This is a genomic window from Spelaeicoccus albus (genome assembly GCF_013409065.1).
GTDB lineage: Bacteria > Actinomycetota > Actinomycetes > Actinomycetales > Brevibacteriaceae > Spelaeicoccus > Spelaeicoccus albus.
This window is the reverse complement of sequence record NZ_JACBZP010000001.1, coordinates 230,687-460,408: the sequence shown is the minus strand read 5'-3', so window position 1 is coordinate 460,408 and position 229,722 is coordinate 230,687. Positions and strand designations below refer to the sequence as shown.

The 229,722-nt window shown below is 65.3% G+C and carries 226 protein-coding genes, 5 tRNA genes and 1 riboswitch (2 of these 232 only partly in view); of the genes, 122 read left to right on the top strand and 109 right to left on the bottom strand.

The features are described 5' to 3' along the window. Positions 1–765, top strand: the 3' portion of a protein-coding gene (gene trhO, locus BJY26_RS02225) for an oxygen-dependent tRNA uridine(34) hydroxylase TrhO (RefSeq protein WP_179425281.1). It extends 147 nt beyond the left edge of the window; only the last 765 of its 912 coding nucleotides appear in the window; its start codon lies off the left edge, out of view; the stop codon is at positions 763–765. Positions 766–807: 42 nt separating this feature from the next. Here trhO and purQ read toward each other — a convergent pair whose 3' ends face one another. Together purQ and purS are read right to left on the bottom strand one after the other, a co-directional pair. Next, the gene (gene purQ / locus BJY26_RS02220; RefSeq protein ID WP_179425279.1) at positions 808–1,524 is read right to left on the bottom strand and encodes a phosphoribosylformylglycinamidine synthase subunit PurQ; all 717 of its coding nucleotides are present in this window, start codon (positions 1,522–1,524) and stop codon (positions 808–810) included. Further along, positions 1,521–1,817, bottom strand: coding sequence for a phosphoribosylformylglycinamidine synthase subunit PurS (gene purS, locus BJY26_RS02215; protein ID WP_179425277.1), 297 nt, complete (start codon positions 1,815–1,817; stop codon positions 1,521–1,523). Before purS ends, purQ begins: the two co-directional genes overlap by 4 nt. 86 nt (positions 1,818–1,903) lie before the next feature. On the opposite strand from purS, the gene BJY26_RS02210 reads away from it, so the two are divergent. Together BJY26_RS02210 and BJY26_RS02205 are read left to right on the top strand one after the other, a co-directional pair. Next, positions 1,904–2,578, top strand: a complete 675-nt coding sequence (locus BJY26_RS02210) for an MBL fold metallo-hydrolase (RefSeq protein ID WP_179425275.1) — start codon at positions 1,904–1,906, stop codon at positions 2,576–2,578. A gap of 36 nt (positions 2,579–2,614) precedes the next feature. Beyond that, positions 2,615–3,739 (top strand): LOG family protein, encoded by a 1,125-nt coding sequence (locus BJY26_RS02205; RefSeq protein ID WP_237248823.1) that lies wholly within the window; start codon positions 2,615–2,617, stop codon positions 3,737–3,739. A gap of 54 nt (positions 3,740–3,793) precedes the next feature. Here BJY26_RS02205 and BJY26_RS02200 read toward each other — a convergent pair whose 3' ends face one another. Both BJY26_RS02200 and purD read right to left on the bottom strand, forming a co-directional pair. Beyond that, a complete protein-coding gene (locus BJY26_RS02200) occupies positions 3,794–4,696 on the bottom strand; it encodes a phosphoribosylaminoimidazolesuccinocarboxamide synthase (RefSeq protein WP_179425273.1) in 903 nt (300 codons plus the stop codon). Further along, complete coding sequence (gene purD / locus BJY26_RS02195; protein ID WP_179425271.1) at positions 4,693–5,988, bottom strand: phosphoribosylamine--glycine ligase; 1,296 nt, start codon at positions 5,986–5,988, stop codon at positions 4,693–4,695. Before purD ends, BJY26_RS02200 begins: the two co-directional genes overlap by 4 nt. A 166-nt stretch (positions 5,989–6,154) precedes the next feature. Between purD and BJY26_RS02190 the strand changes: the two genes are divergently transcribed. From BJY26_RS02190 to purM, 7 genes are all read left to right on the top strand, one after another. Beyond that, a complete protein-coding gene (locus tag BJY26_RS02190; RefSeq protein ID WP_179425269.1) occupies positions 6,155–7,171 on the top strand; it encodes an asparaginase in 1,017 nt (338 codons plus the stop codon). Next, positions 7,161–7,520, top strand: coding sequence for a sterol carrier family protein (locus BJY26_RS02185; protein ID WP_179425267.1), 360 nt, complete (start codon positions 7,161–7,163; stop codon positions 7,518–7,520). The genes BJY26_RS02190 and BJY26_RS02185 overlap by 11 nt, the downstream gene beginning before the upstream one ends. Then, positions 7,517–8,632 carry an alcohol dehydrogenase catalytic domain-containing protein gene (locus tag BJY26_RS02180; protein ID WP_179429725.1) on the top strand — a complete coding sequence of 372 codons (1,116 nt, stop codon included), beginning with the start codon at positions 7,517–7,519 and terminating at the stop codon, positions 8,630–8,632. Before BJY26_RS02185 ends, BJY26_RS02180 begins: the two co-directional genes overlap by 4 nt. Before the next feature lie 140 nt (positions 8,633–8,772). Further along, positions 8,773–10,191 carry an aldehyde dehydrogenase family protein gene (locus BJY26_RS02175; RefSeq protein WP_179425265.1) on the top strand — a complete coding sequence of 473 codons (1,419 nt, stop codon included), beginning with the start codon at positions 8,773–8,775 and terminating at the stop codon, positions 10,189–10,191. Continuing rightward, on the top strand, positions 10,188–10,586 hold the full coding sequence (locus BJY26_RS18920; protein ID WP_237248824.1) for a hypothetical protein: 399 nt from the start codon (positions 10,188–10,190) through the stop codon (positions 10,584–10,586). The genes BJY26_RS02175 and BJY26_RS18920 overlap by 4 nt, the downstream gene beginning before the upstream one ends. Before the next feature lie 4 nt (positions 10,587–10,590). Then, the gene (gene purF / locus BJY26_RS02170) at positions 10,591–12,054 is read left to right on the top strand and encodes an amidophosphoribosyltransferase (RefSeq protein ID WP_237248825.1); all 1,464 of its coding nucleotides are present in this window, start codon (positions 10,591–10,593) and stop codon (positions 12,052–12,054) included. After that, complete coding sequence (gene purM / locus BJY26_RS02165) at positions 11,976–13,148, top strand: phosphoribosylformylglycinamidine cyclo-ligase (RefSeq protein ID WP_179425261.1); 1,173 nt, start codon at positions 11,976–11,978, stop codon at positions 13,146–13,148. Before purF ends, purM begins: the two co-directional genes overlap by 79 nt. Positions 13,149–13,235: 87 nt before the next feature. On the opposite strand, the gene BJY26_RS02160 is transcribed toward purM, so the two are convergent. Then, entirely contained in the window at positions 13,236–13,439 is a 204-nt protein-coding gene (locus tag BJY26_RS02160) for a DUF3073 domain-containing protein (RefSeq protein ID WP_179429724.1), read from the bottom strand. 198 nt (positions 13,440–13,637) lie between these two features. Between BJY26_RS02160 and BJY26_RS02155 the strand changes: the two genes are divergently transcribed. The 3 genes from BJY26_RS02155 to BJY26_RS18915 all read left to right on the top strand — a co-directional run bounded on the left by BJY26_RS02155 (position 13,638) and on the right by BJY26_RS18915 (position 15,626). Then, the gene (locus BJY26_RS02155; RefSeq protein ID WP_179425259.1) at positions 13,638–14,441 is read left to right on the top strand and encodes a DUF8083 family protein; all 804 of its coding nucleotides are present in this window, start codon (positions 13,638–13,640) and stop codon (positions 14,439–14,441) included. 223 nt (positions 14,442–14,664) lie between these two features. Further along, positions 14,665–14,910: a BldC family transcriptional regulator gene (locus BJY26_RS02150; protein ID WP_179425257.1), complete on the top strand. Its 246-nt coding sequence runs from the start codon at positions 14,665–14,667 to the stop codon at positions 14,908–14,910. Between the two features lie 41 nt (positions 14,911–14,951). Further along, positions 14,952–15,626: an HAD hydrolase-like protein gene (locus tag BJY26_RS18915; RefSeq protein WP_179425255.1), complete on the top strand. Its 675-nt coding sequence runs from the start codon at positions 14,952–14,954 to the stop codon at positions 15,624–15,626. Positions 15,627–15,662: 36 nt separating this feature from the next. Here BJY26_RS18915 and BJY26_RS02140 read toward each other — a convergent pair whose 3' ends face one another. After that, complete coding sequence (locus BJY26_RS02140; RefSeq protein WP_179425253.1) at positions 15,663–17,255, bottom strand: FAD-dependent oxidoreductase; 1,593 nt, start codon at positions 17,253–17,255, stop codon at positions 15,663–15,665. Positions 17,256–17,367: 112 nt separating this feature from the next. Here BJY26_RS02140 and BJY26_RS02135 point away from each other — a divergent pair, with 112 nt between their 5' ends. The 5 genes from BJY26_RS02135 to BJY26_RS02115 all read left to right on the top strand — a co-directional run bounded on the left by BJY26_RS02135 (position 17,368) and on the right by BJY26_RS02115 (position 22,418). After that, a complete protein-coding gene (locus BJY26_RS02135; RefSeq protein WP_179425251.1) occupies positions 17,368–17,982 on the top strand; it encodes a TetR/AcrR family transcriptional regulator in 615 nt (204 codons plus the stop codon). A 261-nt stretch (positions 17,983–18,243) separates the two neighbouring features. Beyond that, positions 18,244–18,810, top strand: a complete 567-nt coding sequence (locus tag BJY26_RS02130) for a hypothetical protein (RefSeq protein ID WP_179425249.1) — start codon at positions 18,244–18,246, stop codon at positions 18,808–18,810. A 732-nt stretch (positions 18,811–19,542) separates the two neighbouring features. Next, positions 19,543–19,872: a hypothetical protein gene (locus BJY26_RS02125; RefSeq protein ID WP_179425248.1), complete on the top strand. Its 330-nt coding sequence runs from the start codon at positions 19,543–19,545 to the stop codon at positions 19,870–19,872. 249 nt (positions 19,873–20,121) lie between these two features. Continuing rightward, positions 20,122–21,054 carry a NaeI family type II restriction endonuclease gene (locus BJY26_RS02120; RefSeq protein ID WP_179425247.1) on the top strand — a complete coding sequence of 311 codons (933 nt, stop codon included), beginning with the start codon at positions 20,122–20,124 and terminating at the stop codon, positions 21,052–21,054. A gap of 50 nt (positions 21,055–21,104) precedes the next feature. Then, a complete protein-coding gene (locus BJY26_RS02115) occupies positions 21,105–22,418 on the top strand; it encodes a DNA cytosine methyltransferase (RefSeq protein WP_179425246.1) in 1,314 nt (437 codons plus the stop codon). Here the strand turns inward: BJY26_RS02115 and BJY26_RS02110 are convergent. Beyond that, entirely contained in the window at positions 22,411–23,163 is a 753-nt protein-coding gene (locus tag BJY26_RS02110) for an HNH endonuclease (RefSeq protein WP_179425245.1), read from the bottom strand. The genes BJY26_RS02115 and BJY26_RS02110 overlap by 8 nt on opposite strands. Before the next feature lie 23 nt (positions 23,164–23,186). Between BJY26_RS02110 and BJY26_RS02105 the strand changes: the two genes are divergently transcribed. Together BJY26_RS02105 and BJY26_RS02100 are read left to right on the top strand one after the other, a co-directional pair. Then, positions 23,187–23,699, top strand: coding sequence for a very short patch repair endonuclease (locus BJY26_RS02105; protein WP_342354633.1), 513 nt, complete (start codon positions 23,187–23,189; stop codon positions 23,697–23,699). Between the two features lie 135 nt (positions 23,700–23,834). Next, positions 23,835–24,308 carry a hypothetical protein gene (locus BJY26_RS02100; RefSeq protein WP_179425243.1) on the top strand — a complete coding sequence of 158 codons (474 nt, stop codon included), beginning with the start codon at positions 23,835–23,837 and terminating at the stop codon, positions 24,306–24,308. A 92-nt stretch (positions 24,309–24,400) separates the two neighbouring features. Here BJY26_RS02100 and BJY26_RS02095 read toward each other — a convergent pair whose 3' ends face one another. Next, complete coding sequence (locus BJY26_RS02095) at positions 24,401–25,114, bottom strand: hypothetical protein (protein ID WP_218852215.1); 714 nt, start codon at positions 25,112–25,114, stop codon at positions 24,401–24,403. A gap of 741 nt (positions 25,115–25,855) precedes the next feature. Between BJY26_RS02095 and BJY26_RS02090 the strand changes: the two genes are divergently transcribed. After that, positions 25,856–26,434: a hypothetical protein gene (locus BJY26_RS02090; protein WP_179425241.1), complete on the top strand. Its 579-nt coding sequence runs from the start codon at positions 25,856–25,858 to the stop codon at positions 26,432–26,434. A gap of 188 nt (positions 26,435–26,622) precedes the next feature. Here the strand turns inward: BJY26_RS02090 and BJY26_RS02085 are convergent, their stop codons facing one another. The 5 genes from BJY26_RS02085 to BJY26_RS02065 form a co-directional block, all read right to left on the bottom strand. Then, complete coding sequence (locus BJY26_RS02085) at positions 26,623–26,856, bottom strand: helix-turn-helix domain-containing protein (protein WP_179425239.1); 234 nt, start codon at positions 26,854–26,856, stop codon at positions 26,623–26,625. 173 nt (positions 26,857–27,029) lie between these two features. Next, positions 27,030–27,599 carry a hypothetical protein gene (locus BJY26_RS02080; RefSeq protein ID WP_179425238.1) on the bottom strand — a complete coding sequence of 190 codons (570 nt, stop codon included), beginning with the start codon at positions 27,597–27,599 and terminating at the stop codon, positions 27,030–27,032. 273 nt (positions 27,600–27,872) lie between these two features. Continuing rightward, on the bottom strand, positions 27,873–28,175 hold the full coding sequence (locus tag BJY26_RS02075; RefSeq protein WP_179425236.1) for a hypothetical protein: 303 nt from the start codon (positions 28,173–28,175) through the stop codon (positions 27,873–27,875). A 3-nt stretch (positions 28,176–28,178) separates the two neighbouring features. Next, the gene (locus BJY26_RS02070; RefSeq protein WP_179425234.1) at positions 28,179–28,457 is read right to left on the bottom strand and encodes a hypothetical protein; all 279 of its coding nucleotides are present in this window, start codon (positions 28,455–28,457) and stop codon (positions 28,179–28,181) included. A 32-nt stretch (positions 28,458–28,489) separates the two neighbouring features. Then, positions 28,490–28,714: a helix-turn-helix domain-containing protein gene (locus BJY26_RS02065; RefSeq protein WP_179425232.1), complete on the bottom strand. Its 225-nt coding sequence runs from the start codon at positions 28,712–28,714 to the stop codon at positions 28,490–28,492. A gap of 282 nt (positions 28,715–28,996) precedes the next feature. On the opposite strand from BJY26_RS02065, the gene BJY26_RS02060 reads away from it, so the two are divergent. Beyond that, on the top strand, positions 28,997–29,335 hold the full coding sequence (locus BJY26_RS02060) for an Lsr2 dimerization domain-containing protein (RefSeq protein ID WP_179425230.1): 339 nt from the start codon (positions 28,997–28,999) through the stop codon (positions 29,333–29,335). A gap of 59 nt (positions 29,336–29,394) precedes the next feature. Further along, a complete protein-coding gene (locus tag BJY26_RS02055) occupies positions 29,395–30,198 on the top strand; it encodes a hypothetical protein (protein WP_179425228.1) in 804 nt (267 codons plus the stop codon). Positions 30,199–30,457: 259 nt separating this feature from the next. Here BJY26_RS02055 and BJY26_RS02050 read toward each other — a convergent pair whose 3' ends face one another. Together BJY26_RS02050 and BJY26_RS02045 are read right to left on the bottom strand one after the other, a co-directional pair. Further along, positions 30,458–31,090, bottom strand: a complete 633-nt coding sequence (locus tag BJY26_RS02050; RefSeq protein WP_179425227.1) for a hypothetical protein — start codon at positions 31,088–31,090, stop codon at positions 30,458–30,460. A 356-nt stretch (positions 31,091–31,446) separates the two neighbouring features. Beyond that, positions 31,447–31,926 (bottom strand): hypothetical protein, encoded by a 480-nt coding sequence (locus tag BJY26_RS02045; protein WP_179425225.1) that lies wholly within the window; start codon positions 31,924–31,926, stop codon positions 31,447–31,449. A gap of 298 nt (positions 31,927–32,224) precedes the next feature. On the opposite strand from BJY26_RS02045, the gene BJY26_RS02040 reads away from it, so the two are divergent. Continuing rightward, the gene (locus tag BJY26_RS02040) at positions 32,225–32,743 is read left to right on the top strand and encodes a hypothetical protein (RefSeq protein WP_179425223.1); all 519 of its coding nucleotides are present in this window, start codon (positions 32,225–32,227) and stop codon (positions 32,741–32,743) included. A 194-nt stretch (positions 32,744–32,937) separates the two neighbouring features. On the opposite strand, the gene BJY26_RS02035 is transcribed toward BJY26_RS02040, so the two are convergent. Together BJY26_RS02035 and BJY26_RS02030 are read right to left on the bottom strand one after the other, a co-directional pair. Continuing rightward, the gene (locus tag BJY26_RS02035; RefSeq protein WP_179425221.1) at positions 32,938–33,603 is read right to left on the bottom strand and encodes a hypothetical protein; all 666 of its coding nucleotides are present in this window, start codon (positions 33,601–33,603) and stop codon (positions 32,938–32,940) included. Next, positions 33,527–33,967 carry a hypothetical protein gene (locus BJY26_RS02030; protein ID WP_179425219.1) on the bottom strand — a complete coding sequence of 147 codons (441 nt, stop codon included), beginning with the start codon at positions 33,965–33,967 and terminating at the stop codon, positions 33,527–33,529. Before BJY26_RS02030 ends, BJY26_RS02035 begins: the two co-directional genes overlap by 77 nt. A 99-nt stretch (positions 33,968–34,066) precedes the next feature. Here BJY26_RS02030 and BJY26_RS02025 point away from each other — a divergent pair, with 99 nt between their 5' ends. Together BJY26_RS02025 and BJY26_RS02020 are read left to right on the top strand one after the other, a co-directional pair. Beyond that, the gene (locus BJY26_RS02025) at positions 34,067–34,552 is read left to right on the top strand and encodes a hypothetical protein (protein WP_179425217.1); all 486 of its coding nucleotides are present in this window, start codon (positions 34,067–34,069) and stop codon (positions 34,550–34,552) included. 529 nt (positions 34,553–35,081) lie between these two features. Then, positions 35,082–36,773 carry a hypothetical protein gene (locus BJY26_RS02020; protein ID WP_179425215.1) on the top strand — a complete coding sequence of 564 codons (1,692 nt, stop codon included), beginning with the start codon at positions 35,082–35,084 and terminating at the stop codon, positions 36,771–36,773. Positions 36,774–36,799: 26 nt separating this feature from the next. Here the strand turns inward: BJY26_RS02020 and BJY26_RS02015 are convergent, their stop codons facing one another. From BJY26_RS02015 to BJY26_RS01995, 5 genes are all read right to left on the bottom strand, one after another. After that, positions 36,800–37,384, bottom strand: coding sequence for a recombinase family protein (locus BJY26_RS02015; protein WP_179425213.1), 585 nt, complete (start codon positions 37,382–37,384; stop codon positions 36,800–36,802). A 10-nt stretch (positions 37,385–37,394) separates the two neighbouring features. After that, complete coding sequence (locus tag BJY26_RS18905) at positions 37,395–38,054, bottom strand: hypothetical protein (protein ID WP_179425211.1); 660 nt, start codon at positions 38,052–38,054, stop codon at positions 37,395–37,397. 142 nt (positions 38,055–38,196) lie between these two features. Then, positions 38,197–38,754, bottom strand: a complete 558-nt coding sequence (locus BJY26_RS02005; protein WP_179425209.1) for a hypothetical protein — start codon at positions 38,752–38,754, stop codon at positions 38,197–38,199. A gap of 140 nt (positions 38,755–38,894) precedes the next feature. After that, positions 38,895–39,767, bottom strand: coding sequence for a hypothetical protein (locus tag BJY26_RS02000; RefSeq protein ID WP_179425208.1), 873 nt, complete (start codon positions 39,765–39,767; stop codon positions 38,895–38,897). Continuing rightward, positions 39,764–40,012, bottom strand: a complete 249-nt coding sequence (locus BJY26_RS01995; RefSeq protein WP_179425206.1) for a hypothetical protein — start codon at positions 40,010–40,012, stop codon at positions 39,764–39,766. The genes BJY26_RS02000 and BJY26_RS01995 overlap by 4 nt, the downstream gene beginning before the upstream one ends. Before the next feature lie 100 nt (positions 40,013–40,112). Here BJY26_RS01995 and BJY26_RS01990 point away from each other — a divergent pair, with 100 nt between their 5' ends. Continuing rightward, positions 40,113–40,376 carry a hypothetical protein gene (locus BJY26_RS01990; protein WP_179425204.1) on the top strand — a complete coding sequence of 88 codons (264 nt, stop codon included), beginning with the start codon at positions 40,113–40,115 and terminating at the stop codon, positions 40,374–40,376. Between the two features lie 89 nt (positions 40,377–40,465). Then, the gene (locus tag BJY26_RS01985) at positions 40,466–41,926 is read left to right on the top strand and encodes a type IV secretory system conjugative DNA transfer family protein (protein ID WP_179425202.1); all 1,461 of its coding nucleotides are present in this window, start codon (positions 40,466–40,468) and stop codon (positions 41,924–41,926) included. A 71-nt stretch (positions 41,927–41,997) separates the two neighbouring features. Here BJY26_RS01985 and BJY26_RS01980 read toward each other — a convergent pair whose 3' ends face one another. The 10 genes from BJY26_RS01980 to BJY26_RS01935 form a co-directional block, all read right to left on the bottom strand. Further along, positions 41,998–42,810 (bottom strand): hypothetical protein, encoded by an 813-nt coding sequence (locus BJY26_RS01980; protein ID WP_179425200.1) that lies wholly within the window; start codon positions 42,808–42,810, stop codon positions 41,998–42,000. Between the two features lie 44 nt (positions 42,811–42,854). Then, positions 42,855–43,067 (bottom strand): hypothetical protein, encoded by a 213-nt coding sequence (locus BJY26_RS01975; protein ID WP_179425198.1) that lies wholly within the window; start codon positions 43,065–43,067, stop codon positions 42,855–42,857. 19 nt (positions 43,068–43,086) lie between these two features. Further along, a complete protein-coding gene (locus BJY26_RS01970) occupies positions 43,087–45,339 on the bottom strand; it encodes a hypothetical protein (protein WP_179425196.1) in 2,253 nt (750 codons plus the stop codon). Next, a complete protein-coding gene (locus tag BJY26_RS01965) occupies positions 45,336–45,845 on the bottom strand; it encodes a hypothetical protein (protein WP_179425194.1) in 510 nt (169 codons plus the stop codon). Before BJY26_RS01965 ends, BJY26_RS01970 begins: the two co-directional genes overlap by 4 nt. Before the next feature lie 641 nt (positions 45,846–46,486). Next, positions 46,487–47,005, bottom strand: a complete 519-nt coding sequence (locus tag BJY26_RS01960) for a hypothetical protein (RefSeq protein WP_179425192.1) — start codon at positions 47,003–47,005, stop codon at positions 46,487–46,489. 407 nt (positions 47,006–47,412) lie between these two features. Further along, complete coding sequence (locus BJY26_RS01955) at positions 47,413–47,949, bottom strand: hypothetical protein (protein WP_179425190.1); 537 nt, start codon at positions 47,947–47,949, stop codon at positions 47,413–47,415. Positions 47,950–48,288: 339 nt separating this feature from the next. Then, entirely contained in the window at positions 48,289–48,591 is a 303-nt protein-coding gene (locus tag BJY26_RS01950; RefSeq protein WP_179425188.1) for a hypothetical protein, read from the bottom strand. Continuing rightward, complete coding sequence (locus BJY26_RS01945) at positions 48,588–50,444, bottom strand: DNA polymerase (protein ID WP_179425186.1); 1,857 nt, start codon at positions 50,442–50,444, stop codon at positions 48,588–48,590. The genes BJY26_RS01950 and BJY26_RS01945 overlap by 4 nt, the downstream gene beginning before the upstream one ends. Continuing rightward, on the bottom strand, positions 50,441–52,909 hold the full coding sequence (locus BJY26_RS01940; protein ID WP_179425184.1) for a DUF3854 domain-containing protein: 2,469 nt from the start codon (positions 52,907–52,909) through the stop codon (positions 50,441–50,443). Before BJY26_RS01940 ends, BJY26_RS01945 begins: the two co-directional genes overlap by 4 nt. A 208-nt stretch (positions 52,910–53,117) precedes the next feature. Beyond that, the gene (locus BJY26_RS01935) at positions 53,118–53,435 is read right to left on the bottom strand and encodes a hypothetical protein (RefSeq protein ID WP_179425183.1); all 318 of its coding nucleotides are present in this window, start codon (positions 53,433–53,435) and stop codon (positions 53,118–53,120) included. Between the two features lie 249 nt (positions 53,436–53,684). On the opposite strand from BJY26_RS01935, the gene BJY26_RS01930 reads away from it, so the two are divergent. After that, positions 53,685–54,089: a helix-turn-helix domain-containing protein gene (locus tag BJY26_RS01930; RefSeq protein ID WP_179425182.1), complete on the top strand. Its 405-nt coding sequence runs from the start codon at positions 53,685–53,687 to the stop codon at positions 54,087–54,089. A gap of 921 nt (positions 54,090–55,010) precedes the next feature. Continuing rightward, positions 55,011–57,860 (top strand): NACHT domain-containing protein, encoded by a 2,850-nt coding sequence (locus BJY26_RS01925; protein WP_179425181.1) that lies wholly within the window; start codon positions 55,011–55,013, stop codon positions 57,858–57,860. Between the two features lie 301 nt (positions 57,861–58,161). On the opposite strand, the gene BJY26_RS01920 is transcribed toward BJY26_RS01925, so the two are convergent. Together BJY26_RS01920 and BJY26_RS19305 are read right to left on the bottom strand one after the other, a co-directional pair. Further along, positions 58,162–58,737 (bottom strand): hypothetical protein, encoded by a 576-nt coding sequence (locus tag BJY26_RS01920; RefSeq protein ID WP_179425180.1) that lies wholly within the window; start codon positions 58,735–58,737, stop codon positions 58,162–58,164. Between the two features lie 25 nt (positions 58,738–58,762). Then, the gene (locus BJY26_RS19305) at positions 58,763–58,996 is read right to left on the bottom strand and encodes a helix-turn-helix transcriptional regulator (RefSeq protein ID WP_179425179.1); all 234 of its coding nucleotides are present in this window, start codon (positions 58,994–58,996) and stop codon (positions 58,763–58,765) included. Between the two features lie 83 nt (positions 58,997–59,079). Here BJY26_RS19305 and BJY26_RS01910 point away from each other — a divergent pair, with 83 nt between their 5' ends. Together BJY26_RS01910 and BJY26_RS01905 are read left to right on the top strand one after the other, a co-directional pair. After that, positions 59,080–59,829 carry a helix-turn-helix domain-containing protein gene (locus BJY26_RS01910; RefSeq protein ID WP_179425178.1) on the top strand — a complete coding sequence of 250 codons (750 nt, stop codon included), beginning with the start codon at positions 59,080–59,082 and terminating at the stop codon, positions 59,827–59,829. A gap of 158 nt (positions 59,830–59,987) precedes the next feature. Continuing rightward, positions 59,988–60,977 carry a tyrosine-type recombinase/integrase gene (locus tag BJY26_RS01905; RefSeq protein ID WP_179425176.1) on the top strand — a complete coding sequence of 330 codons (990 nt, stop codon included), beginning with the start codon at positions 59,988–59,990 and terminating at the stop codon, positions 60,975–60,977. A gap of 118 nt (positions 60,978–61,095) precedes the next feature. Here the strand turns inward: BJY26_RS01905 and BJY26_RS01900 are convergent, their stop codons facing one another. The 5 genes from BJY26_RS01900 to BJY26_RS01880 all read right to left on the bottom strand — a co-directional run bounded on the left by BJY26_RS01900 (position 61,096) and on the right by BJY26_RS01880 (position 62,946). Then, entirely contained in the window at positions 61,096–61,965 is an 870-nt protein-coding gene (locus BJY26_RS01900) for a hypothetical protein (RefSeq protein WP_179425174.1), read from the bottom strand. A 92-nt stretch (positions 61,966–62,057) separates the two neighbouring features. Then, complete coding sequence (locus BJY26_RS01895; RefSeq protein ID WP_179425172.1) at positions 62,058–62,402, bottom strand: hypothetical protein; 345 nt, start codon at positions 62,400–62,402, stop codon at positions 62,058–62,060. A gap of 177 nt (positions 62,403–62,579) precedes the next feature. Continuing rightward, positions 62,580–62,655: transfer RNA gene (locus BJY26_RS01890), tRNA-Phe, on the bottom strand. Positions 62,656–62,702: 47 nt separating this feature from the next. Beyond that, positions 62,703–62,776: transfer RNA gene (locus BJY26_RS01885), tRNA-Asp, on the bottom strand. Between the two features lie 97 nt (positions 62,777–62,873). After that, positions 62,874–62,946: transfer RNA gene (locus tag BJY26_RS01880), tRNA-Glu, on the bottom strand. 170 nt (positions 62,947–63,116) lie between these two features. Between BJY26_RS01880 and BJY26_RS01875 the strand changes: the two genes are divergently transcribed. Further along, a complete protein-coding gene (locus tag BJY26_RS01875; protein WP_179425170.1) occupies positions 63,117–63,470 on the top strand; it encodes a metallopeptidase family protein in 354 nt (117 codons plus the stop codon). Positions 63,471–63,521: 51 nt separating this feature from the next. Beyond that, positions 63,522–64,442 (top strand): cation diffusion facilitator family transporter, encoded by a 921-nt coding sequence (locus BJY26_RS01870; protein ID WP_179425168.1) that lies wholly within the window; start codon positions 63,522–63,524, stop codon positions 64,440–64,442. 66 nt (positions 64,443–64,508) lie between these two features. Here BJY26_RS01870 and BJY26_RS01865 read toward each other — a convergent pair whose 3' ends face one another. Beyond that, positions 64,509–65,933: a family 4 glycosyl hydrolase gene (locus tag BJY26_RS01865; RefSeq protein ID WP_179425167.1), complete on the bottom strand. Its 1,425-nt coding sequence runs from the start codon at positions 65,931–65,933 to the stop codon at positions 64,509–64,511. Positions 65,934–66,047: 114 nt separating this feature from the next. Between BJY26_RS01865 and BJY26_RS01860 the strand changes: the two genes are divergently transcribed. The 3 genes from BJY26_RS01860 (at position 66,048) to BJY26_RS01850 (ending at position 69,199) form a co-directional block, all read left to right on the top strand. Continuing rightward, complete coding sequence (locus BJY26_RS01860; protein WP_179425165.1) at positions 66,048–67,199, top strand: PfkB family carbohydrate kinase; 1,152 nt, start codon at positions 66,048–66,050, stop codon at positions 67,197–67,199. Beyond that, positions 67,196–67,702, top strand: a complete 507-nt coding sequence (gene ybaK / locus BJY26_RS01855) for a Cys-tRNA(Pro) deacylase (protein WP_237248830.1) — start codon at positions 67,196–67,198, stop codon at positions 67,700–67,702. The genes BJY26_RS01860 and ybaK overlap by 4 nt, the downstream gene beginning before the upstream one ends. A gap of 102 nt (positions 67,703–67,804) precedes the next feature. Further along, positions 67,805–69,199: a CoA transferase gene (locus tag BJY26_RS01850; RefSeq protein ID WP_179425163.1), complete on the top strand. Its 1,395-nt coding sequence runs from the start codon at positions 67,805–67,807 to the stop codon at positions 69,197–69,199. Here the strand turns inward: BJY26_RS01850 and BJY26_RS01845 are convergent, their stop codons facing one another. From BJY26_RS01845 to BJY26_RS01835, 3 genes are read right to left on the bottom strand one after another with little or no spacing between them, the layout of a single operon-like run. Continuing rightward, positions 69,200–69,565, bottom strand: coding sequence for a DUF488 domain-containing protein (locus BJY26_RS01845; protein WP_237248831.1), 366 nt, complete (start codon positions 69,563–69,565; stop codon positions 69,200–69,202). After that, positions 69,562–69,981 (bottom strand): group III truncated hemoglobin, encoded by a 420-nt coding sequence (locus BJY26_RS01840; protein WP_179425162.1) that lies wholly within the window; start codon positions 69,979–69,981, stop codon positions 69,562–69,564. Before BJY26_RS01840 ends, BJY26_RS01845 begins: the two co-directional genes overlap by 4 nt. Beyond that, positions 69,982–70,713, bottom strand: coding sequence for a helix-turn-helix transcriptional regulator (locus BJY26_RS01835; RefSeq protein ID WP_218852213.1), 732 nt, complete (start codon positions 70,711–70,713; stop codon positions 69,982–69,984). A gap of 88 nt (positions 70,714–70,801) precedes the next feature. On the opposite strand from BJY26_RS01835, the gene BJY26_RS01830 reads away from it, so the two are divergent. Then, complete coding sequence (locus BJY26_RS01830) at positions 70,802–71,392, top strand: YdeI/OmpD-associated family protein (RefSeq protein WP_179425160.1); 591 nt, start codon at positions 70,802–70,804, stop codon at positions 71,390–71,392. 45 nt (positions 71,393–71,437) lie between these two features. Here the strand turns inward: BJY26_RS01830 and BJY26_RS01825 are convergent, their stop codons facing one another. Both BJY26_RS01825 and BJY26_RS01820 read right to left on the bottom strand, forming a co-directional pair. Further along, a complete protein-coding gene (locus BJY26_RS01825) occupies positions 71,438–72,358 on the bottom strand; it encodes an AEC family transporter (protein WP_179425159.1) in 921 nt (306 codons plus the stop codon). Positions 72,359–72,613: 255 nt separating this feature from the next. Continuing rightward, complete coding sequence (locus tag BJY26_RS01820; RefSeq protein ID WP_179425158.1) at positions 72,614–73,228, bottom strand: TetR/AcrR family transcriptional regulator; 615 nt, start codon at positions 73,226–73,228, stop codon at positions 72,614–72,616. A gap of 46 nt (positions 73,229–73,274) precedes the next feature. Here BJY26_RS01820 and BJY26_RS01815 point away from each other — a divergent pair, with 46 nt between their 5' ends. Further along, the gene (locus tag BJY26_RS01815) at positions 73,275–74,327 is read left to right on the top strand and encodes a hypothetical protein (RefSeq protein ID WP_218852212.1); all 1,053 of its coding nucleotides are present in this window, start codon (positions 73,275–73,277) and stop codon (positions 74,325–74,327) included. A gap of 342 nt (positions 74,328–74,669) precedes the next feature. On the opposite strand, the gene BJY26_RS01810 is transcribed toward BJY26_RS01815, so the two are convergent. The 5 genes from BJY26_RS01810 to BJY26_RS01790 all read right to left on the bottom strand — a co-directional run bounded on the left by BJY26_RS01810 (position 74,670) and on the right by BJY26_RS01790 (position 79,109). Further along, positions 74,670–74,742 (bottom strand) — tRNA-Lys (locus BJY26_RS01810). 91 nt (positions 74,743–74,833) lie between these two features. Then, the gene (locus BJY26_RS01805; protein ID WP_237248832.1) at positions 74,834–75,664 is read right to left on the bottom strand and encodes a hypothetical protein; all 831 of its coding nucleotides are present in this window, start codon (positions 75,662–75,664) and stop codon (positions 74,834–74,836) included. A 104-nt stretch (positions 75,665–75,768) separates the two neighbouring features. After that, positions 75,769–76,803 (bottom strand): glycine betaine ABC transporter substrate-binding protein, encoded by a 1,035-nt coding sequence (locus tag BJY26_RS01800; RefSeq protein ID WP_179425156.1) that lies wholly within the window; start codon positions 76,801–76,803, stop codon positions 75,769–75,771. A gap of 45 nt (positions 76,804–76,848) precedes the next feature. Then, on the bottom strand, positions 76,849–77,727 hold the full coding sequence (locus BJY26_RS01795; protein ID WP_179425154.1) for an ABC transporter permease: 879 nt from the start codon (positions 77,725–77,727) through the stop codon (positions 76,849–76,851). Beyond that, a complete protein-coding gene (locus tag BJY26_RS01790; protein ID WP_179425152.1) occupies positions 77,727–79,109 on the bottom strand; it encodes a quaternary amine ABC transporter ATP-binding protein in 1,383 nt (460 codons plus the stop codon). Before BJY26_RS01790 ends, BJY26_RS01795 begins: the two co-directional genes overlap by 1 nt. A gap of 258 nt (positions 79,110–79,367) precedes the next feature. Here BJY26_RS01790 and BJY26_RS01785 point away from each other — a divergent pair, with 258 nt between their 5' ends. The 3 genes from BJY26_RS01785 (at position 79,368) to BJY26_RS01775 (ending at position 81,804) form a co-directional block, all read left to right on the top strand. After that, positions 79,368–79,994: a hypothetical protein gene (locus BJY26_RS01785; protein WP_237248833.1), complete on the top strand. Its 627-nt coding sequence runs from the start codon at positions 79,368–79,370 to the stop codon at positions 79,992–79,994. A gap of 199 nt (positions 79,995–80,193) precedes the next feature. Then, positions 80,194–80,820 (top strand): hypothetical protein, encoded by a 627-nt coding sequence (locus BJY26_RS01780; RefSeq protein ID WP_179425150.1) that lies wholly within the window; start codon positions 80,194–80,196, stop codon positions 80,818–80,820. Beyond that, a complete protein-coding gene (locus BJY26_RS01775; protein WP_179425148.1) occupies positions 80,821–81,804 on the top strand; it encodes an inorganic phosphate transporter in 984 nt (327 codons plus the stop codon). Between the two features lie 98 nt (positions 81,805–81,902). Here BJY26_RS01775 and pstB read toward each other — a convergent pair whose 3' ends face one another. The 8 genes from pstB to BJY26_RS01735 all read right to left on the bottom strand — a co-directional run bounded on the left by pstB (position 81,903) and on the right by BJY26_RS01735 (position 91,012). Next, on the bottom strand, positions 81,903–82,730 hold the full coding sequence (pstB, locus tag BJY26_RS01770; protein ID WP_179429718.1) for a phosphate ABC transporter ATP-binding protein PstB: 828 nt from the start codon (positions 82,728–82,730) through the stop codon (positions 81,903–81,905). An 88-nt stretch (positions 82,731–82,818) separates the two neighbouring features. After that, on the bottom strand, positions 82,819–83,748 hold the full coding sequence (pstA, locus tag BJY26_RS01765; protein ID WP_237248834.1) for a phosphate ABC transporter permease PstA: 930 nt from the start codon (positions 83,746–83,748) through the stop codon (positions 82,819–82,821). 11 nt (positions 83,749–83,759) lie between these two features. After that, a complete protein-coding gene (gene pstC / locus BJY26_RS01760; protein ID WP_237248844.1) occupies positions 83,760–84,668 on the bottom strand; it encodes a phosphate ABC transporter permease subunit PstC in 909 nt (302 codons plus the stop codon). Positions 84,669–84,761: 93 nt separating this feature from the next. Then, positions 84,762–85,853: a phosphate ABC transporter substrate-binding protein PstS gene (pstS, locus tag BJY26_RS01755; protein WP_179425146.1), complete on the bottom strand. Its 1,092-nt coding sequence runs from the start codon at positions 85,851–85,853 to the stop codon at positions 84,762–84,764. 103 nt (positions 85,854–85,956) lie between these two features. Then, positions 85,957–86,928, bottom strand: a complete 972-nt coding sequence (locus BJY26_RS01750) for an NUDIX hydrolase (protein WP_237248835.1) — start codon at positions 86,926–86,928, stop codon at positions 85,957–85,959. Next, positions 86,925–89,153: an RNA degradosome polyphosphate kinase gene (locus tag BJY26_RS01745; protein ID WP_179425144.1), complete on the bottom strand. Its 2,229-nt coding sequence runs from the start codon at positions 89,151–89,153 to the stop codon at positions 86,925–86,927. Before BJY26_RS01745 ends, BJY26_RS01750 begins: the two co-directional genes overlap by 4 nt. A gap of 67 nt (positions 89,154–89,220) precedes the next feature. Further along, a complete protein-coding gene (gene mshD, locus BJY26_RS01740; protein ID WP_179425142.1) occupies positions 89,221–90,249 on the bottom strand; it encodes a mycothiol synthase in 1,029 nt (342 codons plus the stop codon). Beyond that, positions 90,188–91,012 (bottom strand): response regulator transcription factor, encoded by an 825-nt coding sequence (locus BJY26_RS01735; protein WP_179425140.1) that lies wholly within the window; start codon positions 91,010–91,012, stop codon positions 90,188–90,190. Before BJY26_RS01735 ends, mshD begins: the two co-directional genes overlap by 62 nt. 136 nt (positions 91,013–91,148) lie before the next feature. On the opposite strand from BJY26_RS01735, the gene BJY26_RS01730 reads away from it, so the two are divergent. The 7 genes from BJY26_RS01730 (at position 91,149) to BJY26_RS01700 (ending at position 99,089) form a co-directional block, all read left to right on the top strand. Then, positions 91,149–91,949, top strand: a complete 801-nt coding sequence (locus tag BJY26_RS01730; protein ID WP_179425138.1) for a hypothetical protein — start codon at positions 91,149–91,151, stop codon at positions 91,947–91,949. A gap of 137 nt (positions 91,950–92,086) precedes the next feature. Then, positions 92,087–92,704 (top strand): heme-binding beta-barrel domain-containing protein, encoded by a 618-nt coding sequence (locus BJY26_RS01725; RefSeq protein ID WP_179425136.1) that lies wholly within the window; start codon positions 92,087–92,089, stop codon positions 92,702–92,704. 11 nt (positions 92,705–92,715) lie between these two features. Next, positions 92,716–93,432: a hypothetical protein gene (locus tag BJY26_RS01720; RefSeq protein WP_179425134.1), complete on the top strand. Its 717-nt coding sequence runs from the start codon at positions 92,716–92,718 to the stop codon at positions 93,430–93,432. A gap of 71 nt (positions 93,433–93,503) precedes the next feature. Beyond that, positions 93,504–94,628 carry a CAF17-like 4Fe-4S cluster assembly/insertion protein YgfZ gene (gene ygfZ / locus BJY26_RS01715; RefSeq protein WP_179425133.1) on the top strand — a complete coding sequence of 375 codons (1,125 nt, stop codon included), beginning with the start codon at positions 93,504–93,506 and terminating at the stop codon, positions 94,626–94,628. Between the two features lie 67 nt (positions 94,629–94,695). Beyond that, positions 94,696–96,384 (top strand): flavin monoamine oxidase family protein, encoded by a 1,689-nt coding sequence (locus BJY26_RS01710; RefSeq protein WP_179425132.1) that lies wholly within the window; start codon positions 94,696–94,698, stop codon positions 96,382–96,384. Positions 96,385–96,507: 123 nt separating this feature from the next. Beyond that, positions 96,508–97,872: a 4-aminobutyrate--2-oxoglutarate transaminase gene (gene gabT / locus BJY26_RS01705; protein ID WP_179425131.1), complete on the top strand. Its 1,365-nt coding sequence runs from the start codon at positions 96,508–96,510 to the stop codon at positions 97,870–97,872. Between the two features lie 173 nt (positions 97,873–98,045). Further along, positions 98,046–99,089, top strand: a complete 1,044-nt coding sequence (locus BJY26_RS01700) for an LLM class flavin-dependent oxidoreductase (protein ID WP_237248836.1) — start codon at positions 98,046–98,048, stop codon at positions 99,087–99,089. A gap of 126 nt (positions 99,090–99,215) precedes the next feature. Here the strand turns inward: BJY26_RS01700 and glgA are convergent, their stop codons facing one another. After that, positions 99,216–100,382, bottom strand: coding sequence for a glycogen synthase (glgA, locus tag BJY26_RS01695; RefSeq protein ID WP_179425130.1), 1,167 nt, complete (start codon positions 100,380–100,382; stop codon positions 99,216–99,218). Between the two features lie 97 nt (positions 100,383–100,479). On the opposite strand from glgA, the gene glgC reads away from it, so the two are divergent. Beyond that, positions 100,480–101,706 (top strand): glucose-1-phosphate adenylyltransferase, encoded by a 1,227-nt coding sequence (gene glgC / locus BJY26_RS01690; RefSeq protein WP_179425129.1) that lies wholly within the window; start codon positions 100,480–100,482, stop codon positions 101,704–101,706. 120 nt (positions 101,707–101,826) lie between these two features. Here glgC and pepN read toward each other — a convergent pair whose 3' ends face one another. Both pepN and BJY26_RS01680 read right to left on the bottom strand, forming a co-directional pair. Continuing rightward, the gene (pepN, locus tag BJY26_RS01685; protein WP_179425128.1) at positions 101,827–104,508 is read right to left on the bottom strand and encodes an aminopeptidase N; all 2,682 of its coding nucleotides are present in this window, start codon (positions 104,506–104,508) and stop codon (positions 101,827–101,829) included. A gap of 216 nt (positions 104,509–104,724) precedes the next feature. After that, a complete protein-coding gene (locus BJY26_RS01680; protein WP_179425127.1) occupies positions 104,725–105,240 on the bottom strand; it encodes a GNAT family N-acetyltransferase in 516 nt (171 codons plus the stop codon). A 216-nt stretch (positions 105,241–105,456) separates the two neighbouring features. Between BJY26_RS01680 and BJY26_RS01675 the strand changes: the two genes are divergently transcribed. After that, complete coding sequence (locus tag BJY26_RS01675; RefSeq protein ID WP_179425125.1) at positions 105,457–106,827, top strand: MFS transporter; 1,371 nt, start codon at positions 105,457–105,459, stop codon at positions 106,825–106,827. 129 nt (positions 106,828–106,956) lie between these two features. On the opposite strand, the gene BJY26_RS01670 is transcribed toward BJY26_RS01675, so the two are convergent. After that, on the bottom strand, positions 106,957–107,700 hold the full coding sequence (locus tag BJY26_RS01670) for a TetR/AcrR family transcriptional regulator (RefSeq protein WP_179425123.1): 744 nt from the start codon (positions 107,698–107,700) through the stop codon (positions 106,957–106,959). Positions 107,701–107,785: 85 nt separating this feature from the next. Between BJY26_RS01670 and BJY26_RS01665 the strand changes: the two genes are divergently transcribed. Further along, entirely contained in the window at positions 107,786–108,166 is a 381-nt protein-coding gene (locus BJY26_RS01665; protein ID WP_179425121.1) for a hypothetical protein, read from the top strand. A gap of 129 nt (positions 108,167–108,295) precedes the next feature. Further along, positions 108,296–108,769 (top strand): GNAT family N-acetyltransferase, encoded by a 474-nt coding sequence (locus tag BJY26_RS01660; protein ID WP_342354692.1) that lies wholly within the window; start codon positions 108,296–108,298, stop codon positions 108,767–108,769. A 129-nt stretch (positions 108,770–108,898) separates the two neighbouring features. Here BJY26_RS01660 and BJY26_RS01655 read toward each other — a convergent pair whose 3' ends face one another. Further along, the gene (locus BJY26_RS01655; protein WP_179425117.1) at positions 108,899–109,654 is read right to left on the bottom strand and encodes a class I SAM-dependent methyltransferase; all 756 of its coding nucleotides are present in this window, start codon (positions 109,652–109,654) and stop codon (positions 108,899–108,901) included. A gap of 231 nt (positions 109,655–109,885) precedes the next feature. Between BJY26_RS01655 and BJY26_RS01650 the strand changes: the two genes are divergently transcribed. From BJY26_RS01650 to BJY26_RS01615, 8 genes are all read left to right on the top strand, one after another. After that, entirely contained in the window at positions 109,886–110,509 is a 624-nt protein-coding gene (locus tag BJY26_RS01650) for a recombinase family protein (protein ID WP_179425115.1), read from the top strand. 70 nt (positions 110,510–110,579) lie between these two features. Then, the gene (locus tag BJY26_RS01645; RefSeq protein WP_237248837.1) at positions 110,580–110,909 is read left to right on the top strand and encodes a DUF2516 family protein; all 330 of its coding nucleotides are present in this window, start codon (positions 110,580–110,582) and stop codon (positions 110,907–110,909) included. Then, entirely contained in the window at positions 110,909–111,679 is a 771-nt protein-coding gene (locus BJY26_RS01640; protein ID WP_179425113.1) for an alpha/beta fold hydrolase, read from the top strand. Before BJY26_RS01645 ends, BJY26_RS01640 begins: the two co-directional genes overlap by 1 nt. Further along, positions 111,669–112,937, top strand: a complete 1,269-nt coding sequence (locus BJY26_RS01635) for a glycosyltransferase (protein ID WP_179425111.1) — start codon at positions 111,669–111,671, stop codon at positions 112,935–112,937. Before BJY26_RS01640 ends, BJY26_RS01635 begins: the two co-directional genes overlap by 11 nt. Beyond that, a complete protein-coding gene (locus tag BJY26_RS01630; protein ID WP_237248838.1) occupies positions 112,930–113,451 on the top strand; it encodes a type III secretion system chaperone family protein in 522 nt (173 codons plus the stop codon). Before BJY26_RS01635 ends, BJY26_RS01630 begins: the two co-directional genes overlap by 8 nt. A 22-nt stretch (positions 113,452–113,473) precedes the next feature. After that, entirely contained in the window at positions 113,474–114,226 is a 753-nt protein-coding gene (locus tag BJY26_RS01625; RefSeq protein WP_179425107.1) for a phosphoglyceromutase, read from the top strand. 116 nt (positions 114,227–114,342) lie between these two features. Beyond that, a complete protein-coding gene (locus BJY26_RS01620; RefSeq protein ID WP_237248839.1) occupies positions 114,343–115,536 on the top strand; it encodes a sensor histidine kinase in 1,194 nt (397 codons plus the stop codon). A 9-nt stretch (positions 115,537–115,545) separates the two neighbouring features. Beyond that, complete coding sequence (locus BJY26_RS01615; RefSeq protein ID WP_179425105.1) at positions 115,546–116,226, top strand: response regulator transcription factor; 681 nt, start codon at positions 115,546–115,548, stop codon at positions 116,224–116,226. Here the strand turns inward: BJY26_RS01615 and BJY26_RS01610 are convergent. Further along, the gene (locus tag BJY26_RS01610; protein ID WP_179425103.1) at positions 116,223–116,735 is read right to left on the bottom strand and encodes a hypothetical protein; all 513 of its coding nucleotides are present in this window, start codon (positions 116,733–116,735) and stop codon (positions 116,223–116,225) included. The genes BJY26_RS01615 and BJY26_RS01610 overlap by 4 nt on opposite strands. Positions 116,736–117,015: 280 nt before the next feature. Here BJY26_RS01610 and BJY26_RS01605 point away from each other — a divergent pair, with 280 nt between their 5' ends. From BJY26_RS01605 to ispF, 3 genes are read left to right on the top strand one after another with little or no spacing between them, the layout of a single operon-like run. After that, on the top strand, positions 117,016–117,498 hold the full coding sequence (locus BJY26_RS01605) for a CarD family transcriptional regulator (RefSeq protein WP_179425101.1): 483 nt from the start codon (positions 117,016–117,018) through the stop codon (positions 117,496–117,498). 47 nt (positions 117,499–117,545) lie between these two features. After that, complete coding sequence (ispD, locus tag BJY26_RS01600; protein ID WP_237248840.1) at positions 117,546–118,244, top strand: 2-C-methyl-D-erythritol 4-phosphate cytidylyltransferase; 699 nt, start codon at positions 117,546–117,548, stop codon at positions 118,242–118,244. Continuing rightward, entirely contained in the window at positions 118,232–118,714 is a 483-nt protein-coding gene (gene ispF, locus BJY26_RS01595; RefSeq protein ID WP_218852822.1) for a 2-C-methyl-D-erythritol 2,4-cyclodiphosphate synthase, read from the top strand. The genes ispD and ispF overlap by 13 nt, the downstream gene beginning before the upstream one ends. On the opposite strand, the gene BJY26_RS01590 is transcribed toward ispF, so the two are convergent. The 5 genes from BJY26_RS01590 to BJY26_RS01570 all read right to left on the bottom strand — a co-directional run bounded on the left by BJY26_RS01590 (position 118,698) and on the right by BJY26_RS01570 (position 123,843). After that, complete coding sequence (locus BJY26_RS01590; RefSeq protein WP_179425099.1) at positions 118,698–120,122, bottom strand: HPr family phosphocarrier protein; 1,425 nt, start codon at positions 120,120–120,122, stop codon at positions 118,698–118,700. The genes ispF and BJY26_RS01590 overlap by 17 nt on opposite strands. Positions 120,123–120,127: 5 nt before the next feature. Beyond that, entirely contained in the window at positions 120,128–120,763 is a 636-nt protein-coding gene (dhaL, locus tag BJY26_RS01585; RefSeq protein ID WP_237248841.1) for a dihydroxyacetone kinase subunit DhaL, read from the bottom strand. Between the two features lie 21 nt (positions 120,764–120,784). Then, positions 120,785–121,783 (bottom strand): dihydroxyacetone kinase subunit DhaK, encoded by a 999-nt coding sequence (gene dhaK, locus BJY26_RS01580; protein ID WP_179425097.1) that lies wholly within the window; start codon positions 121,781–121,783, stop codon positions 120,785–120,787. A 24-nt stretch (positions 121,784–121,807) separates the two neighbouring features. Then, positions 121,808–122,863, bottom strand: a complete 1,056-nt coding sequence (locus BJY26_RS01575; RefSeq protein ID WP_179425095.1) for an MIP/aquaporin family protein — start codon at positions 122,861–122,863, stop codon at positions 121,808–121,810. A gap of 179 nt (positions 122,864–123,042) precedes the next feature. Continuing rightward, entirely contained in the window at positions 123,043–123,843 is an 801-nt protein-coding gene (locus BJY26_RS01570; protein WP_179425093.1) for a DeoR/GlpR family DNA-binding transcription regulator, read from the bottom strand. A gap of 137 nt (positions 123,844–123,980) precedes the next feature. Here BJY26_RS01570 and BJY26_RS01565 point away from each other — a divergent pair, with 137 nt between their 5' ends. Genes BJY26_RS01565 through BJY26_RS01540 form a run of 6 tightly spaced genes read left to right on the top strand, consistent with a single transcriptional unit; the run spans position 123,981 to position 130,166 of the window. Next, on the top strand, positions 123,981–124,691 hold the full coding sequence (locus tag BJY26_RS01565; protein ID WP_179425091.1) for an HAD family hydrolase: 711 nt from the start codon (positions 123,981–123,983) through the stop codon (positions 124,689–124,691). Positions 124,692–124,711: 20 nt separating this feature from the next. Beyond that, entirely contained in the window at positions 124,712–125,761 is a 1,050-nt protein-coding gene (locus tag BJY26_RS01560) for a 2-hydroxyacid dehydrogenase (protein ID WP_179425089.1), read from the top strand. A 37-nt stretch (positions 125,762–125,798) separates the two neighbouring features. Next, positions 125,799–127,256, top strand: a complete 1,458-nt coding sequence (locus tag BJY26_RS01555) for an FGGY-family carbohydrate kinase (RefSeq protein WP_179425087.1) — start codon at positions 125,799–125,801, stop codon at positions 127,254–127,256. After that, entirely contained in the window at positions 127,253–127,936 is a 684-nt protein-coding gene (locus BJY26_RS01550; protein WP_179425085.1) for a class II aldolase/adducin family protein, read from the top strand. Before BJY26_RS01555 ends, BJY26_RS01550 begins: the two co-directional genes overlap by 4 nt. Then, positions 127,933–129,672 (top strand): dihydroxyacetone kinase family protein, encoded by a 1,740-nt coding sequence (locus tag BJY26_RS01545; RefSeq protein ID WP_179425083.1) that lies wholly within the window; start codon positions 127,933–127,935, stop codon positions 129,670–129,672. The genes BJY26_RS01550 and BJY26_RS01545 overlap by 4 nt, the downstream gene beginning before the upstream one ends. A 23-nt stretch (positions 129,673–129,695) precedes the next feature. Next, on the top strand, positions 129,696–130,166 hold the full coding sequence (locus tag BJY26_RS01540; protein ID WP_179425081.1) for a ribose-5-phosphate isomerase: 471 nt from the start codon (positions 129,696–129,698) through the stop codon (positions 130,164–130,166). 286 nt (positions 130,167–130,452) lie between these two features. Here BJY26_RS01540 and BJY26_RS01535 read toward each other — a convergent pair whose 3' ends face one another. From BJY26_RS01535 to BJY26_RS01520, 4 genes are all read right to left on the bottom strand, one after another. Then, positions 130,453–132,222 carry a glycerol-3-phosphate dehydrogenase/oxidase gene (locus BJY26_RS01535; RefSeq protein WP_179425079.1) on the bottom strand — a complete coding sequence of 590 codons (1,770 nt, stop codon included), beginning with the start codon at positions 132,220–132,222 and terminating at the stop codon, positions 130,453–130,455. Positions 132,223–132,350: 128 nt separating this feature from the next. After that, positions 132,351–133,865, bottom strand: coding sequence for a glycerol kinase GlpK (gene glpK / locus BJY26_RS01530; protein ID WP_179425077.1), 1,515 nt, complete (start codon positions 133,863–133,865; stop codon positions 132,351–132,353). A gap of 91 nt (positions 133,866–133,956) precedes the next feature. Continuing rightward, a complete protein-coding gene (locus tag BJY26_RS01525) occupies positions 133,957–134,697 on the bottom strand; it encodes an MIP/aquaporin family protein (protein WP_179429708.1) in 741 nt (246 codons plus the stop codon). Positions 134,698–134,879: 182 nt separating this feature from the next. After that, complete coding sequence (locus BJY26_RS01520; protein WP_179425075.1) at positions 134,880–136,649, bottom strand: glycerol-3-phosphate dehydrogenase/oxidase; 1,770 nt, start codon at positions 136,647–136,649, stop codon at positions 134,880–134,882. Between the two features lie 157 nt (positions 136,650–136,806). On the opposite strand from BJY26_RS01520, the gene BJY26_RS01515 reads away from it, so the two are divergent. Further along, entirely contained in the window at positions 136,807–137,763 is a 957-nt protein-coding gene (locus tag BJY26_RS01515; protein ID WP_237248842.1) for a sugar-binding transcriptional regulator, read from the top strand. A 111-nt stretch (positions 137,764–137,874) separates the two neighbouring features. Here the strand turns inward: BJY26_RS01515 and BJY26_RS01510 are convergent, their stop codons facing one another. Both BJY26_RS01510 and BJY26_RS01505 read right to left on the bottom strand, forming a co-directional pair. Continuing rightward, on the bottom strand, positions 137,875–138,507 hold the full coding sequence (locus BJY26_RS01510) for an MBL fold metallo-hydrolase (protein WP_179425073.1): 633 nt from the start codon (positions 138,505–138,507) through the stop codon (positions 137,875–137,877). Further along, complete coding sequence (locus tag BJY26_RS01505; RefSeq protein ID WP_179425072.1) at positions 138,504–139,616, bottom strand: S-(hydroxymethyl)mycothiol dehydrogenase; 1,113 nt, start codon at positions 139,614–139,616, stop codon at positions 138,504–138,506. Before BJY26_RS01505 ends, BJY26_RS01510 begins: the two co-directional genes overlap by 4 nt. Before the next feature lie 202 nt (positions 139,617–139,818). Here BJY26_RS01505 and BJY26_RS01500 point away from each other — a divergent pair, with 202 nt between their 5' ends. Continuing rightward, positions 139,819–141,909 (top strand): FUSC family protein, encoded by a 2,091-nt coding sequence (locus BJY26_RS01500; RefSeq protein WP_179425071.1) that lies wholly within the window; start codon positions 139,819–139,821, stop codon positions 141,907–141,909. Positions 141,910–141,928: 19 nt separating this feature from the next. Here the strand turns inward: BJY26_RS01500 and BJY26_RS01495 are convergent, their stop codons facing one another. Next, positions 141,929–143,038, bottom strand: a complete 1,110-nt coding sequence (locus tag BJY26_RS01495) for a GTP pyrophosphokinase (protein WP_179425070.1) — start codon at positions 143,036–143,038, stop codon at positions 141,929–141,931. Between the two features lie 58 nt (positions 143,039–143,096). On the opposite strand from BJY26_RS01495, the gene cysS reads away from it, so the two are divergent. The 8 genes from cysS (at position 143,097) to BJY26_RS01455 (ending at position 152,750) form a co-directional block, all read left to right on the top strand. Further along, positions 143,097–144,515, top strand: a complete 1,419-nt coding sequence (gene cysS / locus BJY26_RS01490; RefSeq protein WP_179425069.1) for a cysteine--tRNA ligase — start codon at positions 143,097–143,099, stop codon at positions 144,513–144,515. After that, on the top strand, positions 144,512–145,492 hold the full coding sequence (gene rlmB, locus BJY26_RS01485) for a 23S rRNA (guanosine(2251)-2'-O)-methyltransferase RlmB (protein ID WP_179425068.1): 981 nt from the start codon (positions 144,512–144,514) through the stop codon (positions 145,490–145,492). Before cysS ends, rlmB begins: the two co-directional genes overlap by 4 nt. 166 nt (positions 145,493–145,658) lie before the next feature. After that, positions 145,659–147,041 (top strand): sugar porter family MFS transporter, encoded by a 1,383-nt coding sequence (locus tag BJY26_RS01480; RefSeq protein ID WP_218852206.1) that lies wholly within the window; start codon positions 145,659–145,661, stop codon positions 147,039–147,041. Positions 147,042–147,156: 115 nt separating this feature from the next. Next, positions 147,157–147,882 (top strand): NUDIX hydrolase, encoded by a 726-nt coding sequence (locus tag BJY26_RS01475; RefSeq protein WP_179425067.1) that lies wholly within the window; start codon positions 147,157–147,159, stop codon positions 147,880–147,882. Continuing rightward, positions 147,879–149,144 carry a quinolinate synthase NadA gene (gene nadA, locus BJY26_RS01470; protein WP_179425065.1) on the top strand — a complete coding sequence of 422 codons (1,266 nt, stop codon included), beginning with the start codon at positions 147,879–147,881 and terminating at the stop codon, positions 149,142–149,144. The genes BJY26_RS01475 and nadA overlap by 4 nt, the downstream gene beginning before the upstream one ends. Beyond that, on the top strand, positions 149,141–150,754 hold the full coding sequence (gene nadB / locus BJY26_RS01465) for an L-aspartate oxidase (protein WP_179425063.1): 1,614 nt from the start codon (positions 149,141–149,143) through the stop codon (positions 150,752–150,754). The genes nadA and nadB overlap by 4 nt, the downstream gene beginning before the upstream one ends. Then, a complete protein-coding gene (gene nadC, locus BJY26_RS01460) occupies positions 150,751–151,611 on the top strand; it encodes a carboxylating nicotinate-nucleotide diphosphorylase (protein WP_179425061.1) in 861 nt (286 codons plus the stop codon). The genes nadB and nadC overlap by 4 nt, the downstream gene beginning before the upstream one ends. Next, complete coding sequence (locus tag BJY26_RS01455; RefSeq protein WP_179425059.1) at positions 151,608–152,750, top strand: cysteine desulfurase family protein; 1,143 nt, start codon at positions 151,608–151,610, stop codon at positions 152,748–152,750. Before nadC ends, BJY26_RS01455 begins: the two co-directional genes overlap by 4 nt. A 109-nt stretch (positions 152,751–152,859) precedes the next feature. Here the strand turns inward: BJY26_RS01455 and BJY26_RS01450 are convergent, their stop codons facing one another. Continuing rightward, entirely contained in the window at positions 152,860–153,441 is a 582-nt protein-coding gene (locus BJY26_RS01450; RefSeq protein ID WP_179425057.1) for a TetR/AcrR family transcriptional regulator, read from the bottom strand. Positions 153,442–153,593: 152 nt separating this feature from the next. Between BJY26_RS01450 and BJY26_RS01445 the strand changes: the two genes are divergently transcribed. Together BJY26_RS01445 and BJY26_RS01440 are read left to right on the top strand one after the other, a co-directional pair. Beyond that, complete coding sequence (locus BJY26_RS01445; RefSeq protein WP_179425042.1) at positions 153,594–153,944, top strand: antibiotic biosynthesis monooxygenase family protein; 351 nt, start codon at positions 153,594–153,596, stop codon at positions 153,942–153,944. 108 nt (positions 153,945–154,052) lie between these two features. Next, entirely contained in the window at positions 154,053–154,478 is a 426-nt protein-coding gene (locus tag BJY26_RS01440; RefSeq protein WP_179425041.1) for a DUF4267 domain-containing protein, read from the top strand. A 56-nt stretch (positions 154,479–154,534) separates the two neighbouring features. On the opposite strand, the gene BJY26_RS01435 is transcribed toward BJY26_RS01440, so the two are convergent. The 3 genes from BJY26_RS01435 to BJY26_RS01425 are packed head-to-tail and all read right to left on the bottom strand — an operon-like array spanning position 154,535 to position 156,569. Then, complete coding sequence (locus BJY26_RS01435; RefSeq protein ID WP_179425040.1) at positions 154,535–155,119, bottom strand: NAD(P)H-dependent oxidoreductase; 585 nt, start codon at positions 155,117–155,119, stop codon at positions 154,535–154,537. Next, positions 155,116–156,174, bottom strand: coding sequence for an LLM class flavin-dependent oxidoreductase (locus BJY26_RS01430; protein ID WP_179425039.1), 1,059 nt, complete (start codon positions 156,172–156,174; stop codon positions 155,116–155,118). Before BJY26_RS01430 ends, BJY26_RS01435 begins: the two co-directional genes overlap by 4 nt. Then, positions 156,174–156,569 (bottom strand): winged helix-turn-helix transcriptional regulator, encoded by a 396-nt coding sequence (locus BJY26_RS01425; RefSeq protein ID WP_179425038.1) that lies wholly within the window; start codon positions 156,567–156,569, stop codon positions 156,174–156,176. Before BJY26_RS01425 ends, BJY26_RS01430 begins: the two co-directional genes overlap by 1 nt. A gap of 346 nt (positions 156,570–156,915) precedes the next feature. Between BJY26_RS01425 and aroA the strand changes: the two genes are divergently transcribed. From aroA to BJY26_RS01405, 4 genes are read left to right on the top strand one after another with little or no spacing between them, the layout of a single operon-like run. Next, positions 156,916–159,909, top strand: a complete 2,994-nt coding sequence (gene aroA, locus BJY26_RS01420) for a 3-phosphoshikimate 1-carboxyvinyltransferase (RefSeq protein WP_179425037.1) — start codon at positions 156,916–156,918, stop codon at positions 159,907–159,909. After that, a complete protein-coding gene (locus tag BJY26_RS01415) occupies positions 159,910–161,115 on the top strand; it encodes an acyl-CoA dehydrogenase family protein (protein ID WP_179425036.1) in 1,206 nt (401 codons plus the stop codon). A gap of 6 nt (positions 161,116–161,121) precedes the next feature. Continuing rightward, positions 161,122–161,934, top strand: coding sequence for an SDR family oxidoreductase (locus BJY26_RS01410; protein WP_179425034.1), 813 nt, complete (start codon positions 161,122–161,124; stop codon positions 161,932–161,934). Further along, positions 161,935–163,977 (top strand): oxidoreductase, encoded by a 2,043-nt coding sequence (locus tag BJY26_RS01405; RefSeq protein WP_179425032.1) that lies wholly within the window; start codon positions 161,935–161,937, stop codon positions 163,975–163,977. It begins immediately after the preceding gene. Between the two features lie 57 nt (positions 163,978–164,034). Here BJY26_RS01405 and BJY26_RS01400 read toward each other — a convergent pair whose 3' ends face one another. The 5 genes from BJY26_RS01400 to BJY26_RS01380 all read right to left on the bottom strand — a co-directional run bounded on the left by BJY26_RS01400 (position 164,035) and on the right by BJY26_RS01380 (position 169,929). Continuing rightward, a complete protein-coding gene (locus tag BJY26_RS01400; RefSeq protein ID WP_179425030.1) occupies positions 164,035–165,024 on the bottom strand; it encodes a hypothetical protein in 990 nt (329 codons plus the stop codon). 215 nt (positions 165,025–165,239) lie between these two features. Next, the gene (locus BJY26_RS01395) at positions 165,240–166,583 is read right to left on the bottom strand and encodes an MFS transporter (protein WP_237248845.1); all 1,344 of its coding nucleotides are present in this window, start codon (positions 166,581–166,583) and stop codon (positions 165,240–165,242) included. A gap of 53 nt (positions 166,584–166,636) precedes the next feature. Continuing rightward, positions 166,637–167,416 carry an SDR family NAD(P)-dependent oxidoreductase gene (locus tag BJY26_RS01390; RefSeq protein ID WP_237248846.1) on the bottom strand — a complete coding sequence of 260 codons (780 nt, stop codon included), beginning with the start codon at positions 167,414–167,416 and terminating at the stop codon, positions 166,637–166,639. 91 nt (positions 167,417–167,507) lie between these two features. Beyond that, positions 167,508–168,776, bottom strand: a complete 1,269-nt coding sequence (locus BJY26_RS01385) for a DUF4032 domain-containing protein (RefSeq protein ID WP_237248847.1) — start codon at positions 168,774–168,776, stop codon at positions 167,508–167,510. A 67-nt stretch (positions 168,777–168,843) separates the two neighbouring features. Further along, on the bottom strand, positions 168,844–169,929 hold the full coding sequence (locus tag BJY26_RS01380) for an ABC transporter ATP-binding protein (RefSeq protein ID WP_179425023.1): 1,086 nt from the start codon (positions 169,927–169,929) through the stop codon (positions 168,844–168,846). Positions 169,930–170,104: 175 nt separating this feature from the next. Between BJY26_RS01380 and BJY26_RS01375 the strand changes: the two genes are divergently transcribed. Beyond that, positions 170,105–171,034 (top strand): LacI family DNA-binding transcriptional regulator, encoded by a 930-nt coding sequence (locus BJY26_RS01375; protein WP_179425021.1) that lies wholly within the window; start codon positions 170,105–170,107, stop codon positions 171,032–171,034. Positions 171,035–171,094: 60 nt separating this feature from the next. Beyond that, positions 171,095–172,168 carry a LacI family DNA-binding transcriptional regulator gene (locus tag BJY26_RS01370; RefSeq protein ID WP_179425019.1) on the top strand — a complete coding sequence of 358 codons (1,074 nt, stop codon included), beginning with the start codon at positions 171,095–171,097 and terminating at the stop codon, positions 172,166–172,168. 42 nt (positions 172,169–172,210) lie between these two features. Here the strand turns inward: BJY26_RS01370 and otsB are convergent, their stop codons facing one another. Together otsB and BJY26_RS01360 are read right to left on the bottom strand one after the other, a co-directional pair. Next, a complete protein-coding gene (gene otsB / locus BJY26_RS01365) occupies positions 172,211–173,011 on the bottom strand; it encodes a trehalose-phosphatase (RefSeq protein ID WP_179425017.1) in 801 nt (266 codons plus the stop codon). Next, positions 173,008–174,435 (bottom strand): alpha,alpha-trehalose-phosphate synthase (UDP-forming), encoded by a 1,428-nt coding sequence (locus BJY26_RS01360; RefSeq protein WP_179425015.1) that lies wholly within the window; start codon positions 174,433–174,435, stop codon positions 173,008–173,010. The genes otsB and BJY26_RS01360 overlap by 4 nt, the downstream gene beginning before the upstream one ends. A gap of 61 nt (positions 174,436–174,496) precedes the next feature. Here BJY26_RS01360 and BJY26_RS01355 point away from each other — a divergent pair, with 61 nt between their 5' ends. The 5 genes from BJY26_RS01355 to BJY26_RS01335 all read left to right on the top strand — a co-directional run bounded on the left by BJY26_RS01355 (position 174,497) and on the right by BJY26_RS01335 (position 178,783). Further along, positions 174,497–176,326, top strand: coding sequence for a serine/threonine-protein kinase (locus tag BJY26_RS01355; protein WP_179425014.1), 1,830 nt, complete (start codon positions 174,497–174,499; stop codon positions 176,324–176,326). A 4-nt stretch (positions 176,327–176,330) separates the two neighbouring features. Then, on the top strand, positions 176,331–176,885 hold the full coding sequence (locus BJY26_RS01350) for a hypothetical protein (protein ID WP_179425012.1): 555 nt from the start codon (positions 176,331–176,333) through the stop codon (positions 176,883–176,885). Between the two features lie 40 nt (positions 176,886–176,925). Continuing rightward, the gene (locus tag BJY26_RS01345) at positions 176,926–177,834 is read left to right on the top strand and encodes a DsbA family protein (protein ID WP_179425010.1); all 909 of its coding nucleotides are present in this window, start codon (positions 176,926–176,928) and stop codon (positions 177,832–177,834) included. Between the two features lie 112 nt (positions 177,835–177,946). Continuing rightward, positions 177,947–178,022, top strand: a tRNA-Thr gene (locus BJY26_RS01340). A gap of 257 nt (positions 178,023–178,279) precedes the next feature. Beyond that, a complete protein-coding gene (locus BJY26_RS01335) occupies positions 178,280–178,783 on the top strand; it encodes a DUF488 domain-containing protein (protein WP_237248848.1) in 504 nt (167 codons plus the stop codon). Here the strand turns inward: BJY26_RS01335 and BJY26_RS01330 are convergent. Together BJY26_RS01330 and BJY26_RS01325 are read right to left on the bottom strand one after the other, a co-directional pair. After that, positions 178,767–179,549 carry an SGNH/GDSL hydrolase family protein gene (locus BJY26_RS01330; protein WP_237248849.1) on the bottom strand — a complete coding sequence of 261 codons (783 nt, stop codon included), beginning with the start codon at positions 179,547–179,549 and terminating at the stop codon, positions 178,767–178,769. The two genes, BJY26_RS01335 and BJY26_RS01330, sit on opposite strands and share 17 nt — an antisense overlap. Positions 179,550–179,554: 5 nt before the next feature. Beyond that, entirely contained in the window at positions 179,555–180,652 is a 1,098-nt protein-coding gene (locus BJY26_RS01325; protein WP_179425008.1) for a ketopantoate reductase family protein, read from the bottom strand. A gap of 111 nt (positions 180,653–180,763) precedes the next feature. Here BJY26_RS01325 and BJY26_RS01320 point away from each other — a divergent pair, with 111 nt between their 5' ends. Further along, complete coding sequence (locus BJY26_RS01320) at positions 180,764–180,949, top strand: PspC domain-containing protein (protein WP_179425006.1); 186 nt, start codon at positions 180,764–180,766, stop codon at positions 180,947–180,949. On the opposite strand, the gene BJY26_RS01315 is transcribed toward BJY26_RS01320, so the two are convergent. Further along, positions 180,878–182,023, bottom strand: a complete 1,146-nt coding sequence (locus BJY26_RS01315; protein WP_179425003.1) for a hypothetical protein — start codon at positions 182,021–182,023, stop codon at positions 180,878–180,880. The genes BJY26_RS01320 and BJY26_RS01315 overlap by 72 nt on opposite strands. 148 nt (positions 182,024–182,171) lie before the next feature. Between BJY26_RS01315 and BJY26_RS01310 the strand changes: the two genes are divergently transcribed. After that, positions 182,172–183,398 (top strand): amidohydrolase, encoded by a 1,227-nt coding sequence (locus BJY26_RS01310; protein ID WP_179425001.1) that lies wholly within the window; start codon positions 182,172–182,174, stop codon positions 183,396–183,398. Further along, positions 183,395–184,975 carry a threonine/serine exporter family protein gene (locus BJY26_RS01305; protein WP_179424999.1) on the top strand — a complete coding sequence of 527 codons (1,581 nt, stop codon included), beginning with the start codon at positions 183,395–183,397 and terminating at the stop codon, positions 184,973–184,975. Before BJY26_RS01310 ends, BJY26_RS01305 begins: the two co-directional genes overlap by 4 nt. On the opposite strand, the gene BJY26_RS01300 is transcribed toward BJY26_RS01305, so the two are convergent. Both BJY26_RS01300 and BJY26_RS01295 read right to left on the bottom strand, forming a co-directional pair. After that, on the bottom strand, positions 184,922–185,605 hold the full coding sequence (locus BJY26_RS01300; protein ID WP_179424997.1) for a uracil-DNA glycosylase: 684 nt from the start codon (positions 185,603–185,605) through the stop codon (positions 184,922–184,924). The two genes, BJY26_RS01305 and BJY26_RS01300, sit on opposite strands and share 54 nt — an antisense overlap. A 10-nt stretch (positions 185,606–185,615) precedes the next feature. After that, positions 185,616–186,533 carry a LysR family transcriptional regulator gene (locus tag BJY26_RS01295; protein WP_425326671.1) on the bottom strand — a complete coding sequence of 306 codons (918 nt, stop codon included), beginning with the start codon at positions 186,531–186,533 and terminating at the stop codon, positions 185,616–185,618. Between the two features lie 223 nt (positions 186,534–186,756). Between BJY26_RS01295 and mmsB the strand changes: the two genes are divergently transcribed. Then, positions 186,757–187,659, top strand: coding sequence for a 3-hydroxyisobutyrate dehydrogenase (gene mmsB, locus BJY26_RS01290; RefSeq protein WP_179424995.1), 903 nt, complete (start codon positions 186,757–186,759; stop codon positions 187,657–187,659). A gap of 56 nt (positions 187,660–187,715) precedes the next feature. Further along, the gene (locus BJY26_RS01285) at positions 187,716–189,182 is read left to right on the top strand and encodes an aldehyde dehydrogenase family protein (RefSeq protein ID WP_179424993.1); all 1,467 of its coding nucleotides are present in this window, start codon (positions 187,716–187,718) and stop codon (positions 189,180–189,182) included. A 75-nt stretch (positions 189,183–189,257) separates the two neighbouring features. On the opposite strand, the gene BJY26_RS01280 is transcribed toward BJY26_RS01285, so the two are convergent. After that, complete coding sequence (locus BJY26_RS01280) at positions 189,258–190,025, bottom strand: 3-hydroxybutyrate dehydrogenase (RefSeq protein WP_179424991.1); 768 nt, start codon at positions 190,023–190,025, stop codon at positions 189,258–189,260. A gap of 128 nt (positions 190,026–190,153) precedes the next feature. Between BJY26_RS01280 and BJY26_RS01275 the strand changes: the two genes are divergently transcribed. From BJY26_RS01275 to groL, 4 genes are all read left to right on the top strand, one after another. Next, positions 190,154–190,450: a DUF3263 domain-containing protein gene (locus BJY26_RS01275; protein WP_179424989.1), complete on the top strand. Its 297-nt coding sequence runs from the start codon at positions 190,154–190,156 to the stop codon at positions 190,448–190,450. Next, positions 190,450–191,055 carry a LytR C-terminal domain-containing protein gene (locus BJY26_RS01270; protein ID WP_179424987.1) on the top strand — a complete coding sequence of 202 codons (606 nt, stop codon included), beginning with the start codon at positions 190,450–190,452 and terminating at the stop codon, positions 191,053–191,055. Before BJY26_RS01275 ends, BJY26_RS01270 begins: the two co-directional genes overlap by 1 nt. A 272-nt stretch (positions 191,056–191,327) precedes the next feature. Further along, positions 191,328–191,531 carry a cold-shock protein gene (locus BJY26_RS01265; protein WP_179429701.1) on the top strand — a complete coding sequence of 68 codons (204 nt, stop codon included), beginning with the start codon at positions 191,328–191,330 and terminating at the stop codon, positions 191,529–191,531. A 295-nt stretch (positions 191,532–191,826) separates the two neighbouring features. Continuing rightward, on the top strand, positions 191,827–193,455 hold the full coding sequence (gene groL, locus BJY26_RS01260) for a chaperonin GroEL (RefSeq protein ID WP_179424985.1): 1,629 nt from the start codon (positions 191,827–191,829) through the stop codon (positions 193,453–193,455). A 135-nt stretch (positions 193,456–193,590) separates the two neighbouring features. On the opposite strand, the gene BJY26_RS01255 is transcribed toward groL, so the two are convergent. After that, on the bottom strand, positions 193,591–194,259 hold the full coding sequence (locus BJY26_RS01255) for a DUF1707 SHOCT-like domain-containing protein (protein WP_179424983.1): 669 nt from the start codon (positions 194,257–194,259) through the stop codon (positions 193,591–193,593). Between the two features lie 61 nt (positions 194,260–194,320). Here BJY26_RS01255 and BJY26_RS01250 point away from each other — a divergent pair, with 61 nt between their 5' ends. Genes BJY26_RS01250 through BJY26_RS01235 form a run of 4 tightly spaced genes read left to right on the top strand, consistent with a single transcriptional unit; the run spans position 194,321 to position 197,469 of the window. Beyond that, positions 194,321–195,397, top strand: a complete 1,077-nt coding sequence (locus BJY26_RS01250) for an aldo/keto reductase (protein ID WP_179424981.1) — start codon at positions 194,321–194,323, stop codon at positions 195,395–195,397. Between the two features lie 43 nt (positions 195,398–195,440). Beyond that, positions 195,441–196,178, top strand: a complete 738-nt coding sequence (locus BJY26_RS01245; RefSeq protein ID WP_179424979.1) for a hypothetical protein — start codon at positions 195,441–195,443, stop codon at positions 196,176–196,178. A gap of 20 nt (positions 196,179–196,198) precedes the next feature. Beyond that, positions 196,199–197,050 (top strand): DUF4031 domain-containing protein, encoded by an 852-nt coding sequence (locus BJY26_RS18895; protein WP_179424977.1) that lies wholly within the window; start codon positions 196,199–196,201, stop codon positions 197,048–197,050. Beyond that, entirely contained in the window at positions 197,047–197,469 is a 423-nt protein-coding gene (locus BJY26_RS01235; RefSeq protein WP_179424975.1) for a molybdenum cofactor biosynthesis protein MoaE, read from the top strand. The genes BJY26_RS18895 and BJY26_RS01235 overlap by 4 nt, the downstream gene beginning before the upstream one ends. A 24-nt stretch (positions 197,470–197,493) precedes the next feature. On the opposite strand, the gene BJY26_RS01230 is transcribed toward BJY26_RS01235, so the two are convergent. The 10 genes from BJY26_RS01230 to BJY26_RS01185 all read right to left on the bottom strand — a co-directional run bounded on the left by BJY26_RS01230 (position 197,494) and on the right by BJY26_RS01185 (position 206,043). Beyond that, positions 197,494–197,757 carry a MoaD/ThiS family protein gene (locus BJY26_RS01230; protein ID WP_218852205.1) on the bottom strand — a complete coding sequence of 88 codons (264 nt, stop codon included), beginning with the start codon at positions 197,755–197,757 and terminating at the stop codon, positions 197,494–197,496. Between the two features lie 36 nt (positions 197,758–197,793). Beyond that, a complete protein-coding gene (locus BJY26_RS01225) occupies positions 197,794–198,672 on the bottom strand; it encodes a siderophore-interacting protein (RefSeq protein WP_179424971.1) in 879 nt (292 codons plus the stop codon). Between the two features lie 64 nt (positions 198,673–198,736). After that, on the bottom strand, positions 198,737–199,315 hold the full coding sequence (gene pspAB, locus BJY26_RS01220; RefSeq protein ID WP_179424969.1) for a PspA-associated protein PspAB: 579 nt from the start codon (positions 199,313–199,315) through the stop codon (positions 198,737–198,739). After that, positions 199,315–200,223, bottom strand: a complete 909-nt coding sequence (htpX, locus tag BJY26_RS01215; protein WP_179424967.1) for a zinc metalloprotease HtpX — start codon at positions 200,221–200,223, stop codon at positions 199,315–199,317. The genes pspAB and htpX overlap by 1 nt, the downstream gene beginning before the upstream one ends. Positions 200,224–200,241: 18 nt before the next feature. Beyond that, positions 200,242–200,523, bottom strand: coding sequence for a PspA-associated protein PspAA (gene pspAA, locus BJY26_RS01210; RefSeq protein WP_179424965.1), 282 nt, complete (start codon positions 200,521–200,523; stop codon positions 200,242–200,244). Continuing rightward, on the bottom strand, positions 200,520–201,299 hold the full coding sequence (locus BJY26_RS01205) for a PspA/IM30 family protein (RefSeq protein WP_179424962.1): 780 nt from the start codon (positions 201,297–201,299) through the stop codon (positions 200,520–200,522). The genes pspAA and BJY26_RS01205 overlap by 4 nt, the downstream gene beginning before the upstream one ends. A gap of 169 nt (positions 201,300–201,468) precedes the next feature. Then, positions 201,469–201,759 (bottom strand): WXG100 family type VII secretion target, encoded by a 291-nt coding sequence (locus tag BJY26_RS01200; protein ID WP_179424960.1) that lies wholly within the window; start codon positions 201,757–201,759, stop codon positions 201,469–201,471. A gap of 184 nt (positions 201,760–201,943) precedes the next feature. Beyond that, positions 201,944–203,554: a S1C family serine protease gene (locus BJY26_RS01195; RefSeq protein ID WP_179424958.1), complete on the bottom strand. Its 1,611-nt coding sequence runs from the start codon at positions 203,552–203,554 to the stop codon at positions 201,944–201,946. A gap of 112 nt (positions 203,555–203,666) precedes the next feature. Continuing rightward, the gene (locus BJY26_RS01190; RefSeq protein WP_237248852.1) at positions 203,667–205,274 is read right to left on the bottom strand and encodes a sensor histidine kinase; all 1,608 of its coding nucleotides are present in this window, start codon (positions 205,272–205,274) and stop codon (positions 203,667–203,669) included. A 31-nt stretch (positions 205,275–205,305) separates the two neighbouring features. Continuing rightward, entirely contained in the window at positions 205,306–206,043 is a 738-nt protein-coding gene (locus BJY26_RS01185) for a response regulator transcription factor (RefSeq protein WP_237248853.1), read from the bottom strand. 152 nt (positions 206,044–206,195) lie between these two features. On the opposite strand from BJY26_RS01185, the gene BJY26_RS01180 reads away from it, so the two are divergent. Together BJY26_RS01180 and BJY26_RS01175 are read left to right on the top strand one after the other, a co-directional pair. Beyond that, positions 206,196–207,002 (top strand): carbon-nitrogen hydrolase family protein, encoded by an 807-nt coding sequence (locus BJY26_RS01180; protein ID WP_179424956.1) that lies wholly within the window; start codon positions 206,196–206,198, stop codon positions 207,000–207,002. Further along, entirely contained in the window at positions 206,999–207,769 is a 771-nt protein-coding gene (locus BJY26_RS01175) for an alpha/beta hydrolase family protein (RefSeq protein ID WP_179424954.1), read from the top strand. The genes BJY26_RS01180 and BJY26_RS01175 overlap by 4 nt, the downstream gene beginning before the upstream one ends. 37 nt (positions 207,770–207,806) lie before the next feature. Here BJY26_RS01175 and BJY26_RS19475 read toward each other — a convergent pair whose 3' ends face one another. Beyond that, positions 207,807–208,586 carry a helix-turn-helix transcriptional regulator gene (locus BJY26_RS19475; protein WP_179424952.1) on the bottom strand — a complete coding sequence of 260 codons (780 nt, stop codon included), beginning with the start codon at positions 208,584–208,586 and terminating at the stop codon, positions 207,807–207,809. Between the two features lie 207 nt (positions 208,587–208,793). Next, positions 208,794–210,092 carry a S53 family peptidase gene (locus BJY26_RS01165; protein WP_179424950.1) on the bottom strand — a complete coding sequence of 433 codons (1,299 nt, stop codon included), beginning with the start codon at positions 210,090–210,092 and terminating at the stop codon, positions 208,794–208,796. Positions 210,093–210,305: 213 nt separating this feature from the next. Here BJY26_RS01165 and BJY26_RS01160 point away from each other — a divergent pair, with 213 nt between their 5' ends. Together BJY26_RS01160 and BJY26_RS01155 are read left to right on the top strand one after the other, a co-directional pair. Beyond that, entirely contained in the window at positions 210,306–210,515 is a 210-nt protein-coding gene (locus tag BJY26_RS01160; RefSeq protein ID WP_179424948.1) for a hypothetical protein, read from the top strand. Positions 210,516–210,531: 16 nt separating this feature from the next. Then, on the top strand, positions 210,532–210,816 hold the full coding sequence (locus BJY26_RS01155; protein WP_179424946.1) for a hypothetical protein: 285 nt from the start codon (positions 210,532–210,534) through the stop codon (positions 210,814–210,816). Between the two features lie 228 nt (positions 210,817–211,044). On the opposite strand, the gene BJY26_RS01150 is transcribed toward BJY26_RS01155, so the two are convergent. Together BJY26_RS01150 and BJY26_RS01145 are read right to left on the bottom strand one after the other, a co-directional pair. Next, the gene (locus BJY26_RS01150) at positions 211,045–212,679 is read right to left on the bottom strand and encodes a DNA repair helicase XPB (RefSeq protein ID WP_179424944.1); all 1,635 of its coding nucleotides are present in this window, start codon (positions 212,677–212,679) and stop codon (positions 211,045–211,047) included. Between the two features lie 3 nt (positions 212,680–212,682). Next, positions 212,683–215,088: a helicase-associated domain-containing protein gene (locus BJY26_RS01145; RefSeq protein WP_179424942.1), complete on the bottom strand. Its 2,406-nt coding sequence runs from the start codon at positions 215,086–215,088 to the stop codon at positions 212,683–212,685. A 166-nt stretch (positions 215,089–215,254) separates the two neighbouring features. Between BJY26_RS01145 and BJY26_RS01140 the strand changes: the two genes are divergently transcribed. The 7 genes from BJY26_RS01140 to BJY26_RS01110 all read left to right on the top strand — a co-directional run bounded on the left by BJY26_RS01140 (position 215,255) and on the right by BJY26_RS01110 (position 223,718). Further along, on the top strand, positions 215,255–215,476 hold the full coding sequence (locus tag BJY26_RS01140) for a hypothetical protein (protein ID WP_179424940.1): 222 nt from the start codon (positions 215,255–215,257) through the stop codon (positions 215,474–215,476). Between the two features lie 47 nt (positions 215,477–215,523). After that, a complete protein-coding gene (locus BJY26_RS01135) occupies positions 215,524–215,907 on the top strand; it encodes a cold-shock protein (RefSeq protein ID WP_179424939.1) in 384 nt (127 codons plus the stop codon). Position 215,908: 1 nt separating this feature from the next. Beyond that, positions 215,909–216,946 (top strand): DUF3027 domain-containing protein, encoded by a 1,038-nt coding sequence (locus tag BJY26_RS01130; RefSeq protein ID WP_179424938.1) that lies wholly within the window; start codon positions 215,909–215,911, stop codon positions 216,944–216,946. 15 nt (positions 216,947–216,961) lie between these two features. Further along, positions 216,962–220,024, top strand: a complete 3,063-nt coding sequence (locus BJY26_RS01125; protein ID WP_179424937.1) for a sacsin N-terminal ATP-binding-like domain-containing protein — start codon at positions 216,962–216,964, stop codon at positions 220,022–220,024. Between the two features lie 87 nt (positions 220,025–220,111). Further along, on the top strand, positions 220,112–221,581 hold the full coding sequence (locus BJY26_RS01120; RefSeq protein ID WP_179424936.1) for an NCS2 family permease: 1,470 nt from the start codon (positions 220,112–220,114) through the stop codon (positions 221,579–221,581). A 365-nt stretch (positions 221,582–221,946) separates the two neighbouring features. Next, on the top strand, positions 221,947–222,390 hold the full coding sequence (locus BJY26_RS01115) for a MarR family winged helix-turn-helix transcriptional regulator (protein WP_179424935.1): 444 nt from the start codon (positions 221,947–221,949) through the stop codon (positions 222,388–222,390). A gap of 5 nt (positions 222,391–222,395) precedes the next feature. Continuing rightward, positions 222,396–223,718: an MFS transporter gene (locus tag BJY26_RS01110; RefSeq protein ID WP_218852204.1), complete on the top strand. Its 1,323-nt coding sequence runs from the start codon at positions 222,396–222,398 to the stop codon at positions 223,716–223,718. Positions 223,719–223,732: 14 nt separating this feature from the next. Here BJY26_RS01110 and serC read toward each other — a convergent pair whose 3' ends face one another. Continuing rightward, the gene (gene serC, locus BJY26_RS01105) at positions 223,733–224,857 is read right to left on the bottom strand and encodes a phosphoserine transaminase (RefSeq protein ID WP_179424931.1); all 1,125 of its coding nucleotides are present in this window, start codon (positions 224,855–224,857) and stop codon (positions 223,733–223,735) included. Positions 224,858–224,896: 39 nt separating this feature from the next. On the opposite strand from serC, the gene pdxH reads away from it, so the two are divergent. The 5 genes from pdxH to BJY26_RS01080 form a co-directional block, all read left to right on the top strand. Further along, positions 224,897–225,577, top strand: coding sequence for a pyridoxamine 5'-phosphate oxidase (pdxH, locus tag BJY26_RS01100; protein WP_237248855.1), 681 nt, complete (start codon positions 224,897–224,899; stop codon positions 225,575–225,577). A 349-nt stretch (positions 225,578–225,926) separates the two neighbouring features. Beyond that, positions 225,927–226,616 carry an iron-dependent transcriptional repressor DtxR gene (locus BJY26_RS01095; RefSeq protein ID WP_179424929.1) on the top strand — a complete coding sequence of 230 codons (690 nt, stop codon included), beginning with the start codon at positions 225,927–225,929 and terminating at the stop codon, positions 226,614–226,616. A 170-nt stretch (positions 226,617–226,786) separates the two neighbouring features. Beyond that, positions 226,787–226,944, top strand: a riboswitch (cyclic di-AMP (ydaO/yuaA leader). A 2-nt stretch (positions 226,945–226,946) separates the two neighbouring features. Further along, on the top strand, positions 226,947–227,798 hold the full coding sequence (locus tag BJY26_RS01090) for a C40 family peptidase (protein ID WP_237248856.1): 852 nt from the start codon (positions 226,947–226,949) through the stop codon (positions 227,796–227,798). A gap of 428 nt (positions 227,799–228,226) precedes the next feature. Next, positions 228,227–228,727, top strand: coding sequence for an HNH endonuclease (locus BJY26_RS01085; RefSeq protein ID WP_179424927.1), 501 nt, complete (start codon positions 228,227–228,229; stop codon positions 228,725–228,727). Positions 228,728–228,824: 97 nt separating this feature from the next. Continuing rightward, positions 228,825–229,722, top strand: the 5' portion of a protein-coding gene (locus BJY26_RS01080) for a universal stress protein (protein WP_179424921.1). The gene runs 41 nt beyond the window's last position; only the first 898 of its 939 coding nucleotides appear in the window; it begins with the start codon at positions 228,825–228,827; the stop codon falls past the right edge of the window.

The following is a 229,722-nucleotide window of genomic DNA, read 5'->3' as shown; positions in this document are numbered from 1 at the left end:
GGCGGCGACATCGACAGCGTGAAACGCTACGTGAAGGCCACCAAGGGCTATGCGGCATTCAAGAGAGCCGACTTCAAATGGTCGGACGGCGCCGGCAACGACTTTCCGAAACTCAGTGTCAAGGTTCGTCCCGAGATCGTCAGCTTCGGCGCGCCCGATGCGCTGAAAGTCGGCGCGGACGGAGTGCTGGGCGGCGGCAAACGACTGGCGCCGCAAGAGGTCCATGATCTTGTCGATGAACGAGGGGACGATGTCGTCTTCTTCGACGGCCGCAACAAGTTCGAGGCCGAGATCGGCCGATTCGCGGGCGCCGTCGTCCCCGATGTGGATACCACTCGCGACTTCGTGGCCGAACTCGACAGCGGCAAATACGACCATTTGAAGTCGCGCCCCGTCGTCACCTATTGCACGGGAGGTGTGCGTTGTGAGGTGCTGTCGTCGTTGATGACCGAGCGCGGATTCGACGAGGTGTACCAGCTGGACGGCGGCATCGTGCGATACGGCGAAGAATTCAAGGACGACGGGCTGTGGCAGGGGTCGCTCTACGTGTTCGACGGCCGCATGCACGTGGAGTTCGGCAAGGACACCGTTCCGCTGGGCCGTTGCAGCAGTTGCGGCGCCGCAACTGCGCAATATCACAACTGCGCCAACCTCGAGTGTCGACGGCTTCGATTGTTTTGCGAAACCTGTGCCGCGACGTTGTCCGGCACCGTGTGCCCCGAGGACTGCCGAGTGGTGGACGGATGCCCGGTTACCGGCGAGTAACCGGGCATCCGTCCACCGCTCGGCGGAAGGGAAGGGCGGGGGTCAGGCCGAGACCAGGGTGCCGAGCACCGACGTGAAGAACCGTTGCCCGTCGACTCCCGTGCGGGTTCCGGTGGCAGTGTCCGGGCCGAATCCCGCTTCGACGGCGTGCTCGGGGTGCGGCATGAGGCCCACCACGTTGCCGCGGGGATTGGTCACGCCGGCGATATCGCGCCGCGAACCGTTCGGATTCACCCCGACGTACCGGAACGCCACGAGGTTCTCGGCCTCGAGTTTGTCCAGCGTCGGCTCGTCGGCCATATAGCTGCCTTCGCCGTTCTTGAGCGGGACAACTATCTCTTCGCCGTTCGCGAACTTGTTCGTCCACGCCGTCGAGGCGTTTTCGACACGCAGTGTCTGATCCCGGCAAATGAACTGGCGGCGGTCGTTGCCGACCAGGGCGCCGGGCAGCAGGTGTGCTTCGCACAAAACCTGGAAACCGTTGCAGATTCCGAGCACCGGAAGTCCGCCGTTTGCGGCGTCCACAATCGACTCCATCACTGCCGAGAACCGGGCAATCGCCCCGCAACGCAAGTAGTCGCCATAGGAAAATCCCCCGGGGAGCAGGACGGCGTCCACGTTCGACAGGGATTTCTCCCCGTGCCAGAGCTTGACGGGCTCGGCACCGGCAAGGCGGACGGCCCGTGCGGCGTCCACGTCGTCCAGCGATCCGGGGAACGTGACGACACCGATACGGGCCCCCGCGGCGTCGGCGCTCACTCGCCCGGCTCGATCAGTTCGGTGGCGCTGGGGTCGATTTCGGCAGGCGTGACGGCGCGCACGTTCACGACGTTCTCGATGACCGGATTGGACAACAGCGTGACCGCGGCTTCGTGAGCCTCGGCGAGCACGTCATCGGTGACTTCTCCATCGACCTCGAGTTCGAAACGCTTACCCTGGCGCACGTTCACGAATCGGGTGAACCCCAGTCGCGGCAGCGCGCCGGCGATCGCTTTGCCCTGCGGGTCGAGAATTTCCGGCTTTGGCATGACGTCGACGACGACACGTCCCATGAAGGCTCCTCAAAAGTGTGGCGAGCTGATGGCACCAGATTACCGGGTCGCGGAGGCGCCTGAGTCGATGGTGCCATGATGGAGGTATGCAGCTCACACGATTCGGACATGCAGCAGTTCTCGTCGATGCGGCGGATTCGCGGATCCTGCTCGATCCAGGCAACTTCTCGGCCGACGACACGTTCGAGCTGACCGGGCTCGAAGCGATCATCGTCACGCATCAGCACGCCGATCACGTCGACCACGAACGCTTGCCGCAGCTCGTCGCCGGAAACCCGGGCGCGCGTCTGCTGGCGGAAGAGGAGACGGCGGCGCAGCTGAACGACGTCGCCGGAACCTGGGAGGTCTTGTCGCCGGGCGACGAGGTGTTCTTGGGCGGTGTCCTGGTCACCGGAGTGGGCGGCCGACATGCAGTCATCCACCAGGATCTGCCGCGGGTCGGCAACGTCGGGGCGTTGGTGCGCGCGGACGGCGAGCCCGTGTTCTTCCATCCGGGCGATACGTACGAGTACGCGCCGGACGACGTGGACGTGTTGGGCGTGCCGCTCGGCGCCCCGTGGGCGAAGGTCGGCGAAATGGTCGACTTCGTGCGGGACGTGTCGCCGTCCGTGGTCTTCCCGATCCACGACCGAACCATTGCCGATGTCGCCTACGGCATGTATTGGGCGCGCGCCGCCGAGATGGGCGGGGCCAACCTGCCCACGGGCGTCACGCTGGATGCGCGTAAGCTCGGGCAGCACGACTCGACGACGGTGCGCTAGCTCGCCGCCGCGGAGCTCTGCCCTAGGCTGGGGCGCATGACGGCGCATTCGGTTTTCGTTCGCAATCCGCGTTCGCGCGACGTCGAAACGCGCGAGCAGTTCGACGCACTCGTCCGCAGCGGCGCGACCGACATGGCCGGGTGGAAGCTGCACTCGATCGACTTCAGCGACGGGCTTCCCGAAGGGCTCGATCCTTCCGGTGCCGTATTTCTCGGGTGCTCGTTTGCCGATGGCGCCCAGGCCGGACTGCGGCAAGCGGGCGCTCTGCTCTTCCCGGCGGTCCCGGACGTGCCGTTCGACGCCTATCGCGGGCAGCTGTATTCGCCCGGCGACTTGTTCGAGCACATCGCCACTCGGCCGTACGAGGACACGCTTGACGCCCGCATCTACTCGTGGACCCGCGGTGCCGACGTGCGACGCGACCTGTACGTCACTCTTGCCACGGCGCTGCACGATCACGCCATTTCGGATGCGCTGGACGATGTGCTGGCGGCCGGGACTTTTGCGGGCAGCCGCATCGTCGGCGTGATGGGCGGGCATGATTTGGCGCGGGACGACGCCGGTTTCGCAGCGGCCGCCGTGTTGGGACGGCGCTTGGCCGCCGAAGGGTTCACGATAGCGACCGGCGGCGGTCCGGGCGCCATGGAAGCGGCAAATTTCGGCGCGTACATCGATGGGGCGGACGACGCCGAGTTCGAGCGTGCCCTGGCCGAGCTGGCGCGCGTGCCGTCGTTCACGCCGTCCGTCACCGACTGGGCGCGAAGCGCGGCCTCGGTGCTCGACCGATATCCGGACGGGCGGGCGAATCTGGGGATACCGACCTGGTTCTACGGACACGAGCCGCCCAACCTGTTCGCCACGCACATTGCCAAATACTTCACCAACTCGGTGCGCGAGGCCATCCTGCTGCAACGCTGCAATGGCGGAATCATCTTCTTGCCCGGCGCGGCCGGCACCGTGCAAGAGATCTTCCAGGACGCTTGCGAGAACTACTACGCATCGGAGGGCGACGTGCGCCCCATGGTGCTGGTGGGCCGCAAACACTGGCAGACCACGTTGCCGGCGTGGGACCTCGTGCAATCGCTCGGCCGCGGACGTCTGATGGGTGAACGGATCCACCTGGTCGACACGATCGACGAAGCGCTCGCCGTCCTCGGGTAGGCAGCCGGAGGGAGACGCCGGACGTCGGGTCGGCAGCGCTTCGGGCGGCGCCGGCTAGAACGAGGTGCCGGTCAGCAATTCGTAGGCTTCGACATAGCGCTCGCGGGTCTTGGCAATGACGTCGTCCGGAAGTGCGGGCGGCGGCTCGTCGGAATTTCTGTCCCAACCCGAATCCGGGCCGGTGAGCCAGTCGCGGACGAACTGCTTGTCGAAGCTCGGCTGCACGCGCCCCGGCGCCCACCCGTCGGCGTCCCAGAACCGGGACGAATCCGGAGTGAGCACTTCATCGCCCAGTACTATATCGCCGGAATCCCGGTCACGGCCGAACTCGAACTTCGTGTCCGCCAAAATGATGCCGCGTTCGGACGCCAGCGCAGCGGCCCGTCCGTACACGGAGAGGGTCTTATTGCGCAAGGCGGCGGCGTCGGCGGCTCCGAGACGCTCGGACATGGTCGCGAAATCGATGTTCTCATCGTGCTCGCCGAGGTCGGCCTTGGCGGCTGGCGTGAAGATCGGCTCCGGCAGCACGGACGCCTCCTCGAGGCCGTCGGGCAGCGGCACGCCGCACACCGTTCCGGACGCCCGGTAATCGGCGAGCCCGGAGCCGGTCAGATAGCCGCGCGCCACGCATTCGACCTTGAACATGTCGAGCTTGCGGCAGATCATGGCGCGGCCCGCGACGACGTCCGGGACGTCGGTGGACACAACATGGTTCGCCACGCCGTCCAGCTGATCGAACCACCACAGGGACAGCTGCGTGAGGACGGCCCCTTTGTCCGGGATCGTGCTGGCCAGCACGTGGTCGTAAGCGGAGATCCGGTCGCTGGCCACGACCAGCACGACGTCCCGCCCGGCCCATTCGCTTGCCGCGTCGCGTGAGGGCTCGTAGAGATCGCGCACCTTGCCCGAATAGACGTGCGTCCATCCGGCCACGTCGATCGCCTGGTTCTCGTTCACGGTTGACCTCCGTTCGCGGCGGGAACGTCGACAGCGCCCTCGGCCGCCGCCCGTGCGATATCGCTGCGAAGCTGCATGCCCGGCCAGCTGATGCGGCCCGCCCGGCGGTAAGCGGCCGCCCGTGCCGTTTCAATGTCCGCTCCGGTGCCGACGACCGACAGGACCCGACCGCCGGACGTGACGAGACGGCCGTCGTCGTCCAATGCCGTGCCGGCGTGCAGGAGATATGCGTCGCCGGCGTCACCGGGCCGGTCGCAGTCTTCGATCGGGTCGCCGGTGCGCGGCGCGCCGGGGTAGTTCTCGGCGGCCAAGACCACCGTGACGGCGCACTCGTTCTTCCACCGCAGCGGCTCGGCCTCGTGCAGGCGACCTTCCGCGGCGGCCAGCAGCAGCATGCCGAGCGGTGTGGCAAGACGGGCCAGTACCGACTGCGTTTCGGGATCGCCGAACCGCACGTTGAACTCGATCACTCGCAGCCCGCGCGATGTGAGCGCAAGGCCGCAGTAAAGGACGCCGGTGAACGGGGTGCCGCGCTTGACCATCTCGTCGATGGTCGGCTGGGCCACGCGGTTCACGATCTCGCTGACGAGCCCGGGAGGCGCCCACGGCAGCGGCGAATAAGCGCCCATGCCGCCCGTATTGGGACCGGTGTCGTCGTCGCCGATGCGTTTGAAATCCTGCGCGGGCGCCAGCGGGACCGCAGTGGCGCCGTCGCACAATACGAACAGCGAGACTTCGGGACCGTCCAAGAATTCCTCGATCACCACCCGCTCACTGACGGCCAAGCAGTCACGGGCGTGGGTGAGCGCCGTGTCGCGGTCGTCGGTCACCACGACGCCCTTGCCTGCCGCCAGCCCGTCGGCCTTGACGACGTACGGCGCACCGAACGAATCGAGCGCGGAGGCCGCCTGGTCGGCATCGGTGGCGACCCGGGCCATGGCCGTCGGCACCTCCGCCGAGGACATGACCTCCTTGGCGAGTGCCTTGCTGCCCTCGAGCCGGGCGGCGGCTTCGCGGGGACCGAAGACGGCGAACCCGGCTTCGTGCAAGGCGTCCGAGACGCCGGCGACCAGCGGTGCTTCGGGGCCCACGACGACCAGGTCGACGTCGAGTTCTTCGGCCAGATCCGTCACTGCCCGCGCGTCGACGACGTCGACCGGCCGGGTTTCGCACGTTTGTGCGATCCCCGGGTTGCCGGGGGCCGCGATCACTGCGGTGACCGATTCATCGGCGGTCAATGCGCGGACGAGGGCGTGTTCGCGAGCTCCGGAGCCCAGCACCAGTACCTTCACGCACGCCAGCCTAGCCGAGACCACCTGCATTGCCGCAAAACGCGCCGCACCGTCGGGAACGCGCAGTCATGACGGCGCGGGCTAAACGCGGCGACGCGTTTTGCGGGAGAAGGGAAGGAGGCGGGGCCGGAAGCGCTCGGTGCGCACCATGCGGCAAGCTAGAAGGATGAGCGCTCACCAAACCTTTTCCGCCCGGGACGCCGTCGAGCTGGCAGTCGTCGAACGTTCCGGCTTCGTCGAATCCCGGCATATCGGCTCCGCGGTCGTCATCGACCCGGCCGGCGACGTCCGGACCGCCCTGGGCGACGTCGACACCCCGATCTTCACCCGGTCGAGCTTGAAGCCGCTGCAGGCGCTTGCCGCGCTGCGCGCCGGGGCGCCGCTGACCGGAGTCCAGCTGGCACTTGCCACGGCCAGCCACCGGGCCCAGCAAAAACATGTCGACGTGGTCGCCTCGATGCTTGCCGGGGCCGGCCTGAGCGAGGACGACTTGCAGTGTCCGGCGGATCTGCCCGGCAATGCCGAGGCCCGCAACGCGGTCATTCGCGCCGGCGGCGAGACCCGGCGCATCTATTACAACTGCTCCGGCAAACACGCCGCGTTCCTTTGGGCATGCGCCGTCAACGGCTGGGACACCGGCAGCTATCTGGATCCGGCGAACCCGATTCAACGGCTCGTTGCCGACGTGACCGCCGAATATGCGGGCGCGCCGGCCGCAGCGGTCGGAGTGGACGGGTGCGGCGCTCCCGTGCTGGCCCTGCCGCTGACCGGCTTGGCTCGCGCGATCTCCGCCGTCGCAGTGGCTGACGAGGCTTCGGGCATGGTCGCAGCAGTGATGCACGATCCGTGGGCGATTGCGGGCGACGGTGAGCCCAACAGCGTCGTCATCGAACGACTGGGCATCCTGGCCAAGGGCGGAGCCGAAGGCGTCATGGTGATGGCGGCCCCCGACGGAACGACCGTTGCCTTGAAATGCCTTGACGGTTCCGCCCGCGCCACCACGTTGGCCGGCTTGACGCTGTTGGCACGTACCGGGGCCGTGGACGCCGACGCCGTCCGGAGCGTCCTGAACGAAACCGAGATGCCGGTGCTCGGCCGCGGCCAAAAGGTGGGCGCCGTTCGGCCCGGCAGTGGGCTCACCGGCACATCCGGCGCGCCGGAAGGTTCGTCGCGTGACAGCTAGGCGACGCATCGACGAGACCGAAGGACGGCACGCCGTCCGGGCGTGGAAAAGCGGCGCGCGCGACCGGACGACGGTTGCCCTGGCCGTGCGGTTCTGCTTGGAAGAGATCACGGCGCGCGCGCCCGGCAACAGCGTCGAACTGCGCGTGCCGCCGCACGGCGTCACTCAATGCGTGGCCGGTCCCCGGCACACTCGCGGCACCCCGCCGAACGTGATTGAAATGGACGCCGACACGTGGCTCGGCCTGGCGACCGGCACGGTGAATTGGGACGAAGCGGCTGCGGACCGGAAACTTTCCGCGTCGGGCGTGCGCGCAGACGTCAGCGAGTGGCTACCGTTGGACATATGAAGATCACCGGCGCCGTCCTGGAAGAAGTCGGCCGCTCCCGTCCGTTCGCGGACTCGCGGCCGATCAGCATCAGCGAACTCGAACTCGATGCGCCCGGCGACACCGAACTCGTGATCCGGATCGAAGCGGCGGGAATCTGTCACTCCGATTTGTCCGTCGTCGACGGCAACCGCCCGCGCCCCGTGCCGATGCTGCTCGGCCACGAAGCGGCCGGCGTGATCGAAGAAGTCGGAAGCGCGGTCGCTGCGGCGAACCCCGAACTTGTCGTCGGCCGCCGCGTGGTGATGGCGTTTCTGCCGCGATGCGGAGAGTGCCGGGAGTGCCGCACCGACGGTCGGATGCCGTGCAGTACGGGGTCGCGCAGCAATAACGCCGGCACCCTTTTGGGCGGTGCGCGGCGGCTGCACCGGGACGGCGACGACGTGCACCATCATCTTGGCGTATCCGGGTTCGCCGATCATGCGGTCGTCGACTACCGATCCGTCGTGCCGGTCGGGGACGACGTGCCGCCGGACGTGGCGGCAGTACTCGGCTGCGCGGTATTGACCGGCGGCGGCGCCGTGCTGAATGCCGCCGCGCCCGGCCCGGAGGACGACGTCATGGTCGTCGGACTGGGCGGCGTGGGCATGGCAGCCCTGCTCACGGCGTTGAGCCTGGACGGCGCGCCGGAACGGCGCATCATCGCCGTCGACTCACTCGACGAGAAGCTCGAGCGTGCACGGGCGCTCGGCGCGACCGACACCTACACGCCGGCCGCGCTCGACGCGAAGGCCGACGTCGTGATCGAGGCGGCCGGGAACCCGCGCGCGTTTGAAACCGCAGTGGCCGCGGCGGCCCCGGGCGGCCGCACGGTCACAGTGGGGCTTCCCGCGCCGGGCGCCGACGCGACGATTTCTCCGCTCGGGCTCGTCGCCGAAGCACGCACCATCATCGGCAGCTATCTCGGTTCGGCCGTGCCGACCCGGGACATCCCGAAATTCGAAGCGCTCTGGCGGGCCGGTCGGCTTCCCGTCGAAGAACTCGTGTCCGCACATGTCGATCTTGCCGATATCAACGAGGCAATGGATTCCCTGGCCGACGGGCACGCCGTCCGTCAGATCATCCGGTTTTAACCGTTCCCAATGCGGATTGTTCCTCGTGATGCGCGATAACCGCGCATCACGAGAAACAACCCGCATCACGAGGGACGGACGGTGAGCGACCACCGTCGCTCCGATTCGGGCAGACGCGCGGCAAGCGATAGCCTGGAAGCGTGCACATCACGCAATCCTTCATCGACGGCCGGTCGGTTCGATCGGCCGACACTTTCGAAAACATCGACCCGGCTACCGGCACGGCGCTGGGCCTGGTGGCCCGAGGCGGCGCCGACGAGGTCGAGGGCGCAGTCGCGGCAGCGCGCGCCGCGCAACCCGGATGGGCCGCCACCCCTCCCGAGCGCCGAGCCGACCTGCTCGAATCCATGTCCGCGGTGGTCCTGAAACACCGTGATGAACTCGCCCGACTCGAATGCGAGGACACCGGAAAGCCGCTCACGCAGGCGTACGCCGACGTCGATGTGGCGGCCAGGTATTTCCGCTACTACGGGCGCGGCATTGAAAGCTATTACGGCCGGACGATCCCGCTGGGCGACGGCATGCACGTGTACACGCGGCGTGAACCATTCGGCGTGACCGGGCATGTCGTTGCGTGGAACTACCCGCTCCAATTGATGTCGCGCGCCGTCGCGACGTCCTTGGCCACCGGCAATGCCGCAGTCGTCAAGCCGGCCGACGAGACTCCGCGCACCGCCGTCCGCGTGGCCGAGCTGCTCATCGAGGCCGGCTTTCCGGCCGGCGTCCTGAACGTCGTCACGGGCCTGGGCGGAGAGGCCGGGGCCGCCCTCAGCGCGCATCCGGACGTCGACCACCTCGGGTTCGTCGGCAGCACGGCAGTGGGGTCGCTCATTGCGCATGCGGCCGCAGACCGGGTCGTGCCGACGGTTCTCGAACTCGGCGGCAAATCCGCAAATGTCGTGTTTGCCGACGCCGACGTCGACGCGGCCGTGCCGTTCCTGGTCAAGTCGATCCTGCAGAACGCCGGTCAGACCTGCTCGGCCGGATCGCGCCTGCTCGTCCACGAAGACGTCCGCGACGAAGTGCTCAGCAAGGTTGCCGGAGAATTCCGGAAAGTCTCGATCGGCCCCGGCATCGACGATCCGGCGCTGGGCCCGCTCGTGTCGACGAAGCAGCTCGGCCGCGTTCGCGGGTTCGTCGATTCGCTGGATCGCGGCACCGTCGTCACGGGCGGACGGACGCCGGACGACCTTGCCGGCGGAGCGTTCTACGCTCCAACGCTCATCGATGGCGTCGACCCGCAATCCGAGATAGCCCGCGAAGAAGTGTTCGGGCCCGTCGTCGTATCGATGTCGTTCGCGGACGACGATGAGGCTGTCGCGCTGGCAAACGGCACCGACTACGCGCTGTTGGCGGCTGCCTGGACGACGAATCTCTCGCGTGCCCACCGGATGGCCCGCGAATTCTCGGCCGGCCAAGTGTTCGTCAACACGTACGGCGCGGGCGGCGGCGTCGAGCTGCCGTTCGGCGGATTCAAGAAATCCGGGTACGGCCGCGAAAAAGGCATCGAAGCGTTCGACGCGTACACGCAGACCAAGACAGTGGTGATGAAGCTATGAGCGGCCGGCGACCGGTGACGGTGCGGGTGCGGCGGGCGCCGCGGTTCGGCGTGTTCCTCACCATGGGCGGACTGGCGGGCATCTTGGCGGCGCTGATCGTCGTCACGGCCGGAGCCGGTGCCGCCGACTATTCGCTCTTCACATCGTTCTCCTATTTCGCCGCGATCTTCATCATCGGCGGCATTTTGCTGGGAGCCCTGGCGGCGCTGCTGTCGGACTGGCTGCTGCGCCGGCGCATCAAGAACGTCGATGTCCGCGGCAGCTTCGAACCCGTATCCGAGCCGGACGCCACTCGCGAGCCGGACGCCACTCGCGAGGCGGAGCCCGCGTACGAGACCGAGCCGGACGCCGTCCGGCGGCAAGGTGACGACGGCCACACGAATATGGGACACTGAACGCGTGGCGAGAGCAGATGGTCGACTAACCCACGAACTCAACCCTCAGGACAAAGGCCCGCAGGACGCATGCGGCGTCTTCGGCGTCTGGGCCCCGGGCGAGGACGTGGCAAAACTCGCCTATTTCGGGCTGTACGCGCTGCAGCACCGTGGGCAGGAATCCGCAGGGATCGCCGCCTCGAACGGACGACAAATCCTCGTGTTCCGCGATATGGGCCTGGTTTCCCAGGTGTTCGACGAAGCATCGCTGGAAACGCTGCAAGGGCACATCGCCGTTGGGCACTGCCGGTATTCGACGACGGGCGGTTCGACCTGGGAAAACGCGCAGCCGACGTTGGGACCGACGTACGACGGCACCGTCGCGCTGGGCCATAACGGCAATTTGACGAACACTGCGGACCTGCGCGATATGGTCGCCGAGCGGCAGGCCGCCGGCACCGGCCCGGCCGGTCCCATTTCCACCAACGACACCTCGCTCGTCACGGCGTTATTGGCCGGTGACGCCGATACGACGCTGACGCAAAGCGCGCTCGATTTGTTCCCGAAGCTGCGCGGCGCGTACTCGCTGGTGTTCATGGACGAGAACACTCTGTACGCGGCCCGCGATCCGCAAGGTGTGCGCCCGCTGGTACTGGGCCGGCTCGAACGGGGCTGGGTGGTCGCCAGCGAATCGGCGGCGTTGGACATCGTCGGCGCGTCCATGGTCCGCGAGGTCGAACCCGGCGAAATGATCGCCATCGACGAAGACGGTCTGCGTACGTACCAGTTTGCGCCGAAGAAGCGTGCCGGCTGCGTCTTCGAATACGTTTACCTGGCCAGGCCGGACACCACCATCAACGGTGAGGTCGTGCACAGCGCGCGCGTCGAAATGGGCCGGCATCTGGCGCGCGAACACCCCGTGGACGCCGATCTGGTGATCCCCACGCCCGAATCCGGCACGCCGGCCGCCGTCGGATACGCCGAAGAATCGGGGATCCCCTTTGGTCAGGGCCTGGTGAAGAACGCCTACGTCGGGCGTACATTCATCCAGCCCAGCCAAACGATCCGACAACTCGGCATCCGGCTCAAGCTCAATCCGCTCAAGGAGATGATCGCGGGCAAGCGACTCGTCGTGGTGGACGATTCGATAGTGCGCGGCAATACCCAACGGGCCGTCGTCCGGATGCTTCGCGAAGCCGGTGCCGCCGAAATTCATGTGCGCATCTCGTCCCCGCCGATCAAATGGCCCTGCTTTTACGGCATCGATTTCGCTTCGCGCGCCGAGCTGATCGCCAACGGCTTGGAAAACGACGATATTTGCGCGTCGCTCGGCGCCGACACGCTTGGCTATATTTCGATCGACGGAATGATCGAATCCACTCGCCAAGAGCGCCGGCAACTGTGCACGGCATGTTTCACCGGCGAATACCCCATCGACCTTCCCGCCGAGGACCGCCTTGGCAAGAATCTCCTGGAGTTGCCGTTCTGAACCCCGAACACACGACTTATGCGTCGGCCGGAGTCGACGTCGAAGCCGGCGACAAAGCCGTCGAGCTGATGAAATCGGCGGTCGCTGCCACGCACGGACGAGAAGTCGTCGGCGGTGTCGGAGGGTTCGCCGGGCTGTTCGACGTGTCGGAACTCAAGGCGTACGCCCGGCCGTTGCTTGCATCGTCGACCGATGGAGTCGGAACCAAGGTCGCAATAGCGCAGGCCCTGGACATTCACGACACGATCGGGTTCGACCTTGTCGGGATGGTCGTGGACGACATAGTCGTCAGCGGCGCCAAACCGCTTGTCATGACCGACTACATCGCCTGCGGGCATGTTGTGCCCGAGCGCATCGCGGCGATCGTGCGTGGAATCGCCGAGGCGTGCAGCGCCGCGAACGTCGCACTTGTCGGCGGCGAAACGGCCGAGCACCCCGGGCTGCTGGGGCCGGATGACTATGACGTGGCCGGCGCCGCAACCGGAGTGGTCGAGGCCGACGGGCTTCTCGGGCCGGAGCGGGTTCGCGCCGGGGACGTCGTCATTGGCATCGAGTCCTCCGGCATGCACTCCAACGGCTATTCGCTGGCTCGGCGCATCGTGGCGGATGCGGGATGGGCGCTTGACCGTCACGTCGACGAGTTCGGGCGAACGCTCGGCGAGGAGCTGCTCGAACCGACCCGCGTCTATTCGGCCGATCTGCTCAGTGTGGTCGGCGACGCCGGGGACGCCGTCCGTGCCATTTCGCACGTGACCGGCGGGGGACTGTCGGCAAACGTGGCACGGATCCTGCCGACCGGCACGCTTGCGCTGATGCGTCGTGCGTCGTGGCGGGTTCCGCCGGTATTCACGGTGCTGGGCGACCTCGGCTCGGTGCCGGTCGCCGACCGTGAGCGCACGTGGAACCTCGGCGTTGGCATGGTGCTGATCGTCGACGCCGCCAGAGCCGATGCGACGATCGCCGCGCTGGCAGATCGCTCGCTCGCGGCCTGGACTCTCGGTGAAGTGATTGCCGATGACGGCGGGCATTCGGGCGCGCCCGGGTACGTGCACGGCGCCAAAGGCGTCGACGGCGGCGCAGCACTGCTGTACTGAGCTGCCGCAGCTGGAGTCCGCCAAGCGCGGGCTGTCGGGTCTACCGTGCCCGATGCGGGAGTACCGGCGGGCGCCGATCTGAGCCGGTCAGCGCTCGCCCGACACCCGTTCTTCGTCATCGGAATACTCCGGCGGATACGCGTCCGAATAATCGTCGTCGGCGTGGTCGCCGGTGACCGACTGTCCTCCGCCGAGTTCGCGTTCCAGTGCTGTGTAATCAGTATCCGGGCTGTAATATTTCAGCTTCCGGGCGACCTTGGTCTGCTTTGCCTTCGCGCGGCCGCGGCCCATCGGCACCGACCCCCTCACGCGTCTACCCGGGCAGGCACATAACTGTGCGGCCTCGGGATCCCATACATGTCTCGACATAAAGAGATTACCTGTTTTGTGATTTTTTCTCTATCCGACGGGGGCGGGAACGGCTTAGCTGTTGGCGTAATGGCCCGTTTCCGTGCCGGAATTCGCCGTCCGGAGTGCCAAAATGAGAGTGTGCGAAGTTCAATCCGTGGATACGAGACATACCTTCGGGTCTTTGAACCGTTGTCGGCGCATCCGGAACTGGAGCCCGAACTGCTCGCCGTGGAACGCGGACACATCGAAGCCAGGAGTGATGAGGCCGCCGATCGGCGTCTGCTGACCACTCCGGTCAATCCGATTCCGGCGCCCGACGAGACGGCCGTGCTTTCGCTTCCGGCCGGCACGTGTGGAGACGACGTCGACCGCGTGTGCCCCGTGCAAGAGCAAATGCGCAGCTGGCACGCTTTGGACGCCCTCGAGCAGGTATGGCCCGAATCGGCAATCGACCTCGTCGCCCCGCCGTCGGTGCGCCGTGCGGCTGCCGCGGATCGTGCCGATTGGGCATTGAGCGAACGCGACTCGCGGGTATTCACGCGAATGGCGACGTGGGAAGTGCCGTTGTCGTGGTTCGTGGTTGTCGACACCGATCAGGACTTGGCGGACACGTCGGACGGCGTGCGGGTGCGCACCCCGATGGTGGCCGCCCAGTCGCGGGCCGAATGGGCCGCGGAGATCGTGACTGAGCATTTGGCCGAAGAAGATCTGGTCACGGAGTTGGCCGAACTGGTGGCCTGGTTGGACAACTTCGACCTCGGATCGATCGTCGAGCTGGACTACGGCGGTCTCGGCAATCTCGTCTGGCCGGATCCGTCGACCTACGACGTGCACGAAGGCATTCAGGCTCTCAGCGAAGGGGACGGTTCCGGGGCAATCGCCGCCTATCAGCGGTTCGCCCATCGCTGGCATCGCGTGGCGGCGCTGGCCCGCGCCTCCTAGCTCGCCCGGCGAGATCGCAGGCGGTGAACGGAGCGCGGCGACCGGACGGCGTCCGGTTTGAGCTGTTGGCGCGTTTTGACCGGTGTTGTACCGGTTTCGGTATATTTTCAGCGCTTCGGGCGTGCCCCTGAATGAACCCTGACATTCTTGTGTGCACACATGCCGCGTGAGTCGGCGCGCCGTCCGGAACCGATGCACGCGGCAGATTTGAAGGGAGAGCACGATGACGAGCTTTTCACCTTCCTTGAAGGATGTGCTGCTCACGCCGGGTGAGGTCGCGACCTTGTTCCGGGTCAATCCGAAGACTGTGTCGCGATGGGCGTCGACCGGCAAACTGAACTTTATCTTGACGATGGGTGGTCATCGAAGATTTTGGAAATCGGACATCGACCGGGTCCTCGGCATCCCGCCCGGCAAGACGCCGCTGGAGCGCGCAAGGATGCGGCACCGCTTCGAGCCGCCCCGCTGACTCCGCGCCGGCCCGCACGGGCGGCGGGATAGACTTGCCGCGTGACAGTGAGCCCCGCCACCCGATACAGCTGCATCCTCTTCGACCTCGACGGCACGGTGACCGACAGTGCTCCGGGAATCGTCGAAAAGATCGGTGAAGCCCTGGTGGCCGCCGGCCATCCGTCGCCCGATCCGGACGAACTCAGGAGGCACTTCGTCGGTCCGCCGCTGTCGGAATCGCTACGCGACTATGCGGGGATCGAGGGACGGGAAGCCGACCGGATCGTCGCCTACTACCGGCAGGCCTACACGTCGCGCGGGGTCGTCGGCAACAGCGTGTACGCCGGAGTCCGAGAGCTGCTCGGACGCATTCGGGACGCCGGAGTGCCGATGGCGATCGCCACTTCGAAGCCGGAAATGCAGGCGAACGCCGTGCTGAGCGAGTTCGAGTTGGCCGAATTCTTCACAGTTGTCACCGGGTCGACTCTCGACGAATCGCGTAGCACGAAGGCGGACGTCGTGGCCGAGGCGTTGCGACGGCTCCGAGTCGCAGGCGTCGATGTCAGCCGGCCCATCATGGTCGGCGACCGTCGGCACGATATCGACGGCGCCGGCGCACACGGTATCGAGTGCGTCACGGTTGGCTGGGGGTACGGGGCGGCCGAGGAGATCGCGCACGCCGCCCATCATGCACCGCGCCCCGATGACTTGGCCGAACTGCTGCTTGTTTCGTAGCCTTCCCCGACGCGCGGCGGTGGCCGTACAGTCATTTCACCGTGCTGCAGCTGTCGCCGCTGTGGCGGGCACGGCGACCGACGTCAGGGCAGCGGACAGCGACTGCGTCGGATCCGTCGGCATCGTAGTGGCGCGCCACGCGATGTACCCGTCGGGCCGGACGAGGACGGCGCCGCCGGAATCAACGCCGTATGCGGTCTCGAACGCGCCGGGTTCCGCCGGGCTCGCGTCAACCCCCATCCGGACGCCCGTGACGGGGATACCCGATTGCCGTGCCGCCGTGATAGCCGGGGCCCAGCGGCCGTCCTCGGTCAACAGCGTCCAGCCGTGCCCGAACAGATCAAGCGTTGATGTCGCGGGGCCGTCGCCCGTTATCCGCACATGCGGCGCCCGGGTGCCGGGCTGGCCGGCCCAATCGCGGGGGACCCGGGCCGGCGGCAACTCATGGCCGGCTCCCAGGACGGCCGTCGACCGGTACAGTTGGCCGAGCTCGATCGCCGAATCGTCCAGGATCGGTATCTCCATCGCGTCGGTGCCCAGATGGGCTTTGAAATCGGCGCGGGCAAAGAGTTGGTCGTGCCGAAGATCGGCAATCGGGCGGCGTTCGGCGTCGTAGGTGTCGAGGAGTTGCGGCGCACACTCACCGGCCAGAACCGCCGCTAGCTTCCAGGCCAGATTGTGCACGTCGTCGATGCCGGTATTGGCTCCGAAGCCGCCACGGTTGGGCGGCAGCTGGTGCGCCGCGTCACCGGCGAGGAACACCCGCCGGTCCGAAAACTTGTCGGCGACCAGCGCGGCCAGCTCCCACCGGCCGGTGGTGACCAAATCGATCGGCACGTCCGTGCGGCCGATAGCCCGCTGTACGGTACGAATCTGCTCGTCCGGATCCAATTCGACATCGCCCGCGAGCATGAGCACCCATCGCCCGTCGGAATAGGTGGTGAGGAACGCCTGGAAATCCGGCTGGTCGATCTCGAACTGGACGACGCCGTGTTCAAGATAACCGTCCAACGGAGCGCGGAAAAGAATGCTGCGCTGCACGGACAATCGGCCCCTGCCGTGGCGGGCGATCCCGGCCGCCTCGCGGATGGTGCTCGACCCGCCGTCCGCGGCAATCACGTATTGTGCGCGCAGGCGATATTCCCTGCCGTCGTCGCGGCCGCGCAGTGTGGCCGTGACGCCGTCGTCGTCCTGCGCAAGAGCGAGAACCTCCGTCCCAAGCCGCATCTCGGCACCAAGGGCACGTGCGCGATCACGCAAAAGGGGCTCCAATCGGTCTTGCGTGATCGCGGCGGCGTGCGCCGGTGACTCGTCGGCGCCGTAAGTTCCCTTGCCGCCGGGGGACCACGGGTATTCCTCGAACCAGTCGCCCGCGAGGCTGTGCACCCGGGCCCGGCGCGGCGGCGCCATTCCCTGCTGTGAGCGAGGCACGCCAACGCCGACTTGCCGAAAGTGTTCCATCGTGCGGGTGGTGAAGCCGATGGCGCGCGGATGCGGCGAGCTTCCGTGGTGTTTGTCGATTACGACGACGGGCACACCCCGCCAGGCGAGGAAGACTGCGGCGGACAGGCCGACGAGGCTGCCTCCGACGATCAATACGGGTGTCGTTGAGTTCTGTGGTGCGGTCATCGGATTCTTCCAATCGCGAGGTCGGTGTGCCCGTCCAGAAAAACACAACTGAATAAAAAAGACAAATCATTTAAAAAATAGAGTGAATTAATAGCGCTGGTAGGATCGGGACATGACTGCGGAACCACTCGGACGTCGGGAACGTAAAAAGGCCAAGACCCGGCGGGCTCTGGCCGATGCGGCGCTACGGCTCTTCCTGGAAAAGGGATATGACCGGGTGAGCGTGAAAGAGATTGCCGACGCCGTGGACATCTCGGTGCCGACCGTGTTTTCTCACGTGCCCGATGGCAAAGAGGCGTTGATGTTCGACGACGGCGTGGAACGGCGAGAGGGTCTGCTCGCCGCCGTCCGGGAACGCCGGGCCGGGCAGTCGGTCATGTCGGCACTGAGCGAATTCATGGGCGGGCGCGGGCCGTTCGTGACCAACCCGTCCCCGGAATTTCGACGGCGCACCGAATTGATCATGAACACTCCGGCCCTTCGGGACTACACGCGCACGTTGTGGATCCGCTGCGAGGCCCCGCTTGCCGCGGCGATAGCTGCCGAGCTCGGGCGCTGCCCGGGCGATCCCACCGCCCGAGCGGTTGCGCGGTACGTGTTGGAAGTGCCGCAAATCGTCAGTGACGACCCGGAACCGTCGGCGGCGCTCGAGGCCATCTTCGACCTGCTCGAGCACGGCTTACGCGGGGTGGCCTCGACGACCGGCGGCGGTGCCGGCGGCGAATGAAAAAGGCCCCCGGCGTACCGGGGGCCCGATGTGGTGGCTCCGACCGGCGTCGATCCGGTGACCTTTCGAGTAAGAGTTTCGCGCTATCGGGGGTTTCTGCGGACTGCCATAACCCTCGGTCCTGCCTGGTCAGAGGCGCAACAGAATACTTTTCTCTGCTAGTAGCTGTCGTTGAATCTGCGGGGTAAATGCGGGGTCTCCTATTAGTCCTGCGAAAGCTAAGCACCGGTTCGTACGAACGGGAGCCGAAAAGTGCAAGGGTTGTATACCTCGGCTTCCGGGCAGCTACATGCGCTGCGTTGGGTGCGGCCGGACACATCGGTATTCGGGCTATTTTCGGGCTTTCCTCTCCCAGATAGCGTGATCAGCCATCCAAGGCGTCACTCCTATGGAGGATGCAGCTTCGGCGAGCAACGTGCGTGCTTCGGTGACAGTGACCTCGCGGCCAAGAGTCTCTTGCAGCAGCGACAGGATGTGCCGATCAGGCTTCACGTGGGAATCGTTGCCGGCATTCATCCACAAGTAGCCGGTGCGGACGGCGTCGATGCCGTGGCCGGGAACCTTGGCGAGTGCTTCTTCAACTCTCTTTACACGGCTGACGTCCGACAGCAGTTCGCTGACTTCCGTCAGCGTCTCTTTCCCGTGGTCGTGCTAGATACCCGCGGTTTGCCGAACTGCGGCAGCCTTCAACACCCGGCTCCGCGTCGACGTCCGCTGCTTGTTGCGCAATATCTCACCTGCGAAAGCCTCGTCTGCCAGGGAATCGATCGAATCAAGGAAACTGGTGAGTGTTTGTTCGTCGTCGCGCGGACTGATCGCGTCGGATAAGGCGGCTCCCGTCAAAAGCACGGAAGAAAGCTCTGCCCAGTCCGCGTAACGGTGGACGACCCGGACGACGACGGAATCGTATTTGGCATTGATCGAGTAAACGGCGTCCAGAACGCACAGGCTCAAGTGCCCCCATCTAGCGTGTCTGGGCTGAGGGGCCAACGCCTTCGCCGCGGCAGCTACCGCGCTAACGTCGGATCGAACGGTTTGTGAGCTACTAGACAATTGCCCCGTTGACGCCTTGTGGACCTTTAGCGTATGCGTCACTACTGACACTGCGAATTGGGTGGATTGATTGGGTCAGAAAGGTGCCGCTTTGAGTGGGCGTGATCGCACTGAGCGATTCACTGCGAAAGCTGCCATTCCTGGTGACTTGGAGTCGCAGCACACCCACTTTAGATTTGCGAGACGGCATCCTGATATACAACTTTTACGATGTCCGATACGAGGGGAACGTGAGCAATGAAGCTCAAAGATGCGCTCGATGAGGCGACTCGCGAGAAGCTCGCAGAACTAGCTCCACGAGCGAAACGAAAGCCGGGGCCGCGGCCGAGGCCCGCGAACGCTGCACCGATTCGACACGTTGAGTACCGTAAACCTGTGCGCAATCCCGCGCCGGAGCCAGCTGTCCGAGCCCCCAAGGTGAAACAACGACCTGCGCAAAAAGGAGGGAAGCGCAAAGCGGTCAGACGAGCCGAGAGTGAGTTGGCCGTCCTATCAAAATCGCTGACCATGTTGATAGATCACGGCGCGGCGATTCCCGAGATCAAGCAACTGCGACGTCGGAGCCGTGAGATATGGCGGAAAGTGAACGCGCTGCCCGAGAGTGCGAACGGCCGGCAAAACGTGCTCAAGTTGGCTGACGAGGTTCACGCTGCCGCGGCAGCAGCACTGCAGGCTGGTGGGAAGGTGCAGGCTCAGCGCACGGGACGTGTGAGCCGCGCGCGTTCTGGTCGTCGTGGGGGCCGCGCACGCGGCAGCAGCAGCAAGTGGGCCGGTACGACGACGCGGATCACGTCAGTCGTCGGCGGCGGACTCGTCGGGCGCAATCGGACGCATTGATGGTCTTCCGTGGGCGGCCGACGGATAGCGCGGCGGCGTGGTCGATGTCGGAGACATATGCCAGTTCCTCGCCGTCGGCAAGACGAGTCGACTTGATAATTCGCGGGTAAATTCGACCGGCTCGCTGTCGAGTGCGGAAACCGAAATGGACCTCTGGGGCACGCTGGACTGCACGTCAGAGACTCCGCGCGCGAACATATGTGTGGTGCAAGGAGGTGAGATACGCGGAGCCTTGGTAACCTCTGTCGTGTGACTCTTGGCCTCCCTGATGACCCCGCTCGCGACGGCGTTATGCGCGAGATGGAGCGCCTTGATCCTGACGCGATGATAACGGGACAGGTCCTGCGTGACACCTTCGACCAGCTCTACGACGGCGTCCGGACACGGAGGTACCGGTGGGACCAGCTGTTCAAGACCGAGAAGACGCACTTCGGGACGCTCGTGGAGATCAACCTCCAGCGCGAGTTCGAGTACGCCGACGGAATGAAGCTGGACTATTGCATCGCGGGCCACGAAGTCGACGCGAAGTATAGTCAGAGTTCGGGCGGCTGGATGCTCCCGCCAGAGGCCATTGGCGAGCTCTGCATGGTTGTCACCGCCAGCGACAAGAGGTCACAGTTCTCAGTCGGCGTAGTCCGGGCGTCGGAAGACCTGCTCAATGGAGGACGGAACAGAGACGCAAAGCGCACGCTCTCCGCAGCCGGAAGGTCAATGATCGCCTGGCTGCGGAAGGACGCTGAGCTGCCACCGAACACTCTGCTGCACATGCGCGAGGAAGACGTGGCCGCAGTATTCGCGGCCGGTGGCGGCACCGCGCGTGTATCCGAGCTGTTCCGGCGCACGGCAGGGAAGATCGTCGGCCGGGCATCCGTAGCGACCGTCGCTGCGCAGCTCGATGTCACCCGGCGCGTCCGGGGCGGCCAGAGCGGATCGCGGGACCCACTGGCGTCTGAAGGCATCGTGATCCTCGGCGGAGCCTATGACTGGCAGCGGGAGGCTGCGCGTGAGCTCGGACTCCCTGTCCCGCTCCGGACGGAATACGTCGCCGCATACGTGGCTCCCGCACCGGCAGACTGGCCCGGCCGCGTCGCACGCGGACCGTCGGGACTGGCCCTGAGGGCGGTGGATTCGAACGGCCGCGAGGCGTTTGACCCCCTCTGGTACCGGCCAAGCCGCGCATAAATCAGCGCGAGTCCCGGCCGTGTCGGTGGCATCTGTCAGAATGAATCATCATGGACGGGACCACGAGTACTACTGAGCTGACAGCGGTTGAGATCTGCGCCGGGGCGGGGGGCCAGAGCCTCGGCCTCCACCTGGCGGGCTTCAGGCACACGCTCGCTGTTGAGCTGGATCGGGACGCGGCAGAGACTCTACAGCGAAACCTGGCCCGCCTGGCTTCTGACGAGGGCCAGCCGGAGCCGGTGGTCGCCGTCGGCGACGTCGCAGACGAATCAGTATGGCAGCCCGCGGAATACAAGGGAGTCTCGCTGCTCGCGGGCGGCGTGCCATGCCCGCCGTTCTCGATCGCCGGTAAGCAGTTGGGATCGTCCGACGAGCGGGATCTGTTCGCGTGGGCAGTAGAGGCGGCTGCTCAGATGCAGCCCGATGCTGTATTGCTCGAGAACGTTCGTGGCTTGTCGATGCCGCGCTTCGCCGGGTACCGGCAGGCAGTGCTCGATCGGTTCGCCGAGCTGGGATACCGCGCCGACTGGCGGCTGCTTGAGGCCAAGGACTTCGGCGTTCCGCAGCTGCGGCCCCGTTTTATTCTCGTCGCTCTCCGCGAAGAGTTCGCTCCGTACTTCGCCTGGCCCGAGCCAACTCCAGCCGTGCAGACCGTGGGTGCTGCGCTCTACGACCTGATGGCCGCGAACGGCTGGAAGGGTGCGGAGACCTGGTCGAAGCGCGCCGACCGAGTGGCCCCGACCATCGTCGGCGGCTCCAAGAAGCACGGTGGCCCCGATCTGGGTCCGACCCGCGCGAAGCGTGAGTGGCGGTCAATAGGTGTTGACGGATTGGGCATCGCAGACGCGGCTCCTGGCCCTGATGCGCCCGTCGGCCTCGCCCCGAAGCTGACGAACGAGATGGTAGCGCGAATCCAGGGGTGGGCGGGCCCCGGTTACGAATGGGACTTCGGCGACCGCAAAGGCCACAAGACGGCAACCTACCGCCAGATCGGCAACGCGTTTCCTCCGCCGGTGGCGCGCGCGGTTGGGCTCGCGATTGCCACGGCGCTCCGCAAAGAGGGCCGCCGGGCAGGCGACCACGGCGGGGACAGCAAGTACCGTGACGAGGTATACCGGGCGTTGCGGGAGCATGGCGGATTCATCTCGATCGCTGGCCTGCACAAGGCGCTCGGTGGCGGCCTCTCCGACAGCGATATCGAGCACCGGATCGAGTTTCTCAGACAGGACTTCGAGATTGAGGTGCGCCGCCGTGGCAAAGTGCCCACTTACCGGCTGGGTGAGTGGCGTGCGTTCCGGGGCCAGGAAGACCATGCCCGCCACGCGGCGTTCGCCACGGACAAGCTGCGCTCGAAGATCAGCTAGTCTCCTGGCCCTCGGAGGCAATCTCGCTGAGTTGCTCGACCGTCAGCCAGGGATGTGCGCGGTGAATCATCCGATGGCAGTTGGAACACAGCAGTGCGAGGTCGGCAAGCGAAGTCTCGGTCGGGCCCGACACGTGCAGCGGCACGCGGTGATGGACTTCGATATACCCATGCCCCCGGTTGCCGTAGGCGGCCCCGAAGTTGAACCCGCACACTTCGCATTCGATCGCCCCGCCTGCGGCACGGACTGCGTTTATCTTCGCCTTCCTGATTCGCTTATCCCGCTCCCTGGCTAGGTGTGCTCGCTCGCGGACGCCCCCTTCAGACGCTGGGACGCCTAGATCGGGATCGACGACGCGACCTGACGACGGAAGGGCCCCACCCTCAGTCGCACGCTCGCGCACGTACTCCGCCTGGGCGACCATGCCGCTCGGATCGGACTCGAATTCTTGGACGACCTCGCGCGTCAACGCGCCGCCCTTAGTCCGCACGCCTGAGTATGCCGAGTGAGCAGTCATAATGTCCGACGTCTTCCGTGAGACGCTACCGGGGCTCCGGAAGTCGTGAGGGCGTGCGTCGACTGGATGTATGTCGAGTTTCTGCAGCAATTTCGACAGTTCTCGTGCTTCGGCATCGCCGGTTCTGAGCTCGTGCCAGCTGTTGGCAGCTACCGCCTCTGCCACCAGGATGATCTCTTCGCGGGCCCACGCCGGGTTCCGCCGCTTGTTTAGTGAAGTTTCGTCCATCCTGTAACGCTCTCGCAGCTAGCATGGCGTTTGTGGGAGGCTCGCGGGAGAATGAGTCCGTGACGGGAGGGCCAGTGTCCGGGGGGCGCACCCGGCGCGGCACGTCCCTGTCTGGCTCGTACGCGTCGACACCAGGCGTTCGCAGCCGGATGCAACTGCAGCGCACGCGCGACACGGCCCCAGAGATGGCATTGCGCCGCATACTTCATTCGATGGGCCTGCGCTACCGCGTAGACCGCTCCCCGCTGCGCGGGTGGCGGCGCAGAGCAGACATCGTGTTCGGACCTGCGAAGGTCGCCGTTTTCGTAGACGGCTGCTTCTGGCACGGCTGTCCTGAGCACAGTCGGCGGGAGACCAAATCGAACCCCGGCTATTGGTCGGGCAAGATCGCGCGGAACCGGGAGCGGGACGCGGACACGGACGCGCGGCTCGCGGATGCGGGGTGGACAGTCTTGCGCGTGTGGGAGCACGAGTCGCCTGTCTTGGCAGCTGACCTCGTTGCCAAGACCGTTAAGGAGATGCGAGGCCAGTCGTGATGTCCTGACTCGCTTGCATGATCAGCGGAGCCAGGCCGTTCGAGGTGTTCGTCGGTCAGCGGCCATTTATCGTGCGATGGTTATCTGTCGATCGTCGCGGACAGCGTGCGTGCCGAAAGTGGGACACTAGACGACATGGCGGAATCTACTTCCTTGCCTGGAACCCTGGTCGAGCCCGAAGACCTCATCGCCCTCGGGTTCGTACCGCACGACCTCGACTTCGGACAGCATGTTGAATGGCCCGGCGGCACTGGCATCGAGTGGGCCACGCTCGGGCAGGTGCCCGACTCTGCGGGGGTCTACCTTTTCACGATCGGCGACGGCGACGTCGTTCATGTTGCCTACGTCGGTCTCACGACTCATCTGTGGATGGTCACGAAGGGGCACCTGCCGCACAGCGGGGGAGCGCGAGGCGGGCAGCGCTACGGAAAGCCCCGTCACGCCGGCGTGACGCGCAAGCGCGTCAACGCGCTGATCGCACAGCAGGTCGACGCCGGGCGCACAGTCCAGCACTGGCTTCGCGAGTTGCCCCGTGACCTCATCGTCGATGAAGAGGATAGGCTCATCCATCTCTGGAGTACTCGGTCGACGGGATGGAACATCGGCTGAGTTCGGTTCGCGGGGTGACTGTGCGGAATTCAGGCCGTCACGTCTCGCTCATCGCCAAGGCTCAGGTCGCGTCGGGCCGTGGTTTGGCCGGGTCATTCGCCCGCCGCGGCGCTCGATACTCTGAGCGTGATGCGGACCTCGTTCCCCTGCTCGGGATTGACCGCGGAGTGTAGGCCCAGATGCGTGACGCGGCCATCGCGAATGTTCCATTCGCCGGCACCGTCGTCGCGGCCGAGGATGGGGCCCAACGAGTCGATGGTCGCTTTCCAGAGGTTGGGCCACGACCGGCGCGGTCCAACGACGAACGCGATCTGCAGCGCGACCCCGGCACCGCCCAACGGAGTCGCCGCCGAGACCTGATCACGGATCTGTTCCTTGTACGCTGTGGTGTCCGCAGCCGGGGTAGTCTCGACGTCGAATGAGTACGTACCTCCCGGATCCGTTGTCGGCACGGCGGTTCCGACGAGAACTGACGAGCTGGTGGCGTGCCGCTTCGTCGCCCATACGGAGACGAACTGTCGACCGGTGCGCTTCGTAAGCTGTGGGACCAGTGGGAACAGGTAGTTGTCCAGGTCGTGACGCTCGAGAAGCGGTACGGCATCCGGCAGACCGACGTCGAGCAGCAGGCTGAGAGGATCCGGCAGCGCCGCCATCTTTTCAGCCGCGAGATCGTGGACGTCGTCGATGAAGTCAGCCGAACGGATCTGGCTCGGTGAGCCTGCTGCGTCCCAGCTCGCCGGCGCGGGAGCAACGTGCAGAAGGCTGCCGCGGCCGGCCGGCTTCTCATAGAACATCGGGGCTCCCATGACAGCACCGTACTGTAGTCGACACCAACGAGACGTGGGTCTAGCGGAGGTCGTAGCGGCCAAGACGTTCTGGCAACGCTCTCGACCGTAGTTGTAGAGGCGTGTGATGCCGTAGGCGTGCTGGATTCGATTCAGCCCGCGAGTCCAATGGCGGCGGCCGAGCGCGGTGCCGAGTCGGCGATGGCGCGCGTCATCGTCGTTCTTTGACGCGCGGCTGAGGTAAAACTGCCTGCGTCTGGCGTCTATAGCTCGCACCATAACGCCGAGTATTCGCTGGTGCGGACGTTACGGGCACGGGGCGAGTCTGTGGGCAGACCGTGTTGATCGTGCGCGATGTCCCGGTCTGCTGAGACGCGATCAGGAAGTTGTGCGCTCTTCTGGGGTCTTCATCTGTGCGATCGTCTCGATCTTCGGGCTCTCGCGCCGCCCCCTCTTGGCGGCGGCACGAACGAGAGAACGCGCAAGTCGGATATCCGACGGGGAGACCCCGGTGCGCGCGCTCATGGCTGCTCCTATTCGTCGGCCCCATTGTCTCGCACTGACGCCGATGCGTCCACGTGCCGACTGTTCTGCGTGGCCTCAAGCGGCATGGCCAGCAGCGGCTCTGACATCGACTTACTTCGGTCGCATCAAAGGGCGAGCTTATCTCTTCGAGAGTATCGATGCTCCTACAAGACGGATCCGCGTCGTGACCGATTCCGCCTCTTCGAGTTGTCTGACCTGGGCGCCATGCTTGGGGTCATGAAGCCAACTCTTGAGCTCGACAGCATCGGCATCTCCGTACGGATTTTCCGGGACGACGCCGACGAATACGGCGTACTTCGCGCGTTCGTCGCTACGGTTTACGACGATGCTGAGTCGGATGGCGAGTCAAGGCAGATCGGCACCATCTCCGGCTGGGTCACCTGGTACGCGTTCTCTGAGCGGCTGTTGGATGCAGGGGACTCGATCAGTACTGACGCGACGACCCTCAGCTGGGCGGTAAAGGAAATCGTCGAGGCGCACGGGGACGACCTGATCTCCTCTGCGATCCTCGTCGATCGGATGACGCTTGTCGAAGAGTGGCGCGGTCACAAGCTCAGCGGCGCACTCATCGCCAATCTCATCGATCTGCTCCAACTTGAGCCCTTGGAGACCGTGGTCGTGCTGGAGCCGGAGCCTCAGCTTCCGGGCGGTGGTGGCCCCTATGAGTACGGTCCTGAGCGAGATAGCGCGATGGCGAAGTTGCGCTCGGCGTACCGGAAGAGCGGGTTCGACCCCTGGGGTGATGGTCCTGCCTGGTGGCGGCCGCTCCGCGCGACGGATGACCATAGCGACTGACTCTCATGTGTCTCCCAAGACGACATGGCAGGTGATCTCGACGTCTGACCACCGCTGACCGCGAGATCTACGAACCGGACCGTAGGACGGGATCTTGTGTGCCGGCCGCCGCAAAGGCTGTTGCCGAGCTGGACTCGTGTTGCGAAATGCTGGAGGCACCGACGCGGAAATCTCGTGTCTGCCTCTGACTATTCCTTAGGTGACGTGTTCGGCAGGAGCATTCCGGCGGGGGCAACGTTGAGGGCGGAAGCCAGCGCGTCGAGTTGGTCGAGCGTGACAGGTACCGTCGCCTGCTCCATCCGGTTCACTGTCTTGCGGTCCATCCCGGCGGCAGATGCCAGCGCGAGTTGAGAAAGTCCCGCAGCCCTGCGCGTTGAACGCAGGCGTTCGGCGAAAATGTCGCGTAGTGGATTCGTGGCCATGGGGCTACGCTATCCGAGGCGCAAGGCCATCGGGGCATGCTCACAACCTGCCGAAGTGCCGCAGACGGGCTGTCGTTCGTTTTCGAGGCGACGGAGGGCTGGCTGTGTCGTCTGAGCGCGGCAATCCTCGATAGATCGTCTTGGCCCGCGAAAACCTGTTGGTCTGTCCCAGATCAGTCGGCGGCGTGCTCGTCAAGATGCGACAGTCGGACCGTGCGGCGATGCTTGATCTTGATACGGGAGCCGGCGGTGTCGACGTCGTAGATTCGCACGTCCGGGTCGCTGTGGAACCTCTCGGCGAAGTCGAACAGGCCAGGCTGGTTGTCGTGGTCGTTCAGCCAGGTGACTTTGCGGCCGTCATCGATCCACGCCTTGGTCGTCAACGACCCCAACAGCAGTCCGGCAATCGTCCCGGCCGCAGCGGGCACTGTGTAGTCCCGTGACTCACCCCGCGAGAGGTTGTGAACCGGACAGACCAGCATGGGCATCCGGTAGAGCAACTCGGCCCCGTCGCCTGCCGAGTACCGCCGGCTCGATGCGTACTCCCATCCGGTTGGCGGTGGCAGGGTTGGTACGGCGCGCAGCACAACTCCCGCTAGGTGCGGAAAATAGCGCCCGCCGACGTCCTTAACTCGGGTGACCGTGACTTGGGTCGTGGACTCGTCGACCGGTGTGCGTGAGCTTCTGATGCCGACGCGGACATCTCGGTTTGCCTTGTCCGGCTTGCGTCTCCACCAAGCCATTCACCTCACCCCTTACTGCGGCCGTTCGCGCGCGTCGATCTGCCCGCCTATTGTCACATAACGGCCAGTCGGAATCGGCTCAAGGTTGCGATGCTGGTATCGGTGAGGCACGTCGTCCGTAGACCTCGTTCAGTAGGCACACCGTCATCCGTCTCGAAATTGCGGCCAGGTTCACGGTGCCGCTCGCTCAAAAATGCGCCGGGTGTCCCACTCGATAACCGTGGATGCAGGTAGAGCCCAAAATTCCACTCGTCGATGCCGTGGATTTCACATTCAGCACCAATTCGCAGTGCACTCTTCGTCGAGGAGTTGCCTGGCGGCCGCGACGAGGTCCAGGTTCCGGGCGATTAGCATCCGCCACGCCGCGCGAACGTGCCTATCCTCGCTGAAACAGGTGTCGGGGTCTGCGAGATCGATTCGGCCCTCGACCTCGTCCCAGGACAGGCCGAATTTCCTTGCTCGGTCGATCTCCGCGGCGGTCGCCCAAATCGCCCACATGTCGTTGCCGTCCTCGCGGGCACGGATCAAGATCGTGCGCGCACCGGCGATGCCGTCGTCGATCGCAGGATGTGGCATGGATCAGTCGACCCACCATTGGTCATCGGGCACGCCTGACTCGTTTTGCTCATGGGCGTCGTCCATGATCAACGGCGTCCATCCGCCCAGTGCCTCGGGCGACAAACACGTCATGCAGCAGCACAAGCCGAAGTCGACGCACTGCAGCAGCAGATCACGGTCGTGGACGGTGTGCCAGTCACCTGATTTCCGATTCGGGCCGGGCACGGTCCCACAAAAGGGGAGGAGTTCCCCCGGATTGACGAGGTGATGGACGACGTCGGCGGTGATGGCAGAAGTCATAACTTCCATATTGCCACCGGTTGTTCCTGTCGTTACTGCTCGGCCTCGGCTAGAAGTGACCCGGCAGGCACCTGGAGTTGTTTGGCGAGGTCGTCGATGCTGTCGAGGGTGAGATTTCGTTCGCCGCGTTCCAGGCCGGCGTAGTAGCGCGGGGTAACGCCGAGCACCTCTGCGAGTCCCTCTTGAGTTAGCCCTCGAGAGCGGCGCAATGCGCGCGCGTTCGATCCGAGGATCGATCTCAATGATCTTTCAGTCATTATTCAATGCTTTAGTGTGGAAGCGATAACAACCAGGTAGTCATAACTTCTAGTTTGTGTATAGGATGGTCTCCAGATCGTCCGAGTCGGCTCTCGTCGCGCCGTCTACCCGCGACCGTGCGAAATCGACGGGACTCGATCAGGACTCCTGAATCACATTTGAAGGCTAGGAGGCAGGTAAATGGGCACCGATTGGGAGGAAATCCTCGATGCTGACGGGGAGGACGTAGGGGATGTGTACGAGGACCAAGTGGCCACGGCCATGGAACAGGAGGGGTAATCATGACGACACGATCGATCGTCGAATCGGATCTCAGTGGGGCAGCCGACGCCATGGAAACGCGTCTCGGGTACGCGGATACCTGGTATGTGGTTGATCTGACGAAGCAAGAGCAGCAAAAGCTCGAAGCCGTGCTCGAGCCGTATCTCGGATCAGGCCGTCGGGCGCTTGCGAAGGACACTGCGCGCAAGCGGGAGGTGCCCGAGACGACGTCTCAAGAACGGGACGAGATTCGGGCTTGGGCAGTCGAGCAAGGCTTTGCGTTGGCCGATCGCGGCAGGATCCCGAAGAAGATCATGGCCGCCTACGACAGGGCCCACGAGGTGAACCGTGCCGCGTGAGAACGCGCGCCGCTAAGACCCATTTCAACCGAAAAAAAATACTGGAGGTATTCGCGTATATGACCATCAGGACCGCTCAGCGGGCCGCCACCGCCGCGGCCCTGACCCTGACTGCTGCCATGGCACTGACTGCCTGCGGCGGGAGCAGCGACTCGGACGTCAAGGCCGGTGGTACAACCGCTGGAGCAGGCTCCAGCCAGGCTGCCGGTGACACCGGTGATGCAGCCGTCTACCAGTTCAACAACACCCGCGTAGGCGACAGCGAAGACGAAACACCGTTCGTCACGACCAAAGATTCGATCATCATCAAGATGCCCGACGAGCTGAAGGCTGCGATCCCCGACGGATCACGCGTAGCGATCGACACGTTCACACTCACGCCGCAGGCCTTCTCGACCGGAATCTGCCGGCTCGATGTCGCTATCGACTACGCCGGTGGCGGCAAGAAGGCCCTGACCTCTGTGGACCCATACGGCGAGGACGAAGGACCCGCGTCGAACCTCCTGGTGTACATGATCGACCATGGTCTTGAGACGAACGGCGGCGACAAGGTCGTCGACAAGGTTCCGAGCAATGACCAGGTAGAAGAAGGATCCACCTACGTCACTAAGGACATGGAGCACATCACCTTTGTCAACGAATGCAGTGACGACAACGAGGATGACATCTTCGAGCTGACCAACCCGTACATCGAACAGGATTCGAAAGAAGCTGGAAATGACAAGTTCGCCAGCGTAGACATCGCCATGGTGTCCGGTGGCGGCCAGTCCGGCGGTGCGGGTACCACCACGATCATCACTGGCGGTACCGCTGCCGACGTGAGCATCGACGGAAAGTGGAAGCAGCCCACCGAAGAGGACTGAAATGGGCTATCTTGGCGACGACCAGAAAGCGCTCGTCACGTTCATCCTCAAGCGCTTGCGCGAGAAAGTCGATGTCGAGCGGCTCGTCACGAGCTGACTGCAGACGAGGCCATCGTTGAAGCCGGTCGGCACGTTCAGGGACGATATGCGGGTAGCTCAGGTGTGATTGGACCCTGACGACCGCCGAGCCGGAACTGGCCCGGACGAGTTCCCGGATGGCCGGTGTAAAGCTCTGAGCCCTCGGCCCGTGATGTGAGCTTTAAACAGTGTCTTCCGCCGCTGTCGGGAACTCGGTCCACTGATAGCGTTCGTCAGTTGCCGACACCGCGAGCACCCAGCAGTTCATGGGCGCGAAGCCCAGTGCTCTCAGAGATGTAGCCCAGGATAGAAAAGACTTCGTCTGCTTCTCCGTTACCGCGGGACCGAGGTCGGCTTGACTTGTGATCTTGAGGTCGAGGACGTCGCAGCGGGTTCTGTCCAGGCCGCCGACGAGGTCCGGCCGCGTGATGGACGGGCGCATCTTCCCGGGTGCGGCGAATGAGGGCTGCGACCACAGCCATCCCCAGTCTCTGTCAACGGCTTCGTCCTGGAGACATTCTGCCGCACGGTCGGCCGTGGTTTCGAGCCGCTCCATTGCCCATTCGCGAGACTCACTGTCCAGCTCGAAGAAGTCGCCGCGCGGCTTGGGCCACCACGGGCCGGCGGGGTCCAAGGCCACTTCGGCCGTGGACCAGGCGCGCCGTGCTCCTCGGGACTTGAGGCTGCCAGCGATGAACGACGCTGCCTGTCCAACGTCTTCCCGGATCGTCGCTACGCTTTTCCAGTGACTGTCTTCCGCGTCCCTGTGGCGGCGGTGTCCGCGTCGGAGCACCTGTGGTTTGGCGTACGGCATGCAGACTGCCCGGTCCACGAGCGTTCCCAGCACGGACTGACGCGTCGGTCCGTTGCTCACGGCCGGTTGTGCTCACTGAGGGTCGTGCTTCCGCCGGCCCACTTCATGCCGCAGGTCGGGCACTGGATATACCAGTTGTCAGTGGCCGGAGATTCGATCATGCGCCCGATCGGTTCGCCGCTCGAGGGGCAACGCTCGTCCCGGTCGTTTCGCGTCGATTCCATTGTCATTCCACTTCTCCTTCGCTTGAACCCAGCGTGTAAAACGACGCTATCGGGAGGCACCGACAGCCGTTGCTGTGATGGTGAATAGCGGCAGAATAAATAGGGCGTCGCAGTCTCGACAGGGCGCCTCGCTCAGTAGCCGATCTCGTCGAGGTTCAACATCTGCCGGATGACGCTCGCCGCAGCCGCGCGGGCTTCTGCCTGGACCGTCTCCGGCTGTCCGTCGAAGAAGTGCGCGCCGTCGATAGCCTCGGCGGCCCAGGCTTCGAGATTGAAGGCGACCTCGGTGTCGCCGGCCATCTGTGCTTTGTCTTTGTGGTCGGCAATTACGGTGCGGGCGCGCTGCTCGATCACCTGCAGGATGATGTCGGATCGATTCTCGTCGCTGAGCGTGTTCCAGTCGGCCGTCCCGGCACCCTCAAGTTCGATGGAGTCGATCTCCGCTCCGAGGGACTCTGTGTTCGTCTGGCACCGGGGGCATACCAGGGCCGTCGCGTAGCCGGCGTTGAAGTCGACGTTCCAGCGGCCGGCGTCGTCGTCTGATTCCCGGTACTGCCGTCCACATCGCACGCAGTTGCGCGTCGCGTCGGACTTCATGAAGGCATTGCCCATATTGTTCCTCCTGGGTCGATCTGTGCCCGTGACCGCGTGTTTCGCGGGATCACTCGTGGTTTCGACGCTATCGTGCTGGCGGCTGTTCGTGGGGTTGCGTGACGTTGTGCCAACGGCTTCCTCGACCAGCGTTGTGGAGCAGCTGGCGGGCGAAGACTGAGATCGCTGACTCGTTGGGCCTGCGTCGAAGAGCCAGCTTTGACGTCCAAATCGCTCCGGAGGGTGTGGAGGAAAAACGAATGGGCCGACTCTGGGGCGATTAGTATCGTACCTACGAAGGGGCCGGCAGACGGCTCAGTTGAACATCGGGGAGGGCGACATGGTCGGGGTCGATTGGAAACGCTTTCGAGTCAATTGGCAGCGTATTCAAGCGCAGGTGACCCACGGCAAAGCGCTCATCAAAGCCGATAAAGCTACGAATACACCACGGGGTCGTGCCTGGGTCCGCGCACTTGAAATCCAGACTCTCAAGACGATTAAGAGGCTTGTCGATGAAGAGCTCGACATCGCCGTGGTTCACGCACGGGACGTGTTGGGGATGTCCTTCGCCGATATCGGCGCGTACTGGACTCTGGGTGAAGAACACGACTGGAAGGGCAAGCAGGATGCCGAAGACCACTGGAAAGCGCAGTACGAGGCAGCCGTACGCCGCCTGGAAGACTACCGAGGACAGTTCATCGGTTCCGGCAGTCTCCTCCGTCATGAATGGGAGCTGGAGCGCAAGTTCGCGATGGAGCGGGCTCGCAGCGAGGAAATCGCAGCCACGAAGCGACGAGGCAATCTGCGGGTTGTTCGCACCAAGGACGACGGCCGCTGAACAAACCGTGGAAGGCGCGTTCCGTACGGATTGCTAATTTGGCTTGCTTTCTCGAGGTATTAATCCGAGCGCTGGGCGTAAGGTGCCTGCCGGCGTCAGGGTATTCGTTTGGCGGTTCTGGCCTTTGGGTTCTTCCTCAAGGGCTTTCTCGAGTACGGCGCAGAAGGATCGCGTGCGTGAACGCCCAGCGGCGGTCATTCCGACGCGATTCGCGCGAGAGCACGGACGCCCGCAGTGAACTGATCGAACTTTAGGCGCACATGGCCGTTCTGGAGGCGCTGTCCCTTCACGCCCAGTTCGTGGAGTTTGAGTTCCACGAGGCTCGACGGAACGAGACGGGGCTTGGTGCGACTGATCCACGGCCATTGGTCATGGGCACCCGGGTCCTCGGTGTTGGCCCAGTCGACGTAATCGTGAGGCTGGAACTCCGGATCGGTGGTGACTTCCACGACGGTGTAGCAATCGTGGCTGTCCTGTGCACATATGACGACGAGGTCGCCTGAGCGGATGCTCGGCTTTCCCTTCCTCGGGCTGGCGAACCAGGACTCCTGCCGCCACCCCTCGAGGGCGGGCTCGCCGTACTCTGCCTTCACCCATAGGGATCGTTCGGGGCTGTCCCGGCGTTTGCCTATCTGCTTGATCTGGACCGTGCTGTCCAGGCTGAGGTGGATCGGATCGTCGTCGAGTTGCGCGAGGAGGGTGACTCCTTCGCGATGATCGCTGAGTTCGCTACGGTCGAACGGCGCTCGTAGGAGGGCGGAGAGGTTCCAGGAGAGAGGTCTTTCACAGCTCCACCGCTTCCACTCCGAGAGTGCTTTGCCATAGCAGCCATGGCGCGCACGGTACCGCGATGCGATCAAGCGTCTGTGTGGCGAGGATGACGAGATTCTGCCCCAAGACGAGCTGCAGAGGCGAAGGCAACAGATCGAGAAGCCGGGTGCTCATCTGTGGGTCGGACCGCGACCGTGGCTGGAGCGGATCGCTGACAATCAGAGCAAGTCGAGCATCCGTGCGGCTGACCTCCGGCATGGTGACTGCAACGCCGATGTGCAGCACCGGCTGGTCGCACGCGTGGAGGTGGGCGAAGATCCGGACCTCGGCCCGTATGTCCTGGTGACCTTTCACGACGGGTATGAGTATCCGTACCCAGCTGACCACCAGCTCAAGTTCGGGCGAGAAGGAGCCATCAGGGAGTAGGTCGTCAACCACGTCTGTCGAAGCCACACCGGGCTGGTGCTGCGCGCCGCCCGGCGGGCGGAGCCCGCCCGGGGGCGTCGGTGAAGGGGATTCACTCCCTTCGAGAAACCGACGAAGGAGCCAACCATGACCGCCACCACCGCAACTCAGTCCACCAACAACCTCTACCTCGACCTCGTTGAGGTCAGGAGCAAGAACCGTACGGTCGACAATCACTCGTTCGGAAACGACTTCTTCGACTTCGCCAACGAGGCGCGAATCGCCGAGGCCTTGGACGCCGAGGCCGCCGTGCGCTTCGCTGCCCTCGTGCACGATGTCGTGCCCGGCGAGAACTCTCCGGTGTTTCACTTGGACCACACCTGGGAACGCCCGACTGAGGAGTATGAGGCAGCCCTGGTCCACGTCGATCAGCTGGCCAAGTTCCCGACGAGGAACGAAGACGAAGTCCGCATCCTCGAGCAGCGCGTTCAACGTACTCGTCGTGAGAGCGCAGGTGCGTTCATGAACCTCTTCATCGAACCGTTCGCCAATCACCTCCGCTACAGCGGCCTCGATCTCGGTAGTGTCTTCGTGCAGCTTCGAGAACAGGTCGACCACACGCCTGCGGCCTAGCTCCGCCGTCGGGTACGAAGAAGCCCCACCTGCATTCGGGCGGGTGGGGCTTCTTTTATCTCGGTCCACTCGATTGTCGTCGACGTGGAGTCTCACGAACATCACCTTTGCGAGACGAGAACCGAACGGGGGTGATCACCGGCTAAGTTGTCTCAGAAAGTGTGTCTCGCCGGTCGGCGTCTTATTTTGGGGTTTCTAAGACCGGTGCCGTCATCAACTTGGCATGCCTCGCGCCCCGAGAGACAGTACTGTCATCCGCAGGACAGATCGCTCCGGGATCACTCATCACGGATACGGCACAAGACGCTCGCGGTCTAGCGCGAATGCTGAAAGCGCGGTGATGTCAGAGCGCCGTGATGTACTGAAATTCGCAGACACACATGAGAGGCGCGGGCGAGGCATGGGGCGACGGAGAAAAGACGAAGAGTTGTCCTTGCGGTTTGACACCATTACCTGCGCAAAATGCAATAGCGTGCGCCTCCTGGCACGACAATGCCCTGATTGTGGGGCACGTCCGAAGCCATACGAGGTGCAGCCCGACCTTCAACGTCGCGAACGCGTCGTCACCGAGTTCCGGAGCCGTCGCAAGACTCCGAACGGTGAATTCCCCAATATTCATGACCTCGAATCGACATGTGACCGAGCGACAAAAGCGGTGCTTCGAGCGCTGTCTGGCGCAGCTCGATCAGACCGTACATCTGACTCGTTAGTGGCTGCATATGCTTCATTGGACCGATTGGTAGCGAGCTGGCAGAACCTACTGCCACGCCCGCAAAGGAACCGCGGCAGGATTATTGGTAATGCGCTTCAGAGATACTCCGAAGCTGCCGAGCAGTTCCTGGAAGCGCTAATAGCCCCCGATATGATTACCGCCCAAGAATATGAGAGACAGGGAAACCAATTCTTTAAAGAAGCTGCGAACAAGCTCGCTGCTCTCAAGCAATTGGATGAAGTTGACGAAGTCTTCGCGGAATCATCACCAGCAGACAGCCTCAACAGCATTGGCCGAGCAGCTCGTCAACTTGCCGGGCAAGAGTCTTCTTTGGACGAACTCGACCGAGCCCTAAGATCCGGAGTGGGCTGGGAATCAGCCTCTGAAGGAATGGGGCTACAAGCGCACGCTATCCAGAGTTTGGCGCTGAGCTCCTTTGACCTTGAATCCTTCACTCAGGTCCTGAGAGCTTCAGACGCCGCCGCCGGGCTGGCGGGGAAGAAATTCGTGCACTCTAAAGAATGGAAGCAGCGTCACGCCCGTGCGGCTGCCTTCCTCGGAAGTGCCGTTGCTTCCGTTCACCAAGCGATCTTTACCGCCGGTGGCAGTGACTTCGAAATCGTACATCGGGCAGTCGAAGCAATAGCCACCCTTCGCGATGGCGTTTTAAGGCATGCTCTCGCTACGATCATGGCAAGCTCACGTGAGCAGTATCTGAGGCTGGCTCGAAAAAACGCCGGAGCTGTAATTGGCAAGGCGGCATCGTCTATTCCTGCTCTGCTTTTGGATGAGAATCTCACTAAAGCGTTGCGTGACGCCGGAGCGCACGCCGACATCGACCTCAGCGAAACTGCTGTGCGAATCGATGACGTTCATTTTTCAATGGACCATTTCATTGATCGATTCCTTGCCTACTTGGAAACCACTGTGGCGACGTTCGTTGGCGTAGTCCTCGCCACGGCACGTCTTGGTGTTGAATTCGAATATAACGACTACCTGGCTCCCAGAGATCGCGACGCTGCAGTGGCCCTTTTTCTGGGGGCGTTCGACCTCCGAAGCGAGTCTGTTGACGTTTTAGACAACGATCTAATCATTTACGCGCAGGGACCAGAGCCGGATTGGATGCCCCTTGCAGCCGCCCTTAGCGTCATGTATCCAAATTCGATAACTCGGGCAACCATTCGTGTCGTTACACGAGCGACGGAGCACTCGTTTGTCACCTCTCTAGATAGGTTCCGAACATATACGGACGGAATTGAAACGCTTGGCGCGAAGCAGTCCATCCTTGGGATTATCGCAATCGCGGCCGCTAGCCGTCTCGATGGCGATTCACCGTTGTCCGAGGATGAGTGGGACCGGGCAGCGGGAGCCATTATCGATAGGGAGGAAGGAGATGATCTTCGCGCCTGGGTACGAAATGTTCGCGCACTGCGTGGATATGCACGGGAAGCTGAAAACGCCCACGTAGCAAGTGCCTGCGTACGTGCACTAGCTGACTTGCGCCGCTAGGCACCCAGCTAAGCCCTTGTGACGTGTCATGACGTCACCTGGCTGGCCCGGTGTCGGTAGTACGTCGCTTTGGACCATCCCACCGTCGTCGCCGCTTCGACGACACTCAGACCTTCAGCTTCAATGAGGTGTTGCACCGTCCGTAGGTTCCTCGCTACCTTCGCAGCGTCCGGTGCCGGGCGACCGAACTTTACGCCTCGTGCCCGCGCCGAGTCGACGCCGGCCTGCACCCGCTCCTGGATCAACTCGCGCTCGTACTCGGCGAACGTCGCCATCAGGTTCAGCATCAGTCGCCCTTCTCTGGTCGACGGGTCGATACCGTCGGTGAGCGACCGAACCGCCACATCCCGGTCGAGCAGTTCGGTCACGGTGGTGATGACGTCGATCATCGACCGGCCGATGCGGTCGATCCGCCACACGACGAGCTCGTCACCGCCCCGCAGCCGCTCGTCGAGTGCCGACCAGCCTGCTCGGGCACGTGCGTGCTTGGCCCCGGACACCTGGTCGGCGTAGATCTGGCGGTCCGCGACACCGGCATCGATCAGCGCCCGGCGCTGCAGATCGTCGTCCTGCTTGTCCTTGGTCGAGGTACGCGTATACCCGTACTTCACCTTGCTCCCCTCAGTCCGCGAAAACCTTGCCGACCTGCTTGCCGCGCTTCTTGCAGTAGCCGGCGAAGGCCTTCTTCTCGTCGGCGATGTGGGTCGTCGACGCTTCGACGCTGATCCGGTCGGGATCGAGCGTGGTGGCGGTGATCGTGACCGGCGTGGTGTGCGTGTCCAGATCGCCGATCCACGGGTCGACATGATCGTCGGTGCCAGTCCAGACGAGCTTGCCGTTCTTGATCGTCCCGCTCACGTCGCGCTTGACCTGGCCGGCACAGTTCTGGTGGATGTACCGGAACTCGTTGCCGTCGACGAACCAGGACTCGAGATACGGCCCGATCACCGGGCTCGGCTGAAACACCCCCTTGAAGTCGTTCGCGCGACTGTAGCGCTTGCCCTTGATTTCGTCGAGGTTCAGAGCGTGGACCTTTGCCTTCTTGGCCTTGTCGTTCTTGTCTGCGTCCTTCTTGCCTGTGTCGTCGCCGGCATCCTTCGGGCTGCTCGTGGCACTGGGCTTGGGCGAGTCCTTGGTCGGAGCCGGCGTGCTGGTCGCGCTCTTCGACGGTGCCGACGTGTCCGACGGCTTCGGCCCGGTCTCGATGGTGACGCAGCCGGTCAGCGCGGTCAGCGTCACCACTGCCACGGCCAGACCGGACGCGATCTTCCTGGTTTTCATGATCGCGAATCCCCCTTGTTCTTAGTGCTTTTCGCCAGTCGGCGAATCATGCGGCGCGAAGACTTCTGAACCTTTCTCTGCAGTGACGGCGGTACGACCAGCACGGCGATTGCGAACCCAACGATGAACATGATGATCGACATCAGGCGTCACCGCCCTTGTATCCCGACTTCGCCTTCATGGCCCGGAAGAGGCCGGTAAAGAGAGTCGGGGCGCAGATCACGCTGGCGACGGCCGCACCGAAGGCACCTGCGATCCAGATGTTGGCGAACACGCCCAGCAGTGCCTGGATCCCCGCGCGGAGCAAGATGAACAGCACGGCGTATCCGATGGCGATGAGCGCCAGGCGAAGCAGCGAGCTCCGGTCGAGGAACGCCTGGAACATCCCGACGATCGACTTGATCGCGCTCTTGCCTTCCTCGATGCGTGCGTCGTCGCTCTTTCGCTCGGGGATCACGATCATCCCGTTGCGGATGAGCAGCTGAACCAGGCAAGAGATCATGGCTGCGGTGCCGCTCGCGGCGAGCTCCGCGAGCCCTGCGGTGCTCAAGCCCCAGGCGAGCGAGACGAATGCGGCGATTGCCAGGATCGTCCCCGCGACCCGCCACACATGCGCATTGGCGTCCACCGTGTGGTTGTTGTGAATGTGGTTCTCGATAATGGGCTGCCGATCCGGCTGATCGGCTGACATGTCAGTCATGGTCTTGTCCTTTCCATCTCTCCGTTTTTTTTGCGGTGCTCCCGGGGACCGTCCCCGCAGCCTGCCGACTTTTCGGCGTCATATGCGCGCCGCCCTGATAGACGGGAGAACGGGGTCCGGGCCCGCCCCATGGGTGACCGTTACGCGGTATCGCGTCGGTCATGCACGAACTCATCGAGGTCGAACTCTTCGTCGTCTTCGTCTGCGAACACCGGCTTTTCGTCCGGTTCAGACTCGTCGGTGATGGCCTCGGATGCTTTTGTCGGTGCGCTCGGCGCTGCCGTGAACGCCGGCAGGGAGACCTTTTTCGGCGCAGGCTGCTCTGGCTCAGGTTTGGAAGCAGATGAGGATGTGACCCCGGCGAGCGGATCGAGCTTGACCTTCTTGTGCTCCGGCGTCGTCAGGAACTCGCCGTTCTTGTCCTTCTCCGGCTTCGGCGCTGCGCCCTGCTTGACCGCCTGCCAGCCGCACCTCCGAATGTGCAGGGCGGTGAAGAACAGACCGAGGGTGACCTGCCCCCACAGCCACGTCGGCGCGAACACCGGAAGATAGATGTGCAGCGACGGCGGCCACGGTTCCACCCACGCGCCGGGGCCGGCCGCAATGACGACCTGCGCCCAGACTCCCGCGACTGCGGACAGGACGCCGGCTACGAACCACGGCCAGGCCCACAGTCGTCCGATCCGCGGAGCCAACGCCCACATCAGACCGTAGGCCGCCGCGGCGAAGAGCATCGCCGGGCCGATGGCGAGGCCCACGATGAGGAAGGCCACCGGCACCAGGATCACACGAGAGAGCTGCTCCTTCGTGCCCTCGTCGGTGGAGAGCATCCGGCGGATGAGGGGAGGGGTGATGTCCTCGCGCAGTGAGGTCGCGGCCACGCCGGTCCCGCTCCGGCCGAGACGCCGAGCGCGACGCCCGATCACCTCGGCCCGGCGGCGGCCGGACGTTCCCGGACGCGACCGGGAGAGCACTAGTGCCGCGCGTTCCTTCTCCCAACGTGACGCGCTCATCGCGAACCGCCGTCAGATTCACCGACGCACGCCGTGAGTTCTTGTGCCGTGTTGATCGGCAGGCACTGCTCGATCTGCTGCTGTTGAGAGCCCTCGGCCGCGTCGGTGGCAAAGCTCCCGCCGGCGAAGAAGCCGGCGAAGAAGATCACGCCGACGACGATGAGAAAGCCTATGGCCTTGAACACGAATCCACTCATGGGGCCCCTCCCGGACAGGGTGCCCAGGCTGGAGTCGACGCCGGACACCGGTTGGTGTGTCAGAGCTGCCAGTGAGGTGCTGGCGTCGAGACTTTTATTCTACAGGAGCCACTTGAATAAAATCAAGAGGAACCACTAGAATAAAACTATGAGGATCAGACTTCCCGACGACGACGCACGTCGGCTGGAGGCGTTGGTGAAGTCGGCGCGCCGTCCCGGTAAATACCTAAGCGGGTCTGGATGGATCCGCGGTGCCGTGCGCGTCGCTCTCGAAGACGACGATATTGCGGCACGGATCGCCGACGCCGCGCCCGACACGGGCCACGGCGGCCAGCGCCCGGGTGCAGGCCGACCCACGAAGAAGCTGTCGGCACCGCAGGAGACGAACGAGGAGGCAGACGATCGAATATAACCGTCGAAGGCGAACGCAGAATCGAGTTCGACGGGAAGCAGCGCGCAAGCCCGCGTGATCGGGGTGCGAAACGAAAAAGGGGATACCTGATGAAACCGATCAACAGGAGCAAGATCAAGGGCAATGCCGACGAGTCCCAACCGCGGCCCGTGCCGATCGACGTGCCCGAGATGCCCTATGCGGGCCTCCTGATCGAGGACGAGGACCCACTCAGTGAGGAGATCAATGCCGGGCGCAAAGCGGGTGAGTTCGCGCTGACGGGGCCGCACATGCTGCTCAGCGGACTGACCGGCCGAGGTAAGGGCCGTCGCGTCATCTGCCAGAACATCGTGATGTGGGCGCATCAGCCGGTGATCGCCATGTCGACGAAGGGCGACCTCGTCGACGTGACGATCAAGAAGCGCGCGCAGCGTGGGCCGGTTTATCTCATGGACCTGTCCGAGGAGGTCATGGAGTCCGACCTGAAGGGGGTCGAGGTCACTCGCGTCGTCTCCGATCCCTGCAAGCTCGTCAACACCGACGACGAGTCGATGGCAATGAGCGATCTGCTCCAGGCCACAGCGAAGGTGGGGTCTGCCAGTGGCGGCGACTCAGGCAACTCCGACCCGACGTGGGAGAACCTGGCTGCCAGGCCCCTGGCTGCGTTCATCCGGGCGGGCGGCGCACTGCCGCACCCGGACACCGGTGAGATGGTCGATGGCGGCGGGGTCAATTGGGTCGTCGAGGCGCTCGAACATCCGCCGAGGTTGGACAGGGACGGCCAGGCTGTTGACGACCCCACCGAGAGTGATTTCGTCACCCCGAACTGGTCGAATGCCTACCTGCGCGCCAGCGCGCTGCTCGAGTCTCGTCACGCGGAGTCCCTGCGAGCCGTGATGAACATGGTTGACAAGCAACGCGACTCGGTGGCGATCAACATGCGCAACGCGCTGAAGGCGTGGTCGTTGGACGCGGTGGCCGGTGACCGCGACGCCGAGGCGTTCCACCCCTCCATGCTCGAACAGCCCGGGGCCACGCTCTACGTCACCTCACCCATCGACGGGAGCACGGCTTCGGCGGCCTGCGCCGTGATCGAGCAGTCGATCCAGTGGTGGCGGAGGAATGTGGGCCGCAAGCTGCCGACCCTTGGCCTCTTCCTGGACGAGCTGGCCCAGTGCGCGCCGCTGCCCAAACTGCCCGCCCATATCTCCGTGCTCCGCGGCTACAACGTGCGACTGATTGCGGCTGTGCAGAATACGACGCAGCTCAAGCGCCGTTACAAGGACTCTTACGAGGAGATGCTGACTACCTTCCCGAGTGTGCTCATCATGCCGGGGACCCCGGAGAAGGATCTTCTCGAACAGGCTTCGTGGTTCGCCGGCGAGGACGAACGCGTGACGTCGTCGACCGATGAGTACGACCGGACGACGCGCTCGACCGAGCGAGTCGAACGCGTGACAGCGTCCGAGCTGATACCGCGCAAGAAGGGCGAGGGTCGGCTCTTGATCGGCGGCCAGCCCGGCATGTTCGTCAGGCTGCCCGACATCAGCGAGACGGACCTGTTGAACTAGACCGACCGGTACGGACGAAGAGGGCGGGAACACCAGGTTCCCGCCCTCTTTTCCGTGTGTCTTCCCGGGACTCACATACTCATACCGGCGCTCTGGTCGCGCCCGCGGTCGCGACCCTGCTCCCGGTCTTTGCGCAGACGCTCACGCCCAGCTTCGACGCGAGCCTGGCGCTCGGCCTGGGCCGACTGCTCCGAATCCTGATCCTGCGCTTCGTCCTGGTCGTCGCCGTCCTGTGCCGAGCCGGCGTCGCGATTGGATGTAGCCCGTCCCTGCTGGTCGGATTCCGCCGGCTGATCGGTGGCATCGTCGTGCGACGGTCCGTCGACCTGCTGCTCGGACTCGGCCTGCTGATCGTTCCGCTCCTCTCCGTGAGACTGCACCTGGTCCTGCTGCTCTTCCTGACCCTCTTGCTGCTCGTCGGCCTCGTGCTCCTGTCGCCGGGCCTCCTCCTCCTGCTGCTGTTCTTCCTGCTGCTCGGCGTCGCGTTCGCGGGCCTCCTGCTCCGCCAGCTCTTGACGGCGCTCTTCCTGCATCTGCTCGAGACGCTCCCGCTGTTCGGCCTCCTGCTCGTCCGCCATACTTTCAGCTTCCTGATCGGACACCATCAGCTTCGGGTCGTCCGCAGTGTCGACGCTGTTCTCGGCACCCGGGGCTGCGACACGATCGTCCTGTGCCTCCGCTTCTTCGTTGATGGCCTGCAGCCGCATCTCCTTTTCACGCTGGCGACGCTGCTGGAGCTCTTTCTCGGCCTCCTGGTATTCAGGCGAATTGAGCGCGTCCTCGCCGTAGCGATGAGCCACTGCCTGCTCGCCCTCGTCAGCGAGCAACCGCCGCATCTCGGCGGCCTGTTCCTGGTCGATGTCCTGCTGGGTCTTCTGTGCCATCGTTCTTTCCTCCCTTTGTGTGGTTCTGCTGGTGTGCTTCTGCGTCAGTCGGTCTGCCGGCGCAGCCTCGCGGCCTGATCACGCAGATCGTGGGCCCGGCTGCGGTACCTGTCGGCTCGCTCCGACTCCTGCCAGAAAGCGTGCCGGCTGGGGCTGAAATGGACGTGGGCTTCCACGTCGGTCTCCTTAGCTCTGCGTTCGAGCTCGGCGGCCCGGCGGTCCAGGCCTCCGGCTTCGATTTCGTTCTTCATGCTCATGCCTCATCACCTCCTTCGATCACATCTCCATGCCCTGGTCTTGTGGCCGACTCTTGGCCGCGGCCCGGTCGCCCCGGAGTCGCTCCTTGCTCTCCTGCACCCTCTGCTGCGCCTCAGTCGGCTCGATGTCAGCGGCACGGTCGGAGACGTGTCGCTTCAGGTTCTCGAACTCCTGCCGGGCACCGGGGGTGTCTTGGTTGTAGACCCCCTCGGCCTGTTCGCTGCGCAGACGCTCGACCCGTCCGGCATGGAAGCGCTGCTGCCACTTGTCCTCCCGGATCTCGTCGGCGTGCTGCAGCTTGAACAGATCGCCGCGGCTGGCAAGGTACTTGGCTCGGTCGCCGTGCTCGTGATCGAGCCTGTTCGCCTCGTCTGTCTTAAGTTGATGCTCCCGGCGATTCTCCAGCTGCCCGCGCAGGTCCTCGTCCATGTTGTGGCCGTAGTGCTTGAGGAACTTCGGACCGACGCCCCTGATCTCGCCTTCCTTGTCGGCGATGCGCTGTTCGAACTCCGCATCGGGCCGGCGACCGCGGTAGTCCTCCTCCAGCTGCGCCAGCCCCTCGAGCTTGCGCCGGGGTTTCTGGAACTCGCCGCTCTCGACGTCGCGCAGTTTCGACCGGAACCTCGGAGGTTCCACGGGCTCGGGCTGGACCTGCGTCTCCGGCTCCTGCTCGTCCATGTACTGGCCCTCGAGTTCGTCGACGGCATCCGACGTCTTGACGGCGAGATCTTCGACTTTTGCTGGTGTCTCTTGCTCATGCGCGCTGTGATCATCAACGTCGAGAAGATCTGCGTCCCCACCCAGACTGGCCTCGACCTCGGCGACCATCTCCTCGAACGACTGGCCCGCCAAAGGTTCGACCCCCGTCGCCGGCTGCTGCTCTACGGCGGGCTCAGGTGACATGGCAGTCGGTTGGTGGGCAGTCGTCGATGTTGCTTCAGCTGTCAGGTACCGATCGCGGAAGGGCATGTCGAGGTCCACGGGCGTGCCGCCCGTGGCATCGGCGAGCAGCTCCCCGGACGAGTGGCTCTTACGATGCTGGTCGAGCCTAACCTGCTCCTCACGCTCGCGCTGCGCCAGCTCTCTGACGTCGCTGACCATCTGGTCGTAGGCACGATGCTGCTCGCCGGACAGCGGCTTGACCTCGAAGGGCAGAGGCTTGGCCAGCCCGGTCTGCTGCTTTCTCTCGGGCAACTCGATGTCGTGACCCAGTGCCTTCAGATCCAGCTGCTTGCCGACGGCGTTGTAGCCGCATCCCGCACCGAGCGTCTTGCCTCTGACTGCCTGCTTCGCTCCGGCGATCTTGTACGAATAGTCGTGATTCTTTCCGGGCTTGCCGCGGCGCAGTCCGGTCTCGATGACATCGACGTCGAGGTCGGCCATCGTGGTGATGAACGTATCCCGGTCGTGGACGTTACTGTCGACGAGGGCCTCGTAGACCTTCCGGCGAACCTGGTCGTGGGCGGACTCTTTGCGGCGCTTGGCGTCCCAGTAGTCCTTCTGGCTCGAGCGCAGCTGCGCGTCCTGGTACTCCTGGGTGCCGACTCGTGCGAGACTCTGCGAGAACCCGTGCTCGGGGTGGGCGTCGAGAAACTGGTCCGAGCGATCCCGGATCGTGTGTACTCGTGTCAGCTCCCCGGCCATCTTCTGCCCAGCCTTGTAGTCCACACCGTCGAGCGTGAATGCCCGGTAGATCGTCGCGTTCGACGCGACGTGGACATGAACGAGCCCGCTTTCGCCATTGCGCTCGAGCCACAGCTTCTCCTGGAGACCTGAATACAGCTCGTCGCGCTCGGCCTTGACTAAGTTGAAGAAGTGTTCGCAGTCCTCGATGTTCTGCGGGTTCACCAGATCTGCACCGGCGGCATAGATCGTGTGGACGGCCTCGGACTCCTTCTCCATCAGGTTGTCTGTCTCGACGCGAAGGTGCGTAGGCATCTCGCCGTGACGGACCGGGCGCTTGCGGTTGCGCTTGCCGTCCCACTCCTTGACGTGCGTGCCCTTCTGGCCGCTCGCATGCAGTCCGGTCTCGGGATCGACCGTCTCGTATTTCGCCTTCGGTGCGCGCTTCGCCCCATTGGTGCCGTGTAGCTCGCGCACGGCCTTCCATTCAAGGATCTGCGTCGGGAGGTCGCTCGAACAGTGCCGAGTTGCCGAGAAGAGCGGCGGCTCTTTGCCCTCCGGGACGTCGGCTTCGTAGGTGAGGAGCCCACGGGCCGATCGGCCGGTGAGCGTTTTGCGGGTGACACCGCCCGCCGTCGCCTCGCTCATGACCTGGACGCAGCCTGGTCGACGAGGGCGCGCACGGCGGCCAGTAGTTGATCGTCCTCGCGCTCAGCGGCGGACTGGTCGTCGAGCCTGCGCTTTATGCCCTGCAGAGCCAGGATCAGGCGCTCGACGTTTTCGGTGCTGAGCGGATCGTCATCGAACTGCTGCGCATTGACGAACTTCGCGATCTGGTTGTTCAGCACTCCGATCGCCTGGCGCTGGTGAGCCCGCCGGTTCCAGGCGGTTGCCAGCGCGTCCAGGGCATCGATGAGCGGCTGCGTAACCCGCGCGTCCGCTTCGGCAACAACCTGCTGCTGCGCGTCGACTGCAACGGCCTCGTCGCCGAACTTCTCCCACAGCAGCTTCACTGTTCCGGCGAGAGAGAACTTGGGCTGACCCGAGTCGCGAACGCCGAGCACGGCACGCTGACGCTCGAGATCTTTGAGCTCGTCAGGTTGAAAGGAAACACCGACGACGGTGCGGCTTGGCGACTTCTTCGCTGCGTTCATCTGGCAGCACCCCCACCATCAACAAAGTCATAGTTAGTTACTTCATTGACAATGAGAATTGTCGTCGGGGTATCTCTATTATCTCAGGGAACACATAAGCAGGCAAGCAGTCTGACTAGTTAACATCCCTTCGGGCCTCGCTGCGCTCGATTAGTCAGATGCTTGATCCAGGCCTCGCGAGCTCGGCCTTCGGTTGAGATAGGGGGCTTTGCCCCCTGCTCGCGTTGCTCGCTACCCCCAGAGACGGCCGCCATTCGCGCAGAAGAGAGAAAGTCGTTCCGATGACGACGCCGCCAGGGCTTCCGACGACACAGCACGGACACTTTTGACAACACGGTTGGCGCAGAGCGAGCAGCGATGTAGGAGCAGGAGTGTAGATCATCGTCACAGATACACGGCAAATTGCTCGGGCCGTCTGAGCGGATTGCGGACGCGCTTTTGTCAGTGGAAGTCCGTGCGGCTTAGCTGTCAGTCCTTAGACGAAAGAGGCGGCCGGGGAACTCGTCGTCGCTTTTGTCAGTGCGTCTACTCTCGAGTCGCCAGGCTACGAATCACGATCGGTGCAGTCTTCGGGTACGGGGCAAACCGCCGAATCTTCACGGTTCGAATCCCTCCATCTGACGGTTGGTTTTTCGACCGCCCTACAGCTGGTGTTTCGTATCCTCCGCCAGGACGTTGTCAAGAAGAGTCCGGCCGAATTCTGTCAGCCCAGTGACCACGAGGTTTCCGCCGATGCCGAATACGAGCCCGCCCGTGACCTGTCGAAGCGTCCCCGCCCGAACCAGCGCGGAAATCACCGGCTCGCTTTCCTGTTCCACGGTGTCCACGACATGCTGGTGGGGGCTTGGCCGGCCTCCGGGCGGAGCATCGCCGGATCTGTCCTCCGGCTCCGTGTCCTGTTCGCGACGGATCCGCTCGAGGGCCCGGAAGTGGGGTGCGTCTAGTTCACGCAGTGTTTGGACGATGAGCGCCGACTCGTCGACGCGCGCGTCGTCGAGAATTGCAGCCGAGATGACTTTAGCGAGGTGTCGGCGCTTGGCTTTGAGACCGGTGTCGACAGCGGCATTGACACCGGCGATGAATAGCGCCTCCAGTTCTTCGTCCTCGGCGAGCCGTCGACTGACGCGGGCAACGTCACCAACCCGGTCCTTTATCGTCACTACGGTATCGGTGAAGCGTGCGTCACGGCGGGCACGCGTATCCTCCAGAACCACGGCGAACGCCTGCCCGACGGTCTGTCTAATTATTGGAAGTGCGCGCACTTGCTCGCTGAGTGCGCGACTGGCAGTATCCCGCCATGTTGGCGGCTCGTTATCGACCACAACTCGATACTAAATGCGGTAGCTAGCACGGTGCACCAAACTCGGTGATCGACTCATTCAAGTCTCGCGATGGTCAGGCAGCTGTCATTCGCCAGTGACCTCGGCCAACGTCGATACAGACAATCGGAAGAGGTCGCCGGCCTGGGAGTTGGTACGGGAAGTCGAATTATGCACGAAGAAGCCCCGGCCACCTTGATGGCGAGCCGAGGCTTCTCGATGACGCCGGAGATGTCGGCGCTGGTGCTTTACGCGGGCTGGTGATGCGGCGTTCCCGACTCCTGAAGCTGGCCGTTGGTGGGTGACGGAGCAGTCGGTGCAGGCTGTGACGATGACGAAGCAGCAACGCCGGCGGCGCGCTGAGCCTTCGGCTCGTCAGCGCCATTCTTCGGCTTCTCGTCCTCGCCCTTCTTCGCCTTCGGCTTGCGCTCATTACGGCCCTGATTGTCCGCGCGCTTGAGCCTTTCGACCAGCGACGGATCAGCCTTCTCGACAATTTCCTCGACCATGTCGAACAGGCGCTGCGACCGCAGACTCTCATCCTTGTCGACAGCCACGGTTTTGCGCTCACCGTCGATGACGCGAATAGTCGGCTGCTCGGGCTCGACACCGAGCAGGTCATACAGCGACAACGCCAGGCGAGTGTGGTTATCGCCAGCGGCTTTCTTGGCTCGGCGGAGAGCAAGCCCTTCGGCCTTGTCCCGCGCCCGTTCTGCCTTCTCGGCTTCCTCGAGCTGCCGACGCAGCTCCTCGACCTTTGAGGTACGGTTCTTTTTCGTAATCATCGTGATCAGCCCTCCTGTTGCGTGCTATTTCATTTCGTCAATTACCGTGAATTCGAATATGGAATCAACGCGTCAGTCCGTGTCGATGCCGCGAGCTTCCTCGTTGCTGAGCTTGGCGAAACCAGGCTTGTGCCCGTCCCGCAGATACTTGAGCTGGTCGTCGAGATCGCCCGTGTCGTGGTTGCTCATCGGTCGTCCCTTCTATTGCGTATCCTGTTGTGTGCTGAGATCCGGCCCGACGGCCGTCGGGGCATTCTCCGCCCGGCCTGGCGGCCGGTAGTCGGGTCTCTGTCTCTGCTCGTGGTCAGAAGATCAGGCGCGTCGCGTGACGTTTGAGAGTTAATGGTCACGGCCGGTCACCCCGGGCTTCCCTAGCAGCCAGCCGACGACACCGGCGACGATGCGGTCATTGCGCTCCTTATCTACGCCGTGGGGTCGCTGCCCGCGGGGTCCGCCGATGGCGAGGCCATCCAGAAGGATGAAGACCTCGGGCGGTGCGGTCTTGAGGAACTGCTTCACCTCGCCGGCGGTCGCCGGCTCGGCTTGGACCGAATGATAGAGCGCATACTCGAGCACGCGTCGGCGACGCCTGTATCCATTCAGCCGATGCTGCTCTTCGACAGTGCGGTTCTTGATCGTCATGCTGCGTTCTCCTTCTCCTCAGAGATAACTTCGTTGCCGAGATGCCATGTGCAGTCGCTGTCGCCGCACGTCGGTAGATCACGGTGGTCACGGGCGACCTCGGGCCAGTTCTTCTTCTCTGACCGGTAGCAGTCGGCCCAGTCACGTCCTCGATCAGATTTGTCGGCCAGAACCGGCACCGGGGTCTTCCCTGGCGCGGTTCGGTACGCAAACTGCAGCGCCTTAAGCACGGCGGCTTCGGCCTCGTCCGCCCGGCTCTCCGGCACGGACAGAACGAGCTCGTCGTGGACGATTGCGCGCAGGCCTGGCAGCAGCCACTCTGGCAGCCGCAGGACGCCCTCCATCATCAGGTCGCGCGCCGTGCCTTGGCCGATGTGCGCTGGTGCCTGTGTGTACTCTTTGCCTGGTCGCACCCGCATCCGCCGTCCGAACGCGTTCTCGATGACCTGACGACGGGCGTCGTCGCGTACCCAGGTCTTGAACGCCGTCAATCCCGGGAACTTCAGCTCCAAAGCCGCAAGCTGCCGCTCGGCATCATCGTGGCTGATCCCCGCGTTGTCAGCCAGCGCCCTCGCGCCCATGCCGTACGACGTGGCGTGCGTGATCGCCTTGGCATCGCCTCGACGCGGGTGGTGACCGGCGCTACGGTCCCAGCCGCTCTCGCCGAACACGGCCGCCGCCATCTCGTCGTGCATGTCCTTGCCTGGCTCCAGCGCGGCGATGTAGTTCGCGTCCTGACAATGCATCGCCATCGCCCGCGCGTCGATCTGCGAGAGGTCCGCGCTGATCAGAACGTGCCCGACGTCGGGGAGGAGCATCGCTCGTTCGCAGACGTTGCCGCGGTCGCGCTTGCCCATCACGGACAGCCCGGGATTGGTGATGCTGATTCGCCCGGTGGCTTGGTGGGGATCCACGCCGGGATGCACGCGCCCATCTTTGCCGGCGTGATCCATGAGGGTCTGCGCCATCGACCGTTCGCCGTTGAATGCCCTCAGCGTGCGGCACAGCTCCACCAAACCGGTGTTGTCCGGGTGTCCGGCTTCGAGTCCCATCAGTACCTCTTTTCCGGTTGCCAGTGCACCCGTCGGTGTACGCGGCGGCTCAATGCCAAGATCGATGAAAGCCTTCTCGAGCGCGACCTTGCCATCAGTCGTCGTGTGCGGCTTCTTGCCGTCCAGCGGCAGACCGTAGACGTCGTGTAGCTGCTTCTTCTGAGCCCGCACACGAGTCTGGCGCTCGGCGATTAAGCGCTCCGCGAGATCGACATCCACACGGAAGCCGTGCTTGGTGATGTGATTCAGCCGCCACATCACCCGGTGCTCGCGCCACAAGTAGTCATCGACGGCAAGGTGCTTGGACAACTCCCGAACAAGTTCGACGTCCTGTATCAGGTACCGCAGGTAATCGGGATGGTCGGCGGGGATCCGGTCGAAGCCACCGAACTTCTTCGCCAGCGCCTTCAGTGCTGTGCCCCCGGCACCGGTGATCTTCCCGTCGAGACCCAGGCGCTTGGCGATCGCGTCGAGGTTATACCGGCGCGCGTCCGCGCTTCCTGACAGCGGCGGGTCGTTCTGCCGAGCCGCGAGCAGCGTGTCCACGACACGGTCCTCGCGCACCAGGCGTGAAAGGTCGAGATCGTGGTAACGCTCCAGCGCCAGCAGGTCGAAGCCGAGCACGTTGTGCCCGACCACGAGGTCGGCCTGCTCGATCGTCCGGGTCACTGCGGCGATGTCGGTCGTGCTTTCCACCGGCCGGTTGTCGACGGCGTAGCCGGCGATCCGGACGAACCCGGTGCCGTAGTCCCAGAGCCGGTCGGCGTCGGCGGTCTCAAGGTCGACGTAGACGATGCTCATGATGCGTCACCTCCGAGCTCCGCGATGGTCTTGCCGTTCATGGTCGGCATCGCCCTTGCAACCCGCTGTTTGACCCCGCTGCGGTCGGTCAGCTCGATGACCTCTCCCGGTGCGGTACCGGCGGCAGGGCGCGGTCCGGACTGCCTCGGACCAGGGGCCGGCGGTGACGCAGAAGACGACGTCGGGACCGCAGACACTCCCGACGGCAAACGTTCGAAGACGAATGCCTTGGCCCCGCCGTGCATCCTCCCGTCCGCTCGGATGCGCAGATCGCCATACCACCGCGGGTGCTGACCGAAGTACCTCGAGAGCTTGCGCGCGTCCAGTTCCTTCCACGACGTCCCGTACGGTGGTGGGGCATCCGGGTCCGCCTTGCCCTGCGCGTACACCTCACCCGCGCCCCAGCGCGTTCCTACCGGGACCAGCGACTCGGCCCACGCCCAGCACTCCCGGTTGTCCACGCCCTCGCTGTCGGCGGCCTCGCGAACCTCCATGACGTTGGCCAAGAAGCCTTCGAATCCGGCGAGGTGCAGAATGCCGCCGACAATGCGCTGCCACTCACCGAACGAGGCGAAGCCGAACGATTTGGGTGCGATCGGCTGGTCGCGGTCGTACCACGCGCGGACAAGCACCAGACATGCCTGCAGCAGCTCCGTGCGATGCTCAGGCACCCACGTGACCAAGTCGTGGCGGAAGCTGTCGCGGTTTTCCAGATTTGGCCTGTCCGAGTCCAGCCTGACGGGGACGACGCGACGCGCCATGTCGGCTGGGATCTGGACGTTGTTGCCGAGCGCGTACCAGGACGCCATGTTCGGCAGGTTGAGCATCTTCGTCTTCGCGAGCTCACGCCCGCGGTAGATTGCCGACGTCAGAGCGGCCCGCAATGATGCCGATTTCAGCCGACACGTGTCGTCCTCGTCCTGCACCTCGTCCAGACAAACTGAGGTCGAACTCTCCGAGAGTTGGGCGACGATGCGCTTGTCCATCTCCTCGTCCGACCGTGGCGCGGGCTGGACCGACGCCGGGGTCCCGAAAGGGACCTGATGAGTCATCTCGAGCAGGCCGCCCTTGCCGACTCCCGGCTGGATCCCGTCAAACAGCAGTAGAGGAACGCAGGTCACCTGAGATCGGATCAGCGGAGTTAGCATCCCAGCGACGGCGTTCGTCTGATCGGCCACATCCCGAAAGACCCAGCCGTCGTAGCCACCGGCTCCATCCATAGCGAACAGGTCGTCGCGGATCATCGTCCTGGCTGCTGCAACGTCGGCGTCAGTGGGGTGCTCAGGAACTTCAATGCCCCGTATGTCCGACGACAGGTCCAGATACAGCCCCGTCTCGGCGTCATAGCCGTCAGTGGTGTTGATGGTGCCATCAGAGCGAACGACCGGCGAACGAGTCACTCCCGTCAGGCGCGGAAGTTCGTTCCAATGGTCGGCCACGAGGCCGAGCGTCGGGCCCAGGAGTTGCATGGGCTGAACACCGGTCTTCATCATTCTGAACGGGCACGTGACGTCGAGCAGCTCGCGATGAAGTCCCGAGGGGTCCAACTCGTCTGCCCGCAGCGCGCCGTCGTCGCCGCGCCGCAGTCGCACCAGCTTGCGATTGAGCTGGAAGATGGACCCGCCACCGCGGTTCTCGACGAGCGTCGACAGAAGGTGGAGCGATACTTGCCGTGGGTCCCCGTCCAGATCGATGCCGACACGGCCGTCAAATGCGTCACCGGATACAGCGGCTTTTGCAGCCTTCTGCGCATCTTTGGCGGCGACCTTGGCTCGGAGCCGCTCCCGCTGTCGCTGATTCAGATCCGCGGGACGGGACTTCGCGGTAGTCACCCAGGACTTCAGCAGTTCGCGACGGGCATCGTCGTCGGCCAGGCGAACGAGCAGGTCGTCCAGACCGTCTTTGCCCGCACCGGGCAGCCGGGCGAACTTCACGCTGGCTGCCCCGTAGCCTCGGCATGCCTCACCGAGTGCGACGGCCCCGTCGAAGACGCGGACGTTGGACTTCGCATCGGCGTCGGGCACGATCACAACGTTCTGGCCTTGGACGGCCGTCAGATGCGGCGTCGGTGTACCGGGGACGTCCTCGCCGTCACCGGCGACCCGCCACGACCAGATGCCGGCGATCCGGTAGATCGACCAGGTCTCGGGTGCCCAGGACAGCGCGGCCAGTGCCTGCTTGACGCCCTCGACGATGAGGACGACTTCAGGGCTCTTGACAGTACGCAATACAGGCAGCTTGGGTGGGCCGTCGTCGTGGCCGGGCGACACGTACTTGAGGGGCCGGCCCTCGGAAGAGGTCACGGTGCCCGGAGCGGGCTTGACCTGCCCGGTCTCGGATCCGTCGGGGTGAACCATTGGGTACACGAGCGCCGGAAGCGCGCTGTCGAACTCGGCGATCCATTGCGCCCAAGCTGGAAGCTCGCCGCGGGTATGCGCCGTGTGGACGCGTTGTTCAGCGGCCACGGACGCTGGAACCGAGCTGCCGAAAAGCTCCTTCGCGTGCTCCGGGGCCAGGTTCTGATAACTAGTAAGTGGGCTATCCAGATCATCCGAGGCGCTATCGACGCCTGTGCAATCCTCAGCGATCTCTGTCATAATGGACTCGACTTTCAATACCGTCCTGGTTGAAGAAGTAGAAGCGCCCTGGCCCGTCAGCCGGGGCGTTTCGTATTTAGGCAGCGGCAGAGGTGAGAAGTCGGCCGAGTTGGCACTTCTGGTCGGCGGAGAGCTGCGGGAAGGCATCGACGACGTTCTTCACGAGGTCACCGAGTTCATCGGTCGGGGCCACGCGTGAATCGTCTTCGGGCATGTTGATGCTTGCGCCGATCAGGTGGAGATCGCGTTCGCGAATTTTGAAGGCATTGCCGACCTTGACCGCAGGCAGCACTCCCTCGCGAATGCGTTTGGTGAGAGTGACCCGATCGCCGTAACCTGCGTCGTGCAGCTGTCGGAGTGCGTAGAGGCGCTCGAGCGCCGGTGCGGTTGCCATATCGGGGACCCCTCGTGATCGAAGTGGTGTCCGGTTACAATCCGCGATTGCCGCGGCCCGGCCCAGTTTCGAGTCCGTCCCTCGACCCGCCGCCTCGTGAGGCGTTAAACGGTTTGCTTCCCCTCGATCTAATCGACCGAGGTTCCGTCTGGTTCTCCAATCCTACCCGAAAATGGCAATTTTAACAATTAGCACGTAAAGTACGGAGTAAATCGCACTAGTTGTATTCGTAAACGAGGGGATCTCGCAATGTCGCACAGTACAGCCGGGATCATCTTCGCTAGTCGTCTACGCGAAGAACGGGAGCGGGCCGGCCTGAGTCAGATTGAGTTCGCGCGGCGGCTCTCCGGCATGCTCGACGACACGATCGACCCCAGTGCGATGACGAGAATCGAGAAGGGCAAGCGGACGGTCAAGATTGACGAGGCCGTGGCCATCGCGCAGTTGCTTGATGTTGAGCTGATGACGTTACTCACCGATACATCAACTATTGACCGGCACCTCGAGATTAAACGGGCCGCTCTCCTCAAAGCTCATGCGCGACTCCAACAGGCCCGCGACGATGTCAGGCAGTTGGAGCTGTCGGTCAGGGTTCTGGAGGGTGAGCGAGAGGCGTCTGCCCGCGGTGTCGAGCTGCCCGATGTCGAGATCTGAGCTTTCGGGACAGTGTGCCGGGCCAACGAGCGGTGCCGTTCGACGCGAATCCCGGGGTCATGCGCCTCCAGTGACCCAGTTTGGGTATAACGCCGCCGTCACGGTCTCTACCGTGACGGGTCGCAGCGACCCTGCGTGCTCCGTGTCAATGCGAGCTGATGATCGGAGCTAAGAGTTCGCGCTGGCCCTGCAGGCATCCAGGGCAACAGGCTGGATCGCCCGGACTAAGAAGTAGGGCACACCGGACTTCTGCGACCGGAACCGGAGAGCGGGAGAGCACGCGCCGAGCGGTGCGCTCCGCCTGCTCTCCGTGTGTTTCCCCAGGTCAGAGTCGGATTTAGTCGACCCGGAGAGCGGGAGAGCAGGATGGCGTCCGCCGCTACGGCAGCATGTGTGCGTGTGCGCAGCTATGCGAACGATTGGAACGCGCACACACGGTCACACGTAGAGAGTATGTTTCTTACTCTCCCGCTCTCCCGTCCGGTGTTTCCCCAGGTCAGACAGTCTTTTGGTGGGAGAGCACCGCCAAATCGGTGCTCTCCGCCTGCTCTCCCGCTCTCCGCCATGCATGAGTGGCGGCCGACCCCGGTGCAGGCTTCGCCTCTTGGCTAAGGCCGACGGTGATGGCCGCCGGCCCGAGCTTGCCGGCCTTCTGGTTATCAGCCGTAGAACCAGTTTCCTGGTCTGTCGTCTCTCAAACCTCTGAGGCTTGCGGTCTGATCCAAGCTCGTGTCTGATACTGGATCTCATCAGGTCATAGAAAAGTCCTGCTGCGGCGTGAGCCGGTGCGGCACCGACCCATTGGTGGTCGTCGGCCACTAGGATGATCGAGACGATCCTCTGGAGCACTGCCGTACCTCAAGGGCCGTGTCTCTCGTGGCTCGAATCAGATGTTTCGTACGCGCGAATCAAAGGGATGCGATGGAGAATGACGACCTGCAGCGTCTCGGCGGCGTAGGCTTCCAAGACGTCGTAGCCGCGCTGGCAATCAAGGTGCTCGGCCCCCAAATCCGTCCGATGGGGCGTGGCAGGGACGGTGGCCGCGACATGTTGGTCAGCGACGGGGTCATCGTGTGGTCCGCCGATGAGCGCCACCCGAAAGCGGAGACCTGGGATGGCACGACGATCTTCCAAGTCAAGCACAAGGAGACGCTAGAGGGTACGCAGAAGGATGCTTCCTCGTTCTGGCAGAGCATCAAAACCGAGTTGGACGAGTGGGGTGACCCCGACTCGACGCGAGGCGACGTACCGCACTATCTCGTGTTCGCTACCAACATTCCGCTCACGCCAGTTCCGGGCAGTGGCGGGTTCGACACCATCAATACCAACATCCAGCGGTACCTCGATCAGCTGAATAACGAACTTGCTGAGGACGACGTCCCGAAGTCGGCACGCGAAGAAGCGCGGAAGCGGCGACGCGCTCGACGCGACCGAATGAAAAGGCTACGTAAATGGCGTCTGTGGGACGGCAATCAGATCGTCGGTCTTCTCAACGCTCACGACGGAGTGCGCCGTGCGTTCAACGGCTTCCTGACCGCCGGAGACGTGCTCGCGGATCTGTCAATGCTCTCCACGAACGTTAACCAGGCGGAGCTGGGAACGGCGCTCGAGAAGCACGCTCGGTCGATGTTGGTGGGCGAACGACGTGTCTATTTCGACGAAGCGGGTTACGAAGGTCACGGCGTGCCGGTCGAGGACGTTGCTATTGACCTACCAGTTCTGGTGGGCAACCGGCAAACGAGCGACCACGTGATTGCTTTTGCGCTAGAACGCGGGGAGCGAGTTCTCAAGCCGGGACTCACTACGGTTGCGAAGCCGCGGCACCTCGTACTCACGGGTGCTCCCGGCAACGGCAAGTCGACTGTCTCCAAATTTCTGACTCACGCGTACCGAGCCGTGTTCCTCGGCGAAGACCTCGAAATCGGCGACGACCAGTTGAAGACGGTGGCGAGCACCACGGACGCGCTTGTCGCCATGGGCGTTCGCGTGCCGAAGAACCGGCGATGGCCGATGAACATCGACCTCGCCAGGTTTGCGATTGAGCAGGGCACAGCCGATAGCTACTCACTACTGCACTGGATTGCGACCACCCTGACCGGGAAGACCGCGTCCAAGGACATCCCGCGCTGGGAACTTTGGGAGTGGCTAAAACACTGGCCTTCGTTCATCGTGCTGGACGGCCTCGACGAAGTCAGTGAACCGTCCGTACGCAAGGCGCTGATCGCCAACCTCGAGACGTTCGCAGCCGAGGCCGAGTCCGAGAGGTGCGACATGCTCATCATGGTCACCACTCGCCCGACCGGCTATCAGGACGAGCTGCCCTCCGAGGCCTTCGAGCGCATCGATCTCACTGATCTCGCTGTTAACGACGCGCTCCGCTACGGGCAGCTCGTCACCAAGCTGCGGCTGCCCGACGACGAAGCTCGACAGGACCGAATCATGTCGCAGCTCCAGCAGGCGGCACAAGATGACCGAACCAAGCACCTGCTCCGAACACCGTTGCAGACGCTGATCATGTCTATCATCGCCGAGTCTGCCAAGCAGTTCGCGCCCAGTAGGTACGAGCTGTTCTGGGGGTACTACAGCACGATCGCGAAGCGTGAACAGAACAAGAACTCGAGTCTTTCCAGGCTGCTGCGCGAGCATGCACTTGAAGTGCTCGAACTGCATCGGCGTGTCGGACTGCTGCTCCAGAAGGAGGCTGAGACTGCCACTGGAACTGACGCGGTCCTGTCTCCGCTCGAACTGCGGAATGAAGCGTGGAAGGTGCTTGCGGAGGCCGAGTATGAGCCTGAGACCCGTGATCAGGAGCTGCTTGAACGGATCGTGAAGACAGCTACGCATCGTCTGGTGCTGCTCACCCCACGCCCCGGCGGAGGGTTCGGCTTCGATGTGCGATCTCTTCAGGAGTTGATGGCTGCCTTTGCTCTGACGACCGGACCGCTCGAGGAGACTATCCCGAGGCTGCGCCGCATCGCTCCTTCGCCTCATTGGCGCAACACATTCCTCTTCGCCGCCGGCCGGTTGTTCACGGAGCCGCAGCCCTACCAGCAGCGGGCGATCACCGATCTTGTGCTCACGCTCGATGAGGATGCGCCGGAGCGGTTCGGATCGATGTTCCCAGTAGGCCCAAACGTAGCCGCTGACATTATCGACGACGGAATGATCGCGGTACCGAAGTTCCTGCGGCACCTGGTGGCCCATGCGATGAGTGCGCTCAATGAGCCTGCCGGGTTCGAGCTGACCGGCTACACCCGAATGCTCATGTCGGCAGCGGCCACGTCTGACGCCGTGCGCGGGTTCGTTGCTGACGGACTGCGTGACGCACTCGGCGGGCCGGCCACATCGCGCGAGAACGCCGAGGCCATACAGGGAGCTATCACCGACATCGGTCGCGCGACGGGCGCGTGCACGGCTGTGCTCGGACTCGCCAGCGTACGTCGTGACGCCTCGAAGACGCTCCCAGCCGAGCCCGTGGCGAACTGGGCGGCGTTCTCGGACACTCTGCACGAGTACGCGGAGCCTGACACCGAGAACGCAATGCACACGATGGATGGTCTGATTCAGGACGTTCAGGCGGCAGGCGGATTTCGTGACCAACAGCTGGGCGATCTTGTGGCTTTTCTCGATGAGCCCGACAACGTGATCATCCTCGGTGAGGCATTGTGTCACGTTGCGGCGGGCTCACCGCGTCTCATGGCAATTCTTCGCCAAAACGTGCTCCCAGGACTATGGCGGCGACCGGTCGATTTGGGCGACGACTCTTCCTGACGTCAGGTATTGGGGTCGCTGGTCGCGACATCGACTGGAACCAGGGGGCTGAGACTGGTCTAAGAAGCCGGGCGGCGGTTGATGCCCCGTCGGCAGCCCAAGAGGGGCAAAGTCCAGAAACTTCCGGACGGAGAGACGAGATTTGGGGTACGCCGGGAGCAGCCGGAGTCGTCACGGCAGTCCCGGCAGCGGTCCAGAAGCCGACTGTTGCTGACGGCGACGAGAGGGTCGACGGCCACCTCAAGGGTAGAGTCGCCGAGCGTCCGTCACTGTACCCAGTCAGCGCGGGCACTGCTGACCCTCATTGGTCCCACCTCGCGCTTCTGACGGAATGGCCACCGCCCATATCGGCGTGAGTCCAGTCGACCGGCTTCCGACAGCGGTGACCGAAATGATCGAACTCGCTCCACCGGCACGGCCCGAACATCGGCTCGAGCCAGCTGTCGATGATCTCTTCGGCCACATTCTCGTAGTCGGCGCGTTCGGGATGCAGGCGTTCGAGAAGGCCAGCGATCATGATGTCGACGCCGAGCGCGGCGAGTTCCAGCCTTTCGCTGCGCTTGACGTGCCGTGCAGACATTGCGGCGAACCTCGCGCGGTTGAGCCGACGGAAGGCATCGAACAGCGGCGGGAGCACCTGTTGCAGCTCGCCCTGGGTGATATTCGTAAAGCAGCAGACGTCGTCGAGCTCCCATGTTGGCTTCTCGAGGACGATCATGTCTGGTGAATTCTTGGATGTCCCTCCGGTGAGCAGGCGACGCTCCAGGCGTTGCGACCGTGCCAGGTACTCTGCCGTGAGATCGCGGAAATACCGGGCGTAGGCGTCTCTGGTGGATGCCCGGGGTACTTCGGTCTTGCGGATGATGGTGCGAGTCATTTTGATGTCTCCGTTTACGTTCGGGTTATCGCGCCTCGGAGGGGAGGTGCGCGGAAGGCTCGAGGTGGTCCTCGACCCATGCGTCCACGTCGGTCTGTCTCCACCGCACTGCCCGTGACCCGAGCTTCGCCGCGCGAGGCAGCGATTCACCCGTCGAACGCATCCGGTAGATCGAGCTGACGCTGAGGCCGAGCTGGGTGGCGAGGTCTTCGACCGTGAGTAGAGAGGAATGCCTCGCTTCGCCGCTTCGTGTATCCACAAGTTCCTCCGTGTACAGATGTTAATACTTGTATTCATGCTATTGGCTTCTCGTGTTAATTACAAGTGCTGTAACCTGTGTTTATGGATGCTGTGACCCTCAACGCTGCTCTGGGCTCGTACTTGTCGTTCGTGCGGCGGGCGAACCGGCTCACGCTCGATCAGATCGCCCGGGCGGGCCGGCGATACGGTGCGACTTGGAGTGCCAGTAGCGTGCGGAACCTCGAACAAGGACAGGCGACGCCCGCGCTCCCGACGCTCATCTATCTTGCGCTGGCGCTTGGTGACCTCACCGGCGATCGGCTAAGACTTTCCGACCTGCTGGGGGATGCGCAGACGCTCAAGCTTGGTCCGGGTGATCAACGTCCCGTGACGCGCGCATGGCTCGATCGTGTACTCGAGGGACACGCCGTCGAGCTGTCAGACGCCGACTATTCGCGTGACTCGTCATCCCGCGATCCTTACGACGAGTTCGATGAAGAACTTGAGCATGCGGCGCTGCAGAAAATGCGCGAGTTGTCCGGACACAAATTGACCGCGACGGAGCGAGCGGACCAAGTCGCTCAACTGCTCGACGAGAGCCAAATGCCTCCGCAGCCGGAATGGGACCGTGAAGATGGGGAAGCCCCGGCGAGTCTGGCGGAAGAGCGGGCGGCCAAGAAGCTCGGCATAGAGACCGGGGAACTCCAGCGAAGAGCGATCCAACTCTGGGAGCGTCCACTGGAAGAAGAATCCGCGCGGCGAGCCGGGGCCGGAAGCACACCGCAGGCGCGCGGCCGCGTAACGCGCGTGCTTGTCGACGAGATCCGCGAGGCTGCGGCTAAGGAGGTGTGATGGTTCGGCCCAGAATGAGCATCGGAACATACGGAACGATCAATTCGGTCGAAGTACGGCCCGGCAAATGGCGGGCACGCACGCGGTACAGGTTTGCCGACGGCAAAACCAGACAGGTCGAGAGGTTCGGTGCGAGCAAACCGAAGTCGGAATCCGCCTTGAAACGGGCGCTGACCACCATCGAGACCGGCCGCGGCGGCGAGCTCAAGCCCACGACGCCGCTACACGTGCTCGGGCAACTTTTCCTCGCCCACAAGCGCGACCTACAACTCTCAGAAGGCAGTCTCGAGACCTATGGCTACGCGGTCACCGCGCACATCACGCCGCGGATCGGTGATCTTTCCGTGGCGGAAGCCAAACCGGACCGTCTGCAGAAATTCCTCAACGCGGTGCACAGGGAGTCGGGTCACGGCGCGGCGAAGAATTGCCGGTCTACCTTAAGCGGCATGATGTCGCTGGCGGTGAGTAACGGAGCCATCTCCCGAAACCCAGTACGTGACGTCGAGCGCATCGCCCAATCCAAGGGGAAGAAGGGGGCTTCCGCTATCGCTCCCGAAGACCTCGCCGACCTCATGGGCAAGCTCCGATCGGCCCCCAGCCTCATCGAGCAAGACACGGTCGAGCTTCTCGAGTTCATGGTCGCGGCGGGGTGGCGAGTCGGGGAGGCCTGCGCTCTCGATGTTTCGTCGATCGACTTCCAGGCGAGCACCGCCGAAGTGGAGGCTACGAACGTCCGCGTGAAAGGTCGCGGAATCATTCGGCAAACAGTACCGAAGACTGACGCGGGCTGGCGCGTTACACCGCTGCCGGAGCCGACCATGGATCTACTGCAACGGCGGCATGATCGCCTCAAGGAATTCACGACGCTGCTTTTCCCCACGACCGTCATGACTCTGCGCGATCCGTCGAACACTCAGCGGGAGCTCCGCGACGTTCGCGACGCACTGGGCTATCCGGAACTCTCGACCCACACCTTTCGCAAGACCGCCGCGACGATGCTCGATCGGGCCGGGATGTCGGCGACCGAGATCGCGGCGTTCCTCGGGCACAAGAACCCGTCGATGACACAGGACGTCTACATGAACACCCTCAAGGGCGACACGAGAGCCGGTGCGGTAATGCAGAAACAGCTCGACGGGCTGATTTGAAAGTGCGATGCGGTCGTCAACGTTCATACAACTGCGCGGCGACACTATCGATTTTTTCCTGGTTCAAGGATTCCCTAGCGGCTGGGGACGAAACCGTCCTCGAGTCTGATGCTCCTGATCATTTGCTGACTGCGGTATCGGCCCGAGTCAAGCCATTGGTATGGTGGAATGTATGAGGGGGGACGGCTTTGAAGGCCGTCTGTATGCATCCGTAGGCGGGCAACTCCGAGAGCCCGGCCAGGGCATTCAGCACCTGTGGATGTGTAAAACGTTGATAATCCATATGCTCGAAGATGAGAACTCCCAGGGGGTGCATGTCGTCCCCATCGTTCACGCGGATACCTCGAATGCTGCGGGCTTTCATCATGACACCAATGCCAGTGCCGTAGGGGAGGTCGGCGTTTCTGGCTTGGTATTTCGCCCAGGCATCTGAGTCTGTCCGATTGCAATCGTCATCGCATTGGCCCAATGTCCATGCCGCACTGATGAGGCCGATGTCATCGGGATACGTGCCTCGGCCGGCTTTCGCGAGTGACGGATCCGCTGAGATCCGCGAAATCATGACGAACGCCGACATCTTTGCGTCATGGCGATACGCCGACACTCTGCTTTGCTCACTCCAGACGCCCAGCTCTTCGAGAGTTGCCTTCAGTGGGGCTTCGAGTGCGGCCGCGAGACTGTTTTGAATGGCTTCCGCTGCATTCCTCTGGCTGGCCGCATTGTTCTCGCGGAGGTGTGCGAGCTGTTTCTTGTACGTGTCTGCTTTTTCTTGAGCGGCGAGAGCGTCGTGCTGCAATTGGTTCTTGGAAGCCGTTTGTCGCCGATCAAATATTGCCGAAAGGATGATCAAGACGAGGAGGAGCGGCATTATGATACATGTCGTCTTTTCGATCCCGTCGAGGCTGGCCCAGTCAAGGCCAGAGACTATGAATCTGAGTATGGCAGGTGCTGCGACGATGGCACCAAGGACGGCAACTGCAATCGTCAACGAGACTGGGAAATACTCGCGTATTCCCATGATGATACGGGCACCGACCCAGGAGGATCTTTCTTCTCCGGTGAGTCCGTCGGGCTCTGGGGTCATACTGCCGTAAGTGGACGTAACCCGCGTCCAACTTCTTCATAGTCCTCGTCTGTCGCTGGGCCGCTTTCCGATACTGCAGTCATAGCCGGTGCGAGTTTGCTCATGAGTTCGTTGACGCGGCGTTGGGCGTCGGGATTGCTTTGTGCTTTGATGGCGAAGGAGATATCGATATCGGAGGCTTCAAGTCCGTCATTGATTTGTACACGGAAAGCCTGCGGGAACTTATCCGGCGTGAGAGCCTTCTTGAACGCATTGAGCAGACGCGCACGACTTTGTGCGTGCCCAGTCTCGATTGTGACAGAGACGTGAAAATCGTGGAGTGTAGCGTCGCTTGATTTCATGACAGTCCCTTCGGAGCCAATATTCATACCATACCGCGCAGTATCGCTCGATGGTAGAAATGACTCGCAATCGTGCGGCGCGCAGAGTCGCCTTCGCCGGTCTTCGAATTGAAAGTGCGGGGTTTATGCGGGGTGCTTGACGGTTATAAAAAGAAAACCCCCGGAAGACCGGGGGTTTGGTGGCTCCGACCGGCGTCGATCCGGTGACCTTTCGATTTTCAGTCGAACGCTCTACCAACTGAGCTACAGAGCCTTAAGTGACGAAAGCCGCTCCTTAACTCTAAGGAGCGGTCTCGCTCGCGACCCCGACGGGACTTGAACCCGCGACCTCCGCCGTGACAGGGCGGCGCGCTAACCAACTGCGCTACGGGGCCTTGCTGGCTGCAAGGGTATTGCACCGTGCTACTTCAATGAACTACACACTGTCATAAACAGCCTGCGATATCCAAAGCAGACGCCTTGCATACCGTGTAGCCCCAACGGGATTCGAACCCGTGTCGCCGCCGTGAAAGGGCGGTGTCCTAGGCCCCTAGACGATGGGGCCCAGGGGAAACAAAATGCTTTCGGGATTGCTCCGTCGTTCATTTCGAACCTCACACAGCATAGGGCTAAAACATGCCTGTTGGCAAAACGAGATGCGCCCGCCGTGCAAGCTTCCACGGGCCTGCCGGAACCGTTGTCGCTTTCCGCGGGCGGCGCGGGCACACTGGAGCCATGATCTGGATGTCGGAAGAAGAGTTCGAGAACGTCGTATCGGACGCTCTCGACCTGATTCCCGGCGAGGTCTCGGCCCGCCTGAAGAACATTGCGCTCGTGATCGAGGACGATCCTCCGCCGGGTGGCCCCGTCCTTCTGGGCCTCTATGAAGGAGTGCCGATTACCGAACGCAGCGACATGTGGGGGATCGGACCGTTGCCGGACAAGATCACCATCTTCCGGAATCCGATTCTTTCCATCTGCGAGACGCCCGAGGAGGTCGCGGAAGAGGTGGCCGTCACCGTGGTCCATGAAATCGCGCACCATTTCGGCATCGACGACGCCAGGTTGCACGAACTCGGTTGGGGTTAATTTCGTCACGGGCGCCCGGTGAGCGGTCGACGCGCCGATAGTGTGGGAGGCATGGGACTCGGCCACGATCACGGCATGCCGACCACCGCCGCGGGTAATCATTCTCGACGCATGGCGCTGGTCCTCGGCATCACGCTGTCGGTGATGGTGCTCGAGTTGATCGGAGCGCTCGTTTCCGGGTCCCTGGCACTCTTGTCGGACGCCGGGCACATGTTTACGGACGCCGCCGGTGTCACTATCGCACTGATCGCCACCCGACTGGCTGCGACGCCGGCGAACGACCAGCGCACATTCGGGCTGCAACGCACCGAAATCCTTGCCGCGTTGAGCAATGCGGTCGTGCTGATCGTCATAGCCGTGCTGATCGTGGTCGAAGCGATCTCGCGACTCGGATCCGCCGCTTCCGTGCACAGCATGCCGATGTTGATCTTCGGCATCATCGGCCTTGTCGCCAATGCCATCTCGATGAGCGTCTTGGCGAGCGGACAGAAAGCAAGTTTGAACGTGCGCGGCGCGTACCTCGAGGTGCTCGGCGATCTGCTGGGATCCGCCGCCGTCATCGTGGCATCCGTCGTGATCATGACGACCGGGTTCGAACCGGCCGACTCGATTGCGTCGTTGTTGATCGCGGCCATGATCCTGCCGCGCGCATGGTCGCTCTTGCGCGACGTCGTGAACGTGCTGCTGGAGGCCACGCCCAAGGGCATTGATTTGGAAAAGGTGCGTGACCACGTCTCATCCGTGCCCGGCGTCATCGACCTGCACGACCTGCATGCGTGGACAATCACCTCGGGGGTCCCGGTGCTCTCGGCCCACGTCGTGGTCGAGCGGGACTGGCTGGACGCGGACGGCATCGATCACGTCCTGGACCGGCTTGCCGACTGCTTGCGCGGGCATTTCGACGTCGAACATTGCACGTTTCAGCTTGAGCCGGCCGATCATTCGGCGCACGAACCGCGACTCCACGACTGAACAACGAGCCGCCCTCCCCGCAAAACGCGCCGCGGCGTCGGGAACGCGCCGTCATGACGGCGCGGGCTATACGCCGCGGCGCGTTTTGCGGAATAGGCGGCCAAGCTCGGGGAAGGCCTGTTCGTATCCGTCGAGCAAATGCCCGGCCGTCGATTCCGAGGCGATCAGCGGATGAAATGCGAACGCACGTTCGGCAGCCGCCCGCGATCCGTTGTCGACTGCGTCAATCACCTCACGTTCGGACGCCTTGACTGCTGAAACGAGCGACTGCTGGTGCAGTGACAGCGGCTGCGTCCGGGCGGGTTTCGCGCCTGCCGGTGAAACGGTACACGGCACCTCGACTATCGCCTCGCCGGGCAAGCAGGTGATGGCGCCGTGGCCGGGGACGTTGAGAATCAACTCGCCGCCGGAGCCGCCCGATGCCCCGGCCAGGCGGCGCATGAGCTCCAGTGCGACTCCCTCGTACCCGCCGCCGGACAAATCACGTTCGTCACGGTCGCCGGCGCCGGCGGCTGCCCGGTTATCGGCCATGTACCCGGCCTCGCGAGACGCGCGAGCATCCACCCATCGCCGGTAGGCGTCGTCCGGCGGCGTTTGCGGCCCGGTGCCGGCGAAAAAGGCGCCGACGTCGCGCTCGATCTCCTCGCCGCGCGTCGTCACAGCGTTGCGCACGCTGCGCAGGGTTTCGTCCCGACGATAAAAATAATCGAGGTACTCGTTTGGCAACGCGCCGAGAATGCGCAACCAGTGCGGTCCGAAGAGCCGGCCTTCTTCGAATGTCGACACGGCGGGGGAGCGAAGGAGCGCCGGTAGCCGGTCCACGCCGTCCACCGACAGGCCATTCAGCCACCCCAGGTGATTCAGCCCGCCGTACTGAGCGGTCGCGGCCGCCGGATCGAAGCCGCCGGCCCGGCACGCCCGGCGGATCAACCCGACCGGCGAATCGCAAATGCCGATCACCCGGTCGCCCAGATAGCCGCGCGCGGCCTCCGTGACGATTCCGGCCGGATTCGTAAAGTTGATCAGCCAGGCATCGGGCGCGATCTCGGCGATCCGCCGCGCCAAAGCGTTGGTGACCGGAAGGGTGCGCAGCGCATAGCTGAGACCGCCGGCGCCGACGGTCTCTTGGCCGAGGACGCCGGCATCCAGCGCGACTTTCTCATCGAGCACGCGGCCGTGCAGCCCGCCCACGCGAATGGCGGAGAACACGAAGTCGGCTCCGGCCAGCGCGTCGTCCAGGTCGGTCGTCGTCCGGACGTCGAGCGGCACGGGACGGCCGGCCCCGGACCCCCTCGCCGTTCTCCCCGGCGCGACGCCGAGCGCGCCGCGTTGGCCGCGCAGGACGGCGTCCATCGTGGCAAGCGCTGCGGGGTCCGTGTCGTAGAGGTCGACCCTGTCGATGATGGTGTGGCCGTCGGCAGCGGACCCGATGAGCGCGCCGATCACGAGCGGCACGCGGAATCCGCCACCCCCGACGATAGTGAGTTTCATGGAAGATCCTCCTGCCCGGGGCATGCCCGCTGCGACGGCGATTGGACAGCCTGGGCGACAATGGAAAGAGAGCAACGCTAATTAGAGCATAGTTTTCGAATTGCGAGGTGCAACGTGGTCTCCCGCGGACAAGGTGACGAGCGGCTTGCCGAACAAACGCCGCTCGTCGGGGAACCGCACGATCCGCTGTCCAAGCTGCGAAGCGGGATCCCGGGCGAGTCGTTCGACCTGGCACTCGTCGGCAACGTCTTTTACGACATAGTGTTCACCGGCCTGCCGCACGCTCCCGAGCCCGGCAGCGAAGTGCATGCCGAGGGAATGGGGTCGTGCCCGGGCGGCGTCGCCAACCTGGCCGTCGCCGCCGCGCGGCTCGGCCTGCGTACCACGCTGGCGTCCTCGTTCGGCGAAGATCTGTACGGCGACTTCTGCTGGGAAACCCTTGAATCGGGAGAACGGATCGACTTGTCGTCATCCCGTCGCATTCCCGCCTGGCATTCGCCGGTGACGGTGTCGGTGGCGCATTCGTCCGACCGGTCGATGATCACTCACGAACACGATTCGCCCATCGCGACCGATGAGCTGACGGCCGGGCTGCCGTCGTCACGAGCCGTATTCGTCGAGCTCGAGGAGGAATTGCCCGGCTGGGCCAGGAAACGTGCGGCGGACGGCGCGCTGGTGTTCGGCGGCACCGGCTGGGATTCCTCGGGGACGTGGTCGGCCGACAACCTCGACGGCCTGAGCGATTGCCATGCGTTTTTGCCGAATTCGTCCGAAGCGATGCGCTGCACCGGCAAAGACACCCCCGAGGCGGCATTGCGGGCGCTGTCCGAGCTCGTCCCGCTGGCCGTCATCACCCGGGGGCACCGCGGCGCAATCGCCATCGACTCGTCGACCGGCGAGCAGGCGGAAGTCGAGGGCCTCGTCATGGACGCGATCGATCCGACAGGAGCAGGCGACGTGTTCAGCGCGGCCCTGATCGTCGGCACACTCGCCGGGTGGGACCTCGTCCAGCGGCTTCGCATGGCCAACCTGTGCGCGGCGATGTCGGTGCAATACATCGGCGGATCGCTTTCGGCGCCGGGGTGGGCGGATGTCGCGCTGTGGTACACGCACATGCGGGCCGTAGGGGACAGACGCCTGCGCGAAGAGTACGAATTCCTCGGTGACCTCATCCCGCTAGAATGGCGGCCCACATCGGATCGCCGGTCGACCGCGACACTTGGGCTGCGCCCCTATCCCGCAACTGCAAAGGAGACGCACAGTTGAATAACAATTCGTCTGCCAGCAAGACTCACGTCGGCACACCGGCCACGCGCATCCTTGAGCAGATCGGTGTCCCGTACGAGATCCATGCGTACACGCATGACCCTGCAGTGCGCAGTTTCGGCGCCGAAGCATCGGCCAAACTCGGCGTGGAGCCGCACCGCGTGTTCAAAACGTTGCTGATCAAGGTCGATGACGATCTGGTTGTGGCGATTCTGCCGGTGAGTTCGCAGCTGGATTTGAAGGCATTGGCATCAGCGCACGGCGGCAAGAAGGCGCATTTGGCCGGGGTGGCCGAGGCCGAGCGTCGCACCGGCTACGTCGTCGGCGGGATGAGTCCGCTCGGTCAACGGCAAACGTCCCCGACAGTGCTCGACATGTCGGCCTTGGACTTCCAACGAATCCTGATCTCCGGCGGACGACGCGGCCTCGACATCGAGCTGGCCCCCAACGACCTGGTCATGCTCACCAATGCCCATGTGGCCAGGATTGCCCGCCCGGACTGATCGGCGTGCCGCGCCACCGCTAGGTCGCCTCGCGCCGTCCGGGGCCGGGGCCCGGCTCCCGAAGCAGTAGCCCAAGCGCCGCCGGCGGTGGGAAACTAGATCATGGTCAATCGGATCCTCGAGGAATTCGAGCGGGAGGCCGCGGCCCGGGGTGCCGCTCCGTCCGTCGAGTTCGCCGATGGCTGCGTGGATTCCGGGCCCGGAGCGGCGCTGCCGTCGAACTTGCCCGTGATGGAACTGGCGTCCGGCGCTTCGGCTGCGGCAGGGTATGCGGCGGCTATGTTGGCGGCCGCCCGCAACCGGGCGGCCCCTCCGGCCGTCCGCGTGGACCCGTTGTCGGTCGCCGCCGCGTTCCGGTGCGAACGGCTCATGCAAGTGGGCGGGGCCGTGACCGAACCGTTTGCCGACCTGTCCGGCTTCTTCCGCGCCCGCGACGGCTGGGTTCGCACGCACGGGAATTATCCGCATCACCGCCGTCGGCTGCTCGCGGCGCTGGAGCTGCCGTCCGGCGCGGGGCGTCATGACGCCGAGGCGCGAATTGCCCGGCTCGGCGCCGCCGACATCGAATCCGCCGTCCGCGACGCCGGCGGGATCGCCGTAGCGGTCCGCACGGAGCACGAGTGGCGCCGTAGCGAGGAATACACCGCGCTGGCCGGCGTGCCGATGACCGAGGTGCGACGGCTCGGACACGCCCCGCAGAGGCTGCTCTCGCACGGCATGGGCGCTCCGGCGGCCGGACTGCGGGTGCTGGACCTGACGCGCGTCATCGCCGGGCCCGTGGCCGGCCGGACGCTGGCCTGGCTCGGCGCGGAAGTGCTGCGCGTGGACTCGCCCGGGCTGCCCGAATTGCGCCTGCAGCACCTGGCGACCGGCGCCGGCAAACGTTCGACGTTGCTTGACTTGCGCGCCCCCGAGGACCGCTGCCGGTTCGACCACCTGGTGGGCGAGGCGGACGTCGTCCTGTTGGGCTATCGCACTGCCGCGCTGACCCGGTTGGGGCTCGAGCCGGGCGAGCTCGCCGACCGGAATCCCGGGTTGGTGATCGGCAGGCTGAGCGCGTGGGGCGATGCCGGCCCGCGTGCGGGCGAGCGCGGGTTCGATTCGATAGTTCAGGCGGCCAGCGGCATCGCCTGGCGCGAATCGGACGGCGAGGTGCCCGGGACGATGCCGGCACAAGCGCTCGACCACGCCAGCGGATATCTGCTGGCCGCCGGAGTGCTGGCGGCAGTGACCCGGCAATTGTCCGAAGGCGACAGCTGGCGTGTCGACTGCCGGCTGGCGCGCACGGCGCAATGGCTGCTCGAGTCGACGCCGCAACGCCTGGCCGAGACCGGGCCGCACTGGGATTTTGCCTCGCGGTTGGCGGGCGTCGACACGCCGTCCGGACGTCTTGAAATGGTCCGCCCGGCCGTGCGCGTGGCCGGCGTTCCGGACGAGTTCACGGGGTGCGGCCGCGAGTGGGGCGCCGACCCGCCGCGCTGGGCACGGGACGAATAGCTACGTCAGCAGGTCTTTCAAGACGACCGCCTGGTTGTGTTTTTCGTCCTTGGCGCTATAGACGAGAGTGACCGTCGAGTGATCGGCGACGAGGGACTGCAAGTCTTTCCACGCATCGCTTCCGGAAAGCTCTTGCTTGTACTTGCGAGCGAATTCATCGAACTTGTCCGGGTCGTGCCCAAACCATTTGCGCAAGTCGGTCGAGGGGCCGACCTCTTTGACCCATTCATCGATCTGCGCCTTGTCCTTCGAGACGCCGCGCGGCCAGATCCGGTCGACAAGAATACGGAAACCGTCGGCCTTGGCCACCTCGTCGTACGCACGTTTGAGACGCACCGTGTGCGTGCGTGACTTCGCGTCGGTCACGTCGTTTCCTCCCTGGTTCCTACGGTTTCGAATTGGCTGGGATTGCGTCCGTGCAGACGCCGATGGATCGATGCCCCGATCCGGGTGGCCTGCAGTTTGGCCCGCTCGGCGTGCTCACCCGCGTAAAGCGAATCGACGTTGGCCTTCCAGATTTCCAGCCAGCGTTCGAAATGCGGCCATTCGAGCGGGTCGACCACGTGGATGTCGAAATGCACCTGCAGCGCGTTGCGCCGATACTTGCCCGCTCGAAATAGGACGGTCTCCCAGAAATCGGTCATGATCGGCATGTGCTCGTCAAGGTCGAGATGACGCTCGAAGATGCCCTTCAGCATCGGATCGGCCATCGCCGTTTCGTAAAACGACCGCACCATGCGCGCGACATCCGCACGGCTTTTCAAATCGGGCAATTCGGGCATCTAGTCTTCTCCTGAGGTCGGACGGGTTGCGGGTGCAGCGCTCGGGTTACCGGCTCGCACGTGCGCTATGCACAAGTTGGGCGCGACAAACGGGACCAGCGACGTTTCGGACGGCGGTGCGTCAAGACTGTCGAGGACGCCGCGCAGCAAACCCAGGTGGACGGCGCAGGCGACCTCCGGGTGTTCGCGGGCGACTGCCGCGAACGGGCAGTGGTGCAAAATGATGCGCTGTTCGGAGCCGTGATCTTCGGCTTCGGCTTCGAATCCAAGCTCGTTGAACGTTGTCGACACGCGCTCGGCGGCGGTGCGCAGATCCGAGTCGCCGGATGGCGTCAGATGTTGCGCGGCCGCCCAATCGCGGCCCGCGTTTTCGGCCCGGGCGGCGGGGGAGGGAGCGTCGTCGCCCCAATGGCTGGCCAGCACCTTGGCCAGGCGCGCGTAGCCGGCGGAATCGTCGTCCTCGGTCTTGCTGGTCGCTGAAAAGAGCAGACGCGGACGGCCGCGACGGGCGGCGCGTTCACGGGTGGCTTCGATCAGGCCGGCATCGGTGAGCGCGTCGAGATGGAACCGGACGGTCGTCACGTGCAAATCGGTCGCCTTGGCCAGGGTCGCGGCGTCCATGGCCTCGCCGGATTCGCGCAGCAAATCGAGCAGCGTCAACCGCCGTTCGGAGCCCAGGGCGGCATGCGTCCGGGTGCGTCCGGTCGGTGTGTCGGTTCGTTGCGGTGCCACGTGACCATCGTATCGTTTAAAACGCATAGTACTCGTTTTAAATGGCGATTACGGCAATTGATGAGGCGCCATGTGGCACCCTGTGGATATGAGCGACGACCCCGAGCAGGCAATGGTATTTCCGGATGCGGCCGCCTGGCGAGAATGGCTGACCGGGCACCATGACTCGGAAGCGGCGCTGTGGCTCGTCTTGTCGAAGAAGGGCGGCACCGAGACCGAGTTGGATTATCCGGCCGCACTCGACGAGGCACTGTGCTTTGGCTGGATCGACGGTCGCGTGCGCTCGCGGGACGCCGGCAGCTTCATTCAACGATTCACGCCACGAACGGCACGCAGTGCCTGGTCGGAGCGCAACGTTCGTTACGTCCAGCGGCTCACGGACGCCGGCAAAATGGCACCGGCCGGTCTCGCCGCGGTTCGGGCCGCGCAAGACGACGGGCGGTGGCAGAAAGCGTACGCCGGCCCGGCGTCCGCCGAAGTGCCCGCTGATTTAGCCGAAGCGATAGCGGACAATCCGGACGCGCAATCGACGTTCGACTCGCTCACGTCGCAAAACAGGTACGCACTGATCTATCGGTTGGGAACCGTCAAGCGGCAAGAGACCCGGCGGCGCAAAATCGGGCAGTTCGTCGAGATGCTCGCCCGGGGCGAGACTCTCCATCCGCAAAAGCGGAAGTGACCGGACGGCGTCCCGGCACGGGTACCGTCCGAAGCCGTGCGGAAGTCAGGCCAGGAACGCGGCGATCACGATGAGAACCGGGACGGCAGCGATCGTGGTGAGCAATATGCTGTCGCGGGCGATCGTCTGGCCGCGGGAATACGTGTCGGCGAAATTGTAGATGTTCTGAGCGCCGGGCAGGGCCGCAAGTACGACCATGACGAACAAGAGGTGGCCCGATGCGCCGAAAAGGAAATGCCCGCTCACAAACGCAATGGCCGGCATGCCGACCGACTTGAGTGCCGCAGCAGTGAGGATTTCCTTCCGGCCCGACCCCGCCTTCAGCGGTTTGGACCCGCTGAGCGACATGCCGAACGCCATGAGCACCAACGGGACTGCAGCGCCGCCGAGAAGCTTGAACGGTTCGAAAACGGGATCCGGAAGATGCACGCCCGTCAATGAGACCACGACCCCGACCGCCGAAGCGATGATCATCGGATTGCGGAACGGCTGAGTCAGGATCGCGCGAAGGGAGACGGAGGCACGCGTGGTCATGTCGAGCACGGTCAAGGCCGTCGGGGCAAAGACGATCAGCTGCAGCAACAGCACCGGCGCGACATATGTGGCGTCGCCAAGGACGTACGAGGCGACGGGGATGCCGATATTGTTGGCATTGACGTAGCTGGAGGCCAACGCGCCAATTGTCGTTTCGGCGGCCTTCCTGCGGAAGAACAGCCTGCTCACACCGACGAAGATGGCCGCCGAGAGCACCGCGCTGATCAGCGACGTCCGGATCACGGTGGAGAACGCCGCGTGTAGATCGGCCCCGGCCAGCACCGTGAACAAGAGGGCGGGGTTCGTGACGAAAAAGGCCGTGCGGTTGAAAACCGGCCGGGCGCGCGGGCCGCAAATCTGAAAGCGCTCGATGACGTAACCAACGGCAATGACGAAGGCGATGATCGAAAAACCCGTTAGTACGCCGCCCACGGGTTAGAGCCTACGACAATCGAGCATATTCGCACATTGGTGTCTCAGTCCGCGACTGGCGGCGAGGCGATCGGATCGGGCCGTTGGAGCCGGCTGCAGCGGACGAGCGGTTCAGCGTTCTGGATCCGCTTCAGGTGGGCTGATCGTCCTGTCAAGGGCTATGACTTGAGAAGACTCCCTATCCGCGCAACCTCTCAATGGTCTCGATGGCCACGTTGGAATCGTTGAACCGGTACCGACCCCACCGAGACATCGTCAAGCTTCGCTCCAGCCACGCACCTGGAAATGTTTCGCCAGGTGGAGGTCGGTGATAGCTACGGCAGTGGCGGTATCGAGCCCTGCGGGATCGGAGAGCAACTGCAGATTCAGTCCGTCGAGCAAGGCCACGGTCGCGACCGCGAAGAGTTCAGCATCGGTCTCGGTACACGCTTGGCCACGTTGTTGAGCGAGTCGGAAAGCGTCGGCGCAAAGCCGCCGGAGGTGAGTCATGATCTCGTGCTGTACTGCGGAGAGGTCTGGCGTGACGAGCGCTCGGGCGGCGAAGGCAAGATAGACCCGGGTCTCCCGGCTGCGACGTTCGTCCAATGGCATGAACTCCTGCAGCGCGATACGTAACACCGCGCGCACATCCCCGGTGCGCGGAATCGCTTCCACTCGGACCAACGCGTTGTGGATGACGTGTTCGAATGCGAGTCGCAGCATCTCTTCCTTGCTACGGCAGTAGTACTGGACGGTGCCGATCGATACCGCGGCCGCGGAGGCGACCTCACGGATGGTCACCCGGTCCAGGCCATGCTCGGAAATGATGTCCATGAGCGCGTTCAAGACGCGGTCCCGCGCGGATGCTTGATGCCTCACATGTTCGATCATACCATCGTACTATACAACTGTATGGTTCAAGCGTATGATTTGAATCATGTCCACTCAAAACGAGTCGACGCCCACCACGACGCCACTCCTTCCCATACGGAAGTTCCACCCGCTTCGTCTACTTCGTCATCGCAGTGTCCAGATCGCTCTTGTGGTCTGGTTGGCAGTCAACGTCACGCTCATCACGATCGCCGGTGGTCATCTGCCTTTCCAAGCGTCATCGCTGGCAACCCCTCCCGCCCTGGACAAGGTGATTCTCACTAATGCGATGTTCGTGGAGGTATTTGTGCAGATGACGATTGTGCACTTGCTGACTCGACACCGCCCGGTGCCCGACATCGCCTCCCGGGCGCCTGGACCGAGTCAGGCGAAACGGGAAGTGTCGTACATGTTGGTGTACGGGCTGGTCGCGATGCTCGGCGGCTTCACGCTCGGCCGACTCCTCGGCTGGCACGCGTTCAGCTTTCATCTGGATGGCATGGTGATCAGGACCGGGCAACCCGTCGTGCCAGCCGAGGCGATCTGCTGGGCGCTCTATAACGGCGTCGTCTACGCCCTCATCCCCTACCTGGCTTTCCGGCGCCGCTACAGCAACACGCAACTCAACTTGAAGTCGTCCAACCGGAAGGCCGACTTCCTGATCATCCTCGTGGTGCTCCTCGTCGAGTCCGCGGTGCAGCTGGTCTCCGCCGAATCGTCCATCCTGACGATTTCCGCCCATCAAATCTTGCTGGGTGCCCCTATCACGTTCATGCTCGCCTTCGCCGGAACCGTACTGCCCACAATGGTTTTCATCTACTGCATCCTTGCCCCGCGATATCTCAAGCTGACGGACTCGATTTCCGCGACGGTGATCTTGGGTGGCGTCACGTACGCGTTGCTGCACTTCTTCGACGGCTGGACCACTTTCGCATCACCGGCTGACGCGCTCATGTCCCTGTTGTATCTGTTGCTGTTTTACACCGGACCGGGCATGTTCAAGACATTCATCACCATTCGCACCGCCAACGCCTGGACGCACGTGTGGGCGTATCACGCGATCGCACCACACGTTGTGATCGATACGCCGATGTTCGTCAAGATCTTCGGCATTCGATAGGCGATCAGCACCAACCCCCCGCCGTGATGTTTGATGCCTGGCGAAGTCAATCTGCGGTAACGCGCCATCGTAATTCGACTCTCAAATCGCGGATTAATGTCGCCTCGGTACGGGAATGTCGCCGACGTTGATAATCCTTCCGGGCTTGCCTAACGGTCGAAGCGTCGGGTGAGTTTGCGAACTTGGGGATGCGCTGGCCGCAGGATGAACTCGTATTTACTTCAAGTGTTGGAACGCCTTTGGAGCCGCAAAACGTGAATCGGGCCTTTTATGCGTTGCTGTCAATGTTGCTGTCAATCGCTCGTGTCAAGCGGCGGCCGCGGCGCATGACGACGGGATGGGTGGGCCCCGTGGGGCTCGAACCCACGACCCACGGATTAAAAGTCCGTTGCTCTACCAACTGAGCTAGAGGCCCTCACCGGCTCGATAGCGCGGTGAACCGTCTGAATGACAGCTCTCTAAAGTTATCGCGTCGGCACGTCCCGGCGCAAAACCGTTCGCCGTGCTCAGCGATGTAGACGCAAACGGGTTCGCAGCTGCTTGACCGGGCCCCCTTGTTTCAGGGTCTTCGGGCGCTTGAACGGGTCGGCCAACTCCGGCGGGAAGAACTCCGGAGCCGGGCCGAAGGCGTACCGGGCTGAGGCGATCACCCGTTTGCCCATGACGCGGTTACCGAAACCGCCGATCGCGGCCCCGATGCCGAACGGCAAGACGCGCCCCACCACCCCGGCACCTTGCTGGACGGCAAACCGCTTGACGAACGTCCGGCGCAACTTCGCGGTCAGCTTGGACACGGCCGCCCGGGGCAGACTCGACGTGACCATCGGGCCCCACTGGCTCATGACCGAAGGACCTGTGCCGGCGGCGTGCGCCGCGAATTGGCGCACCATTTTCGTACCGGAACCGCCAAGCATCATGGTCATGACGAGCGCATGAGCCCGCCCGGGCTCGGTGACGGCTATTCCGTGGATCTCGGTGACCGCTTGGGCAAAGAGGGCGCTGGCTTCCAAAAACCCGGCCGTCTCGACGCCGGACAAGGCCAGCGACACTCCGGTGCCGACTCCGGGGACGACGGCCGATGCGCCCACTGCCGCGCCGCCGCCGATCATTGCCGTGAGATAGCGCCGTTCCAGGAGCGCGATGATCTCGGCCGGACTCGAATCGGGATGCCGCCGGCGTACCCGCCGGATGTCGGCGAGCACGACGGGTCGTTGGACCGAGAGGAATCTGTCAAAGCCGCCGTGCAGACCCGGGTGCAGTGTGCCGTCGTCCCGAATCGCCGCGTGCGCGGCGATCTCGAGACCCGGTCCGTACGTGTGTTTCCATCGTTTTGCCACCGCGTCAGTTTACGTGGCGCGGCTGACAGTAGCTTGCGTGCCGACGAAAAGAACGGCCCCGGCGGATGCCGGGGCCGTTCTCGCGATCGAACCGATCGGTACTCTTACTTCAGCGTGCCCTTGGCAAGCTGCTTCGGGAAGTCGGGGTTGTTGGACAACCACTGCTTGACCATGGCCGGGAACTTCGTTTCCTTGCTATTGGCATGCTTCGGTCCGTACATCAGGTTCTCCAACGTGTTGAGCTTGCTGTCGGGGAACACGAAGTTGCGGACGAGCTGCGCCAGCTGCGGATCGTCTTTCGACAGGTCCTTCCGCGCGAACGCGTGGATGTACTCGGCTCCGCCCATAGCGCCCTTCGGATCCTTCAGGTCGCGCATCGGGTAGGCCTTGTACGCCCAGTGCGGGTGCCACAGCGTCACGGCGATGTTCTTGCCGTCTTGCTGGGTCTTCTTGATCTCGGACAGCATCGCCGGCGAGGACGACGTGATGAACTTCAGGCTCTGCAAGCCGTAGTCCGGAATCGTCTTGTCCTTGACGACGCCGGTTTCACCGGCGCCCGGCTCAATGCCGACGATCCGGTTGTCGTAGTCGGAGGCCATTTTCTTGAGGTCGCCGATCGACTTTGCCGGCGACTTCTTGTTCACTGCGATGGCGAGCTTGGCGTTGTCGTACCAGCAGCCCAGATCCTCCATCTGATCGCCGTACTTCTTGATGTACGTCTTGTGCGTGGTCGGCAGCCAGACGTCGGTGACGAAGTCGATCTGTCCCTTGGACACGCCGGTGAAGAGGGCTGCAGCGTCATAGCCCTTGACCGTCACGTCGTAGCCGCGCTTTTCCAGCACGTTCTGGAGCAGATATGACGTGGCGAACGACTCGGGCCAGCCGTTGAAGGCGCCGATCGTGATGTCGGTCTTCTTGTCGTCGCCCGTGCCCTTCGTCGACGACACGTCCTTGACGTTGGCCGTCACGTCGCACTTGCCGTACTTCTTCATATAGCTGGCGTTGCTGCCGCCCGAGTCACTGCCCGAGCCGCCATTGTCGTCGCTGCCTCCGCCCGAGTTGCTCGCGCCGCAGCCGGAGAGGGCCAGCATGCCGACGGCAAGAACGCCGATCAGCGAATGCATTTTCGTCTTTTTCATTCTTCTGCCTTTCTATTTAGTTGCAAGTAGTTGATGCTTTTGCCGCTACGCTTTGACCTTCTTTGCCTTCGCGACCTTGGAGCGTGCGCTGAACGCGGCGCTGAGCCGGTCCAGGAAGATCGCGATGATGACGACCGCGAGACCCGCGTTGACGCCCAGTGGAACGTTGAGCGTTTGCAGGCCGTTCGTCACGTCCGCTCCCAGCCCGGGTGCGCCCGCCATACCGGCAATGACGACCATCGACAACGACAGCATGATGACCTGGTTGATCCCGGCCATGATGGTCGGCATCGCCAACGGGATCTGGATCTTCCACAAGATTCCGGATGGCGTGGAGCCGAACGATTTGCCGGCCTCGACGACTTCCGGGTCCACCTGCCGGATACCGAGTTCGGTGAAACGGACGCCCGGCGCCAGCGCGAACACGATCGTAGCGATCGCGCCCGGGGTGACGCCCACACCGAAGATCACGAGCACGGGGACCAGATAGACCAGCGGCGAAAGCGTCTGCATCAGGTCGAGGACCGGTTTGATCGTGTTCGACACCGCCTCGGACTTCGACGCCCAGATACCGATGGGAACCGAAATGATCACGGCGATGACGACTGCCAGGATGACGAGCGCCAAGCTGTTCATCGTGTGTTCCCACACGTCGAACGATCGGATCAGATAGAAACCGATCAGCGTGAAGAGTGCGAACTTCCACCCCCGCACGAAGTACGCGATGATCGTGAACGCGATGATGATGTAGATGTAACTCGGTGTGGCCAGGATGAAGTTCAGCCCGTTGTAGGCACCGTCCAGTACGATCTGGACGAAATCGAAAACGAGCGGGATCGCCGTCTGCAGCCAGTCGATGAAGTCGGAGACCCAGTCGCCGAGCGGAATCGACGGCGAGAGAATGTCAAAGCTTGCCAATCGCATTACTTCACTCCCTCGTTCGCGTCGTCATCGGTTGATCGCTCCGGATCGTACGAAGCTGCCGAGTGGGCCGGGCCCGTATCACCGGGGCCCGGATCGTCCGGCCCGCCGTTGTCCGGCGTATTTCCGGCCGATCTGACGCCGCCGTTGACCGGGACCCCGGCGTGCAGCTCGCCGTTATCGGCGATCACGGGGAATTCCCCGGTGTCGGGTCCGATATTCGCCATCGAGGCGAGCAAGGCGATTCTCGGGATGATGCCGACCAGACGGTCATTGGCATCAACGACGCCCAACGGCGCAGCCGAACTGCTGGACGGTGCAAACAGGCTGGTCAGCGGATCGTCCTCGCTGACCAACGTCATCTCGTCCTTGTGTACCAAAGGTTCGAGATCGGTCTTGCCCTCGCGCACTGCACGAACAACCGCACGGTCTGACACGATCCCGACGACCTTGCGGTCGCGGGTGACGATGACCCGGCTGATCTGGGTATCCTGCATCACCTTCAGCGCCCCGCGCGGCCCGGCGCTGAACGGCACCGTTGCGCGCGGCTGCTCCATGATGGACGAAGCCGTCAAAACGCGGGCACGATCGACATCCTGGACGAATTTGGCCACGTAGTCGTTGGCCGGGTCGGTCAGCACGTCCTCGGCCGAGCCGATTTGAACGATCTGGCCGTCGCGCATCACCGCAATTCGCGCGCCGATATGCATGGCCTCGTTGAGATCGTGCGTGATGAAGATGATCGTCTTGCCCAGGGTGGCCTGCAGGTCGATGAGCTGATCTTGCATCTCTCGCCGGATCAGCGGGTCGAGAGCAGAGAACGCCTCGTCCATCAGCAGGATGTCTGTCTCGGCTGCCAGCGCACGGGCCAGCCCGACGCGCTGCTGCATACCGCCGGACAGCTGGCCGGGCAGTTTATCGCCCCATCCGTCCAGCCCGACCTGCTTGAGCCAATGATCGGCCCGTTCAAGTCGTTCGTTGCTGTCGATGCCCTGGATCTCCAGCGCGAATCCGGCATTTTCACGGACGGTGCGGTGCGGCAGCAATGCGAAGTGCTGGAACACCATCGCCAGCTCCGTGGCGCGGACCTGGCGCAGCTTGGCCGCGCCGATCTTGTTGATATTGGTGTCTCCGATGAAGACGTCGCCGGCCGACGGCTTCCACAAGCCGTTGAGCATGCGGATCAGCGTGGACTTACCCGATCCGGACAGGCCCATGACGACGAAGATCTCGCCCTCTTTGACGTTGAAGCTCGCATCGATGACGGCAGCCGTGCCGAGATTTTTCACATCTTCGCGAGTCTCGCCGTTCTTCAGGCGTCTGACGGCCTCCGACTCTCGCTTTCCGAAGACTTTATAAAGATTTTGGACACGAACCTTATCCATCCGCGTCACCTCCGCCTATAGTCGTATCGTCTACATCGCCCCAGTCGTATGCACCGCCAGTATTGCGCGTTTGCGTGGTAATGACACGGAAATTAATCGATCATGAACGAACTGTGGCTGTCATGTGACATTTAAAATCGCTCGGTCCACCTTAGCCGCACTGCTCCGGGGGTCCTTTCCTGATGTGAGCCAGGTCTCATCTGTGCTGACTTAGCCTAGTGGATTTTTGCCCAAAGCGCGTGCGAGTAGCGTGGAAATGTGGTAAATCAACGACATTTCCGGCGTCCGATCGCCAGGGCGTCACTGGAAAACCTGCAATCCGAGCTCGATCCGGCCGCGCAAGCCGAACTGACGCACTTGACGGCCGCCGTCCTGCTGCATCGGGGCCACGAAAGCGACGATCCGGACGTCGTCCGGCGTCTTGTGTCGCTGGCCGACGAAATGGGACTTGAGGTGTTGGCGGACATGTGGGCGCACGCGCCGGCGGTTTCGCTGCCCGGCGCGTTGTGGCGCTTGTACGTTCTGCGGGAGGGCGTGCGTGCCGATCCGAGCGGCACGGCGGAGGACTTTCGCAGTGGGCTGCGGCGGGACGAGGTCTCGGAGGTCGTGGCCGGCGTCGCCGAGCCGCCCGGTCCCGACGAAGTACGCGGGACAATCGACGAGATCCTCGCGGGCGCCTATCGCGGCGATTTCGCCGTGGCGCTCGAGCGGGCCGCCGCATTCTTGCGGATCTTGGCGCTGGGCCGAACCGAACGCACGCCGGAACGCGGGGGACGGGACGCCGGTGCTCCGGACGCCGCGCTCGCGTCGTCCGCCGCGCTCGTCGACACGGCCGACACCCTTGGACACTGCGCCGCCGCTTGGCGTGCCGACACACTCGACTGACCCGGCGCTTGATCCATCGGCAGGGAAAGGCGCACACTGGTACCGGTCGTTTTTTAAGGCGGCCGTGGACGCCGAGCCGCGGTAGCCCCGGGCTCCAACATATGCCGCTACGAGCGGCCACTCGCCGAGAGGCGCTCCCGGTTCGGCGTCCATATACAATCATCGGAAAGCAACCGCCCGATGATGAAGAAGGGTCACCGTGCGATTACGGGTAGTGCCGCAAGACAAGGTGTTCTTCGATCTCCTGGCAGCGCTGGCGCGTCTCCTTGCCGATGAACAACTCGTCCTGGCCGAAATGTCGGGGGCCGCCGTCGACGAACGTGACACCATCCTGGAACGGGTCGCCGGAATCTGCACGGAAGCGGACGAATCCATGCACGGCGTGCTGCGCGCACTTCGCGAAAACTACATCACCCCGTTGCCCCGCGAGGACATCTTCGAGCTCGGCGAAGGACTGCGTCACGCCTGTCGGGTGATGCGATCGGTCGCGTTCGCGCTGTCGGCCGACGCTTTGGAAGAACCGCCGGCCGGCACTGCGCAGTACCTGCAGCTGATCGGCAGCCAAGCGGAACTGACGGTGCGAATGACGACGAGGCTTGCCGCAATGCGCGACCTCTGGGAGTACCACGACGAGGTGTCCCGACTGACGTTGCGCGGTCACGGGCTGTACGAAAACATCGTCGCGGCCGCCCGGCCCGGTCTCGGCGAGGCCGCGGGCCCGATCGAGGTGGCCACATTGGCACTTGCCGAAGCGCTGGGCCGCGCCGATGACGCGTTCCGCGGTATCGCGCGCGTTGTCGGTCGAATCGCCGTCAAGGAATCGTAGGTGGGTTGGCTGCTCGGCGGCGTGATTGCGCTGGCATTGGTCTTTGCTTTCAGCAATGGGTTCCATGACACGTCGTCCGCAGTGGCCGGAGCCGTCACGACTCGCGCGCTCACGCCGAAAATCGCCCTGGTGGTCGCGACGGTGTTCAACTTCATCGGGGCGATGATCGGCGAAGGCATCGTGCGCCGCGTCGGCGACGGAATTGTCACAGTGCCCTCACAGCCGACCGAAGCGATGGCCCTGTTGGGAGCCGCGTTGCTTGCCGCGATCCTGTGGAACGTCGTCACCTGGATCCTGGCGCTACCGAACTCGTCGACGCACGGCCTGATCGGCGGGCTGCTCGGCGCCGGCATCGCAGTAGGGGCGACGACGCACTGGTCGGTCGTGGGCACGTCCGTCTTGTTGCCGCTCTTGGTCTCGCCACTTGTGGGGTTTGCCGCGGCCTATGGGATCTGCTGGGCGGTGTTGCACATCGTCCGGCGCCGTTCCCAGGACTCGCTGTTCACGCGCTTTCGGGCCGGCCAATCGTTGGCCTCGGTCGCGCTCAGTCTCGCTCACGGAATCCAGGACGCACAGAAATCCCTGGCGATTGTCGTGCTGGCACTTGCGGCGGTGGGGGCGGAAGACGGGGCCTGGCCGACCGCGGCGCGCGTCGCAGTGGCGCTGGCGCTGGCCGGAGGGACGCTGTGCGGCGGGTGGCGGATTGTTCGGACGCTGGGTGAACGCATCACAGTGCTCGACCCGGTGCGTGGATTCGTCGCGGATTCGGTGACCGCCGCAGTGCTGTACGTGACGGCGTTCGCATTCCGCGCGCCGATTTCCATGACGTATACGGTCACGGCAGCGATCGCCGGCGCCGGAGTTCCCGGACGGCGTCGCGGCACCCGCGCTCGGGTTGTGGCGCCCATCGTCCTCAGCTGGATCGTCGCCTTGCCGCTGACCGGTCTGGCCGCCGCGTTGTTGGTGCTGTTGTTCACGCTGTGAGTGGTGGCGAACGGCTGCCGGTCCTCATCGAGTGGTGGCGAACGGTTGCAAAATCGGCGTCGGGACAGCCAGTGGCCGCCACTCGGCGCGGCGGGTGCTTAGCCGAAACGGCCGGAAATGTAGTCCTCCGTCCGCTTTTCGGCCGGATTCGAGAACACCCTCGCAGTATCGCCGCGCTCGACTAACCGACCGGGTTCGCCGGTGCCGGAGACCGTGAAGAACGCGGTAGTGTCGGACACTCGCGCGGCCTGCTGCATATTGTGCGTGACGATGACCACCGTGTAGTTGCGCTTCAGTTCGCTGATCAGCTCCTCGATGGCCAACGTCGAGATCGGATCGAGCGCCGAGCACGGCTCGTCCATCAGGATCACCTCGGGGGACACCGCGATCGCGCGAGCGATGCACAGACGTTGCTGTTGCCCGCCGGAAAGCCCGGACGCCGGGCCGCCGAGTCGGTCTTTCACCTCGTCCCACAGGTTGGCGGCCCGCAACGCGTCCTCGGCGCGTTCGGCGCCGGCCGCTGCCGAGAACCGTTTGCTGTTCAGGCGAGGACCGGCCAGCACGTTTTCCCGGATCGACATTGTCGGAAACGGGTTCGGCCGCTGGAACACCATGCCGATGCGCCGCCGCACGTCGACCGGGTCCACTTCGGGGGCATACAGATCGTTGCCGTCCACCGCGATCGTCCCTTCGACGCGGGCGCCCGGAACCACCTCGTGCATCCGATTCAATGTGCGCAAAAGCGTCGATTTGCCGCACCCGGACGGGCCGATGAGCGCCGTGACGGCATTCGAGGCGATAGGCATGGACACGTCGTCCAGCGCCCTGAACTTGCCGTAATAGGCCGACAGGTTCCGCACGTCGATCCGCGCGTCGTCGAATTGCGACGCCGGTGCTCCGGGCTGCACGCCGGGTTCGCTGAGCATTTCTGTTGTCGTCATGGAATCCTCCTTGTTTTTTGGCTCCGACTTCCGGCGGAATACGGAGATTGGCCCACCCGCCCGGCGGCTGCCCTCATCGGACGCCGCGCGGGGCAATGAGACGGCCAAACAACCGCGCCGCGAAATTCAGCACCATCACGATGACGATGAGCACGAACGCCGCGGCCCATGCCCGGTCGTAGCTCGGATCCGGCGCCCCGGGCGCAAGCGGACGCATCACCTGGTTGTAGATGTACACGGGTAGCGATGTCAGCCACCCGGAAAACACGTTGTAGTTGATTCCGGACGCCACGCCGGCAGTCACGACCAGTGGCGCGGTCTCTCCGATCACCCGGGAAATCGCGATGGTCACCCCCGAAGTGATGCCGGACAAGGCGGTGGGCAGGACTATCGTGACGATGGTTTTCCACTTCGGCGCGCCGAGGGCGTACGCGGCTTCACGCAGATCGTCGGGGACGAGCCGCAGCATTTCCTCGCTGGTACGCACGACCAGCGGGATCATGAGCACCGACAGCGCGACAGCCGCGACCAGACCGCTGCGCGTACCCGGACCGGCCAACACGCTGAACAATGCGAACGCGAAGAGGCCCGCCACAATCGACGGGATGCCGGTCATCACGTCGACGAGGAACCGAATTGCCGTGGCCAGCGCACTGCGGCGCGCGTATTCGACGAGGTAAATGGCCGTCAGCAGGCCGACCGGCACCGAGATGAGAGTGGCGAGCCCGGTGATCAGAACCGTGCCGACGATGGCGTGGTAGATGCCGCCGAACAGCGGGCCGCGGCCCTCATCGGCCGCCACATCGTAAACGCCTGTCAAATTGTGCATCGACGTGTTCAAGAACTGCAGGCTCACGTGCGGGGCGCCGTTAGCCGCGACGGTCCACAACAAACCGATCAGGGGCGCCATGGCCGCTGCGAACGCGGCACACACCAAGACCGTTGCGGCATGGTTCGTCAGCTTGCGGCGCAGTCTCGATTTGGGGACGAACGCGGTACTCACGATTGCAACTCCTATCGGACGCGCATCGGCTGCCGGGCGATGATTGCGCGAGCCGCCACGTTGACGATGAGGGTGATGGCAAACAAAACGAGCCCGGCAGCGATAAGCGTTGAGAGGCCGAGTCCCGCGGCTTCGGGAAAGTTCTGCGCGATCTCGGCCGCGATTGTCTGATTGCCGGATTTGACCAGGGACGCCGTCAGCACACCGGGGGAGAGGACCATGGCGATCGCCATCGTTTCGCCCAGAGCCCGGCCCAGGCCAAGCATCGCGGCGCTGATCACGCCGGACCGGCCAAAGGGCAGGACGACGAGTCGCACCATTTCCCAGCGAGTCGCGCCGAGCGCGAGGGCGGCTTCCTCATTCAGCCGCGGCGCCTGCAAGAACACCTCCCGCGACAACGACGTGATGATCGGCAGGATCATGACGGCCAGGACGATCCCGGCCGTGAGCATGGTGCGGCCCGTCGCTGAAGCAGGGCCGGCGAAAAACGGCAACCAGCCCAGGTAGTGACTGAGAATTTCGAACAACGGGCGGATGTGGCCGGACAGCCACAGCCACCCCCACAACCCGTAGACGACGCTGGGCACTGCCGCCAACAAGTCGACGAGATATCCGAGGAACGATGCCATCCGCCGCGGCGCGAAGTGCGAGATGAACAATGCGATTCCGACCGAAACGGGCGTCGCGATCACCAGCGCGATGGCCGCGGCGATCACGGTGCCCGCCACGAGCGGCACCACGTAAGCCCAAAACCCGGCGCCGCCCTTGACCTCGGCGGGATCGGCAATGAACGCGGGGTACGCCTGCCACACCAAGAACACCGCGACGCCGACCAGTGCGGCCACGATGAGCAGGCCGGCGCCGAGCGTCACGCGGCAGAACACACGGTCGCCCAGCCCGCGCGTCGTCCGGCGTTGCACGGGCGACCGGCCGGGCGACGGGCGTGGCGACCGGCCGGACGACGAATCGGCGGCCGGCGCCGAATTGCGCGATGTGAGCACTGACACCGGGCGCTATTTCTTGACCGTGATCGAATCGATCGCCCGGACGGCCTTGTCCGACACGCTTTGCGGGATGGCGGCCGAGCCGGCGTTTTCTTCCGCGGCCTGTTGCGCGGCCGAGCTGACCACGTACTTCTCCCAGGCCTTGACGGCGTCCACGGTCTTCTCATCCTTGTACGACGAGCAGACCAGGTGGTAGCTGACCAGGACGAGCGGGTAGGCCCCCTTCGTCGTCGTGGTGCGGTTCAGGTCGATGGCCAGGTCGTGCTTGCCGCGGCCGGCTGTTTGCTTCGATTCGCCCACGACCGTCGCCGCCCCCTCGGACGTCATCGCAGTGAAGTTGGAACCGACCTTGATCTTGGCGGTGCCGAGATCCTTGCCGACGGCCGATGCGTCGATGTAGCCGATCGCGCCCTCGGCGCCCTGCACCGTCTGCACGACGCCGGTGGTGCCGGACGCCGCTTCCCCCTTGTGCGGGAACGTCTCGGCCGCCTCGTCCGGCCAGGCCTTGGGTGCCGTCTGATGGAGGTAATCGGTGAAATTGTTCGTGGTGCCCGAATCGTCGCTGCGGTGCACTGCAGTGATTTTCGTCGACGGCAGCTTCGCGTTCGGGTTGTCGGCCTTGATGGCCGGATCGTCCCACGCGGAGATCTTGCCGCTGAAGATCTCCGCAATGGTGGACGGCGCGAAATTCAGGTGCTTGATCCCCGGCAGGTTGAACGCCACGGCGATCGGGCTGATGTACACCGGGAACTCGTAGGCTCCGTCCGGGCCGCACACAGAGTTGGCCTTCGCCGCCTGGTCATCGTCGAGATACTTGTCCGATCCGGCGAATTTGGCTGCGCCGGCCAGGAACTGCTTGACGCCGGCACCCGAACCGTCCGGCGAATACTGGACGGACGTCGTCGACTGCTTCTTCTCGAACCCGGCGATCCACGCGTCCATCGCCGATTTCTGTGCGCTCGATCCGATTCCCTGCAACACGTTCTTTTGCTGACCGGACCCACCCACGCCCTTGGCGCCGGTCGGATCGTCGCTGCCGCAGCCGCTGAGGGTCAGCGCGAAACATGCAGCGAGCGCGATTGCCGGGGAAATACGCTTCATGGAATGCCTTTCGAAGTGTGAGTTCATGACACTTGAAAGGTAGAAGAGCGAAGTGGACCGCAGGCGGTCGGCGAGTGAACATCACGTGAACCGGAGGAGAAACTTAGCCGTCGATCGGCCGGAACCTCTCGACGGCGACCACTCGCGGCTTCGAGTCGCGACGCAGCGAGGCCACGATGATCTCGCCGGGCGACATATATGGATCGGAGTCCGGCAGCTCGGCGGCAACCGCGGGCGGTGCCAGACCGGCCAAAGCTGCCAAAACCGTCGGCAGCACCGGGCGGTGCGTGCACACGGCTGCCGGCTTGCCCTTTTCAACGATTTTCGACAAGAGCGCGGCTACTTTGACGGGCGTGTCCGAATGAGCCTTCTCGCTCAACTCGTCCTTTTGCTTCACGTTCCGGCCGATCGACTCGGCGTACGGCGTGATGGTCGCCATGCACCGCTTCCACGGGCTGGAGTACACGCGTCGCGGCGCCCACGCGCTCAACAACGTCGTCAATGACTCGGCCTGCCGGGCGCCGGTGGCCAACAGCGGCCGTTTGTGCTCCGTCTTGTGCCAGCGCGACCGGGGAAAGGCCTTGCCGTGGCGCACGATGATCAACGGCCACACGCGCAAATTACCTTTCGACCAGGCCTTGTCGACGACGTCGAGCTGTTCGCGGTCGTCGTACCGGCTGAGCATGGTGCGGGCCTTGGCGGTCGGCACCCATCGGGCTTCGTCGATCTCCTTGGGCGATTCCGGTGCCGGATCGGCGTCGCCGGTGATCTCGGCCGCCCAGTAGGCCACGTGCTTCTTGGCGCCCTTGCCGACCTTGTATTTGGCTTCCGGCAGGGGCAGCCCCAAAGTGATTGAATAGCCGGTCTCCTCGCGCACCTCGCGGATAGCGCATTCGGGAAGAGTCTCGCCCTTGTCGACTTTTCCCTTGGGCCACGACCAGTCGTTGTACCGCGGACGATGGACGAGCAATATTTCGAGCTCGCCGTCCCGCTCGCGCCAACACACGGCGCCGCCGGCCAGTACATCGGCCTTGACGCGCGCCGAATCGGCCGCGTCGGCCACGATGGACGTCACCTGCGCACCCGTGCTCGCCGCTTGCCGTGCACGCGGAGCAGTTCCTCTTGCAGATTGACAAGCGCGTGGCCGTCCTCAGCCAGATGATTCCTCGTCCACGCGCCGTCGCCGTCGAGCAGCCATGCTTCGGTCTTTTCGCTGAATGCCAGGTCGAACAACGCCTCGATCTCCTGGATGTGCTCGGGGGAAGTGAGCCGCACCAGCGATTCCACCCGCCGGTCGAGATTGCGGTGCATCATGTCGGCCGACCCGATGTACACCGTCGGATCGCCGCCGCCGGCAAACGTGAACGCACGCGAATGTTCGAGGAACCTGCCCACCACGCTGCGCACCTGGATGGTCTCGGAAAGCCCCGGCACCCCCGGCCTGAGCGCGCAGATGCCGCGGACGAGCAGCTCGATCGGGACGCCTGCCATAGAGGCCCGGTACAGCGCATCGATGATCTGCTCGTCGACGATCGAATTGACCTTGATCCGAATGCGCGCCGCCCGGCCCGCCTCGAAGTGCTCGACCTCGGACTTGATCAGTTTGAGCAGGCCCGAGCGGACGCTGCGCGGCGCCACCAGCAACCGGTGGTAGGTCGTGGACGGCGCGTACCCCGACAACTGGTTGAACAGCCGAGTCAGATCGTCGCCGACCTGATCGTTGCAGGTCAGCAGGCCGAAATCCTCGTACAGCCGTGCCGTCTTCGGATGATAGTTGCCGGTGCCGACGTGGCAGTAGCGGCGCAGGCCGTCGACTTCTTGGCGTACCACCAGGCACAGCTTCGAATGGGTCTTCAACCCGACGATGCCGTACACCACGTGCACGCCGGACTGCTCGAGCTTCCGCGCCCAGGAAATGTTCGCCTGTTCATCGAACCGGGCCTTGATCTCGACAACGGCAAGCACTTGCTTGCCGGCTTCGGCCGCATCGATGAGCGCATCGACGATCGGTGAATCGCCCGAGGTACGGTACAGGGTCTGCTTGATGGCCAGCACCTGCGGATCGTTTGCGGCCTGCTCCAAGAACGCCTGCACACTCGTCGAAAACGAATCGTACGGGTGGTGCAACAAGATGTCGCGGGCACGGATGGCGCCGAACACGTCCGCCTGATTCGAACTCTCCGCCTCCGACAGGTACCGGTTCATCCGCGGCACCGCCTTGGGATAGTGCAGGTCGCCTCGGGAGATCGCGGCCAGATCGCTCAGGCCGCGCAAGTCGAGCGGCGCCGGCAACTCGTAGACCTCCCGGTTGTGCACGCCGAGCTCGCGGACCAAGAGGTCGAGCACCGTCGGATGAATGTCGGGGGCCACTTCGAGCCGGACGGCGGGCCCGAACCTGCGTCGCAGCAGTTCCTTTTCCAGGGCCTGCAACAAGTTCTCGGTGTCGTCCTCTTCGACCTCGAGGTCCTCATTGCGGGTGACCCGGAACGTGTGGCTGTGGACGACCTCCATTCCGGGGAACAGTTGATCAAGGTGCTCGCCGATGACGTCTTCGAGCGGCACGTATCGGGCCGGCGACTCGGGAGTGGCAGTCAGCGGATCGGCGAGATTTGCCGCATTGACGAACCGCGGCAGCAACGGCGGAAGCTTGATCCGGGCGAACACGTCCTTCCCGGTCGTCGGATTGCGCAACACGACCGCCAAGTTGAGCGAGAGACCGGAGATGTAGGGGAACGGGTGGGCGGGATCCACAGCCAACGGGGTGAGCACCGGGAACACTTGATTGGTGAAGAACTTGTGCAAGCGACTGCGCTCGGCGTCGGTCAGATCCGGCCAGCCGACCAGGTAGATGCCCTCGCGCTCCATGGCCGGGCGGACTTGGTCGGCGAAAACGCGCGCGTGGCGGGCCGTGAGCTCGTGCGCGCGCTCGCTGATCATCCGCAGCACTTCAAGAGGCTGGACGCCGGTAATGGTCGGCACGGCGAGCCCGGTGGCGATCCGGCGTTTGAGGCCCGCGACGCGCACCATGAAGAATTCGTCGAGGTTCGAGGCGAAGATGGACAGGAACTGCGCCCGCTCGAGGAGGAACAGGTCGGGATCTTCGGCCAGCTCCAGCACGCGCTGGTTGAACGCCAGCCAGCTCAATTCGCGGTCGAGATACCTATCGTCGGGCAGGGGGGTCTTGTGCTTGCCGGACGACTTCTTTGCGGTCGCTTTGGCCGTGCCCGGCCGGCGGCTCGAGCGCGTTTGCAATGCTGTGGAAGAGGAGTCGGACTCCGCTCCGGGCGTTCTGGCTGCCACCGGCACCTCTTTCCCGTCAAAGTTTCATCATTCGCTGCGCGTGATCGCTAGATATAACCGTAACGCGCTAGACCCGGTCGTGCCCGCGAGTGTAACTGACGTCGGTGGCGTGCAGGTGGAATCCCAACGACTTGTACAGTCCGAGTGCCTTTTCGTTGTCGCCTTCGGTGTACAGCTCGATTTCCCGGATTCCCAGACGAATCAAGTAGTTCAGACCGGCCAACGTCAGCGCCCGTCCGAGACCGCGCGAGTGGACGCCCGGGTCGACGCCGAGCACAAAGACCTCGCCGAGCCGGTCGGGGCCGGGATGCACCTTGGTCCAGTGGAAACCGAGGATGCGGCAGGGATCGTCGTCCGGCACGGCGAGGAAGAACCCGTCCGGATCGAAATCGTCTTGCCGGGCCGCAGCCTCCAGATCTTCCGCAGTTTGGCCGCCTTGTTCGGGATGCCATGAGAACGCCGCGTTGTTCACGCGCAGCCATTCGGCGTCGTCGGCGCCGGGCCGGAACGCCCGCAAGTGCACGCCGGAGGGCAGCTGCGGCTCGGGCAGCTTTGCGTCCGCGGCGCGCAGCCGCATTTGGACGAGCTCTCGAGCGCGGCGCATGCCGAAAATCTCGGCCAGGCGGGCCGCGCCGGGATGGTCGCCGTGCGCCCAGAACCACGGCTCGCCCCCGCCGCCGGGTGTTTCGCCGCCGGTCGTATCGGAGGCGGGGCGGTCGGCCGCCGCCGCGAGGACCGATTCGGTCAGCCGGCGGCCGAATCCGCGAGTACGCGACGCGGGGCCGACCGCCAGTTCGGCGGTGAGCCGCTCGCCGTCCGGCCCCAGCACGGCGAGCCCCGCCAACTCCCCGGCCGCGCCGGCGCGCAACTCGAACACGCTGGTTCCCGCCGTCGACGGCGCCTGCTCGGCACGACCGTCCCGGGCGGATTTTCCGCCGGTTTTCCGGGCCGCTTTGGCCGCTTCGGTTTGTCGTTTCAGTGCGTTCCGCAGCCCGTCCCCGATCGGCGCGGCGCCGTCGGTGCGCGTGCAGTCGTCAAGGAAGGCATCGTGCTCGGCCGTGAGGTCGGACGCTGATTGCCGGATCGTCGCTCGCATGGTCCTCCTGTGCGGAATCTCGCTCGGCCCGGCCGGTGCGTCGACCGGGGGAGCGATCGGTGGATTCATTCGATGGTCGCATGTCCGGATCGTTGTGTCTTGGCTGCCGTAGCGCGGAGAAGCGGTAGCCGACGCCCCACACCGTGGCGATGCAGTCGTCGTATTCGTTGCCGAGCTTGGCCCGGAGGCGGCGCACGTGCACGTCGACGGTGCGGCTGCCGCCGTAATAGTCGTCGCCCCAGATCTCGCGCAGCAGCTGATCGCGCGTGAACACGCGGCCCGGATGACCGGCAAGATGGCACAACAAGGCGAACTCTTTATACGTCAAGTCGAGAGTCCGGCCGGCCAGCTTCGCCGTGTAGCCCGTCGCGTCGATCGTGAGCGCGCCGGACGTGATCAGGTCGGGTTCGTCGTCCGGCGGTGACTCGGCGACGGCCAACCGCAGCCTGGCTTCGATCTCGGCCGGGCCGGCGGTCGGAGCCAGCACGTCGCGAACCTGCCAGGTCGGCGCCACGGCAACCATGCCGCCGTCCGCAAGTACCACGATCACCGGTGCCGACGTGCCGAGCGTGGCAAGCAATTCGCACGCGGACTTCGCCCAGGCGATATCGGAGGTGCCGTCGACCAGCAGAACGTCAGGTGCGGCTGCGTTCAACAAGGACGACGGGTCGACGCCGGTATACGCCACGTCGTGATTGAGCAGCCCGAGCGCGGGGACGGCCGGAACCGGACCGCCGGTCTTGTTCAAATGCGCGATTTTCATGATGGTTCGGTTTCCCCGTTATGACGCCGACGCCCGGCGCGCGGTGGATTGCCGTACTATGCTCGGCATCCATTTTACGACGCCGCGACGGAGCGGGCGATGAGGTATCCGGATGCCGATACGGCAGGATGGAGGGGTGAGAGTCTGGCTGCGCATCGTGATCGCCGTACTGCTGGCCGCCGCACTGGCGGTGAGCAGCTGGGCCGGCGACGCCTTTTTTCTTCCGGCGTGCGTGTTACTGGTTTTGTGCGTGGCGGTGGGGTGGCCGTCTCTTGCCGAGTCCCGCCATCCGAAGACGACAGTCGGAATGGTGGCGGTGATAGGCCTGCTCGGCCTGGCGTCGGTGCGGCTGACACCGTCCACCACCTTGATATGGCTGTCCGTGCTGGCGGCGCTCGGCCTGCTCGCCACCTTTGTGGCGCAACTCGTCCTGGGCCCCAGCGAGCGCGGGCTGACGGTGTTGATCGCCTCGCAAATGACGGGCATCGTCATCGTGTTGGCCGGGTGCGCCTGGCTGGCGGGCGTTGAAACGCCCGCGCGTTCGGCCGGCGTGATAGTTGGTGCCGTGGCAACCGCGTTTGCGCTGGCAGCGACCATGGTGCCGTGGCCGGCCGTGTACACGTCGCCGTTGGCGGTACTTGCCGGCGCCGCCTCGGCAGCCGGGACGACCGAAATCGCCGGCGCCGCCGATTCCGGCACCGCCATCCCGCTGTGGGTCGGGATCGTGTTGGGCGCGGTACTCGGCGTGCTCGTCGCGGCCGTCCACCGGCTGTTCGGCATGAACCGTCCGACTAAGCGGAGTGCGCGCGGCGGACTGGGCCGCCGAAGCCATCGGGCCGGGTCGAGCCTCGTGACAGTGGAACTGGGACTCGGATCCGTGCCGATCGCGCTGGGCGGCGCCCTCGTGTACATCACCGAACGTCTCTTCATCGGCTGATGGGTAGACTGGTCGGCATGGGAAACACTTTTGGGTACGAGGCCACGTTCATCGGCCTGTTGATCCTTGCGGTCCTCGCCATCGCGTACGTCACAGTCGTAGTGCTTTATCGACTGTTCAAGACGCAGAACTGATCCATGCCGATCGAGATTGACGCCTCGCTGGCACCCGAACTCGTTCCGCTGGCGTGGCTGGTGGGCAGCTGGGAGGGCGTCGGCGTCCTCGGCTATCCGGGCAGCGACGAGCGCCAGTTCGGCCAGCACATCGACTTCGTCGCCCCGCACGGCGTCGGCTACCTGCATTACACCGCCCATTCGTGGCTGCTGACGGACGACGGCGAACTCTCGTCCCGCTTGACCATGGAGACCGGGTTCTGGCAGCTGTCGCGTCCGCGCGGCGACGAGGACGCCGGTCCCGGCATGATCCCGCCGTCGGCGGAGAGTAGGTACCGGACGGCGGAATCCATCGAGGCTCTGCGCGACGAGAACGGCGACTTCGGTCTCGACGTGTCCCTCGTGCATCCCGGCGGCATCGTCGAGCAATACATCGGAACGGCCAAGGCCGCGCAGATCGACCTGGCCACCGATGTCGTGGCCCGCAGCCAGTCCGCCAAAGAATACTCGGCGGCCAAACGTCTCTACGGGCTTGTCGGCGGCGAGCTCATGTGGGCGTGGGACATGGCCGCCGGCGGACATGAACTCGCATCGCACGCATCGGCCCGATTGAAAAAGGTCGATACGGCGGCCGCCGACTGACTCGAGATTCCGTGACAACCGAAGTGCCCGGGCCATCGGCCGGACGCCGGCCACCGGAACGCCCGCGGTCCGGGTCCGCCCGCACCATCGTCATCGGTGTGATCGCCCTGGTGATCGTCGCCGCCGTGATCGCCGCCGTCGTGTTCACGCTGCAGGCCCGCGACGTCGGCCGGTCCATGGAGAAGGCGTCGGACACGGCCGGGGTGCTCGTCGAGCAGCTCGGTGACGATCCGGACGCCGCCGAGGCGACACTGCAGCGTCTGCAACGAGAATTGGCAGGCGCCGACGACGCCGCACACGCCTCGGTGTTCGCCGCAGGCGCGCACGTGCCGATCATCGGACCGAACGTGCGGGCGGCCCGAAAGGCAATCGGCGCGTTCACCCTCTTGTCCCATCAGGCATTGCCGGTGCTCGTGTCGGGCGCCCGGTACATCGATCTGAACGATCACACGCTACGCGGCGGCTTGTCGTCGCTGCCGGGCCTCGTGCGGCTGACCCCGGAGCTCGTGCCGGCGTTGACGGCCTTCACACACGCTAAGAAGCAGATCGACTCCATCGACACGGCCGACCTGCGCGGCGACACCAAGGACGCGATCACGCGGTTGCAAACGACCATGAAGCAATGGGCCGACGTCCTGGCGCCCTTCACATCGGCGGCGACGGCCGTGAAGAATGGCCGGAAGGCCATCGACGTGTGGAAGAACGCATTGGAGGGGGCGGCGGACTGACTCGCCGACGTGCCCGCCGACGGGACGGAACCACGGGCGGGAAGATCGCGACGTCGTCGGCCGTTGCACCCATGAGGGACTCAAATGATTGGGAGGTCATTGTGGACGCATTCGCATCCTTGCCCGGGGCCGTACTGGGTACCGGTCCGGACGACGGGGTGCCGGCCCACTACGGGCAGCCGTTGATCGAGCAGCGGGCACTGGCAGCCGGCACTGCGTTGGTCGACTTGTCGCACCGCGGCGTCGTGACGGTGACGGGACCCGACCGGCTGACCTGGCTGAACAATCTCACCTCCCAGCGGCTGCTCGACTTGGGGGACGGCGATTCCACGGAGACCCTCGTGCTCACGCCGACCGGCCATATCGAACACGCGCTCAAGGTCGTCGAACTGGACGGAACCTGCTGGATCCTTACCGAACGCGCGCACGTTCCGGCGCTCGTCGACTGGTTGGACAAGATGCGGTTCATGCTGCGTGTTGAGGTGGCCGACCGGTCGAACGATTTCGCGGTGGTCGGCGAGGCATCGCAGTCGCGCGACGTCGAGCCGCCCGCGCTCTTCGCCTGGGTCGACCCGTGGCCGCGGACGGCGGACGGCTCGGCGTCGTATGCCGACGTCGGCGACGACGAGCATCCGGGGTTCGACTATGCATGGCGCGAGATCGTGATCCCCGCCGAACACGCCGCGGACTACGTGCGCGCACGCCTGGGCAGCGGGATGACGGCCGCCGGCACCACGGCGTCCGAAGCATTGCGGATCGCCGCGTGGCGGCCCCGGCTGGACGTCGACACCGACGACCGTGCGCACGCCGCCGAACTCGACTGGCTGCGCACGGCCGTCCATCTGGCCAAAGGCTGCTATCGGGGACAGGAAGCAGTCGCGCGACTGCACAATTTGGGCATGCCGCCGCGCCGACTCGTGTTTTTGAACCTCGACGGGTCCGGGCACACGCTTCCCGATCCGGGCGCGCCCGTCAAGAACGGCGAAAAGACCGTCGGGCGCATCACCTCGGCGGGCTGGCATTACGACCTCGGCCCGATTGCGCTTGCCGTGATCAAGCGGAACACGGCTGTCGATGCCGCACTCCTGGTCGACGGCGACGACGGGCCGATTGACGCGGCGCAAGAAACGATTGTCGCCCGTGATCGCGAACGGCGGGTGGGCCTGCCCCCGAACCGACGAGAGCTGCGCCGTTAAGCTTGAGGCCGTGATCGTCTCAACCCGTGGGACGGGGCACAGTCTTTCTCAGCAACGGAGGTAGTTCATGACCGTCTCGTCGGAGACGCAGCCGAAAGATCCGGACGAAAAACCCGTCACCATGCTCGTGCCGGATTTCCCTTTCGGCTATGACGAATACTTGAAGTCTCCGTCGGGCCTCGGCAGCATCCCGGCCGAACACCACGGCCAGGAGGTAGCGGTGATCGGCGCCGGCATGTCCGGCATCGTCGCGTCCTACGAACTGATGAAGATGGGCCTCAAGCCCGTCATCTACGAATCCGCCGAAATCGGCGGACGGATGCGGACCGGAAAATTCGAAGGCGCGGACGGCGTGGTGGCCGATCTCGGCGCAATGCGATTCCCGGTGTCGGGGCGGTCGTTTTACCACTACGTCGACGAAGTCGGCTTGAGCACCGAAGCGTTCCCGAACCCGCTGGCGCCGGATACGCCGAGCACCGTCATCGACCTGGTGGGGCGCACCCATTATGCCGAGACCCTCGACGACCTGCCCGATTTCTTCAGCGAAGTGGCCCGCTCGTGGGCCGACGCGCTGGAAGAGGGCGCCGACTTCACCAAGCTGCAGGACGCGATTCGGGACCGGGACACGGCGACCGTGAAGCGGATCTGGAACTCGCTGGTACCGCACCTGGACGAAGTGAGCTTTTACGGATTCCTCGCGGCGTCCAAAGCGTTTGGCGAAAAGCCGTACGAATACCGCGAAGCGTTCGGCCAGGTCGGGTTCGGCACCGGCGGCTGGGACACCGACTTCCCGAACTCGATCCTGGAGATCTTGCGGGTGTGCAGCACCGAATGCGACGACCACCAGCGTCGCATCCTGGGCGGCGCCCAGCAGCTGCCGGTCCGGCTGTGGAAGAAGGCTCCGGAGGACATCGTGCATTGGCCGGCCGGGACCAGCCTCGAAACGCTGATGGGCGGCTCGCCGATGCCGGGCGCGGCGAAACTCGAACGCATCGGGCCGGACGAGATCGCCATCACCGATAAATGGGGCTCCCGCAGGACCTACCCGGCCGTGCTCGTCACCTGTCAGCCGTGGCTCTTGTCGGCCCGGATGGAGACCGACGAGCGCTTGTTCCCGCAGCGGACCTGGATGGCCATGGATCGCAGCCACTTCATGCTTTCGTCCAAAACGTTCGTCATGGTCGACAGGCCGTTCTGGCGCGACGTCGATCCGAAAACCGGACGCCGGACGATGTCGATGACGCTGACCGACCGGATGACCCGCGCGACCTATCTGATGGACGACGGGCCGGACCGCCCGGCGGTCATCTGCTTGAGCTACACGTGGATGGACGACGCGTTGAAGTTCCTGACGGTGCCGAAGGATCAACGAGTGCGCATGATGCTCCAGTCGCTCGGACACATTTACCCCGATGTGGACATCGCCTCGCACATCGTTGGCGAGCCGATCACCGTGTCATGGGAATCCGACCCGAACTTCATGGGCGCCTTCAACGGCAACTTGCCCGGCCATTACAGGTATCAGGAGCGGCTGTTCTCACACTTCATGCAACGCGACTTGAACGACGACGAACGCGGCATCTACCTGGCCGGCGACGGGATCTCCTGGACGGCCGCGTGGGCCGAGGGCGCCGTGACCACCGGCCTGAACGCCGTATGGGGCATCATGAAACAGTTCGGCGGCAGCGCCCCGGCCGACAATCCCGGCCCCGGTGACAAGTTCGACGAGCTGAAGCCGCTGCGCTTACCGGAGTAGGGGCCTGCTCGGCCGGCCGCCTCCGAGCCGCCGACGGCCGGCCCGCCGCCCGCGGCGAACAGTACGACGTCCGGCCCGGAATCCCGCGGGACAAGGCGAGGGCCGACCGCGTAGGATTTGGCCATGACCACAGTTGAATCAGGAGGCCCCGGCCTCGCCCAAGAACGCCGCGTCGTCACGTCGATCCCCGGCCCGCGCTCGCAAGAACTCCACGCCCGCAAAGCTGCGGCAGTCGCGAACGGGGTCAGCCAGACCCTGCCCATTTACATTACGGCGGCCGGCGGCGGAATCCTCCGCGATATCGACGGCAACCAGCTGATCGACTTCGGTGCAGGCATTGCCGTCGTGAACGCGGGCAATGCCAACCCGGACGTCGTCTCGCGCGTGCAGGAGCAGGTGGCCGCATTCACGCACACCTGCTTCATGGTGACGCCGTACGAGGGGTACGTCGAGGTGGCCGAGGCGCTCAATCGGCTCACGCCCGGCGACCATCCGAAAAAGAGCGCGCTGTTCAACTCGGGCGCCGAAGCCGTGGAGAACGCCGTCAAGATCGCGCGTCGGTCCACCGGACGCGACGCCGTCGTCGTGTTCGACCACGCCTATCACGGGCGCACCAACCTCACCATGGCCATGACTGCCAAGAACATGCCGTACAAGAAGGGTTTCGGCCCGTTCGCCTCCGAGGTCTACCGTGCGCCGATGTCGTATCCGCTGCGCGACAACGAAGCCGCCGGCACCAAACTGTCCGGCGAGGACGCCGCAAAACGCGCCATTTCACAGATTGAAAAGCAGGTTGGCGCCGACAGCCTCGCCGCCATAGTCATCGAGCCGATTCAGGGCGAGGGCGGATTCATCGTGCCGGCCAAGGGTTTCCTGCCGGCCTTGCAGGCCTGGTGCAACGACAACGACGTCGTGTTCGTCGCCGATGAGGTGCAGACCGGGTTCGCACGCACCGGCCAGATGTTCGCCTGCGAGGACGAAGGCGTCGTCCCCGACATCATCACCACGGCCAAGGGGATCGCCGGCGGCCTGCCGTTGTCGGCGGTGACGGGACGAGCCGAGATCATGGACGCCGTGCACGGCGGTGGACTCGGCGGCACGTACGGCGGCAACCCGGTAGCCTGCGCTGCCGCGTTGGGCGCCATCGAGACGTTCGAACGCGACGACCTGCCCGCCAAGGCCGCCCACATCGGCGAGATCATGCTGGGCGAGCTGACCACCATTCGTGCGCAGCATTCGGCCATCGCGGACATTCGCGGACGCGGCGCCATGATCGCCATCGAAATCACGAAGCCGGGAACTCTCGAGCCGGACCCCGAACTCACCGCGGCGGTCGCGGCAGAAGCCCACGCCAACGGGCTGGTCGTCCTCGTCACGGGGACGTACTCGAACATTTTGCGGTTCCTGCCTCCGCTCGTCATTTCCGAGGAGTTGCTGCGCGAAGGGCTCGGTGTGCTGTCCGACGCGTTCGACGCCGTCGACAAGTAGCTCCGCCCGCCGCGTCCCACCTTGCCCCGAGTGGTGGCGAATGGCTGCGAAATCGCCGATTTCGCAGCCATTCGCCACCACTCGGCCGGTGCCGGGTCCTCGACGAACCGCTCGAATGAAAATCCGTCGCGTGTGCCGGGAAGTTAATCGGCGGCCGGCTGGTTGTGGCGTGTGTGAGCATCAAACTTTCCGCACTTGACTTGATCCCTGTTCGCACCGACCAGACGACCGCGGACGCGCTGACCGCCACGGTTGGGGTGGCCCGAGCCGCCGACGCCGCCGGATTCACCCGGTACTGGGTCGCCGAGCATCACAATATGCCGGCCGTGGGCGCCACGAGTCCGCCCGTCGTCATCTCGCATTTGGCCGCGCGCACCGACCGGATTCGCATCGGGTCCGGCGGCGTGATGTTGCCGAACCATGCTCCGCTGGCGGTGGCCGAGCAGTTCGCGCTGCTCGAGGCCGCATATCCCGGCCGCATCGACCTTGGTATCGGCCGGGCGCCCGGCAGTGATCCGGTGACGGCGATGGCACTTCGCGGGCCCGCCTCGCAGGGCAACAAAGATCTCGAGAACTTCCCGGATTACGTTGACGAAGTCATTTCGCTGATGAGTCCGGACGGCGTGCAGATCCCGATGCACGGCGGACAAACGTATCACTTGCACGGCACGCCGTCGCCGGTCAGCGAACCAACCGTGTGGCTGCTCGGGTCGTCCGGATATTCGGCGCAGCTGGCCGCGGCGAAGGGACTGCCGTACGTGTTCGCACACCACTTCTCGGGTGAAGGGACGGCTGCCGCGCTCGGAGCATACCGGTCGTCGTTCAAGCCGTCGGAGTATTCGTCCGAGCCGCAGACCTTCCTCACCGTCAACGCGGTCGTGGCCGACACGCAGGAGGAAGCCGACGCCCGCGCGTTGCCCCAGCTGCAATCGATGGCCAAACTTCGTTCGGGGAAGCTCGAGCCGCTTGCCTTGATCGAGGACGCCGCGGCAGCGGACCTGGACCCCCGGCTGAACGAAATGATCGCGGTGATGCGCCGCCGCTGGCTGATCGGTACGCCGTCCGCCGTGGCCAAGCAGCTCACCGAGCTCGCAGCGTCGTTCGACGTCGACGAGGTGATGATCAATCCGGTCGGCTCGGCGCACCGCGGCGAATCGGCGCGCACTGCTACGGCCCGCGAAGAGACGATCACGGCGCTGGCAGCCGAGGTCGCGTAGGCGCCACCTTCCGTAAAACGCCCCGCGGCGTATAGGGCGCGTCGTCATGACTACGCGTTTTATACCGCGCGGGGCGTTTTGCGGTAAGGGCTGCAGCAGGGCACGAGAACTGGCGCGCCTTGTTGGTTAAAGCAGGGCGGCGTACAGGTCCGCCGTCTGCCGGGCGATAGCCGCCCAATCGAAGTTCTCCACCGCACGCTTCCGCCCGGCTACCCCGAAGCGGTGGGCCAGGTTCGGATCCGCGGCAAGTCGGTTGACGCGGTCGGCCAGCCCTGCTTCGAGGCCGGACGGCGCATCCGGGTCGTAATCGACCAAGTAGCCGGTCTCGCCGTCCGCCACCACCTCCGGGATACCGCCGACTGCACTGGCCACCACGGCCGTCTCGCACGCCATGGCCTCAAGATTCACGATGCCGAGGGGCTCGTACACGGACGGGCAGAGGAACGCCAAGGCGTGCGTCAGCACCTGGCGGACGCTCTCGCGCGGAAGCATCTCGCTGACGACCACCACGCCGTCCCGCGACGATTGGAGCTCATCGATCAAGGCATCGGTCTCCGCCTTCAACTCCGGGGTGTCCGCAGCGCCCGCCAACAACAGGATCTGCACCGCCGGGTCGAACCGTTTGGCCGCGCGCAGCAGATGCGGTACGCCTTTTTGTCTGGTGATGCGGCCGACGAACGTCACATACGGCCGTTCGGGGTCGATCCCGAGGCTGCGCGGGACGTCGTCCGCCGCGTCCGGATGGTAAAAGTCGGCGTCGATGCCGTTGTAGATGACGTGCAGCCGGTCGGCGGGTATCTCCGGATAGGCGCTGCGGATATCGCGGGCCATGCCCTCGCTGACGGCGATGACGGCATCCGCGGCCAGGTATGCGGTGCGCTCGGCCCACGACGACAGCGCATACCCGCCGCCGAGCTGTTCGGCCTTCCACGGTCGCAACGGCTCGAGCGAATGCGCGCTCACCACGTGCGGAATCCCGTACAGGAGTTTCGACAGATGCCCGGCCATATTTGCATACCACGTGTGCGAATGCACGAGATCGAGTCCGTTGCAGGCAGCTGTCATTTCCAGATCGGTCGACAAGACGTTCAACGCGGAGTTCGCCTTCGAAAACCGCGGATCCCGTTCCGCGAATGCGCGCACGTCCCGGCCGTCGTCGGGACGCGCGTCCCCCATGCACAACACGCGCAAGTCGACGAGCGATTGCAGATGTCGCGAAAGGAAATCGACGTGTACGCCGGCGCCTCCGTAAATGGCCGGAGGAAACTCGCGAGTCAACAGTCCCACATGCATGCCTTGACCTTAGCGGGATCGCGCGACTTCGTCACGATTGATCACGAATTAACGGCCGTGCTTAAGAAATCCCGGATACTCGCGGTAGTCTCTCGTCATGGCTGCTCCCAAGGTTCTCGCGATTGTCCTGGCAGGTGGCGAAGGTAAGCGGCTGATGCCGCTCACACTCGACCGGGCGAAACCGGCCGTGCCGTTCGGCGGTAGCTACCGGCTCATCGACTTCGCGTTGTCGAATTTGGTGAACGCGGGTTATTTGAAGATCTGCGTGCTCACCCAGTACAAGTCCGATTCATTGGACCGGCACATTTCGCTGACGTGGCGGATGTCGACGATGCTCGGCAACTACGTGGCGACGGTCCCGGCTCAACAGCGGTTGGGCAAGCAATGGTATTTGGGCAGCGCGGACGCGCTCTTGCAATCGATGAACCTGATGAACGACGAGAAGCCGGACATCATCGTCGTGTTCGGCGCCGATCACGTGTATCGGATGGACGCACGGGCCATGGTCGAAGCGCATATCGAGTCGGGAGCGGGCGTGTCGGTGGCGGGCATCCGCGTACCGCGCCGCGAGGCACACCAGTTCGGCGTGATCAAGGCCGCGGACGACGGCGTCCGGATCGAACGCTTTCTGGAAAAGCCGGCCGATCCGCCGGGACTTGCCGACAGTCCCGACGAGTCGTACGCGTCGATGGGCAATTATGTCTTCTCGGCCGACACGCTCTTCGATGCGCTCCGTGCCGATGCCGACAATCCGGAATCGCGGCACGATGTCGGCGGCGATGTCATTCCAATGCTTGTCGACCGCGGCGAGGCGGGCGTTTACGACTTCAAACGCAACATCGTACCCGGCGCCCTCGAACGCGACGCGAACTATTGGCGCGACGTCGGCACCATCGGGTCGTACCACGAGGCCAACCTCGACCTGGTGTCGGTCGAGCCCACGTTCAACCTTTACAACAACGAATGGCCGATCTTCACGTCGCATCCGCAGCTGCCGGGGGCGAAATTCGTGCAAAACGCACGCGTGGAAGATGCGATAGTGTGCTCGGGATCGATAGTGTCGGGCGCGTCGGTGCATTCCTCCGTTCTCGGCACGAACGTGCAGGTCGAGACCGGCGCCGATATTGCTCGCAGCGTGGTCATGGAGAACGTCAGCATCGGCCGCGGCGCTCGGATCAACAACGCCATCCTGGACAAGAACGTGGTGGTACCACCGGGATTCGAGATCGGCATCGATGCCGACGCCGATCGCAAATCCGGATTCCACGTCACCGACGACGGCATCACCGTTTTGGGCAAGGGTCAGCAAATCGAGCCGCGTTAAGGTTTTGCCGCCCGCCCTTTTCGTTCCGCGCGGGCCTACGCATTCCGCGTGGGCCTGGTGCGTGCTACAGGCCCACGCCGAACACCGGGGCGGGGCGTCGCGGTCGGTGGGGCGATGCGTTCAGGCCAGCAGCGCGGCGGCGCGAACCGAACGGGCCAGGTCATCGCCGTCTTCGATGATCAAACGCCGCAGCGACGCCGGAGCGTCCGGGTGCCCGTCGAGCCAGGCCCTCGTGCGCGTCAGCGCGTCCTCGCGATTCGGCGCCCACGACGGATACAGCCCGCGAACGATTCGCCGGGCGATCTCGATGCTGCGCGAGGCCCAGATGTCCTCCACCATCCCGAAGTATTGGTCGACATAGCCGTCCAGCAAGTGCCGACCGGAGGGGTGCGTGAATCCCGCGATCGTCGCCGACAAATGGTCGTTGCTCAGCTCATCGGACTCGACCGCCGCGGCCCAGGCCCGCGCCTTGACCACCGGCAACGGGCGGGACGCGCGAGCCTGCACCGCATGCGTTGCGGCAGCGCCGGTCCGATCGGCGGCCGCTTCGGCATCGATCTCGTCGACGTCGGCGTGGCCGGTCGCGGCCAACGCCGTGAGAATCGCCCACCGCAGCTCGGAATCGACCTTCAGGCCCGGCAGCCCGGCCGCTTGGCCGGCGTCCTGATCGGGCGACATCCGCAGCAGCCCGGACAGCAGTGCCCGTGCATCGGCCGCCGAGGACGACGGGTGGTCGGGCGTGATGCGGCCGGTCATACGAACGACGAACAACATGTCCAGCAATTGCGCATCGGACCCGGCCGGGTCCGCCCGAACGGCCGCCAGCGCGCTGCCGAGCAAGTCGGCGGCCACGACCGGCCGGTATTCGCCCGGCACGTACGCATCGAGGGCCGTGATGGCCTGGCCGTGCAACATGGAACGAACGCCCGAGTTCGTCTCCGCGAACGCGAAGTTGTCGAACAGCTCGAGAAAGTCGGACGCCGGCATCAGCGCATCGCGAATGGCGTTCCACAGCATCGACCAGACGAGGCTGCGCGGCATCGCGTCGGCCACGGCATCGAAGTGACGGCGCACCGTGGCAAGCGAGACGTCGTCGAGCCGCACCTTGGCGTACGTCAGGTCGTCGTCGTTGACGATGACCAGATCGGGACGCCGCATGCCCGCCAGCTGCGCAACAACCGTGCGCTCGCCGCGCACATCGACTTCCACCCGGTCGGTCCGCGCGAGGGATCCGCCGACCAGCGAGTAGCACCCGATCGCAATGCGGTGCGGGCGGAGCCCGGGCTCGCCGGTGCGCGGGTCTTCGCCGGATTGACGAATCGCGAACTCGTCGATGACGCCGTCCGTCTCGGCGATTTCAGGGGTGAGGGTTGAGATGCCCGCGGTTTGCAGCCAAGCCGTCGCCCATTCCTCGACCTGCCGCTCGGGAGCCGCTGCGTCGAGAGCCGCCAAGAAGTCCGCCAGCCGCGTATTCCCCCAGGCATGATCGCGGAAGTAGCGGCGGGCGCCGTCGAAGAATTCGTCCCGACCCACGTACGCCACCAGCTGCCGCAACACTGCCGCGCCCTTGGCATAGGTGATGCCGTCGAAGTTGAGTTTGGCCGCCTCGACGTCCTCGATATCGGCAACTATCGGATGCGTCGTGGGAAGCTGATCCTGCCGGTACGCCCACGCCTTGCGCTTGGTGGCGAACGTGACCCACGCGTCCGTCCACTGGGTGGATTCGACAACGGCCAGTGCTCCCATGAAGTCGGCGAACGACTCCTTGAGCCACAGATCGTCCCACCACACCATTGTGACGAGATCGCCGAACCACATATGCGCCATCTCGTGCATGATCGTGTTGGCGCGGGCCTCGTGCTGGTTATCGGTGACGGCCGCGTGGAAAATATAGTCGTCCGTGAACGTGACGAGCCCGGGGTTCTCCATGGCGCCGAGGTTGTATTCGGGCACGAAGATCTGGTCGTACTTGCCCCACGGATACGGCACGCCGAACATCCGGTGGAAGAAGTCGAGACCGGCCTTCGTCACGGCGAAGATTTCCTCGGCCTCCATGTACTCGGCCAGCGACCGGCGAGTCGATACGCCCAGCTCGATGCTGAACGGCTCGCCGCCCTCGCTGTCGTCGCCCGGCGACGTCCAGGTGTCGGTGCGGCGGACGTACGGTCCCGCCGCAAGGCACGTGATGTAGCTCGACTGGAGGCGAGTCGGCGCAAAAATATAACGCCGGACGCCGTCCGGAGAGTCGCCGTCGGCAGACCCGGCATCGGCCGACTCGGGGTCGACGGGTTCCGGCGTCGGCGAATTCGACAATACGAGCCAGCCGGCCGGAGCCGTCACGTCGAATGCGAACTTCGCCTTCAGGTCGGGTTGGTCGAAATTGGCGAACACGCGGCGCGCATCGGTCGGCTCGTACTGGGTGTAGAGATACGTCTGGCCGTCGGCCGGGTCCACGAAACGGTGTAGCCCCTCGCCGGTGCGCGAATAGGCGGCGCGGGCATGCACCTCGAGATGGTTTTCGCCCGCGCGGACGCCGGGAAGGTTCACCCGGGCGCCGTCGAATACGTCGCCGGGCGCCAAATCCGCGCCGTTCAGCGTCACCCGCTCCACGTCCGGAGCTATCAAGTCGATGAACGGCGACCATTCGACGTCCGACGTGAACCGCACGCTGGTCCGCGAGGAGTACGTCGCGGCATGCGGGTCCGTCGCGTTGGAAACGTCGATCCGCACCGTATAGTCGCTCACCGCCAAATGTGCGGCTCGTTCGGAGGTTTCCTGCCGGGTCAGATTCGAGGAGTTCACACGCCTAGTCAAACACCTTCCGCTCGACTCGGGTGGCCGAGGGAGCGGCGTCCGGCGTTTTGAGGGCGCCCGGACACGGTCGGGCAAGGGCTGCGCTGCCGGACGTCGTGAGCGGTCAGTGTGTCTTTTCCGAAGCCGACTGTACAAAACAACTGCCGGAGGTGCGGCAAAGCCGTGTCAGTTGCCGACCCCTTTACCGAGTTTTCGTGGTCATGATCAGCGTAAATTGGCGCAGGAGAGTATTCCATGTTCTCCGTCGAATGGGATGCTGCGAAACTGTGGTCCGCGTGCAAACTCGTAAAAGTCAGGATTTCGGTGTAGCGCTATCGACGCTTCATTGCTCACGTTCGTGAAGTAGTAAGCGAGATTGTCTCGTTGCCGGATCCAGTCCAAGCGGGTCTTCACCAGAGCTGAGGCCACACCCATCCGGCGGAAGTTCGGGGCGACGGTAACTCCCATCAGATAGTGTCCGGCTGGCGCCGCCTTATCCGGGTCTTCGAAATGCTTCGTCTTTGCCCAGCCGACGAGCACGTCATCTGACTTGGCCACTACGAAACGCAATGAGGGGTCAGATATCGACTGGGAAATCGCGTCACAAAAGCGCGACGAGGTTGATCGCCCCGCCTGGCGCTGAACCTCAAGCAAGCCAGTGAGATCCGAACGCGAAGCTCCTCGTATGTTGAAGACTGCACTTTGCTTTCTCACTTGACCAATGTCGCGCAGACCGTTCAACGGTCAACCCCACGCTCTGACCTGCCGACGACTGCGTCGATTACGGTGTCCGTTTGCGGATCCGCGAACGGGGCTCGCGGCGACACAGCAGGAGGCCCTCGCGGACCCGTCATCTCGTGGCGTGACGACATATTGCGACCAGAGCTCGCCCATAGTCGGGGTCTTGTGGTGTGGGATGAGTCTCGCGGTCAAGAGTCGCAGCACATAAAATCTCGTATGACGCGATTAGAATCTCACAATAAGAGACGCCCGGCGAGGGGGCGAGGTCTGCTCGGGCTGTGCATCGCGTACTTCTTGATCATCCTGGATGCCGGGGTGCTGAACCTGGCACTGCCCACCATCCGCGACGGCCTGGGCACCTCGTTGGCCAGTGCGCAGTGGGTGCTGGACGGGTACACGCTTCCGTTGGCGGCGTTGCTGCTGACGTCTGGGCGAGTGGGGGATCGGTACGGGCACCGGCGGGTGCTGCTGGCGGGCCTGACCGTGTTCATAGTGGCATCCGCCGGGTGCGCGGCCTCGCCGAGCATCGCCTGGTTGACTGGGTGCCGAGTGGCGCAGGGTGTGGGCGCAGCCATCTTGCTCCCGGCGACGTTGGCGTTGATCCCGCATCTGTACCCGGACCAAGAGGTTCGGGATCGGGCGACGGTGCGGTGGGTCGGCACCGGTGCCGTGGCAATGGCGGCTGCGCCCCTGCTGGGCGGGGCGTTGATCGAGCTGGCGGGCTGGCGCAGCATCTTCTTGATCAACCTGCCCGCCGGGGTGGTCGCGCTGGTGCTGATACGGTCAGCGGCCAATGAGACGCCGCGAATTCCGACGGTATCGATGAACCCTGCCGGGCAGCTACTGATCATAGTCGGCCTCACTCTGCTGGCCACTGGAGCGATCCTGACCGGTACGCATGCATGGTCATCGTCGCCGGTGCTGGGCTGCGTGGCGGCCGGGATGGTCGCAGTGCTGGTCTTTGTTTGGAGCCAGCACCGTTCACCTGCGCCGCTGATACCGAGCAGGATGCTGCGTGATCCGTTGCGCACGGCGGCGATCGCCAGCGCGGGGGTGATGGGCTTCGGGTTCTACGGTGCGCTGCTCGCACTATCCATCGCGTTGCAGACCGGTCGTGGCTGGTCCGCACTGCAGGCCGGGATCGGTCTGCTGCCGATGACCGTCGCCAGCACCGTGGGCCCGGTGTTCGCTTACCGCCGCCTCGCCCGCCGGCACCATCCCGCAAGCATTTTGACAGCCGGTTTCATCGCCGTGATCCTCGGGGCCATGGGACTTTCCTTTGCGGACTTTGGCGTGACGTATCTGGCGATCATTCCCACCATGCTGTTGATCGGTGGCGCGAGCACGATCTGTTTCTCCGCCCTCACCTCGCTGCTGGTCTCGCGCACACCCCCGGCCGACATCGGCCTGGGGTCGGCGTTGCAGAACACCACCCGTCAAACCGGCGCGCTGATGGCCTACGCCATCATCGGATCCGTCCTGGCACGCGGCACCGACCACGCACTGTCACTGACCGCAGCGATCCTGGCTGTGGTTACCGTATTCGGGGCGGGTGGGGTTCTCATTGCCAAACGCACAGCGGCATAAGACGTACACGCCGCAAGGGGATCGCCTTGTGATGATCATCCCGGTTTCCGGAGTCCATTTCGGACGCGTCTATCGTGATGGTTTCCTCATCGACGTTGGGGCGTCGTGGTAGGTACGGGCGAAGCGGCCCTAGCCGGGATTGCCGATTCGGTTGGCGATGCCGTCGAGTAGGCACCCGAGTCCGATCTCGAGTTGCGTATCCGGGCCGGCCCATCCGTCGGTTGGATTGTGCTCATCAAGGAACCGACGCATGAGTTGCTGCAGGTGTGGGTAAGGGCTTTCGGTGTCCATTTGTCCCCACCAGGAGCGTGCCGTTTGTCGGATCTCGTCCACCGTGAGATCGGCGTCGGACTGCACGTATGCCGTGTCGGCATATTGGAGTGCAAGTCCGATGACGTGGCGATTGATGAGCAGGTAGAAATCCGATGCTGTCTGCAGGCCGACACCGAGATCGGCAAAAACGGTGAGAACGTACTCGTGTATCCGGCAAGCATTCGGTCCGGCGGGCGGACGCGTGTGGACGAGCCGGGCATACCAGCGATGCTGCTTGGTCATCTCCCACATGGAGCGCGCAAGGCGAGCCAGACCTTCGCGCCAATCAACGACACTTTCGGACGGCGTCCGAACTTCTGCCATGGCGGCGTCGAGCATCAGATCGACCAAGCCGTCTTTGTTGCGGACATAGCGGTAGAGCGACATCGGAGCCGAGGAGCCGAGCCGGGCAGCAACTGCCCGCATGGTGACGGCCTCCGCCCCGCCGGCGTTGGCGATGGCAATCGCGGCGCGGACGATCTCGTCGCGGCTTAAGTCTCGGCGACGTTTCGGTGGAGCGGGTAACGACCAGATCGGCGGTGGCGAGAGTTCACGTGTCACGGAACCTCACAAATAGTTTGCGTGCATCATTCATTGAGTATACGTTGTACGTCTCATATACAATGTATACGGAGATGTCAAAACGATGAATCAAGATGCGACGCAATATCGGGTTCTGGTCTTGGGACTGGATCCGGCCACGATTCCGGGGATCGACGCCGACGAAATCAACTCGGCACTGGACGCCGGGCTTGCCAGATTCGACGAATCGGAACTGTCCGCCGACCAGCACCTCGTTCCGCTCGATGACTCTGCCGAATCTCGAGTCATCGAGGCTCTCTCCCGTGAGAGCTACGACTGCGTCGTTGTCGGAGGCGGCATCCGCAAACCGGAACCGCTCGTCGAGTTCTTCGAAGAAGTCATCAACCTCATCCGTCAACATCTGCCCGACGCGGCGATCGCCTTTAACACGGACGGCGGCAACAGTCTCGAGGCTGCACGGCGGGTGCTCCACACCGCACTCTGACAGCTGCTGCGGCGCACTGCACCGGGCTAGCCCATGTCAGTCACGGATCCTCTAGCGGTGATGGCTGGCAGCCATTTTGTGAGATGACACGGCGTCGAGTTGTTGCCGTCGCTGGGTGGTCTGGGCGCTATGCGCTGCTCCCTATATTGTCGCTGTATGCCTGTCCCGAACATACGTGTCCTTAAATCACTCAGCGACACTGACATCGAAGCGGTCTCGCAGCTGCTGCCGCAATTGTCCCGGTCTGCGATATTCGACCGGAACCGGCTCGAAGCGATCATCGAACACGACGCGACAGAGTTGATCGTCGCATCAATCGATGACGAGATCGTGGGTATGGCCACTCTTGTGACGTTTCCTCTGCCTACCGGTCTGCGCGGCCATGTTGAGGATGTCGTCGTCGACGCCGACCACCGCGGGTCCGGGATCGCACGCCTCCTATTGGAAACTATGACAAAGGCCGCACGCGAGCGTGGGTTACGAACTCTCGATCTCACGACTCGACCTTCGCGGGAGTCGGCACTTAGGGTTTATGAGTCAATGGGGTTCGAACGACGTGAGACAAACGCACTGCGCTACACCACCGCAGAAGCACCCCGTTGAACGATCGCCGAGTGAGACATGGCCAGCGTCCCCTCGGGCCCTTGCTGTGAGTGCAACGTTGCACGTCACCGTAGGCCGGGTGGCGAGGGTATCGGAGTCTCGAAAATCACTCGCACGGCGAATGTGGCTTCAATTCCTCTCCGGGTCAGGCGCCGCCGCAACAATCAGCCAACCGCGGCCGGGCGCATAGGGAAGATCCCGAACTTCGATATCTGCAAAGCCTGCCCGAACGAGCGACTCTCGTAGTTCCTCCTCGGTCCGGAAACGCAGGGTCGATGTGGAGTCAACGCGCTGGCCATCAGCGTGAAAGATCGTGGGCGAATTAAACGTCACTAACTCGTCGTTCACGGAGGTTACCTGTACCCAGTCCTCGACCGGGCCTTCTCCGTCGACTTCGACAAGCTGACGCGTTTGCTCTTTCGTCCAGCGTTCCCACGCGCGATCAGCGGGATTTCGACTCTCGAAAGCGAGGTGTCCACCAGGACGCAAACAAGAGCGGATTGCTTTCAGGTTCGAGTGCCACTCATCGTCACCGAGGAAGACCTGGGCCACATTGGCGGTCATCGTGGCCAGGTCGAATCGTCCCTGGTAGGTCGCCACTGCGGCAACGTCCAGCGCAATTCCTACAACCCAGTCGACTTTGTCAGCATTGGCCTTCATCTGTGCAACTTCGACCGAGGCTCGGGCGGGATCGACCCCCACTACTCGTAATTCGCGGGCCGCCAAGCAGCAGGCCAACGTTCCGGTTCCGCAGCCCACATCCAGGGCCGCCGTAGCCTCGAATTCGTCCACGACATCCAAGTAAGTGTTCAGATCACTTCGGTCGGGATCGAGCGGATCGTAGACATGGGCCACCCGCGGATGGGAAAAGATAGCGTCAGGCATGAAGCAAACACTACTCGAATCCACGACTGGACCGACCACCCTTACGGGTCCGAGTTCGGCGCACATGTCCCCAAACTGGGAGGTGGCCGAGCACCCTGTCCGCAAGCCCAACCCCAACCGGTTACTTGTGGTGCTGAACTGCGCTGTTTGAGTGGCGCGGCAGACACCGTCCCATATAGGTGGTCTGGTGAAGTGACCGGTGACGGGGCCCTATATGCGACATTGAACGGCATGTCTGAATTAACGGTCGGCTACGCACGATGCTCCACGGACAAGCAAGATCTCACCGCCCAAAACGACGCGTTGAAGGCGCTTGGGATCAAGCCGGAGCGAATTTATGTTGACCATGGGCTGACTGGTAGAAATAGGAACCGCGCTGGCTTGCGTGAAGCACTGGCAGCGTGCCGTGCCGGGGACACGTTCTTCGTTACCAAACTCGACCGCCTGGCCCGCTCTGTTCGCGATGCCCACGAAATTGCCGATGACCTCGCCGAGAGGGAAGTGAAACTCAGCATCGGCGGGTCGGTCCATGACCCGACTGATCCCATCGGAAAACTACTGTTCAACGTCTTAGCGATGGGCGCCGAGTTCAAAGCCGACCTTATTCGATCCCGGACTCGCGAGAGAATGAAAGTCGCCAAGGCCAGAGGCCGACTACGTGGCAAGCAGCCGAAACTCACGGCCAAGCAGGAAGCACACTTGGGTAAATTGCATGCCACGGGCGATTACAGCAAGCGTGAGCTGGCCGAGCTATTTTCCGTTGGAAAATCTACGGTCTACCGCGCTATCGAGCGAGCGCAACGGAAAACGGCCGGTGCCGGCGGTCCCTCAATCATCTGTGCAGTCAACTTTTGAACTTTGTGCAGTCAGCTTCTGAAAATGACACAGTGACGCCCGGCCGGCCGCCGCGCGTTAGGCTGGTACCGTGATTGGGATTATTCAGGCCTACCTGCTGCTGGCGTTATCGCTCGTCGCACTCGGCATGGAACTGTTCGCTCTCGTCGAGGCTGCTCGGCACAGCGGCGACAGTTTTGAACGGGCCGGAAAGCGCACCAAGACATTCTGGGTGTCGATCCTGGCCGGCGCAACATTCGTCGGCGTCCTGGCCCTGCCGCTCTTCGTCGGCATCATGCCGTACTGGATCAACGTCATCGCCGTGGTCTTTGCCGGCGTCTTCCTTGCCGATGTGCGCCCGGCGATCCGAATCAATGGCCCCGGGCGCACCAAGCGAACCGGGCCGTACGGCGGCTGGTAATGCCGGAGAGGTACTTCGAGACCTTTGGCGACGGCGAGCCGACAACTCTTTTCGCGCACGGATTCGGCGGGTCGATACGCGATACGCGGCCGTTCGGTACCGGCGTGCACGGCAGCAAAACCTTCATGCATTTCCGCGGCCACGGCGGTCGTCCGGCACCGCACGAGCCGTGGACCTACGCCGGGCTGGCCGGTGAGCTGCGCGAGACCGCGGACGCCGTCGGTGCGACCCGGGCGCTCGGAGTCTCGATGGGAGCCGGCGCCCTGGCGCGCGTGCTCAGTGAGACGCCCGACCGGTTCGACAAGGCCGCGTTCGTACTTCCGGCAGCCTTGGACGCGCGCCGCGGAGCCGAGGAGCGGGCGCTGTCGGCCGAACGGATGCGGCACGTAGCGGCACTTGCCGCGAACGGCGACGTCGCAGCCGTGCGCGCCGAACTCGCTGCCCGCGAACCGGCACCGGTGCGCGATTTGCCGGCGGCGCAGGCATGGCTGACGCACCGTGCCGAACTGCTCGTGACCACCGACGCCAAATACGGGCTGAACCTGCCCGGCGAGGTCGCTGTCGACGATATCGAGTCATTGGCGGCCGTGGACGTGCCGACGCTCGTCCTCACCCACGAAGGCGACGAAGCGCATCCCGTGTCGGTGGCCGAGGCCTACGCTGCGGCGCTGCCGCAAGCGAAGCTGATAGTGCTGCCGGCCGGATCGATCCTGTGGCTCGGACGCAGCGAGGTGCGCAGCGCTATCCAAGGATTCTTCAATGACGGTTGAGCGCGCCATCGACAGCGTCGTCATGCTCTCGCTGCATACCTCGCCGCTGGTGCAGCCCGGCTCCGGGGACGCGGGCGGACTCAACGTGTACGTGCGCGAGCTGGCCCGGCAATTGGCCGGCCGCGGGGTCACCGTCGACATCTACACGCTCGACGTCGACGACTCCCGCGGCGACGTGATCGACGTCGCCCCCGGCCTGCGCGTGCACCAGCTGGCCGCTGCGGGGCCCGGCAGGATCACGCGGGACGATTTCGATGCCGGCGACCTGGCGGCCCGGTTGGCGGCCGAACCGGCAGTGCAGCGGGCGTGCGTCGTCCATTCGCATTACTGGCTCAGCGGCGTCGTCGCGCTCGAATTGAGGCGGATGATCGGCATGCCGATCGTGCATACCATGCACACCATGGCCAAGGTGAAATATCGCGATTTCAACCACGCCGGCGAACACGTCGAACGGGTCGGCGCGGAAGACGCACTTGCCCGCCGCGCGTGTCTGATCGCCAATACCGAACGTGAAGCACGCGACCTCGTCAACCTGTACGGGGCCGACCCGGAACGCGTCGAAGTGGTGCACCCCGGCGTCAACCACGACGTCTTCACACCGGGCGACGCTGCGGCGGCCCGCCGGCGTCTGGGGCTGACCGGCCGCGACCTGATCGTGCTGGTCGTCGGCAGGATCCAGCATCTCAAGGGCGCGGACGTCGTCATTGACGCGCTTGCCGTGCTTGCGTCCCGGTCGCCCGGGCTGGCCCGGCGCGTGGCGGCCGTGATGATCGGCGGTGACAGCGGCGGCCGCGGTCAGGGCATTGCCGGTCTGACCAGGCAGGCCGCCGCGTGCGGGGTGTCGGACGCCGTCATGTTCGCCGAGCCGGTGCGCCCGTCGATCCTTGTCGACTGGTACCGGGCCGCGGACGTCGTGGCAGTGCCCTCGCGCAGTGAATCGTTCGGCCTTGTCGCGGCCGAAGCCGAAGCGTCCGGCACACCCGTCATCGCCGCCGATATCGGCGGTTTGAGCGAACTGGTGGACGACGGCGTCAGCGGTGTCCTGGTCGGCGGGCACGATCCGTCGGACTGGGCGGAGGCGTTGAGCCGCGTCCTCGGCAATGCCGAATTGCGAGCCCGAATGGGGCGGGCAGCTCCCGTCACGGTTGCCAAATTCGACTGGTCGCGCACCGCCGATGAAACCATGCACGTGTACGGAACCGCGCGCGAATGCAATGAGCGTGGCGCATTTGAAGAGATCGGGGGACGAAGTGGCTGACAACGTTTCGGAGCAACCGGGCCCGATAAATCGGGCATTGCGGGTGCTGGAGGACTGGGCGGACGACGCCGGCGTCGATGCCGAACGGGCCGATGCGAATTTGGTAGCCGTGCAATTGCCCGGCGAAAAGAAGCTCGCCACGACCGTCGCGGTCAAGTTCGGCGAATATTCGGTCCGTGCGCTGGCGTTCGTGGTGCGGCACCCGGATGAGCGGACCGCCGACGTGCACTCGTGGCTGTTGCAGCGAAATGCGCGGCTGCACGGGGCCGCATTCATGATTGATTCGCTCGGCGACATCTACCTGGTTGCCGAGCTGCCGATCGCCGCCTTCGACGATGCCGCATGCGACAAGCTGATGGGCCATCTGCTGGCCACGGCCGACGAGTCGTTCAACGAACTGCTTGCGCTGGGGTTCTTGTCGTCGATGAAGCGGGAATGGCAGTGGCGGCTCTCGCGTGGGGAGTCCACTCGCAACCTCGACGCGTTTGCCCACCTGCTGTCCGGCGACGAATAGTCGGGCATGGAACAATGGCCGTATGGCTGACAATTCCTCGCGAACCTTGATTCTGCTCCGCCACGGCGAGAGCGACTGGAACTTGAAGAACCTCTTCACCGGATGGGTCGACGTGCCGTTGACCGACACCGGCCGCGACGAAGGACGCCGCGCCGGAGAGCTACTGGCCGCCGACGGGTTGCTGCCCGACGTCGTCCACACCTCCAGGCTGCAGCGCGCCATCGCGACGGCGAACATCACCCTTGACACGGCCGGGCGGTCCTGGATCGACGTCCATCGTTCCTGGCGACTGAACGAGCGCCATTACGGTGCCTTGCAGGGCAAGAACAAGAAGGAGACGAAGGAACAGTTCGGCGAGGAACAGTTCATGCTGTGGCGCCGCTCCTACGACACTCCGCCGCCCGAACTCGACGATTCGAGCGAGTTCTCGCAGGCGGACGATCCGCGGTATGCGAATCTGCTCGACGCGCTGCCGCGCACCGAATGTCTCAAGGACGTCGTGCACCGCATGCTGCCGTACTGGTTCGACCACCTGGTGCCCGATTTGCAAGCGGGCAGGACGGTGCTCGTTGTGGCGCACGGAAATTCGCTGCGGGCTCTCGTGAAGCATCTCGACGGCATCAGCGACGCCGATATCGCCGGGCTCAACATCCCGACGGGCATCCCGTTGGTGTACCAGCTGGACGCCGATTGCCGTCCGATCGGCGAAGGTACCTATCTCGATCCGGAGGCCGCCGAATCGGCCGCGGCCGCGGTGGCGAATCAGGGCCGCTGACCCTCCGCCTTCCGCCCTTGGCGTTCCGCGGAACGGCCGGCACCGCTTGAGTGAACTCTGCATGAACCGGCCCGGCGGCGGAGCGGACGGCCGCCCGCACCCCATAAGCTTGATGCGTGGACGTGTCTGTGGTCGCCATCGTGTTCGGCGCGCTCGGCCTTGTCGTGGGCCTGGCCGCCGTCCTGGCGTTCCAATTCTCGAAACCGCGAGACACCACCGGCGACGTCGGCCCGGCAGTGCCCGACGGCATCAGCGAGGTGCTTGCCGTGCTGCCGTCGGCGGCGATAGTCGTCGATGCCGGTATCGACGTCGTCAAGGCGAGCCCTGCCGCGTACTCCTTCGGCTTGGTCAAAGCGCACGCAGTCACGCATTCCCGGCTCGACGAAGCCGCCCGGGTCGTGCAAGCGTCCGGCCTGATCGAGGAATTCGACGTCGAAGTGCCGCGGCATGCCGGCAACCGGTACCGGTCGTTGCACGTGCGCGTTGCGCCGTTGGGCTCGTACTACGTGCTCATCCTGTGCGACGATTTCACCGAGGCCAGGCGGGTTGAGGAAATCCGTCGCGATTTCGTGGCAAACGTCTCGCACGAGTTGAAGACTCCGGTCGGTGCGATTTCACTGTTGTCCGAAGCGATCGCCGGTTCGCCGGACGACGCGGACGCCGTCCGACGCTTCAGCGGCAAGATCGCGCAGGAATCGTCCAGGCTGACGGCTCTCGTGCAAGAGATCATCGACCTGTCCAGGCTGCAGGACACCGCGGGGGCCGACGACGAGCCGGTCGATGCGCGCGACGTGATGAGCGAGGCGGCGGCACGTTGTCGCTTTGCCGCCGACGGAAAGGATGTGCGGTTGCGCATCGAGCCCGGTGACACGTACTGCGTGCGCGGCAGCCGCGAATTGCTCATCACGGCCGTGAAGAACTTGATCGACAACGCAGTGGCTTATTCGCCGGAACATACTGTCGTCGATCTGTGGATGACCGGCGACGGCGACACCGTCCGGTTGTCGGTGACCGATCAAGGCATCGGGCTGGCCGACGAAGAGACGGAACGCATCTTCGAACGCTTTTACCGCGTCGATACGGCCCGTTCCCGCTCGACCGGCGGCACCGGCCTGGGGCTGAGCATCGTCAAACACGTGGCGATGAGCCATGGCGGCAGCGTGCGCGTGAAAAGCGCGCCGGGCGCCGGGTCCACATTCACGTTGGTGCTCCCGCTGGACGCCGGCGCCTCGCCCGCGCCGGACGACGCGTCAAACGATGTGCCGGACGACGTGCCGGCATCCGCCACCCGCTACCCGAACGAAGGATAGAAACCGGACGTGAGCAGAATACTTGTAGTCGAAGACGAAGAATCGATAGCCGATCCGTTGGCGTACCTGCTCGGCAAGGAAGGGTTCGACGTGAGCGTCGCCGCGGACGGCTTGGATGCGCTGACGCAGTTCGACAGGCGCGGCGCCGACCTCGTGCTCCTCGACCTGATGCTGCCGGGCATGTCCGGCACCGACGTGTGCCGGGAGATCCGCGCCGCATCGACGGTGCCGATCATCATGCTCACGGCCAAGGACTCGGAGATCGACAAGGTGGTCGGGCTCGAACTGGGTGCCGACGACTATGTGACGAAGCCGTATTCGAGCCGCGAACTGATTGCACGGATCCGAGCAGTGCTTCGACGGCGTACCGACTCGGTCGACGCGGCCGACTCGTCGGTGGAGGTATCAGGCGTGAAGGTGGACGTCGAAAGGCATGTGGCGAGCATTCGCGGTTCCGACGTGGCGATGCCGCTGAAGGAGTTCGAACTGCTCGAACTGCTGCTACGCAACGCGGGCCGCGTGCTCACGCGCGGACAACTGATCGACAGGGTGTGGGGCGAAGACTACGTTGGCGACACGAAAACCCTCGACGTGCACATCAAACGAATTCGCGGCAAGGTCGAAGTCGACCCTGCCGTGCCCCGGCACGTGGTGACGGTCCGGGGTCTCGGATACAAGTTCGAACCCTAGGGCTGCGACTTGTTCTGCGACTTGTTCTGCGACTTCGAGGGTTTCGGCGACGGCAAGTACTTCTTGTACTGCGGCAACGCGCCGTTGAAGACCTGCGAACTGAAGCGCTTGCTCTTCGAGCCCGATTGAAGTGTGACCTTCAGCAATTCGCCCGGCTTGGTGCTCACCGACGGTATGACGACGTTCTTGCCGTCTTTCGGGTCGAGCCTGACCTCGCTCTCCGGCTTCACCCGCACCGTCGTCGAGAACGAGGGAGTCGAGATCTTTGCGGTCTTGGGGCTCTGCGACGAGTTGAACACCGTGGCGAGGAGCTGACCGGGCTTGCCCTTGCCCTTGGTGATGACCATGACGCCGCGGATCTTCAGATCGCCGATGGCGGCGGCCGCACCGTCCCCGGCCGCGTATTTGTGCTCGGTTGCCTGCGGTGTGATGATTGCCGCGCATCCCGATGCGGGGGCGATCAGCGCCGCAGCGATCAGCGCCGCAGTTAGTCGGGCGTGGCGTTTCACAAGTGCTCCTCGTCGTGTACGGAGTTCTCCGGGCCGGCGGACAAATCCGGCCGTCCGCGTATCGACGCAAGCGTCCGCGGACCGCTTCCATATTAACCGCAGACGCGATCGGTTGGCGCACTCGGGGGCGACGCAGAAAATTCGACGGCTGTCAAGACCCCCGCCTCGTTCGGCAGCGCTGATGTGCGACGGCATCATACACCGTCTGGCCAGGACAAACAGTCCATAGAACATCGGCGAGTCATGTTAGACTGGTTACCGCGAAAGGGGACCGAACCACATGACTTTTCAGGTCGGAGAAACTGTTGTCTACCCTCACCACGGGGCAGCGCTCATCGAAGAAATCAAGACCCGCAGTGTCAAGGGCGAAGATAAATTATATTTGAAGCTGAAAGTAGCGCAGGGTGATCTGACCATTGAGGTCCCCGCCGATAATTGCGACCTCGTCGGTGTCCGCGACGTCGTCGGACAGGACGGGCTCGACCGCGTCTTTGACGTGTTGCGTGCCGAGTTCACCGAAGAGCCGACCAACTGGTCCAGGCGGTATAAGGCCAATCTGGAGAAGCTCGCATCGGGCGATGTCATCAAGGTAGCCGAGGTCGTCCGCGATCTGTGGCGCCGTGATCAGGATCGAGGACTGTCGGCCGGCGAAAAGCGGATGCTGTCGAAGGCCCGGCAGATCCTGGTATCCGAGCTGGCGCTTGCCGAGAAGACCGAAGAAGAAAAGGCCGAAGCCATCCTGGACGAGGTTCTCGCCTCCTGAACGACTCGAAATCGACAATCGGTGACGCCCCTGCCTGTCATCGGGCAGTGGGCGTCATTGTCGTTGCCGCCGGCTTCGGCACGCGCCTCGGCGCCGGAATGCCGAAGGCGCTCGTCGAGATCGACGGTGAGCCGATGATCGTGCGGGCGGTACGCAACGCCGCGGCGGCCGGCTGCACCGGCACCATCGTGGTGGTGGCGCCCGATGGACACCTCGAGCAGTTCGCCGCCCTGGTGGGGCAGCGGCCGATCATCGTCGCCGGCGGTGCCGAGCGGACGAATTCGGTGGCGGCCGGTCTGGCCGCACTTCCGCCGGACATCGAGATCGTGCTGGTGCACGACGCCGCCCGGGCCGGCGCGCCGCCCGAACTCTTCGACGCCGTTGCGCAGGCCGTTTGCAGCGGGCCGGACGCCGTCGTCCCGGGGTTGCCCGTGCCGGACACCATCAAGTACGTGGACGCCGACGGCACCGTGACCGACACCCCCGATCGCGCATTCCTGCGTGCCGTGCAAACGCCGCAAGGTTTCCGTCGCGCCGCGCTGGAACGCGCCCACCGCTCCGGCCGATCCGCCACCGACGATGCCGCGCTCGTCGAACGACTCGGCGGACGCTCGGTGGTGATCGACGGCGACCTGCGGGCCATGAAGGTGACGACCCGTGCCGATTTGGACGCCGTCGAACGGCTGGTGGCACACGAGTCGGCCGGCCCGACGACACCGCAAACGCAACGGAAGTGCACGACGTGATTCCGCGCATTGGAATCGGCACCGACGTCCATGCTTTTGCCGCCGGTCGTCCGTTGTGGCTGGCCGGGCTGGAATGGCCGGGGGAGACGGGCCTCGCCGGACATTCGGACGCCGATGTCGCAGCGCACGCGTGCGTGGACGCCGTGCTGTCGGCCGGCGGGCTCGGCGACATCGGCTCCTTGTGCGGCACCGACCGGCCGGAGGTCGCCGGCGCCTCGGGGGCGCGCCTGTTGGCCGACGCGGTCGCGGCCGCCCGGGAAGCGGGCTTCGACATCGGCAATATTGCGGTGCAAATCGTCGGGAACCGGCCCAAGTTCGCACCGCGGCGGCGGGAAGCCGAACAGGCAATGAGCACGGCCGCGGGTGCCCCGGTGAGCGTCAGCGCGACAACGAGCGACGGCCTCGGCCTGACCGGCAGGGGAGAAGGAATCGCTGCTATCGCAACGGCGTTGATCACTCCGCGAGAGTGACGCTCTGACGGCCCGCGTCCACCCGCACCATCATGCCTTCCGTGAGGCCGTCCGGTAGGTCGGCGTTCGACACGGCCGGGATGCCGAGCCCGCGCGCAATGATCGCCGTATGCGACTTCGGCCCGCCGTGGACAGTGACGACTGCGGCGCACGTCGAAGCGTCGAGTTCGGCCGCGTCCGCCGGCGTCAGATCGTCGGCAATCAGCACGAACCGGAAGTCCCGCGTCGGCAGACCGGGCCAGTCCCGGCCGGCGAGCTCGGCGATCATCCTGTCGCGCACTCCGACCAGGTCGGCGGCTCGTTCGGCAAGCCGGCCGTGGCTGAGAGCGTCGATGATCGTTTGCGCGGCCCGCCACACTGCCGCCGGCGCGCTCACTCCGTCGGCATCGATGAACTGATGCGCTGCTCGCACGAACGCGGGGTCCCCGGCCATTGCCGCATCGGCCCGCAGGATGGTGCTGACATCGCCGTCGACCTTGCCGGCCCGTTCGGCAAGCACGTCTGCGACGACCCGCGAGGCCTCGCTGACCTTGTCGCGTTCGGCCGGACGGTCGTCACGTTCGACAAACGCGGCAGGTGGTTCGCAGTTGGGAGGGTCCTGAAACACCGCCGGTCCGACCGCCACCTCGGATCCCGATTCGTTGTCCTGCGCCGAAGCGTCGTCCCCGGCGTGGCCGTCGTCCAGTGCGGCAAGCCGGACGACCTCGTCGACGGCGGCCTGGGCGTCGTCACCGGTCGCGCTCACGCGCACCACGTCGCCCAAGCGCACATCGAGCGCGGCCAGGGCGCTGACGCTGGACGCCGACGCCGGCTGTCCGCCGGGCCGTGACACTGTCACGGTCGCGCGAAATTTCGATACGGCCCGCACCAACGCCGCCGCCGGCCGCGCGTGTAGCCCGTCCCGGCCCGTGACGCGCACGTCCGCCTGCACCGCCTCGGCGTCCGGGGCCGTCGATTCGGATCCGTCCCTGAGTTCGTCCCCGGGCTCATCCCCGGGCCCGGAGCCCGGCTCGTTGCCGAGATGCTGTTCTTTGGCCATCAGCCCGCGCCGCGCCTCGGCATCCACCGCGGCCAAGCCCGCGCCGCCGACCGCGCTGACCACTGCCGCGACAAGCCCCTCGACCAGCGGGGCAGGGGTGAGCCGGACCGGCCCGGACGGCGCCGACAGCTCCAGGGCCATTTCGGCGTTCAGCACCGCCGAACCGAGATCCATCAGCACCAGCACGCCGTCCGGAGAATCGACGCGACCGATGGCATCGGCGATCGCCGTGGCCTCGGTGCCGAACCCGTCGCCCGAGCCGGCCGCGACTTCGATCGGCGGCGGCGAGTCGCCGGCCATTTGCAGGGCAAGACCTACCGCCGCATTGCCCAGCTCGGCGCTGTGGGAGACGACGACGATCCCTATCACCGGTGCTACTCCCCGGCCACGGCGGCGGCCAACGCGTCGAACAGCAACGCGGTGGACGTGGCTCCGGGGTCGACATGGCCGACACTGCGATCACCCAGATAGCTGGCCCTGCCCTTACGGGCGGTCAACGGCTCGGTGGCGTCGCGCCCGGTGGCTGCCGCATCGCGCGCGGCGGTCACCGCGGCGAGCAAGTCATCCGCGGCGCCGTCGAACGCGTCGACGGCCGGGATCATGGCGTCAAGCATCGTCTTGTCGCCGAGCTCGGCCTTGCCGCGAGCGATCACGCCGTCCAACCCCGCGCGCAGACAGGTGCCGAGAGCGCCGACGTCGAGAGTCGCCGCGCCGGCGGCCGCCCCGCCGAACCGGAGGAAGAACGTACCGTACAACGGCCCGCTGGCCCCGCCGACGCTGCTGACCAGCGCCATCCCGACGGCGCGGAACAAGGCGTCGATCGTCTCGGAAGGGTCGGACTCAAGCTTGCTGGTGACCGCTTGCATGCCGCGGGTCATATTCGTGCCGTGGTCGGCGTCGCCGATGGCGGAGTCGAGATCGGTCAAATACTCTCGCCGGGCAGCCACGCTGTCGGCGAATCTGGTCATCCAATCGGTCAACTCGCGGACGGACAGCGTGTCGGCAGCCACTTGCGTACCCCTTTCGCAGGTTCAGGTACCCCAGCGTAACCCCGGCGTATTGACTGGAGCATCCCACAGCCGGATCATCTCGTCGGTTGCGCCGAGTACCGTCAGCGAGCACCCGGCCATGTCCAATGACGTGATGTAATTGCCGACCAAGTTCCGCGCCACGTCGATTCCGGCCTTGTCGAGCAGGGCCTTGACCTCGCCGTACATGAGGTAAAGCTCCAGCAAGGGGGTGGCGCCCATGCCGTTCATCATGACGATGGCGGGGGCGCCGGTGAAATCGCGGTCGGCAAGGATCGGCTCGACGAGGCTCGCCGCAATGTCCCGGGCCGGTCGGATCGGTTCGCGGTGCCGGCCGGGTTCGCCGTGGATGCCGATGCCGACCTCGATCTCGTCGTCCGGCAGGTCGAACGTCGGTTTGCCGGCCGACGGCACGACGCAGCTGGTCAGTGCCACGCCCATGGACCTGCCCGAGTCGGCCACCCGCCGCGCCATGTCGGCCACGGCCGGCAAGTCGCGACCCTCGTCGGCGGCCGCGCCGGCGATCTTTTCGACGAACACCGTGACGCCGACCCCGCGTCGTCCGGCCGTGAACAGCGAATCCTGCACCGCGACGTCGTCATTCGTCACCACCGACTCGACGGCAGTGCCGGTCTCGGCCGCCACGAGTTCGGCGGCCATCTCGAAATTCATCACGTCGCCGGTATAGTTCTTCACGATATGCAGGACGCCGGCGCCGCCGTCCACCGCTTTGGTGGCGGCGGTCATCTGGTCGGGTGTCGGCGACGTGAAGATCTCGCCGGCGCATGCGGCGTCCAGCATGCCTTTGCCGACGAAGCCGCCGTGCAGGGGCTCGTGTCCGCTGCCGCCTCCCGAGACGAGCCCGACCTTGCCGTCGGTGGCCGCCGGCGTCCGGAGCACGAGCCGGTTCTCGTAATCGACGGTGAGCTCCGGATGCGCGGCATCGATGCCTTTCAACGCGTCCGCGACGACGGTGTCGGGATCGTTGATGAGTTTCTTCACTGTGTACCTCCCGGATCGCTTGCGCTATTCCTCATCGGATGCCGACGGGCCGTCATCCGCTTTCTCGTCAGCCGCGTGGGCACCGCGACCCGGCGCATCGGTCCGGTCGGCGCCCGTCTCCCGTGCCTCGTCGACGAATTCCGCCGTGGCCGGGCCGGCAGGGGTGACGTTCAGCTGGCGTGAATGCAAAACGTCGCCGACGAAGAAGTCGTACAGGACGATACCGATGATGCCGCCGATGATCGGCCCCACTATGGGTATCCAGAAGTACCAGCTGTAGTCCACGCCGGCGCCGTGCACGGTCCCCGGCATCGCCACATTGCCCCATCCTTCGAGCCAGGCGAAAACGCGCGGGCCGAAGTCACGGGCCGGGTTGATGGCGTATCCGGCGTTCGCGCCGTATGTCATTCCGACCGCGGCGACGGTGAAGCCGATGATCAGCGGACCCATATTGGCCTTGACCGCCGTATTGCGCATGTCGATGACTGCCGCGATGAACATGACGAGGAACCCCGTGCCCACTATCTGGTCGATGAGCGGGCCGGTCCAGCCGCCGTTGAAATACGGTGCCGGGAACGTCGCAAAGATGGAGAAGGTCACGTAGCCGCCCGGATCGCTGCGGGAGGCCACGTGCGCCGCCTTGTTGTAGGCATCGATGGCCTGGTGGTAGGTCATGTAGACGACCGCGGCACCGACGAACGCGCCGACGACCTGCGCCACGATGTACGGGCCGACCTTTTTCCACGGGAACTTCCGGCGCACTGCAAACGCCAAGGTGACGGCCGGATTGATGTGGGCGCCCGAGACGCCGCCGGCGACATAGACGCCGAAGGCGACGGCGAACGCCCAGCCCCAGGCGATGATCAGCCAGTCACTGGGGCCGAGGAAAATGGTTGTGGCCCCTTGGGTACGTCCGGATCCGGGCAACCCGGCCACCGTCATTGCCACCGATCCGTCGCCGATAGCCAGCAGGACGAACGTGCCGAGGAATTCGGCAAGACACTCGCCCCACGTTCCGTTCAATCTCTTGAGTCCACTGCCGTGACGAAGAGTCGTTCTCAACGCTGAAACATCGCTCATTGCCAAGCTCCTAGACTGGACACCTGCGATTTGACTTGCAGAATAATCTCATGCTAGCCCCGCTCGGAGGGTGTGGCAACGAAATGCGCCGCACGGATGAATTGGACGGTTTCGGCGGGAAAATTATCAAGTTGTGCGGAATAAGTACCAATGAACGTGGTGGATCCGGTGCGTCGTCGTCACGGCTCCGGGTCCGATTGCGCCGCCGGTGCCAGCGCCACTGTGGTTTCCTCGCGCAACACGTCGAGCAGGTTCGCCGGAGCGTCGTCGGTCACGATGATCGTGTCGAAAGCACTTGTCGGCACAAACCTGTGCAGCGCAGTGCGACCGACTTTGGACGAGTCCATCATCAAGACCTTTGTCGCCGCCGTTTCAAGCATGGCCCGCTTCATCATGATGATTTCTTGTTCCTGGTGGAAGGCCATGTGCGCCGTCATGGCAGACGTGGATTGGAACGCGATATCGACGGAGAGCGCCGACAGGGAGGCTTGGCTGGGAAGGCCGATGAAGGAGTCGTGCGTGCGTGAGTATTCGCCGCCGAGGGAGATCAGGCGGATGTCCTCGTCCTCGCGGAGGACCTCGATGGCCAGGCGGTAATTCGTGACAACCGTCAGGGGGCCGACCTCGTGCAATCGGCGGGCAAGCGCCAGGCCGGTCGTGGAGTCGTCGAGCAAAACGGACATGCCCGGTTCGACCATGCCGAGCGCCACGTCGGCAAGGCTTTCCTTGGCCTCGGGCTGGCTGTGCAGGCGGAAGTCCGAACTGCTCTCGAACACCGTCGACGGCCTGGCCGAGACGCCGCCGTGGAATTTGCGCAGAATGCCGCGATGGGCGAGCTCGTCGATATCGCGGTGCGTCGTCATGGTGCTGGCGCCGGTCAGCTCCGTCAGTTCCGCCGTCGACGCGAATCCGGCGGTCAGGACGTGGTCGATGATCCGCCGCTGCCGTACCTCGCGGGGGCTGCGCTTCTTCGTCGTCATGCGTACAGTGTGCCGCGAGGAGGTTGCTCATGTACATCCGACCGACCCGAATATCGCAAAAATCATGGTATAAATATCATTACGTACGGTAGATTGAGACCAAGCTGGGCAAAGCCCGGCGCCAGGGAGGTTTGCCCATGACCGCATCCGGAGGTGGAAGCATCCGTCCGGCCGGCTTTCGCGCCGTCGTATTCGATATGGACGGCGTCATAGTCGAAAGCGAACATCTGTGGGAAGAGATGTGGGCCGCCTTTGCCGCGGATCGCAGTGCCGACTGGACCCGCCGCCAGACCACGGACTGCCAGGGAATGAGCGCCCCGGAATGGTCGCAGTACTTGACGGACTTCGCCGGCGGCGCCGAGTCCCCCGCGGAAACCGAGCGCATTGTCGTCGACGGCATGCTCGAAGCGCTCGACAACGGCCGGATCGAGCTGCTGGACGGGGCCCGCACGCTTGTCGAGGACGTCAGCGACCTCGTGCCGATCGCCATGGCCTCGTCGGCGACCCGCCGTGTCATCGATGCGGTGCTGGCCCATCACGGCTTGACGAAACGGTTCACCGCAACGGTCTCCAGTGCCGAAGTGCCGCGCGGCAAACCGCAACCCGACGTCTACCGGGAAGCCGCGAGCCGGCTCGGCGTGGATCCGCGAGCCTGCCTGGCCGTCGAGGATTCCAGCAATGGACTGCGGGCGGCCGCGGCCGCCGACATGACTGTCGTCGCCATCCCGAACCCGGTCTACGCGCCGGCGCCCGACGCTCTGGCGCTCGCGGCGTCCGTAGCGGCCGACCATGCCGATATTCGCCGGATCCTGCTGGAAGCCTTGGGCCGGCCCGAGACCGACTACTGAAGAAGAAAGGCGAGAGCCCGATGCGGAAGATACTCGCGGTGGGGGACCACTTCATCGATCCGGACCTGTTCGTCGACGCCATCGAGCGGGCGACGGCCGGCCGGCACCAATTGACGATCGACCGGGCGAAGCTGGAATGGCCGAACGTGCCGTTCGGCCCGGTCGACACCGTCAACGAGGCGAGCGGCACCGTCGCCGAGGCCATTGAAGCGATAGGCGATGCCGAGATCGTGGCCACGCAGATGTCGCCGTTGACCGACGAGGTCTTCACCGCCTGCCCGAACCTCAAGTTGGTCAGCGTCAGCCGCGGCGGCCCCGTCAACGTGGACTTGGAGGCCGCCACGCGCCACGGCGTCGTCGTGACCTTTGCGCCGGGCCGCAATGCGACGGGAGCCGCCGAGTTCGCCATCGGGCTCATCCTCGATGCCATGCGCCGCATCACGGTGGCCGACGCCGAGCTGAAAAGCGGCACCTGGCGCGGCGACTATTATGCCTACGACAATGCCGGCATCGAAGTCGACGGCACCACCATCGGGCTTGTCGGATACGGAGCCATCGGCAAGATCGTGGCGGGTGTGCTGCGGGCATTCGGCGCGCACGTGCTGGCCTACGATCCGTACACGGACGCCGAGAAACTCGCCGCGGACGGCGTCGAAGCCGTGGCCGCACTCGACGATCTGCTGCGCCGGTCGTTCGTCGTGTCCATCCACGCCCGCCTGACCGACGAGACCCACCATCTGCTGAACCGCGACAACCTGTCGCTCCTTCCATCCGGCGCGATACTGATCAACATGGCCCGCGGCGGCCTGCTCGACTACTCGCCGTTGCCCGACATGTTGCGGTCGGGCCAACTCGGCGCCGTCGCGCTCGACGTCTACGACGAAGAACCGCCGGGCCCGTCGTGGCCGCTGTTCGACGCGCCGAACGTGATCACGACCCCGCACCTGGCCGGCGCCACGCGGCAGACCGCGCACCGTGCCGCAGACATCGTGGCCGGCGAGATCGCCGCCTATCTGGACGGCGAACGGCCGCGTTTCGTCGCCAACCCGGCAGTGTACGACAGGCAGTGACCCGGACTGCGACGGCCATGACAGAAAGAAGAACACGATGATCATCGGCGTCGATATCGGCACGTCGTTGACGAAGGCGTCACTGATCACCCGTAGCGGCGACTCCCTTCTCACCGCGACCAAGGAATCGGTCGTGAACCAAATGCCCGGCGGCATGGTCGAGCAGGACTTCGACGACGTCCTCGCCACGGTGCGATACGTCGTCCGCGAAGTCGCCGCGTCCGCCGACGACATCGAAGGCATCGCCATCACGGGCCAAGGTGACGGACTGTGGCTGCGCGATGCCGACGGCCGCCCGGTGCGCAATCCGATCTCCTGGATGGACGGGCGCGGCTCCCGGATCGTGTCCGATTGGAGCCGCGGCGGCCGCGACTCGGTCGCCCACCGGGTGTACCGCAGCACGGGATCGGGCATCTTCCCGGGATGTGCCGCTCCGCTGTTGAAATGGATGGCCGATCACGAACCCGAGAACTTGGACCGGGCGGCGGTCGCCGGTTATTGCGTCGACGCCGTCGTCGGAGCCCTGACCGGTGAAATCACGGTCGACGCGTCCGACGCCTCGCTGCCGTTCTTGAACGTCCGCACCCGTGAGTACTCGCTCGACGCTCTCGAAGCGTGCGGCATCGGCGACTATCGGCGTCTGCTCGCCGACCCGGCCCCGCCCGGACACGTCTTCCGACTCAGCCGGAGCGGCGCCGACCAGCTCGGTCTTCCGATCGGCACTCCGCTGACGGCCGGCCCGTTCGACCTGCCCGCGTGCGCGTTCGGATCGGGGGTCACCGAGCCGGGCGACGGTACTCTCGTGGTCGGCACCACGCTCGGCTGTGAGGTGCTCAGCGACGACCCGGTCATCGACCCGGACGGTGAACCGGCCGGCATGTGGCTGGCCACGCCGCATCCGGACGAATACATGCGCGTCATGCCCGCCATGGTCGGCACGGCCAGCATCGACTGGCTGATGAACCTCTTCGGACGGCGCGCCTGGCACGTCGGCGAGCTGCTCGACCAGTCGCCGCCCGGCGCCAATGGCGTCAACGCCCTGTCGTTCCTGTCGCCGTCGGGGGAGCGGGCGCCATTCGTCGACCCGAATGCGCGCGGCCAGCTGAGCGGGCTCTCCCTTGACACCAACCCCGCCGATATCGCCCGGGCGTTGTGCGAAGGCATCGCCTTCGCGGCACGGCACTGCCTTGAGGCCGGAGGCCTGGACGGCGAGTTGTCCGCGTGCGGCGGCGGAATGAAATCGGCCGAATGGGCCCAGATCTTCGCCGACGTCGTCGGCCGCGAGATCCACCTGCCCATCGAAACCGGCGTGGGCGCCCGGGGAGCCGCCATGGCCGCCTGGGACGCTCTCGGGGACCCGGTCGACAGAGCGGAATGGAAGCAGCGCCGCCGCGTCTTCACCCCGGATCCGCAGCGCGTCGAATTCTACGATCGCGGCTATACCGGATACCGCGAGCAGCTCGACTCGGCCCGCGCATTGTGGAGCGGGCGATGACGGGGCCGCCGGACGACGTCCGCACGCAGGTGCTCGCCACTGCCCGGCGGATGCTGCGCGACGGGCTCGTCGTCGCGACGTCCGGCAATGTGTCGGCGCGAGTCGGCGACCAGATAGTGGTCACGCCCACGGGGGTCCCGTACGACGCGTTGACGCCCGAAGACCTGCCGATATTGACACTGGACGGCGAGCAGGTCGGCGGGCGGATGGCCCCCACCAGCGAAGTACCGCTCCACCTCGGCCTGTACGCCGACGCCGACCGCGAACCGGTCGGCGCAATAGTGCACACCCACGCCACCTACGCCACTGCCGTGTCGACCCTGACCCGCGAAGTGCCGGCCGTCCACTACGTGCTGGCGCTGTGCGGCGGATCGGTCCGAGTGGCCGATTACGCCACGTACGGCACCGACGCGCTTGCCGAGAACGTGCGCCGTGCCATGACCGGGCGGACGGCCGCGTTGATGGCCAATCACGGAAGCATCGCCGTCGGCGGCGACCTGGCCGGCGCATACGAACGCGTCACGCAACTCGAGTGGGCGTGCCGCGTGTACCTGATCGCCGCGGCCGCCGGCACGCCGGCGCTGCTGCCGGACGGCGAGCTGGATGCCGCTGCCGCGAAGTTCGCCACCTACGGACAACCCGGAACCGCACACGATGACGAGAGGAAGAGGCAATCATGACCACGCTCTACAACGATCCCGCGAAATTCGCCGATGACATGCTGGCCGGATTCGTCGATGCCCACGACGACCTGGTGCGCGCAGTGCCGGGCGGCGTCGTACGGGCACCGCGGCCGCGAAAGGGCAAGGTCGCCGTCGTGGTCGGCGGCGGGTCGGGTCACTACCCGGCGTTTTGCGGCGTCGTCGGACCCGGATTCGCCGACGGCGCAGTCGTGGGCAACGTCTTCACCTCACCGTCCACCCGGCAGGCCGTCACGGTGGCCCGCGCCGCCGACGCCGGCGGCGGCGTGCTGTTGACCTACGGCAACTACGCCGGCGACGTGATGAACTTCGGCCTTGCCGAACAACGGTTGAACGACGCCGGAATCCCGGCCCGGACGGTGCTGGTCACGGACGACGTCGCCAGCGCATCGGCCGACGAGGAAGGCAAACGCCGCGGGATCGCCGGCGACTTCGCGGTCTTCAAGATCGCCTCCGCGGCCGCGGAAGAAGGACTCGACCTGGACGGCGTGGCGGACGCGGCCACCCGCGCAAACGCAGCAACCCGCAGCCTCGGCGTCGCCTTCGACGGATGCACCATGCCCGGCGCCGACGAGCCGTTGTTCACGGTGCCGGACGGCAAGGTCGCGCTCGGCCTCGGCATCCACGGCGAACCGGGCATTTCCGAGCACGAATCCATGACCGCCGATGAACTTGCGCGGCTGCTGGTCGACGGCGTGCTTGCCGAACGGCCGGCCGGCGCCGGAACGCGCGTCACCGCCATTCTCAACGGTCTGGGCCGCACCAAGTACGAAGAACTGTTCATCGTGTGGAAGGCTGTTGCCGCGTTGCTGCGCGATGAAGGGCTCGATGTGGCCGCGCCGGAGGTCGGGGAACTCGTGACCAGCCTGGACATGGCCGGCTGTTCGCTCACCCTCGTCTTCCTGGACGACGATCTTGAACGCTGGTGGTCCGCACCCGCGCTCTCGCCGGCCTATACAAAGGCCCCGGCTGCCGGTTGGGAGGTGTCCGAGGGCGAGCGCGCCGCCGCGATCGATCCGGCCGAGCTCGACCCGATGGCCGGCATCGAACCGGCCGGTGAGCAGGGACGCCGGACCACCGGGCGGATCCTTGCCGCTCTGGAGGCCGTCGGCGATGTCCTGCACGACCACGAGGACGAACTCGGCAGGATCGATGCCGTCGCCGGCGACGGCGATCACGGCCGCGGCATGGTCAAGGGCATCGACGCTTGCCTCCGCACTGCCCGGGCCGCCGCAGAAAAGGACGCCGGACCGGCCGATGCGTTGCGCATCGCCGGCGATGCGTGGGCAACCGAAGCCGGGGGCACGTCCGGGGTGCTGTGGGGCGCCGCGCTTGCCGCGTTCGGCGCCCGGCTGCCCGGCGATCACCGGTGCGAAACGGCCGATTTGGCCGCCGCCGCGGAGGCCGCGTTGGACGCTGTCCGGAATCTCGGCAAGGCCCAGGTCGGCGACAAGACTCTTGTCGACGCCCTCGTGCCGTTCGTAGACTCGTTAAAGGAGGCGGCCGGATCGTCGTCCGACTCGGCGTCCGGAGTTGCCTGGCGGCGGGCCGCGGAAGCCGCGACAACGGCGGCCCGGCAGACAGCCGACCTGACGCCGAAGCTCGGGCGCGCGCGGCCGCTTGCCGATAAGAGTGTCGGAACTCCCGACGCGGGTGCCACCTCGCTGGGTATGGTCGTGACGGCGGCGGCGGACGCCGCGTGGCCGGACGACTGATCATCGATGAGAAAGGACTTCCAATGAGTGATCTACGAATAGTTGTCGGGTCGGACGACGCCGGCTACGACTACAAAGAAGCGCTCAAGCACGATCTCGAGGCGGACCCGCGGGTCGGTGAAGTCGTGGACGTCGGCGTGGACTCCGAGTCCCACACCGCCTATCCGCATGTGGCCGTGGCTGCGGCCCGCAAGGTGGCCGACGGCGAGGTCGACCGGGCACTGCTCGTGTGCGGCACCGGCCTGGGGGTGGCCATCAGCGCCAACAAGGTTCCCGGCATCCGCGCCGTGACGGCGCACGACGGATACTCGGTAGAACGTGCCATCAAGTCCAACAACGCTCAAGTGCTGTGTATGGGCCAGCGCGTCGTCGGCCTCGAACTGGCCCGTAAACTCGCCTCCGAATGGCTCGGGTACACGTTCGATCCGGCTAGTTCGTCGGCCGAAAAGGTCGCGGCCATCGGGGAGTACGAGGCGGCCGACCAAGGCTGCTGACGCCGCGCGGCGCGGGGTGGACTTGCGTCCACAGGCGGTGTCCGCGCTGCGGCCGTCCACAGTGGGGCCGCGCACGATTTGTTTTTGCGCTGTGTTGCAGCGGTCGGGTCGCGGCCCGGATCCGTGGTCAGTCATCAAAAAGCTCTTTCAACCCGACCTGGCATACCGCCGGTTGAAGATCGGCATCGAGTACGACGGTCAGCACCACCGGACGGACAATGTCCAATGGCAGCGCGACGTCCGGCGCCGCGACCGATATGGCGAAGCCGGGTGGCAACTCACAATGTCAGGCGAGGGATGAACCCTCCGGCGGCATGATCTCCTCGGCGCGGGCACGCACTGCCGCCGCCGACTCGTCGTCCGGTTCGAGCTCGGCGGCCCGCTCGGCGTCCACGCGAGCCCGATAAGCGGCGATCTCGTCGTTGCGTTCTTGATCCGACCAGCCGAGCTCCCGGCCCATCAAATCGGCAATGGTGTCGGAAGCAGCAAGTCCGCGTTCGGGCTGCTCATAGGACAGCCGGGTGCGGCGGGTCAGCACGTCCTCGAGATGCAGCGCCCCCTCGTGCGTGACTGCATAGGTGACCTCGGCCTTCAGATACTGCTCGGCGCCCGGGAGCGGCTCGCCAAGGGACGGGTCGGCGTCGATCAACTCGAGGATCTCGTCGATGAGACCGCCGTAACGGCGCAGCAGGTGGTTGACGCGGCCGATCTCCCAGCCGTACTTCGCGGCAATCCGGCCGCGTTGGCGCATCCGCACCTTGAACCCTTCGGCGCCGAGCATCGGAAGATTCGCGGTGATCGACGGATTGCCCTTCGCTTCCGGGCCGAGAGCTTGGTCGACGACGTCCTCGGCCATCACGCGGTAGGTGGTGAATTTGCCGCCGGCGATCGCGGTCAGGCCGGGGGCGGGCGTCGCGGCCGTGTGCTCGCGGGACACCTTTGCCGTGCTTTGCGCGTCGGTGCTGACGGGCTGCAACAGCGGTCGCAGGCCCGAGTACGTGCCGATCACGTCGTCGCGCGTGAGCGGGTTCTTCAGCACGGCGTTGACGTGGTCGAGCAGGTAGTCGATGTCGGTGGCGTTCGCGACCGGATGAGCCTTGGGCAGCTGCCAATCGGTGTCGGTCGTGCCGATCACCCAGTAGCCGTCCCACGGGATGATGAACAAGACGCTCTTCTCGGTGTTCAAGATCATGCCGGCATTGCCGACGATCCGGTCACCCGGCACCACGATGTGGATCCCCTTGGACGCGCGTACCTTCAATCCGCGGCTGGTGGGCGACGTCGAGGCGCCCGCGTCCGGACTGGCCGGGAAGCCGGGCAGGTTCTCGGTGGCTTCGGTCCACACGCCGGTGGCCGAGATGACGTGCCGGGCGCGGATCTGCACGGTTTGGCCGGATTCGAGGTCGTCGGCCACGACACCGGTGATATGGCCGTGGTCGGTCAAATACTCGGTGGCCTGCATCCGGCTGGCCGTGACGGCGCCGTGCGACGTGGCAGTGCGGATCAGCGTGGCGACGAACCGCGCATCGTCGACCTTGGCGTCGTAGTAGCGCAGTCCGCCGACGGCGGCGTCCTCGCGCATTTCGGGAAAGAGCTTTTGCATGCTCCGCCGGCTCAAGTGCCGGTGCAGCGGGACGCCGCGGTGGACGCCGGGCGCAAAGCTGAGCCCGTCGTAGAGCATCAGCCCGGCGCCGATGTACCCCCGTTCCCAGACTTTGTGCGTGAACGGGTAAATGAACGGAACCGGCTGCACCAAGTGCGGTGCGATGGCCGTGAGCAGGCGGCCGCGTTCGGTCAGCGCCTCGCGCACCAGCTTGAAGTCGAGCATCTGCAAATAGCGCAGCCCGCCGTGGATGAGCTTGCTGGCGCGCGACGACGTGCCGGACGCGTAATCCCGGGCCTCGACGAGCGCCACCGAAAGGCCCCGGCTGGCAGCGTCGAGCGCCGTGCCGGCCCCTGTCACACCGCCGCCGATCACCAATACGTCGAATTCTCGACTGCCGAGCGCCTCGACGGCTTCCAACCGCGACGACTGGGAGAGAGCTGCTGCCTTCATGGATACTCCTCACGAACGTAGATGGTGCCTGCCGATTTCGGCGTTGCCGACCGGCGAGGGCGGCGTCCGGCGGGTGCCTGGAACGCCGCCCTCGCGTAGGTTGACCTCGAGTGGACTGCAGGCGCCGTTTACTGGACGTCCTCGTCGACCCAGCCAAAGGTCTTCGTCACTGCCTTCTTCCAGTTGCGGATCTGACGATCGCGTTCATCGGGGTCGATGTTCGGCGTCCAGCGGCTGTCTTCTTGCCAGTTGGATCGGAGCTCGTCCAGATCCGACCAGTAGCCGACGGCCAAGCCTGCCGCGTACGCCGCGCCGAGAGCAGTGGTCTCGGACACGACCGGCCGGACGACCGGGACGTCGAGCACATCGGCCTGGAACTGCATGAGCAGGTCGTTGCCGGTCATGCCGCCGTCGACCTTGAGTTCGGACAGCGGCACACCCGAGTCGGCGTTCACGGCGTCCAGCACCTCACGCGTCTGGAACGCGGTGGCTTCGAGCGCGGCCCGGGCCATGTGGCCCTTGTTGACGAACCGGGTCATTCCGACCAGCGCGCCGCGCGCATCCGAGCGCCAGTACGGGGCGAACAGGCCGGAGAACGCCGGCACAAAGTAGGCGCCGCCGTTGTCGTCGACGGTTTTGGCGAGCTCCTCGACTTCCGGAGCCGACTTGATGAGGCCGAGGTTGTCGCGCAGCCACTGAACGAGCGAGCCGGTGACGGCGATCGAACCCTCCAATGCGTAATGCGGCTTGTCGTCGCCGAGCTTGTACCCGAGCGTGGTGAGCAGGCCGTTCTCGGAGTGCACGATCTCTTCGCCCGTGTTGAAGATGACGAAGTTACCGGTACCGTACGTGTTCTTTGCCTCACCCGGATCGAACGCCGCCTGTCCGAACGTGGCGGCCTGTTGATCGCCGAGGATGCCGGCGATCGGCACCTCGCGCAGCAGCGACGACGACTCGGCGTTGCCGTACACTTCGGACGAGCTCTTGATCTCCGGAAGCATCGATTTGGGCACGCCGAACGTCTTCAGGATCTCGTCGTCCCATTGCAGGGTCTTCAGATCCATGAACATGGTGCGCGACGCGTTCGTCACGTCGGTGGCGTGCACGCCGCCGTTGACACCGCCCGTGAGGTTCCACAGGACCCACGAGTCGGTCGTGCCGAACAGCAGGTCGCCGGCGTCCGCTTTTTCCCGGGCCCCGTCCACGTTTTCCAAGATCCAGACGATCTTGGTGCCCGCGAAATACGTGGCGAGCGGCAGGCCGACAGTGGGCTTGAACCGTTCCGGGCCGCCGACCTTGGCCAGCCGATCGACGATCGGCTGCGTGCGGGTATCCTGCCACACGATCGCGTTGTACACGGGTTGTCCGGTGTTCTTGTCCCAGACCACCGTCGTTTCGCGCTGGTTCGTGATGCCGATGGCATCCACGCTGTGGCGGGTGATGTCCGCTTTGGACAGGGCTTCGCCGATGACTTGGCGAGTGTTGTGCCAGATCTCCATGGGGTCGTGTTCAACCCAGCCGGCGTGCGGGAAGATCTGCTCGTGCTCGATCTGGCCGCTGGAGACGATGGTGCCTGCATGATCGAAGACGATGGCACGCGTGCTTGTCGTGCCCTGATCGATTGCTACCACATATTGCGTCATTGCGTTTGACCTTTCACTATGCGTGTTTTAACTCTGCCGCAGAAGATGCGATTAGTACAGAGCTCTGGAGGGACGGGCGGGAATGGGAGGGTCAGTACAATGCCATCGCGGTCGTGCCGGCAATCACTCCACCGAGCAGCGGCCCGACGACCGGCACCCAAGCGTAGGACCAGTCGGACGTCCCCTTGCCCTTGATCGGCAGGACGGCGTGCGCAATGCGTGGGCCCAGATCGCGGGCCGGGTTGATGGCGTACCCGGTCGGCCCGCCGAGACTGGTACCGATCACGACGACGATGAGCGCGACCGGAAGCGGCCCGAGCGCCGATGGCCAGGCGCCGTCGTTGTTGCTGATGAAGTTCACGGAAAGGATCCCGAAGACCAGCACGAACGTGCCGATGACTTCGGTGACGAGGTTCCATCCGTAGGACCGGATCTCCGGGCCGGTGGAGAACGTTCCGAGCTTCACCGCCGCTTCGGTGTCGGTGTCGTAGTGCTGCTTGTACGCCAGCCATACTGCGACGGCGCCGAGGAACGCGCCGACCATTTCGCCGGCAAAATAGGTCAAAGTCGAAGCCGTGGTCACGTCCACGCCCGGCGCGTATTCTTTGGCGCCGGACGTGAGCAAACCGATAGTCACCGCCGGGTTCAAATGTGCACCGGACTTCGAGGCCGCCAAGACACCAACGAAGACGGCCAGCCCCCACCCGAAGCTGATCATCAGCCAGTCCGGGCCGTTGCCCTTGGTGCCTTTCAACAGAACGTTGGCGACGACGCCGACGCCGAGAAGCGTCAGCATTCCGGTGCCGATCACTTCGGACGTGAAAACCTGCATGAGGGTCGGCGACGCGTCGTTCGCCACCTGCAGTAATGAAAACGGATGCACGTGTCTATCTCTCTTCGTTGATGGATATTTCTCTTGCGGACGGCGTGCCGGAAGCCCGTAGGGATGGGCCGGCACACCGGGCTGGGAAACGGCCGTGACTTGCAGGCCGTGACTTGCGGGCCGTGTCGGGGTTAGCGGACGGCGCCGGCAGCGGTCGGCCGGATCTCGGAGGCTGATTCGCGGATGGCCGCGGCATGCGCGTCATCCGGCTCGAGCTGCGCGGCAAGTTCGGCTTCGGTGCGATCGCGGTAGCTTTGCACTTCGGCGGCTTTGGCGGCGGCGTCCCACCCCAGGATCGGGGCCATCAGATCGGCAACGGCCGGAGCGACGGCGATGCCGCGCTCGCGCTGGTCATACGACATCCGGGTGCGCCGCGTGAGCACGTCCTCGAGGTGCAGTGCGCCTTCGTTTGCCGCGGCGTACACGATCTCGGCCTTCAGGTACCGGTCGGCACCCGGCAGCGGCTCGCCGAGCGACGGGTCGGCATCGATCAACTCGAGCACTTCGTCGATCAAGCTTCCGTACCTGCCGAGCAGGTGATCGACCTGCTCGAGCCGCCAGCCGTAGCGGCGGGCCAGAGCGGCGCGCTGCCGACGCCGGACGGCGAATCCTTCGGTCCCGGCCAGCGGCAAGCCGGCCGTGATGGACGGATTTGCCCGCGCCTGGGATCCGAGAGCCTGATCGACGACGTCCTCGGCCATCACGCGGTAGGTGGTGAACTTTCCGCCGGCAATGACGGTCAGGCCCGGGGCGGGGGTGGCGGCCGTGTGCTCGCGGGAGACCTTGGCCGTACTCTTGGCCTCGTCGGCCACGGGCTGCAGAAGCGGTCGCAGGCCGGCGTACGTGCCCATCACGTCGGCGGTGGTGAGAGTCGTGGCCAGCACCGAATTGGCGTGTTCGAGCAGGTAGTCGACATCGGTGGCGTTGGCGACCGGATGCGCTTTGGACTGGGTCCAATCGGTGTCGGTCGTGCCGATCACCCAGTAGCCGTCCCACGGGATGATGAACAGGACGCTCTTTTCCGTCTGCGAAATGATGCCGGCCGTGCCGGTGATCCGGTCGCCGGGCACCACTATGTGCATGCCCTTGGAAGCCCGTACCTTCAGGCCGCGGCCGCTCGGGGACGTCGCCGCGGCCGCATCGGCGTGCGACGGCAGGCCATCGAGCGATTCGGTCTCGTCGGTCCATACCCCGGTAGCGCCGATGACGTGCCGAGCGCGGATGTCGAACTCGGCGCCGGATTCGAGGTCGCGGGCGCGAACTCCCACCACCGTGCCGTGTTCGGAGAGGTACCCGATCGCTTGCGTGCGACTTGCCGCAAGAGCTCCGTGGCCGACGGCCGTGCGGACCAGCGTGGCAACGAGCCGGGCGTCGTCCACCCGCGCGTCGTAGTAGCGGATGCCGCCGACCGCAGCCGAATCGGCGAGGTCGGGGAAGAGCCGCTTGACGCCGCGCGCGCTCAAATGCCGGTGCAGCGGGACGCCGCGTTTGATACCGGGCGCAAAGCTCAACGCGTCGTAGAGCATGAGTCCGGCGCCGACGTATGCGCGCTCCCACACCTTATGCGTCAGCGGGTAGATGAACGGCAACGCTTCGACAAGGTACGGCGCGATGGTGGTGAGCAGGCGGCCGCGCTCCGTGAGTGCTTCGCGCACCAGCTTGAAGTCGAGCATTTGCAGGTACCGCAAACCGCCGTGGATCAATTTGCTTGAGCGGGACGACGTGCCCGACGCCCAATCGCGTGCTTCGATCAGTCCGACGTCGAGTCCGCGGGTCACGGCGTCCAGCGCCGCGCCGGCCCCCGTGACACCGCCCCCGATGACCAGGACGTCGAGCGTCCGGTCCTTCAGCGCGTCAATGGACTTCTGCCGCTGCATTGGGGACAGCGCTGTGGTCTGCATGGCTTCGTTGCTCCTGTCGTGCGTCGTGGATCACTCAATAGACCAGTCGATTGTGCAGTGGAATTCAAATAGACTGCACGAACGTGCATTTTTAAGTGGCACTGCGCGCGGACACAACGTGTGTGGCCGCATCGATCGGAGAACGGACGGCACTAACGTGCAGGACGCGGAAAAGAATCGGCTCGCCTTGCGGGCCGCGAATCTCTACTACGTGCGGGGCGAGAAAATGGACGCCATCGCCCGGGAGTTCGGCGGCTCACGGTCGACGGTGTCGAGGCTGCTGAAATACGCACGGCAAAAGAATCTGGTGGAGATCACGCTCAACTTGCCGACAGGGGACGCCGACAGGCTGGCAAAATCGCTGCACCGCGAATACGGGGTGACCGGGAGCGTGGTTCCGGTGCCGGCGGCGTCCACCGAACTGGAACGGCTCGAACTCGTCGCCTCCGAAGGCGCGCGCGTGCTGGACACGGTGTACGGCGCGAACATGCTGTTGGGCGTGGCCTGGGGAACGACCATCGCAGCGGTCGGCCGCCATTTGGAGCACAAGGCCACCTCCGGTGCCCGGATCGTGCAACTCAACGGCGCGGCCAATCCGGCGACGACGGGGCTGCAGTATGCCGCCGATATCATCGAGCGGTTCGGCAGGGCGTTTGACGCAACCGTGCAGCAATTCCCGGTTCCGGCGTTCTTCGACTATGCCGCGACCCGGTCGGCCATGTGGAAGGAACGCTCCATTCAGCGCATTCTCGGCCTGCAGCGGCAGGCCGATGTGTGTCTGTTCAGCCTGGGAGCGGTTGCCGGCGGCGTCCCCAGTCACGTTTACTCGGCCGGCTATCTCGACCGGAGCGACTTTGCCGCGCTGCGCCGTGAACGGGTTGTGGGAGACCTGTCCACGGTGTTCATCCGGTCCGACGGCAGCCATTCCGGAATCTCACTGAACGATCGGGCGTCCGGCATGCCCCCGGAAGACCTGCGCCGCGTGCACCGCCGACTCTGCGTCGTCACGGGGCGCAACAAGGTGCCGGCCCTGCGCGCGGCCCTGCGCTCGCATCTCATCACGGACCTCGTCATCGACGAGCCGACCGCCGCCGACCTGATGGCCCGGCAATGATGGCCGTCGGAGGGGTGGTTTGTCGCCCGTGGGGTTGTAGTTACAGCTCCACAGGCGACAAACCACCCCGCGAGCGGCGCACCCCGGAAAGTTCGGTCGGATTTTCCGTCGTCAGTAGCCGCGGGCGACCCATTCGTCGAGGTGTCCGACCTCGTCGCCGATAGTCGTGGCGTCGCCGTGGCCGGTGCGTACCACGGTGCCGGGCGGAAGACCCGCCAGTTTGCCGCGGATCGACTCGATGATCGTGTCGAAATCGCTGAACGACTTGTCAGTGGCTCCCGGGCCGCCGGAGAACAATGTGTCGCCGGAAAACAGCGTGCCGAGTTCGGGTACGTAAAAGCAGCAGGCGCCCGGCGAATGGCCGGGAGTGTGCAGCACGTGTACGTCGGTGCCCGCCGCCTGCAGCACCTGCCCGTCGGCCAACTCGAGGTCGGGGGCGTCGTCCGGGTAGATCCGGTCCCACAGCATCCTGTCGTCCGGGTGCAGATAGATCCGCAGTTCCGGCTGCCCCTCGACCAGATCGCCGACCGCATCGATGTGATCGTCGTGGCCGTGCGACAAAAACACCGCCTTCAGCGTCCGATCGCCGACCGCGGACAAGATGGCATCGCCGTCGTGGGCCGCATCGATGACTACGCATTCGTCGTCATTGCCAAGAATCCACACGTTGTTGTCGACGTCCCAACTGCCGCCGTCCAATGTGAACGTGCCGCTGGTGACCAGGTGGTCGATCCGCGCCGTCATGCCGTGCCTCCGCTCTTCATTTCAACGACCGAGCGCAGCACGTCCCCGGATCCCATCCGATCGAATGCGGCGTCAATGCCGGTGATGTCGATGCGCTCGCTGACGAATTTGTCCAATGGCAGGCGTCCTTGCAGGTACAGCTCGGTGAGCATGGGGAAGTCCCGTTCGGGAAGGCAATCGCCGTACCAGGACGATTTCAACGAGCCGCCGCGGCCAAAGACGTCCAGCAGCGGAATGGTCAACTCCATTTCCGGGTTCGGCACGCCGACCAGGACGACGGTGCCGGCCAGATCTCGTGCGTAGAACGCTTGCCGCCAGGTGGCTGGCACACCGACCGCGTCGATCACGACGTCCGCGCCGAACCCGCCGGTGAGCCGCCCGACGGCGGCGACGACTTCGTCTTCGCTGAGCGTCGACGAGTTGATTGCGTGCGTGGCGCCGAGTTGCTCGGCCATCTCGAGCTTCCGGTCCTCCCTGTCGATCGCCACGATGGTGGTGGCGCCGGCCAAGTGTGCGCCGACGATTGCGGCATCGCCGACGCCGCCGCAGCCGATGACCGCGACCGAATCGCCGCGACCGACCGCGCCGGTGTTCATTGCCGCGCCGAGACCGGCCATGATGCCGCAGCCCAGTAGGCCGACAGCCGCCGGATCGGCGTCCGGGTTCACCTTGGTGCACTGGCCGGAGTGCACGAGCGTTTTTTCACAAAACGCGCCGATCCCCAGCGCCGGCTCGAGCTCGGTGCCGTCGGTGAGCGTCATCTTCTGCTCGGCGTTGAAGGTGTCGAAGCAGTACCAGGGCCGTCCGCGTTTGCAGGCCCGGCACTGCCCGCACACGGCGCGCCAGTTCAGGACCACGAAATCGCCGACCTCGACGTTCGTCACGCCCTCGCCCAGTACGCTGACCCGGCCGGCGGCCTCGTGGCCCAATAGGAACGGGAAGTCGTCGGTGATGCCGCCCTCGCGGTAGTGCAGATCGGTATGGCAGACGCCGCACGACTCGATATCGACGATCACCTCGCCCGGGCCCGGGTCGGGAACGACGATGTCCGTCAATTCGACGGGTTGCCCTTTGGCGCGCGCAATGACGCCCTTCACGGTTGTTGACACGTAATCCTCCAAGCTTCGAGCGCCCGGTGGAGCGGGCCGCCGATGAGATCAGCCTATCGGCAAATTCGCGGTTCGCGCTGCGCCCGGGCGGTATCGTTTCGGCCCGGACGGCGGGCCCAGACGACGAACCCTGACGACGAACCCTGACGATGAGCGGTCACCGTCGCGCCGGCCGCGTCCTACGGAAACCTAAGCTGGGAGCATGCGAATACCTCTTTGGGTAAGGCAGCTGGTCGTGCCGAAGCAGGACGCCGCTCCGTGGGGCAGGGGCGTTCGCACGGCCGTGGCGGTGGCCACCCCCGTCACGGTCGGCATGGCCGTCGGCAACGTCGTGCCCACCGTGCTGTGTTCGCTCGGTGCGATGTCCTCGTCGTTTTCGGACAAGGGCGGTCCGTACCGCACTCGGCTGGCTCGCTTTGCCACAGTCATCGTCAGCGGCGCCACCGGCTTCCTCATCGGCGGGACCGCGTACGGCCACGGCCTCCTCACCGTCGCGGTAGTGATGGCGGCGGGTCTGATTTCCAGCCTGATGAGCCGCCTGTCGGCGATCGCGTCCACCGGCGCCTTGCAGTTTCTCCTTTTCACCATCGTCTCGTCGGGAATCAGCTTCGGCCCGTTGCCCGTCTGGGTGCCGTCGGTCCTGTACGCGATCGGCGGACTGTGGACGATGACGTTGTCCTTGTCGACGGGGATCGGCAGAACCAGCGCGCCGCAGCAGGCGCTCGTGGCCGACGTGTACCGGCGGCTCGCCGCGCTGCTCGACGCGTCCCGGATCGACACGGCCCAGGCCGCCGAACGCGTCCGCCGAACCGATACGGCGCGGCAAGCGATCACGACCGCCATGAACGCCGCATACGATGCGGTGCTGACGAACCGCGAGCAGTCCGGCGGCACCGAGAACCGGTCCAGCCGCCTCACGGCACTGCTCAACGGCGCCACGCCGATCGTTGAAGCCGCATTGACGATCATTCGGGACGGACGGGTCATCCCGGCCGATATCCCGGCCGCCGTGGACGAGATCGGCCTGGCTATCGCCGGCGGCGGACGCAGCAATGGCGCACGGGCCCTGCCCAAGCGCGCCGTCCCGGGAAAGTCCGGCACGTCCGTGCGCCGGACGGCGTCCGGAGGGCCGGCCGCGAACGGTTCGGGTGCGGACGACGCGGCTGCGGGCGACGCGGCTGACGACACGGCCGCCACGCGCAGACCGGACACTATTGAAATGCCGCGTATCGACACGAGCGCGCCGGCCTTGGAAGCGTTGGAAGCGGGGATCCGCTCGGCCAAGTCGATAGTGTCCGGCCGGACGCCGGCGCCCGACAAGTCGCGGCCGCCCCGGGCAAGCGCGCACGACCGGCTCGTCGGATTCCGCGAGACAATAGTCGGCGGCCGCGAGACGTGGTGGCAGACGGTTCGGCTGATCCTTTCCCTGGGGGTCGCCGATGCGGTCGGCCAGATGCTCGGACTCGAACGCTCATTTTGGGTAGTGCTGTCCGTCGCCGTCGTGATGAAGCCGGATTTCGGGTCCGTATTCGCCAGAGCCGTGCAACGAACTCTGGGCACTGTGATCGGTGTGGCCATCGGTGCTGCAGTTGTCGCGGTAGTCCCGTCCGGCGCGTGGATGCTCATCCCCGTGGCCTTCTTCGCCTTCATGCTGCCGATCTCGATCCGCCGCAATTACGGCATGCTTGCCACGTTCGTCACCCCGCTCATCGTTTTGCTGCTGGACCTCATTCATCACAACGCGCAAACGCTCGTCGAATATCGCCTCATCGATACGGCGATCGGCTGCGCCATCGTGCTGCTCGTCGGGTATCTGCCGTGGCCGAGCACGTGGCGATCGCGGACCCGGATCGGTGAGCGCATCGCCGTCACGGCACGGATAGTGCTGACTTATATGCGAGTGGCCCTGGCCCGCGAGGGCGGAGACCGCAGCTGGGTGCGCCGGCACACGTACCGGAGCCTGTCCGACCTGCGGACGGCATTTCAACAAGCCATGTCCGAACCGCCGCCCGTCAGCACCCGGGCATCGGCGTGGTGGCCGGCCATCGTTGCGCTGGAACGGCTCACCGATGCGACGACGGCCGTCGCGCTGCGCGCCGAGCACGGAGAGGACGGCGTGAGCGAGGCCGGCGCCCGGCAGGCCATCGATGCCATGCGTGAAATCGTCGAATCGACTCGCAGCGAGCGCCGGCCGAGGGACATGCCGCTGCCCGACGAGGCAGCGCTCGAGGGGGTCCGGGCCGAGCTGCGCTCCGTGTACTCCATCGTCAACACGCACGCCCGGCCGCGCTGAAGTCGTTCGGCGCAGCCCCTTATTCGGGCTGCTGGTCGCGGTAGCGGCGCATTTGCGCCAGCCGGCGCTGCAAACTGTCGCGCCGCGGCGTCGAATCGGCGCCGGCCGGCTCGGCCGTCGCATCGATGTGGTCGGTGCCGAACCGCCACAACAGCAAGTCGTCGAGCAGCCGGTCCGGCCCGGGGGAGTACCTGTGCTCGAGCGCTTTGCGCACATCCGAGATCGCGTCGGCCTGCAAGAGCTCGACCAGCCCCAGCGTGGTGTCGATGCCGTGCGCGTCGAGCAGCTCAATTGCCCATGCCCAGTCGTCCCGGGACTTGCGGTCGACGTGCGGCAACAGTGTTTGCCACACCTCGCGGATCCGTTCGGCAGTCAGCGGGGCGGCGCCCTCGCCGTCCGGATCCCAGTAGCTGCGCACCCGGTTGTAATTCTCGTTCAAGTCGGAGAACGCGTGCTCGACCGATTCGAGCATTGCCGCCGTCGCAGTGAACTGGCGGTCGAAATGCGGGCTCCACGCGCGCGGATCGTCGGCCTTGAACCGGATATCATGCTCGATCTCCGACCAGGCGTGCGCGAAGATGGTGCGGATTTGCACCTCGAACGCGTAGTTGCCGGTCGGCTTCGCGTCCGGTTCGAGCTGACGCTGGAATTCCCGGACGACGTCGTTGTGGATAGTGCGCAGGATCAGATGGCGGCTTGAATACCCGTACGTGCCCGACTCGATCGAGCCGATGTCCTTCTCGCGGTCGCTACGGCAATCGAATTGCGAGCGCTGCCGTTTGATCAGGTTCGCGGCACTGCTGTTCTCCTCCGGCAATGTCGTGATCACGCGCACGCCGACCAGATCGGCGATTTGTGCGAGCGGTTTCGGGAAAACAAGTGTTGGCGGCCCGTCGCCGGATTGGCCCGGCTCCGTGCGCGAGGCCTTGGCCCGGAACGATTCGACGGACTTGGTGCGGCTGGAGAAGAACAACGGCACCAGATCGGATCCGGCGAACGCGTCGCGCAGTCTCGCCTCGGCGTCCTGCCGCACTGCGTCCAACGCCGGGCGGATCCGCGCAAACGTCTCGACGCTCGCGTCAACGGCCTGTCGCGACCGGTCGTCGAGATCGTCCCACGGTGTGCTCATGGCTCGGTCCTTTCCCTACTCCGGACACACTAGCCGGTTGCGCAGGTACCCTGGATCAGTGACATTCACGCTTTATGACACTCAGACCCGTCAGGTCCGCGAATTCGTGCCCCGCGAGCCGGGCAAGGCAGGGCTGTACGTGTGCGGCGCCACAGTGCAGGGCTCACCGCATATCGGGCACCTGCGCACGGCAGTCGTGTTCGACCAATTGACCCGCTGGCTCGGCTATCTCGGCTACGACGTCACGCTTGTGCGCAACGTGACGGACATCGATGACAAGATCCTGGCCAAAGCGGCGGAGGCCGGCCGGCCCTGGTTCGCGCACGCCTACAAGTACGAGCAGGAGTTCACCGCGGCGCATGACGCCCTCGGGGTGGCCAGGCCCACCTACGAACCGCGTGCCACCGGCCACGTCACCGAAATGGTCGAGCTGATTGCACGGCTGATCGACGCGGGCCACGCGTATCCGGCCGAGGATTCCTCGGGGGACGTGTACTTCGACGCCGCGAGTTGGCCGGACTATGGGCGGCTGACCAATCAGTCGCCGGCCGACATGCAGCCGGCCGAGGACGCCGGGCCGGCCGGCAAACGGGATCCGCGCGATTTCGCGTTGTGGAAAGGCCACAAGGACGGCGAGCCCGCGACGGCGTCCTGGCCGACGCCGTGGGGGCGAGGACGGCCCGGCTGGCACCTCGAATGCTCCGCCATGGCAACGAAATATCTCGGACCGCGGTTCGACATTCACGGCGGCGGGCTTGACCTGCGTTTCCCGCATCACGAGAACGAGCAAGCGCAGTCCCGTGCGGCCGGCGACGATTTCGCCGACTACTGGATGCATGCCGGCCTCTTGACCGTCGGCGGCGACAAGATGTCGAAATCGCTGGGTAATTCGCTCTTTGCGGCCGACTTGCTGGCCGGCGGCCGACCGATAGTGCTGCGGTATTACCTCGGCAGCGCGCACTACCGGTCGACGCTCGACTTCTCGCCGGAAGCGCTTGCCGAGGCCGGCGCCGCGTTCGAACGCATCGAGACGTTCATCGAGCGGGCTTCCGATCCCGCCGGCGACGCTCCCGAGCCCGCCGGTGCGGTGCCGGACGAGTTCGCCAAAGCCATGAACGACGATTTGTCCATCCCCAGCGCGCTGGCCGTCCTGCACGAGCGCGTGCGCGCCGGCAACACGGCACTGGACGCCGGCAGGGGCGCCGACGCGGCGTCCGCGCTTTCCGATGTTCTGGCCATGCTGCGGGTGCTGGGCCTTTCCCCGCTCGACGAGCCGTGGGCGTCGTCCGGAGGCCCGGACGCCGGCAAGGCCGCGTTGGACGCGCTGGTCGGCGCCGAATTGACGGCGCGGGCCGATGCACGCGCGGCAAAGGATTTTGCGGCAGCCGACGCAATCCGTGACAGGCTGAAGGCAGCCGGAATCACCATCGAAGACACCCCGCACGGCGCGAGGTACACCCTGGAAGGCATGAATTGAGCCCTAAGAAACCCCGCCCCGGGGCAGTGCGCAAGTCCTCGACCAAGAAGGGCCCGCAAAAGGGCACGGGCGGTCAAAAGCGGCGCTCGCTGGCCGGCCGCGGGCCGACGCCGAAGGCCGAAGAACGCGAATACCATCCCGCGTACAAGCGGGCGCAAGACGCGAAGAAGAAGCAGCCGGCCCGCGATACTCGCCGGCGCGGCTCCGGCGGATCGCGCGGAGCTCGCGGGTCGACGGCCACCGAGGTGATCGCCGGCCGGAACTCGGTAGTCGAGGCATTGCGGGAAAAGATCCCGGCGACGGCGTTGTACGTGGCGCACAAGGTGGAAAGCGACGACCGGGTGAAAGAGGCGATCAGCTTGGCCGGGGGCCGCGGCATCGCCTTGCTCGAGGCGTCGAAGGTCGACCTGGACAGGTTGACCGACGGCGCGTTTCACCAGGGCCTGGCACTGCAGATCCCGCCGTACGAATACGCGCATCCCGACGACCTGCCCGGATTGGCAGCGGACAAAGGCGAAACGCCGCTCATCGTGGCGCTCGACGGCATCACCGATCCGCGGAACCTGGGCGCCATCATCCGGTCGACCGCTGCGTTCGGCGGCCACGGCGTGGTCGTGCCGGAGCGGCGCGCCGCAAGCATGACGGCGTCCGCGTGGAAGACGGCGGCCGGGGCCGCAGCGCGCATCCCCGTGGCCAAGGCCGGCAATCTCACTCGCACCCTGGAGGCGTACAAGAGCCAGGGGTTGTTCGTGCTGGGCCTTGACGGGGACGGCGACGTGTCGCTGCCCGACATCAAGCTGGGAGCCGAACCCGTCGTGATAGTCGTCGGCTCGGAGGGCAAGGGCCTGGCCCGGCTGGTCGCGCAGACCTGCGACCAAATCGTGTCCATCCCCATCGACTCGGCCACCGAGTCCCTCAACGCCGGTATCGCCGGCGCCGTCGCGCTCTACGAGGTCTCGCGCATTCGGGCCCGGTAGCTTTCGCTGCTTACGGTGCGGTTTGTCCCGGACGGGGCCGCATTTTCGGCACCGTGGCGGACAAACGACCCCGGCGCCGAAGCAAGCCACCCGCCGACAGTCTCGCGCGGGGACGGCGTAGTGTGGAGACGGCCCCCGCACGATCCACGACGCATCAAGGTAAGTTTTGAGTTCGACCGGCACGACCGAGAGCACGGTTTTCTCCGCACGGTTTCCGACGATCATGGCGATCGTCGCTGCAACAGTCGGGCTGATCTACGGGTACGATAACGGCTCGATCAGCGGCGCATTGCCCTTCCTGACCAAACAGTTCCACTTATCGGCATCGATGCAGGGCGCCGTGACGAGCGTCACGGTGTTCGGAAGCATCGTCGGCGCCATCGTCGGCGGCCGATTGGCCGACACCATCGGCCGCAAGAAGATGATGCTGCTGATTGCCCTGGGATTCGGCGTGTTCGCGCTGCTCAGCGCTATCCCCGTCGGAATCTGGTGGCTGCTGCCCATGCGCACGTGCATGGGGTTGTGCATTGGCACGTCGATCGTCGTGGCGCCGATGTTCATCGCCGAATTCGCGCCGTCGAAAAGACGCGGCTCGTTGCTCGTCGGTTTCCAAATTGCACAGACCATCGGCATCATCGCAGCGAATTTCGTCGGCTACGGTTTTTCGTTCTCCGGCAACTGGGAATTCATGCTCGGCATCGCATGCGTACCGGCGTTCGGCATAGCGATCGTCTTGGCGCGGTTCCCCGACACGCCGCGCTGGTACCTTCTCAAGGGTCTGCGTGAACGCGGCGTCGCGGCTCTTCGCAAGATCGAACCGCCGGAGCTCGTCGATGCCCGCCTGGCCGAGATCGACGAAGACTTGGCAAGTAGCAGCGGGAAGGTGCGCGAGCTTTTCACCAAGCGGTTCGCCAAGGCGACCTTCTTCGTCATCGGGTTCGGTTTCCTGGTGCAGATCACCGGCATCAACGCGATCATTTACTACGCGCCGATCATCTTCCAAAGCATCGGCTTGCCGATCACCGAGGCCATATTGGTCGGCGCAGTCATCCAAGTCGCTGCCTTTATCGCCGAGATTGTGGCGTTCTTCGTCGTCGACCGGGCCGGACGCCGTCCGACACTGTTGATCGGCGTCGCGGCCATGGCCGTCTCCGCCGGCGCGATGGCTGCCTTGTTCGTCACCGGGTCGTTCGACGGGGCGGGGCAGTACTTGGCGTTTGCCAGCATCATGGTGTTCAACATGGCCTTCAACTTCAGCCTCGGCTCGTTGGTGTGGGTCTACGCATCGGAGTGTTTCCCGGCCAGGCTGCGCGGTGCGGGGTCGTCGTTGCTGTTGACGTCCGACCTGGTGGCGAACCTGATCGTCGCGCAGGTGTTCTTGGTCGCCCTCGACTCGGCCGGAGGCGGGTGGACGTTTGGCGCGTTCATGGCGTTGTCGATCATCGCATGGATTTTCGTGCTCCGACTGGCCCCGGAGACGAAGGGCCGAAGTCTTGAGGAGATCCGGGGCTACTGGGACAACGGTGCCCGTTGGGGGCACGCACACTAGAGCGGCCCTTGTCGGCGCACACGGGGCGTCTTCGGCCCGTCGGGTGTATCATGAGTTCTAGTCATTATGACTTTAACGCGATGTCACACGCAATCCCGCAACCGAAAGTCGGCCCATGCCCGCTCCGATGGCAAATGTCAGCGAACGACGGTTTGACCCGCCGTCGTTGGCGATCTCGACGGTCGTCTTCGCCCTGAGCGCCGGTGCGGGAAACTCCGCGGACGACGAGTCGACCGCCGACGGCGCGACGCTGTGGCTTCCGCTGGTTCGGCGCATTCGCGAGCCGTACCGGAACACGTGGGCGCTCCCCGGCGGCCCGATTGCGTGGAACGAATCCCTGGAAGCGGCAGCCCGGCGCAATTTGCACGAAACCACGGACATGACGCCGAACTATCTCGAACAGCTTTACGCGTTCGGCGGCACCGACAGATCACCGGACCTGCGCGTCGTGTCGATCGTGTACTGGGCGCTGGTGCGGCCCGTCGAAGCCGACAAGGCAGTCACCGGCGACAACGTGCGATGGTTCCGCACCGGCAATCTGCCCGAACTCGCCTTTGACCACCGCGACATCGTGGACTACGCAGTCTGGCGGCTGCGCAACAAAATGGAATACAGCCGCATCGCGCAAAACTTTCTGGGGGACACATTCACGCTCGCCCAGCTGCGCGAGGTCTACGAAAGCGTCATCGGCCGCCGGCTGGATCCGGCCAACTTTCGCCGCCAAATGCTTGCCTCGAACACACTCATCGAAACCGATCAGGTACTTGCCGGCGCCCGGCACCGACCGCCGCGCCTCTACCGCTATAAGCCCGAACTAGCCCAAGGGAGCACTGCCTCATGACATCCATTGACGAAAAATTGAAGCTCATGGCCGCCGGCGGCGCCGGCGAGAACTGCGACTCCGGCCTGGAAAAAGACACGTGGGCATTCGACTCGATGCCCGGATACGGTCCCGGCGCCTCCGCGGCCGACCCGATTCCGGCCGCGGCACCGCGGCAAGGCGCGCTGCCCAGCGAATACAAGCAGGCGACCGCAGCCGAGCTTGACTCCCGCATTCGCGCGGCAAAACGCACGCTCGGCGACCGGGCCGTCGTCCTCGGCCACTTCTATCAACGCGACGAGGTCGTGCAGTACGCCGATTTCGTCGGCGATTCATTCCAACTGGCCCGCGCCGCACGGGCCAAACCCGACGCCGAGGCAATAGTGTTCTGCGGCGTGCACTTCATGGCCGAAACGGCCGACCTGCTCTCGGGCGACGAACAGTCGGTGATCCTGCCCAACCTGGCCGCCGGCTGCTCGATGGCCGATATGGCGAATATCGACCAGGTGGAACAATGCTGGCAGGAACTCGACGACGCTCTTGGCGCGGGCCCGGACGCCGACGGCCTCGCCCCGGTCATCCCGGTGACCTATATGAACTCGTCCGCTGCCCTCAAGGGATTTTGCGGACGGCACGGCGGCATCGTCTGCACATCGTCCAATGCGCGCACCGTACTTGACTGGGCGTTCGAGCGCGGACGCCGCGTGCTGTTCTTCCCGGACCAGCATCTCGGCCGCAATACGGCCAAGGCCATGGGCGTGCCGGAAGAGCGCATGCCGCTGTGGATGCCGAACAAGCCACTGGGCGGGATGACGCCCGAGCAGCTCCGCGACGCGCAGGTGATCTTGTGGAACGGATTTTGCTCGGTGCACAAGCGCTTTACGGTCCGGCAGATAGAGAAGGCACGCGAGACGTTCCCGAACGTACGGGTCATCGTGCACCCCGAATGCCCGATGCCCGTCGTGGACGCCGCGGACGAATCGGGCTCGACCGACTACATTACAAAAGCCATCGCCGCGGCACCGGCCGGGACGACCTTCGCCATCGGCACCGAAATCAACCTGGTCAACAGGCTCGCCTCGGAAAATCCGCAGCACACGATCTTCTGCCTGGACCCGGTGGTGTGCCCGTGTTCGACGATGTACCGGATCCACCCCGGTTATCTGGCGTGGGTGCTCGAATCGCTTGTTCGCGGCCGCGTGATCAACCAGATCTCCGTCGGCGATGACGTCGCGATCCCGGCCACCCGCGCGCTCGAGCGAATGCTGGCGACCACACCATGATCGTCATTGTCGGCAGCGGCATCGCCGGCCTGACGGCGGCGCTCACGCTCCGCCGACTCGGCGCCGGGCCGATCGCTATCGTCACCAAATCCGCGGCCGCCGACTGCAACACCCGGTTCGCGCAAGGCGGTATCGCCGCCGCATTGTTCGCCGGCGACACCGTCGATTCGCATGTTGCCGACACGCTGAGCGCCGGCGCCGGGCTTGCCGATCCGGACGCCGTCCGGTTCCTGTGCACTCACGGCCCCCGGCTCGTTCGCGACCTGATCGAAAGCGGCGTGGCCTTCGACCGGGCGAGTGGGCGGGCGGCTACCGGTATCGAGTCCGGTATCGAATCATTGGCCCGTGGCCGAGAAGGCGCGCATTCCCGCGCCCGAATCGTGCATGCCGGCGGCGATGCCACGGGCTCCGTCATCGAAACGGCGCTGCTCGAGCGCGCACGCCGAGCCGGAATCACTACCCACGAACACACATTCGTGGCCGATCTGCTCACCGAGGCTCGCCCGGGGGCGGACATCGCGCGGGTGACCGGCGTTCGGCTGATCGGCCCGGACGGCGTGCGGCGCGACATTGCCGCGGACGCCGTCGTGCTGGCCAGCGGCGGCGCCGGGCAGCTGTATGCGCACACGACGAACCCGGCGGTCGCCACCGGTGACGGCACTGCTGCGGCGTGGCGGGCCGGCGCCGTGATCTCCGATGCCGAATTCTTCCAATTCCACCCCACGGCGCTTGCCGCCAGGCAGGATTTCCTCATCTCCGAAGCCGTTCGCGGCGAGGGCGCGGTTCTCGTCGATGAGGCCGGACGTCGTTTTATGACGGGCCTGCATCCGGATGCCGAACTTGCTCCGCGGGACGTCGTGGCACGCGGAATCGCCCGAACCATGGCCGCGCAGGACGGGCGCCCGGCCAGGCTGGATGCGACAGGCTTGGCCCGACGACTTGGCGGCGCCGCACGTCTTGCCGCCCGATTCCCCGGCATCGATGCGGCGTGCCGCGCCAATGGATTCGACTGGGCCCGCCACCCGATCCCCGTCACGCCGTCCGCGCATTACTGGATGGGCGGCGTCCGCACCGACAAACGGGGCCGAACCTCGTTGCCCGGGCTCTACGCCGTCGGCGAGACCGCGTGCACCGGCGTGCACGGCGCCAACCGGCTCGCCTCGAACTCGCTGCTCGAAGGACTCGTGTTCGCCGACGCGGCCGCGCACGACATCGCCGCCGGTCGCGCCGGCCGTGGCGCTCGTCGCCGTGCCGAAGCCGAACCGGCTGCCGAGTTCGGTCCGGTGACGACCATTGAACCGGCGCACGCGTCGGCCGCGGACCTGCAGCCCGTTGCCCGGGACGACTTGCGGCAGCTGATGTGGGAACGGGCCGGACTGTTTCGTGAAGCCGGCGATTTGGAAGTCGCCCGCAAACAGCTCGCCGTCTGGCAACCCGCCGGCGGGGCGCCATCGACCATCGCCGGGCTCGAGACCGAGAACCTGCGCGAGCTCGGGTCGATCATCGTTGCGGCCGCGCTGGCCAGACGCGAATCGCGCGGCGCGCATTGCCGCGCCGATCATCCCGGTACCCTCCCGCACGCCCGACCCCTCAACCTCAGGACGTCATGACAGTAGAATCCCAACTCACCGTTTCTGCCATCGACTCCGTGGTCCGCGCCGCGCTGACCGAAGACGCGCCGTGGGGTGACGTGACAGGGACGACGCTCATACCGGCCAGCGCCCGCACGACGGCACGTCTCGTCGCCCGCGAACCCGGTGTCTTGTCCGGTGCGGACGTATTTGCCGCCGCCATGCGGCTCACCGATGACAAGCTGACCACTGACTTCTCGCTGGCCGACGGTGACGGCTTCGGCGCCGGCGCCGAGTTGGCGGTCGTCGCCGGGCCGGCCCGGGGCCTTTTGCAAGCCGAACGGGTCGGGCTGAACCTGCTGCAACGCATGTCCGGGATCGCGGCCCTGACCGCTGAATACGTCCGCGAAGCCGCCGGCACCGGGGCCCGGATCGTCGACACTCGCAAGACGACGCCGGGACTGCGCGCACTGGAGCGGCACGCCGTCCGCTGCGGCGGCGGGCATAATCACAGGCACTCGCTGTCGGACGCCGTCATGGCCAAGGACAATCATTTGGCCATTCTGACGGCCGGCGGCGCGGACCTCGCCGAAGAACTGATCGCCGCCAAGGGACGTCTCGGTCACACCACGCATTTCGAGGTCGAAGTGGACAGCCCGGCCCAGATCGAAGCCGTGCTGGCGGCGGGAGTCGACACGATCATGCTCGACAATTTCAGCATCGACGAACTGCGCGCCGGCGTCCGGCAAGTGGCCGGCCGGGCGCTGGTCGAGGCCAGCGGCAACGTCAATCTGCACACCGTCGGCGCCATCGCCAAGGCCGGTGTCGACATCATCTCGGTCGGCGCGCTGACCCACAGCGTCCGATCGCTCGATATCGGACTGGACATCTCATGATCTACCTCGATGCCGCCGCAACGACGCCGGTGCGCCGCGCCGTGCTCGAAACCTGCTGGCCGTACCTGACCGGCGAATTCGGCAATCCGTCCAGCCACCACGCCGTCGGCGCGTCAGCTGCCGAGGCCTTGGACGGTGCGCGCCGCTCGGTCGCTTCCGCGCTTGGAGCCCGGGCCTCCGACGTCGTGTTCACGGGGTCGGGGACCGAGGCCGACAATCTCGCCGTCAAGGGCCTGGCGCTTGCTGCCGATCCGGCACGCAGAACCATTGTGACGGCGCGGACCGACCATGCCGCAGTGCTCGAATCGTGCCGCTACCTCGAACACGTGCACGGATTCACCATCGCCTACGCCCCGCAGGACGACGCCGGCCTTGTCGACCTCGAGGCGCTGGACCGGATGATCACCGACGAGACCGCCCTGGTGTCCATCGCCCTGGCGAACAACGAGATCGGTACCATCCAGCCGGTCGCCGAAATTGCCCGGATGGCACACGCATCCGGCGCGCTCGTGCACACGGACGCCGTACAGGCCGCAGGATCCGTGCCGATCGGCATGGCCGACCTCGGAGTCGACGCGCTCAGTGTCTCCGGCCACAAACTCGGCGCGCCCAAGGGAATCGGAGCGCTGCTCGTCCTGACGCAGGTGCCGCTTGAACCGGTGCTGCACGGCGGCGGTCAAGAACGCGGACGCCGGTCCGGCACCGAAAACGTCGCAGGTGCCGTGGCACTTGCCGCCGGGCTGGCGCTCGCCGGGCCCGATATCGCTGCCGTCGACGAAGTGGCCGCGCGGCGCGATGCGTTCATTGGTGCCGTCCTGGCAACGGTGCCGGACGCCGTCCTGACCGGACATCCGTCGAAAAGACTCCCCGGCAGTGCGTCGTTCTGTTTTCCCGGTACCAGCGGCGAATCGGTGCTGGTACGGCTGGAGGAATCCGGAGTGGTCTGCTCGTCGGGGTCGGCGTGCGCGGCGGGCAGCGACGAGCCCTCGCACGTGTTGACGGCGCTCGGCTTCGACAGGGAAACGGCGCAGACTGCCGTCCGGTTCAGCTTCGGCACGCAGGTCAGTGCCGACGAACTAGCCGAGGCCGCCGACCGGGTCGGGGACGCCGTCCGCGCCGTCAGTGCCCTAGCGGGCTGAGCTCGGACCGTGCCGATGCACCGCCCGCGATCGCACGAAGGACTACGTCGGTGAATCTCAGCGTCACTCGCCGTGACCGAGGTCCGGGTGGGTACCCTCGACGCGTTCTTCAGGGCTTGGGTGCGGTCAAATACCGCTGGACCGTGGGCCCGAGCCAGTCCACGATCTCTTCAGGGTCGATCGCTACGCTCGCCGGGAACAGCAGCACGTAGCGAGTCAACGCGAGCCCGAGCACGGTCGAGGCGCATAGTGCGGCTCGCGTCGGCGCCTGCTCCGGCTCGGGACCCACGCGACGGGCCAGCGGGATCAACTGGTCGCGCAGCACGCTTTGGATGCGATCGGCGACGGCGGGGTCGGTGGCGCCGACCCGGATCAGTGCGGTGAGCTCCGCGTTCTCCTCCCACAGGGTGAGGAAGTGGCGCACCAGCGTACGACCGAGCGCCTCGCGCGGCTCGACGGGCAGGCCGGGCAGCCCCGGGTCGATCGCGACGGCCGACGTGAAAAGTCCTGCCTTGTTGCCGTAGTAGCGCATCACCATTGACGGGTCGATCTTCGCGTCCCGCGCGATGGCCCGGATGGTCGCCCTTTCGTAACCGTCCGCGGCGAACCGCTCGCGGGCCGCGGCAAGAATCGTGGCGCGGGTGGCATCCGAACGCCGTGCAGTCTGCTGGTCCTCCGTAGTGCCGGTCATGCCAACCAACATAGGCCAACGCCTGTTGACAGTCCAGGGCCGGGGCTATAATGTTGCCAACACGAGTTGGCCAACAAGTGTTGGCCAACAAGTGTCGGCATAGTGCCGGCAAGCTCCGTAGGAACAACCGATAGTGAGAGGAAGTACCGACCATGGCTCAATTGCAGAGCTTGGACCCGCAGACGCCGATGCTCACGCAGTTCGAGCAGGAGACCGGGCCCATCGTCCTGGCCAACACATTCTTCGTTCCGAAAGAGAGGACCGAAGCGTTCCTCTCCCTGTTTCAGCGCCAGGCGGAGTTCATGAAGGCTCAGCCGGGGTTCGTCTCCTTGCAGATGCACAAGGGAACGGCAGGTAGCCGACTTCTGATGAACGTCGCGGTCTGGGAGTCGACCCAAGCTCTGGCCGGTGCACTCAGCAGCACGGAATTCCAGCGCATAGCTGCCGAGGCCCCCGACGACATCGTGTCGTACCCACACGTCTTCGAGCAGGTCGATCTATGACACGGCAGCCGTAGCCGGGGGTGCCCGCCACATCGGCCCCGTTTCGCGCCGACCGAGCGGGCGTCATCCGGCTCACCAAGCTCACGAAGTTTTGCAAGGAGAAGCATAATGTCGCTGAAGAAGATCAACACCGTCCTGGCCGTCACCTTCATCCTGTTCATCCTCTGGTTCGGAGGGGAGTTCATCCTGAGCCCGGCAACGACGGCGCCAAGCTTCGGCCTGCCGAGATGGCCGCCCGGTGACGGCGGCGGCTTCCTGATCGTCAAGGGAATCCGGGACGTCGTCCTGGCCCTGGTCCTGGTCGTCCTGCTGGTGACGGGCCACCGCCGGGCGCTCAGCTGGGTACTGCTGGTGGAGGCCCTCGCCGCATACGGGGACATGACCACGGTGCTGGCACATCACGGCTCCATGTCCACCGCGCTCGGCGTCCATGGCCTGACCGCGACGCTGATGGTGGTCAACGGCCTGCTGATGATGCGCGAGACCCGCACAGTCTCGGCCGCTCCGAAGACGCCCGCCTCGCAACCGGCGTGATCCCCAGGCGTCGAAGGCGTCCCGGCAACGCGTCGTCGGGGACGCCGTCCGCGCCGTCAGTGCCCGAGCGGGCTGAGCTCGGACCGTGCCGGTGCATCGTCCGCGATTGCGCGGAACTGTTCAATCACGTCGTCCAAGCCGATCTGGATGCGGCTGTAGACCTCGGCATTGAGCACCAAGGTCCCGTCGAAGTCGCCGGCGTTGGCGTAAAAGCCGACCGGGATCGTGTTGGCCTGGAAGAACGCGAACAGCGGACGCAACTCGTGGTCGATGATCATGGCGTGCCTGTCGCTTCCGCCCGTCGCCGCCAGGATCACCGGCTTGTTTGCCAGCGCGTATTGGCCGACGAGATCGAAGAAGTGTTTGAACATCCCCGGATAGGAGGCCCGGAAGACCGGGGACGCGGCAATGAGGACATCGGCAGTCTCGGCGGCCGCCAACTGTTCTTCGACGTCGTCGGATACGTCCGCGCGCTCTCGGGCACTCGTGAAGCCCTCGCCCAGCCGGTACACGTCGATCCGCCGGACCTCGATCGGCAGTTTCGCGTCGAGGGCGGACGTGATGAGCTCGACGAGCCCCATCGTTTTCGAGGCGACGTTGGGGCTGCCGTTGACAACTACGACATTCAACGGCCGGCTCATGCTGCGCTCCGACCACGGGCAGCGACTTCACGGCGCACGACCGGGGCGACCTCGGTGCCGAGGCGTTCGATCGCTTCCAAGTGTTCTTTTTGCGGCACTCCGCCGAATCCCATTTGGATGACTGCCCGCGAGAGACCGTAGAGCTCGTGGTACGTCAGCAATTTGTCGATGATCTCGTCGGTGCTGCCGACCAGTAGACCGCCGCCCGGCGTCGATTGCGCGTCGAACGCGTTCCGGGGGATGGAAAAACCCTCGCCGCGCTGGTGATTGTTCTCGCGCATTCCTTCGCGGAAATACGGGTACATCGTGTCGCGAGCTCCCTGGCTGGTCGTGCCGACATAGCCGTGCGCGTTAATGCTGATCTTCAGCGCTTCGGCATCGTGACCGGCCTGCGCGGCCGCCTGCCGGTAATGGTCGACGGCGCTTTCGAACTGGGTGATCGGCCCCAACAGCAGCGCGAGCGCCATCGGCAGTCCCAGCCGGCCGGCACGAACCGACGACGCCGGGGTTCCTCCCACACCGACCCAGATCGGCAGGTCGCCGACCGGGCGCGGTGCGATATCGGCGTCGAGCAGCGGTGCCCGGAACTTGCCTTGCCACGTGACGGGGTTGCGCGCCCGGATTGCCAACAACAGTTCGAGCTTTTCCCGGAACAAGTCGGCGTAATCGGCCAAGTCGTATCCGAAAAGCGGGAACGATTCGGTGTAGGACCCCCGGCCGGCAACGATCTCGGCCCGACCGTTCGAAATCAGGTCCAGCATGGCGAAGTGCTCGAAAACGCGAACCGGATCCTCCGAGCTGAGTACCGTGACGCCGCTGGCCAGTTTGATGTCGTGCGTTTGTGCCGCCGCCGCGGCCAACAGCATATGCGGTTCGGAGGAGATGAAATCGGTGCGATGGTGCTCACCGACTGCAAAGACGTCCAGCCCGACCTGGTCGGCGACCCGAGCTTGTTCCAAAGTCTGTGCCATTCTCTCTGCCGGAGTCGGGGCCGCGCCCGTCGTCGGGTCGGCCGTGACTTCGGCGAATGTGAGGATACCGAGTTCGAATGCCATCAGCGTGCTCCTTCAGGTCGTGCGTTTGGTTGATGATCGCGAGATTCCGCCAGCGAGTACGCGTGTCCCCAGCTGGTGATGTCTTCCAAGATGGGCAGCAGTGCCGAGCCGGCCACCGTGAGCGTGTACGTCACCCGGATCGGGGGGCCTGCTTCGACGGTGCGCTCGACCAGACCGTCGGCTTCCAGTTCGCGCAGCCTCTTGGCGAGCATCGTGTCGCCGACATGCCCCACGAACCTGCTGATTTCCGCGTACCCGTGATTTCCCCGGCCGATCGCCTCGATGATGATTCCGTTCCAGCGGCGGCCTATCACGTCCATCGCCGTGACGAACGATGGGCACGCTCCACCGACGGCTTCCTCGGCATGCACCGGATTCGGTGTTGTCTGACTCATGTAATGCTCCATTTTCCGTAGTCACTACGCAGAGCACAGTTCACGGTCGAGATATTCCCGCAGGCCGCCCGGACGCCGACACGGTGCCGAATCCACTAAGTTTCGCGCCCGAATTTGTGGGGGGCCGAGAAGATTCGGGAGGACTGTTTCAGAATTAATAGCATGACGATACTCTCGGGTCAGAGCACGAAGAACTGGGGGAAAACATTCATGAGACGCACCGGTGCCGAGCAACCCCGCCGACGGGGGCATTCGTTCCCGCCCGCGCTGGCACCATGACCGCCCTCGCCCGTCGATCGACGCACGATTCTTCACGTTTCCCGACTACGAATCTCTAAGGCGCTTCATGTATCTGTCAGTACTCGGCACTCCGGGTCGCATCCGCGGCGACGTCGAAGTGCCCAACTCGAAATATCACGCGCACCGCGCGCTGATCCTCGCGTCCCTGGCGCCCGGAGTCAGCCGCATCACGGGCCTCACGGATGCCCGCCACGTGCAATACACAGTCGATCTGCTGCGCGGGCTCGGCATCAAGATCGACATCGACGGCAACACCTTCGTCGTGCACGGCGGCCAGTACCGTCCGCGTCGCGGCACCATCTCGGCCGGAAGCTCCGGCACGACCTTGTACTTCATGGTCGGCCTGGCGTGCTTGTCCGACCGGGACGTCGTCGTCACCGGCCAGAAATACTTCCAACGCCGGCCGATCGGCCCGCTGCTCGACGCGCTTCGTCAAATGGGCGTCGATGCACAGTCCCCGACCGACTGCCCGCCCATCGCCGTCAAGGCCCGGCGCCCCGTCGGGGGAGAGGTACATATCGACGGCACCTTGTCGCAGTGGATCTCCGGGCTCATCCTGCTGGCGCCGTTTGCCAAGAACCGCACGACGATAGTTGTCGACGGCACGCTCAATGAACGCACGTACATCGACCTGACCGTCAAGATGATGCGCCAGTTCGGGCTGCACGTGAGCGCATCGGCGGACGGGTACCGGTACGAGATCGAACCGAACCAGCAGGCGCATCCGGCGGACGTCGTGATGCCCCCGGACATCGGTTCCGTCGCGTTCGGACTGGCCGCGGCCGCCATCCACCCGTCCGACGTGCTCTTGCGGGGCCTGCTGCAGACCAAAGCCGTGGATTCCGACCACCCCGAGGCCGATTTCCTCGACATCGTGTCCAGCATGGGCCTGCCGATGGAATTCGACGAAAAGGCACGCGGCGTGCGCGTCGTCCATGACGGAATCCGGCTGAACCCCGTCACGGTCAACTGCCGAGACATCCCCGACATGCTGCCGATTCTGTCCACACTGGCCAGCTTTGCCGACGGCGAGACCGTCTTCACGAACGTCGAACACGTCCGATTGAAGGAATCCGACAGGGTCACGTCGATGCTGCAGCTCAACGGCATGGGCGGCGACCTCGACTTCGACGGCAGCAGCCTCAAGGTGCGCGGCGTCGACTCGCTGGCGGCCGCCGACCTGTCCTCGTTCAACGACCACCGCGTGCTCATGTCGCTGGCCGTGGCGGCGTCCGCGGCCGAGGGGCGCAGCACGCTGACCTACCCGAACGCGTACCGTATTTCCTACCCCCGGTTCCTCGACTCGATGAACCTCTTCGGGCTCGACATGCGAGTGGAAAACGGGAAGGCACCGAAGACTACCGCCAAATCGCGAAGGGCGCTGCAAGTGGATCAAGACGCCATCGAACGCGCTGCCGCAGTCACCGGCGAACAGTGGGTACGCCGGTGGGCGGGCGAGCGCCCGGGCGAAACGGCCGTCGTCGATGCCCGGAAGACCGCAACGACCTATCTGACGTGGCACGATCTCGACGAACGCGTCGATCGCGCGGCCGCCCTGCTGCTGAGCCTCGACGTCGGACCGGGCGACCGGGTCGCCGTCCAACTGCCGAACTGGTCCGAATTCGTCGTCATTGCCGTGGCGGCCATGCGCATTGGCGCAGTGGTCTGCCCGGTCATGCCGATCTTCCGCCAGCGCGAAGTCGCGTTCGCCCTGCGCCGCTCCGAGGCACGCGTGTTCATCGTGCCCGAGGAATTCCGCGGACGTCGGCACGCCGACGAAGCGGCAGCTGTCCTCGAGGGCGGTGACCTTGACCTGACGGACGTTCTTGTCATCCGCGCCGATCAGCCGGAAGCCCTGCCGGAAACGGCCGGCGTCCGCTGGCACGACTGGGACGCCGCACTCGACCGCGTCGACGTCGACAGGGCCGCCATCGATGCGCGCGCCCCGGACGCCGAGGCAGCGGCGCAGTTGCTGTTCACGTCCGGAACGTCCGGCGAGCCGAAGGGCGTCATTCAGCGCCATACGACCTTGAGCCGGGCCGCCGCCATGGAGATCCGCCACCTGGGGCTGCGCCGGAACGAGGCCGTCTACATCCCGTCGCCGCTCGCCCATCAGACCGGGTTCCTCTACGGAATGTGGCTGGCGTTCGTGCTCGGAGCGCCGCAACTGTTGCAGGCCGAATGGGACCCCGAGCGCGCGCTTCAAGTCCTGCGCGGCTGGAAGGGCACGTTTGTGCAGGCCGCCACGCCGTTCCTTACCGACTTGGTCAAGGCGGTCGAGAACGGCGCCGCACCCGCTTCGAGCCTGCGAATCTTCGTGGCCACCGGCGCCGCGGTCCCGCGTGCCCTTGCCGAACGCGCCACCCGCGTGCTGGGCACGACGGTGTGCGGCGCCTTCGGCACCACCGAGACGTGCTTGGGCGCGCTTGCCGCTCCCACCGACGAACCGGTCAAGGTGTGGGGCACCGACGGCCGGGCGCTGCAGGGCGTGAACTTGAGGATCGTGGACGACGCCGGCAAACTGCTGCCGGACGGCACCGAGGGCAACTTCGAGCTCAAGAGCGACACCATGTTCTCCGGGTATCTGGGCCGGGACGACCTGACCGCCGAAGCGTTCACGGACGACGGCTGGTACCGAACCGGCGACCTTGCCACCATCGATGACGCCGGCTTCCTGCGGATCACCGGGCGGGTGCGCGACGTCATCAATCGCGGCGGCGAGAAGATCCCGGTCGCCGAGATCGAAGAATTGCTGTACCGGCATCCGGACGTCGAGGACGTCGCGCTGGTGGCCATGCCGGACGAACGGCTCGGCGAACGCGGATGCGTGTTCGTGGTCCCGGCCGCCGGCGGCGCCTTGACCTTCGAAAAGATGCAGCAGTACCTCGACGAGAACGAGGTGTCGAAACACTACTGGCCCGAACGGCTCGAAGTGACCGATGAGATTCCGCGCAATGCAGTGGGTAAGATCCAAAAGTACGTGCTGCGCGAGCAGGCCGGCAGCCTCGCCTCGCAGCGCATCGACGACAGGAGTAACTGAGTGACCACCCAGGAAGCCGCCGCCGGACGCGGAGCGGCGGGGCTTGCCGACGACGCTTTCGATGCCTTGCTGGCCGAGGTCACGGACTGGACGGTCGGGCCCGGCGAGGAATGGGCCGAGACCATTGAAGCCGGTGACGGGTACGTGCCCGAAGAGTTGTGGACCGAGCTGAAGACCCGCGGCTACCTGTCGCTGGCCGCCCCGGCCGAGCTCGGCGGCCGAGGCCTGACTTTCGTGCAATGGATGCGGCTCATGGAAGTCTTTTCCCGCTCGCACGCGTCGATCAGGATGATCGTGCACGTCGTCAACGGCACGTGGCGGGCCATGAACCCGTACGCCGACGACGTCCAGCGCGAAAAGTTTGTGCGGCCCAGTATCGCCGGCGACATCAAGGTGGCGTTCACCTTGACCGAGCCGGGCAACGGTACCGGCGCCGACATCACGTCGACGGTCCGCCGCGACGGCGATACCTACTACCTGACGGGCGCGAAGCATCTGATCACCTTCGGCGTGCGCTGCGACTATTGGCTGTTGTTCGCCCGGCTCGAAGGATCGACCGGCAAGGACGGCACCGTTGCGTTGCTCGTCGACCGGAATGCTCCGGGAGTCGAGGTCGTCGACACCTCCAAGACCATGGGCGTGCACGGAACCGACCATGCCGAGCTGTACTTCACCGACACCCCGGTTCCGGCCGCGGCGCGTCTCGGACAGGAAGGCGAGGGGTTGGACGTCGCACTCGGCGGCTTCCTGACGCCGAGCCGCATTTCGGTGGCCATGAGCTGCGTCGGCCTGGCCGAGCGCGCCCAAGAGCTCGCTGTCGGGTACGCGTTGAAGCGCGTCACGTTCGGTAAGCCGCTTGCCGCCCGGCAGGCGATCTCGTTCATGATCGCCGAGAACGAGGCCGACATTCAGGCCGCGCGGGCAGTCGTCCTCGAGGCGGCCTCGCGCTGGCAGGACGGCGGTGAGCGCGATACGGCCATGTCGTCGATCGCCAAGATGACGGCGGTCGACATGCTCACCCGCGTGACCGATAAGGCCCTGCAAATACACGGCGGGCTCGGATACTGGCAAACGCAAAAGATCGAACGCGTGTACCGTGACGCAAGGGCCCAGCGGTTCGAAGAAGGCACCAACGAGATCCAAAAGACGGTCGTCGCGCGGGACGTATTCGCCCGCGCCGCCCGTGCACAGTCAGCGGAAGGTTAGAAATCAGTGACGAACTCTAAAGTCGCAGTCATCACGGGCGCCTCCAGGGGAATCGGCGCCCGGCTCGCCGAAATGCTCGCGGCCGAGGGTGCCTCGGTAGTCGTCAACTACAAGAAGAACGCCGAGTTGGCCGAGAAAGTCGTCGCCCGGCTGCGCGAACTCGGCGGCGACGGCGTCACGGTGCAGGCCGACGTCGAGAATCCCGAGGACATCCCGCGCATCTTCGACGTGGCCGCCGAGAAGTACGGGCGCGTCGACTACTTCGTGAACAATGCCGCGGCGTCCGCCTTCAAAAAGATCGTCGACCTGAAGTCCCACCACCTCGACAGGTCGTACGCCATGAACGTTCGCCCGTTCGTTCTCGGCGCGCAAGAAGCCGTGAAGCTGATGGACGACGGCGGCCGGATCGTCGCCGTCACCAGTTACGGCAGCGTCCGCGCGTACCCGACGTACGCGGCGCTCGGCTCCTACAAGGCCGCGGTCGAGAGCTTCATCCGCTATATGGCCGTCGAGTTCGCCGGATACGGCATCAACGTCAACGGCGTCAACGGCGGTCTTATCGACTCGGATTCGCTCGAATACTTCTACGACAAGGTTCCGGGGCAGGCTCCGATCGAGACAGTGCTGCAAAAGATCCCCAAGGGCAAGCCGGGCACCGTCGACGATATGGCCGGGGCAATCAAGTTCCTGCTGTCCGACCAGTCCGAATACATCACCGGGCAAACTCTCGTCGTCGACGGCGGGCTGTCGGTCGTTGCGCCGCCGTTCTGGCACGACACGACCGATCCGCTGAGCCTTCCGCCGCGCCCGACTCGCTAGATGCCGCGCTGGTCGGAGCCGGCCCGGATCGGCGCACTCGAATTGAAGCATCGCATCCTGATGGGGTCGATGCACATGAATCTCGAGACGGTCGGCGACGGCAGCGATCTCGCCGCGTTCTACGTCGAGCGTGTTCGCGGCGGCGCCGATCTCATCGTGACGGGCGGCATCGCCGTCAACCGTGTCGGTGCGGGCGGGCGGGGCTATGCGATCCTGACCGAACCGGACGACGTCCGGCGTCTTCGGCGGGTCGCGCGCGACGTGCACGCCGCCGGCGGCACTATCGCGCTGCAACTGTTCCATGCCGGCCGGTACGCTTTTGAAAGCGCATTCGGCATGACCCCGGTGGCGCCGTCCGCGGTCTACAGCGGTTTTTCCCGGTGTGAGCCGGAGGCCATGTCGGACGAGCAGATCCGGCAGACCATCGACGACTTCGCGGCCGGCGCCCGGTTCGCCGTCGAAGCCGGCTTCGACGCCGTCGAGATCATGGCGTCCGAAGGCTACCTGCTCAACCAGTTCGCTTCGCCGGTGACGAATCTGCGCGACGACGAGTGGGGCGGGGATGCCGGGCGGCGCGCCAGGTTCCCCAGCGAAGTGGTGCGGGCCGTGCGGCGGGCCGTCGACGTGCCGGTCATCGCGCGCACGTCCGGCGCCGACCTGATGAAGGGATCGTCGACAGCGGACGAACACGATGCGCTCGCCGTCGAACTGGTGCGCGCCGGCGCGGACGCCGTCAACGTGGGCATCGGCTGGCACGAATCCCGGACACCCACCGTGCAGGGTCTGGTGCCGCACGGCATGTGGATCGAGGTGGCCGCCCGTCTGCGCGGCGCCGTGCGCGCGGCGGGCTTCGACGTGCCGGTGATCGGGTCGAACCGGATCAATTCGATGACGCAGGCCGAGGAGGTGCTGGCCGCCGGCCGCGTGGATCTGGTCTCGATGGCCAGACCGTTCCTTGCCGATCCGGCGATAGTGGCGAAGGCCGGACGACCCGATTTCGTCAACACGTGCATTGGATGCAACGAGGCCTGCATCGACAGGTCGATCGGCGACGCCGCCGTGTCCTGCCTTGTCAATCCGCGCGCCGGCCGGGAGCTGCGCTTTCCCCTTCCCGATCCGCCGGCCGCGTCGTCGACGGTCCGGGCATCAACACGTCGATTCGCGGTCGTGGGCGCCGGACCGGCAGGCATGCAGGCCGCGCTGACGTTGGCCCAGGCCGGTCACGCCGTCGACCTCTTCGATGCCGAGTCGCGAATCGGCGGCCAGTTCCGCCTGGCGTGCCGCGTGCCGGGCAAGGAAGACTTCGGCGAGACCATCCGCTATTTCGAGAACGAACTACCGAGGCTCGGCGTTGCAATCCGACTGGGCAGGCGCGTGACGGCCGCCGACTTGGCCGGTTACGAACACGTCGTCGTCGCGACAGGCGTCGAGCCCCGCGCCGTCGACCTGCCCGGCGCGGACTTGCCGCATGTGCTCAATTACCACCAGGCGTTCGATGCGCTGGACACTGTCGGGCGACGCGTGGCGGTGATCGGCGCCGGAGGTATCGCCGTCGACCTGTCCGAGCTGCTTGCCTGCCCGGACGCCGCAGGCATCGATGACGAGGCCGCCCGCGAACGCTTTGCCCGCTCGCACGGACTGACGGAAAGCGGCGGTCGCGCGCCGAGCGCTCGCCAAGTGACGATCATGCGACGGTCGGGACGGATCGGCGCCGGTATCGGCCCCTCCACGCGGTGGGCTGTCGTGGCCTCCATTCGCAGCGCCGGCGTACAAACCCTCACGGACGTGGCCTATCGGAGGATCACCGACGACGGCGTGTGGATCGCCGAATCCGGTACCGGTGTCGACGACGGCAGCGAACGGTTGATCCCTGCCGACACGGTGGTGATCGCTGCCGGACAGGAGCCGAGCACGACGCTGGCCGCCGAGCTCGCTGGCGGCGGAATCCCGCACACCGTGATCGGAGGCGCCCGCGACGCGTCCGGATTGAACGCCGTCCGCGCTTTCGACGACGCGCTGCAGGCCGCCACCGCCCTCGCCTGACCTCCCCCGTCGTCGAGAGTGGAGTAGTTGTCGGTTTTTGGGCCCGAAAACCGACAACTACTCCACTCTCGACGCGATGAGGCGGCGGATAGTGGCGATGGTCACCTCCGGTTCGTCTTTCACGCTACGCTTCGTCAGCACTTTCAACTGCCACCCGACTTCCGTATAACGGTCCCTCCGGCGGACATCGCGCTGCCACTGATCCTTATCGGTGCGGTGATGCTCACCGTCATACTCGAAAGCGAGCTTCCACCGCCGATAACTCAGATCGGGCCGGGCCAGCCACTCGCCGGAGACCGGATCGTAGAGCGGAACGTTGATTTCGGGTTCGGGCAGGCCGCCGTCGATGAACATCAGCCGAGTGACACTTTCCATGGCGGAGTCCGTCCCGGTGCGGATGAGCCGGCTCGCCTCACGCAAAGTGCGGACGCCGCGGACGCCGTGCAGGCGGCGCACGGCACGGCCGATATCCTCGGGCGTGGCCAGGGCGAACCGATCGCTGACCAAGGCATCTCCGGCCACGACAAGGCTGCTGCGCGACCAGCCGGCGGCGGCCAGATCGATAAGCGTGCGCACCGGCGTCGTGACGGGGAGAACCGGACCGCCCGGAGAACCGTTTGCCCCAGCGGCCGCGGCGTCGAGCTGGTCCACCGCCCGGCGCCCGGTGAGGAACGACGTCGGATCGATCACCCGGGTGCCGACCATCATGATGTCCGCCGCCGCAATGACATTGCGATGCGATGTCACGCCGTTTCGGACGCCGTGATCTTTCCACCGGCCGTGCAAGTTCGTTTCCGTCACGTGCACGGTCGTTGCGCGCGGCCCGGGAAGGCCGAATAATTCCGCAGCGGTGTGGTGACTGATGACCGCGCCGGGCCGCGCCAACAATGCGGCAGTACACCGCATCCAGAGTTCCCCGCACCGCTCGGCGTCGATGCGGATGCCTCGGCTCGGCGCGATCAGAGAATTTGCTCGAAGGTTGCCGCGGGTTAGCCCGTGTTCGAGTGCTTCGCGGACCGTGAAAACCGTCGGATGATTCGTGTCCATACGTCCACGTAAACCGGTCCGCGGCGACGGCGTAGCGCGTTTTGGGAATCTGTGGAAAACGGAAATCCGCGTACCGCCTGTGGACGAAACCTGCCCGCCTCGCCGAGAGTGGAGTTGTTGTCGGTTGCCGGACCCGAAAACCGACAACTACTCCACTCTCGGCGGAGGGTAACGGGCAGGGAAAGAGGCTGTGGCAGGTGAAAAGGAAGGGCCGGTCAGGAACCCACCGAGGCATCGTCCGGCTTGGGAGCCGCGCGCAGAGCCACTGCCACCAGGCCGGCGGCCACCATGACGGCACCCACCACCCACAACCCGGCCTTTTCGCTGCCCGTCGCGTCGGTCAGCCACCCGGTGATGTACGGGCCGAAGAATCCGGCCAGGTTGCCCAGCGAGTTGATCAGCGCAATGCCGCCGGCTGCGGCAGCGCCCGTGAGGAACGTGGTCGGCAACGGCCAAAACGCCGGAAGCGCGGCGCAGATCCCCATTGCGCAGATGGTCACGGCAATCATGGTGGTGAACGGCGAGTGCAAATACAACGCGATGGGAATGGCGATGCCTCCCACGATCGACGGTATCGCCACGTGCCACACCCGCTCGCCGGTCTTGTCGCCGTGCTTGGCCCAGAAGTACATGGCAAAGCAGCCGAACACGTAGGGGATGGCCACGATCAGGCCCTGCTGGAACACCGAGTAATGCGTATTGAACGTTTCTTGGAAGCCGGCGATGATCGTCGGCAGGAAGAACCCCACCGCGTAGAGGCCGTACACGATGCCGAAGTAGACGAACGCCAAGAGCAGGATGCGCGGCTGGGTGAGCGCCTTCTTCAACGGATAGTGGTACCGCTGGCCGGTCTCCGCCGCCTCGGTGTCCATTTCCTTTTGCAGCCAGGCCCGCTCGTCGTCGGCGAGCCATTTGGCATCCTGCGGCTTATCGGTCAGGAACCACCAGCAGATGACCCCGACGATGATGGCCGGTACGCCCTCGACTAGGAACATGAACCGCCAGCCGTCGAGGCCGAACAGGATTTGGTGACCCACGGAGATGAGCCAGCCGGACAATGGGGAGCCGATCACCGATGACAGCGGCACTGCCAGCATGAACAGCGCGACGGCCTTGGCCCGCTCACGCCGCGGGAACCAGAACGTCAAAAATAAGATGATGCCCGGGAAGAATCCCGCTTCGGCAATGCCCAGCAGGAACCGCAGGACGTACAACGTGCCGGCATTGGGCACGAACGCGATGATCGACGCCACAATGCCCCAGGACACCATGATGCGCGCAATCCAGCGGCGGGCGCCGAACTTGTGCAAGGCCAAGTTCGACGGCACCTCGAGGATCAGGTAGCCGATGAAGAACAGACCGGACGCCAATCCGAACGCCGCGCTGGTCAGCCCGAGCGCCTCGTTCATGCCGTGCGGAGCCGCGAACCCGATATTCGACCTGTCCAGATAATTGATGAAATACAACAGACCCAGGAATGGCGAGAGCCGCCACGCGACCTTGCGCATGACCTTCTTGCGCATTGCGCTATCGGCGGGGGCCGGATTTGATGCTGACACGGTGGCTTCTCCTCATTGAGTCGATTTGCTGGTGGCCGAATTGCCGGGCCGAACTAGAGAGTCGGTTCGAAGCGCCCGTCGGCTGCGAGCCAGCCGCCGTCCACGAGCTGCTGCGATCCGGTGACGAAGGACGCCGCGTCGCCGGCCAGGAAGACGATGGCGCCGGCGATCTCGTGCGGCTGTGCCCAGCGCTTCAACGCGCTCTTTTGCTCGTAGGCGCCCCACCACTCGGGATCGGATTTGATTTGCGTGGTCAGCGGCGTTTCAAACGCGCCCGGCAGGATGGCATTGACGCGCACGCCCTTGGAGCCGAGCTCGGTCGCCATGGTTTTGGTGAGCTGGACGACGCCGGCTTTGGCCGCCGCGTACAGCCCCTGGCCCGGTTCCACAACAACGGCACGGAAACTCGCGAACGTGATGATCGAGCCCTTGCCGCGCTCGGCCATGAAACCGCCGAATGCGCGCATCAGCCGGTACGTGCCCTTGAGGTTGACGTCGATGACTGTGTCGAAATCGTCGTCGGAGGTGTCGAGCAGTCGCCGGCGAGCGTTGTATCCGGGCGTGACCACCAGGATCTCGGCGTCCGCGTGTTCGGCCGCGCACGCGTCGACGGCGGCCGTGTCGGTCACGTCCAGTGATGCCGCGACGGCTTTGCCGCCGGATTCGGTGATCCGGCGCACGGTCTCTTCGGCGCCGTCCGAGTTGAGATCGGCGGCGACGACGAAGGCGCCGAAATCGGCGAGTCCGCTTGCGGCAGCTGCCCCCAGTCCGCTTCCGGCGCCGACGACTACCGCCTTACGGCCGGACAGGTCGTACAAATCCTTGATGTTCACGTGGGGCGGACCTTTCTGCAAGTAATCGTTTGTCTCGACAATAACTGCAGCGTTGACCGGGTGGAACCACCGATCACTATATGGAAGACGATTACCAATCTTCTTCCGGATGGCGGGCAAGAATCGGAATGGACGACGTCTCCAAGCCGATGATTGACGCTTCATCGCGCCGGTGGCGCAGCACGTTGTCGATGTACGACTCGACTGCCTGCTTCATGCCGATCTCGTGTTCGGCGGCCTGTGCCATGAACCACCGATGCTCGAGCACTTCATGGAAAAGTTCGGCCGGTTCGAGTTTTCCGGTCAGTTCGCGCGGCACCGACCGAATAGTCGGCTCGAAGACTCGGGTAAGCCATTGATGCGCGACGATCTCCTCATCGGCCGCTTGCTGATCGGTCTCGGCCCCGAACGAATCCAAGTCGTTCAAGAGCCGGCGCGCCTGGTTCTCCCCGGCATCGAGTCCGGTCAGGCGCAGCAGCCGGCGCTGGTGATGGCCGGCGTCCACGACCTTGGGCTGGATCTGAACGGTCGTGCCGTCGAAATCCGTAGTGATCGCGAATTCGCCGACGTCGAAACCCAAGTCGTTGAGCCGCCGCACGCGCGCATCCACCCGCCAGCGGTCTTCGAGCGCAAATGACTCGGCCTCGGTCAACTCGGCCCACAGCGACCGGTAACGGGTGAGGATCTGCTCGCTGATCGGCAGCGGATCGAAATCTTCACTCACCAGCTCGCCGGCCTGCAGGTCGAAGAGTTCGCCGGCAATGTTCACCCGGGCGATTTCGAGGTCGTGTTCGCGTTGGCCATCGCTGAGCGTGTCGTACAGCTCCCCGGTCTCGGCGTCGACCAAGTAAGCGGCAAATGCTCCGGCATCCCGGCGGAACAGCGTATTCGACAAGGAAACGTCGCCCCAGAAGAAGCCAACAAGATGCAGCCGTACCAGTAGGACGGCCAGCGCATCGATCAAACGCGTGGCGGTATCCTCGCGGAGCATTTGCGAGAAAAGGGCGCGGTAGGGAAGTGAGAATTTCAAATGCTCAGTGACAAGGGCGCACTCGAGCTCGTTGCCTTGTGCATCGGCGCGGCCCGTGATGACGGCGACAGGGGACACGCACGGCACATCGAGCCGGCCGAGCAGTCGGAGCAGCTGGTATTCGCGCCGGGCGAAGTGTTCGCGGGTTTCCTTGACGGCAATGACTGAGTGCGAAAGCGACGCGAATCGGACGATGTGCCGGGAAATTCCGCGGGGAAGCCCGACCAGCGCCGATTCGGGCCATTCCTCGAGCGGCGTCCGCCACGGCAGCATGAGCAGCGCCGGATCGGGATTGACGGCCGTGATGTTGAGCGAGCCGCTGATGGGCATTGGCATCCTTCGCGAGAAAAGCCCCGCGGACGGCCCGTGTGCCGGGACGTCCGCGGGGCCGTGACGACTAGTCGCCCAGGCGTTCCCCGGTTGCGCCGTCGAACAAGTGCACGTGCCCCTGCTTTGGCAAGAAACCGACGGTTTCGCCCTTGTCCGGGGGAGTGCGGCCGTCCACGCGCGCAATCAGCGGCGCGTCGGTCTCACTGCCGCCCACGCGCCGTCCGTAAATGTACGCGTCCGCACCGAGCTCTTCCACCACGTCAACGATGACGTCGATGCCCGATCCGTCCGTCGACGGGCCGAGATCCTCGGGACGCACGCCGAGGGTGACTTCGGACGTCGATGCCGCGCCGAGCACATCGCGCGGAACCGGGTAGACGGTGTCGCCGAAGCTCACGCCGCCGTCGGTGGCCGGCAGCGTGATCAAGTTCATGGCCGGTGAGCCGATGAATCCGGCGACGAAGACATTGTTCGGGTGGTCGTACATGCGGCGCGGGGTGTCGACCTGCTGTAGGACGCCGTCCTTGAGGACGACGACGCGGTCACCCATCGTCATGGCCTCGATCTGGTCGTGCGTCACGTACACGGTCGTGACGCCCAAGCGGCGCTGCAGCGAGGCGATCTGGGTGCGGGTTTGCACGCGGAGTTTGGCATCCAGGTTCGACAGCGGTTCGTCCATCAAGAACACCTGCGGTTCGCGCACGATGGCGCGGCCCATTGCCACACGCTGACGCTGGCCGCCGGAGAGCGCTTTCGGCTTGCGGTCCAGGTAGTCTTCGAGGTCGAGCAGCTTGGCCGCGTCGCGGACGCGTTCCATCCGCTTGTCCTTGTTCACGCCGGCGATCTTGAGTGCGAACCCCATATTGTCGGCCACCGACATATGCGGGTACAGGGCGTAGTTCTGGAAGACCATCGCGATGTCGCGGTCCTTCGGCGGCACATCGGTCACGTCGCGGTCGCCGATCAGGATGCGGCCGGAGTTGACGTCTTCGAGGCCGGCCAGCATGCGCAGCGACGTGGTCTTGCCGCAGCCGGACGGCCCGACCAGGACGAGGAATTCGCCGTCCGCGATGTCGAGGTTGAGTCCGTCGACTGCTGCGCGGTCGGTGCCCGGGTAGACACGGGTGGTGTTGTCATATGTGACAGTTGCCATGAGCGATCTGTCCCTTCACTGGCAGGTACGTGCCAGACGATCCGTTGTGATGGGTGAATCCTCAAAGACTCTTCTTTGAGTGACTTGATAATACATGACGATTCCGGGACCGCTTCTCAGCTTTGCCGGACCGCACGTCCGAGGCGCCGGATACCCGGGTCGATAGAGTCGCCTCATGGACAACCGCGACATCCGTCTGCCGGACCTGGCCCGGGCCGCCGGCGTGAGCGTGGCGACCGTCTCGCGGGTGCTCGGCGGGCGCGGACGCGTGGCCGATGCGACGGCGGCCAAGGTTCGAGACGCCGTCGAACGGCTGGGATATTCGCGTTCGACGCTGCTGCCGGAGAGCCCCAGCCGGCTCATCGCCGTCCTGTTGCCGCCCGCGGCCGCGGGGTGGCAGGTGGAGACGGCGGCCGCGCTCACGCACGCCGTCGCGGCGGCCGGGCACGTGGCGGTCAGCGGGAGTGCGGCGGGGACGGCGTGTGCCGCGTGGTTGGGATTCGACGCTCCGGAGCTCCCGGACGGATATGCGGGGCCGGTGGCGCACCTCGGTGACGCCGTCGAAATCGCCTCGGGACTCGGCGACGCGCTGAGGCATCTGGCGGCGCTGGGACATCGCCGGGTCGGGCTGGTGACGCAGGACGGCGCGCTGGGCGCGGCCTGCCGGGACGCCTTCCTGGCCTCCCACCCGAGCGCCGGACACGTCAAGCCCGCCGACCTGGCCCGTTGGATCGTCCCGACCGCAAACGATGAGTCGGCCGGCGGACGTGCCATGAGAGAGCTGCTGGACTCCACCTGCACCGCCGTCGTCTGCAGCACCGATGCGCAGTTGTTCGGGGCGCTGGACGCCGTCCGGGCCGTGAAGCTCTCGGTGCCGCGGGACGTGTCGGTGCTCGGCATCGGCGACGATCCGCGGATGCCGTTCACGGGTCCGGCCGCCACAATGGTCCGCATCGACCCGGCGGCGGTGGCGGATACCGTGCTGCGATCCGTGCTGGCGGCAATAGCCGGGAGCGGCGAGCCGGGCTCGCCGGTGCAGCCGGCAGCCGCGCCGGCCGAATTGATAGTGCGTTCCTCGACCGGGCCGGCGCGCGGTGTCCGGTAGCCGCGGTGTCCGGCGCGGCGACCGACTGAGGATTCCTCGACGAGCGCTTAGGATCGTGCCATGCCGTTGCACTTGAAGGACGTGGCCGCCCGGGCAGGAGTGTCCACGGCAACGGCCAGCCGCGTGTTGCGCGCCGTCCCCGGCGTCAGCGACAAGGCCAGGAACGCCGTGTGGGCCGCCGTCGACGTGCTGGGCTACCGGCGTCCGAGCGACCGGGAACGCTTGCGGCCGGTCGGCGTCGTCACGCTGCAACGCCCGTCGGCGCTGCTCGACGCGACCGGCGACGTCCGCGCCCGGCTGATATCGCGTTTTGCCGCGGACGGCCTGGCCACCGCGGTGCTGCCGGTCGCGGCCGATGACGGCCCGGACGCCGAAGCGCGGGCAATCGACGCGTTATTGCGGGCGGGGGCATCCGCACTGGTGATCATGACCGGCCGGGAGCTGTCGACGGCAGACGCGGCAGTGCGCGCGTACCGGCGGGCGGCCGGCGAGGGCATTCCGGTAGCGGTCATCGGGGCATCCAGGCACGCCGGAGAACCCGCGGTGCCGGAATGGCAGCGGTCGCTGACGCGCATGGGCGTGGACGAGGCCGCGGCCATGGACGCCGGAGTGAAGCATTTGGTGTCCATCGGGCACCGCCGCATTGCGTTGACACTTCCGGAACAGGCCGACAAGTCCGGCGCGGCGCAAGGGTTCCGCCGGTCGATGGCCGCGCGTTTGCACATCGTCGGCTCACGTGCCGACGCGCCCGTCGTCGTGGCTGCCGACACCGTCGAATCGGGCACTCAGACGGCCGGGGAACTTGTCGATTCCGGTAGCACCGCAATCATCGCGGGATCGCCGGCGTTGACCTTGGGAGCGCTTGCAGCGGCCCGTCGACGCGGGCTCGGGGTTCCGGAGCGGCTCTCGGTGGTCGGATATTGCGACGTGCCCGGCGGCGAAAGCCTCGATCCGCCCTTGACGGTGGTGCGGGTGCCGGCCGGGGCCATGGCTGACGCCGCGGCCGGCGAGGTTCTCCGGGCCGTTCGGGCCCGTCCGGAGCCGCCGGGTCGGATCGCCATGGCTGCGCCCGATCTGACGTTCCAGGGCGAACTCGTTGTCCGTTCGTCGACGTCCAGGCCGATCCGGCGCTGACATCCCACCCACTCGGCCCGCGAGAGGTGGATAGGTGCCCGGCTACCGGCCGGTAACCGAGCACCTATCCACCTCTCGGCGGAGGGTGAGGAGGTCGGACAGAAGGGATTCGACGTCCTGCGGCGTCCCGACCCGGAATTGGGCAAGCGACTCGCCGCCGCCGACCTTCACCGACACGTCGTCGGGACCGAGCACGGCGAACCCGTCCTCATCGGTCGTATCGTCGCCGACGAACAAGAGCGCATCCGGTCGGACGTGATCGCGCAGGACGGCGATCCCGTCGCCCTTCGATGCATGGCGTAACGCGAACTCGACAACCTGATGCCCATCGGTCATTTTCGCGCGCGGGTGCCGGACGTGAACGCGGCGTGCCGCATCGACGGCCAGCCCGCCGTGCGCGTCGGCCGCCTGGCGGAAGTGCACGACCACGCCTGCCGGCTTGTCCTCCAACCGGATGCCCGGAACCTCCGCGAGCTCGCGCGCCAGATCGGCCCGCAAATCGGCCAGCTCGGCTGCTTCGGCGTCGTCCAAGGCAATCCACGCCGTCTTGCCGGCGCCCAGGTCGATTTCGGCTCCGTGGCTGCCGACGAACATGGCGCCGTCCGGCGGCTGCACGCGTCGGCTGAGATCGGCGACCGGTCGGCCCGAAATATACCCGATGAACACGCCGGGAATGGCTGCGAGCTCGCGCAGCGCCTGCACGCTGCCCGGCAAGGGAGCGGCAGCCTGCGGATCGTCGACGAACGGCGACAAGGTGCCGTCGAAATCGAGCGCCACCAGAATTCGGTCACGCGCCGCAAACCGCGGCAGCGCGTCGTGCAACTGCCGGGGGACCGGCGTCACGGATGCTCCCGGACATGCGCCAGCGTCGACAGGAATCGGTGCGACCAGTGCTTGACGTCGTCCTCGGACACGCGGCGACGCAGCGAGCGCATCCTCCGTGAGGCTTCGCGCGGCTCGATGTTCACGGCACGCAAGATCGACTGCTTCAAATCGATGATGTCGTGCGGGTTGACGAGGATCGCCTGGCGGAGTTCGTCGGCAGCTCCGGTGAACTCGCTCAAGACGAGGGCGCCGGTATTGTCCAGCCGGGTGGCCACGTACTCCTTGGCGACGAGATTCATCCCGTCCCGCAGCGCCGTCACCAGCATCACGTCGGCGGCCAAGTAGAACGCGACCATCTCCCGGCGCGGATACGAATGATGCATATAGTGCACGGCGGCCGCGCCGAGCTCGCCGTGCTCGCCGTTGATCCGCCCGACCGCCAGTTCGACGTCGGTGCGGATCTGCTTGTAGTACTCGAGGCGCTCGCGGCTCGGCGTGGCGATCTGCACGAGCGTGACGTCGGGGACGGTGAGGTCGCCGTCGTCCATGAGCTCGCCGAACGCCTTGAGCCGGTGCCGGATGCCCTTGGTGTAGTCCATCCGGTCGACGCCCAACATCAGCACGCGCGGATCGCCCAGTTCGGTGCGGATCTCGGCGGCACGGCGCTGGACGTCGGGATCGGCCGCGAGTTCGGCCAGCGACTGCGAATCGATCGAGATGGGGAACGACTGGGCTTTGGCAATGCGTCCCTCGCCGCCGTCCGTCCCCGGCACCTTGACCATGCCGTGCCGAGCAGTCGTGCCGATCTTGCGGCGGACGGCGCGCAAGAAGTTCGCGGTGTCGTACGGCCGCTGGAACCCGATCAGGTCGGCACCGAGCAGGCCCTCGAGGATGCGGCGACGCCACGGCAGCTGAGCAAAAATCTCGTACGGGGGGAACGGGATGTGGTTGAAGAACCCGATCTTCACATCCGGCCGCAAGTCGCGCAGCATGGCCGGCACGAGCTGCAGTTGGTAATCGTGCACCCACACGACCGCCTTGTCGGCGGCCGTCGCGGCGGCGGCCTTGGCAAACCGCTGATTCACTCGCACGTACGCGTCCCACCAGGCGCGGTGGAATTCGGGCGGCGCGATCACATCGTGGTAGAGCGGCCACAGCGACGCATTGGCGAAACCCTCGTAATACTGTTCGAACTCCGCCGCGCTGAGCTCGACCGGGACCAGGCGCATCTCGTCCAAATCGAAGGGGGCGATCTTTTCGTCAGTCGACCCGCCCCAGCCGATCCACGCCCCGTCCTGGGTATGCATGACCGGCTCCAGTCCGGAGACCAGCCCGCCGGGTGACCGTTTCCAGCCGGGCTTGCCGTCTTCGCCGGTCACCCTGTCGACCGGGAGCCTATTGGCGACGACGACGAAATCGAATCGCTTTGTTCGCTGAGTCATGTTGTCAAGACCACCTACTTTCGCACTGTCGACTCTAACGCGTTCGCGTACCGTAGACGGTGTGACGGGAGTTTCTTCAATCGACGGATATCAGGTGTGCGAGTGCCTGGGCCAGGGCGGAATGGGTGTCGTGCACCGTGCCATCGACGCTGCCGGCAACCAGGTGGCCATCAAGGTATTGCATCCGCACGTCGCCATCGACCCCGAGGCGCGGCGCCGGCTGGCCCGGGAGGTGCACACGCTGCAAAAGGTCCGGCATCCGCGAGTCGCCGAGGTGATCGATGCCGAGCTGGACGCCGAGACGCCGTTCCTCGTCACACAGTATGTGCCGGGACCTTCGCTGTCGGCGGACGTCGGCGAGAGCGGCCCGTTCAGCGAGGCCGAGCTCGTCCATTTGGGCCACGGGCTGCTGGATGCGCTGTCGGCCGTGCACGCCGTCGACGTCGTTCACCGCGACCTGAAGCCGGCAAACGTGATGCTTCTGGACGGCGAACCGGTAGTGATCGATTTCGGTATCGCGCAGGCCGCGGACGACGTGCAGATCACCGCCACCGGGCTCGTCATGGGCACGCCGGGGTATTTGAGCCCCGAGGTCGCGGCCGGCAATCCGTCGACGCCGGCGACCGACTGGTGGGGCTGGGGAGCTGTCATGGCGTTTGCCGCGACGGGACGCAATCCGTTCGGTTCCGGGCCGATCGAGGCCATCCTGGGCCGGGTACAAGGCGGCGACCCCGACCTCGAGGGGGCGCCGGAACGATTCCGCGGGCTCCTGCGGGCGTGTTTGGATCCGGAGCCCGCGCGCCGACCGAACGGCGACGCGATTCTGGGCGGGCTCGTCGATATCGAATCGGGCCGGATGCCGGACCTCCCGACGCCGGACCGGTCGGCGGCTGGCGACGGGCCGGACGACGCGCCAACGACCGTCTCTCCGGCGTCCGGCGGGCCGGGCGAGGCTCCCACGGTGGCGGCGGCGGCGATCGCGACGCCGTCCGGTTCCCCCTCCGAAGCACTCACCGAGGCGGCCCCGGCGGCGAACCCCGTGGCACGGCCGGCGTCCGGGGCCGGCGGGAGCGACGGAATGACCCGCGCCATGCCGGCGGCGAACCCCGGTGCCACCGCGAGCCCGGGCGATGTGCGCGGCCTCGGATACGACCAGCATGATCCGGCGTACGACGAGGCCGGCCGGCCCACCGGTCACTACCCGGCTCAGGCCCAATATCCGGCTCCGTATCCGGGCCAATACCCGTATCAGGATCCGCGGCAGTTTCCGGCGCAGCAGCAGTTCCTCGGGCCGCCGCCCATGCCGCCGCGACGCAGCGGCACCGTTGCCGCGCTCTTTGCCGCGGTGATCATGGCGTTCACGCTCGGGCCCGGCATCGTGCTGGTGGCCGTGCTGGCCTGGTCACTGCTGGCGCGCACCGTCGGCCGCGCATGGCAGCTTCGCCGGTGGCGCCGGTACGCGCAAGGGTCGGCCGGAACGATGGCGACAATCGGATCGATCCCCGGATCGTTCATCCTGAGCATCATCACGACAGTGTTCACGTCCATCCTGCCGGCGATCGCCGGGACTGCCGCGGCCGCCATCGTGTGGTTCTTGGGATCGGGCACCGTTCCCAGCGAATTCCTCACTCCCGGGACTCTCGCATGCTCGGCGTTCATCATCCTGATCGTCGCCTGGTGGGGCCCGGGCGGAAACCGGCTGCGGGACGGCAGCCGCGCGATCGTCCGGACGTGCTCGCCCGGATCGTGGGGGCGCTTCGTGCTGGCCGGTGCGTTCTTGGCCATCGCGGTGATCGCTGCCGGACTGGCGCTCGGCGGTTCGGAACCGACCTGGTGGCCGGTAGGCATCAACCCGTTTGTGATGATTTCTCAAGTTAGCAACGTACGCTAGGGCCGTGTCCGCCTATTCCGCGTCGCGCCGCGACCGTTCGCACGATGCGCAGCCGTTCGGTGCGCCGCGCGAACGCGCGCAGCGGATTCGGGCCCGTCTGCTTCGCATGGTGTTTTCGGCGGCGGTTGTCGCCGCCGCCGTGCAAGTCGGGTTACGGCTCGTCGCGGTTGCCGGCATCGACCACGCGACACGGTGCGTGTACTTGGCCGGCCGCCTGGCCCGCGCAGGGATTGCGCTGGCGATCGTCAGCGTGTCGCCGGATTGTCCGGCCGAGGAGGTAACGCCCGGCGGCGATTTCGCCGCTCTGATGGTCTGGCTGCTGATCGGCGCGGCGTGCATCGGGCTGATCTATGCCGGCACGTCGGCGCGTGCGGCCCGGGCTTGCCGGTTTGCTGCGGCATTGTCTCGCGGGGAGATCTGGCGCAGGCTGCTGGCACTTGCGGACACGCCGTCCGGCATTTGCGGACCCCGCCGAGCTTCGTACCGCGAACCCGCTACCCGGACGCGCCTGGTTCGGTGCGAACCGTGCGGGATGCGCGGGCCGCCTCTTTGCGCCTGAAACAGTTCCGTCAAACTTTTCACGCTCGTAAGGACCTCATATGCCGTCAGGAAAATCCAATAAGAACAACCGCGCCTCCGCGCGCGAGCAAGCCCGCCGGATCGCAGAAGTCCAGGCGCGCAAGGAACGCGCCTCCAAGATCTGGCTGCGAGGCGGCGTTGTTGCGCTGATCGTGGCAGTAGCAGTGGTGATAGTCGTCATCGTGGCCACCAGTCAGACCGATGCACCGAAGGGGCACGTGTCCTCGCCGTCCGTCACGCCGAGCACCTACGTGGACGGAGGAATCACCTTCGGCAAGGGTGACACGCCTATCGCGCCGCCGGGCACCAAGAACAAGGACGTGCCGAAGAGTCTCGAGCCGGCGAACTCGAAGACGCTCAAAAAAGGTGCTGCGCACCTGGTGGTCTACCTCGACCTGCAATGTCCGGTGTGCAAGAGCTTTGAACAAATCAACGGCGCGCACATCCAGCACTGGGCCAAAACCGGAAACGTCGCAGTCGAATACCGGCCCATTGCGTTCTTGGACGATTCCTCGAACGGCAACAGGTACTCTTCGCGCGCTGCCAATGCGATGGGCTGCGTGGCCGACAGCCAGCCAAAGAAGTACATGCACACGCTAACCACGATGTTCGGCAAGCAGCCCGAAGAGAACGGGCACGGGATGACCGATCAGCAACTGATCGCCGGCATCAAGAGCGCCGGCGTCGATGTGAACAAGAAGATCGACACGTCGGCCAAGGGAAAGAATCCGACGGTGGCGAAATGCATCTCGGGCGAATTTTTCAAAAAGTCCGTCGCATACAACACGTCGCAGGCGCTGAAGAAGATTTCGGCTACGCCGACAGTGCTGTTGAACGGCAAGGAAGTCAGCGGCAAGACCTGGCAGGACGCGAACAAGTTCTCGATCAAGGTGCTTAAGGCCGCGGGCGCATTGGACGACTCGAAGTAAGCGCGAGTGCACATGGCCGTGCGTGCGGCGGGGCGTAGAAGCGCCCCGCCGCCGGACGGAATGTGCGAATGATGCGGGCAGTGGTTTACGATCTACGTTGTGCCCGATGCACGCCGACTTAGCTCAGCTGGTAGAGCACCGCTCTTGTAAAGCGAAGGTCGTCGGTTCGAACCCGACAGTCGGCTCCACAGCGTGGCCGGCAGCTCTGCCCGCTCGTGCGGCGGATTTCGGCCGAAACGCCGAAACCGCGCCCCACATGCGGATCGTGGGGCGCGGCAAGCGCAAACTCCGAAAATATCCCCCCGATATCGCCGGGTTCACGCTACGTCCATTGTGCATCACGGGTTGTGCAATTCCCCAGAAAGCTTGAGAGTTCAACCGGCTCCGTGCGGCAGCCGGAGGCACGACGCGTACGGTGGGCGTGAGACGACGGAGGGGAGTACCGGTGGTCGTCTACACGATCGGACACTCGACGCGTTCCGTCGAGGACGTGGAACGCATGCTCGCCGGCGCGGGAGTCGATCTGGTGGCCGACATCCGCTCGTTCCCGTCGTCGCGGAAGAACCCGCAATGGGCCCGCGACAAGCTGGCGGAGCGATGGGACGGCGGCTACGTCTGGCTCGGCGAAAAACTCGGCGGACGACGCAAGGTCACCGGCGAGGACACCAATGCCGCCTGGGAACATCCCGCATTTCGCGGATACGCCGACTGGATGCAGACGACGACTTTCGCCGAGGGAATGGACGAGCTGACCGCCTTGACCCGCGATCACACGGTGTCAATCATGTGCGCCGAAGCCGTGTGGTGGCGCTGCCACCGGCGGATGGTCACCGATGCGCTGATCGCCCGCGGCTACGACGTCCGGCATTTGATGGACAACGGCCCGCACGAGGCGTCGCTGACCAAGTTCGCCCGCGTGGACGGGCAGACAGTCACTTATCCGGCGTGACCCGCGTCAGTTCCGGAAGCTTGGGCGAGCGCCCGTCGCCGGAGGAACGGCCGCGCAGCCGGCGGCCCACCCACGGCGCCAAGTGCTCGCGAACCCAGTGTGCCTCCTCGGTGACCGCTTGACGCAGCGGGCGCGGCGGCCGTGCCGGCGGCAGCTCGTCGTCCTCGGCGGTCCTGCCTTCGAGCACGGCCAGGGCACGACGGGCCACGAGCTCGTGGCCCTCCGAGGTCAGATGCAGCCTGTCATCGGACCAGAGCCGCAGATCCTGGATGGACTGCAATCCCCACAGATCGAGCATGAGTGCGCCGCGACGCCCAGCGATAGTCCACATGTTCGCGTTGTAGACGCCGACCCGTCCGCGCAGGGCCTTGAGCAGCGGCGTCATTCGCGTATCGAACCCATTTGCCAGCATGACCGTGCAGCCGGCGGCCTGCAGGGTCTGGACGGCGTCGTCGAGCCGTGCGGCAAGCTCGTCCGGATCGGCGGCCGGCCGGATGCAGTCGTTGCCGCCCGCGCACAGCGTCACGAGGTCCGGGGCGAGCTCGGCTGCACGCGGCACTTGGTCGTCGACTATCGACGCAAGGAGTTTTCCGCGGACGGCCAGGTTCGCGTACCGCAAGGCCGGGGAGCCGACCGGCGACACGACGAGCATTTCGGCCAGCCGGTCCGCCCATCCGCGGAACCGGTCCGGATCGCCTCCCGGCGCGGGGTCGTTCAATCCTTCGCTGAAAGAATCGCCGAGGGCGACAAAACTGGAAAAGGTCACGATCCCTAGTCTGCCACCGGCGGCGCGGCGGCCGAACCCGAGTCGGCACGGCCGGCCGTCTCGGCGCCGGCCGCCTCGCCGATCGCCGCACGAATCGCCGCTGCGCTGGTCTGGCCCGGGCGAAGTCCGCGTGCCGACGCAGTCCGCGCAAGCCGTGCCAAGGCGGCGTTCACCGGCGCGCGTCTGCCGTGCCGATGGGCGACCGCCACGATCTCGCCGTTCAGGAAATCGGATTCGAGGGCCGTGCCGCGCCTCAGGGATTGCCACGTCGATCCTCCGATCGAATCGGGCTGGCCCGGCACCGGCCGCACGCCGGAGATGAAAGTTCGCATCCGTTCGCGTTCGGCTCCGCTCACGCGGGCGATGCCGGCCTCGTCCAGCACCCTCGCACCTTCCGTGCTCGCCAACTCGACGATCGCGGAGAGCTCGTCCGAGTCGGGGCCGAGCAGGGCTTGCGGCGCATTGGCCAGGTTGGACACGAGCTTTGTGTACTTCCAATCCATCACGTTGGGCACGGGAAGCACTTCGAACGTGGCGGACGTCCAGTCGCGCCGGATCGTCTCGACGGCCGTCGACGCCGCCTCATCGATCCCGAGCGGGCCCGGCAACGGACTTCCCACGATGAACCCGCCGCTGACCGGCGCGACGCGGACCATGACCTCGCCGGGCTGCAGGAAGACCGCCGGTAACAGCACGCACGCCGCGATCACAGTCGTGAAGTATCGTGCCGCGAGCTCATCGGCGTGCACTCCGTTGAGCGCCGTCGCGATCGGCAGCAGATCGCCGGCCGCGCCGATGTCGTCGCCCGTCTCGTTCACGACGCGCACGTCCGCCCATTCGGCCAGCGCTGCGCCGGCCTGCTGCGTTTTTACCGCAAGGACGAGCACGTCGGACGTTCTGAGGCGCACCTCGGACGGCGACGCCGCCACTTTCGGCCGGACGGTGACTGTGTCGTCGGGGGAGCGCAAGGTCAGCCCGCGCCGGCCGATTGCCCTGCCGTGTTCGCCGCGTGCCACCGCAACGACCTCCCGGCCGTGTTCGGTCAGCCGCGCAGCAAGGGTTCCGCCGATAGCTCCGGCGCCGATGATGATGTAGCGATTCACCGTTCCAGTCTGCCACCGCGCCGGCGACTGGTCGCGCCGAACGCCCCGCCGTGCCAAGCTGGGAGGGTAATTGCCGTGCAAGCGGCCGCACCCTGACCAAGGAGGGCTCCCATGGAACTCGTTCGTCCCAAGCGCGGGCGCTGGATCGCCGGCGTCTGTGCCGGTCTCGGCGACCGGTTCGGCATCAGCGCAGGAATCATCCGGCTGTTGTTCATCGTCTCGTGCTTACTCCCGGGGCCGCAGTTCCTCATCTACATCGCGCTCTGGGTCGTCGTCCCGAACGCCGCCAAGCGCTGAGTCGGACGGCTCGTCGGCGCCGCCCCGTTCACCGGACGCCGTGGCGCCACCTGCTGCGGTCGGGGTCTCTGACGTCGCGTCGTCCGCGTCGTCCGGAGCAAGCGCGGGCCGGATCATCAACGTGCCCGCGCCGCCACCGAGCAGCACCACGCCGACCAGGCCGAGCCCGCCGAACAAGATGAATTCGCCGATGTTCGTGCCGGCGCTTCCACTGTGCAGCATTGATCCGCTTCCCGAAATAATCCACCCCGGCCGAATCACCATCACGAGTACCGGGATCTCCACCAATGCGCCCGCGACGATCGCCGACCACGCCGACCAGCGCACCATGGAGCCGGCCGCGACCAAGAGGATCAGCCCAATGGCCAGCACGGCCAATAACGTCAGATAGTGCGGCTCGAAGAGCATCCGGCGGTACAACTCGGCGTCGCCGACCTTTGCGGAGAGCAAGAACACCGCCGGTTTCGTGCTGCCCGTTCCGGCGTACGCAACGAACAGCGAACCGGCAATGGCCAGCAGGACGCCGGCGACGGACATGCCGGCCGGCCCGGCAGTTCGTCCGCGTCGCCGCTGATGCGCTCCGATCCCGATGCCGATTCCGACGGCGCCGGCGGCCGGGAAACCGCCGCTGATGCTGATCCACGACGACCCGGTGCTCAAGGCATGCCAGTAGCCGCTGCCCGGGTCGACGTTCATCAATGCGGCGGGCGCGGCCAAGAACGCGATACCGGCGGCGATCAGCAGCGCACCCACGATGATGACGCCCAGGCCCGACATGCGCACGCTGACCGCGAAAACGGCGGCGACCACGATCCCCGACACCACTGCGGCAATGACCGGTAGGACGATATGCGCGTCGCCGCCGAGACCGCCGGAGAGTCTTTCCTTCACAAGATCGGCGGCCGGAATCATGGTGAGCGTGGCCACCAGCATCGCCAAAATGGCAAAAACTATCGACCCGGTGCGATCGCCCGGGTCGGCGGGCGCCCCGGTCGCGGATCGGGCGACGGACGTAGTGCCCCGAGCGCCGGTGGAGGCGCCATCGGGGGTGGCAGCGGAACGCCGTGAACTCATACATCAACTAAACCCGATCGGAACGGGTGGCCGCCAATCGGCTGCCTGGCCGTCGGCTGCCGCGCGTCCGGCGCGACTTCCCGGCTGCGTGAAACTATGCTGAAGACGACACCAATTCACCTCGACCATCACCGGGAGTTTGCAACACATGACATCGACTGTGGCCTTCACTGGCGGACGCGTTCTTCCTATCGCCGACGAGCACGGAAATCCCGCCGACCCGATCGACGGCGGCGTCGTCCTGGTCACCGACGGCAAGGTCGATGCGGTCGGCGCGGACGTGCGGATTCCGGACGACGCCCACGTCGTCAACGCGGCAGGACGTTGGGTGTTGCCGGGATTCTTCGAACCGCATGCGCACGTCGGCATCCATGAGGAGGCCGACGGGTGGGCCGGCGACGACACCAACGAGATGACCGATCCGAACGGCGCCCGGCTGCGAGCGATCGATGCCGTCAACCCTGCCGACGAAGGCTTTCGCGACGCGCTGCGCGGCGGTGTGACCGCCGCCCTGATCAAGCCCGGATCCGGCAATCCGATCGGTGGCCAGACGGTTGCGGTCAAGACGTGGGGACGCATTGTCGATGAAATGCTCATCAGCGACTCCGTCTCCGTGAAGAGCGCCTTGGGCGAGAACCCGAAACGCGTGTACGGCGAGCAAAAGAAGCTGCCGTCGACCCGGATGGGGACCGCGGCAGTCATTCGCGACGCGTTCCGTGCGGCCGAGGACTACCGTTCGGCCCGAGATGCGGCGGAGCTGGAGGGCAAACCGTTCACCCGGGACGGCGGGCTGGAGACTCTCGTGCGCGTGCTGGACGGCGAACTCGCCTGGGATCAGCACACGCACCGCGCCGACGACATTGCCACGGCGGTGCGGTTGTCCGAAGAATTCGGCTACCGGCTCGTCGTCAACCACGGCACCGAAGGCCACCTCATCGCCGATTATTTGGCCGACAAACACATTCCCGTCATCATCGGTCCGTTGTTCACGAGTCGGTCGAAGGTCGAGCTGCGGAACCGTCACCTGCGCACTCCCGGCGCGCTGGCCGGCGCCGGCGTCCGGATCGCCATCACGACCGACCATCCCGTCGTCCCCATCGATTTCCTGGTGTACCAGGCGGCGTTGGCCATGAAGGAAGGGCTCGAGCACGACGAGGCGTTGCGGGCGTTGACAATCAATCCGGCACGCATGATGGGTCTCGACCATCGCATTGGTTCACTCACCCCGGGCCGCGACGCCGATATAGTCCTGTGGGACGGCGACCCGCTTGACGTCATGTCCCGGGCACGCGAGGTGTATATCGGCGGCAACCGCGTATACCGCTACGACGCCGCGGATCCGGATGGATCCGTGGCAGGGACCTACCGCGTATGACAGAGTCGGACTCCGAGCCTCAGACGGCCGAGAACGCGCAAGTCGAGGAAGCACCTGTCGACGATGCGCAGGTCAACGACTGGGCGCAAACCGGGCCGAGCCCCCTGATCGGAACGGCGCCGACGTCGAACCGGCAATCCAGGCGCGCCGAAAAGATCGCCAGGCGCGCCGTCAACAGGATCATTGCGGACAATTCGCCGATCACGCAGCCGATCCCCATCGTGGAGCGTCTGCGGAACACGCCGTACTCGCATCCGGTGCAACGGGCTGCGCCGGACGACAGCGACGCACGCATCACGCTGGACTTCGCGCTTCGCCTCGGGGAGACCATGCTGCGCGCCGGCGCCAGCAATCTCGACGTCGAGACCAGCATCATTGCGGCCTGCGCGGCATGCGGGCTGGAAGACCTCGACGTGGAGCTGACGTATCAGTCGATCATCGTGCACTATACGACTGCGGACGGCCGTCCGCTGACGGTGCTCGGCGTGAACCGCGGCGAGTCCATCAACTACGGCCGGCTCGCCGCAGTGCACCGTCTGGTGCTCGACTTGGTGGCCGGCAAACTCGATCAGGTCGGTGCCGCTGCTCGGCTCGATGCGATCATCGCCCAGCCCAAACCGTTCAACAGGTGGCTGGTGACGGTCGTGTGGGCGGTGCTGGCCGGAACTCTTACCGTGTTGATCGGCGGCGGATGGATCGGCGCGGCCGTCGGCACCATCATCACGTTCGTCATGTCGCTGGTCGGTCGGCAACTGCAAAAGACGGGCATCCCGTACTTCTTCGTGGCATTGGCCACCGCTGCTGTCACGACGACGGTCGCCATGGCGCTGGCGCGGCTCGGTGTGCCGTTGGGGCCGCAATTCGTCGTATCGGCGGGCATCATGTTGCTGTTGCCGACAATCACTTTCGTCAGTACCGTGCAGGACGCCATCAGCGGGTTCCCCATCACGGCGGCCGGGCGCCTGGTAAATGTGTTCGTCGTGCTTGCCGCCATCGTGGCCGGTGTGGGCGTCGGACTGGCAATCGGACAGGCCATTGGGCTGAAGGAGATCGACGTCCTGATCGGGCGCGGTTCGCCCGCCCTGGCACGGTCGCTGCTGGCGATCATCCTCTCGTTCGTCGTGTCGGTGCTCGGCGCCGTCGGCAATCAGTCGTTGCGCCGACTCGTGGTGCCGTCCGGTTTGATCGGGATGATCGGGTACATCGTGTGGATCAGCCTGGGACTGCTGGACTGGGGGAACGTTCTGGTGGCGGCCATCGCCGCGGCCGTCGTGGCAGGACTGGCCCGGATCGTCACCGATCGACGCGACGCGCCGGCGTTGGTCGTCATAGTTCCGGGTCTCTTCCCGCTGCTGCCCGGCCTGAAAATCTTCACGGGCATTTACCAGCTGACGCAGCCGAACGCCCACGTGTCGATGACTACCGGTATGACGACTCTTGTGGCCGCATTGCTGTGGGCGGCGGCGCTCGGCATCGGGTCGGTACTCGGAACCTTTGTGGCAAATCCGGGCATGCTCAAATCGCTACGACGCCGGAAGCCGCCAGTCAATCGGTCCGGCACCTTGTCGGACGAGTGAGTCGTTGGCCCGGCTGAACGGCCGCGAGCCAAAGAACCCGCGGGAGGCCGATAGCGGGCTGGGGTGCACCGAGGCGATCCGGTCGACGCCTTCCAACAGCGGCGTCAAGCTTTGGGCGTCCCGTCCCCAGAGGATGGCCACCAGCGGGGTGCCCCTGGCCGCGACGGCGCGGATCGCGGCGTCCGTCACCGTCTCCCAGCCCTTGCGGCGATGCGAAGCCGCTTGCCCCGGGCGCACCGTGAGCACCCTGTTGAGCAGCAACACGCCCTGATCGGCCCATGCGGAAAGATCACCGTGTTGCGGCGGCGTGATGCCCAGGTCGGAGTGCAGCTCGGTGTAGATGTTGGCAAGGCTTCGGGGGATCGGGCGCACCCGTCTGTCGACGGAGAACGACAGGCCGACCGCGTGGCCCGGAGTCGGATACGGATCCTGGCCGACAATGAGCACCTTCACGTCGGCAAGCGGCCGCTGGAACGCTCGCAGCACATTGGAGCCGTCGGGCAGATAACGGTGCCCGGCCGCCACTTCGGCGCGCAGAAAGTCCCCCATGGCGCTCACGGTGGTCTCGACGCCGGCCAACGCCGCGGCCCAGCCGGGATCGACGAGGTCCCGCAATGGTTTCCGGTTCATTCGGTCCACCTTAGCGTTCGCCTACGAGAAGCCGCTGATGGTCGGCCACGTACTCCCGCAGCCCGGAAACCACTGCCGCGACGGCCGGCCGCCGTAACGATTCGCGCCGCGCGACCAGCCAGAACGACAAGGTCGAGGACACGTCATCGGGCAGCACCGGCACGAGGTCTGTGCAAGGGGAGGCCATGAATCGCGGCAGCAGACCGATACCGGCGCCCGCACGCGTCGCCTCAAGCTGGACGAACACGTTCGTGCTGGTCAACGAGTCGCGGCGTGAAGAGATTCCGCGGCGAATGGCGTCCAGATCGTCGACCTGCAACATGGATTCGATGTAGTACACGAGAGGGTGGTCGGCCAGCTCGGCCGCGGTGGCCGGCGTCCCGGCGGACTCCAGGTATTCGCGGGTCGCGTAGAGCGCGAGCGTGTAATCGGTCAGCTTGCTCGATTCGGCACGATAGACCTGTTGTTCGCCGACGATGATCTCCAAATCGACCCCGGACCTGTATTGCGACGCCCGCCGGGTGGCAGTGACGATTTCGATGGACAAGCGCGGATGCCGCCGCTGAACGCGTGCCAGGGCCGGACCGGCGACGTGCGCGCCGAACCCGTCGGAGGTCGATACGCGCACGAGGCCCTGCAACCGCGACGTGCCGTCGCGGCGCGGCCGCAGGTCGGAAACTGCGCCCTCGACCTGTTCGGCGGCGGCAAGAGCCTCCTGACCCAATTCGGTCAACTCCAGCCCGCCGGACGTGCGGGTCAGCACCGGCCCGCCGAGCGTCGCCTCGAGTTCGGCAATGCGCCGGGAGACTGTCGTGTGATTGAGTTCCAGGCTTTCGGCGGCCGAAGTGAACCGGCCGAGCCGACCGACGGCAAGCAGCACCAGCAAGTTGTCGGCGCTGATTCGACGCCTCGGGGACGGTGGCGACATAGGCATATGTGCATTTTTGCACATCGTCAGTGCGGAAAACTGATCGTTGGACCGCTTCCATCTGCGCGGATAGTCGGACAAGATAGCAGGTAAGTGGCCTGCGTCACGCCCGTCGTCCACCCCGGACGTCGCGCCGACGCTTGGCTGCAGCCAGTCACTCAATCCTGCGGATCCGGGCGCCCGAGGGGCAATCGATCCCGTGAAGCGAAGGAGCTTGTCAGCTATGTCTACTATCGGATTCGTCGGACTCGGCCATATGGGCGGCCCCATGACCGCCAATCTCGTGCAGGCCGGGCATACCGTCAAGGGCTTCGACCTGGTTCCGGCCGCAATGGAGGAAGCAGTCCGGCACGGTGTCGTCGCCGTCTCGAGTTCCGCCGAGGCCGTGGCCGGAGCAGACGTGGTGTTCACGATGCTGCCCAAGGGGCAGCATGCGCTTGCGGTCTACCAGGGCGACGACGGTATTTTTGCCCACGCCTCAACCGATACGTTGCTGATCGACAGCTCGACGATCGACGTCGAGTCGTGCCAGACGCTGCACGATGAAGCGCGCGTCAAGGGCTTCCGCTTCATCGATGCTCCCGTGTCCGGCGGTATTTCCGGGGCCGAAGCCGGAACGCTGACGTTCATGGTCGGCGGCGCCGACGACCACGTGGCCGAGGCCAAGCCGTACATCGAGCCGATGGCCGGCAACATCATCGCCACGGGCGGCGATACCACGGGGCAGGCCGCCAAGATTTGCAACAATCTGATGTTGTTCATCAACCTGGCCTCGACCTGTGAAGGCGCAGTGCTTGCCGACCGGCTCGGATTGGACAAGCAGACGTTCTGGGACATCGCCAGGGTCTCGTCGGGCGATTCCTGGGCGCTGCGCACTTGGTATCCGGTTCCCGGCGTCGTCGACACTGCGGCGTCGAACCGCGACTTCGATCCCACCTTCACCACCGACCTGGCCAATAAGGACATCGGACTGGCAATTGCCGCCGCGCAGCAGACCGATACGCCGCTCGATCTGGGCGAATACGTGCAGGGCATGTTCCAGAAGCTCTCGGACGCCGGCATGGGCGGCAAGGACTGCTCGGCCATCGTCAAGCTCGTCGACGGTTCGATGGACGGCAACCAGTGAGACGCTGGGAATAGCCCGGACGAGCACACGCGAAAGACAAGGAAAGCGATACAGCAATGACAGTGGATATCACGCCGACACACGAAAAAATGTTGATCGGCGGCGAATGGGTGGAAGCCGCTTCGGGTGACCGGATCGACGTCATCACGCCGATCGATCGCAATGTCGTCATTGCCGGCACGCCCCGCGCCGGCAAGGAAGATGCCGACCGTGCGGTCGCGGCCGCCCGGCGGGCGTACCCGGCCTGGGCCGGCCTGCACTTCAAGGAACGCCAGCGGATGCTGCTCGCGGTCGCCGACGAACTTGCGGGCGAAGCCGAGAATCTGTCGCAACTGACGGCTTTGGATACCGGGAATGCGCTGCGTACGCAGGCACGCCCCGAGTCGCAAACGCTCATTGACCTGTTCCGGTTCTTCGGCGGCGTCGCCGGCGAGGTCAAGGGCACCGTGCTCCCGGCCGGCGACAACCAGCTGCAATACACGCGCCGGCAGCCGCTCGGCGTGGTCGCCGGCATTTTGCCGTGGAACTCGCCGCTCATGATCGCCGGCTTCAAGACCCCGGCAGCGCTTGCGGCCGGGAACACCATGGTGCTCAAGGCGGCCGAGGACGCCCCGCTGACCATCCTCAAGATGGCCGAGATCTGCCAGCGGGTGTTGCCGCCCGGCGTCCTGAACGTGGTCACGGGGCTCGGTGCCGAGATCGGCGAGGAACTCGTCGTGCATCCGGACGTCGACAAGGTGTCCTTCACCGGATCGACTCTCATCGGACGGGGCGTCGCGCAAAAGGCGGGGGCCCGGCTGGCGCACAGCTCGCTCGAACTCGGCGGCAAGTCGCCGTCCATCGTGTTTCCCGATTCGTGCACGGACGACGTCGTCGACCAAGTGCTGTTGGCCACCCGGTTCGCCCGGCAGGGTCAAAGCTGCACGTCCGGGTCGCGCTTGTTCCTGCACGAGGACATCTACGACGACTTCCTAGGACGCCTGGTCGACAAGATCTCGGGGCTCAAGGTCGGCGATCCGCGTGAAGAAGCCAGCGACATCGGCGCCGTGATCAACAAGAAGCAGTACGACCGCATCGCCGAGTACATCGCGGACGGCAAATCGCAGGACGGCGTGCAGGTCGCCTACGACGGCGCCGACAAGCTGACGGTCGGCGAGCCCGGTTTCTACCACGCTCCGCAGGTGCTCTCGCGAGTCAGCAATGATTGGCGGATCGCTCAGGAAGAGATCTTCGGGCCGGTGCTTGCGGTGCTGCCGTGGAAGGACGAGGACAAGGTCGTCGAAATGGCCAATGCCACGCATTACGGCCTGGCGGCGTTCGTCTTCAGCAAGAACCTGGACTCGGCGCTGAAGACCGCCCACCGGATCGACTCCGGCTGGGTGCAGGTCAACCAGGGCGGCGGTCAGGTCGTCGGGCAGGCGTACGGCGGTTTCAAGACCAGTGGCATCGGTCGCGAGGTTTCCGTCGAAGGCATGCTCGAAGGCTTCACGCAGACCAAACAGATCAACGTGAAGCTCGCGTAGCCGGCTTTGTGCGGATGGCGGGCCGGGCACGCCAAGTGCCCGGCCCGCCCGTGCTCGCTCGCTCGCGTGCGAGGGTCAGCGAGCCGTCCAGCCGCCGTCGAGCACAATATTGCTGCCGGTCATATTGGTGGCGGCCGACGAGCAGGCGAACGCGACGGCGTCCGCGATCTCTTCCGGCTCGGCAAGGCGTTTGAGGGGCTGCGTGGCCAACATGACGTCGCTCAGTACTTGCGACTCGGGAATGCCGTGGGCCTTGGCCTGGCCGGCAATCTGCGATTCGATGAGCGGTGTGCGTACATATCCGGGATTGATGCACACACTGGTGACGCCGTGCTCCGCGCCCTCCAGCGCCGTCGTCTTCGATAGGCCTTCCAAGCCGTGTTTGGCGGCCACATAGGCGCCCTTGAACTCGCTGGCGCGCAAGCCGTGCGCGCTGGAGAGGTTGACGATCCGGCCCCACCCCCGCTCATACATTGACGGCAGGACGGCGCGAATGAGCAAAAACGGGGCAGTGAGCATCACTTGATGGAGCAGCTGCCACTTCTCCGGCGGGAATTCGTGCAGCGGAGCGATGTGCTGCAAACCGGCGTTGTTGACGAGGATGTCGGCGTCCAGCGTCAATGCCGCAAGAGCATCGGAATCGGTCAGGTCGACTGTCCACGTCTGCGCGCTCAGCCCGGCATCCCGGAGTTCGCCCGACAGCTGTTCGAGCGCTTCGGCATTGACGTCCGCCAATGTCACGTGCGCGCCTTGCTCGGCAATCTTACGCGCCGTCGCCGAGCCGATACCGCCGGCCGCCCCCGTCACAATGGCATGCCGCCCGGATAAACTTGATTCGCTCATGCCTTCACAATAGCTGGCGCTTTCCGCTCGAATGAGAATGACACGGGTGTCATTCGCGCCTACGATGGGGGCTGGACATGATCGTGCCGACGGCATGAGCTCGGCAGGAGCGCTTTTAAGGAGATTCGATGAGTCAAGCGACCCGTGACGTTCCGGCGGACCCGGAATCCGGCGAGCTGTCCGAGCGCGACCAGCAGATTCTCGACTTCGAACGGCAATGGTGGCGTTACGCCGGCGCCAAGGAACAGGCCATCCGTGATCAGTTCGGGATGAGCGCGACAAACTATTTTCAAATTCTCAATTCGCTTCTCGACTCGCCGGCCGCACTTCGCCACGATCCGATGCTCGTCAAGCGGCTGCGTCGCATGCGCGACGTCCGCCAGCGTGAGCGCTCTGCGCGTCGCCAGGGCCACGGGACGGCGTAATGCCGCAGCAGTACCCGCCGGACGAATTCGACGACGTCACCGACTCGGATCGTCGCGGTACGCACCGGGAGAAATCCGCAAGACTCGGCGGCGTGAGCTCGATAGTGTTCGTGGCGATAGTCGTCGTGGTGGTGGCGCTGCTGGGGATCGCCGTGGTCAACATCGTGAATTCAGGCAAGGCCGGTACCGATCGGCAATCCGCGATCTCCGGGGACAACGGCAAATCCGACTCCGGTAAGGCCGGCGACAAGAACGGCAAGTCCGGCAAGAGCTCGAAGAAACCGTCGGCGACGAAGTCCACGAGCAAATCGCCCGTCGCCGCCGTCGACAAGTCGGAAAATGTGCAGGTGCTCAACTCGACGACAACCGCCGGAATGGCTGCACGTGCCTCCGAGAAGCTGCGCGACGACGGCTGGTCGGTCAGCTCGACCGGAAACTACGGCACCCCGCAAGATACGACGACCGTCTACTACAGCTCGGCGGACTTGAAACCGACCGCCAAGGCACTGGCCAAGAAACTCGGGACGACGAAGGTCGAGCAATCAACGCAGTTCGCCACGTCCGTCACAGTCGTTCTTGGATCGGACTATTCGGACTCGCAGTAGCGTGCGCCGGGCCGGTATCTGCTTCTGGCGCGGGCCGCAGATATATAACGGATTGGTTGCGGGATGTGATCTACGCCCTAAAAACGGCGAATTTCCCGGTTAAAGTGAGTGCTGGTCAAACAGTTCGATGAGCACACCCTCTCCTCAAGTCTTGCCGCCTCACGGTGGCCGGCGGATTGGCCCGCACGTTGGACCATCGCGGACCGCGCGAGCGTGAGACCCGATCCGGCCGGTAGCCGGATTGCAAGACCGTAGTGAAATTGGAGCAAGAAATGGCCCAGGGAACCGTCAAATGGTTCAATGCCGAAAAAGGATATGGATTCATCACCGTTGAAGGCGGCGGCTCGGACGTTTTCGTCCACTGGTCGTCGATTCAAATGGACGGATATCGTTCGCTCGAAGAAGGCCAGCAGGTCGAATTCGAGGTAGGAGAAGGACAGAAGGGCCCGCAGGCCGAATCCGTTCGTCCGTTCTGAGCCGAGTGCAGCCGGAGCCGAGCATTCGGCCGCATCGACGGTGAGGGCGCCGCTCCGTAATCGACGGGGTGGCGCTTTCCGTCATTTTCCGGTCTCCGTCATCTTGCACTCTCGGGTGGAGAGTGCTAAATCTAGAGTTAGCACTCTCGCTATGAGAGTGCCACATTCTTGATCTGAGTGAGAGCTGGATCTTCGCGGCCGTAAAGAGATCGGACGCGGAGGCGGTTCGACCGTCGCGGGCATTCGGATCGGGTCCACCATCCATACCCGGTACCGGGAGGGACGACAAGCCACCATGGCTAAGATGATTACGTTTAATGAAGAGGCCAGGCGCGGTCTTGAGCGGGGTCTGAACACCCTCGCCGACGCCGTCAAGGTCACGCTTGGCCCGCGCGGCCGCAACGTTGTTTTGGAGAAGAAGTGGGGAGCTCCCACCATCACCAACGACGGCGTGTCCATCGCCAAGGAAATCGAGCTCGACGAGGCATACGAGAAGATCGGTGCCGAGCTCGTCAAGGAAGTTGCCAAGAAGACCGATGACGTCGCGGGCGACGGAACCACCACCGCCACGGTTTTGGCACAGGCGCTCGTGCGCGAAGGTCTGCGCAATGTCGCTGCCGGCGCCGATCCGCTGAGCCTGAAGCGCGGCATCGAGAAGGCCGTCGAAGCAGTCACTGCCGATCTTCTCGCGTCCGCCACCGCCGTGGAGACCAAGGAGCAGATCGCTGCGACCGCCGGTATCTCGGCAGGCGATCCGGCGATCGGCGAGCTGATCGCCGAAGCGATCGACAAGGTCGGCAAGGAAGGCGTCGTCACTGTCGAGGAGTCGAACACGTTCGGCCTCGAACTCGAGCTCACCGAAGGCATGCGCTTCGACAAGGGCTACATCTCGCAGTACTTCGTCTCGGACGCCGAGCGCCAGGAGACGGTGCTGGAAGATCCGTACATTCTGATCGTCAACTCGAAGGTCAGCAACGTCAAGGATCTCCTGCCCGTGCTCGAGAAGGTTCAGCAGTCGGGCAAGCCGTTGATGATCATCGCGGAAGACGTCGAGGGCGAAGCCCTGGCCGTCCTCGTGGTGAACAAGCTCAAGGGCACGTTCAAGTCGGTTGCCGTCAAGGCTCCGGGCTTCGGCGACCGCCGCAAGGCGCAGCTGGCCGATATCGCCATCCTCACCGGTGGCCAGGTCATCGCCGAAGAGGTCGGCCTCAAGCTCGAAAACGCCACAGTCGATCTCCTGGGCACCGCCCGCAAGGTCGTTGTCACCAAGGACGAGACCACCATCGTCGAAGGTGCCGGTGACGCCGAGGAGATCGCCGGACGCGTTCAGCAGATCCGCGCCGAGATCGAGAACTCGGATTCGGATTACGACCGCGAGAAGCTGCAGGAACGCTTGGCCAAGCTGGCCGGCGGCGTGGCAGTCATCAAGGCCGGTGCCGCGACCGAGGTCGAGCTGAAGGAACGCAAGCACCGCATCGAAGACGCCGTCCGTAACGCGAAGGCCGCCGTCGAAGAGGGCATCGTCGCCGGTGGCGGCGTGGCTCTCATCCAGGCCGGAGAAAAGGCATTCGCCGGTCTCCAGGTCGAGGGCGACGAAGCGACGGGGGCGAACATCGTCAAGGTCGCCATCGATGCTCCGCTGAAGCAGATCGCATTCAATGCCGGGCTCGAGCCGGGCGTTGTGGCCGAGAAGGTTCGCGGGCTGCAGGCCGGACACGGCTTGAACGCCGCGACCGGCGAATTCGAGGACCTGCTGGCCGCGGGCATCAATGACCCGGTCAAGGTGACGCGTTCGGCTCTGCAGAACGCCGCGTCCATCGCCGGGTTGTTCCTGACCACCGAAGCAGTGGTCGCCGACAAGCCGGAAAAGGCCGCCCCGGCCGGGGATCCCGGTGACATGGGCGGCATGGGCGGAATGATGTAATCCGCTCTCCGCAACACGCAAAGGGCCGACTCCGGGAAACCGGGGCCGGCCCTTTGCCGTGTTCGCGGGGTAGGTTGTCCGCCGCGGGGCTGCATTGCCGACCCCGTGGCGGACGAACGACCTCGTGGGCGGCGGTCAGCGGCGGTTGTCGCGCCAATCGCGGGCACGTTGACGGCGTTCGTCCCGCGTCAGACCCGACCAGGCGCCGTGCGGACCGTTCCAGCCGGGGCCGTAGGGGCCGTGGCGGTAGGAGTCGTCATCGGGGTCGGCGCCGGACCCCATGGCCTTGCGGTCCGCCTTTTGTTCGAGCTGTTCGCGGCGGGCATCGATCTGATCGCCCTTGTTGAGCAACGTCGTGACGACGCCGACGCCGGTGCCGACAACGACGAACACCGGCCAAAAGAAAACGAGATGACCGCTCGCCATCGAACTCGCTCCCCAGATCCCGGTGGTGATGGCCGAGCTGCCGATTGCCCCCGACAGGCGCTGCCGGAAACTTCGCTTGTAGTCCCGTTCGGCTTGGGACTGAAAGTCGTGCGAGGGCTTGGCCGGTACCGGCGTTCCGTCCGCCGGGGACAGATCGGCCAGGATGGGCGGGAAGTCGCCGAGGGTCTTGGCGCGCAGCACCGCATCGCTGCGCTCGTCGTATTCCTCGCGGTCGAGTCGACCGTCGGCGAAAGCGTCCGCAAGCTCTTGAGCGACGGCGTCCCGGTCCCGATCGGAGGCACGCAACGATGCCGCGCTGGGATCGCGCGGATCGCGGCTGAGCCGGGACCAAACGTCGCCGGATGAAGCTTCCGTCATTATTATTGATTCTTCCACGCATGACAGAATTGAGCTACATCGCGTAGAAAGAGAGAAGCTTATGCCAACGGGACATGGCGCCCGATTCGAAGTCGTGAACGACGACTTCCGCGCCCCGTACGTCGCAGACAATAGCCGGTGGGCGGGGTTCTCGTACCGCCGCGTCGGCAATTCCGGGCTCCTGCTGCCGCCCATCTCGCTCGGCCTGTGGTACAACTTCGGCGACAACCGGCCGTTCGACGTTCAACGGGAAGTGCTGCGCTACGCGTTCGATCACGGCATCAGCCACTTTGATCTGGCAAACAACTACGGACCGCCCTACGGATCGGCCGAAGAGAATTTCGGCCGGATGATGGCAAAGGATTTTCGTCCGTACCGTAACGAGATGGTCATCTCGACGAAGGCCGGATGGGACATGTGGACCGGCCCGTACGGGCGTTTGGGGCCGCGCAAATACCTGCTGACCAGCCTCGACGAGTCGCTGTCGCGGATGAACCTCGACTATGTCGACATCTTTTATTCGCACCGTTTCGACGCGGATACTCCGCTGGAAGAGACGATCGGCGCGCTGCACACCGCAGTCACCTCGGGAAAGGCCATGTACGCAGGCATTTCGTCCTATTCGGCCGAGCGGACCGCCGAGGCCAAAAAGATCGCCGACGATCTGGGCACTCCGCTGATCATCCATCAGCCCGCCTACTCCATGCTCAACCGGTGGGTCGAAGACGGGCTGCTGACAACACTCGACGATCGCGATATGGGCGCGATCGTCTTCACTCCGCTGGCCCAGGGGCTCTTGACAGGCAAATATTTGGGCGGCGCGGACGGCGTGGCGCGCGCGACCGACCGACCGAGCATTGGCGGCGACACCTTCACGAAAGAGAACCTGGACGCCGTGCGCGCCCTGAACGACATCGCCACCCGCCGCGGACAAACACTCGCGCAGCTGGCCCTGGCGTGGGTGCTGCGCACGCCGACCGTGACGTCTGCCGTCATCGGCGCCTCCAGTGTGGGGCAACTGAAGGAAAATCTCGGCGCGCTGGACAATACCGAGTTCACGGAAGCCGAACTGGCGGAGATCGATGCGGCGACGTCCGCGGCCGGAGTCGGCGGCTGGGAGGCTTCGTCCGAATTGTGACGCCCGCTCCCAGGCCTCGCTCAGACTGTCGCGCGAAAATGGTGTGAGTCGACGGGCAAAGGAGTCAGAAGTGGTGGCGGTTCTCATTGTGGTGCTCGTACTGCTCGGGCTCCTCATCGTGGGGATCTACTGGCGGAACGCCAGGCACGCCGCGGCCCGCCGCGCAATCGACCTGGGGCTGGTCAGCGCTGCCGCCGAAGACGACATCAAGGAGTTCGCCCACGAACTCGCCGAGCTTCGGGACGCCCCCGCCATCGGCATGCTGTCGGCCGGCACGCAGCGCGAATACGACAGCGCACGCGAATCACTCGACGCCGCGGCCACGCTGCTGGCCAAGGCCTCGGGACCCGCTGAGATCCGCCGTGTCACCGAATGCCTGGAACGGGGGCGCTATTCGGTGATGTGCGTTCGCGCTCGGCTGAGCGGCAAGCAGCTGCCCGCGCGCCGTCCGCCGTGTTTTTTCAATCCGCAGCACGGTCCGTCGGCCGGGGACGTCGACTGGGCACCCCCCGGCTCCCAGCCGCGTCCCCTTCCGGCATGTGCGGACGACGCCCTGCACGTCGCCGTCGGAGCGCCGCCGGACATCCGCACCGTTCTGGTCGGCACCGGCACCCTGTCCGTTGAATACTGGCGAGCCGGCTCGGCGTTCGCCGGCTACGTGACCGGCTATTTTGGCGCGTATGCGGCGGGCGGCGCGCTGCCCGGACTACTGACGGCCGTGATGGACGGCGCGAACGGTGATCCGAGCGTTTCGCCCGGAACTGCGCGCGGCAACGGTTGAGTCCCTGCGATAATGGGGGCGTGGGCATTTTCATCGATGAACCGCTGTGGCCGGCCCACGGCACCGAATGGTCGCACCTCGTGTCGGACCGGTCGATGGCCGAACTGCACCGATTTGCCGGCGCGACCGGAATCCCGGCCCGCGCGTTCGACGGAGACCACTATGACGTGCCTGCCGCTCAACTTGCCGCGCTCGTCGATGCCGGGGCCGAACGGGTCGGCACGCGCTCGATGGTGCGCATCCTGATGTCGAGCGGGCTGCGAGCAAAACGTCCGCGCAGTGCCAAGCCCCGGTATCGCTCGCGCGACAAAGCCTTCGCGGCGGCCATTCTCACGCATGCGGACGGCGTCCGGGCGCCCGGATACGAGGCGGTGTTCGCCGCGGACGACGTCGAGAACGCTATCAAGCATGCCCAGGCCCTCGAACCGGCCGTTGACGTTGCAGTACTGACGAGTGATGCCTGCGGCGCGGACGAGCGCTTGCGTGCGGTATATCTGGAGTCGTCGACAATCGACGGACGCAGCAGCTACCGACACCCCGTCGGAGCATGGGTGCTCGGCCGGGTGCACTGGAACTCGGTACTGGCCGGTGGTCCGTCTGCCGTGCCGGACGCTCGCGTGCCCGGCGACGTTCAATGGGAGGGACACGATATGGCAGGCCCGCGCGAGGTCCAAATCCGCGATTCGGCGATTCGGCTGGGGCAACTGCTCAAACTGGCAGGATTCATCGGTGACGGCAGTGAAGCCAAGATGTTCTTGGCGGACGGCCGCGTGAGCGTCAACGGGCACACGGAAGACCGGCGCGGCCGCCAGCTCCACCCCGGGGACGTCGTCGACGCAGCCGGTGACGCGGTCCGGGTGGTCGGACCGTGAGCGCCGTCAAGCGCGCCGCCGTCGTCGACGAGCCGCTGGACGCCGCATCGCATTCGGCCCTCGTCGAAGGGCCCGGACTGGGTGCTGTCGTGACCTTTTGCGGCGTGGTGCGCAATCACGACCAGGACCGGCACGTCGTCCGTCTTGACTATGAAGCCCACCCGACCGCGGAGACGGTGCTGCGCCGGCTCGTTGAAGACTGCCTGACCCGGCATCCGGCCGATGCCGTCGCGGTCTCGCACCGGTACGGATCGTTGACGGTGGGCGACCCGGCGTTCGTGGTGGCCGTGTCGTCGGCGCACCGACGCGAGGCGTTCGACTGTGCAGAGGCAATCGTCGAGGTCGTCAAGACCGAGCTGCCGATGTGGAAGCACCAAACCTTTGGCGACGGCACGAGCGAATGGGTGGCCAGTGCCTAGTTGCCAGTGCCTAGTTGCCGGCGCCTAGCCGCCTGCGAACGGCGGCAGCACGTCGAGTGTGTCCGAGTCGCCGACGAGCGGTGATTGCGCGGCGTCCGAAGCGACTCGCGGGGCCACAGCCGTCCCGTTGAGAAGGTAACTGCACGCCGGGATCACGTCCGCCAGCTTGTCGTTGGCCCCGGCCAGCTCGGTAAGCAGACCGGCCAGGCTGGTCCGGCCCGTGAGCGCACGGGTCTCCTCGCTGCTGCCGGCCGCGGCTCGCGCGGCAGCGAAATACCTGATGAGCATCGTTTTTCCTCCTGGGGCCATTATCCCATGGAAGCGTTATCCGCGGGCTCCGGTCTCGGTCTTCGTCTCGGCTCGCTCATCGGGCTGGTTTTCCGCCTGTTTCTCGGCTCGCTTGTCGGCGCGGAATCCTTCGTCGTTCTTTCCGGACTTCCAATAGCCGGAGATCGATAGCCGATCCTTCTCCATGCCGCGCTCGGACAACAGATACCGGCGCAAGTCTCGCACGAACCCGGCCTCGCCGTGCACGAACGCGTGCACGTCGTCCCCGGGCCAGTCGGCCGCCTTCACGGCCGGAACAAGATGAGTGCCCGGAGCATCGGGGCCGCGATGGAACCAATGCACGGTCAGTCCCGTCCGCGGCTCGATCGGCTGCTCCTCCTCCGCGCTCCCGACCTCGATGAAGGCTTCGGCGCGGGTGCCTTCGGGTAACTGTTCGATCGCGCGCAGGACGGCGGGCAGCGCGGATTCGTCGCCGACCAGCAGATGGCGATCGGCAGCCGGATCGGGGGCGTAGGCCCCGCCGGGACCGAGCAGATAGAGATCGTCCCCGACGCGCGCCCCGGCGGCCCACGGCCCGGCGATGCCTTCGTCCCCGTGCACCACGAAATCCAGCGTCAGCTCGGTCGCGGTCTGGTACCGCACGGTGTACGTGCGCATGGCGGGCTGGTGCTCGCGCGGGTACTCGGCGCGAACGACTTCCATGTCGAGCGGATCGGGGTAGTCGACGCCGTCCTTCATGAACAGCACTTTCACATACGCGTCGGTGAAACCGTTATCGGGAAAGTCGGCAAGCGCGTCGCCGCCGGCCACGACCCGGATCATATGCGGGGTCACGGGAAAGACCCGCGTGACCGTCAGATGCGTCAGACGTCGCTTCTTGCGAGGCGGTACGGACGCGGGGGAACTATCAACCATTCGTCCAGCTTAGGTTATCCTAATTCGTGCGGCGACGTCGGCGTCCGGTTCGCCTGCCGGCGCACTACTGTAGACCGGGCGCACCCCACACCGGCGACCAGCGGGACAAATCGCTTTCAATCGGCACATCGGACGACAAGACGCCGCGCACCTGCAACTCCAAAGCGCTGTTGCGCTGCTGCTTGCGGGCATTCACGGGGATGAACGGATAGAAAGTGCCGCGCTTGTACAGGTAGACCAGTGCGAGCCGGTCCCCGTTCGGATTCGTGAAGTACATCAGCGAACACAACAGCATCGGTCCGAACCCTTGCGATTCGAGACTTGTGTTCACGGCGTGCAGATCGGTCACCAGGCCGCTGGCGTCGGCCTCGTCGTGCTCGACGACCAACCAGGTGAAACCATAGTCGTCGACGGACGGCGTGACAGTCGTGCCGACATCGCGCGAGAGCAGCGCCTGGATGTCATCCTGCGTCGTTGAAAACGCGCTGCCCTCGACGCTTCGGTACGAGACCGAGCCGCTGCCGGTGGGCGTGAAACGGGTGGCCGCCTGCAAGGTGATGGCGGCGTCCGGCAGCGCGAACAGGTCGTCGAGATTCGCCTTTTTGGGTTTACTGCGGCCCAGGAGCGCGTCGAGGAACCCCATCAGCGCTGCTGTCCGAGTTCGGCCGAGATCTTGCTGAGCTGTTCGAGACGCTTGTCGAGCGGCGGGTGGGTGGAGAACAGCTTGCTGATATCGCTGGCGTGCAGCGCCGGCACCAGGAAGAACTGGTTGTAGGCGCCCACCTTGCGCAGATCCTTCGTCGGGATCTTGCCCATTTCGCCGGAGACCTTGACCAAGGCGGAGGCCAGTTCGCTCGGGTTGCCGGTGAGGTAGGCGCCCGAGCGGTCCGCCGCCAGTTCGCGGTACCGGGAAAGCACGCGAATCAGCAGGAACGACAGTGCGTACACCACGACGCCGACCAGCACGACGATCAACTGGATCGGAATGCCGTTCTGGTTGTTATCGCGTCGCCCGCCCATGAACATCCACGAGCGCATCATCAGGCCGGCCAGGACGCCGCTGATACCGGCGATGGTCATCACCGTGACATCGCGGTGCGCAACGTGCGAGAGTTCGTGCGACAACACCGCTTCGACCTCTTTGCCGCTCAACCGGGTCAGCAGCCCGGACGTCACGCACACGACCGATTTCTCCGGCGAGCGGCCGGTGGCGAACGCGTTCGGCATGTCCGAATTCGAAATGGCCACGACCGGCTTCTTCATGTCCGCCAGCTGGCAGAGCCGATCGATGATGGTGTGCAGCTCGGGGGCTTGCTGCGGCGACACGACTCGCGCGTTCATGGCCCGCATGGCCAGCTTGTCCGAGAAATACCATTGGCCCCAGAAGAGGCCGACGCTGATGACGAGGGCGAGGACGACGCCGCCGACTGTTCTGCCCATGAGGAACCAGATCGCCAGTATCAGCACGACGTACAAGAGCCCGAGCAGGAACATCGAGGTTCCCATCCGGAAATTGAGCCCGAGATCTCGCCCGTACCTGGTTTTTGCCATTAGCGCCGTTTCTCCTTATTAGGTTCCGGGGATCAATCCGTCGTCGTTGAGCAATTCGCGGACTTCGTCCACGCCGGCATCGGGGTAGGGAACCACGATGTCGGAAGCGCCGAGATAATCGTCGGCGACAGCTGTTCCGGCTTTCAACAGCCGTTCGCGCAACGTTGTCAGGGCAACCCGGGTGCCTTCCGCGTCGCCGGCTGCGACTGCTGCTTCGAGCCGTTCGTCATAGGCTTGCACTTCGCCGAGTTCGTCGTCCGGCACGTCGAACTGGCCTTCGCCGAGGATGCGGATGATCATGCCTGGCCCCCTTCGGTCTTGGGGGCCTGCGAGGAATCGTCGGCCGAACCGCCCTCGATTTGTCCGGACGATTTCGAGCCGCTGATCTCGCCCTTAAGGCGGCTGAGTTCCATCTCGACGTCGGACGTCGACGACATGCTCTCGAGTTCGGCCGAGATATCGTCCTTCCGGGTACCGGTGACGTCGTCCAAGGCGCCCGACGAAAGAAGCTCGTCGACGGCGCCGGCGCGTGCTTGCAGCTGCTGGGTCTTGTCTTCGGCCCGCTGCACCGCCATTCCGACGTCGCCGAACTCCTCGGAGATGCCGGAAAAGGCCTCGCCGATCTTCGACTGTGCTTCCGCCGCCGTGTAGGTGGCCTTGAGGGTCTCCTTCTTGGTGCGGAACGCATCGACCTTCGCCTGCAGTCGCTGCGAGGACAGCGTGAGCTTTTGCTCTTCCGCCTGCAAGCTTTCGTGCTGCGTGGTCAAATCGTTGATTTGGCCGGTCAGGCCCGATTTGCGGGTCAGCGCTTCACGGGCCAAATCCTCGCGGTCCATGGACATGGCCTTTTTGGCCTGGCCCTCGAGTTTGGTCTGCTGTTGCTGTAATTGTCCGATTTGCAGTTCGAGCCGTTTACGGCTGGTGGCGACGTCTGCAACTCCGCGGCGGACCTTCTGCAGCAGTTCGAGCTGCTTCTGGTACGAATAATCCAGGGTTTCGTTGGGATTTTCCGCGTTGTCGAGGGCCTTATTGGCCTTAGCACGGAAAATCGTGCTGATGCGTTGAAAAATGCCCATTGGCTTGCGCTAGCTCCTCATTGTCTTCGGCGTCGCCGGTTCACCGAAGCGTGCCGACCGGCTGACGGCATCGCCACTACTGGTAAGACGAACAACGACTTCTGGTGGTTCCACGTGCTGATCCTCACATTATCGTCTCCGACGGCGGATCGGTGAACCAGGCGAAAAGTCAATGCGAGAAAAGGCGCGTATTCGCCGCCTCCACTTCCGCATACCCTCGACCGGCCGCTGCAAGCGACTGATTGATGTTCAACAGTGATTCGCGCACTTTCTCTTGCACCGACCGCCATTCGGCCACCACTTGCTGGAACGAGCTCGATGCCGAGCCTCGCCAGCATTCCTCCAATGCCGTGAGATGTCGCATCATCGTGTCGACCTCGGTATTGACCGCCGCAGCGGACGAACCGACTGCCGACGACGCTTGATGCACCCGTTCGGAATCCACCTCGAATGAGCTCATGTCCTTTCCCTTCCCTCATTTGCCGTCCGCGCTGGACGGCGCGTGCGTAACGGTAGGCACGCCGGCGCATGCATGCGCAAGGACGCGGCGCCGGGCTGTGGACAACCCTGCGCCGCGTCCCTGCTGTGGACGGGAGTCGGCTTTCGCTCCGCTCGTTCTAGCGGCCCGGTGAGCCCGGCCGCTCCTATTGCGCTTCTTTGGCCGTCAGCTTCACGTCGAGCGTCTTCTTTGCGCCGTCGCGGACGACGGTGATCTTGATGGTGCTGCCGACCTTTTGCGACTGGATCAAAGCGATGAGCGAGTCCGCATCGTTCACCGGTGTCTTGTTGATGGCGATGATTTGATCGTCCTTCTGCACGCCGCCTTGAGCGGCGCCCGAACCCTTGACGACGGAGATCACCTTGGCACTTCCGTGCACAGCCCCTCCGACGTGAACCTGGGAGGTCTGCAACGTGATGCCCAAGAACGGGTGCTCGGCCTTGCCGTGTTCAATGAGCTGTTTTGAGATGTCCGCGGCCAAATCGATCGGAATGGCGAAGCCGAGACCAATCGATCCGCTTTGCTGTCCGGCGCTGCTGCCCAGCGAAACGATCGAGGAGTTGATGCCGACAACCTGGCCGCCGGCATTGACGAGCGCGCCGCCGCTGTTGCCCGGGTTGATTGCCGCATCGGTTTGGATCGCATTTGTCACGACGGTGCCTTGCGGCTGGTCCGGCGATTGGCTCTGCCCATTCTCGCCGCCTTCGTGTTTGGCGGTGACGACCGGACGATTGAGTGCCGACACGATGCCCGTCGTCACGGTCCCGGCCAGGCCGAGGGGGTTGCCGAGGGCCATCACGGGCTGGCCGACGTTCAGCTTGCCGGATTTGCCAAGAGTTGCGGGCTTGAGGGTGGACGGCGCGTCGTCCAGTTTGATCACGGCCAAGTCGGTGTCCGGATCGGTGCCGAGCACCGACGCCTTATACGTCTTGCCATCGGACGTGGTGACCGTCATGGTGTTCGAACTGTCCGCCGCATCGGCCACGACATGGTTGTTCGTGAGGATCTTGCCGTCTTTGGACAAGATGATGCCCGACCCGAGCTCGCCGCCGTCGCCGACGATGACCTTGATCGCCACAACGCTGGGAGAGACGGTCTTGGCGACCTGCTGCCAGTTGGGCGACGGGTTCTCCGACGCCTTGCCGGGGTTTTGTTGCTGTTCCACTTTGCCGGACTCCGGCGACGAGGCCGTGGTGGTCGGAGTGGTGAGCTTGACCGCGCCGAACGATCCGCCGGCGGCCAGCACCGCTGCGATTATCGCTGCAATGATGACGCCGGGCCATCCGGGGCGCTTCTTTTCGCGGCGCGGTTTCGCAGCCGGTTTTTGCGGATACGGGTATTGCTGGCTCGGTCCCGGACCTTGCGGCGGGCGGGCCTGCGGGTACGGGTATTGCTGGCTCGGTCCCGGACCTTGCGGCGGGCGGGCCTGCGGGTACGGGTATTGCCGGCTCGGTCCCGGGCCCTGCGGTGGGCGGCCCTGCGGGTATTGCTGGCTCGGTCCCGGGCCCTGCGCCGGATTGTCCTGCGCCGGATTGCCCTGGGCCGGATTGCCCTGGGCCGGATTGCCTTGGGCCGGACCGGCTCCCGGTTGTCCCGGTCCGGGCTGTTGCGGCGGGCCCGGCTGGGACGGCCTGCCCTGCGGCTGCACGGGGCCTTGATATCGCGGAGGCTGCTGCGGATTCGGCTGCTGCGGATTCGGGGTCGGCGCGTTCCTCGGCGAATCGTCCGGTTCTTGTCCGGGCGTATTCTCGGTCATCGAATGCTCCTCATCGTGGGCCTGTTATAGCACAGCATGTCGCTTCTTATTATTCTCTGCCTGGGAACGTGCTGAGTCTTCCTTGAGCGTTGCCGCGACCGGGGATCGGCAGTCATGGCGTCCGGCTCGTCGGCAAGGATACCCGGAACGTTGCCCCGCCGCCCTCGGTAGGCAACACTGTGACGTGCCCGCGGTGTGCCGCAACTATTGCCGCGACTATCGACAGCCCCAGCCCGGACCCGCCGGTATCGCGTTTGCGGGACGAATCGGTGCGGTAAAAGCGCTCGAACACCTTCGTGATCTGGTCGTCGGCGATGCCCTCGCCGTGATCGCGCACGTCGAGGATGCTCTGGACGCCCGTATCGCCGATCCCGATCTCGATGGGAGTGCCGGTCGGAGTGTGCCTGATCGCGTTGGCAATCAGGTTCGTGACGACTTGTCGCAGGCGGGCCTCGTCGCCGCGCACAATCGACCGGTCCGCCGGCGCTGCGCCGTCGATGCCGGAGATGTTGATGGCGCGGTCCGGGGCGATCGCCTGGGTATCGAGCACGGCGTCCCGCGCCAGCTGGCCCATGTCCACGTCCCCGACGTCCGCAGCGCGTTGCTCGTCCAGCCGCGCCAACATGACAAGGTCCTCGACGAGCCCGCCCATGCGGGTGGCCTCGTTCTCGATGCGGGTCATCGCCGAATCGAGATCGCCGGACGTCGTGATGGCGCCTTGCCGGTAGAGCTCGGCATATCCACGGATCGTCACGAGCGGAGTCCGGAGTTCGTGACTTGCATCGGAGACGAACCGCCGCATTCGCGCTTCGCTGGCGCTGGACGCCGCGAAAGCCGACTCGATCTGCCCGAGCATGATGTTGAGCGACGAGCTCAATCTGCCCAGCTCCGTATCGGTCGGCGCGCTGGCGACGCGCCGCGACAGGTCGCCGGCCGCGATGGCGGTGGCCGTTTGCTCGATATCGCGTAGCGGCCGGAACGCGCTCGAAATCGCCAGCCACGCAATGCAGCCGGTCAGTGCCAGCGCTATCAGCCCGATGCCGATCAGTGCTGCTTTCGCCCGGCCGAGGGTGTTGTCGACTTCGGAATCGAGCGGCAATGCCACGGCGACCAGCAGCTTGCCGTCATTGGCCGGTAGCGCTATCACTCGCCAGTCGCTTTGCGAACCCGACACCGTGAACGGTTCGTAATTGCCGGTCGCGGCGTTCATATGGGAAGCGACTTCGGATGAATCGATCTGCGGCAGGTGCGGCACGTCGTTGTTGTTGCCCGGAGCCGAGACGCCCTGATGCCCGACGAGTGTGCCGTTCGCCGTCGTGATCTGCACGTAGAACTCGGTGGGCAGGAGATCGCGGATCGATTTCTGCGTTGGCGTCTTTTTCGTGCTGCCGGGGCGGCCGAGGATCTCCGGGGCGACCTGGGCCACGAGCGGCTCGGCAACTTCGACCAGGCGTTGATCGTTGCGCGTCATCAGGTTCTGCTTGAGCAGCGCCAACGTACCGGCGCTCGTGCCGATCAAGGCAAGCAACAGCAACGTCACGGTAATGGTGACGAGCCGGCTCGTCATGGACCAGTCCTGCCACAACGCGCCGCGGGCCGGCGTGGCAGGATCCGGGGCCGCCGAGTCGTTCCCCTGCCGCGGAACAGCGCCGGTTTCCGGCGCGCTGCCCGGGGCCGACGCGTCCGCCGATTTCCGCTGGGGCCGGAACGACCAATTCACCGTGTGACGTGAAATCTACGAGTGCGGAGAACTACTTCGGTGCCCGCAGCATATAGCCGACGCCCCGTTTGGTCTGGATCATCGGAACCCAGTTGTCCGCTTCGGTGGCGCCGGGCAATTCCGACTCGGGAGCCACGTCGACCTTTCGGCGCAGGTACGAGATGTACGACTCGACGATGCCGGTGTCGCCGCCGAAATCGTACTCCCAGACATGATCGAGGATCTGTGCCTTGCTCAGCACCCGGTTGGCGTTGAGCATGAGGTAGCGCAGCAGCTTGAACTCGGTGGGGGACAGGTCGATGAGGAACCCGGCGCGGCGCACCTCGTGGGTATCGTCGTCCAGTTCCAGATCGCCGACCCCGACGACTGCTGATTCGTCATCCTCGGCGCCGCGAGTACGGCGCAGGACGGCGCGGATCCGCGCGACGACCTCTTCGAGGCTGAATGGTTTCGTCACATAGTCGTCGCCGCCGACGGTCAAGCCGGTGATCTTGTCGGACGTGTCGTCGCGGGCCGTGAGGAACACGACCGGAATGTGTTTGCCGGTGGCGCGCAGCCGGCGGGTCACCGTGAATCCGTCCATATCGGGCAGCATGACGTCGAGGACCACGAGATCCGGCGCGGACTCTTCCGCCGCCTTGAGTGCGTCGTTTCCGTTGCCGGCCGCCACGACGTCGAATCCGGCGAACCGCAGGCTGGTGGCCAGCAGCTCGCGGATGTTCGGTTCATCGTCGACGACGAGCAGTTTAGCTTCCGTGTTGGTAGTCACGAACATCATTGTGTGTGCCTTTTCTGAACATTTCCTGAAAACGACTGAGTAGGTTTCGGTTAGCCAGCACCGTTTACCTGTGTGCCGGCGGTGAAATCCGCGCGGGAACCGGGGGCGCTGCGGCGGCGTGTCGGTACCCCATACTTGTGAATATGAGTGTTCTGCGTATTGCCGGGCTCCAAACGCCCGGAACGCCCGGTGACGTCGAGGCGAACTTGGCCGAACTGGATTCGGCCGCGGGCGAGGCGGCGGCTGCCGGCGCCCGGCTGTTGATCACCCCCGAGATGTTCGTGACGGGGTACGACATTGGCGACGGGGTGCGGGAAACGGACGGGTTGACGCAGAGGGTCGCCGAGATCGCCCGGCAACGCGCTGTCGGGGTGCTGGCCGGGCTACCGGCCCGGCGACCGGGCGGCATTGCCAATTCCGCGGTATTTGTGAAGCCGGACGGCACCGTGGCTGCCGAGTACGACAAGACCCACTTGTTTGCGAGTTTGGACAAAACCAGGTTCGCGGCGGGAGACCGACTGACGACGATCGTCGACTTCGACGGGGTCGGGATCGGCGTGCTGATTTGCTATGACGTGGAATTTCCCGAAGCGGCGCGTGCGCTTGCCATGGCCGGCGCCCAGCTCATTGCCGTGCCGACCGCCAATATGGTGCCCTTCGACTTCATCTGCACGTCCGTGATCCCGGTGCGGGCCTGGGAAAACCAGACGTACGTGGCGTACATCAACCATTCCGGCTCCGAGCGCGACACCGTATACGCCGGGCAAAGCAGTATTGTCGGCCCGGACGGCGTCCCACTGGCCGCGGCGGCGTCGGACGGCCGCACACTGTTGGTCGCCGATATCGACACCGACATCGTGCAGCGGGCCAGAGCCGACAACCCGTACCTGACCGACCGGCGTCCGGACCTCTACGGACCGGCCACGGATCGCCACCGACCGGTGCAGTGACGTTGCGCCGATTCCGGTACGGCCGGCATCCGGCCCAGTTCGCGGAGTTGGCGCTGCCGGCCGCGTCCGACGCCGACCCGCCGGGGCGTCGGATCGCCGTCGTCGTGCACGGCGGCTACTGGCGCAGCGCATTCGACGCCTCGCTCGGGATGCCGCTGGCGCGCGATCTGGCGTCGTCCGGCTGGGCCGCATGGAATGTGGAATACCGCCGTCTCGGCGCCGGCGGAGGATGGCCGGCGACGTTCATCGACGTCCTGGCTGCCATGGACATGATCGGCACGTGGTCGACGAATGTCGGATCCATCGGCGCGCGGCCGGCCCGCATCGTGCTGATCGGACACTCCGCCGGCGGCCAGCTTGCCGCGTGGGCGGCCCGGTTCCGGCGGGTGCCGATTGCCGGAGTCGTCAGCCAAGCCGGCCTCCTCGACCTGCACGCAGCCGAAGAATTGGCTCTGTCGCACGGCGCCGTCCGCGAGCTGATGGGCGGCCCGTCGTCCGAACTGCCCGCCGAATTCGCGGCGGCCGACCCGAGCCGCGCCATTCCGCTCGACGTTCCGGTCCGCTGCATCCACGCCCGTGCGGACGCCGACGTGCCATTCGCGCAATCAAGCGAATTCGTGCGGCGCAGCACGAGGGCCGGCGGCGACGCCCGCTTGGCCGAGGCGTCGGGCGACCATTACACGCTGATCGATCCGGCACACGCCGATTGGAGGCTGTGCGTCGATGCTGCCGTGGAACTGGCCGGGTCTGCTCCCGCTCGAGAATGATCGGGGGTTGCCGGGGAGTGCGCGGGAGTGGGCGGAGTTAAAGCAGCTTCCGGCGAGCGGCCTGAATGCCGGCCTGGAACCGTGATCCTGCGCCGAGCGACTCCATCAGCGCGCGCACGCGGCGCTGCGCCGTCCGGGGGCTGACGTTCAAATGCCTGGCGATCATGCCGTCGGTCGCCCCGGATGCCAAATACAGCAGAACGTCGCGATCGATCGATGGATCCGCCGAATCGGCCCGGCCCGAACGCGGCAGGGGAGTCGCCGCCGTCCAGAGCAATTCGAACATTGAAATGATCAGCTCGAGCAGCCGGGACTGCCGTACGACCATATGCGGCTGTTCGCCGCCCGAAGCCGACTCCGAGGGATAGTACGGGAGCATGGCGCAGTCATCGTCGAAGATGCGCACGGTCATTGGCACGTCCGGTACGATCCGAGCCTCCTCGCCGGCTTCGATCACGGTGCGGAGTTGCCGGGCCACCTCGGAATCGTCGAAGCAGCCGGCGCCGTACACCGTGCGGGCGCTGATGCCGCGGTCCAGCATGGCAAGCTGCTCGTTGACGTCGTCGCGTACGTCCGGGCCCGTCATCGGAGGCCTGCTCAAATCGCGTACTTGCCGCACCGTCTGTTCGCGAAGACCGGCATGGACCTCGTGCAGCACCGCGAAATCGTCGTAGATCTCCACGGCCTGTCCGTTGCCGCCCGCCGCGGCGCCGTACTGCCCCATCAGCTGGTCGGCCATTCGTGCGAGCCCGTTCAAATGGCTGGCAAATCCTTCGAGCGGGTTGCCGCCGTCACCGGCATCAGCGTTCACCGACACGAAACACCCCCGAGTATCGCCGTTGGCCCCGTTGTGCGGCCATCACGAGTGTAATGCGCCGAATGCCGAGGCGGCCCTGCCGGCTCCGGTCAGCGCCATCGCCATGTTACTCGTCGGTAACGGCTCGCGGGCGGATACCGAAAAGCCGGTGGCCGGTGATCGACAACGCGATCACCGGCCACCGGCGCTGAGAGTCTTTACCGGCACTCAGGAGTGCAGCGCACCGACTCCGTTCGGCGTGCCCATGCCGGTCGGCCCGTCATAGCCCGAACCCGCATTGCACAGCAGGTTTCCGCACGTGCCGTTGCTGCCGTTCGTGATGTCGAACAGCTGCGACGAGTTGGCGTATGGATACGTCACCGGATAGGTTCCGGCCGCCGGCGCCCCGGCAAGGGCGAACATGCCTGCCATCAGCGGTGAGGCGAGACTCGTGCCGCCGACTTGGCCCCAGCCGTCCTGGCCCAGCGTGTTGTAGACGGCCAAGCCCGAGCTCGGATCGGCGTCCGCCGCGACGTCGGCGCTGGCGCGGTTGGTGCAATTCGTCGTCAACCCTTCCTGGAACGCCGGCTTGGGCTCATAATTCGAGCATCCGCTGCCGCCGCTGACCCACGCCGTCTCGGCCCAGCCGCGCGACGAGGAATTCTTCGTCAGCTTCGTCCCGCCGACGCCGGTCACCGTCGGGTTCGTGGCCGGCCAGCTTTGCGTGTTGCCGGTATCGCCGGACGCCGCGATGATGCCGACGCCCTTGTGGTTGTAGTAGTGGTCGTAGTCCTGGAGGCTCGACGTACCCTCGTTGTCGACGCCGTAGGAGTTGGACACATAGTCCGCACCCTTGGCCACCGCAGTGTCCACGGCCTTGCCGAGGCTGTCGAAGCTGGCATCGTCGCCTTGCACCAGCATGATGTCGCACTTGGGGCACACGGCGGACACGGCGTCCAGATCAAGGGCGGTCTCCACCGACCAGCCCGGATCGTCGGCCGGGTAGTCAGTCCCGCCGTTCTGGTCGTATTTGCTGAAGCAGCCGTTCGCCGTCGTGCAGCTCGAAATGCCGTAGTGCGACCGGTACGCGTTCAAGTCCGATTGCGCGCTGGAGTAGCCGCCGGCGTCCACGATTGCCACCGTCACGCCTTCGCCGCCGTCCGGCAAGTTGTAGGCGTCCCGCAGCTGGTTCGGGGTGATGGCCGTCGATGGCGGGGCGGAAGCGCTTGGCTGGATATGCCCTTGCGGTGTGTACAGCATGGCCATGCAGTGCGCGACCGGCGTACGGCCGACGCTCTTGATCACATGGTTACAGGCCGCGGGCGTCGTCTCCGCGTCAGCGGACTTTTGCAGTTGGAGCGTGTGCTGATCGTTGCTGTGGTCGGCGGGCGCCGCTGCGTGGACGGCGTGCGTCATGAGTGGTGCGGCTTCGGCCGCAACCGGGCCCGCAACACACATCCCCAGCACCATGGCTGGGGCGACCACGGCCTTCGTGAGCGTCCGCAGACGCCTATCGGTCAACTTCATGGGAACCTTTCGCTCGAGGTCGTGCGAGGTACTTCCGTGCCGCTGCCGCCGGTGACGGCCGCGTCATGGCAGACCTTATCGGCGCCGACGCCGGCACGGATACCCGTGTGACGCAAACTCGACACGTGGCGTAAATGCGCCATCAGGGGCCGGCCGGGCTGCTTCACCATGTTGTGGCGGCCCGGAGACACTTACACTTGCCAACGTGAGTCGATGGCAGACGTTTGGCGCCGCGCGGGGGAGAGCGGTTGCGGCCGCGTGCGTCGTGACGGCGCTCGTGGTGCTCTCGGCATGCGGCGGTTCGGGCGAGTCCGGTTCTCCTGGTGCGTCGTCTTCTTTTCCGCCTGCTGCCACGTCGTCGGCGCCCTCGCCGGCCGGGCCGTCGTCGTCGGCGCCCTCGCCGGCCGGTGCATTGCCGCGTGATCGCTCGAGCGCGCGGGTGAAAGTTTCGTTACCGTGGCGATTGACCAAGGTCGACACGGCACGCAATCGGATCTATCTGGCCACCGAGGTCAAGGCCTGCAATCTGCCCATCCGGGTGCGCGCCGTCCGGACCACGGCAACAATCACCGTCACGGTCATCGGCAGTCCACGGCCAAAGAACAAGATGTGCCCGGACTATGTGCGCCCGAAGAAGGGGTACGTCCAGCTGCGCCGGCCGATCGGAAACCGGAAGATCGTGCACGCTCCGACACATGAATCTCCCGGCCCCGTGACTCGCTAGCCCGCCGCACTTCCACCCCACCGCACTTCCACCCCACTTCCGCGAAACGCGCCGCGCGGTATAGAACGCGCCGTCATGACGGCGCGTTCCTGACGCGCTGCCGCGTTTTGCGGGGGAATGGCGCTCACACGTCGTCGGCGCTGTGTTTGATTGGCCGCCTCCCCGGGCTCGCAAGCTCACACGTCGTCGGCGCTGTGTTTGATTGGCCGCCTCCCCGGGCTCGCAAGCTCACACGTCGTCGGCGTCCTTGATGATGTAGGCGTACCCCTGCTCGGCCAAGAACCGTTGCCGGTGCGCCGCGAAATCCTGGTCCAGCGTGTCGCGGGCGACGACCGAGTAGAACTTGGCGCTGCGACCGTCGTGTTTCGGCCGCAACAGCCGACCCAGACGCTGAGCCTCTTCCTGGCGCGACCCGAACGCGCCGGACACCTGAATCGCCACCGATGCCTCGGGCAGATCGATGGAGAAATTCGCCACCTTCGACACCACGAGCGTCGAGATCTCACCGGTGCGGAACTTCTCGAACAGCTCCTGACGTTCGGCCACCCGGGTCTTGCCCGTGATGATTGGCGCGTCCAAGCGCTCGGACAGTTCGTCCAGCTGGTCGAGGTATTGGCCGATCACGAGAATCTGTTCGCCTGGATTCTGCTGCACAAGCTTTTGCACGACGTCCAGCTTCACCGGCGACGTCGCACACAATCGATACTTGTCGTCCGGCTCGGCGCCGGCATACGTGATTCTTTCGGCAGTGCCCAGCTCGACGCGCACTTCGATGCACTCGGCCGGCGCGATATACCCCTGTGCTTCGATGTCCTTCCACGGCGCGTCGTACCGTTTCGGCCCGATCAAACTGAACACTTCACCTTCGCGGCCGTCTTCGCGCAGCAACGTGGCGGTCAACCCGAGCCGCCTACGGGCCTGCAGATCGGCGGTCATCCGGAAGATCGGCGCCGGCAGCAGGTGCACCTCGTCATACACGATGAGGCCCCAATCGCGTGCATCGAACAACTCCAAGTTCGTGTAGACGCCTTTACGACGGGCCGTCAGCACCTGATACGTCGCAATCGTGACGGGTCGGATGTCCTTGGTCGTGCCGGAGTACTCGCCGATTTCCTCGTCCGTCAACGACGTGCGGTGGAGAAGTTCGGCGCGCCACTGCCGGGCCGCGACGGTGTTCGTCACGAGGATCAACGTGGTGGTACCTGCCGCAGCCATCGCGCCGGCGCCGACAAGGGTCTTACCGGCGCCGCACGGCAGCACGACGACCCCCGAGCCGCCGTGGAAGAACCCGTCGACTGCTTCTTGTTGATACGCCCGCATGCTCCAATCGGCGGTGTTGAGCTCGATCGAGTGCGCTTCGCCGTCGACATAGCCGGCAGTGTCCTCCGCCGGCCACCCCAACTTCAGCAGCTGCTGTTTCAAACTGCCGCGTTCGGAAGGGTGCACGACCACTGTGTCCTCGTCGATGCGCTCGCCCAGCATGCCGGCGACTTTCTTCGAATGCAGCACTTCTTCGAGCACCGGCAGGTCTTTCGACACCAGGACCAGCCCGTGCGCCGGATCGGACCGGAGCGTCAGCCGTCCGTACCTGTCCATCGTGTCGGCGATATCGACAAGGAGATTGTTCGGCACCGGATAGCGTGAATACTTCAGCAGGACGTCGACGACCTGCTCGGCATCGTGCCCTGCCGCTCGCGCGTTCCAGAGGCCGAGCGGCGTGAGCCGATAGGAATGCATATGCTCGGGCGCCCGCTCGAGCTCGGCAAACGGGGCGATCGCCTTGCGGGCCTCGGTCGCCTGCTCGTGACCGACTTCGAGCAGCAGTGTTTTATCGCTTTGTACTATGAGTGGGCCGTCAGGCACTCGTCACTCTCCTTCATCCGTGGACGGCGTGACCGGTGAGACCCCGGTCAGCCGGTGGGCGACGATCGTCAAATCATTGCCCTGGGCGACGTCGTGGACGTGTAGCCGCCCGCCGACGAGCGTCAGCGGTTGCGCCAATATGTGCCGAATGTGCCCGGACTGATCACTCACGCCGAGCCACACGCGCCGTTTGTCGTTGATCGCCTCTCTCAGTAACGCAAAGGACACCGCCGGTTCTTCCGCAGTGCTGGCCGAACTTGTCGACGACCGTGATTTTTCGGCCTCGTGCAGTTCGGCAGCCAACTCCGATGCGTCGCCGGCCGGCATTTCCATAGTCGGCGCGCGAACCGGGCGGGGTGGAGCCTGTTCGGCGCGCGGGTGGGCTATCGATTGCACCAGGACCTGCCCGTCGGCCGCCTCCGCGACGACTGCGACCCCCGCCTGGGCCAAGGCGTCGGCGAGCATAGTGGGGTCGGACGGCGAGACGACTACCGTGTCGGCGATACGCCGTAGGCCGTCGAGCACGGCCGGCGCCGACGGATGCTCGGCCGCGGCCATCAGCTCGTCCAGCAGGTGCGCCGACTCGCTACGCACATAGCTGCGGGCCGCACCGAGCCGGAGCCGACCGAAGCGCCGGGCCACATCGTGCACGAGGTATTCCAGCGGTTGCGGAAGCCTGCCTTCGGAATGTTCGTCCAGGAACGACAGGATCCGGCCGGCGTCCCACCCGCGGCGCATCGCTGATTTCACCGATTCGTCGCTGAACCGGTACACCGTTCCTTGGCCGCGCCCCTCGACAGTTGCCAGTTTCGCCAGGGTGTCCGCCAGATCGGGCGCCAGCGGGCCGGGGGCGACGGCCGTCAGATCGGCTTGCAGGATGACGTGGTCGAGCCGGGCCGGAAGCGCTCTCGACATTTGCTCGGCCGCAGTATCGTCGTGCCCCGTCACGATTGCCCGCCCCGCCGTGCACAGTGCAGCCACCCCGCTTCCGGGTCGTACCGATCCAAGTAGACCGAGCCACAACGCGTCGCTCATGACCGAGGCGGCAAGCTCGGCGAATTCAGCGCCGGCACGGGGCAGGCGCCATTCCAGCAGGCTCCGGACACCGGCCGAGTCGATGCCCGACGATCTCGCAAGCAAGCCGAAGACCTCGCGTTTGGCCATCTGCAGCGCCGTCCGGTCAAGCCCGGGGCCGAGCGCGACCGGCGTCGACCCACTTGCGTCCCGCCGTCCGATGAAGAGTGCGGCACGGGACGCCGCGAACCATGCGGTCGCCAGCCGTTGCCACTGGACGCCGGGTTCGGCAGCGCGCCAGTCGTCGGCTGCCGGCGTCGGCAACCACACCGGGCGCTCCTCGTCCGTCGTGCCGAGTAGACCGGCGGCGTAGGCGAGCTCGAGCAGACGTGCCGCATCGGACATGCTCAGGTCAACGGCATGCGCGAGCTTTCGTTGGTCGCGAACGCCGAGCCCTCCGGCGCGCAGCCGGGAGAATTCACGGGCCTCGAACTCCGCAAGCATCTCGTCGACGAGGCGCAGGACGTCGTGAGCGGCACCGGCCGCCAGGGAGTCGACGAGCGATTGATCCAGGGGCCGAGCGCCGTCTTCCGGGTCGCCGGGACGGGGCGGCGAGGAGTCGAGTCGCCGGAACACGGCGCCGCCCCGGTAGGCGATGCCGGCCTCTCGGCTGAGCGTCAGACGCTGCGGCGGCGTGGCGATCAAAATACCCCGCGCGACTAGTTGTTCCAGCACACCGCGGGCCTTGCCGGCCGGGACGACCCGCAGGTCCTGCTCATGCGTGCCGGTCGGATTGCCGTCGTCGAGTTTCCCGATGACCTCGCCGGCGGTGCCGGGCAAGCCGGCGAGAATCTCGGTGAGGACATCGGGATCGGACAGGGCCCGTGCGGCGGACGGCGCGTCGTCCGCACCGAGCGCATTGCACACCTTCTCGAGATCGGCGCCGGACAACGCGGCAGTGAACGACGGCCCGAGCCCGGCCGGATGCGGACCGAGAACGTCGGCGGCGGGGCCGATGATGCGCAGGTCGCCGGACGGCCCCCACAGCAGGCCCGCCGCATTCAAATCGCGCAGCAGCGCGGTGATTTCCTTGATCGTCGGGGCTGTGCCGTGCCCGGAACCGAAACGGTCGCGTACCGACGCGGCCGATACCGTTGCGGCGTCGAACGGAGGACCGGCAAGCACCACCGCCGCGGTCAGTACTTGAAGATGCGGCATATCCAAGTTGTCGATGGCTCGCGCCACGCTGGTCCGAGTGGAGGCGCGGGCCGCTAATCCGGTCAGATCGCGCGGCCGCGGCACCGCCAGATCCGCCCGCCGCCTGAGCATCTCGCCGATGAAGGAAGGGCTTTGGCGCACGAGCCATTCGACGAAGCTGTGCTGTCCGGTAGGCATCCTCACCACTTTACGTCTCCGCCGATCCCGACGGCGAAGCGAAGACCGACGTCGACTTTGCGTCAATGGATATACTGGTGTGCAGAACGCAGCCATCGGATGGCTGCGATTTTCGTAGGCCGTGTAAAAAATTGCCGTAGAGCTCGCCGAAGGAGGTGCCGACGTCATGCCCGAACCGCACCGCGCCTCGCGGTCGCTGCAATCGATCATGATCGTGGTCGCCGCCGTGTCCTTCGTGGCGCTGGTACTCGATATCGCGCCCTCCCTGGCCGGAGGGCAGCCGTTCGTGCCGTGGCTGGCCTGGATACCGATGATCGGCTTGCCGATCGCGTTCGTGGCGTTCGCCGGGTTGATCCTGGCAGCGATCAAACGCCGTAAAACGCTCTGACTCCACTTCGACAGTTCTTTTCTTCAATCATTCTCTAAGGGGTAATAGTGCCTACAGGCAAGGTCAAATGGTTCGACACGGCCAAAGGGTTCGGCTTCATCACCGGAGACGATGGTGAGCAGGTGTTCCTGCACGCCTCGGCCCTTCCGGCAGGGGTGGACGAGGTCAAGCCCGGCACCCGTGTCGACTTCGGGGTAGTGGACGGTCGCAAGGGCAGGCAAGCGTTGTCGGCCCGGATCCTCGACGCGCCGCCGTCCGCCGTCAAGGCCGCCCGCAAGCCCGCCGATGACATGGCGACTATCGTTGAAGACGTCATCAAACTGCTGGACGACGCCGGCCAGCAGCTGCGGCGCGGCAAGTACCCCGACCGGGCACACGGGGCGAAAGTGGCATCGTTGTTGCGGGCAGTCGCCGACGATCTGGAGGGCTGAAATGGGTCGTTCCGGGTTCCGAGACTTTTGGGCCAGGCTGTGGGGACGACCTGCCGAACAGACGGACGACAAGGTCGAACGGGTGACGAGCGACGCCGCCGAGACAGCCGATCGGTCGGCAGACGGTGGCGACGAACGGCCGGACGACGACTATGACACCAGCGCCGACGGCAGTGCGGATACCGACGATCAGGAGGGTTCCGCGCGTCCGATTGGGCAGGGGACCGGTGAAAGAGAGACAATAGATACCGTGAGCCCGTCAACGAGTCCAGCGACGTCGACAGCCCCCCGTAAACGAAAGCCCGCATCGGACGCCATCCTGATTGCCGCCGTGGATATTGCACGGCAGGCGATTTTGGAGGTCGCCGCCGATGGCGAGGTCGGCGACCACATCGGCGCCAGCATGGAAGGCGACCGGTTGGTCACCCATTCCTTCGTGTGCACCGCGAAGGGGTACCGCGGGTGGTACTGGATCGCCGTACTGACGCGCGTGCCCCGCTCGAAGAAGGTCACCGTGTGCGAAACGGCACTGCTCCCGGGCGACGACGCGCTCACCGCTCCCGAGTGGCTGCCGTGGGACGAACGTCTCAAGCCCGGCGACGTCGGCCCGCGCGACGTCCTGCCGTATCTGGACGACGACCCCAATCTTGAGCCCGGATACGAAGAGACGAACGATGACGACTCCGATCGACTTGCGCTGTACGAGCTCGGGCTGGGTCGTGAACGCGTGCTGTCGCCCGAAGGCCGGCAAAGCGCGGCCGAACGGTGGGAGGCCGGCGAAAACGGCCCGAACAGCGAAACTGCGCGTAATTCCGACATGAAGTGCTCCAGCTGCGGGTATCTCATGCTGTTGGCCGGCAGCCTGCGCCGCCAATTCGGAGTGTGCGCCAATGCGTGGTCGCCGCAGGACGGTCAGGTCGTGTCGCTCGATCACGGATGCGGCGCGCATTCGGAGACCCGCGCGACGGACTCCCGCCCCGAGGTAGCGCCGCCGGTCGTCGATGAAATGGCGTTCGACCTCGCCTCGTCGCCGCAATGACCCGCCGGTAACCCCATGCCCGAGCCGGCGCCGTCCGACCCGTTCGACACGGCGGGAGTGCGCCGTGCGACAGTCGCCGCGTGGCGGGCAACCATCTTGCGGTTCCGCGAGGACGCCGCAGCGGAAGACGAATTGGTCCGCGGCGGATACCGCGGCCGCGCCGCATACGAGCTTGCCCAGAACGCCGCCGACGCCGCTGCTCAAGCAGGCGTTGCCGGAAGTGTGCTCTTCGATCTCATCCGCGAGGCCGACGCCGCCGTACTGTACGCGGCCAATACCGGTGCACCGCTTGACGCGGAAGGGGTCTCGGGGGTGGCGTCGTTGCGAGCTTCCGGCAAACGCGACACCGCCGCCATCGGCCGGTTCGGACTGGGCTTCACCGCAGTTCTCGAACTGACTGCCGCGCCGTCGTTGTTCACCAAAACCGGGGGAGTCCGGTTCACGCCGGACGAGACCCGCGCGCTGATCGACGCCGACCCCGCGCTCGAAGCAGTGCGTCGCGAGCTCGACGACCGCCCCGGACGCCCCGGGACGCTGCCGATCCTGCGCTTGCCGTTCCCGGCCGAACCGACCGGTCATGCGAGCGAACTGTTGGATCGCGGTTTCGACACGGTTATCCGGCTGCCGTTGCGCTCCGAAGCCGTCGGCGGCGCCCGCGAGCAGCTGGCGCAACTCGGTGACCCGGCGTTGTTGGCGCTGGACGCTCTTGGCGACCTCACGGTCAAGGTGGACGGCAACGAGCGTCGCTGCGCCGATGCGGCGTCCCGATGGCAGGTCGTGCGCGCCGCCGGCACATTCACGGACGACGACCGGGCCGCCCTTCCGCCCGGCGCCGACCCGCACTGGTGGCTGGCTTGGGCATTGCCGGCCGAAGCCTCGATGCTCACCGAACCGGTCATCCACGCACCCACGCCCAGTACCGAGGCGATCGGACTGCCCGCACTCCTGCTCGGATCATTCCCCGTCGAGCCCGACCGGCGGCGACTTGCCGACACGGCGGCCACGGCCTCGTTGTGCGCGGAAGCCGGAACCTTGTATGCCCGGCTCGTCGCGGACTATGCCGGCGACCACGACCTGACCGCCGTCACCCGGCTGTTGCCCGGCGGCCTCCCGGCCTCACCCGCCGATTCGCGGGTGCGGGAGGCGGCCAGCGAATCGTTGACTCGCCGCCGCTGGCTTCGCCGGTCCGACGGCACGGCGGCAGCCCCGCCCGACGTGCGGATCCTTGAAGGGCCCGGCGCGGCGCTGGCCGCGGATTTGTCCGCGCGGATGCCCGAACTGCTGATTTGTCCGCCGGATCCCGAGCTGCGCGCGGAATTGCGCGAACTCGGCGTGCGCGGCGTCGGCCTCGACGAGGTGATCGAGGCCTATCCGTGCAACACTCCGCAGGACGCAGCGGAGCTGCTCACCATTCTCTCGGGCGAAATCGGCGACTCCGCCGTCGCCGAGGCGGCCGCGCTGGTGCCCGTGCCGCTGCTGACCGCTGCCGAACCGGACGGCGGGGACGGTCGGCCGGTTCAATGGCGTCGCGGCGCTCGCGGGTTGCTGATGCCCGGCGGCTTCCACGCCGGCGACCTCGCCGCCCTCGGCCTTCCGACCGTGCACCCCGACGCGATGGTCGATGGAGCGGCCGGCGTCCTCGAACGTCTTGGCGCTGCGCCGCCGGAGCCCGGACGAGTGCTGGAACTGCTTGGCGAATCGTTCGGCCTCGGCCTCGTGGACGGCGACGAGGGCGCATGGCGGCAGGCCGCGCGCGTCCGGCGCGAGATTCTGGCGGTCGTGACTGCTGCGGTGGAAACCTCCGCCGATCCGGCCGACGCCGCGACTTTTGTACGCCATCCGTGGCTGGCCGAGGTCCCGCTACTCGATTCGGACGGCGAGCCGACGCCGGCTGCCGACCTTTATCTGCCCGGCAGCGCGGCCGAATCGCTCAACGACGCCGGCGAGGAGTATCCGCTCGACGAAAAGATCGCGCGGGACTACCCGGCGAGTGTCCTTGCGGCGATCGGCGTGCGGACCGGCCCGGTCGTCGTTCGGGCCGCCGATTTGGCTTCCGACTCGGTCGGTGACGGCGAGGCGGGACTGGACGCCGTCGATGACCCCACCGCCTGGTGGCTGGAAGATCTGGAGCGCCGATTCGACGGGCCCGTGTACGTGCCGGACGTGACGACGATCCTCGGTCTCGATCTCATTGCCGACTGGCCATCGGCGTTGGCACTCATGGACGGCGATGCCGGGCTGCGCGCCGCACTGACCGGGCGCGTGCCGGTCATGGTCGACGGCGACCGGCACGACGTTCGCGGACCGGCCGCGGCGTGGATCGCCGGCCATGTCGACGTGGACGGTCTTCCCCTGGGACAACACTCCGACGTGGCCGGCCCGGCAGGCATGTCACCCGGCCGGGCAGCACCCGACTGGATGGCCGACCTGAGCTCCGAAGTCCGGCACGCGCTATTGGCAACGGCCCCGGGCGACCTTGACGCCGATGGCTGGCAGGCCGTCCTGGACCGACTGGACGGCGCCGGAATCGCCGAATGCGTGCCCGTGTGGACGGCTCTTGCCGAAGCCGGCATCGAACTCGACCCGGCGCCGTCCGAGCTTGCTGCGATCGACCCGGAATCGGGGCGCGCCGTCCGGTCGTCCTCGGCGAACGTGTTCGTGGCCGAAGCGCCGTACTGGCTGGCGCGCAGCGACCTCGGCAGAGCCGTCAGGGCATCGTGGGCTCGGCCGGAACTTGCCGACGACTTGGCGAGTGCGCTCGATGCGGGACTTGGCAGCGAACTTGCCGATCAAGTGCTGCCGGCCGGACACCGGGCCGAATACCCCCGCGCCGTGAGCAAACTATGCGAGGCGCTCGGACTGACGTCGCTGCCGGCCTACCGAGAGCACGACGATTTGCGCGTGGATGGCCGGCCGGTCGATTGGTGGATCGACCACGACACGATCCACGCCGCCACGATCTTCGGACTTTCGCGGGCGCTCGCCTGGGCGACCGGCCGCTGGGAAGTGCGCGATGCGCTGTTCGCCGTTGCCACCGGCGATCAGACGGTGCCGGACGTGCTCGGCGAAATGGGGTAGCCGCCCGCAGCCGGAGATAGGGCAGAATGGGTAAGTCCGCGCGGGTACGGCCGCCGGGAACAGCACTACCTTCTCAAAGGAAACCGGATGCCCATCACAGCCGAAAAACAACCCTCGGCCATCAACCGCTTCTTCAAGATCTCCGAACGCGGATCGACGATCGGCCGGGAGGTGCGTGGCGGCCTGGCGACTTTCTTTGCCATGGCGTACATCATTGTGCTGAACCCGCTGATCATCGGCACTGCGACCGACGGCACCGGAAAATTCCTGGGCGGCGGCTCCTCGCCCGATATTGCCGCAGTCGCCGCGGCGACGGCGTTCATCGGCGGTCTCATGTGCATCCTGATGGGCGTGATGGCGAACTTCCCGATGGCGATTTCGGCGGGGTTGGGACTCTCCGCGCTCATCACGTTCGGCATTGCGGCATTGCCGGGCATGACCTGGGCCGATGCCATGGGACTCGTCGTGATCGAAGGCGTCATCCTGCTCATTCTCGTGCTCACCGGATTCCGGGAGGCAATTTTCCGGGCGGTGCCGGCACAATTGAAGGTCGCCATCACGGTCGGGATCGGCTTGTTCATTGCACTGATCGGTCTGGTCAATGCCGGATTCGTGCGCAGCGGCTCCGGTACGCCGGTGGAGCTGGGCGTCGGCGGATGGCTGGTGGGCTGGCCGACGCTGGTGTTCGTCATCGGACTTGTCACCCTCTTCGTGCTGCACACGCTGAAGGTCAAGGGCGCGATCCTGTACGCCATCATCGGCTCGACGATCCTTGCCGTCATCCTCCAGGCCACGCTGCATATCGGGTCGAGTACCAACGCCGCCGGCAAGGTCGTCAACGACGCGGGCTGGCAGCTCAGCGTGCCCGAATTGCCGAAATCATGGGCGCAGCTTCCCGACCTGTCGCTGCTGGGCCAATTCAACCTGCTCGGGTCGTGGACGGACGTCGGCGTCGTCACGAGCATTCTCGCGGTCTTCACGATGCTGATCACGAACTTCTTCGACGCCCTCGGCACCATGACTGCCATTGGCGCCGAGGGCGACATGCTCGACAAAGACAAGAACGTGATCGGCTCCCGTCGCATCCTGGTGGCGGACTCGATCGGTGCGATCGCCGGCGGCCTCGGGTCGGTATCGAACAACAGCGGTTTCGTTGAGTCGACCGTCGGCGTCGGCGAGGGTGCGCGGACCGGTCTGGCCAATGTCGTGACGGGCATTGGCATGCTCTTGGCGGTCTTCCTGGCGCCGATCGCCGCAATGGTGCCGTATGAGGCGGCGGCCCCCGCTCTCGTCCTCGTCGGCTTTTTGATGATGCAGCAGGTCAAATCTATCGACTGGACCGACGTCGAAATCGCGATTCCGGCATTTGTGACAATCATGCTGATGCCGTTCGCCTATTCGATAACCGTCGGCATCGGTGCCGGCTTCATCATGCACGTGGTGCTCAAAGTCGCCCGCCGGAAGCCGCGCGACGTGCATCCGCTGATGTGGCTCACTGCAGCACTCTTCATCTTCTACTTCGTGTCCGGGCCGATCAAGGACGCGTTCGCACACTGACTTCGAGGGGGCCGCAGCGGCAGCGACGCACGGACGCGCTCACTCCTCCGTGCGGCGGAGAACGTCCGCGGCGGCCTCGCGCGCTTGACGCAGCTGATCGAAATAGCTGTTGCTGACCCAGTCGTACTTCCGCGGCCGCCGCGGCCGAGCCGGTATTGCCGGCCGGGGTGGCGCCGGTATGGTCGACATGCGTGCGTTGCTCGGTGCGAACTTCATCGAAAAGGCCATCCCCTCCCATTGCCGCAATCCTCTCAGGGAGCACCGACACCCGGCTCTCGCGCGCGATGACCACCGGCCGGACGGCGCCGTTACTTCGGTCTCACAAGTCTGTAGTTAGCATGGCTAATGAGTTATGCTAATTACCGATGAATGATCCTTCTCCTCGAAAACTCAGCGCCATCCAGCTGGCGAACGAACTACGCATCGCCTCGAACCGGCTGGTCCGGCGTTTGCGTACGGAAAAGGCGGACCACGAAGTCACTGACGGCCAGTACGCAGTCCTGGCATTCATCGATCGCCGCGGTCCGCAAACTCTCACGTCGCTCAGCGAATACGAAGGCGTCAAGCCGCCGTCCATGAACCGCACCGTGAACTGTCTTGTCGACGCCGGGTACGCCGTGCGCGACCCGGATCCGGACGACGGCCGCCAAGTGCGCATCACGCTCACCGCGCCGGGCGCGGACATCGTCAGGGACACCCGGCGCCGGCGCGATGCCTGGCTGGCTACTCAAGTGCGCCGCCTGGACGCCGATCAGCGCAGGACCCTGGCCGAGGCCGCCGCGATCTTGAAAGAGGTGGCCGCGAAGTGAACAGCATGTTCCGTTCGCTTGCCTTCTTCAACTACCGGCTCTGGTTCTCGGGCGCCATTGTGTCCAATATCGGCACGTGGATGCAACGCACCGCGCAGGATTGGATAGTCCTCACGGTGCTCACGGACAACGACGCCGCCGCCGTCGGCGTCACGATGGCGCTTCAGCTCGGGCCCCCGCTGCTCATGGTGCCGTGGACCGGATTCATTGCCGACCGATTCAACCTCCGCAAGCTGTTGATGACCACCCAGGGATCGATGGGGGTGCTCGGCCTCGGGCTCGGTGCTCTCATACTCTCCGGTCACGCACAGCTTTGGCACGTCTACATCTTCGCCCTGCTGCTCGGCTTTGTCTCCGCAGTGGACAGCCCGGCCCGGCAAACGTTCGTCTCCGAACTCGTCGAACGCGAGAACCTCACAAACGCCGTCGCCCTGAACTCGGCTTCGTTCAACGCCGCCCGCATGATGGGGCCGGCCGTCGCCGGCGGCCTGATGGCCGTCATCGGCGCCGGGTGGGTGTTCATCATCAACGCGGTCAGCTTCCTGGCGGTGCTGACCTCGCTTCGATTCCTGCGAATGTCCGAGCTGCATCAAATGAAGCGCGCGCAGCGCGGTCACGGCGAGGTGCTCGAGGGATTCCGTTACGTGGCCAAGCGGCCGGACATCCTCATCATCCTGGTAGTCATTTTTCTGGTCGGCACGTTCGGACTCAACTTCCCGATCTTCACCTCCACAATGGCCAGCACCGAATTCCACAAGGGCGCGGGTGCCTACGGGCTGCTGTCGTCCGTGATGGCGATCGGCTCCGTCATCGGCGCGCTCTGGGCGGCCAGGCGCGAGCGGCCGCGGCTCCGGCTCGTCTTCGGCGCGGCCGCGGGGTTCGGGGTGGCATGCGCGATAGCGGCGTTCATGCCGAATTACTGGACTTTTGCGGCGTCCCTGGTCTTGATCGGCATGAGCGCGATCACCTTGACCACGAGCGCCAACGCCACGGTGCAAATGACCACCGAGCCCGCCATGCGCGGGCGTGTCATGGCGCTCTATATGGCGATATTCATGGGCGGGACGCCGATCGGCGCGCCAATCGTCGGCTGGGTGGCCAATGCCTTCGGCCCGCGCTGGGCGCTTGGCGTGGGTGCTGCCGCCGGCATCGTTGCCGCGGTCGTGGGCGTCGTCTTCGTGTTCAAACACCAACACATCCACATCCGCTACCGCACCGGCGTCCGGCCGCGGCTGGCATTGCAGCGGACCCCCGACCCGGACTCGCAGGAACGGCAGGCCGCGACCGATCAACTGGCCATTCAGGAGACGACCTCGCGGCGAACGTGACGCGGTGGTTCCGACTAGATGGCGTCGAGCACGAAATCCAGGCAATGCGTGAGTGCTTCGACGTCGGCGGGGTCCACGCTGACGAAAGTGGCGATCCGCAGCTGATTGCGGCCGAGCTTGCGATACGGTTCAACGTCCACGACGCCATTGGCACGGAGAACCGAGGCAATGGCCGCCGCATCGACCGACGCATCGAAATCGATTGTGACGACGACGTTCGACCGGTAATTCTTATCGGCCACGAACGGCTCTGCCACGTCGGATCGCTTTGCCCACTTGTAAAGAATCTTCGCCGATTCTTTGGTGCGGGCCGCCGCCCAGTCGAGACCCCCGTTGCCGTTGATCCAGTCGAGTTGCTCGGCAAGCATCAGCAAGGTGGAAACGGACGGCGTGTTGTACGTCTGATTCTTTGCCGAATTCGCGATTGCCGTAGTGAGGCTGAGCGACTCGGGGATCCAGCGGCCCGACCCTGCGATCTCGTCGGCCCGGGCAAGCGCCTTGTCGCTCATGGCGGCGATCCACAGGCCGCCGTCCGACCCCATATTCTTTTGCGGCGCAAAGTAATAGACGTCGGTTTCGGTCACGTCGACTGCCAATCCGCCGGCTGCCGACGTCGCGTCGACGACCACCAGATCGTCGGCTCCGCCGACCCTGCTTACCGGAACCGCGACGCCCGTCGACGTCTCATTGTGCGGCCACGCGTATACGTCGACGCCGGCCTCGGCCGTCGGCTGCGCGCCGTCGCCGGGCTCTGCCGAAATCATGGACGACGGGTCGAGGAACGGCGCCGTGTCGGTCACGGAAGCGAATTTCGAGCCGAACTCGCCAAACGCCAGGTGCTGCGCCTTGTTCCGCACGAGACCGAACGCTGCGGCGTCCCAAAACGCCGTCGACCCGCCGTTCCCGAGCACGACGTGATACCCGGAAGGCAGATTGAAAAGCTCGGTCACGCCGGTGCGAACGCGCCCGACCAGGTTCTTCACGGGCGACTGTCGATGCGAGGTGCCGAGCAGGCTCGTACCGGCCGCGGCGAGTGCGTCGACCTGCGCCGGGCGGATCTTCGACGGCCCGGCGCCGAACCGGCCGTCGGCCGGGAGCAAATCGTCGGGAATGGTGAGCGTGAATGAGTCAGTCGTCACGCTCGACACTCTACCGTGGAGTACATGATGGAGAATCCGTTGCCTCACAGTTCGTCTCGACTGCCTGAAGCCGCCGGGGAACGAATCGACTACGTCAGCGAGGGGCTCAGCGAAGACGAGCTGGCCGAAACACCCGCCGATCAGTTCGTCGCCTGGTTCCACGATGCCGAGCGGACGCTACCCGAGCCCAATGCCGTCGTGCTTGCCACGGCCGGCGACGACGGACCGGCCGCGCGCGCGGTTCTGCTGAAGGACTTCGGTGGCGATGGCTTCGTCGTCTACACGAATTACTCGTCGCGCAAGGCCAGGTCAATCGGCGAGAATCCCCAGGTGGCGCTGCTCTTTCCCTGGCATCCCATCTTCCGACAGGTGCGCGTGCGCGGCATTGCCGAAAAGGTGGACGACGCGACGTCCGACGCGTATTTCGCAAGCAGATCGCGCGGCTCGCAGCTCAGCGCCTGGGCGTCGGCGCAGTCCGAACCCGTCGGGTCACGGCAAGTGATGGACGAGCGCCTGGCCGAGGTCGAATCCAGATTCGCAGGCGGCGACGTGCCGCGCCCGCCATTTTGGGGCGGGTATTTGATTCGGCCGTTCGAAGTCGAATTCTGGGCCGGACGCCATGATCGCTTTCACGACCGGTTGGTGTATCTCGCCGTGGACGGCCGTCCGGCGGACCTGGCTGCCGCGCCGGACTGGCGGGTCGAGCGCCGCTATCCGTAAGTACGGGGTCGTCCGGGCAGAGAAACGGCCCGTGGGGTTGATGTCGTCGAGCTGGACTGGGCTCGACCCCCACGGGCCGCGGTGGCTGCCGTAGATTGTCCGGCAGCAAGCTGCCTAACCGGCAACCACCTCACGAGTCCTCAAAGAATGCATTATTTGTGGACCACCTCCTTTCTCGTGTCCTTACAGCGTAGCCCCGGCAGATTGGACCACGCCATTGATTTTCGCTGCCGGCTGACGCCCGCTGCGCGCCATTCGGGCATGAAGCGGGGCCCGCAACGGTTATGGATGTCGGGTAGACCTACTAGTCTTTAATGTGCCGATCTTTACCCAAGGAGACTTGCCCACCGTGAATGACCTGATCGATACGACCGAGATGTACCTCAAAACGGTACTCGAGCTCGAAGAAGAAGGCGTCGTCCCGCTTCGGGCACGGATCGCCGAGCGTCTCGGGCACAGCGGGCCGACAGTTTCGCAGACCGTTGCGCGGATGGAACGCGACGGCTTGCTGATCGTGTCGGGGGATCGCCATCTCGAGTTCACCGACGCCGGCCGCGAGCATGCCATCGAAGTCATGAGAAAGCATCGACTTGCCGAGCGCCTGCTCAACGACGTGATAGGTCTCGATTGGGAGCTCGTCCATGAAGAAGCCTGCCGCTGGGAACACGTGATGAGCGAGCAGGTCGAGCTGCGGCTGGTGCGCATCCTGACAAACCTCGCGACGGGCCCGTACGGCAACCCGATCCCGGGTCTGGCGCGCCTGGGTCTGGACGCCGCGCCGACACCGAACGTGCAAAGTCTCGTCGAGACGCTGGACGACGGCGGACAGACGGACGTGACGGTTGGCTGGATCGGCGAGCCGATCCAGGTCGACCCGGAATTGCTGGGGCAGTTGAAGGACTGCCTGGTCGTCCCCGGGAGTGAGCTGCGGGCCGAACGTTCGGGGTCATTCGTCACCGTCAGTTCGCTCTCGGATCAGTCAAACGAGGCCTTGGAGCTCCCGCTCGAAGTCGCTGCGCACATTTTTATCGCTCGATAAATAACGACGAATATGCGCTCTGACCTGGGATGATGTCTGAGACGGGTTGATCGGTTGCATCAATCCGTGACCTCCGCGTGACATTCGGATACATATTCGTTAGCATTGACACCGCTCCGAATTATTCAAGGATCCGGAGCCCCAAGCCGGATAGCCGAGCGCTGCCGCCGGAGATTGGGAAGACGACATTCAGGCAGCGGCGGGGAACCCAAGATCTTGACCGTTCACAAAACGGTCTAGGGGTGAAGTGCGGGGTGAAAACCCCTGTGCCGGACAAACTCCAGTCCGAACCCGACAGCTCACTTCGCAGGCTGTGGAGAGGTAAATTCTGTGTCGAAAGCCGTCACGACGAGCCGTCATCGCGCGGACATTCCAGCTAAAACGCCGTTATCGCACCTTTCGGACGCGGTCAGTGCCAACGCCGGCACGATCGGCCGCCGCGGTGCAGTGATCGCCGCCACCGGTGGCCTGATCGTCACGATGGGTCTGCCGGCGTCGGCTACCGAAGCGCATGACAATGCACCGGTCAAGGATCATCACGCAACGAATTCCGCTGCAAAGCAGGTTGTGGCCGAAAACGCCGCATTGAACGTCCCGAAGGCCAAGGCCGCGAAGTCCGACTCGACGGTGGCGAGCGCGACGACCTTGAAGTTCTCGGCCGAAGCAGCGCCCGAGCCCGCTCCGGAGCCCGAGCCCGAAACCACCACCACCACTACAACGACCACGACGGCCGATGACGACACGACGCCGTCCACCACTCACCACTCGGACTCGGATTCGTCGTCGACTGCTTCGACCGCGAGCACGGCGTCGTCCAGTGCCTCGTCGTCCAGCGCGCCGAGCTCCGCCAAGGGCGGCTCGATCGTGTCGATCGCGGCTCGCTACGTCGGTGTGCCGTACGTGTACGGTGGTACGACGCCGAGCGGCTGGGACTGCTCGGGATATGTCAGCTACGTGTACCAGCAGGCCGGCATCAGCATTCCGCGCTCGTCCAGCGCGATCCGCTCGGCCGGCACCGTCGTGTCGGCTTCCGAAGCTCGCCCCGGCGACATCATCTGGCACCCGGGCCACGTGGGCATCTACGCCGGCAACGGCATGATGTACGACGCCGGCAGCCCGAGCTCCGACACGTCGCACCGTTCGTACTCGTGGATGGGCAGCGTCACCTTCCTGCGCTTCTGAGCAGTTCGGCTCAGCCAGCGATAGCACCGGAATCCGGGCGGGTCCGACGACCGGCCGACACAGCGGATGACGGATCGGGGCCCCGGCACATAGCGTGCCGGGGCCCTTGCGCGTGCCGAAAAGTTTCCGTCGCCCCGGTATTTGGCTGAAATCGACGGCGGAAAAGCATACGCTGGTTACGGACATTGCCGACAAAGGGACACCCATGCGCGTGATTTCAGCCAACCAGACCAGGTGCGGCCTGATATCCCGGCGTGCGCGGGAACACCGGATACACGGAATGCACGGCCGCCCATCGGGCCGGCCGCTGACCAAAGCGTCGCCGATGGCGGCGCTTTTTTTCGTGTGTTCGGGCCCGGCCGGTCTTGCCTGCTCGACTCCAAGGCTGCCGAATCCGTCGGTGCGCCTGCGAACTGGAGGTATTCCCTATGCGAACGTTGGTCCTCAACGCGGGGTATGAACCGTTGTCCGTCGTGTCGTTCCGACGCGCGATAGTGCTGGTGCTCGCCGGAAAGGCCACGGTGCTGGCCGACGACGAAGTGCCCGTTCACTCGCCGTCCGCGACGCTGGCCAGGCCGGCAGTGATCTTGCTGCGCCGCTACGTCAAGATGCCCCGATCGCGCGTGATGCCGCTCTCACGTCGCAGTGTGCTGCGCCGCGACGCACACCGGTGCGCGTATTGTTCGCGCTCGGCCGCAACGATCGACCACGTGGTGCCGCGCTCACGCGGCGGCGCGGACAGCTGGGAAAATCTCGTCGCCTGCTGCCTCAAATGCAATAACCTCAAGGGCGCCAAAACTCCGGGCGAAATGGGATGGACGTTGCCGTTCACTCCGACGGCACCCTCGGCGGGCAGCTGGTTCGTCCGGGGCATCGAGCGCGGGCGTCCGCAGTGGGAGGAATACCTGGCGTACGCCCGTGCGGCGTGAGCGCGGGTCGGCGCGCCCGGCCTAGCATCTAGCCGATCGCGGCGGCCGCGTATTAGGCTCGGTGCAACAAACCGACTTACGTCTGGAGGCCGGCACAATGACAGAGAACGTGGTGCTTGTAGGCATCGATGGTTCGGATACCGGGCAGTGCGCCTTGGAATGGGCCATTCGGGAAGCGAAATCATTGGGCTGGCCGATGCGCCTGGTCGGTGCTTATTCGGTGCCGAACGTGGCAACGACCGGCATAGACGTGTCCTACGTGCCGATGGACGACGAATCGATCCGGGACGGCGTCCGAGCCGTCGTCGACGACGCCTTGGCGAAAGCGCGCTCGGAAGGTCTCGAGGCCGAGGGGCTCGTCGAGGTCGGAGACGCGGCCGGTGTGCTGGTCGAGGAATCCAAGCAAAGCGGTCTGGCAGTCGTGGGCTCGCGCGGGAAGGGCGGATTTGCCGGCCGGTTCCTCGGCACCGTGTCGTCGGCCCTGCCGGCGCACTCGGAATGTCCCACCGTGATCGTGCCGATCTGTTGGGCCGAGGGCCGGCAGCCGGCGGCGGAAACCGCCGAGGGCGACGACGAGGACATGGACTTCACCGGTCGAATCGTCACGGGGATCGATGCCTTGGGGAAGACGAACCCGGCGCTGTGGGCCGCAGCGGAATCCGCAGTCCGGAAGAACAAGCCGTTGAGCATCGTGGGCGTCATGAGCCTGATGGTGGTCGGCCCGGAATGGTTGCCGGCGGGCATCGACATGGAGCGCTATCAAGAAGAAGCCAAGGCCAGTCTCGGTGCATGCGTCGATGCGCTGAACGAGAAGTACCCCTCGCTCGACGTCGAGTGGGAACTTTTCGAAGGGTCGCCGGCCGAGATGCTCATTCGAGCGTCCCACACGGCCGATCAGCTGGTCGTCGGATCGCGTGGACGCGGCGGATTTGCCGGTTTGTTGCTCGGGTCCACGAGCCAGGCGGTGCTGCACCACGCCAAATGCCCGGTCATGG

Coding starts and splice junctions, on each gene's coding strand:
- purS (WP_179425277.1), bottom strand. CDS start 1,817: ATGGGACGTGTCGTCGTCGACGTCATGCCAAAGCCGGAAATTCTCGAC.
- BJY26_RS02210 (WP_179425275.1), top strand. CDS start 1,904: ATGCAGCTCACACGATTCGGACATGCAGCAGTTCTCGTCGATGCGGCG.
- BJY26_RS02205 (WP_237248823.1), top strand. CDS start 2,615: ATGACGGCGCATTCGGTTTTCGTTCGCAATCCGCGTTCGCGCGACGTC.
- BJY26_RS02190 (WP_179425269.1), top strand. CDS start 6,155: ATGAGCGCTCACCAAACCTTTTCCGCCCGGGACGCCGTCGAGCTGGCA.
- BJY26_RS02180 (WP_179429725.1), top strand. CDS start 7,517: ATGAAGATCACCGGCGCCGTCCTGGAAGAAGTCGGCCGCTCCCGTCCG.
- BJY26_RS18920 (WP_237248824.1), top strand. CDS start 10,188: ATGAGCGGCCGGCGACCGGTGACGGTGCGGGTGCGGCGGGCGCCGCGG.
- purM (WP_179425261.1), top strand. CDS start 11,976: ATGTTTCACCGGCGAATACCCCATCGACCTTCCCGCCGAGGACCGCCT.
- BJY26_RS02160 (WP_179429724.1), bottom strand. CDS start 13,439: ATGGGCCGCGGCCGCGCGAAGGCAAAGCAGACCAAGGTCGCCCGGAAG.
- BJY26_RS02150 (WP_179425257.1), top strand. CDS start 14,665: ATGACGAGCTTTTCACCTTCCTTGAAGGATGTGCTGCTCACGCCGGGT.
- BJY26_RS02140 (WP_179425253.1), bottom strand. CDS start 17,255: ATGACCGCACCACAGAACTCAACGACACCCGTATTGATCGTCGGAGGC.
- BJY26_RS02135 (WP_179425251.1), top strand. CDS start 17,368: ATGACTGCGGAACCACTCGGACGTCGGGAACGTAAAAAGGCCAAGACC.
- BJY26_RS02125 (WP_179425248.1), top strand. CDS start 19,543: ATGTTGATAGATCACGGCGCGGCGATTCCCGAGATCAAGCAACTGCGA.
- BJY26_RS02115 (WP_179425246.1), top strand. CDS start 21,105: ATGGACGGGACCACGAGTACTACTGAGCTGACAGCGGTTGAGATCTGC.
- BJY26_RS02110 (WP_179425245.1), bottom strand. CDS start 23,163: ATGGACGAAACTTCACTAAACAAGCGGCGGAACCCGGCGTGGGCCCGC.
- BJY26_RS02105 (WP_342354633.1), top strand. CDS start 23,187: ATGGCGTTTGTGGGAGGCTCGCGGGAGAATGAGTCCGTGACGGGAGGG.
- BJY26_RS02100 (WP_179425243.1), top strand. CDS start 23,835: ATGGCGGAATCTACTTCCTTGCCTGGAACCCTGGTCGAGCCCGAAGAC.
- BJY26_RS02095 (WP_218852215.1), bottom strand. CDS start 25,114: ATGGGAGCCCCGATGTTCTATGAGAAGCCGGCCGGCCGCGGCAGCCTT.
- BJY26_RS02090 (WP_179425241.1), top strand. CDS start 25,856: ATGAAGCCAACTCTTGAGCTCGACAGCATCGGCATCTCCGTACGGATT.
- BJY26_RS02085 (WP_179425239.1), bottom strand. CDS start 26,856: ATGGCCACGAATCCACTACGCGACATTTTCGCCGAACGCCTGCGTTCA.
- BJY26_RS02080 (WP_179425238.1), bottom strand. CDS start 27,599: ATGGCTTGGTGGAGACGCAAGCCGGACAAGGCAAACCGAGATGTCCGC.
- BJY26_RS02075 (WP_179425236.1), bottom strand. CDS start 28,175: ATGCCACATCCTGCGATCGACGACGGCATCGCCGGTGCGCGCACGATC.
- BJY26_RS02070 (WP_179425234.1), bottom strand. CDS start 28,457: ATGACTTCTGCCATCACCGCCGACGTCGTCCATCACCTCGTCAATCCG.
- BJY26_RS02065 (WP_179425232.1), bottom strand. CDS start 28,714: ATGACTGAAAGATCATTGAGATCGATCCTCGGATCGAACGCGCGCGCA.
- BJY26_RS02060 (WP_179425230.1), top strand. CDS start 28,997: ATGACGACACGATCGATCGTCGAATCGGATCTCAGTGGGGCAGCCGAC.
- BJY26_RS02055 (WP_179425228.1), top strand. CDS start 29,395: ATGACCATCAGGACCGCTCAGCGGGCCGCCACCGCCGCGGCCCTGACC.
- BJY26_RS02050 (WP_179425227.1), bottom strand. CDS start 31,090: ATGCCGTACGCCAAACCACAGGTGCTCCGACGCGGACACCGCCGCCAC.
- BJY26_RS02045 (WP_179425225.1), bottom strand. CDS start 31,926: ATGGGCAATGCCTTCATGAAGTCCGACGCGACGCGCAACTGCGTGCGA.
- BJY26_RS02025 (WP_179425217.1), top strand. CDS start 34,067: ATGACCGCCACCACCGCAACTCAGTCCACCAACAACCTCTACCTCGAC.
- BJY26_RS18905 (WP_179425211.1), bottom strand. CDS start 38,054: ATGAAAACCAGGAAGATCGCGTCCGGTCTGGCCGTGGCAGTGGTGACG.
- BJY26_RS02005 (WP_179425209.1), bottom strand. CDS start 38,754: ATGACTGACATGTCAGCCGATCAGCCGGATCGGCAGCCCATTATCGAG.
- BJY26_RS02000 (WP_179425208.1), bottom strand. CDS start 39,767: ATGAGCGCGTCACGTTGGGAGAAGGAACGCGCGGCACTAGTGCTCTCC.
- BJY26_RS01990 (WP_179425204.1), top strand. CDS start 40,113: ATGAGGATCAGACTTCCCGACGACGACGCACGTCGGCTGGAGGCGTTG.
- BJY26_RS01985 (WP_179425202.1), top strand. CDS start 40,466: ATGAAACCGATCAACAGGAGCAAGATCAAGGGCAATGCCGACGAGTCC.
- BJY26_RS01980 (WP_179425200.1), bottom strand. CDS start 42,810: ATGGCACAGAAGACCCAGCAGGACATCGACCAGGAACAGGCCGCCGAG.
- BJY26_RS01975 (WP_179425198.1), bottom strand. CDS start 43,067: ATGAGCATGAAGAACGAAATCGAAGCCGGAGGCCTGGACCGCCGGGCC.
- BJY26_RS01970 (WP_179425196.1), bottom strand. CDS start 45,339: ATGAGCGAGGCGACGGCGGGCGGTGTCACCCGCAAAACGCTCACCGGC.
- BJY26_RS01965 (WP_179425194.1), bottom strand. CDS start 45,845: ATGAACGCAGCGAAGAAGTCGCCAAGCCGCACCGTCGTCGGTGTTTCC.
- BJY26_RS01955 (WP_179425190.1), bottom strand. CDS start 47,949: ATGATTACGAAAAAGAACCGTACCTCAAAGGTCGAGGAGCTGCGTCGG.
- BJY26_RS01950 (WP_179425188.1), bottom strand. CDS start 48,591: ATGACGATCAAGAACCGCACTGTCGAAGAGCAGCATCGGCTGAATGGA.
- BJY26_RS01945 (WP_179425186.1), bottom strand. CDS start 50,444: ATGAGCATCGTCTACGTCGACCTTGAGACCGCCGACGCCGACCGGCTC.
- BJY26_RS01935 (WP_179425183.1), bottom strand. CDS start 53,435: ATGGCAACCGCACCGGCGCTCGAGCGCCTCTACGCACTCCGACAGCTG.
- BJY26_RS01930 (WP_179425182.1), top strand. CDS start 53,685: ATGTCGCACAGTACAGCCGGGATCATCTTCGCTAGTCGTCTACGCGAA.
- BJY26_RS01925 (WP_179425181.1), top strand. CDS start 55,011: ATGGAGAATGACGACCTGCAGCGTCTCGGCGGCGTAGGCTTCCAAGAC.
- BJY26_RS01920 (WP_179425180.1), bottom strand. CDS start 58,737: ATGACTCGCACCATCATCCGCAAGACCGAAGTACCCCGGGCATCCACC.
- BJY26_RS01910 (WP_179425178.1), top strand. CDS start 59,080: ATGGATGCTGTGACCCTCAACGCTGCTCTGGGCTCGTACTTGTCGTTC.
- BJY26_RS01895 (WP_179425172.1), bottom strand. CDS start 62,402: ATGAAATCAAGCGACGCTACACTCCACGATTTTCACGTCTCTGTCACA.
- BJY26_RS01875 (WP_179425170.1), top strand. CDS start 63,117: ATGATCTGGATGTCGGAAGAAGAGTTCGAGAACGTCGTATCGGACGCT.
- BJY26_RS01870 (WP_179425168.1), top strand. CDS start 63,522: ATGGGACTCGGCCACGATCACGGCATGCCGACCACCGCCGCGGGTAAT.
- BJY26_RS01865 (WP_179425167.1), bottom strand. CDS start 65,933: ATGAAACTCACTATCGTCGGGGGTGGCGGATTCCGCGTGCCGCTCGTG.
- BJY26_RS01850 (WP_179425163.1), top strand. CDS start 67,805: ATGGTCAATCGGATCCTCGAGGAATTCGAGCGGGAGGCCGCGGCCCGG.
- BJY26_RS01840 (WP_179425162.1), bottom strand. CDS start 69,981: ATGCCCGAATTGCCCGATTTGAAAAGCCGTGCGGATGTCGCGCGCATG.
- BJY26_RS01830 (WP_179425160.1), top strand. CDS start 70,802: ATGAGCGACGACCCCGAGCAGGCAATGGTATTTCCGGATGCGGCCGCC.
- BJY26_RS01820 (WP_179425158.1), bottom strand. CDS start 73,228: ATGATCGAACATGTGAGGCATCAAGCATCCGCGCGGGACCGCGTCTTG.
- BJY26_RS01815 (WP_218852212.1), top strand. CDS start 73,275: ATGTCCACTCAAAACGAGTCGACGCCCACCACGACGCCACTCCTTCCC.
- BJY26_RS01800 (WP_179425156.1), bottom strand. CDS start 76,803: ATGAAAAAGACGAAAATGCATTCGCTGATCGGCGTTCTTGCCGTCGGC.
- BJY26_RS01795 (WP_179425154.1), bottom strand. CDS start 77,727: ATGCGATTGGCAAGCTTTGACATTCTCTCGCCGTCGATTCCGCTCGGC.
- BJY26_RS01790 (WP_179425152.1), bottom strand. CDS start 79,109: ATGGATAAGGTTCGTGTCCAAAATCTTTATAAAGTCTTCGGAAAGCGA.
- pstB (WP_179429718.1), bottom strand. CDS start 82,730: ATGCTCAGCGAACCCGGCGTGCAGCCCGGAGCACCGGCGTCGCAATTC.
- pstS (WP_179425146.1), bottom strand. CDS start 85,853: ATGAAGCGTATTTCCCCGGCAATCGCGCTCGCTGCATGTTTCGCGCTG.
- mshD (WP_179425142.1), bottom strand. CDS start 90,249: ATGCGAGCGACGATCCGGCAATCAGCGTCCGACCTCACGGCCGAGCAC.
- BJY26_RS01735 (WP_179425140.1), bottom strand. CDS start 91,012: ATGAAAATCGCGCATTTGAACAAGACCGGCGGTCCGGTTCCGGCCGTC.
- BJY26_RS01725 (WP_179425136.1), top strand. CDS start 92,087: ATGCCGATCGAGATTGACGCCTCGCTGGCACCCGAACTCGTTCCGCTG.
- ygfZ (WP_179425133.1), top strand. CDS start 93,504: ATGAGGGACTCAAATGATTGGGAGGTCATTGTGGACGCATTCGCATCC.
- BJY26_RS01710 (WP_179425132.1), top strand. CDS start 94,696: ATGACCGTCTCGTCGGAGACGCAGCCGAAAGATCCGGACGAAAAACCC.
- gabT (WP_179425131.1), top strand. CDS start 96,508: ATGACCACAGTTGAATCAGGAGGCCCCGGCCTCGCCCAAGAACGCCGC.
- glgA (WP_179425130.1), bottom strand. CDS start 100,382: ATGCATGTGGGACTGTTGACTCGCGAGTTTCCTCCGGCCATTTACGGA.
- glgC (WP_179425129.1), top strand. CDS start 100,480: ATGGCTGCTCCCAAGGTTCTCGCGATTGTCCTGGCAGGTGGCGAAGGT.
- BJY26_RS01675 (WP_179425125.1), top strand. CDS start 105,457: ATGACGCGATTAGAATCTCACAATAAGAGACGCCCGGCGAGGGGGCGA.
- BJY26_RS01665 (WP_179425121.1), top strand. CDS start 107,786: ATGAATCAAGATGCGACGCAATATCGGGTTCTGGTCTTGGGACTGGAT.
- BJY26_RS01660 (WP_342354692.1), top strand. CDS start 108,296: ATGCGCTGCTCCCTATATTGTCGCTGTATGCCTGTCCCGAACATACGT.
- BJY26_RS01655 (WP_179425117.1), bottom strand. CDS start 109,654: ATGCCTGACGCTATCTTTTCCCATCCGCGGGTGGCCCATGTCTACGAT.
- BJY26_RS01650 (WP_179425115.1), top strand. CDS start 109,886: ATGTCTGAATTAACGGTCGGCTACGCACGATGCTCCACGGACAAGCAA.
- BJY26_RS01640 (WP_179425113.1), top strand. CDS start 110,909: ATGCCGGAGAGGTACTTCGAGACCTTTGGCGACGGCGAGCCGACAACT.
- BJY26_RS01635 (WP_179425111.1), top strand. CDS start 111,669: ATGACGGTTGAGCGCGCCATCGACAGCGTCGTCATGCTCTCGCTGCAT.
- BJY26_RS01625 (WP_179425107.1), top strand. CDS start 113,474: ATGGCTGACAATTCCTCGCGAACCTTGATTCTGCTCCGCCACGGCGAG.
- BJY26_RS01605 (WP_179425101.1), top strand. CDS start 117,016: ATGACTTTTCAGGTCGGAGAAACTGTTGTCTACCCTCACCACGGGGCA.
- BJY26_RS01575 (WP_179425095.1), bottom strand. CDS start 122,863: ATGAGCGATGTTTCAGCGTTGAGAACGACTCTTCGTCACGGCAGTGGA.
- BJY26_RS01570 (WP_179425093.1), bottom strand. CDS start 123,843: ATGACGACGAAGAAGCGCAGCCCCCGCGAGGTACGGCAGCGGCGGATC.
- BJY26_RS01565 (WP_179425091.1), top strand. CDS start 123,981: ATGACCGCATCCGGAGGTGGAAGCATCCGTCCGGCCGGCTTTCGCGCC.
- BJY26_RS01560 (WP_179425089.1), top strand. CDS start 124,712: ATGCGGAAGATACTCGCGGTGGGGGACCACTTCATCGATCCGGACCTG.
- BJY26_RS01555 (WP_179425087.1), top strand. CDS start 125,799: ATGATCATCGGCGTCGATATCGGCACGTCGTTGACGAAGGCGTCACTG.
- BJY26_RS01550 (WP_179425085.1), top strand. CDS start 127,253: ATGACGGGGCCGCCGGACGACGTCCGCACGCAGGTGCTCGCCACTGCC.
- BJY26_RS01545 (WP_179425083.1), top strand. CDS start 127,933: ATGACCACGCTCTACAACGATCCCGCGAAATTCGCCGATGACATGCTG.
- BJY26_RS01540 (WP_179425081.1), top strand. CDS start 129,696: ATGAGTGATCTACGAATAGTTGTCGGGTCGGACGACGCCGGCTACGAC.
- BJY26_RS01535 (WP_179425079.1), bottom strand. CDS start 132,222: ATGAAGGCAGCAGCTCTCTCCCAGTCGTCGCGGTTGGAAGCCGTCGAG.
- glpK (WP_179425077.1), bottom strand. CDS start 133,865: ATGACGCAATATGTGGTAGCAATCGATCAGGGCACGACAAGCACGCGT.
- BJY26_RS01525 (WP_179429708.1), bottom strand. CDS start 134,697: ATGCAGGTTTTCACGTCCGAAGTGATCGGCACCGGAATGCTGACGCTT.
- BJY26_RS01520 (WP_179425075.1), bottom strand. CDS start 136,649: ATGCAGACCACAGCGCTGTCCCCAATGCAGCGGCAGAAGTCCATTGAC.
- BJY26_RS01510 (WP_179425073.1), bottom strand. CDS start 138,507: ATGACGGCGCGGATCGACCACCTGGTCACCAGCGGCACGTTCACATTG.
- BJY26_RS01500 (WP_179425071.1), top strand. CDS start 139,819: ATGCGAATACCTCTTTGGGTAAGGCAGCTGGTCGTGCCGAAGCAGGAC.
- BJY26_RS01495 (WP_179425070.1), bottom strand. CDS start 143,038: ATGAGCACACCGTGGGACGATCTCGACGACCGGTCGCGACAGGCCGTT.
- BJY26_RS01475 (WP_179425067.1), top strand. CDS start 147,157: ATGCCCGCTCCGATGGCAAATGTCAGCGAACGACGGTTTGACCCGCCG.
- nadA (WP_179425065.1), top strand. CDS start 147,879: ATGACATCCATTGACGAAAAATTGAAGCTCATGGCCGCCGGCGGCGCC.
- nadB (WP_179425063.1), top strand. CDS start 149,141: ATGATCGTCATTGTCGGCAGCGGCATCGCCGGCCTGACGGCGGCGCTC.
- nadC (WP_179425061.1), top strand. CDS start 150,751: ATGACAGTAGAATCCCAACTCACCGTTTCTGCCATCGACTCCGTGGTC.
- BJY26_RS01455 (WP_179425059.1), top strand. CDS start 151,608: ATGATCTACCTCGATGCCGCCGCAACGACGCCGGTGCGCCGCGCCGTG.
- BJY26_RS01450 (WP_179425057.1), bottom strand. CDS start 153,441: ATGACCGGCACTACGGAGGACCAGCAGACTGCACGGCGTTCGGATGCC.
- BJY26_RS01445 (WP_179425042.1), top strand. CDS start 153,594: ATGGCTCAATTGCAGAGCTTGGACCCGCAGACGCCGATGCTCACGCAG.
- BJY26_RS01440 (WP_179425041.1), top strand. CDS start 154,053: ATGTCGCTGAAGAAGATCAACACCGTCCTGGCCGTCACCTTCATCCTG.
- BJY26_RS01435 (WP_179425040.1), bottom strand. CDS start 155,119: ATGAGCCGGCCGTTGAATGTCGTAGTTGTCAACGGCAGCCCCAACGTC.
- BJY26_RS01430 (WP_179425039.1), bottom strand. CDS start 156,174: ATGGCATTCGAACTCGGTATCCTCACATTCGCCGAAGTCACGGCCGAC.
- BJY26_RS01425 (WP_179425038.1), bottom strand. CDS start 156,569: ATGAGTCAGACAACACCGAATCCGGTGCATGCCGAGGAAGCCGTCGGT.
- aroA (WP_179425037.1), top strand. CDS start 156,916: ATGTATCTGTCAGTACTCGGCACTCCGGGTCGCATCCGCGGCGACGTC.
- BJY26_RS01405 (WP_179425032.1), top strand. CDS start 161,935: ATGCCGCGCTGGTCGGAGCCGGCCCGGATCGGCGCACTCGAATTGAAG.
- BJY26_RS01400 (WP_179425030.1), bottom strand. CDS start 165,024: ATGGACACGAATCATCCGACGGTTTTCACGGTCCGCGAAGCACTCGAA.
- BJY26_RS01385 (WP_237248847.1), bottom strand. CDS start 168,776: ATGCCCATCAGCGGCTCGCTCAACATCACGGCCGTCAATCCCGATCCG.
- BJY26_RS01380 (WP_179425023.1), bottom strand. CDS start 169,929: ATGGCAACTGTCACATATGACAACACCACCCGTGTCTACCCGGGCACC.
- BJY26_RS01375 (WP_179425021.1), top strand. CDS start 170,105: ATGGACAACCGCGACATCCGTCTGCCGGACCTGGCCCGGGCCGCCGGC.
- BJY26_RS01370 (WP_179425019.1), top strand. CDS start 171,095: ATGCCGTTGCACTTGAAGGACGTGGCCGCCCGGGCAGGAGTGTCCACG.
- BJY26_RS01360 (WP_179425015.1), bottom strand. CDS start 174,435: ATGACTCAGCGAACAAAGCGATTCGATTTCGTCGTCGTCGCCAATAGG.
- BJY26_RS01345 (WP_179425010.1), top strand. CDS start 176,926: ATGCCGTCAGGAAAATCCAATAAGAACAACCGCGCCTCCGCGCGCGAG.
- BJY26_RS01320 (WP_179425006.1), top strand. CDS start 180,764: ATGGAACTCGTTCGTCCCAAGCGCGGGCGCTGGATCGCCGGCGTCTGT.
- BJY26_RS01315 (WP_179425003.1), bottom strand. CDS start 182,023: ATGAGTTCACGGCGTTCCGCTGCCACCCCCGATGGCGCCTCCACCGGC.
- BJY26_RS01310 (WP_179425001.1), top strand. CDS start 182,172: ATGACATCGACTGTGGCCTTCACTGGCGGACGCGTTCTTCCTATCGCC.
- BJY26_RS01305 (WP_179424999.1), top strand. CDS start 183,395: ATGACAGAGTCGGACTCCGAGCCTCAGACGGCCGAGAACGCGCAAGTC.
- BJY26_RS01300 (WP_179424997.1), bottom strand. CDS start 185,605: ATGAACCGGAAACCATTGCGGGACCTCGTCGATCCCGGCTGGGCCGCG.
- BJY26_RS01295 (WP_425326671.1), bottom strand. CDS start 186,533: ATGTCGCCACCGTCCCCGAGGCGTCGAATCAGCGCCGACAACTTGCTG.
- mmsB (WP_179424995.1), top strand. CDS start 186,757: ATGTCTACTATCGGATTCGTCGGACTCGGCCATATGGGCGGCCCCATG.
- BJY26_RS01285 (WP_179424993.1), top strand. CDS start 187,716: ATGACAGTGGATATCACGCCGACACACGAAAAAATGTTGATCGGCGGC.
- BJY26_RS01280 (WP_179424991.1), bottom strand. CDS start 190,025: ATGAGCGAATCAAGTTTATCCGGGCGGCATGCCATTGTGACGGGGGCG.
- BJY26_RS01275 (WP_179424989.1), top strand. CDS start 190,154: ATGAGTCAAGCGACCCGTGACGTTCCGGCGGACCCGGAATCCGGCGAG.
- BJY26_RS01270 (WP_179424987.1), top strand. CDS start 190,450: ATGCCGCAGCAGTACCCGCCGGACGAATTCGACGACGTCACCGACTCG.
- BJY26_RS01265 (WP_179429701.1), top strand. CDS start 191,328: ATGGCCCAGGGAACCGTCAAATGGTTCAATGCCGAAAAAGGATATGGA.
- groL (WP_179424985.1), top strand. CDS start 191,827: ATGGCTAAGATGATTACGTTTAATGAAGAGGCCAGGCGCGGTCTTGAG.
- BJY26_RS01255 (WP_179424983.1), bottom strand. CDS start 194,259: ATGACGGAAGCTTCATCCGGCGACGTTTGGTCCCGGCTCAGCCGCGAT.
- BJY26_RS01250 (WP_179424981.1), top strand. CDS start 194,321: ATGCCAACGGGACATGGCGCCCGATTCGAAGTCGTGAACGACGACTTC.
- BJY26_RS01230 (WP_218852205.1), bottom strand. CDS start 197,757: ATGCTCATCAGGTATTTCGCTGCCGCGCGAGCCGCGGCCGGCAGCAGC.
- BJY26_RS01225 (WP_179424971.1), bottom strand. CDS start 198,672: ATGGTTGATAGTTCCCCCGCGTCCGTACCGCCTCGCAAGAAGCGACGT.
- pspAB (WP_179424969.1), bottom strand. CDS start 199,315: ATGGGGTTCCTCGACGCGCTCCTGGGCCGCAGTAAACCCAAAAAGGCG.
- htpX (WP_179424967.1), bottom strand. CDS start 200,223: ATGGCAAAAACCAGGTACGGGCGAGATCTCGGGCTCAATTTCCGGATG.
- pspAA (WP_179424965.1), bottom strand. CDS start 200,523: ATGATCATCCGCATCCTCGGCGAAGGCCAGTTCGACGTGCCGGACGAC.
- BJY26_RS01205 (WP_179424962.1), bottom strand. CDS start 201,299: ATGGGCATTTTTCAACGCATCAGCACGATTTTCCGTGCTAAGGCCAAT.
- BJY26_RS01200 (WP_179424960.1), bottom strand. CDS start 201,759: ATGAGCTCATTCGAGGTGGATTCCGAACGGGTGCATCAAGCGTCGTCG.
- BJY26_RS01195 (WP_179424958.1), bottom strand. CDS start 203,554: ATGACCGAGAATACGCCCGGACAAGAACCGGACGATTCGCCGAGGAAC.
- BJY26_RS01180 (WP_179424956.1), top strand. CDS start 206,196: ATGAGTGTTCTGCGTATTGCCGGGCTCCAAACGCCCGGAACGCCCGGT.
- BJY26_RS01165 (WP_179424950.1), bottom strand. CDS start 210,092: ATGAAGTTGACCGATAGGCGTCTGCGGACGCTCACGAAGGCCGTGGTC.
- BJY26_RS01160 (WP_179424948.1), top strand. CDS start 210,306: ATGGCAGACGTTTGGCGCCGCGCGGGGGAGAGCGGTTGCGGCCGCGTG.
- BJY26_RS01145 (WP_179424942.1), bottom strand. CDS start 215,088: ATGCCTACCGGACAGCACAGCTTCGTCGAATGGCTCGTGCGCCAAAGC.
- BJY26_RS01140 (WP_179424940.1), top strand. CDS start 215,255: ATGCCCGAACCGCACCGCGCCTCGCGGTCGCTGCAATCGATCATGATC.
- BJY26_RS01130 (WP_179424938.1), top strand. CDS start 215,909: ATGGGTCGTTCCGGGTTCCGAGACTTTTGGGCCAGGCTGTGGGGACGA.
- BJY26_RS01125 (WP_179424937.1), top strand. CDS start 216,962: ATGCCCGAGCCGGCGCCGTCCGACCCGTTCGACACGGCGGGAGTGCGC.
- BJY26_RS01120 (WP_179424936.1), top strand. CDS start 220,112: ATGCCCATCACAGCCGAAAAACAACCCTCGGCCATCAACCGCTTCTTC.
- BJY26_RS01115 (WP_179424935.1), top strand. CDS start 221,947: ATGAATGATCCTTCTCCTCGAAAACTCAGCGCCATCCAGCTGGCGAAC.
- BJY26_RS01110 (WP_218852204.1), top strand. CDS start 222,396: ATGTTCCGTTCGCTTGCCTTCTTCAACTACCGGCTCTGGTTCTCGGGC.
- BJY26_RS01085 (WP_179424927.1), top strand. CDS start 228,227: ATGCGAACGTTGGTCCTCAACGCGGGGTATGAACCGTTGTCCGTCGTG.